The following is a 223,839-nucleotide window of genomic DNA, read 5'->3' as shown; positions in this document are numbered from 1 at the left end:
TTCCCGGGCGAGGCCCTGTTTGCCCGCATCCTCGTCGGGCGTCAGCATGTCCTCGTAATGGTCATAGGCGCGCATCGCGTCGTCGCGCAGGATGTCGAGCACGCGGGCGGCCTCGGCGCCTTCGAGAACCTGACCGCGGCCCTGATGGTTCTGGCTCGATTGCGCGGCGAGCTGGCTGGCCTCGGGGATGTAGAACTCGCGGTCGAGGATCGAATAGCGCGCGGAGTATTCGTTGACGTTCGCGGTGCGGTGGCGGATCCACTGGCGCGCCACGAAGACCGGAAGTTTGACGTGGAACTTGACCTCGCACATCTCGAACGGGGTCGAATGCCAGTGCCGCATCAGGTAGCGGATCAGGCCCGCGTCGCTGTTCACCGTCTTGGTGCCCCGGCCATAGGAGACGCGCGCCGCCTGCACGATCGCGTTGTCGTCGCCCATGTAGTCGATGACCCGGACCACCCCGTGATCGAGCACTTCATGGGCTGTATAGAGCCGCTTCTCCATCCCCGGCGAAACCGCCCGCGCGGTCATTTGCGTCTCGGCGCGCTGTGCGTCGATCTCGGCTTGTTGTTCGGGGGTGAGCGCCATGATGTCCTCCGGATGTCTCGAATCGACCTCCACTATATCTGCGATGGGCGGCTCTAGGAACCGCCATATCCTGTGGATAAGCCGGGGTGCTTGCCGCGGCCGCGTCAGGAGCTATCCTCCGGTTAACCGCAATCAGTTCCAAGGAAGCCTGTTCATGAAAATCGAATATCTGCACACGATGGTCCGCGTGCTCGACCTCGAGAAATCGAAAGCCTTCTACGAGCTTCTGGGGCTCAAGGAACGCAACCGCATCGAAAACGACAAGGGCCGCTTCACGCTGGTCTTCATGTGCCCGCCCGATCAGGACGACGGCACGGCGGATGTCGAGCTGACCTGGAACTGGGACGGCGATAGCGGGCTGCCCTCGGACAGCCGCCATTTCGGCCACCTCGCCTACCGCGTCGAGAACATCTACGAGATGTGCCAGCACCTGATGGACAACGGCGTGACGATCAACCGTCCGCCGCGCGACGGTCACATGGCCTTCGTGCGCTCGCCCGACAATATCTCGGTCGAGCTGCTGCAGATGGGGGAGCCGCTGCCGATCCAGGAACCCTGGGCCAGCATGGAAAACACCGGCAGCTGGTGATTACTTGCGAAAGTGATCCTTGAGCTTGTCGAAGGGGCTGCGAGTTTCCGTGGCCTCTTTCTTTTGCGGGGCGTTTTGCGGGGCAGGGGTGTCGGCCTTCGTGGGTGCCCTGGTCCCGGTCGAAGAGCGCGGCGGCGCAACCCGCAGGCTCACCGCATTGAGGAATTTCGACCCGTCGCCCGCCGCCAGCGCAGGCGCCCCGTCCGAAATCCCGCGCAGCAGATCGTCGAGCATCTCCTGCTCCGCCTTCGGAAAATCGTTGAGCACATAGCCCGCCACACGGTCCTTATGTCCCGGATGGCCGATCCCCAGCCGAACCCGCGCGTAGTCGGGCCCCATATGCTGATGGATCGAGCGCAGCCCGTTATGCCCCGCATGGCCGCCGCCCTGCTTTAGGCGGCACTTGCCGGGGGCGAGGTCCAGCTCGTCATGGAAGACGGTGATGTCGGAGACGTCGACCTTGTAGAAATCGGCGGCCGCGCGCACGGACTGGCCGGAAAGGTTCATGAAGGTCTCGGGTTTCAGCAGCACAACGCGGGTTGAGCCGAAACGGCCCTCACTCACCTGACCCTGAAACTTGCCGCGCCACGGGGCGAAGCCGTGATCCTCGGCGATCCGGTCGAGCGCCATGAAGCCGATATTGTGACGGTTGTTCGCGTATTTCGCGCCCGGATTTCCCAGGCCCACCCAGAGTTGCATGCGTCTCCCCTTTCGAACGACGGTGTCGAGGCTCTGCTCACTCCGGGATAAGTGAGCGCGCGCGAAGGGGAAAGGGGGTCGTCGCGTTCAGGCGGCGCGGTGTTCGACGTAGGCCGGGCGTCCCGATGAGCCGACGACGATCGGTCGCTCTTGAGTGTCGGGAAGGGCAAACTCATCGAAGAGGCGTTCGCTGGTCTCTTCGATATTGCACTTCGCGATTTCCTCATACCCGTTGCGCGGGAGTCGTCGGGCCGTAAAGATGCGGAACGGTCGCAGGACCGGACCCAGCACCGTATAGAGGGCGCGGCTAATTGCGTTGAGCATTCTAGGCGGTAGTACCACGAATGCTGCAAGAACGAGTGCGAATAGCTCCAGCATGTGACTAGCCTTTAGGTTGTATTAACTTTGAGGCTATAGCGTTTCGCGCAAAAGGCGAGGAAATTCGAGATCACATAGATGTGAACGCGTTTGGTTGGCGGTTTGCCGCGCATCCGGGGAATCAAGCGCCGCGCAAAGAAAAACGGGGCCCCGAAAGGCCCCGTCTCGAAAATCTCATCGGAAGAAGAATTACTCTTCGGTCGCTTCTTCGCTGGCTTCTTCGCCCTCGTCCTCGTCGGAGGAACCGCCACCGAAGCCTTTCGGCGGGGCGACGTTCGCGATCACGAAGTCACGCTCGATGGTGGGCTTGGCGCCTTTCGGCAGGTCCACGTCGGAGATGTGGATGGTGTCGCCGATCTGCTTGCCTTCGAGGTCGACCACGATCTGCTCGGGGATATCGCCGGCGAGAACGTTGAGTTCGACTTCCGGGCGCACCGCGACGAGGGTGCCGCCGCGCTTCAGGCCGGGCGCCTTCTCGTGGTTGATGAACTCGACATGCACGAAGAGCGAGATGCGCGAGTTGCGGTGGGTGCGCATGAAGTCGACATGGGTCGGCAGGTCCTTTACGACGTCTTTCTGAACGCCGCGGCAGATCACGCGGACGTCTTCCTGGCCTTCCATCTTCAGGTTGAAGAGGGTGGACATGAAGCGGCCTTTGCGCAGGCGGGTGATCAGGCGGTTGTAGTCGAGGTTGATTGCAACCGGGTCCTTGCCGTCGCCATAGACGATACCGGGCACGAGGCCCTCACGACGCGCTTGCCGAGCGGCCCCCTTGCCCGTCCCCGTACGCGCCACGGCTTCGATCGTTTCGATCTCTTTTGCCATAACTGGTCTCCAATTTGTCAAAGTGATGGGCCGCCTCCAAGGGTGTCGGGCCCATGAAGCCGCGCGAATACTCGGGATTGGCCGGGATGGCAAGTGGAAACCGACGACGTTACGGAAACCGGGAGGGGACGGAAACTGGGGTTGCCACAGCCTGGTACCTGACTAAAGTCAGAAAATATTCCGGACTTCAGTCAGGTATTTCCATGGATTCTATCGCACGTATACGCCGGTTCAACCGGGCCGTCACCCGACAGCTCGGGGCGCTCAACTCGTCTTTCCTGGGGCGTGGCCGCCCGCTTGGTTCTGCGCGGGTGCTCAACCTGATCGGGCGCGGGCAGGGGGATGTCGCGAAACTGCGCGAGGCATTGGCCCTCGATTCCGGGCAGATGAGCCGCCTGTTACGCGGGCTGGAGGGCGAGGGATTGATCGTGATGGAGGACGATCCCGAGGACGGGCGGCGCCGCATCGCGCGGCTCACCGACGCGGGCCAGGCGGAATTCGCGGAATATGAACGGCTCTCCGATGCGCAGGCGGCGGATATCCTGTCTCGCCATCCCGATCACGCCGCGCTGCTGGGGGCGATGGACCTGATCGCGACGTCGTTGACGCGCAGCGAGATCGAGATTGTGCCCTGCGACCCACTCGATCCGCGCGCGCAGTCCTGTCTGGCCAAATATTATGCGGAACTCTCTGCCCGGTTCGACGGGGGCTTCGACGTGAGCCTGTCGAAAGACCCCGAGGCCGCCGAGATGCGTCCGCCCCATGGCACGTTCCTGATCGCCTTATCCGACGGATTGCCGCTGGGCTGCGCAGCCCTGAAGGGCGGGGCGGACTATGCCGAGGTGAAACGCGTCTGGATTGCCCCCGCCGCACGCGGCTTGGGGTTGGCGCGGCAGCTAATGACCGCGCTCGAAGTCTCGGCCCGCGAACTGGGCCACCTGCGCCTGCGGCTCGACACGAATTCAGCGCTGCCCGAAGCGATCGCAATGTACCAGCGCTTCGGCTGGCACGAGATCCCGCGTTACAACAACGATCCCTACCCGGACCGGTTCTTCGAGAAACGCCTGCTCGCTCAGGAATAAGTGTCGAAGAACCCGTTCGGGATCAGCAGATCGTCCCGGCCCAGATCCGCGATCCGGCGCTTGCCACACAGAGCCATCGATGTGTCCAGCTCTTTTTGGATGACCTCGAGCGCCTTGGTTACGCCCGGCTCGCCCATCGCGCCCAGACCGTAGACATAGGCGCGCCCGATCATCACGCCCTTCGCGCCAAGCGCCAGCGCCTTGAGCACGTCCTGCCCAGAGCGGATACCGCTGTCGAGCCAGACTTCAGTCTTGTCGCCGACTGCGTTGACGATCTTCGGCAGCATCCGGATCGAGCTGAGCGCCCCGTCGAGCTGACGCCCGCCATGGTTCGAGACCACGATCGCATCGGCTCCTGTGGCGGCCGCCATCTCGGCATCTTCTTCGCTCAGGATTCCCTTCAGGATCACCTTGCCGCCCCACATGTCCATGAGCTGCTTGATCCGGTCCCAGTTGAGCGACTGATCGAATTTTTCCGCCGTCCAACTTGCCAGCGAGGCGGGATCGGCGGCGCTCTCCACATGGCCAACGATATTGCCGAAGAAGCGCCGCTTGGTCTGCAGCATCTCGATGCCCCAGCGCCATTTCGTGGCGAGATCGGCCAGCACGGCGGGGGTGAATTTCGGCGGCGCCGTCAGGCCGTTCTTAAGGTCCTTGTGCCGCTGCCCCAGCAGCTGCAGATCGACCGTGATGACCAGCGCGGAGCAGCCCGCGGCCCGTGCCCGATCCAGCACGCGCTTGTTATAGTCGTCGTCGGTCAGGGTATAAATCTGGAACCAGAAGGGCTGGCTGACATTCTCGGCCACGTCCTCGATCGAGCAGATCGACATCGTCGACAGCGTGTAGGGTACGCCGAACTTCTCCGCCGCGCGCGCCGCCTTGATCTCGCCATCCGCGCGCTGCATCCCCGTCATCCCGACCGGCGCCAGCGCCACCGGCATCGCGACGTCCTGGCCCAGCATCGTCGATTTCGTCGAGCGCCCCGTCATGTCCCGCGCGATCCGCTGGTTGAGCCGGATTTGCGCGAAATCCTCGGTATTCTCGCGGAAGGTCTGCTCGGTATACGAGCCGCTTTCCGCGTAATCGTAGAACATCTTCGGCGTGCGGCGCTTATGCAGACGTTTCAGATCGGCGATGGAGGTGATGACGGTCATGGGGGTTCCTCTCTCCGTGGTTAAGTTTCCTTACCAATCGCGCGAAATTTGCGCAATCGCCCATCGCAAGGCTTGCAATCATGCCCGATCCGTTCCCATCTCGCCGGGAGAACACGAAAAGGAGAGCGCCGTGAACGAGGTATGGCTCGGCCTGATGGGCGGCATGGTGGCGGGCGTCGCGACAGCCGCCGGGGCGATCCCGGCGCTCCTGGGTCGCTCGATGAGCCAGCGCACCGCCGATACGATGCTGGGCTTTGCGGCGGGCGTGATGCTCTCGGCGTCGTATTTCTCGCTGATCCTGCCGGGGATCGACGTGGCAGAGACCATGTTCGGCTCTGTCTGGGTCGCCGCCGCCATCGCCGCGATCGGGATCGCCATCGGCGCGGGCTTCGTGGCCTGGCTGAACGCGACCCTGCCGCACGAGCATTTCACCTCCGGCCGTGAGGGTGCCGATGCGGCGCAACTGGCGCGGATCTGGCTCTTCGTGATCGCGATCACCATTCACAACTTTCCCGAAGGTCTGTCGATCGGCGTCGCTTTCGGCGCGGGCAACGAGAACGGCTTCTCGGTTATGACTGGCATCTCGCTGCAAGACATCCCGGAAGGCCTCGCCGTGGCCGTCGCGCTGATCGGGCAGGGCTATTCTCGGCGGAAGGCCTTCTTCGTCACCGCGATGACCGGGGCGGTCGAACCCGTGGGCGCGCTGGTCGGCGCAGCTGCCGTGTCGGTCTCCGGCGCACTGCTGCCATGGGGGCTGACCTTTGCAGCGGGTGCCATGCTATACATCATCAGCCACGAGATCCTGCCCGAAACCCACCGCAACGGGCACCAGAACCGCGCGACCGCCGGGCTACTCTTCGGCCTGATCCTGATGATGTTCCTCGACGTGACGCTTGGCTGATCCCTCTTTACTTCCGTGCTGCCCCAGCGTAAGCGCCATGCATGATCGCAAGGACCGCATATATTTCCCGTCCCCGACGTCGCCGCTGAAGCGCCTGACGTCCGATCTGCCGTGGCCTGCCGCCACACCCAATCCCAAATCGCTGACCGAAGGCCCCCGAATGTTGACAGCCCCCCGGGACTGTTGCACGAATTTGCCTTCCCTTACTGGAGCTTGACCCCGATGATCCCCTCCGTCCTGCCGACCTATAATCGCGCACCGCTCGCCTTCGTTAAGGGCGACGGTTCCTGGCTCGAGACGGCGGATGGGAACCGATATCTCGATATGGGCGCTGGGATCGCGGTGAATGCGCTGGGTCATGCCGCGCCGGAACTGGTCGAGGCACTGACCGAGCAGGCCGCGAAGCTTTGGCACGTCTCGAATCTCTACCAGATCCCGCAACAGCAGGCGCTGGCCGATGCGCTGGTCGAGAAGACCTTCGCCGATACGGTCTTCTTCACCAATTCCGGCACCGAGGCTGCGGAACTCGCGATCAAGATGGCGCGGAAATACTGGTCCTCGAAAGGCGAGGACCGGGTGGAGATCATCACCTTCGAGGGCGCCTTCCACGGCCGCTCCACCGGTGCGATCTCGGCCACGCCGAAATCGGAAAAGATGGTGAAGGGCTTCGGCCCGCTGCTGCCCGGCTTCACCCAGCTTCCCTGGGGCGATCACGAGGCGCTCAAGGCTGCCGTCACCGACAAGACCGCCGCCATCCTGATTGAGCCGATCCAGGGCGAAGGCGGTATCCGCCCGGTGCCCGATCAATGCCTGAAAGGGCTGCGCGATCTCTGCGACGAGACCGGCGCGCTCCTGATCTTCGACGAGGTGCAATGCGGCGTGGGCCGCTCTGGCCGGCTGTTCGCGCATGAATGGGCAGGCGTCACGCCCGATATCATGATGGTCGCGAAGGGCATCGGCGGGGGCTTCCCGCTGGGTGCTGTTCTGGCCACCGAAGACGCCGCCTCCGGCATGGTCGCGGGCACGCATGGCTCGACCTATGGCGGTAACCCGCTGGGCTGCGCGGTCGGCGCCAAGGTGATGGAGATCGTCTCCGAGGCCGCTTTCCTCGACCAGGTGAACGCCAAGGCAGGTTTCCTGCGCCAGAAGCTCGAAGGGCTGATCGCGGCGCATCCCGACACGTTCGAAAGCGTGCGCGGCACCGGACTGATGCTGGGGCTCAAATGCAAGCGCGCGCCGGCCGATCTCGTGGCCGCCGCCTATGACCAGCACCTGCTGACCGTCCCGGCGGCGGATAACGTGCTGCGCCTGCTGCCCGCGCTGAACATTTCCGAGGCCGATCTGGCCGAGGCGGTGACCCGGCTCGATGCCGCCGCGTCGCAACTCGAAAAGGCCGCCTGACTTCCTCTTGGCGTAAATATCCTCGGGGGCTGCGCGGGAGCGCAGCGGGGCGGACAGCCCCTCAGGCCCCTCCACGAAAGACAAACCGATGAACCATTTCCTCGATATCCACAAAACCGACCCCGCCGCGCTGCGGTCCATGATCGACCAGGGCATCGCGATGAAGCAGGCCCGCAACGGTCGCCCGAAAGGCGCGCCCGATGACGAGCAGCCGCTCGCCGGTCACATGGTCGCTCTGATCTTCGAGAAGCCCTCGACCCGGACCCGCGTCAGCTTCGATGTCGGCGTGCGTCAGATGGGCGGGCAATCGATGGTGCTCTCGGGCGCGGATATGCAGCTGGGCCATGGCGAGACCATTGCCGATACCGCCCGGGTTTTGTCGCGCTACGTCGATCTGATCATGATCCGGACCTTCGAGGAGGAAACACTGCTCGAGATGGCCGAATATGCCTCGGTGCCGGTGATCAACGGCCTGACCGACCGCACTCATCCCTGCCAGATCATGGCCGATGTTATGACCTATGAAGAGAAGCGCGGGCCGATCGCGGGAAAGAAGGTGGTCTGGTCGGGCGACGGCAACAACGTCTTCGCCAGCTTCGCCCATGCCGCGGCGCAGTTCGGCTTCGATCTGACCTTCACCGGGCCGGAAACGCTCGACCCCGAGCGTGCGTGGCTCGACTTGGCCGAGAAGGCGGGCCACCCGATCACGATAGAGCGCGATCCGATCAAGGCGGTCGAAGGCGCCGATCTGGTTGTCACCGACACTTGGGTGTCGATGCATGATCCGGAATCCGCGAAGGAGCGTCGCCACAACCAGCTGCGGCCCTACCAGGTCAACGAGGAGCTGATGAGCCACGCCAAGGCCGACGCGCTTTTCATGCATTGCCTGCCCGCGCACCGCAATGACGAGGCGACGAGCGGCGTCATGGACGGCCCAGCCTCGGTGATCTTCGACGAGGCAGAGAACCGTCTGCACGCGCAAAAGGCGGTGATGCGCTACTGCCTCGGCAAGTGACGACAGAAGCCGGGCAGGGGGTCACTCCAGCCCGGCGATGATCGCGCGCAGCGTCTCGATCCCTTCGCCTTTTTCGGACGAGGTCAGTACGATCTCGGGGAAGGCGGCAGGGTGTTTGGCCAGCGCCTTACGCACCTGATCCAGCACCTTTTCGCAATCTTTCGCGCTGACCTTGTCGGCCTTCGTCATCACGACCTGAAATGGGACGGCGGCGCGGTCAAGCAGCGTCAGGATCTCCTCGTCCACCGCTTTGACGCCGTGGCGCGTGTCGATCAGCACGAAGGCGCGACGCAGCGTTGCGCGGCCCGACAGGTAATCCTTCAGCAACGCCTGCCATTTCGCGACCACCGCGACCGGGGCCTGCGCGAAGCCGTAGCCCGGAAGGTCGACCAGATAGGGTCCGTCCTGCGTGGTGAAATAGTTGATCTCCTGCGTGCGGCCCGGCGTGTTCGATGCGCGCGCGAGGTTGCGGCGGTTCGTGAGCGCGTTGATCAGGCTTGACTTGCCGACATTGGATCGTCCCGCGAAGCAAACCTCAATGCGGTCGGCGGGTGGTAGCCCCTTCATCGCGACGACGCCCTTGAGGAAATCGACGGGGGCGGCGAACAGCTTGCGCCCACGCTCACGCGCGAAATCGTCGGGCTCTTCGGCCAGCGGGAAATTCAACTCCATCAGAGTACCTCGATCTTGTCGCCGCGCGCGATGCGGCCCTGTTTTGTGACGAGGCAGAATACGCCAAGGTCAGTATGCCCGTAATGGCGTTCCAGCTCTGCCAGCATGTCGATGTCGCGCTCGCCCGTCTCGATACTGGCGTCCGTCGCGCGACAACGCCCGATACAGGCGCGCAGTTGCAGCTCTGCCTCGCCCACGCGTACCGTTTTCCCGATCAGGTCCATCTCGGCGAAGGGCTCCCAGCCCTCGACCCAGAGATTGGCGCGGAAGCGGCGGCGGTCGATGGGCTTGCCCACGCGCGCCGAGAGATCGTCGAGCGAAGCCTGCCCGATCAGCGAGACATAGGGCAGGGGATCATCGGTGAAAGCCCGGTCGGGGCCGCGTACCAGCGCGGTCGGGCGCGGCGCGCTCTCAGGCCAAAACGGGCGCAGCCATTCCAACAGTTTGCGCTGGTCGAGCTCACGCTCGGGATCGATCTCGAGATGCCATTGCTCGGGGTGCTCCAGCAGAATGTGTCCGTTCTCGAGCATCCGCGACGTCACCCCCATCAGGCCCGGCGCGGAACGCCCGATCACGAAGTTGATCTTTTGGCCCCAGCTATCCGCGCGCCCCTCTGCATCGACACCGATCTTGGAGCGCTCATGCAGCACCGCCCACTCCCGGTCGCAAGGCAAGACGCGCCCCTCTTCAAGGGACGCGTCCTTCAGTTCCTCTACCCCGATCGACTTGATCGGATGTCGGTAGATGCGAGAGAGCGTTGCGCTCATTTCTTCTCTTCGGCGGGTTTCTTCCGCGAGAAGCTCTCTTTGATATTGCCGAACAGGTCCGGCCGCTTCCCGTGCATCGACATGATCGTGTACTGCTGGATGAACGTGATCGTGTTGTTCGTGATCCAGTAGAGCACGAGGCCCGAGGCGAAGCTGCCCAGCATGAACATGAAGACCCACGGCATCCACGCAAAGATCATCGCCTGAGTCTTGTCCGTCGGCGCCGGGTTCAGGCGCTGCTGGAACCACATCGAGACACCCAGCAGGATCGGCAGGATACCGAGCGACAGGATGAAGAGCGGCGAGCCCGGATCGGGCGCTGCGAAGGGCAGAAGGCCGAACAGGTTCAGGATCGAGGTCGGATCGGGGGCCGATAGGTCGTGAATCCAGCCGATCCACGGCGCGTGATACAGTTCGATCGTGACGTAGATCACCTTATAGAGCGAGAAGAAGATCGGGATCTGGATCAGAAGCGGCAGACAGCCCGCGGCGGGGTTCACCTTGTGCTTCTTGTAGAGCTCCATCATGCCCTGCTGCATCTTCTGGCGGTCGTCGCCAGCGGCCTCTTTCATCTTCTCCATCTCGGGCTGCAGTTCTTTCATGCGCGCCATCGATATGTAGGACTTCCGTGCCAGCGGGAAGACGATCAGCTTGATGATGAAGGTCAGCGCGATGATCGCCCAGCCCATGTTGCCGATCGCGCCATGCAGGAAGTGCAGGAGGCGGAACATCGGCTTGGTGAGGAAGTAGAACCAGCCCCAGTCGAGCGAGTCGACGAATTTCGGGATCGGGACATTGTCCTGATAGTCGCGCAGGGTTTCCCATTCCTTCGCACCGGCGAAGAGGTGGGTCTGCGCGTCACCCTTGGCGCCCGGCGCGACGTCGATCACCGGCAGGCGGGTCTCGGTCTGGTAGATGTCGGACTTCTCGCCCGAATATTTCACCACCGAGGTGAAGGGGCCCGAGATCGGCGCCAGAACGGTCTGCCAGTATTTGTCGGTAAAGCCCGTCCAGCCGGCGTCCTTCACCTGCTTGATCTCGGCCTGACCCTCGGCGCCCTTGTTATCGAGCTTGGTGATGTTCTTGTATTTGATCTCTTGGAGATTGCCGTCATCCATCGCCACGAGGCCTTCGTGGAGCACGTAGACGCGGCGCTCCTCGGGGATGCCGTGACGCGCGATGATCCCGTAGGGGGCAAGCTTCACGGCGGCGTCGGTACCGTTCTGCACCGACTGCTTGATCGTGAAGAGATACTTGTCATCGACCGAGATCTCGCGCTGGAAGGTCAGGCCGTGGCCGTTGTCCCACTGAAGCGTCACAGGCGTGTCGGGCGTGAGTTTGCCGTTGCCGACCTGCGTCCAGACCGTATTCGGGCCGGGCACCTGGTCGCCCGGCAGACCGCCCGCGGGCAGCCAGCCATAGACGACGTAATAGGGCAGGGTCGAATTGTCGGTATTGCCGCTGATGGGCGAGAGGAGACGCACGTCGGGCGAATCTTTCGCCAGCGTTTCCTTGTATTTCTTGAGCGACAGGTCGTCGAAGCGCCCGCCGAGAGTCGAGATCGAACCCTCGACCGCCGGGGTGTCGATCGCGATGCGCGCGGCGCTTTGGGCTTGGGCGCTCGCGGTTTGCGACATGGTCGCCGTATCGACCGGCGCGCCGGTGGTGTCGGCCGCAGACTTCGGTGCGATATCAGTGCTTTCGGGCGTCGCGGCCTGTTGCGTGGTCACCTCGCTCGGCGGGGTCGTCGTGTCCTGCGTGGGCGGGAAGAAATAGGTCCAGACGCCCAGCACGACTGCGGAGAGTACCACCGCGAGAATGAGATTCTTGTTTTGGTTGTCCATGAAACCCTAAGTCCACAAGCCTGTCGAAAACTTGCATGGGTTCAACAGAAGGGGCAGCCAAAGGTCAAGCCATTTTCCCTTGAAACGATCGATCGGGCACGGTTTGCCTCTGCGTGCTTGGTCACGATGCCGGGCGCGCGGCGGCGGAGCGCGGTCTGCGGGGCCGCTCAACGCCGGCCGATTTGCGGCGTCGCGGCGAGCTTGGTGCGGTGCCGTTCTGCCCAATCGAGAAATTCGCTGATCGGCATCGGGGCGGCGATCGCCGGGCCTTGCACCGCTGAGCAGCCCAGCTGGCACAGCATCGCGTGCTCGGCGATACCCGGCACCCCTTCGGCGAGCGTTTTCAGCCCCAGACCTTCGGCCATCGATACGATCGCGGCGGTCAGGCGCTGGTGTTCGGTGTTGTGGTCGATCTGTGCGGTGAGCGAGCGATGGATGCGCAGCCGCTGCGGTCCGAGCCGGTGGATCGTTTCTGCCGAGACGGGGCCGGAGCCGAACCCCGCCAGTTCGATCAGGCAGCCGAGGCGTTTGATTTCGTGCAGGGTGCGACAGCAAACCGGATCGTCGAGCCGCGCCACCATCGCCTGCGGGACGATCAGCCGCAGCCGGTTCGGGGCGATCTCGAACCGGTCGAATTCCCAGGCCAGCCGCTCGGCCAGTCTCGGGTCGCCCATCTGTCCGTGCAGGAATGGCAGCGAGGCCGGGCCGAAGTCGCTGCCGTCGCGCGAGATGTCGCGCAGCGCACCGAAGGCCGCGTAGAGCATCACCTCGGAGAAGCGCGCGCCGAGCCCTGCAGCTTCGATCGCGGGAAGAATCTCGCTTTCGGTCAGGATCCCGCGCTGCGCGTGAAGCCAGCGCGGGATTGCCTGAAATCCCACGATGTCCCCGGTATCGGTGGATATCTGCGGCAGGAAGAACGCCTTTATATGCCCGGCCTCCAGTGCCTCCCCCACGCTGGCGGATAGCGGGTGCGGGCCCGGCTCTTTCATGACGATCTTGTTGGAAGGGGAGGAGCGGATCGCGCCGGGGCCGCTGCGCATCGCGCGCTCGGCGGCGGTTTCGGCGCGCGACAGTGCCGCCTCCGCCTCCGCATGGGCGTGCGCTTCGGCCTTGGCCAGCGTGGCGGCGTCCTCGCGATGGGCAGGGGACGCATCACTCCGGCCCACGAGGTGAAAGCCGATATGCATGGTGATCTGTTCGGTCTGTGCCGCGATCGAGTAAGGCTCGCTTACCGCTTCCTGCAGGCGCCCGCAAAGCTGGATCATGCCCTCGAGCCCGAGGCGTGGCGTCGGGCGCAGCAGGACCGCGAAACGGGCACCCTCCCATCGGGTGACTACGTCGCCGCTGCGCAGCTGCCCCTGAAGCCGCTCGCCGATCCGGCGCAGCAGCAGGTCGAAGTCCCTGGCCGGCAGGCGCCGGAGCGCCTGCTCCGGCGCGTCGAGGCCGAGGATCAGGCAGCCGGTCGGGCGATTGCGCGCCCGCGCGTCCTGCAGGGATGCGGCCATTTCGGAGATCGCGGCATTTGGCGGCGGCAGGCCGGTAGCGGGGTCGCAGCCTTCCTCGTCAGTCTCAAGCGGGACAGGCAGGGGGCGGGTCATCCAACCCACCAGAAGCGCGGTAAGGCCGATCAACACCATCGCCTCGGGCCCCACCCAAAGCAGGGCGAGCCCGCAGGCCGGTACGAAGGCGATCATCTCGCGACGGAGCAGAACCGGCCCCGGCTTGCCGTGATATCTTGCGCGCAGCTCTGATTTGCGGGCGGCGCGCTTGCCCCCGTCCTTTCCCATGACACCTACCCCCGTGGCACATGCAGGCCCCTCAGGAGCCCCCTTCGCAGGCGAGGTTAGGCGCAATTGGTATTCAGCCGGTTAATCGCGCTCGCGCAAAACCGGGACGTTTTCGTTAAAATCCGCTTCACTCTCCGCGCGCCGCTCGAGCCCCGCGAAATCGAAGATCGCGGGGTCGCACAGGTGCGAGGGGCGCGCGTTGAGTAGCGCCTTGAACATCTTGTTGCGGCGGCCGGGGGCGTTCTTCTCCCAGCCGTCGAGCATCATCTTCACCTGCTGGCGCTGCAGCCCGTCCTGAGAGCCGCAGAGATCGCAAGGGATGATCGGATAGTCCATCGCGCGGGCGAATTTCTCGCAATCTTCCTCCGCGACGAAGGCGAGCGGTCGATAGACGAAGAGATCGCCTTCCTCATTCAGCAGTTTGGGCGGCATCGTCGCGAGGCGCGAGCCGTGGAACAGGTTCATGAAGAAAGTCTCGAGAATGTCGTCGCGGTGATGACCCAGCACGACGGCCGAGCAGCCTTCCTCGCGCGCGATGCGATAGAGGTTGCCGCGCCGCAGCCGCGAGCAAAGCGCGCAATAGGTGCGGCCCTGCGGGACCTTGTCCATCACGATCGAATAGGTGTCCTGATATTCGATCCGGTGCGGCACGCCCATCTTCTCGAGGAATTCCGGAAGCACGGTCGCGGGGAAGCCCGGCTGGCCCTGATCGAGATTGCAGGCCAGCAGCTCCACCGGCAGCAGCCCGCGCCATTGCAGCTCGTGCAGCACGGCCAGCAGCGTGTAGCTGTCCTTGCCGCCCGACAGGCAGACCAGCCAGCGTTGACCGCGTTCGATCATGCCGTATTTCTCGATCGCCTCGCGGGTTTCGCGCACGATGCGCTTGCGCAGTTTCTTGAACTCGGTCGTCGAGGGCGCTCCTGCGAAAAGCGGATGGATCGGGCTGTCTTCGTCATCAAGCATCTGGAGTGTCCTTCGCGTCATGCGCATGGGCGCAACGATGGGCGGCGTCATGTTCGGGATCGGCGCCAGGCACCGGGTCGTAGCCATGCCCGCCCCAGGGGTGGCAGCTGAGGAGCCGTTTCCCGGCAAGCCATCCCCCCTTCAGTGCGCCGTGCCTCTCGAGCGCTTCGAGCGCATAGACCGAGCAAGTCGGCTGGTAGCGGCAGCCGTGCCCCATCCAGGGGCTGAGCAGCAAGCGATAAGCATGAACCGGCAGGGCGAGGATTCGGGCGAGGGGGCTCATTTGCGTTTGCTCCCCTTGGGTTTGCGCGGCCGCGGCGGGGTGATCGGCAAATCGTGAATGATCGTGAGCACGGTCTCGAATTCGGCCAGCATGGCGGCGAAGTCGCGCGTTGCGGTCGCCTCGGGGCGCCCGACCAGAACATAGTCCCAGCCCGGCCGACCGGCCTTAGGCAGAACGGCGCGGGCGATTTCGCGCAGACGCCGTTTCGCGCGATTGCGCGCCACCGCATTGCCGAGCTTCTTCGAGCAGGTGAAACCCACGCGGATAAGATCGGGGGCGATGGGCTCGTCTTCGCGGCGTTTGCGCGCCTGCAGCAGAAAGCCGGGCATCCCCTTACGCTGCGCCGAGGCCGCTTTCAGGAAATCCGCCCGCTGCCGCAGAACCGCGGTCGGGCGAGTCGGATCATCTGAGCGTATGGCGGCCATCAGGGGACCTCCGGCGAATAAACGGCGCGCAAAATAGCGAAGCCGCCGGTCTTTTCACCGATCCGACCCGAGGGCCCGACCTGCGAAAAGCATCCGGCGGCGTCAAAAGCCAGTCGCGGCTGTAACGGCCTTAAGCCGACAGACGCTTACGGCCCTTCGCGCGACGGGCGTTGAGAACCCGGCGTCCACCCTTCGTGGCCATGCGGCTGCGGAAGCCGTGGCGACGGGCGCGAACGAGGTTCGACGGCTGGAACGTGCGTTTCATCGTTTTCACTCCGGTTCGGGCCCAGAAACAGGATTCGAGGGCCAGATAGCATTTCGAAGCCGCTCTTTAGTGACCTCTCCCCGGCAAGTCAATTCGCGAAAGCGGGTTTTTCCGGCTTTTCCGGTCGCTTCGCATGGATCGTGACCGCTCACGGGGTTTTGCCTTTCGTGCGAGCCACCTATCTTGTGCACAAAGAGCGGCTGACGCGCAGGATGGCATCCTTGCATCCTGACGGGCGGTGCATCAAGAGTGACAGTGAAGGGGACAGGCCGACGCTGCGGGGCGGCTCTGCGTTTGATAGGCGATGAAAGTGAACACTCTTTCAGGACGGTTTCTGATCCTGACCACGGTTTTCGTGGTGCTCGCCGAGGCGTTGATCCTTTTGCCGGGGCTGGCGAATTTCCGTGAGGACTATCTTCTTACGCGACTCGAGCGGGCGCAAATCGCCTCGCTCGCGCTGCTGACCACAGACACCACCATCGCGCCCGATCTGGAAAAGGAACTGCTCTCCAACGCGGGCGTCTTCAACGTCGTGCTGCGCAGAGATGCGGCGCGGCAGCTGGTGTTGTCCTCTCCGATTCCCTCGCCCGTGACCGAAACCTACGATTTGCGCGATTCGACCGAATGGACGCGCATCCGTGACGCGGTGCATGCGCTCTTCGATTCCGAGGATCGCGTAATCCGGGTGCTGGGGCAGCCGGTGCAGAAGGGCGGCATCGTGATCGAGGTGACGCTCGCGACCGAGCCGATGCGGATCGCGATGGTGGAATACGGGCTACGGCTCCTGTCGATCTCGGCGGTCTTCTCCGTGATCACCGCCGTTCTGCTGTTCCTGCTGGTGCGGCGCCTGATGGTCGTGCCGATCAAGCGGCTTGTAGCGCATATGTCATCCTACGCGGACGCGCCCGAAGACGCGCGGCGTATCATAACCCCGCAGGCCAGCGTCGAGGAACTGCGCGTGGCGGAAGAGGCCTTGGCCTCGATGCAGCAGCAGCTCACCGCGTCGCTGCGCCAGAAGGAGCGTCTCGCACAGCTGGGGCAAGCGGTCGCCAAGATCAGCCACGACCTGCGCAACATCCTGACCACGGCGCAGCTCTTCGCCGACCGTATGGAAAGCTCGGACGATCCCGGCGTGAAGCGCGCGGCGCCGAAGCTGACCGGCTCGATCGAGCGCGCGATCAACCTGTGTGAAACGACGCTCGCCTTCGGCAAGGCCAAGGAACCGCCGCCGACGCTGTCGCGCTTCATGTTCGGCGAGCTGGCGCAGGAAGTTCTGGAAAACGAGGAACACCCGAGCGAAGGCCCGGTCGTCGATTTCGTCACCGACATGCCGCCGAACCTGGTAATCCGTGCCGACCGCGAGCAGCTCTACCGCGTGCTCAACAACCTCGTGCGCAATGCCCGTCAGGCGATCGAGGCCACCGGAAAGAACGGTACGGTAGAGATCGGCGCAGGCGAGAATTCCGAAGGTTGGTGGATTCGCGTGCAGGACAGTGGCCCCGGACTGCCCGAGACCGCCCGCGAACATCTCTTCAAGCCGTTCACCGGGGGCACCCGAGCGGGCGGTACGGGGCTCGGCCTCGCTATTGCCGCGGAGTTGATTCGTGGCCATGGCGGGCGGCTGGACCTCGTTCGTACCGATGGGAGCGGCACCGAGTTTCGCATCTTCCTGCCCTCCGATGTCGCGTTGGATTGTGTCTCCGAGAAGGGCGCCGGCGCAATCTCCTGAGCCCGTGCGGGGTTACGCACCGGCAGCGATGCACCCATCCGCAGGGCTGCCGCGAGGGCATCCGGGAATTTTGACGGTTTTGCGAAATTGCCGCGAATTTGCTCTTGCATCGCTCCGACGTGGCCGTTACATCGCCCCACATAAGCGGACCCGTAGCTCAGCTGGATAGAGCACTTGACTACGAATCAAGGGGTCGGGCGTTCGAATCGTCCCGGGTCCGCCATTTCTCTCCCTTCCGAAATGTAGATGATCAGCACGCCACTGATGCGGTTACGCGCGGTGATAGCTGTCAAGCGCTGGCGTGGCTGCAGTCCCAGACTTTGCGCATGACGTATGGCAGAGGCTTAGGTGCGTGGTGTGCGGAGAATCACGCCGCCGGGACCCGGCCTCGCGCTCGACTGTGCGATTTGCGTGGCTTTGCGCGTCGCGACCGACTGCGGCATCTCGAACAACGCGCATATCATCACGATGGGCGCGCGGGTCTTGGGCGTGGAGCTCGCGAAAGACATCGCCGATGCCTTCCTGGCCTCGTCCTTCGATCCCGAGGGGAAATCGGCGGACAACGTTCAGGCCATTGACGCGGTCGATGCCAAGTATCACACGACGGTCTGAGCGAACTCCCGAGGGCCGGGCGGTTCGCCGCCCGGTCCCAACTCACTGACGGAATTCCCACATGCTGACCTTGCCGAACGACCGTCCCTCGCAGGCGGCGCACCTGCGTGACTGCCTGCCTGCTGGCGGGCTTGGAGAGATCATCGCCGCGCTGGCGAATGCCTTGCCGCCGATCGAGCAGCGGCTCGCGGCGGGCAGGTTGCCCGGCGATCCGGCCGCGCCCTGTGGTCAGAATGAGAGCGGCGATGTGCAGAAGGCGCTCGATGTTGGCGCGCATGACCACATCATTGCGGCGCTTGCCGGGCTGGGTGTGCGGCACATGCTGTCGGAAGAGGCCGAAGAGGTCGAACTGCTCGACCCGGAAGGCCAATTCGATCTCGCGATCGATCCGATCGACGGGTCGGGCTCGATCGGTATCGGCGCGCCGCTCGGGATGCTGTTCGCGATCTACCCGACCGGTCCTGCCGATTTCCGGCGTCCGGGCTCGGAGGCGATTGCGGCGGGTTATGCCTCCTTCGGACATTCGCTGGATTTCGGGTTCACGGCCGGGCAGGGGGTGCAGATAGCCACCTATGACGGCGAGGACTTCCGCATGACGGCGCAGGATGTCCGGCTGTCGCCCAAAGCGTCGACCATTGCCTACAACGCCTCGAACGAGCGCCATTGGAGCCCGGGGCTGCAACGCTGGGCCGCCGAGTTGCGCGCCGGGGCAGAGGGCCCGCGCGGGCGCGATTTCAACATGCGCTGGCTGGCGGCGGCGGTCGGTGAATTGCACCGTATCCTGCTCAAAGGTGGCGCGTTCCTCTATCCGGCGGACCGGCGCGAAGGCTATCGCGCGGGGCGGCTGCGGCTGGCCTATGAGGCGGTGCCGATCGCCTGTCTGATCGAAGCGGCAGGCGGCCGCGCCACTGATGGCACCAAGCGCATTCTCGATCTCGTGCCGGAGGCGCCGCATCAGAACGTGCCGCTCGTGTTCGGCGCGGCGGAAGAGGTCGAGATCATCAAGACATATCTTTCGGAGGAGACATGACCCATGGCCCGCATCACGCTACGCCAATTGCTGGCGGCGCGCTGAGCACGTCGCCTGTCGAGGCCAGCCACAAGTGCGGCACATGGTGAGCGATTTTCTCCGTGGCCCCGGAATGTCGCAGAAACCACGCTTTCCGTCCGAAGACGCGCAACGGGCTACGAGCCCCAGCGCGAAGAAGCTATCGTCGCGATCGCGGGCGGCCGTTCTCCGACGATCAGACCGCGCGCACAAGTGAGTTGGCGGCGCGCAAAGGTCGACCTCGGTGGACGCTACTCGACGAAGTACAACGCCTGTGTCGGTCGCGTCACGAAGCGCGCGCTGGCACCGAGTGAGGTCGACAAGGCTGCGTTGGCGCGCACTCCACGTCCTCACGGTGTCGTTCGCTGGCGGAAGAAAGCCCTATGCGGGGGAGCCTAAGCGCAAGGCAACCGGACCGCGCCGGCGCGCGGCGAACTTCTCAGGACAAGCGCGATGTGATCGGATGCGTTTTCGGAAGTTTGTTTGGTGGAGCCAAGGGGAGTCGAACCCCTGACCTCTTGAATGCCATTCAAGCGCTCTCCCAACTGAGCTATGGCCCCACCGGAGGTCCAGCGGGTCAGCCCCGCTGTGTGGGGAGGCGTATAGGCAAAGCGTCGGGGCGGCGCAAGAGGAATTTGTTGTGAAGGCGGGGGAAATTTTCGTCCGCTGCGTATTCCCGCGCGTCACCTGAGCGGCGCTGGCGTAGAGCGCGCCTCGGGGCAGGGGAGAAGCGGGAATACGCACGGCCTCACGTCCGGAAAAAGAAAAAGGCGCGACGGTTTCCCGTTGCGCCTTGATCTCTCGTCCGAGCGGCCCAGCCGATCAGTTGTCTTCCTTGTCCTCGGTGCTGACATCCGCGATGTCATCGAGCGAGACATTGTCGTCATCGTCGTCGTCGTCGAGCAGATCGTCGTCGAGATCCACGTCGCCGTTATCGTCGTCGAGATCGTCATCGTCGAGATTGACGTCGTCATCTTTCTGCGACGACGTCTTGTCGGTCACGAGCGTGCGACCGCTGCCCGAGGTCAGAGCCTCGAGGGTGAAGGTGTTGTTGCAGACCGGGCAGGTCATCGGGTCGTTATTCAGGTCGTAAAAGCGGCTCGCGCAATGCGGGCACAGACGCTTGACGCCCCATTCCTCTTTCGGCATGGAATTCTCCTGCGCACTTATATCCAGCAGAGTCGCAGCCAACTGCCACATGCCGCGCAGGGTGTCAAAGCCTTTTCGCGCCTTTCTTGTGGGGCTGCGACCCGATGGCCGCGCCTCGTGACCGAACCTGCCGGAGAATGCCCCTGTCCCGCCCACCTCACATTCCCGAACTGCCCGAGGTGGAGTTGGTGATGCGCCGTTCCGGTCGCGCGCGCAGGTTCTCATTGCGGGTGTCGCGGGTCGACGGGCGGGTGGCCCTCACGATCCCGCGGGGCGCGTCCGAGCGAGAGGCGCTGGCCTTCGCGCGCTCGCAAACCGAATGGCTGCGCAAGACGCTCGGGGCGATCCCGCCCGCGCAGGCCGTGCGATTCGGACAAGCTGTCCCCTTCCAGGGGCAGATGCTGATGCTCGAACCCGCGTCGCTGCGCAGCCCGAAGATCGACGGCGCGCGCCTCCTCGTGCCCGAAGATCCGGCACGGCTGGGCGTGCGGGTCGAGACTTTCTTCAAACACGCAGCTCGTCAGAGACTGCATGCGGCGACCGCGCGCTACGCCTCCGAGATCGGGCGTGACTTCGCGAAGATCACGATTCGCGACACCCGCTCGCGCTGGGGGTCCTGCAGCTCGACCGGAGCGCTCTCCTATAGCTGGCGGTTGATCATGGCGCCGCCGGACGTGCTGGATTATGTCGCGGCCCATGAGGTCGCGCATCTGGAGGAGATGAATCACTCGCCCGCCTTCTGGCGCGTCGTCGAATCCCTGCGGCCGAGCTTCAAGGCAGAGCGCGCATGGCTCAAGCGCGAAGGCTCCGCGCTCCATGCGATCCGGTTTCGCGATTGACCCGCGGCGGCAACGTGATCACAAAAAGCGAATGACAACGATTTCCACACGCCCCATCGAGACCGCCGCCCATGATCGGCTGTACCGCACTTTGCGCCAGCAGATCATGGTGGGGGAGTTGCTGCCGGGCACTGCGCTGACGTTGCGGGGTTTGGGCAAGCAATACGGTGTCTCCATGACCCCCGCGCGCGAGGCACTGCGGCGGCTGGTTGCGGAAGGCGCGCTGACGCTGTCGAGTTCGGGGCGGGTAACCACGCCGGAGCTGTCCAACGAACGGATCGAGGAACTGGCCGCGCTGCGGGCGCTGATCGAGCCGGAACTGTCGGCCCGTGCCCTGCCGCGCGCCCACCTCGCGCTGATCGACCGTCTCGGTGCGATCAACGTCGCCAATGCCGAGGCCGTCGCGAAACAGGATGCGGTCGGCTACATCCGCACCAACCTCGAATTCCACCGCACGCTCTATCTGCGCGCGCAGGCGCCCGCGATGCTCGCGGTGATCGAGACCGTCTGGCTGCAGCTGGGGCCGACGATGCGCGCGGTCTATACCAAGCTGCAGCGCAACGAGCCGCCGCGCCATCACCGGATGATTCTCTCCGCTCTGCGGGCGGGCGACGAACCGGCGCTGAGATTGGCCGTGCGCACCGATGTGACCCAGGGTTTGCGCCATCTGGCTCAGCGCGGGTGGTGAAACCGCCCCTGAAGCGGTGGGGAAGGTGGATAAAATCGGCCTGGGCGACTTGACGCGAGGCGCCATTGGCCGTATTCCGCGCCAACAGATTTTCGGGCGCTGCCAAGCGGCGCCTTTTCATGTTGGGGCCGGGCGCGCGATTCGCGTAACTTCGGCCGGGTAAGAAACGAAGGAAGAATGCCATGTCGCGCGTTTGCGAACTGACCGGCAAGGGCCCCACGACGGGCAACAAAGTGAGCCACGCGAACAACAAGTCGCGTCGTCGCTTCCTGCCGAACCTGAACGATGTTTCCCTGATCTCGGATACTCTGGGCCAGAGCTTCAAGCTGCGCGTTTCCGCAGCCGGCATGCGCTCGGTGGACCATCGCGGCGGTCTCGACGCGTTCCTCGCCAAGGCGAAGGATGCGGACCTCTCGGTGAACGCTCTGAAGATCAAGAAAGCGATCGCGAAAGCTCAGGCTGCCGCCTGATCCCTTTCCGGATCGGAATTTTCGAGAACCCCGCGCCGAGGCGCGGGGTTTTTGCTTTGTTCGGCTGAACTGTCGCATTCCCATCGTCACATCCTCACGCTAGTGTGAGCGCCATGTGGAGGACGCGCTTCAAGCTACTGATCGGGATCGTCGCGGCGCTCGTGCTGGCCATGACCAGCATGACGATGGCGGTTGCGCGCGGGCAGGCGCGTGTCGCGGGCGAGGTGGTGATCTGCACCGGCTATGGCGTGACCACGATCAGCGTCGATGCCGAGGGCAACCCGACTGGCCCCGTGCATCTCTGTCCCGACATGGTGCTGGCGATGATGGCCGCCGTCGCGGTCGCGCCGGCCCTGCCGACTCCGCCGCAGGGCGAGGGGCGCAGGCTCGAGACGGTCGAGCTCGAGAGCGCGCAGGCGCAGGCCTTCGTGGTGCCGCGCGCCCGTGGTCCGCCTGCAGCCGTCTGATCCCCAGCCTTCAGACGAATACACCCTCAGGAGACATGAATGATCCGCAAATACCTGATGAGCGCGGCGCTGATCGCCGTCGCTCTCCCCGCCTTCGCCGCTGACCAGATCCAGATCATCGACCCTTATGTCCGGGTCTCGACCCCGATGTCGAAATCGGCGGCGGCCTTCATGGAGATCAAGAACATCTCCGATCTCGACGACCGGCTCGTCTCGGTCAGCTCGAACGTTGCCGCGCGTGTCGAACTGCATACGCACAAGCAGGGGCCGAACGGCGCGATGCAGATGCTCGAAGTCAAGGAAGGCTTCGAGGTTCCCGCCAAGGGCGAGCATGTCCTGCAGCGCGGCGGCGATCACGTCATGTTCATGGGGCTGAAGCAGTCGCTCCATCAGGGTGACATGGTCACGCTCAATCTGCGTTTCGAGAAAACCGGACTGATGGTCGTCGACGTCCCGGTCGATCTGAGCCGCGATCAGCCGACCGAGACTGCGCAGGATCCCGCGCCTGTCTCCACACCGGAGATTTCACATGAAGACGTGACCCACGGCGAGCCGGAACATACCGAGCCCACCATGGATAAGAAAGAAGGCGATATGTAAGCCGGGCAGGGCGGCGCTCAGCCGCCCAACTGCTCCAGCATCACGGCCGCAGCTGCAGAGGCCGCGCTTTCACCGCTGGCCACCGCGTCGCCCAATTCGCGCATTTTCGCCCGGATCTCCGGATCCTGGCGCAACCGCGCGAGGAGCCCTTCGCGGACCTCAGCCTCGAACCAGTGCCGCGCCTGCTCGGCGCGGCGCTGATCGAAATGCCCGTTCGCGCGGCGCCATTCGGCTAGCGCGGTCATTTCTTCCCATGCTTTCTCCAGCCCGTTCTCCTCCATGGCCGAGACCGGCAGCGCCTTCGGGAAACCCTCGGGGTCCTGCGGGCGCTTGCGCAGCAGCCGCAGCGCGCCCGCGTAGTCCGAGACCGTCCGCATGGCGGCCGGTTTCAGATCGCCATCCGCCTTGTTCACCAAGATCAGGTCGGCCATCTCCATGATGCCGCGCTTGACGCCCTGCAGCTCGTCGCCGCCAGCCGGGGCCATCAGCAGAACGAACAGGTCGACCATCTCGGCTACCAGCGTCTCGGACTGGCCGACGCCCACGGTCTCTATCAGGACGACGTCGAAGCCCGCCGCCTCGCAGAGGCTCACCGCTTCGCGGGTGCGTCGCGCGACGCCGCCGAGATGCGCTTGTGAGGGCGAGGGGCGGATGAAGGCGTTGGGATCGCGCGACAGACGTTCCATACGGGTCTTGTCACCGAGGATCGAGCCGCCGGAGCGGGCCGAGGACGGATCGACCGCCAGCACGGCGACCTTCAACCCCTTGCCGGTCAGCATCATCCCGAAGGCTTCGATGAAGGTCGATTTGCCCACTCCCGGCGTGCCCGAAAGCCCGATCCGCAGCGCCTGACGCCCTTCACCTGCGAGCGTATCGAGCAGTTCGACCGCCTGCGCGCGATGCTCCGCCCGCCCGGATTCCACCAGCGTGATCGCACGCGCCAGGGCGCGACGATCGGAGGCGAGAATGCGCGGAGCGAGGTCGGCGGGGCTTTGATCGGTCATCGGCAGGCTTTCGCTGATTTTGGGTATTCGTGTCAAAAATGACATCAGACGTGAAGACTTATCGGTTACTTGCCTGCACCCTGCGACCTATGTCCAGAGCGAATGGGAAATTCCTGACAAGAGGATGCCAATGAGATTTCTATCGAGCCTTGCGTCGCGCCCGGTGGCTGCGATGCTGAGCGCCGCGTTGCTAGTCGCGCCCTTGGGCGCGGCGCCGGCGCGCGCCGATCAGAGCGACAAGATCGTCTTCGACGTGGTGCTCAAGGGCATCCGCGCGGGTGAGCTGGCGATCAACGGCAAGATCACCGACGGTGCCTATGGCGCGAACGGCGTGTTGCAGACGGCGGGCCTCGTGGGGCTGCTGCGGAAAATCAAGTTTTCGGCCAGTGTCTCCGGCCTCTATGACGGTCAGAAGTTCACCCCGATGAAATATTCAGAGGTCGACGACGCACCGGGACGCAAGTCCAAGCACCAGATCATCTACAATAACGGCACGCCGGTTTCCGTCAGTCAGCAGCCACCGCGCAAGCCCTCGCCCCGGGATGTCGATCCCGCGAAACAGGGCGGCACGGTCGACCCGCTGACGGCGCTCTATGCGGTGCTGCGTGACGTGCCGCGCGACGAGGCCTGCAAGCTCGACGTGAAGATGTATGACGGCGCGCGGCGCTCGCAGGTGCGGCTCTTCGAGCCCAAGCCCGATGGCAAGAACATCGTCTGTTCGGGCGAATATCGCCGCCTCGCGGGCTTCTCCGAGAAGGACATGAAGGAAAAGTCCCGCTTCGCCTTCACCCTCTATTACGAGCCGAGCCCGAATGGCGGTTTGCAGGTCGACAAGATCGAGACTGATACGCTCTATGGAAAAGGTCGTCTCACTCGGCAATAAGGGGCGGGTGAACACAGACCGCCTTTCCCTTCCGATCGACGTGGTGCTGCCCGATCTGCGGGCGGCGCTTTCATCGCATGGCCGCGCGGTGCTGATGGCGCCGCCGGGCGCGGGCAAGACGACCCGCGTGCCCCTCGCGCTGCTCGACCAGATCAAGGGCCGGATCGTCATGTTGGAGCCGCGCCGGCTGGCCGCGCGCGCCGCCGCCGAGCGTATGGCGGACACTTTGGGCGAAAAGGTTGGCGAGACGGTCGGCTACCGCATCCGGGGCGAGGCGAAGGTCTCGAAATCCACGCGGATCGAGGTCGTTACTGAAGGCATCCTGACGCGCGTGCTGCAATCCGACCCGGAATTGACCGGCATCGGCTGCGTGATCTTCGACGAATTCCATGAACGCTCGCTGAACGCAGACTTGGGGCTGGCGCTGACATGGGAGGTGCGCGGCGCGCTCAGGCCCGATCTGGCGCTGGTGGTGATGTCGGCCACGCTCGATGCAGAGCCGGTGGCGGCATTGCTCGACGACGCGCCGATCGTGGTGTCGGAGGGGCGGGCCTTTCCGGTCGAGACGCGCTGGCTGGACCGTCCGGTGGATAGTTCGATGCGGTTCGAGGCCGCGATGGCTGGGCTGATCACCGAGGCCGCGGAGGCCACCGACGGGAGCCTTCTGGCCTTCCTGCCGGGCGAGGGTGAAATACGCCGCGTCGAAGGGCTGCTGAAGGGCCGCTTGGCCGATGACATCGCGATCCGCCCGCTGTTCGGCGCGATGGAATTCGCCGCCCAACGCGCCGCCATCGCGCCCGCGCCCTCGGGCCGCAAACTGGTGCTCGCCACAGCCATAGCGGAAACCTCTCTGACCATCGAAGACATCCGCGTCGTGATCGACGGCGGCCGCGCACGCCGGGCGCGGTTCGACCCAAGCTCCGGCATGGCGAGGCTGGTCACCGAACCCGTCTCCCGCGCCGAAGCCGAGCAGCGCCGGGGCCGCGCGGGCCGCGTGGCCGAGGGCATTTGCTACCGGCTCTGGACCAAGGGCGCGGAGGGCGCGCTACCCGCCTTCGCCCCGCCCGAGATCGAGGTCGCCGACCTGACCGGACTTGCGCTGGAACTCGCGGTCTGGGGTACAGATGGTGGCGATCTGGCTTTCCTGACGCCGCCGCCTGCACCTGCGATGACCGAGGCGCGAGCTTTGCTGGAAGAACTCGGCGCGCTGAAATCGGGGCTGATCACGGAACACGGGCGCAAGCTCGCCAAACTGCCGCTGCACCCGCGCCTCGGGCACATGCTGTTGACCGCGGGCCCCGAGGCGGCACCGCTTGCTGCCCTTCTGGCCGAACGCGATCCGCTGCGTGGCGCGCCCGCTGACCTGACGCTGCGCCTCAGCGCAATTCGCGACCCGAAGCGCTTCGAGGCGCACCACCCCTATACGCCCCATCGCGGCACAATCGAGCGTATCCGATCCGAGGCGAAGCGGCTGGCCCGCCTCGCCACTGCAGCGCCCGAGACCTATTCCTCCGCCGAGCAACTCGCGCTCGCTTACCCTGACCGTGTGGGGCTTCGCCGCAAGGGGGATGCGCCGCGCTACGTGCTCTCGGGCGGCAAAGGGGCGGTGGTGGCCGAAGGCGATCCGCTGCGCGCGCAACGCCTCATCGTGGTGAGCGATCTAGACGGCGATCCGCGCGAGGCGAAAGTGCGCCAAGGCATCGCGATCTCCGAGGCCGAGCTTCGTCGCCTCTACGCGGATCAGATCGCATGGCAGGATGTCTGCGACTGGTCCAAGCGAGAGGGCCGCGTGATCGCGCGCAAGCAGGAGCAGTTCGGCGCGCTGGTCCTCGACGATCGCGTGTGGAAAGACGCCCCGCGCGAGGCGGTGGCGCAAGGCGCGCTGGCAGGATTGCGCCAGATCGGCCTGCCGATGAGCGCGGCGGCGCGCCGGCTGCAGGCGCGGGTCGAGCTGCTGCGCGGGCAGGGGGCCGATCTGCCCAATTTCTCCGATGAGGGGCTTTTGGCCTCCGCCGAGAACTGGCTTCTGCCCTATCTCGGCAAGGCGAGGACCGAGGCCGACCTGCGCAAGCTCGACCTCACCGATCCGCTGCGCGCAGCGCTCGACTGGGAGCAGATGCAGCTGGTGGACCGTCTTGCCCCTGCGCATTTCGAAACTCCGCTCGGCCGTCGTGTGCCCATTGACTACGCTGGCGAGGCGCCGGGCATCGAGATCCGTCTGCAGGAGATGTTCGGCGTCACCACCCATCCGACGGTCGGCCCGAAACGCCTGCCGCTCAGGATCACGCTGCTGTCACCCGGCCACAAACCCATTCAGGTCACGATGGACCTGCCCGGGTTCTGGGAGGGCTCTTACGCCGATGTGCGCAAGGATATGCGCGGGCGCTACCCCAAGCACCCGTGGCCCGAGGACCCGCGCGAGGCCGATCCGACGCTGCGGGCGAAGCCGCGCAAGTGAGCCATGCGCATCGCGCGGATTGACCCTACGAGAGGCTTTCGCGCATATGGCGCGAGGCAATGAGGGAAAACCATGACCGAAACACTGACCTTCGAGGACCGCAAGCGCCTCGAGATGACCGTGCTGATGACGCCCGATCAGGCGAATTTTTCGGGCAAGGTGCATGGCGGCGCGCTGCTGAACTGGCTCGACCGGGTCGCGTTCTCGCTCGCCTCACGCTACTCGCAGCGCTACGCGGTGACGCTGTCGGTCGACCAGGTGACCTTCCAGCAACCGATCAACGTGGGCGAGCTGGTAACGTTTCGCGCCAGCGTGAACCATACGGGCCGCACCTCGATGGAGATCGGCATCCGCGTCGAAGCCGAGAACATCACCGCAGGCACGCGGCGACACACGAACAGCTGCTATTTCACGATGGTCGCGGTGGATGAAAGCGGAAAACCCGCAGAGGTGCCGACGCTGAAGCCCGACACGGACGAGGAACGCCACCGCTGGCGCGCCGCCGAACTCCGCCGGGAACTGCGCCGTGAATTCGCCGCGAAGATGGATGCGGCTGCGGATCACGGCGAGGGCTAAGCCTGAGCTAGTGACCGGAGTTCGGGCCACCGCGCCAAACGAAAAGGGCGCCCCGCGGGGCGCCCTTTCGCGTTTCTCTCGACCCTTGGCCGATCAGGCGTGGATCGCGCCGTCGCCGCAGGCCAGTGCGGCTTCGCGAACGGCCTCGGAGAAGGTCGGGTGAGCGTGGCAGGTCAGCGCCACGTCCTGTGCCGAGGCGCCGAATTCCATCGCCACGCAGATTTCGTGGATCAGGTCGCCCGCGCCGGGGCCGATGATGTGGCAGCCGAGGATGCGGTCGGTTTCCTTGTCCGCGATCAGCTTCACGAAGCCGTCCGACTGGAACACGGCCTTGGCGCGGCCATTGCCCATGAAGGAGAACTTGCCGACCTTGTAGGCGCGACCGTCCTGCTTGAGCGCCTCTTCGGTCTGACCGACCGAGGCGACTTCCGGGCTGGTGTAGATCACGCTCGGGATCACTTCGTAGTTCACGTGACCATGCTTGCCCGCGATGACTTCGGCAACAGCCATGCCTTCGTCCTCGGCCTTGTGGGCGAGCATCGGTCCGGTGACCGCGTCACCGATCGCGTAGATGCCCTTGGCGGTGGTCTGCCAGTGCGCGTCAGTCTTCACCTGACCGCGCGGCAGCATCTCCACCCCCACGCCTTCAAGTCCCAGACCGTCGGTATAGGGCTTGCGTCCGGTCGCGACGAGGACGGTCTCGGCCTCGATCGACGCGTTGCTCTCATCCTTGCGCAGCTGGTAGTTCACCGTGGCCTTGCCGTTCTTCACGTCGACGCTCTGGACGGCGGCGCCCATGACGAATTTCAGTCCCTGCTTGGTCAGGATCTTCTGGAAGTTCTTCGAGACCTCGCCGTCCATGCCGGGGGTGATTGCGTCGAGATATTCCACGACGGTGACATCCGCGCCGAGACGAGCATAGACCGAGCCCATTTCCAGACCGATGACGCCCGCGCCGATCACGACCATCGACTTCGGGATCTTGTTCAACGACAGCGCGCCGGTCGAGGTCACGACGGTTTTCTCGTCGATCTCGATGCCCGGCAGCGACGACGGCTCGGAGCCGGTGGCGATCACGATCGACTTGGCGTTATGGACGTCGTCGCCCACTTTCACCTTGCCGGCCTCGGGGATCGAACCCCAGCCCTTGATCCAGTCGATCTTGTTCTTCTTGAACAGGAACTCGATGCCCTTGGTGTTGCCGTCGATGACTTCCTGCTTGTAGGTCAGCATCTGCTTCCAATCGACCGAAGGCGATTTGCCCTTCAGGCCCATCTTGGCGAAGTTATGCTCGGCTTCGTGCAGTTCATGGGTGGCGTGCAGCAGCGCCTTGGACGGGATGCAGCCCACGTTGAGGCAGGTGCCGCCGAGGCTTTCGCGGCCTTCCACACAGGCGGTCTTCAGGCCCAGCTGGGCGCAGCGGATGGCGCAGACATAGCCGCCCGGGCCGCCGCCGATCACGATCACATCATAGTCAGCCATTGTTCTTGCTCCTTGGGTTGGGGCGCGAGCAGGCCTCGCGCCGGGAGGTCAGATCAGCGCGGCAATCGCCAGCGCCAGAATTGCGAAGAAGGAAAAGCCCCAGATGAGCGAGCGCCACGGCACCCAGCCCAGCAGATAGGACGGAATGTAGAGGAGCCGCGCGATCAGGAAGATCCAGGCGAAGGCCACGGTGGCGGCGCTCGATTGTCCGGTCAGTCCGATGACCAGTGCGACGGGGGCGAAGAGAATGAGCCCCTCGAAGGAGTTGTTCATCGCGCGCTGCAGCCGTCCGAGCAGGGTCGAGATCGGCGGCGGCGTCTTGTCGCGCGGGGAAACGGGGTATTTTGTGCCGAGCTCGGTATTGGCCTTCACCGAATACGCCACCATCAGCCCCAGATGGAGCAGGATCGCGAGTATGAGCACGGTCAGTTCGGGGGTCATCGGTCGCTCCCGGAGGTGAGGGAGGACCGGGGGCTGTCTGCCCCCCGGACCCCCCGAGGATATTTAGCAAGAGCGAAGGGGCAGGGGATGCCGCCTTCGTTCCGGTCTTACAGATCCATCAGCAGGCGGCGCGGGTCTTCCAGCGCTTCCTTGACGCGCACGAGGAAGGTCACGGCGCCTTTGCCGTCGACGATGCGGTGGTCGTAGCTGAGTGCGAGATACATCATCGGCTTGATGACGATCTGGCCGTTCTCGACCATCGGACGTTCCTGGATCTTGTGCATGCCGAGGATGCCCGATTGCGGCGGGTTGAGGATCGGCGAGGACATCAGCGAGCCATAGACGCCGCCGTTCGAGATGGTGAAGGAACCGCCCTGCATCTCGGCCATCGAGAGCTTGCCGTCACGGGCGCGGGTGCCCATCTCGGCGATCGTCTTCTCGATCGAGGCGAAGCCCATCTGGTCGGCGTCGCGCACGACCGGCACGACGAGGCCGTTCGGGGTGCCCACGGCCACGCCCATGTGGACGTAGTTCTTGTAGACGATCTCGTTGCCGTCGATCTCGGCGTTGACTTCCGGGACCTCTTTCAGCGCGTGGCAGCAGGCCTTCACGAAGAAGGACATGAAGCCGAGCTTCACGCCGTGCTTCTTGAGGAACAGGTCCTTGTACTCGTTGCGCAGGTTCATGACGCCCGACATGTCCACCTCGTTATAGGTGGTCAGCATCGCGGCCGTGTTCTGCGAGTCCTTGAGGCGCTTGGCGATGGTCGCACGCAGGCGGGTCATCTTCACGCGCTCTTCGCGCGACGCGTCATCGGCATTGACCGGACCGCGCGGCGCCTGCGAGGGCGTCGAGGCGACGGAAACCGAGGCCTGCTTCGGCGCGCTTTCGGCCTTGGCCACGTCTTCCTTCATGATCCGGCCATCCTTGCCCGAACCCTGAACGGAAGCCGGGTCGATGCCCTTCTCCGCCATCAGCTTCTTGGCGGACGGCGCATCCTCGACATCCTTGCCGCCTTTGCCGCCGGCGGCGGGGGCTTCGGATTTGGTCTCTTCCTTGGCGGGCGCGCTGGCGGCGGTTCCACCGCTTTCGCCCTCGGCGATCACGGCCAGCTTGGCCGAGGCGTCGACGGTCGTGCCTTCCTCGGCGACGATCTCTTTGAGAACGCCAGCAGCGGGCGACGGCACTTCGACCGAGACCTTGTCGGTTTCCAGCTCGCAGAGCATCTCGTCGGCCGCGACCGTGTCTCCGACCTTCTTGAACCACGTCGACACAGTTGCCTCGGTGACCGATTCACCAAGGCTGGGCACCATCACGTCGGTCATCTTTCCCTCGTTCGATTGGGGCTGTTGGGCGGGTTTTTCCGCCGGTTTGTCTTCTTTCTTCGGCGCGGGGCTGGCGCCAGCCTCTTCGATCGTCGCGAGAAGCGCATCGACGCCGACGGTCTCGCCTTCGGCGGCGACGATCTCGCCGAGCGTGCCGGCTGCGGGGCTCGGCACTTCGACGGTCACCTTGTCGGTTTCGAGCTCGCAGAGCATCTCGTCGGCGGCCACGGTGTCGCCGGGCTTCTTGAACCAGGTGGCGACGGTGGCTTCCGTGACGCTCTCGCCGAGCGTGGGAACGCGGACTTCAGTGGACATCTATTCAACCCTCCAGTGCATCGTTGACGAGCGCGTCTTGCTCGGCCTTGTGGCGGCTTGCCAGACCCGTCGCGGGCGAGGCGGACGCCGCGCGGCCGGCATAGCGCGCACGGGCATGTTTCGCGTCGATCTTGGCGAGGACCCATTCGATATAGGGTTCGACGAAGAACCAGGCGCCCTGGTTTTTCGGCTCCTCTTGGCACCAGACGATCTCGGCATTCTTGAAGCGGGTCAGCTCTTTGGTGACCGCCTGCGCGGGGAACGGGTAGAACTGTTCCAGACGCAGCAGGTAGACATCGTCGAGCCCACGCTCGTCGCGCTGCGCGAGCAGGTCGTAATAGACCTTGCCCGAGCACATCACGACGCGCTTGATCTTGTCGTCGGCCTTCAGCTCCAGATCCGAATTGCCGCGCTCTGCATCGTCCCACAGGACGCGGTGGAAGCTCGATCCGGTGGTGAACTCCTCCGCCGTGGAGACGGCCTTCGGGTGACGCAGCAGCGATTTCGGCGTCATCAGGATCAGCGGCTTGCGGAAGTCGCGGTGGATCTGGCGGCGCAGGATGTGGAAGTAGTTCGCCGGCGTCGTGCAGTTCGCGACGATCCAGTTATCTTCCGCCGACAGTTGCAGGAAGCGCTCCAGACGGGCCGAGCTGTGCTCGGGGCCCTGACCTTCGAAGCCGTGCGGCAGCAGGCAGACGAGGCCCGACATGCGCAGCCATTTCCGCTCGCCCGAGTTGATGAACTGGTCGAACATGATCTGCGCGCCGTTGGCGAAATCGCCGAACTGGGCTTCCCAGAGCGTCAGCGCCTTCGGTTCCGCCAGAGAGTAGCCGTATTCGAACCCGAGCACCGCGTATTCGCTGAGCATCGAGTCGATCACCTCGTAGCGGGCCTGACCCTCACGGATGTGGTTGAGCGGGTAATAGCGGTCCTCGTTCTCCTGGTTCACGAAGGCCGAGTGGCGCTGCGAGAATGTACCACGGGTGGCGTCCTGACCCGACAGGCGGACAGGGTAGCCCTCGGTCACGAGCGAGCCGAAGGCCAGCGCCTCGGCGGTCGCCCAGTCGAAGCCCTTGCCGGTCTCGAACATCTGCTTCTTGTTGTCGAGCAGACGCTGCACCGTCTTGTGCAGGGCAAAGCCCTCGGGCGCGGTCACGAGCGCCTTGCCGACCTCCTCGAGCGTGTCGGGCGAAATCGCGGTGGTGCCGCGCTCGTATTCGCTCTTTTCCCGCTCCATGCCGGACCAGCGACCGTCGAGCCAGTCGGCCTTGTTCGGTTTGAAGACCTTGCCGGCCTCGAACTCCTCGTTGAGATGCGACTGGAACGAGGCTTTCATATCCTCGATCTCGCCCTCGGGGATCAGGCCATCGGCCACCAGACGCTCGGTGTAGAGTTGCAGCGTGGTCTTGTGGGTCTTGATCGACTTGTACATCACCGGGTTGGTGAACATCGGCTCGTCGCCTTCGTTGTGACCGAAGCGGCGGTAGCAGAAGATGTCAATCACGACGTCCTTGTGGAACTTCTGACGGAACTCGGTCGCGACGCGGGCGGCGTGCACGACGGCCTCGGGATCGTCGCCGTTCACGTGGAAGATCGGGGCTTCCACCATCAGCGCGAGATCGGTCGGGTAGGGCGAGGTGCGCGAGAAGTGCGGCGCGGTCGTGAAGCCGATCTGGTTGTTGACGACGAGGTGGATCGTGCCGCCGGTGCGGTGACCGCGAATGCCCGAGAGCTGGAAGCACTCGGCCACGACGCCTTGACCGGCGAAGGCTGCATCACCGTGCAGCAGCACCGAGACGACCTTGGAGCGGTCCGAACGGTCGGCCAGCTGATCTTGCTTGGCACGGACCTTGCCGAGCGCGACCGGGTTCACCGCCTCGAGGTGTGAGGGGTTCGCGGTCAGCGACAGGTGGACCTTGTTGCCGTCGAACTCACGGTCGGCGGAGGCGCCGAGATGGTATTTCACGTCGCCGGAGCCGTCCACGTCCTCGGGCTTGAACGAGCCGCCCTGGAATTCGTGGAAGATCGCGCGGTAGGGCTTTTGCAGCACGTTCGCGAGGACCGAGAGGCGACCGCGGTGGGGCATGCCGACCACGACCTCTTGCAGGCCGAGCTGGCCGCCCCGCTTGATGATCTGCTCCATCGCGGGGATCAGCGCTTCGCCACCGTCGAGGCCGAACCGCTTGGTGCCCATGTACTTGACGTGCAGGAACTTCTCGAAGCCTTCGGCCTCGACGAGCTTGTTGAGGATCGCGCGGCGGCCGGTCTTGGTGAAGGTGATTTCCTTGCCGTAGCCTTCGATACGCTCTTTCAGCCAGGCCGATTGCTCGGGATCGGAGATGTGCATGTATTGCAGCGCGAAAGTGCCGCAATAGGTGCGCTTCACGATATCCATGATCTGGCGCATCGAGGCGATCTCGAGGCCGAGCACGTTGTCGATGAAGATCGGACGATCCATGTCGGCATCGGTGAAGCCGTAGCTCTTCGGATCGAGCTCCGGATGCTGGCCGGTGTCGCGCATCCCCAGCGGGTCGAGATCGGCGGCGAGGTGACCGCGGATACGGTAGGCACGGATGATCATCAGCGCGCGGATCGAGTCCAGCACGGCGCGTTTGACCGCCGCCTCGTCGACCGCGACGCCGGCCTCGGCAGCCTTCTTCTTGATCTTGTCGCCAGCGGCCTTGCCCTCGGCGGGGGCGGGCCATTCACCGGTCAGCGCCGCAGTCAGATCGTCGGCGGCCATCGGCGGCCAGTCGCGACGCTCCCAGCTTGCGCCTTCGGCGGATTTTCTCACGTCCTGATCGGGATCACCGAGCGAGGCGAAGAAGGCAGCCCAGGCGGTATCGACCGAAGACGGATCTTCGGCAAACTTCGCATAAAGCTGCTCGACATATTCGGCATTCGCGCCTTGCAGGAACTGCGAGGCATTGAACTGGTCGTTGGGGGATTGGTCGGTCATTTTCCTCACCTTCGGTCGGTGAAACAGGGATCTGCGGGAACTCGAACGTTTATCGCCGGCCCGTTGAAGAGCGCGCTAAGCGCGGGGCACGCGAGGCGGTGGCGGGGCCGCGCGGAGCGCAGAGGCCCTCGCGACGGATACGGGGGTGGAACGGCACATGATGCTGGGTCCTTTCCTTCGCGCGCGGGGCCCTCACAGATACGTCGAAACCGGCACCTGCTTGCCCGGGCATATTGCCTTCTGGCTCAGTGATGTAGGTGCTGATTTCGGGACTTCCATGCAGGGCAGGGATGCGCGTGGGGTCGGAGGTGCCCGACGAGCGGGGAGCCGGGACCGGAACGGGCCCGCCATGAGCGGAGGTTCCGGCGAATTCCGTGGCGAGCCATGCGCCGCTCGCGACGCGCTCTGCCGCAGAAGAAGACCGGCCCCCGTCGCTGCTTTCGAGCAGGGCGCATGCGACCGTCCCCGAAACGGGGAGGGAGGCGCGCCGTGCGATCCGCAGCGACATGGGTCCGGTCCTTTCCTTGGTCTGGATGCAGGGCCGCGTGCGCCGCGACCCTGCCAGTTTCGAGAGGGCTTATTCGCCCTTGATCGCTTTCATCACCGCTTCGCCCAGCGTGGCAGGGCTGTCAGCGACGACGATACCGGCCGACTTCATAGCCTCGATCTTCGATTCCGCATCGCCTTTGCCGCCCGCGACGATCGCGCCGGCGTGGCCCATGCGGCGGCCGGGAGGGGCCGTGCGGCCGGCGATGAAGCCAGCGGTCGGCTTCCAACGGCCTTTTTTCTTCTGCTCGGCGAGGAATTCCGCGGCTTCTTCTTCCGCCGAACCACCGATCTCACCGATCATGATGATCGATTCCGTTTCCGGATCGTCGAGGAACATGTCGAGCACGTCGATATGCTCGGTGCCCTTGATCGGGTCACCGCCGATGCCGACGGCCGAGGACTGGCCCAGACCCATATCGGTGGTCTGCTTGACCGCCTCGTAGGTCAGCGTGCCCGAGCGCGACACGACGCCGACCGAACCACGCTTGTGGATGTGGCCGGGCATGATGCCGATCTTGCAGGCGTCGGGGGTGATGACACCGGGGCAGTTCGGGCCGATCAGACGCGACTTGGAGTCGATCAGCGCGCGCTTGACCTTCATCATGTCGAGGACCGGGATCCCCTCGGTGATGCAGACGATCAGTTCCATTTCCGCGTCGATCGCTTCGAGGATCGAGTCAGCCGCGAAGGGCGGCGGAACGTAGATCACCGAGGCGTTCGCTTCGGTCTTGGCTTTCGCCTCGTGGACCGAGTTGAAGACCGGCAGGCCGAGATGCTCCTGGCCGCCTTTGCCGGGGGTCACGCCGCCGACCATCTTGGTGCCGTACGCGATTGCCTGCTCGGAGTGGAAGGTGCCCTGCGAGCCGGTGAAGCCCTGGCAGATGACCTTGGTGTTTTCGTTGACGAGAACTGCCATGATTCTTAGCCTTTCACCGCTTTGACGATTTTCTCTGCGCCATCCGACAGGTTGTCGGCGGCGATGACGTTCAGGCCGGAATTCGCGATGATTTCCTTGCCTTTTTCGACGTTGGTGCCCTCGAGGCGGACGACCAGCGGCACTTCGAGGCCGACTTCCTTCACCGCAGCGATCACACCTTCGGCGATGATGTCGCAGCGCATGATGCCGCCGAAGATGTTCACGAGGATGCCTTTGACGTTCTTGTCCGAGGTGATGATCTTGAACGCTTCGGTCACTTTCTCTTTCGTGGCGCCACCGCCGACGTCGAGGAAGTTCGCGGGCTCTGCACCGTAGAGCTTGATGATGTCCATCGTGGCCATTGCGAGGCCAGCGCCGTTCACCATGCAGCCGATCTCACCGTCGAGCGCGATGTAGTTGAGGTCGTATTTCGACGCTTCGAGCTCTTTGCTGTCTTCTTCGGTCTCGTCGCGCAGGGCGGCGATGTCCGAGTGGCGGTAGACGGCGTTGCCGTCGAAGCCGAGCTTGGCGTCGAGCACCTTGAGGTTGCCGTCGGTCATGACGATCAGCGGGTTGATCTCGAGCATCTCCATGTCCTTCTCGATGAAGGCTTGGTAGAGCTTGCCGAGAAGGCCGACCATCTGCTTCACCTGCGGGCCTTCGAGGCCGAGCGAGAAGGCGACGCGGCGGCCGTGGAACGGCTGGTAGCCGGTCGCCGGGTCGATCGAGAAGCTGAGGATCTTGTCGGGGGTGTTCGCCGCGACTTCCTCGATGTCCATGCCGCCTTCGGTGGAGGCCACGATCGAGACGCGCGAGGTCACGCGGTCGACGAGCAGCGCGAGATACAGTTCGCGCTCGATGTCGGAGCCGTCTTCGATGTAGATGCGGTTGACCTGCTTGCCCGCCGGGCCGGTCTGGTGCGTCACGAGCGTCTTGCCGAGCATCTGCTTGGCGAGCGTTTCAGCCTCTTCGACCGATTTGGCCAGGCGGACACCGCCCTTTTCGCCGGCTTCGGCTTCCTTGAAGTGGCCCTTGCCGCGGCCACCGGCGTGGATCTGCGCCTTGACGACCCAGAGCGGACCATCGAGTTCGCTGGCTGCGGTCTTCGCTTCTTCGGCCTTGAGGACGACACGGCCGTCCGAGACCGGTGCGCCATAGCTCTTGAGAAGCTGTTTGGCCTGATATTCGTGGATATTCATCCTTGGATACCCCATGCTGGTGCGATTTGAGGGGGTTCTAGGCGCTTAAGCCGGGGGGACAAACCGAAATCGCGACAATCTGCCCCACTCGCCCGGAAAAAGCGACATATGTGATCACAGGGCGGAAAGGTGTGATCACAAATCGGAAAATGCTGCGCTGTGGCATGGGTGCACTGGCACGACTCGGTTAATTGAACCTATCTGCGCTGAGCGCATTGGCAGGGATCGAATTCAGATGACGCAAGGGCAAGATATGCCGCGCTGGGGCGTGGTGGCGACGGTGGACGAACCGGCTGCGCTGTTGGCCGCCTATGTCGCGCATCATCTGAGCATCGGCGCCAGCGAGGTCCACGTCTTCTTCGACCGCCCGAACCCGGAGGCCGAGGCGCTGCTCGCGCCGGTCGAGGGCGCCTTCATCCACCATTCCGGCGATGACGATTGGGAGCGCAGCTGGCGCCGGAAACGTCCCGCACGCCATCAGGGCCGCCAGAAATACAACGCGACCCGCGCGCTGACCGAGACCGAGCTCGATTGGATGATCCATTGCGACGCGGATGAGTTCGTGAGCCTCGTGCGCCCGCTCGAATGGGAACTGGCGAAAACAGGCGAACAGAAAGCGTGGCTGCGTCTCGAAGTCGACGAGCGCTGCTATCTCGACCGCAAACCCGGCCCGGATATTTTCAGCGGCGTGTTCCGGCGGCGCTGGGACGGGTTTCAGGATGACGGGCTGATGTTCTACGGCTTCCGCGCGCGCTTTCTGAAGAAAGGTCTCGCGGGTCATCTCGCAGGGAAGCCCGTCGTGCGCGCCGGGCGGGGCTATGCGATCGGGGTGCACTACCCGCTGAAAGACTGGGACAGTAAGGAAAACGATTTGCCTTACAGACCCAGCTATAATGGGCGGTTGATGCATTTCGATGGGCTGACGCCATTGCACTTCATCCTCAAGATGCTGCGCCGCGCCACGACCAAGGTGAAGGGGCAACCCGTGCCCTATGTCGGGTCCCGCAAGGCGCAGTTCGCCGAAGCCGCTGAGCGCGCCGCCGATCCCGCCGAGCTGAAGGCGCTCTGGTGGGAGGTGCAGGGGATGCGCGACTACGAGGCAGCCGAGTTGGAGGCCCACGAGCTGCTGATCCGCCCGGACGTGAAGATCGCGGCCGAAACGCGCGCGCTTTTTGGCGACAAGGTGGACCTTTCGCCCGCGTCGTTCGACCATGCGCTGCTTCTCCATGAGGCCGAGCTGATCGCTCGCCTAAAGGACGAATTCGGCTTCGATCCGGAGCCGCTCGTCAGTTCAGCATGAACATCATCAAGCCTGTCCGGCTGCCGACCAACCGCGAAAAGCGCGTCCAGTTCTCGGGCGTCAGCATCGGAGCGTCGGTGAAATAGGGATCGAGCGCCCAGCCCTGAACGACCCCGGTCAACGGCAACGGCGCGGGGTCTTCGAGCCACGCGCCCAGATCGACCCCGATCGGCACGCGCCAGAAGGGGAAGGACTTTTCGCTCGTCAGGAGCGCCTCGCCATCGCTCAGCACGCCCCGCCATGTCTCGCCAAGACGGTCGGGAAACTCGACGTCAAGCGCCTGATCCTGCGCGTCGCTCGGAATCCACTCCGCCTGATTGTCGGTCTCGGCTTCGGCAAGGTCCCAGAACTGCCGGTTATCCGCAATCATTGCCAGCCAATGATCCCGCGCGGCGCGGGTGTGTTGCGGGTCGGGTTGCTGGTGGAGCATGTCGAGAAGCGCAGCCGCCGGGTCGACGAAGCTGAAAATCCTCAGCCCGTCCATCGAACTGAATTGACCCGCGCTGGCGGCTTTCTCCTGCGCTTCCACGAGTTTCGCGTAGGTTTCCAACACCCGCGCGATCGCCGGCTCAGGATCGAAGGCGAGGGTCAACTCGCCGGCGCCCGAGATCAGATGGGTATAGGCGGAAAGCCAAGCCGCATCCGCATTGTCGAAGCGCACGATCCGAGCCTCCGCGGCTTCGGTCTCCGGTGCGCGCGGCATGAAGACGCCGCGCAGAATTGTCACCGCCGACTCGCCGTCATCGCGCGCGCCATTGCCATCCAGATCGAACCAGAGGTCGTTCAGGTCGATCGCAAGACCGAACTCCGGCCCATCGGCCACACCGTCGAGCGCGGATCTCGCCCGATCCATCTCGGCGATCAGGGCCTCGCTTTCGCGCGTGACCGCATCGGCGGTAAAGGTTTCGCGCGGCGCGGCGCTGTCGCCGGGGACGTTGCCGATTAAGGGCATCAGCACACGGGCGGCGCCGGCCTCCATCTGCCATCGCGTTGCGGCTTCGAGACTTGCGAGGAACTCCAGCCCCGCCAGCGCGAAGCGATGCTTCGGCGCGAGCGCGTCCCGCGATTTCAGATCGGCCAGCACAGCCGCGATCCCCTCCGCCCCGATCCTTGCCGAGATCGGATCGACGGCAGGCGCATCGCTGCGCGTGATCTTGGCGGTGACCGGCCCGTCCTGCGCATGGGCGGCAATCGGTGAAACGGCGAGCAAGGCGACGAAACACGTGACGAGACGGGCGGAACACATGGCACTCTCCAAAACAAAGGGCGCGCCGACAAAGGCGCGCCCCAAGATTGGATCAGTCCTGTATTTCGATCAAGCGAGCGTGCTGTCGATACCCTTGCAGGCTTCCACGAGACCTTTCACCGCATCGACCGACTTGTCGAACATCGCCTGCTCGTCCTTGTTGAGCTTGATGTCGATGACCTTCTCGATGCCCTTGGCGCCGATCACGGTCGGCACGCCGACATAGAGACCGTCGAGGCCGAGCGCGCCTTTGACGTAAGCGGCGCAGGGCAGGACGCGCTTCTGGTCTTTCAGGTAGGCTTCCGCCATCTCGATCGCCGAGGTGGCCGGGGCGTAGAAGGCCGAACCGGTCTTCAGGAGGCCCACGATCTCGGCGCCGCCGTCACGGGTGCGCTGAATGATCGCGTCGAGTTTCTCCTGCGTGGTCCAGCCCATCTGCACGAGGTCGGGCAGCGGGATGCCGCCAACGGTCGAGTAACGGGCGAGCGGCACCATCGTGTCGCCGTGGCCGCCGAGCACGAACGCGTTCACGTCGCGCATCGAGACGCCGAATTCCAGCGACAGGAAGTGACGGAAACGTGCCGAGTCCAGAACGCCCGCCATGCCGACGACCTTCTGTGCCGGCAGGCCGGAGAATTGCTGCAGCGCCCAGACCATCGCGTCGAGCGGGTTGGTGATGCAGATGACGAAGGCGTCGGGCGCGTGGGCTGCAATGCCCTCGCCGACCGATTTCATCACCTTGAGGTTGATGCCGAGCAGATCGTCGCGGCTCATGCCCGGCTTGCGCGGAACGCCAGCGGTCACGATGCAGACATCCGCGCCCGCGATATCGGCGTAATCGTTGGTGCCCTTGAAGGAGCCGTCGAAGCCTTCCGCCGGGCCCGACTCCGCGATGTCGAGCGCTTTGCCCTGCGGCGTACCTTCGGCGATATCGAACAGAACGACGTCACCGAGTTCCTTGATGGCGGCGAGATGGGCGAGCGTGCCGCCGATCTGGCCGGCGCCGATAAGGGCGATCTTGGGTCTGGCCATTTGGTCCTCCGGGTGGATGGATTGGAAAATAGATCGCGGGTGGAGTAGCTCTTTGGCTCGCAAAGGGCAAGGGTGCTGCGCTGCGGCGAGGCTGCTTGTATGCACTCGTATGCAGAAACTGCCCCACCCGCGGCGCGCATCCGCCTGCGCGAGGTTCCGTTTCCCGGCGCGCCATGCCAGCAAGAGGACCGACCGGGGCAGGGCGATTCTCTGCGCCCGCGGGAAGAGGGGCAAGCGATGATGGATTTGGGAACGCTCGGCTGGGCCTTGGCGGTCTTCGCCGCCGTCATGGTGGGCCTGTCGAAGGGTGGCGTTCCTATGGCAACCTCGATCTCGGTCCCGGTGCTGGCGATCGTGATGGACCCGATCGCGGCCGCGGGCCTGTTGCTGCCTGTTTATATCATCGCGGACATGTTCGGCCTCTGGGCATATCGCAAGCATTACGACCGGCGTGTGCTGGCGATCCTGATCCCGTCGGCGACCTTCGGTATCGGTATCGGCTGGGCCACCGCAGAGATCGTGCCCGAACGCTGGGTGACCTTGATGGTCGGCGTGATCGGCGCTGTTTTCGCGGTGAACGCGCTGTTCCGGCATCGGCATGGTGCGCGGCAGGAAGCGCGGGTCGCGCCGGGCCTGTTCTGGGGCACGATCGCGGGCATCACCAGTTTCGTCAGCCATTCCGGCGCGCCGCCCTACCAAGCCTACACGATCCCGCTGAACCTGCCAAAGCAGGTATTCGCGGGGACGGCGACGATCCTGTTCTCCTATGTCAATCTCGCGAAGCTCGGGCCTTATATCGCGCTTGGCGAAGTAAGCTGGGGCAGCATCGGCACCGCGTTGATCCTGGCGATACCGGCCTCGGCTTCGGTGTTCCTCGGCGTCTGGTTGGTCAAGCGGATGCCCACTGAAATCTTCTTCAAGGTCGTGATCTGGGCACTCCTGCTAATCTCGCTGAAGCTGATCCAGCAAGCGCTCATGAACTGAGGGGGCGGCGTTTAAAGCGCCGCGTCCTTCTGCGGAAGTTTCCCGTCGAGTTCCTCGAATGCCTCGCCCGAGGCGATCAGGCAGCTCACGCCATCCGCCGGGGTGACGATGATCGTCCAGTTGCCCGCCTCCGCCGCGAAAATTTCCAGCACGGAGTTATTTGCGGAGAGCGCCACCATGCGGCGGCTCTCGTGATATTTCGCTTCGAGATTGGCCACGATCTCGTCTCGCTTGCCACAGGCGCGCGACGGATCAGACGGATCCCGCGTCTCACCGAAAGCAGCCTGAGCGAAGCCGATCGCTGCGGCCAGGCCGAGCGTGAGCACATAAGTTTTGTTCAGCATTTTGATCCCTCTGAAAGCATCATCCGAGAGTGACGGTCCAGCTGTCAAGAAAGCTTTACGATGGCGCTGCGCGATGTCGGCAGTTGTGATTTTTCTGCGATGCGGCAAATCTGGCCTTGCCGATTCTGTCCCATTCGTGCGATCTGGCGAAAGAAAATTGCGAGATGGAGAATCAAATGGCCCGCCCGACCCGTTCCGTGCTCTACATTCCCGGCTCGAAACAGCGTGCGCTGGAAAAGGCCACCGGGCTTGCCTGTGACGCGATCATCTTCGACCTCGAAGACGCGGTGGCGATCGACGAGAAGGTCAATGCGCGCGCGCTCCTTGCGAAGACGCTGACCGAGGTCGATTACGGCCCGCGCATGAAGATCGTGCGGGTCAACGGGCTCGACACCGAATGGGGGCGCGAGGATGTGCTGGCCTTTGCCGACGCGATCCGCGCAGGCGCCAAGGTCGATGCGATCCTGATCCCGAAAGTCTCCACGCCCGCCGATCTTATCGCGGTGGCCGATCTCATTCAGAGCGTGCCGCTCTGGGCGATGATGGAGACCGCGCTGGGGATGCTCAACGCGGGCGATATCGCGGCGCATCCGCGGCTCGAAGGCATGGTGATGGGCACCAACGATCTAGCGAAGGAACTCGGGAGCCGCTTCCGCGCCGATCGCCTGCCGATGCAGACGGGGCTGGGCCTGTGCCTTCTCGCCGCGAAAGCGCATGGCAAGATCATCGTCGACGGCGTCTATAACGCCTTCAGGGATGACGAGGGCCTCAAGGCCGAATGCGAACAGGGGCGCGACATGGGCTTCGACGGCAAGACGCTGATACACCCCGCGCAACTCGAGGTCTGCAATGCGGCCTTCGCCCCTTCCGATGCCGAGATCGACCTCGCCCGACGCCAGATCGCTGCCTTCGAGGAAGCCGAGGAAGCGGGGCAGGGTGTCGCGGTCGTGGATGGAAAGATCGTCGAAAATCTGCATATCGTCACGGCGCGGCAAGTCCTCGCCAAAGCGGAGGCGATTGCCGCGCTTGGCAGCTAAGAGGCAATCGCAATGACATTACTCATCCTCGGCGTCCTGATCTGGTCGCTCGCACATCTGGCAAAACGGATCTTTCCGGGCTTCCGGCGCGCGCTCAAAGGGGCCGAGCGTCCGATGGTCGCCGCTCTCGTCCTGATCAGCCTCGTTCTGATGTTCGTCGGCTGGCGCGCAAGCGATCCGGTCTTCTACCTCTGGACGCCGAACGCGGCGCTCAAGGGGATCAACAACCTGCTGATGCTCTTCGCGGTCTACCTGTTCGCGGTCTCGGGCATGAAGCTCTGGCTCAGCGGCAAGATTCGCCACCCGCAGCTGACTGCGGTGAAGACCTGGGCCGTGGCGCACCTGCTGGTCAACCCGACCCTGCCGGGGATCATCCTGTTCGGCGGTCTGCTCGCCTGGGCCGTGGTGGAGGTCATCCTGATCAACAAGAAGACGAAGCCCGCGAAAGTCACGCCCGAGGTGAAAGTCGGCAAGGAGATCGGCGGCATCGTCGGCACGATCGTCGTCTTCGGCCTGATCGCGATGATCCACATCTGGTTCGGTCACAACCCGTTCGGAGCCTAACATGAAAATCTACCGCCTTCTGACCGAGGAAGACACCTCGGCCTTCTGTCACAAGGTCAGCCTTGCGCTGTCCAAGGGCTGGGTGCTGCATGGCGATCCGCAATATGCCTACGATCATGCGAATGGCGTGATGCGCTGTGCCCAGGCCGTGACCAAGGAGATCGAGGGTGAGTATCACCCCGACATGAAGCTGGGAGAGCAATAATGGGCAAAACCAATCCGGGCCGTTTCTTCGAGGACTACAAGCTGGGCGACGTGATCCGTCACGCCGTCCCGCGCACCGTCGCGGAAGGTGAGCGTGCACTGTATCACGCTCTCTACCCGGCGCGGCATGCGCTCTATTCCTCGGACGAATTCGCGGCGGCCTGCGGGTTGGATGGCTCGCCTCTCGACGATCTGATCGCCTTCCACGTCGTCTTCGGCAAGACGGTGCCGGACGTGTCGCTCAACGCGGTGGCCAATCTCGGCTATGCGGAAGGGCGCTGGCTGAAGCCGGTCTATCCGGGCGACACGCTGCGCTCGGAATCCGAGGTGATCGGGGTCAAGCAGAACTCCAACGGCAAGTCAGGCGTGGTCTATGTCCGCACCCGCGGTCTGAACCAGGCGGGTGAGGTTGTGCTGGAATATGTCCGTTGGGTGATGGTGCGCAAAGGCGATCTGGACGCGCCCGCGCCCGAGACCGTGCTGCCCGATCTGGCATCGGTCGTGGCGCCGGAGGATCTGGTGATCCCCGAGGGGCTGAGCTTCGAGGATTATGATTTCGATCTGGCGGGCGAGCCGCATCGTTGGGGCGATTACGAGATCGGCGAAAAAATCGACCATGTGGACGGGGTGACCATCGAGGAAGCCGAGCACATGATCGCCACGCGCCTGTGGCAGAACACCGCCAAGGTGCATTTCGACGCGACCTTCCGTGCCGATGGCCGGCGCCTGATCTATGGCGGGCATGTCATCTCCATGGCGCGCGCGCTGTCCTTCAACGGACTGGCGAACGCCCAGTTGATCGTGGCGCTCAATGCCGGGGCGCATGCCAACCCGTGCTTCTCGGGCGATACGGTGAAAGCGTGGTCGGAAGTGCTCGACAAGGCCGAGACAGGCGCGCCTGGCGTCGGCGCGATCCGTCTGCGTCTGGTCGCCGTGAAACAGGGCGCGCCGGAGTTCGGCTATAAGGGAGAAGACGGCAAATATCTCCCCGAGGTGCTGCTCGACCTCGACTACTGGGCTCTGATGCCGATCTGATCGCCGCCCGAGAGACTCACGCCCGGGGGCAGGGCGCCCGGGAGCGTTAACATGTGATCACGCACAGAATTTATGTGATCACAAAGCGAATTTTTCGCCGCTCTTTACGCGCAAATGACATGTTTTCAACCTTGCCCCCCGTGACTTGGGAGAAAATTACGCTAGTAAAAGAGCCAATTCCGGCCAGCTCCGCGCCAGCGCGTGCCTCCGATCGAGGCCGACGAGAGCGCCGAGCCCAGCGAAAAGGGACCGATCATGGCTGAAGCGAAACAGGTTGAGCGTCCGCTTTCCCCGCACCTTCAAATCTACCGTCCGCAGATGACCTCCTTCTCGTCGATCATGACGCGGATCACGGGCAACGGCATCATCGTGGGCGTTCTGCTGCTCGTCTGGTGGCTCCTCGCCGCCGCGACCAGCCCCGATTACTTCAATTTCGTGAACGCGATCGCGACCTCGTGGTTTGGCGATCTCGTCTTCACCCTGTCGCTGCTGGGCGTCTGGTATCACTACCTCGCCGGCATCCGGCACCTGATCTTCGATGCGGGCAAATACATGGATATCAAATCCGCCGAGATGCTCGGCTGGATCTGCACCATCGGTTCGGTCGTGCTGACCGTGCTGACCCTCATCATCATCCAATTCTGACGGAGGCCCTCATGCGTTACCTCACCGACCGCAAGCGCGCCGTGGGCAAGGGCGCCTCGGGCACTGGCCCCGAGCATCACTGGTGGATGTCGGCCTCGGCCGTGGCTCTCGCCTTCATGATCCCGACCTGGCTCTACATCGTAGGTACCACTCTGGGTGCGGACCAGCAGACCGTGATCACCACGTTCTCGAAGCCCTTTCCGGCCATCCTGACCGCGCTGGTCGTGATCGTCGGCATGCGCCACTTCGCGAAGGGCACCGAGATCTGGATCGAGGACTACATCCACGGCACCGCCGCGAAGGCCACCAAGATCGCGATGCATTCGCTGGCTTACGTGATCATGGCGACCGCACTCTATGCACTCGGCAAGATGGTCTTCATCGGCCTTCTGCTGGGCAACTGATAACGGGACGAGATAATGGCTGCTTACGAATACGAAACGCATAATTACGACGTGGTCGTGGTCGGCGCCGGTGGCTCGGGTCTGCGCGCCACGCTCGGCATGGCCGAACAGGGCCTGCGCACCGCCTGCGTGACCAAGGTCTTCCCGACCCGCTCGCACACGGTCGCCGCACAGGGCGGCATCGCCGCCAGCTTGGGCAACATGGGCCCGGACAGCTGGCAGTGGCATATGTACGACACGATCAAGGGCTCGGACTGGCTCGGCGACAACGACGCGATGGAATATCTCGCGCGCCACGCCCCCAAGGCCGTCTACGAGCTCGAGCACTATGGCGTGCCGTTCTCGCGCACCGAAGAGGGCAAGATCTATCAGCGTCCCTTCGGCGGCCACACCACCGAATACGGTGAAGGCCCGCCCGTGCAGCGCACCTGTGCCGCCGCGGACCGCACCGGTCACGCGATCCTGCACACGCTCTACGGTCAGTCGCTGAAGAACAACGCAGAGTTCTACATCGAGTATTTCGCGATCGACCTGATCATGTCCGATGACGGGCAGTGTCAGGGCGTCGTCTGCTGGAAGCTCGACGACGGCACAATGCACGTCTTCAACGCGAAGATGGTGGTGCTGGCGACCGGCGGTTACGGTCGCGCCTATTTCTCGGCGACCTCGGCCCATACCTGCACCGGCGACGGTGGCGGCATGGTCGCGCGGGCCGGTCTCGCGCTGCAGGACATGGAATTCGTGCAGTTCCACCCGACCGGCATCTACGGTTCGGGCTGCCTGATCACCGAAGGCGCCCGCGGCGAGGGTGGTTACCTGACCAACTCCGAAGGCGAGCGCTTCATGGAGCGTTACGCGCCGACCTACAAGGATCTGGCGTCGCGCGACGTGGTGTCGCGCTGCATGACCATGGAGATCCGCGAAGGCCGCGGCGTGGGTGAGCACAAGGACCACATCTTCCTCAACCTCAGCCACCTTCCGCCGGAAGCTCTGGCCGAGCGCCTGCCGGGTATCTCGGAATCGGCGAAAATCTTCGCCGGCGTCGACGTCACGAAAGAGCCGATCCCGGTTCTGCCGACCGTGCACTACAACATGGGCGGTATTCCGACGAACTACCACGGCGAGGTCATCAACCCGAAAGAGGGCGATCCCGATGCGATCGTGCCCGGCCTGATGGCCGTGGGCGAGGCGGGTTCGGCCTCTGTGCACGGTGCGAACCGCCTGGGCTCCAACTCGCTGATCGACCTCGTGGTCTTCGGTCGTGCCGCCGCGATCCGCGCCGGCGAGGTCGTCGATCCCAACGCGTCGAACCCGGACATCCCGAAAGCCAAGATCGACGCCATCTTCGAGCGCTTCGACAAGGTGCGCTACGCCGATGGCGGCACGCCCACTGCGGCGCTGCGCGACGAGATGCAGCGCACGATGCAGGCGGATGCGGCGGTGTTCCGGACGGACAAGACGCTGGCCGAGGGGGTCGAGAAGATGAAGGCGGTTGCCGCCAAGCTCGACGATCTCAAGGTCACGGACCGGTCGCTGATCTGGAACTCGGACCTGATGGAAACGCTGGAACTCGAGAACCTGATGCCGAACGCGCTGGCGACCATCGTGGGCGCCGAGGCACGCAAGGAATCCCGTGGTGCACATGCTCACGAGGATTATCCCGATCGCGACGACACCAACTGGCGCAAGCACTCGATCATGCATGTCGACGGCGCGAACGTCGATCTGACCTTCCGCCCGGTCCACATGGACCCGCTGACCCCCGAGGATCAGGGCGGGATCGAGATCAAGAAGATCGCGCCGAAGAAGCGGGTCTATTGATGCGTCACGCGCCGGCATATGGGCTTCTTGCGGCAGGGCTTGGCCTTGCCGCCTGCGCCCCTATCCCGGTCGAGCAGGCCGAGCGCCAGTGCTATGCCCAGTTCGCGCCCAAGCCGCCCATCACGGGCGAGGCGGGCATGGGCGTCACCAATAGCGGCTTCAGCTCGAAGTTGAAGGTCGAGATGAATATCGGCGCCTCGGTGCAGGGCGACCCGTCCGCGGCCTACGACTCCTGCGTTTACAGAAAATCCGGCCGAATGCCCACGCGGCCGCTCTATTCGTACTGACGGAAAGGGGACCAACCATGGTTCAGTTCACGCTTCCGAAGAATTCCAAGATCCGCGTCGGCAAGACCTGGCCGAAGCCGGATGGCAAGAATATCCGCAAGTTCCAGATCTATCGCTGGGACCCGGATACCGGGGAGAACCCGCGTCTTGACACGTATTTCATCGACATGGACAAGTGCGGGCCGATGGTTCTCGACGCGCTCTTGAAGATCAAGAACGAGATCGACCCGACGCTGACCTTCCGCCGCTCCTGCCGCGAAGGCATCTGCGGTTCCTGTGCGATGAACATCGACGGGATCAATACGCTGGCCTGTATCTACGGTCTCGACGAGATCAAGGGCGACGTGAAGATCTACCCGCTGCCGCATATGCCGGTGGTGAAAGACCTGATCCCCGACCTGACCATGTTCTACGCCCAGCACGCGTCGATCATGCCCTGGCTCGAGACCAAGACGAACCGTCCCGAGAAGGAATGGCGCCAGTCGATCGAAGACCGCAAGAAGCTGGACGGTCTGTATGAGTGCGTCATGTGCGCCTCGTGCTCGACCTCGTGCCCGAGCTACTGGTGGAACGGCGACAAGTATCTCGGCCCGGCAGCGCTGCTGCACGCCTATCGCTGGATCATCGACTCGCGCGACGAAGCGACGGCAGAGCGCCTCGATCAGCTCGAAGACCCCTTCAAGCTCTATCGTTGCCACACGATCATGAACTGCACCAAGACCTGCCCGAAAGGTCTGAACCCGGCGAAAGCGATCGCCGAGATCAAGCGGATGCAGGTCAACCGGGTCGTCTGATCCGACGCATATATTGGGGCCTGCCTCTGGCTCACCCCCAGCAGATAGTAGAAAGGGCGGCGCGAGCCGCCCTTTTCGCTGCGTTGCGGCAAATGCATATCGCGGTTGCAGCATTTTGGGTTTGAATCCCCGCGAAAATCCCTAAATCGGGTGGCAGGGAGGAACTCGAAACGTGACTGGAGAGAGTTCCATGGTCGACATCGTCAAATTCCCCAAAGGGGCGCAACCGGTTCAAGTGGCCGAAGAGCATCTGGCCTACTACACCCCGGAGAAATCCGCCCCTGTGTTCACCCCGGCCGCGAAATCTGAAGAGACCACCGGTCTCGAAGCGGTCGAGCTGATGTACGAGTATTACACCGCGGCTTGAGCGGTGACCTCCCGAATAGTTCCGTCGTGACTGCCCCGGCTCTTCGCCGGGGTTTTTCTTTGCGCCTTTCGCTCCTGGGCGGGGCAGGGCAGAGTGGGCGCGACAAGGAGGGAGCCCCATGCATCCGACGCCCGAGCACGCCTCGCCCGAAGACGCCCAAACCCGCCGCGATATCGCGCCGGTGATCTGTTACCCGACGGACGCGCTGCCCGCGCCGGACCTGTCCGCCTATCGCGCCGTGCGCGGGAACTGGGACAAGATCGCCGACCTGCGAGTGCCCCCGCGCGAGGCGCTGGCCTTCGACGTGCCCGCCGGACATTTCTTCCGCATCGCTTCGGTCGAGGGGCCGCAGGTGGGTGATCTGAATTTGTTCTCGGCGGACCTGTCCGAGCGGTTCTATTCCGGAAAGACACGCGCGCTGCATGGCACGCATCTGAGCCGCGGCGACCGGCTGTGGTCCGGCTTTCCGACGATGCGCCCGCTGGCGACGATTACCGAGGATACGCTCGACTGGTATGGCATCGACGCATTCGGTGGCTCGGTCCATGACGTGATCGGCACGCGCTGCGATCCTTATACGCATTGCCTGCTGTCCGATGGCGGACAGTATCACCATTGCTGCCATTCGAACCTGACCCGTGCGCTGGCCGCGGCCCGTGATCTGCCTCTGCAAGAGGCGGAGGCGCTGGTGCATGACGTGCTCAACGTCTTCATGTGCACCGGCTTCACCCGCGACACCGGGCAGTATTTCATGAAGGCGAGCCCGGTCCGGCCCGGTGATTATCTCGAATTCTTCGCAGAGACCGATTTGCTGGGCGTTCTGTCGGCGTGCCCGGGCGGGGATTGTTCAGCCGAGCACAGCTCGGACACGGCTGCATGTTACCCGCTGGGCGTGGAAATCTACCGCCCGAAATCAGCGCCCGAAGGTTGGGCGCCGCCCGCGCCCAACGCCTACGAGCGCAGCCACGGGCTTTAACGGTTCGAGGTCAGCGAGACGAAGACTTCCTCGAGGCCCGGCTGTTCGCTCGCGATGTCGCGAATCTCGACCCCGGCGACGCGCAGCGCGTCGAGGATATCCTCTGCCGAGGTCTCGTTGCGCGAGTAGGAAAATGCCATCTGTCCGCCCGCGCGGGTCTCGAGCGTGACGCCTTCGGGAAGCCGAATCTCTTTCGTGACTTCGTTGCGCGGCTCCACCACCAGCGCCTTGCGGTCCATCCGCTTGAGAAGGTTCGGCGTGGTGTCGCGCACGATCAGTTCGCCGTTGTTGATGATCGCGATCTCGTCGCACATTTCCTCGGCTTCCTCGAGGTAGTGCGTGGTCAGGATGATCGTCATGCCCTGCTCATTGAGCTTGCGGACATTGCGCCAGAGCATCGCGCGCAGCTCGATATCGACGCCTGCGGTCGGCTCGTCCAGCACGAGGATCTGCGGGCGATGTACCAGCGCTTTGGCAAGCAGCAGACGCCGCTTCATCCCGCCCGAGAGGTTGCGCGCATAAGCCTCGGCCTTGTCCGACAGGCCCACCAGTTCGAGAATCTCGTCCGTCCAGCGCTCGGATTTCGGCACGCCATAGAGGCCCGCCTGCATCTCCAGCGCCGCGCGGGGCGTGAAGAACGGGTCCATGTTCAGCTCCTGCGGCATCACCCCGATCGCGGCGCGCGACTGGCGCGGGTTCACGTCCTGATCGAAACCCCAGATCACGACGCGCCCGTCGGTTTTCTTCACCAGCCCGGCAAGAATGTTGATCAGCGTCGACTTGCCCGCCCCGTTCGGGCCGAGAAGCCCGAAGATCGACCCCGCAGGGATCGACAGGTCGAGCCCCTTCAGTGCTTCTTTCGGTGCCTGCTTCTTGCCGCCTGCATAGGTTTTGCGCAGCCCGGTGACTTCGATTGCCTGCTGTTCCAACTTGCCCCGCCTTTCGCGATTGCTAGAATGAAGCCCAGATTTCAGGGCGCGGTTTTCGTGCCTTATATATACGGAGCATCCATGACTGCCACCCATTCGCCCAATGCCCCCGACGCACCCGAGACCGAGGTCGTCACCACCTGGAAGGTTGCCTGCGACGGCGGCGAGGGGGCACTCGGCCATCCGCGCGTTTGGCTGTCGATCCCGCGGGACACCGGTTTCGTCGAATGCGGCTATTGCGACAAGAAATACGTGATCGACCGCGATCACGCGCATGACGATCACTGAACCTGTGTGAGTCGACAGGGAAGGACGGCGTTCAGCCGTCCTTTTTCTGTGCCGCGCGTTTCATGCGTTCAAGCAGCGCAGCCTTCGGGTCCTTCTTGCTGAAAGGCGTCTTGTCGGTGCCGTAGGCGTTATGCTCGGCATGTTTGGGCGTGTTCTTCGGCGGCTTCGCGCCGCCCATCTTGGAATAGTCCATAGCTCAAATCCTTTACGGTTGCCGCTTGAAATGGGGGATTTCGGGGGCCCTGGCAAGGGGCGCCACGCGTATCGCTCGGTGCGGGAGACCAGCCCGGGAGGCGCCCGACCTCCCCCCGGGAGGGCGCATTGGCGATGGAGCCCACAGCCTCTCTGCCCTACGGGCTTGCGAAATGAACTGCTCAAACCAGACGACAGCGAAGCGCGCACCCAAGGCTCGGGCGCGGCCCTTCACGCTGAGCGGTCGCCGATCCTCTTTCCCTCTGCACCCCCCTGTGGCACAACCGGGGCCAACGCGCGAAGGAGGGCTCCGCAATGGCATTCGGCAAAGGCTGTCACCTGCATCTGATCGACGGTTCGGCCTTCATTTTCCGCGCCTATCATGCGCTTCCGCCGCTGACTCGCAAATCCGACGGGCTGCCGATCGGGGCGGTCTCCGGATTCTGCAACATGCTGTGGAAATACATCGAGGACGCCAAGGGCTCCGACGCGCCGACCCATGCAGCCGTGATCTTCGACAAGGGCAGCCACACCTTCCGCAACGACCTCTACGATCTCTATAAGGCAAATCGCGACGAGATGCCCGAGGAACTGCGCCCGCAGATCCCGCTGACACGCGAGGCAACCAAGGCGTTCAACATCGCCTGCGAGGAACTGGCGGGCTACGAAGCCGACGACATCATCGCGACGCTCGCCCGACAGGCCCGCGAGGCGGGCGGCCGCGTCACGATCATCTCGTCGGACAAGGATCTGATGCAGCTCGTCGGCGGCGGCGTCGAGATGTTCGACGCGATGAAGAACCGCGCGATCGGTGTCGAGGAGGTCGAGGCGAAGTTCGGCGTCGCCCCCGAGCGTGTGATCGACGTGCAGGCGCTCGCAGGCGACTCGGTCGACAATATCCCCGGCGCCCCCGGCATCGGCGTCAAGACCGCGGCGCTTCTGATCAACGAATTTGGCGACTTGGAGACGCTGCTCGCACGTGCCTCCGAGATCAAGCAGCCCAAGCGCCGCGAGACGCTGATCGAGAAGGCCGAGCAGATTCGCCTCTCAAAGCAGCTGGTAACTCTAGACGATCAGACCCCCATCGAGTTCACGCTCGACGATCTGGAAATCCGCGAGCCCGATGTCGATACGCTGATGGGCTTTCTTAATGAGATGGAGTTCCGCACGCTGACCCGCCGCGTGGCCGAGAAATTCGGCGCCGAGCCGCCGCCCGCGCCCGTCGTCACCGACGTGCCGGCAAGCCATGTCGACCCCGCGCCGGAGGTGGACCAGCCGCCCTTCGATCCCGACAGCTATGTCTGCATCCGCGATGCCGAGACGCTGACGCAGTGGCTGGATGAGGCCCGCGCCAAGGGCTGGGTCGCGGTCGACACCGAAACCACGTCCCTCAATGACATGAAGGCCGAACTGGTGGGCGTGTCGCTGTGCACCGAAGCGGGCAAGGCGGCCTATCTGCCGCTCGCACATATCTCCGGCGGCGATGATCTTTTCGGCGGCTCCGAACGTGTCGCCGGCCAGATGGACTTCAAGGAGGCGCTGGCGCTCCTCAAACCCGTGCTCGAAGACCCGGCGATCCTGAAGATCGGCCAGAACATGAAGTATGACTTCAAGATCTTCGCCCGGCTCGGGATCCGCGTGGCGCCGATCGACGACACGATGCTGATGTCCTACGCAATGTTCTCGGGGCTGCACGGCCACGGGATGGATACGCTGTCGGATCGCTACCTCAACCACCAGCCGATCCCGATCAAGGAACTGATCGGCACCGGCAAGAGCCAGATCACCTTCGACAAGGTCGAGATCGAGAAGGCTACCCGCTACGCCGCTGAGGACGCCGATATCACGCTGCGCCTCTGGCAGCAGTTCAAGCCGCGGCTGCATCGCGAACGCGTCACCACCGTCTACGAGACGCTGGAGCGTCCGATGGTGCCGGTGCTGGCCGATATGGAAATCGCGGGCGTGAAGGTCGACGCCTCGGTGCTGTCGCGCATGTCCAACGCCTTCGCGCAGAAGATGGCGCAACTCGAAGACGAGATCGCCGAGATCGCGGGCCAGCCCTTCAATGTCGGGTCGCCGAAACAGCTGGGTGAGATCCTGTTCGACACGATGGGCGTCGAGGGCGGCAAGAAGGGCAAGACCGGGGCCTACGGCACGGGCGCGGATGTGCTCGAAGACGTGACCACGATGGAAGACACTAACCCGCAGGCCGCGCGGCTGGCGGCACGTGTGCTCGACTGGCGGCAGATCTCGAAGCTGAAATCGACCTACACGGATGCGCTGCAGACCCATGTCCATCCCGAGACGGGCCGCGTCCATACCTGCTACTCGATCGCGGGCGCGAATACCGGACGTCTGGCCTCGACCGATCCGAACCTGCAGAACATTCCCGTGCGCTCCGAGGAAGGCCGCCGCATCCGCGAGGCGTTCGTGGCGCGCGAGGGCTGCAAGATCGTCTCGCTCGACTACAGCCAGATCGAATTGCGCATCCTCGCCCATGTGGCGGATCTTCCCGAGATGCGCGAGGCCTTCAAGGAAGGACTGGACATTCACGCCGCGACTGCCTCGGAGATGTTCGACGTGCCGCTCGACCAGATGACGCCTGAGATCCGCCGTCAGGCGAAGGCGATCAATTTCGGCGTGATCTACGGGATTTCCGGCTTCGGCCTTGCCCGCAACCTGCGCATCCCGCGGGCCGAGGCGCAGGGCTTCATCGACCGGTATTTCGAACGCTTCCCCGGTATCCGCAAATACATGGACGACACGGTGGCCTTCGCGAAGGAGCACAAATACGTCCAGACCCTGTTCGGACGTAAAATCCATACGCCCGATATTGGCGCGAAAGGCCCGTCGGCGGGCTTCGCCAAACGCGCCGCGATCAACGCGCCGATCCAGGGGGCTGCGGCCGATATCATTCGCCGCGCGATGGTGCGGATGCCCGAGGCGATCGACGGTCTCCCGGCCCGGATGCTGCTACAGGTGCATGACGAACTGATCTTCGAGGTCGAGGATGCCGCGATCGACGACCTGATCAAGACCGCCCGGGCCACGATGGAAGGCGCGGCGGAGCCGGTGATGAAGCTCTCGGTGCCGCTCGTCGTCGACGCGGGGCAGGGGGAGAGCTGGGCCGCCGCTCACTGAGCCGCGGGTTGACGCACGAGGATATTGGTCACGCGCCGCGCCAACGGCGCGACCAGCAGCACCGAAGGATAGGCGAACATCCAGCTCGAGAGCCAGCTTGCCGCCCAGAGCGCCGGAAAGTCCTCCACAAGCCCCGTCGCCCGGTAGGTCGCCACGCCCGAGACCAGAAACGACATGATCCCCGACAGGATCAGGCTGAAGACGAAATGGGCATAGCGCGCGGGGATCATCGGGTCTCCTTCTCGGGTCGGAAAATTCTCCGCTCGCATTTTGGTGATTGAACGTGAGGAGGCAACGCACAAACCTGTGTGCTGATCCGCGCGAACGAGTTGTCTCGCATTGACCCCGCCGCCGCGCAATGTTGAGACTGCCCATGCCTCCGGCGGGGATATTTGGACCAAGCCGAAAATGCGGGCATCGCGTTCGACTTGGCCCCAACATCCCCTGCGGAGCGTCCCAACCGCGCCTCAGGCGCCGAGATTCGAGAAAAGCGCCCATGCCCCACGATCATCACCACCACCATCTCGACGCCGATACGAGCGATAACCGTGTGCTCTGGGCGGTGGTCGTCAATGTCATCCTGACGGTCGCGCAGGTGCTGGGCGGGGCGATCGCTGGCTCGATGGCGCTGATCGCGGACGGGGTTCATAATTTCTCCGACGCGGCGGCGCTGGTGCTGGCCTTCGGGGCGCGCAAGCTGGCCAAGCGCGGGGCGGATGCCGCGATGAGCTTCGGCTGGTCGCGCGCCGAGGTCATCGCGGCCTTCGTCAATTACATCGCGCTGATCCTGATCTCGCTCTGGCTGATCGTGGAGGCGGTCGGGCGGATGATCGATCCGCCTCAGGTCGATGGCTGGATCGTGGTCTGGCTCGCGACGCTGGCGCTGATCGTCGATCTGGCGACGGCGGCGCTGACCTATGCGCTCTCCAAGCACAGCCTGAACATCCGCGCGGCTTTCCTGCATAATCTGGCCGATGCCGGGGCGTCGGTCGCGGTGATCGTGGGCGGTGTCGTGATCCTGCTCTACGACTGGAAGATGGTCGATCCGATCCTGACCATCGGCATCTCGCTCTTCATCCTGTGGCATGTCGCCACCGATCTGAAACCGGTGCTGCGCATCCTGATGCTCGGTGCCCCGCCCGAGAAGGACAGCACCGAGGTACGCCGTGCGCTGGGGGATGTCGAAGGCGTCGAGGGTGTCCACCACGTCCACCTGTGGCAGATCGACGAGCGGCGCGTCTCCGTCGAGGCGCATCTCGTGCTGGCGGAGGGGCGGAATTACGCAACCGTCATTGCGCGGGCCAAGGATATGCTGGCACACCAGTTCGGCATCCATCATGCGACGCTGGAGCCGGAAAGCGCGGATCTGGGCTGCGCCGACCACAAGGCACCTGACGACCACGCGGCTCGCGATCACGACCATGCTCATGAGCACGGGGCGCACCCCGCGCATTGAGCGCGGGGCCTAGCGTAGCCAGTCCAGACTTTCCGGTGTGCTGCCCTTCGGCGTGTACTCCGCCGAGACGTAGCCATCATAGCCTGCCGCATCGAGCGTCGCGAAGAAGCCCGCGAGATCGCTTTTGCCCGAACCGGGCGCGCCCCGGTCCGGCGCATCCGCGAATTGCACATGCGCCGCGCGATGCCCGTGCGCGGCCCAACAGCCCGCCAGATCGCCGGTCAGCATCTGCGCGTGATAGGCGTCGAATTGCAGATGTAGGTTCGGGGCAGCGACCGCGTCGAGCACTTCCGCCGCGAGATCGAAGCTGTCGAGGAAATAACCGGGCATGTCGGTCGGGTTGACCGGCTCGATCGTCAGGACCCGTTTCGGCGCGCGCGCCGTCGCCCATTTCAGGTTCTCGATGTAGGTCGCGCGGGCCTCCGCCCCTTCGGCCTTGCCCGCCATGATATGGATGGCGCGTGGCTTCAGGATATCGGCGAAGCGCATCGCGCGGTCGAAATCGCGGCGGAAGCGCGCTTCGCTGCCCGGTACCGCGGCGAAGCCACGATCGCCGCCGGTGTAATTCGGCGGCGGCACGTTCATCAGCACGAAGCTCAGGTCGTGACGGATCAGTTCGTGGCGCATCTCTTGCGCGGAAGCGTCGTAGGGAAACAGCACCTCGACCGCGTCGAAGCCGGCTTTTCTTGCCGCTTTGAAACGATCCATGAAAGGCAGTTCGGTGAAGAGGAACGTCAGGTTCGCGGCGAACTTCGGCACATCACAGCTCCGCGGCACGCATGATCGGGAAGAAGCTGCCAGCCGAGATCACACCGGTCCAATCTTCGCCCTCAAATTCGCGGGTCACGGCGAGATCGACGAGCCGGTAAAAGCTCTTGCGGTCGATCAACGCCTCCAGTCCGCGGCGCACATGCAGATAGGGGCGGGGCTCGCCTTCCTCGCTATGTTCCACCCGGATCGCGTGGTCTGCATCGGCAAGAACCACGTCGCCCACATTGGTCGTGAAGCGAATCGACTGGTCGTCGCCCTCGCCCTCAGTGGTGAAATCGACGGCGATGAACGGCGCGTCCTCGACCCGGATGCCCACCTTCTCGACCGGGGTAACGAGATAGTATTTCCCGTCCTCCAGTTTCAGAATCGATGAAAACAGTTGCACCAGCGCCTCGCGGCCGATCGGCGTGCCAAGATAGAACCACGTCCCGTCGCGGCGGATCTCCATATCGAGGTCGCCGCAGAAGGGCGGATCCCACAAATGCACGGGCGGCGGGCCCTTTTTGCTGGCTTTCTTGGCTGCATCCGCAAGCCCATCTGCCGTGGGGGAAGAGGTCGAAACTGTCTGTTTGTGATCCGTCATGCGAATTTGGCCGTTGGTCGGAGCGTGGTTATCTGCTTTGCTGGCAAGATAGGCATCAACGGGGAGAATGTCATGGCCGAGCCCGAAAAGCTGATGGAAGATATCGAACGACTTGGCGGCAAGCTCGCACAGGCGCGCGCCTCGATCGACCGGCGATTCATCGGGCAGGATCAGGTGGTGGAGCTGGTTCTGGCGGCGATGCTGTCCGGGGGGCACGCGCTTCTGGTCGGCTTGCCGGGCTTGGGCAAGACGCTTCTGGTCGAGACGCTGTCGACCGTGATGGGGCTGGGATCGAACCGCATCCAGTTCACGCCGGACCTGATGCCCGCCGATATTCTGGGCTCCGAAGTTCTGGAAACGGCGCCCGACGGCAGCCGCGCGTTCCGCTTCCTCGAAGGCCCGGTCTTCTGCCAGCTTCTGATGGCGGACGAGATCAACCGCGCCTCGCCCCGGACCCAGTCTGCGCTTCTTCAGGCGATGCAGGAACGCGAGGTCACCATCGCCGGCGAGCATCGCCCGCTTGGCCCGCCCTTCCACGTTCTCGCCACGCAGAACCCGATCGAGCAGGAGGGCACCTATCCACTGCCCGAGGCCCAGCTCGACCGTTTCCTCGTTCAGATCGACGTCGATTACCCGGATCGCGAGACAGAGCGCTCGATCCTGCTGGCGACCACCGGTGTCGCGGCGGAGGGCGCGCATACCGTCTTCACCCCGGCCGAACTAATCGAGGCGCAGGGGATCGTGCGGCAGATGCCCGTGGGCGAGAAGGTTGTCGATGCGATCCTCGATCTGGTGCGGCTGTGCCGTCCGCGCGAGGCCGAGGCTCCTGACTTCATCCGCGATGCGCTGGCCTGGGGACCGGGGCCGCGGGCCGCGCAGGCGCTGATGCTGACCGTTCGGGCGCGTGCGCTGATCAATGGCCGACTGGCGCCGACGCTGGACGACGTGCAGGCAATGGCCCGCCCGGTGCTGATCCACCGCATGGCGCTGAGCTTCGCGGCCCGCGCCCGGGGCGAGACGTTGGGCGACCTGATCGACCGCGCCGTGGCAGAGGTCACCGGGCCGCGCGCCGCCGGGGCCGCCGCTTGAGCGTGACCTCCGATACCACAGCGCCGGGGCCCGCCCCCGCGCTGAGCCTGCGCCGCGAGGCGGAAGGGGCAGCCTCTGCGCTGCCTCCGCTGCTGGTCGCGGCGGAGCAGTTGGCGGCGACCGTTCAGATGGGGTCACATGGGCGCAGGCGCGCGGGATCGGGCGACGAATTCTGGCAATACCGCCCCGCCCATGCGGGCGACGAGCTGCGCTTCGTCGATTGGCGGCGCTCGGCGCGCTCGGATAGCCAATATGTGCGCCAGCGCGAATGGCAACTGGCGCAATCGGTGCATCTGTGGGTCGATGATGCGGCCTCGATGCGCTTCACCGGGGCCGAGAGCGGTCGCAACGCCCGCGTCACCAAATCCGAGCGCGCGCGGGTGTTGGGCCTCGCGCTCGCGGTGCTGATGGTGCGCGGCGGTGAGCGCGTGGGGCTGACCGGTCCTCTCGCACCACCACGGCCCGGACGCGCGCAGCTGATGGAGCTTGCGGGCCTTCTGTCGCGCGAGGCGGGCGTGCAGGATTACGGCGCGCCCGAAATCGCGGGCGTCACGCCGCAATCGCGCGTGGTGCTGCTGTCGGATTTCTTCGGTGATCTCGGCCCGATCGAGGCGGCGCTGGGGCGTCTGGCGGATCGAGGCGTGTCGGGCGTGATGATGCAGGTGCTCGATCCGGACGAAGAAGCCTTCCCCTATGACGGGCGCACGATCTTCCAGTCGATGACCGGCGCGCTGGTCCATGAGACGCGCAAGGCTGGCGATTTGCGTGCGCGTTATCTCGACCGGCTGGCCGCACGGCGCGATCAGCTCGCCACGCTTGCGCGCAGCGCGGGCTGGCAGTTCTCGACCCATCACACGGGCGATCCGGCGCAGGTGGCGCTGCTCTGGCTCTATTCCGCGCTCGAAAGGGGGCGCTGATGTGGATGCTCGGCCCCATCGGCTTCACCGCGCCCTGGCTTCTGCTGGGGCTCGCCGCGTTGCCGATCATCTGGCTGATCCTGCGCGCGGTACCGCCCGCGCCGATCCGCAGGCGCTTCCCGGGCGTCGCGCTGCTTTTGGGCCTCAAGGACGAGGAAGTGCAGGCCGCGCGCACGCCGTGGTGGCTGCTGGCGCTCCGTCTTCTGGCGCTGGCCGCCGCGATCATCGGTTTTGCCGGGCCGGTCCTGAACCCACAGCGGGTCGTGCCCGGAACCGGGCCGCTCCTGATCGTGGTCGACGGTAGCTGGGCCTCTGCCCGCGATTGGTCGCGCCGGGTGGAGCGGATGACGGCGGCGCTGAAGGACGCGCAGCAGGCGGGCCGTCCGGCAGCTGTAATTTCGCTGGCCGATCCGCCGCCCGCACAGGTGAGTTTCACGGATGCGGGCGCGCTGATCCAGTCGCTCCCCGGCATCCAGCCGCAGCCTTGGGCGCCGCAGAACTTCGACGCCGCAAACCTGCCGGACGGGAATTTCGAGACGCTCTGGCTGTCTGACGGGTTGGCCCGCGACGGCCGGGCCGGTGTTCTGAGCGCGCTGGAGGCGCGCGGTCCGGTCAAGGTCTGGCAGCCGCAACTGCCGGTTCTGGCGCTGGGCGCGGCCCGGATCGAGGATGGCGCGCTCGTCGTGCCCGCGCTTGCCTCCACTATTCCGCCCAGCCCGCGCGATGTCGCCGCTGTAGGGCGCGATCCGGCGGGTGTCGAGCGCGAGCTGGCGAGCCAGCCGCTTCAGTTCACCGACAGCCGCGAAACAGAGCTGCGTTTCGATCTGCCGCCCGAGCTGCGCAACCGTATTACCCGGATCGAGGTCACGGGCATGCGCTCGGCCGGTGCGGTGAGCCTGACCGATGACGCGGTCAAACGCCGCAAGGTCGCGATCCTGTCGGGTGCGCGCGACCGCGAGGGGCTGGAGCTGCTCTCGCCCACGCATTACCTGCATCAGGCGCTCGCCCCTACGGCGGACCTGATCGAGGGCACGCTTGCCGATGTGCTGACCGCCGATCCGGACGTGATCATCCTCGCCGATATGGCCGATCTGCCCGAACAGGCTAAACTGCAGGAATGGGTCGAGAAGGGCGGGCTGCTGATCCGCTTCGCAGGGCCGCGCATGGCCAATGCCAATCTCGACGCCGACACGTTGCTGCCGGTGCAGCTGCGTGCCGGAGGCCGCTCGCTGGGCGGCACGATGAGCTGGGGCGATCCGCGCGCGCTGGCGCCCTTCCCGGAAAACTCGCCCTTCACGGGGCTGACGGTGCCCGACGACGTGACAGTGAAGGCACAGGTCATGGCCGAGCCCGCGCCGGACCTGAGCGAACACACGATCGCCGCGCTGACCGACGGCACGCCGCTCGTCACCCGCGCCAAGATGGGGCAGGGGGCGGTCGTGCTGTTTCACGTCACCGCCAATGCCGAATGGTCGACCCTGCCGCTGTCGCTGCTGTTCCCGCAGATGCTGGAACGGCTCGCGGTCTCTGCCCGGCCCGCCGCGCCGGAAGAGGCTGATCTCGCAGGCCAGACCTGGGTGCCTCAGAAGCTGCTCGACGGGTTCGGGCGGCTGCAGGATGCAGGCGCGGCGGCGGGTGTGCCGGGCGAGGAGCTGGCCAAGGCCGAGCCGGGGCCGAAGCTGCGCCCGGGCATCTACACCGCCGAGGACCGCTCGGTCGCGCTGAACGCCCTGCCGCGCGGCGCGACGCTTTCGCCCGCGAGCTGGCCTGCGAATGTCCCCGTCGAAGGGGCTTTCGAACAACGCGAAATGCCCTTGAAAGGCTGGCTTCTGGGGGCTGCGCTTGCGGCGCTTCTGCTGGACATCCTCGCGACGCTGGCGCTCTCGGGCAAGCTCTGGGGGCCGCGTGCGATGAAGGCCGCCGCTTTCGGGGCCGCCGTGATCCTCGCAAGCTTCGCGCCGCCGCAAGCCCATGCCGAGGATATGGATCCGGCGCGCGCGATCGAGGCTGCGTCCAACGTGGTTCTGGCCGCGATGCCCACCGGCGATGCCGAAGTCGACCGGGTTTCGATGGCCGGGCTCAAGGGCCTGTCGCAGGTTCTCAACCGGCGTACCACGGTCGAGCCTTCCGCGCCGATGATGGTCGATCTGAAGAACGACGATCTGGCCGTCTTTACTTTCATCTACTGGCCGATCACGGCAGATCAGCCTGCACCGAGCCCGATGGAATATGCCAAGCTGAACCGCTACCTGCGCGGCGGCGGGATGATCCTGTTCGACACGCGCGACGCCGATATCGCGGGCTTCGGCGAGGCGACGCCCGCAGGCAAGCGTTTGCAGGCGCTGGCCGCGCCCTTGGACATTCCGCCGCTCGCGCCGATGCCGGATGATCACGTACTGACCCGCACCTTCTACCTTCTGCAGGATTTCCCCGGTCGCTATGATGGCACGATCTGGGTGGAGGCTCCGCCAGCCGATGCCGAACGCGCCGAGGGGATGCCGTTTCGCAACCTCAATGACGGGGTGACGCCGGTGGTGATCGGCGGCAACGACTGGGCCTCGGCCTGGGCCGTCGACGATCGCGGGATGCCGATGTTCCCGGTGGGGCGCGGCCGCACCGGCGAGCGTCAGCGCGAAATCGCGGATCGCTTCGGGGTGAACCTGATCATGCATGTGCTGACCGGCAACTATAAATCCGATCAGGTCCATGTGCCTGCGCTTCTCGAAAGGCTGGGGCAATGAACGGGCTGTCGGTAATCTTCGCGCCGCTTCTGCCATGGCCTGTGATCGCGGGCGCGGCCGCTGTGGCGGCCGTTCTGCTGGCGCTGGCGCTCTGGCGCGGGCTTAAGGGCTGGGCGCTGCGGGCCTTGGCCGCGCTGGTGCTGCTGGCCGCGATCGCGCAGCCCTCCTTGCAGCGCGAACAGACCACGCCACTGTCGAATATCGTTTTGCTGGTCGACGACCGGTCCTCCTCGCAGAAGCTCTCGGATCGCGGGCAACAGACCGACCGCGCCGTGGCACGTCTGCAAGCGCAGCTCGATGCGATGCCTAATGTGGAGACGCGCCGGATCACCGTTCCGGACGGGGCCGACAATGCCGGCACCGAGCTGGGCGCGAGCCTCGCCGAGGCGCTGGCCGCCGAGCCGCGCGCCCGGGTCGCGGGGGCGCTGATGGTCACCGACGGGCAGGCCCATGACGCGCAGCTTGCCCCCGATCTGCCCGCGCCGCTGCAGGTGCTGCTGACCGGCAAGCGCAGCGACTGGGATCGTCGTATCCTGATCGAGACCGCGCCTTCCTTTGGCATTATCGGTGAGGAAACCGATATCCGTCTCAAGGTCGAGGATATGGGCGCCGTTCCCGAAAGCGCGGGCGGCGTGGCCGATCTGACGATCTCGATCGATGGCAAGGATCCGAAAAGCTACAAGGTGCGCACCGATCGCGATCTGGAACTGCCGCTGACGCTGACCCATGGCGGGCAGAACGTGGTGCAGTTCACCCTGACGCCGCTGGATGGAGAGCTGACCGACCGCAACAATGTCGCGACCGTGCAGATCAACGGCGTGCGCGACCGGCTGCGGGTGCTTCTGGTCTCGGGTCAGCCCCATGCGGGCGAGCGGACGTGGCGCAACCTTCTTAAGTCGGATGCGGGCGTCGATCTCGTGCATTTCACCATCCTGCGTCCGCCGGAGAAACAGGACGGCGTGCCGGTGACGGAGCTGTCACTGATCGCCTTCCCGACGCAGGAGCTGTTCGTCGACAAGATCGACCAGTTCGATCTGATCATCTTCGACCGCTACGGCGCACGGGGTATCCTGCCGTCGGCCTATTTCGACAACATCAAGGATTACGTCGAGCGCGGCGGCGCGATCCTAGTGGCCGCCGGTCCGGAATTCGCAACCGTCGAGAGCCTCTATCAGACGAGCCTTGGCGACATCATGCCCGCGCGCCCCACCGGCCGCGTCATGTCGGAAAGCTTTCTGCCGCGCCCGACCGATCTGGGCCTGCGCCACCCGGTGACCGCCGGGCTGGAAGGGGCACCTGCGCCCGAGGGCGAGGATACGGCCGCCGAGAAAGACGGCCCGCATTGGGGGCACTGGCTGCGCCAGATCGAACTGACGAACCCCACCGGCGAGGTCGTCATGTCCGGGGCCGAGGGCAAGCCGCTGCTGGTGCTATCGCGCGAAGGCGAGGGGCGGGTGGCGCTTTTGGCGTCCGATCAGGCATGGCTCTGGGATCGCGGCTATGACGGCGGTGGGCCACAGCTCGAATTGCTGCGCCGTATCGCGCATTGGGAGATGAAAGAGCCTGAACTGGAAGAGGAGGCACTCTATGCCGAGATCGATCCCGGCGCGCTTTCGATGCGGATCATCCGTCGCACGATGGAAGATACCGCGCCGCCGGTGACCGTGACGCTGCCCGATGGCTCGACGCAGGAAGTGCCGCTGACCGAGACCGCGCCGGGTCGCTTCACCGCGCGCTGGACCGCGCCCGAGGCAGGGCTCTACCGGCTCAAGGACGGCGATCTGGAGCGGGTCGTGGCGATGGGCCCCGCCAGCCCGCGCGAGTTCGAACAGACGATTGCCAGCGGCGATCCCCTCGCTGCCGTGGTCGAGGCGTCGAATGGCGGCGTGACGCGGCTCGAAGACGGGGTGCCCGATATCCGCGAGGTGCGTGCGGGGCGGCCCTCGGCAGGGCGCGGCTGGATCGGCATCACGCCGCGCGGCGCAACGGCCACCACCGATATCCGCGTGCAGCCGCTGATGCCCGCCTGGGTCTGGCTGCTCCTCGCAGCGCTGCTGACCGTGGGGGCATGGCTGATCGAAGGGTGGAATCGGCGCAGCGGTGGCGGCGGGCCGAGCGAAGCGTGACCCAAGCGGGGATTGCCCGGAGACCGCTTCGCGTGTAGCAGGTGTTAGCGGTATCGGAACGCGAAGACGGAGGAGAGACCCCGATGATCCTGAGCTGTGGTGAGGCACTGATCGACATGCTCCCGCGCGAGAGCGCGCAAGGCGAGCCGGCCTTTGCGCCCTATCCCGGAGGAGCGGTGTTCAATACCGCGATCGCGCTGGGGCGGTTGGGGGCGCGCTCGGGTTTCCTGTCGGGGCTGTCGGAGGATCTGTTCGGGCAGATGCTGGTCCACTCACTCTCTGATAGCGGCGTCGATGCGGGGCTCTCGGTCCGCTCGGACCGGCCCACGACGCTGGCCTTTGTGACGCTCACCGACGGCCATGCGAGCTACGCCTTCTACGACGAGAATACCGCGGGTCGCATGCTGAAGATCGAGGATATGCCTGCGATCCCGGCAGAGGTGAAGGCGATGTTCTTCGGTGGCATCTCCCTGCCGGTCGAGCCCTGCGGCGCGGCCTATGAGGCGCTGATGCTGCGCGAGGCGGAGAGCCGCGTGACGATGATCGACCCGAATATCCGTCCCGGTTTCATCCGCGACGAGACGGCCTATCGCGCGCGGCTTGAACGGATGTTCGCCGTGGCAGATATCGTGAAGGTCTCGGACGAGGATCTGCGCTGGATCGAAGGGCCGGGCACCATCGCCGATCTCGCGCGCGGGCTGCTCGCCAAGGGGCCGAAGCTGGTCTTCGTCACCGAAGGCGCGACCGGCGCGCATGGCTTCTCGAAGCACTGCGAGGTGTTCGTGCCTGCGCGCAAGGTCGAGGTAATCGATACGGTCGGCGCAGGCGACACATTCAACGCTGGTGTTCTGGCGGCGCTGGATCGCGCCGATGCTCTCGACAAGCGCAAGCTTGCAGGAACCGAGGAAGAATTGATCTCCGACTGCCTCAAGCTGGGCGTGGCCGCCGCTGCGGTCGTCGTCAGCCGGGCAGGGGCCAACCCGCCCTGGTCGGACGAGCTGGCATGAGGGCGCTGGTCCAGCGGGTCTCCGAAGCCTCGGTCACCGTCGACGGCAATCGCATCTCCGAAATCGGGCCCGGCCTTCTGATCCTGTGCTGTGCGATGCAGGGTGATGACGAGAAAGTGGCCGAGAAACTGGCAGAGCGGGTCTCGAAACTGCGCATCTTCAAGGACGAGGCGGGCAAGATGAACCGCGCGGTGGGTGATATTGGCGGCGCCTGTCTGGTGGTCAGCCAGTTCACGCTGGCCGCTGACACCTCGCGCGGCAACCGCCCCGGTTTTTCTGCTGCCGCACCGCCCGAAGAGGGCGATCGGCTGTATCGGCATTTCGCCCGGCACCTCGAATCTCTGGGCCTGCCGGTCCAGACCGGGGCGTTCGGCGCGGATATGAAAGTGGCGCTTCTGAACGACGGGCCGGTCACGATCTGGATGGACAGCGCCGACCGTCCGTGAACGTCGCTGGGGCAGTCTTGCTCCCCTGAAAATCGCGGGCTATTGCAGGCCATGGCCAAGCTCTACTTCCATTATTCCACGATGAACGCGGGCAAGAGCACGATCCTCTTGCAAGCCTCCCACAACTATATCGAACGCGGGATGGAGACGTTCCTCGTGACCGCGCGGCTCGACAATCGCGCGGGCGACGGGCGCATCGCGAGCCGGATCGGCATCGGTGCGGAGGCGGCCTGTTTTACCGAAGAGACCGATATGTTCGCGCTGATCGAGAAGCGCTTGGCGGACGGCCCCTGCGCCTGCATCTTCGTGGACGAGGCGCAGTTCCTGACCGAGACGCAGGTCTGGCAGATCGCCCGCGCGGTCGATGACCTGCGCGTGCCGGTGATGTGCTACGGGTTGCGCGTGGATTTTCAGGGCAAGCTGTTCCCCGGCTCGGCGGCGCTGCTGGCGCTCGCCGACGAGATGCGCGAAGTCCGCACGATCTGCCATTGCGGCAAGAAGGCCACGATGGTGGTGCGGATGGGCCCGGACGGACAGGCGCTGCGCGATGGCGATCAGGTGCAGATCGGTGGCAACGAGACCTATGTCAGCCTCTGCCGCCGTCATTGGCGCGAGGCGATGGGAGAGGCCTAAGCCTCAGATCTTCTCGACCACGACCGAGCCCACCGAATAGCCCGCCCCGAAAGAACAGATCAGTCCGATCTCGCCCGGTTTGAAATCGTCGGAATATTTCGAAAACGCGATGATCGAGCCGGCAGACGACGTGTTGGCGTAGTCCTGCAGGATATTGGGCTGCTCGCCCGGTTCGGGATCGCGGCCCAGAACCTTCTTGCCGATGAAGTCGTTCATCGATTTGTTCGCCTGATGGAGCCAGAGGCGGTGCAGGTCCTCGGTCGCCACGCCAGTCTCGGTGAGGTGGTCGTGGATATGGCCCGCCACCATTGGCAGCACTTCCTTGAAGACCTTACGGCCCTCCTGCATGAACTGCATGTCGCGGCGGTCGGCCACGCCATCGGGCCGGGTGCGGCGCAGGAAGCCGTTATTGTTGCGGATGTTGTTCGAGAACTCCGTCGCGCAACGGGTGGAACGGATCAGGAAGCCATGTGGCGCATCCTCGCGCCGTTCGATTAGCGTCGCGGTCGCCACATCGCCGAAGATGAAATGGCAATCCCGGTCGCGCCACTCGAGATGGCCCGAGGTGATTTCGGGGTTCACGACCAGCGCGCGCCGCACGGAGCCGGTGCGGATCATGTCGGCGGCGGCCTGAATGCCGAAAGTGGCCGAGGAACAGGCGACGTTCATATCGAAAGCGAAACCGCCCGCGCCGAGAAGCTTCTGAATCTCGATCGCGATGGCGGGGTAGGCGCGTTCCATGTTCGAGGCCGCGCAGATCACCAGATCGACGTCCTCGCCCGTGCGGCCCGCCATCTTCAGCGCCTTGTGGCAGGCATCGAGCGCGATTTCCGCCATGATGCCGGGCTCTTCATCCGAACGCTGGCGCAGGCGCGGATACATGCGCGTGGGGTCCAGCACGCCTTCCTTGTCCATCACGTAGCGCTGCTCGATCCCGGAGGCTTTCTCGATGAACTCGACCGAGCTATGCGGCTTGGCCTCGATCTCGCCTGCGGCGATGGCCTCTGCGTTCTCGGCGTTGAACAGATCGGCATAGGCGTTGAATGCTTCGACCAGTTCGGCATTCGTGATGACGTGTTCCGGCGTATAGACTCCGGTCCCGGTAATGACGGCTTGATGCATCGGATCCTCCTTGGCAGAGCCTCCCGCCAAGGAGGTGAAAGGTCAAGACGACACGCGATTGGGCGGCGTGTTGCCGTCACGAAAGGCGATGAGATTGTCGACCGCCATGTGGCCCATGTCGTCGCGCACCTCAAGAGCGGCGGTGCCCAGATGCGGAAGCAACGTGACGTTATCCATCTCGCGCAGGGCCTCGGGGACGTCGGGCTCGCGCTCATAGACGTCAAGGCCCGCGCCCGCGATCACATTGCCCTGCATCGCCGCCACCAGTGCCGCCTCGTCGACGATATCGCCGCGTGCGATATTGATGAGATGCGCATGCGGCTGCATCTTCGCGATCTCGGCGGCGCCGATCAGGTGATGCGTGGCGGGGCTCGCCGGCACCGCGATCACCACGAAATCGGAACTGGTGAGCAACTCGTCCTGGCTCAAATGCGTCGCGGGGAAGCCCGGGTCGACGGGGGTGCGCTTGGTGTAAGCCACCTCCATGCCGAAGCCGAAATGGCAGCGTTTCGCGATCGCCGTGCCGATGCGGCCCAGACCGATGATCCCGACTTTCTTGCCCGAGACGTGCTGGCCTAGGAATTGCGTCGGCGTCCAGCCGGTCCACTCGCCGCGCCGCACGAACCGCTCGCCCGCCGAGGCGCGCCGTGCGCTCATCAGGATCAGCATCATCGCGATATCGGCGGTGGCGTCCGTCACCGCGCCCGGCGTGTTGGTCACCGTGATGCCCTTCGCCTCGGCGGCGGCCACGTCGATATGGTTATAGCCGACCCCGAAGTTGGCCACGATCTTCGCGCGCGGGCTGCCCTCGAAGGCCGCCGCCGTCACCTTGTCGCCAAGCGTGACGAGAAGCGCGTCATACTCGGCCAGAGCCGCGCGGGTTTCCTCCTCGGTCATCGGCGCGGCCCCGTTGCGGAAGGTCACGTCGAATTCGCGCGCCACGCGGGCCTCGACTTCGTCGGTCAGCTTGCGGGTCACGAGGAGCTTCATCAATACATCCTCCCGCCGATCGGGACGTCCTTGTCGGGCGTCAGCAGCACGACCTCGCCCGCCTCGTCCGGCACGCCGAGCACCAGTGCCTCGGACATGAACGGCCCGATCTGGCGCGGCGGAAAGTTGACCACGCCGAAGACCAGCTTGCCGACCAGCTCCTCGGGCGCGTAATGCACCGTGATCTGGGCGGAGCTTTTCTTCACGCCGATCTCCGGGCCGTAATCGACCCAGAGCTTGATCGCGGGCTTGCGCGCCTCGGGGAAGGGCTCGGCCTGCGTGATCCGGCCGCACCGGATGTCGACCTTCATGAAGTCGTCGAAGGAGATGGTCATTTCCCCAGCTCCCGGTTGCGCGCGATATTCGCGGCGACCGCTTTGCGCATCAGGGGCGGCATGCCGGTCTCGGGGTCCATCAGAACCTCGAGCGCCGCTGCCGTGGTGCCGCCGGGCGAGGTGACGTTCTCGCGCAGCTTCGACGGGCTCTCGTCGCTATCCTCGGCCAATTGCCCCGCGCCGCCGACGGTCGCCTTGGCGAGCCGCAGCGCCAGGTCGGGATCGAGCCCCTCGGCCTCGCCCGCTGCCGCCATCACCTCGATCAGGTGGAAGACATAGGCCGGGCCCGAGCCGGAGACGCCGATTACCGCATCCATCTGGCCCTCGTTGTCGAGCCGCACGACCTGACCCACGCCGGTCATCAGCGCATCTGCCGTGTCGAGATCGTCACTCGTCGCGTTCGGATTGCCGACGATCGCGGTCACGCCACGGCCGATCGCGGCGGGCGTGTTGGGCATGGCGCGCACCAGACGCGCCTGCTTGCCCAGCATCTTCTCGTAGCCCTCGATGGTGATCCCCGCGGCGACGGTGACGAACAGAGTATCGCCTTCGGCCATGGCCGACAGCTGCGGCAGCGCGTCGGCCATCATCTGCGGCTTCACCGCGACGAGGACGACAGCCGGGTTGTCGGGCAGTTCGGCGTTGAGATTCACGCCGGACTCTTTCAGCCAGTCGGATGGATTCGGATCGACCACCCAGACCGAAGCTGCGGGCAGACCGCCCTTCAACAGCCCCTGAAGGATCGCGCCGCCCATGCGTCCGCAGCCCAGAATGACGAGGCCGCGGTCGGAAATGTTATCAAAGCTCATGCTTCCCCCTTTGGTTCGGGGGGAGATTAGGCGCGCCCGTAGGCCTCCGCAATGGCCACCTGCATCGCGTCTTCGGGAGTGCGCTCGCCCCAGGTCGCCAGCTGGAAAGCGGGGTAGAACCGCTCGGAGGACACGACAGCCGCGCCGATCAGCCGGTCGATCTGCTCCGGCCCGGGCATCTGCCCGCCCGTTAGCACCAGCCCGTGCCGCCAGACCATCAGCCGCTGATCGGGCCAGAAGGTGAAGGCGCCGGTCCAGACCCGGTCGTTGATGCGGTTGAGAAGCTCGTAGAGCGCGCCCTCACGGGTCGCGGGCGGGTCCATCTCGAAAGTGGAGATCAGCCGCAAGGTTTCATCCATCGGCGACCAGGCGAGGGTGATCGAGTAAGTCCGCCACTGACCCTCGACCGCCATTGCGATCTGGTCATCGGTAACCCGGTCGAATTCCCATTCATGGGCTTCAGCCAGCGTCTCGACGATGTCGATCGGGTGGAGTTCCTCGGCGTACAGATAGTCTTCGCTCAGTGCCATGCTCGTATCCCCCTGCCTTTTTAGATGCCCGGAGTGCAGCTCCCCTAGGGCTTGTCGGCTTTACAAGGAACGGCGGTAGCAGCCGCCTTTCCCTACAACATATCGTGTAGGCAGGTTTGCGTTCTGTAAAGCAATTTGTGGTGGATAAGCCGGGCGGGTGCCACGAAATCTGGGGATAGTTCATCCACAATGCGGGGCCATTGGCTGGCTCTCTTCCGCTAAGTATTTGAGATCGCTTTGAAACGCAAAAAGCGCCCGAAGGTCGGGCGCTTTTTGAGGCGGTTTGGTGGAGCCTAGGGGGATCGAACCCCTGACCTCGTCATTGCGAACGACGCGCTCTCCCAGCTGAGCTAAGGCCCCGTACCGTGGCGTGGTATTTCGCGCAAGGCGCGGGCGTTGTCAAGCGGCCCGCCCGCGCCGCACGCTAAAATTTCTGCCGATCCGCTTTATGCGGGCACCGAGATTTTCGACTTCACGAAATTGACCAGATCGCCTGCCGGGCGGGCGCCTGCGGCACGGGCGACCTCGCGGCCTTTCGCGAACAGGATGAAGGCGGGGATGCCCTGAATCCGGTAGCGTTGAGTCGCGGTAGGGTTCACCTGCGTGTTGATCTTCGCGAGCCGCACATGCGGTGTCAGCTTCTCTGCGGCCATGTTGAACTGCGGCGCCATCGCCTTGCACGGGCCGCACCACGGCGCCCAGAAATCGACCAGCAGCGGCAGGTCGTCCTTCTCGGCCTTGGCGAGCGTCTTGAAATCTACTTCCGTCACCTTGTGCGAAACGAGCCATCCGCCGCAGGTGCCGCATTTCGGGTTCGCGCCCAGCTTCTCGGCGGGGACGCGGTTGGCCTGTCCGCAATCGAGGCAGGTCACACGATAGCTTTGAGAGGATTGGGTCATGTCACCCCTCCTTTACATTGGGTTGAAAGATATATCGGGAACCCACTTCGGCTTTGCAAGGAGACGACATGACGCGCTGGAAAGAGCTGAGCCCCGAACGCCAGATGGATCTTCGCGCCGCCTATGACATCGAAATGGCGCGGCAGACCAATACCTGCTCGATTGACGAGAAGATTGCGCGCTTCGCCGAATGGCTCGCGCCGCAGGGCGTCGCCTTCGGGATGGAAGACTTGGCAAAAGGCTGATCTCTCAGCGGCCTTTCAGGTAGAAGAACACGCCCGCCACGATTAGTGCAGCAATCACTGCCAGTGCGATCTTCCATGCCGACCACGGGCGATCCCCGCGCACGCGGCCCGTCTGGGCGTTGACGACGAAGCGGTAGGAGCGGCCGCGGAACTTGTACGCGGCGGTCCAGATCGGTAGCAGGATATGCTTGAAGGTTTCGGCCGAGAACTGCGGGTCCATCGCGCCGATCCGCTGCTCGTCGCCGCCGATATCGCGACGGATGTCGGTCTGGATGACGCGGATCATCTCTGCCTGCGCGGCATGATGGCCCTCTTGCAGTTGCACGGTGTAGCCCTCGGCGGTGAAGCCCGCGAGGTAATCGCGCCGGTAGGGTTCGAGCGCCGTCAAATCCCAAGGGCGCAGCGCCTGCACGTAATCGGGCGGCAGCGAGCGCGCGGCGTAGATCACCACATCGTCGAAATCGCGCGCGACCTGACCCGAGACCGGGGTCCAGCGGATGCGACGGACCTGCTCGGTGCGGGGGCCCTTGTCGGTCTGCACCGTGCGCGTGACGTAGTAAGCATCGCCGCGCTGCCCGGAATAGCGCGTGCGGGTGGCGGCATCGAAGGTCCAGAAGGGCGCGTAGATGCCGGTCATGCGCCGGCCTTTGCGGGCATATTGCGACAGCCCGTTGGGCGCGAACCACAGCGAGCCGAGCCATTTCGAGAGCGCCGCGCGCGCCTGTTCCTCGGTCAGTTGGAAGGGGAGCACGCCTTGCGGCTTGATCAGCCGCGTCGTGCCGGTATCGACCACCACCGGCGTCGCGCAGAACGGGCATTCGGTCGCGTGCTCGCCATTCTGCAGCTCGATCGAGGCGCCGCAATTGGGGCAGGAGACGGTGCGGTGCTCCTCCATCTCCTGCGCGGGCAATTCGCGGGTCAGCGCATCGTCGAGCGGCAATTCGCGCAAACGGGCCTCACCGCGCCCGGTGGCGGAGGGAATGTCCTGCACATGGCCGCAGTGATCGCAGACGAGCCGCGTCTGGCCCGGCGCAAACCGCAGATCGGCGCCGCAGCTTTCGCAGTGATAGTGGCTCTCGCCGCGTGGGTCGGCAGGGGCGGCAGCTGCGCTCCGCCCCACTTTCGGGAAACCCAGCATCGGATCAGCTCGCAGCAGGCGGGGGCGGCGGCGGTGCGATGGTGAAGAGCTGCGCCAGTTCGGTCACGTCCTCGGCGCGCATCCAGCCGTTCTGACCCGGCGTCCAGACGAGACTGTCACGGGTGAGCGAGCCTTCCGAGACCATGCGTCCCAGATGGCCGCGCCCGAAGGGCCCCTGGGTCTGGCCGTTGACCGCGAGATGCCAGACCTTCTCGACCGGTGGCGGGGGAGGGGGCGGCGGTGCGGCGGCGGCGGGTTGTTGACCCATCTGCCCCCACGGCCCCATCTGCTGACCCATTGCCATGCCCATGCCCGCGCCCATTCCGGCCCCCATCGCCGCGCCCATCCCGGCGGAGGCGCCCGAGCCCGGCTGCCCCATGGCCTCCGCGGCATTATATTGCATGTAGCGGTTCAGATCGCCCACGATGCCCATCGAGGTGCGCTTGTCGAGAACCGCCTCCACCGCTTCGGGAAGCGAGACGTTCTCGATGTAGAATTCCGGCAGCTCCAGCCCGTAATTCGCAATGGTGGGTGCGATCGCCTTGGTGATCACCTTACCCATGTCCGCAGTGTTCGCCGCCATGTCGAGGACCGGGATGCCCGAGCTGGCGATGGCGCGCGAAAACTCCTGCACGATCACGTTGCGCAGCTGGTAGCTGATCTCGTCCGAGGTGAACTCGCCGTCGGTGCCGACGATCTCGGTCAGGAACTTGCCCGGGTCGGTGACACGCATCGAATAGGTGCCGAAGGCGCGGATGCGCACCGGGCCGAATTCGGGATCGCGCGCCATGACCGGGTTCTTCGTGCCCCATTTGAGGTCATTGAACCGCGTTGTGTTGACGAAATAGATTTCGGACTGGAAGGGCGATTTGAACCCGTGATCCCAATGCTGAAGCGTCGTCAGAATCGGCAGGTTGTTCGTCTCCAGCATGTAGAGGCCCGGACCGAAGATATCGGCCAGCTGCCCCTCATGGACGAAGACGGCGGCCTGCCCTTCGCGCACCGTCAGCTTGGCGCCGTATTTGATCGCATGGCCCTCACGTTCGAACCGCCAGACCATCGTGTCGCGGGTGTCGTCGGTCCAGCCGATGACGTCGATGAATTCGCCCGAGAGGAAATCGAGAATGCCCATGGATGCGGTTCCTTCTTGGTTCTCAGCTTGCGCCGCCCAGCAATTCGGCGGCGATGGTGGTGACGATCGGGCGGGCCTCGCGTTCGGTCATGCCGGGCTTCAGGCGCGGATCGTAAAGCATCTGAAGCAGCAGCTCGTCATGCTTGGTCAGCAGCGAGAATTCCTCGTCATCGTTGAAGATCGAGGGCCGCGCGCGTGGATAGTCATTCGCGAGGCCGAGCCCCTGAGCCAGCTCCTCGTGGATACAGCTGGTGCGCAGTTCCGGCGGGTGCTCGCCGCGGATCACCGCGACCGCGTCGGTATAGATCGGGCTGTCGCCCTGCGAGAAGGCGAAGACGACACAGTAGGTGGACAGCGGCAGGTTCGTGATCGCCTCGACTGAGCTTTCATCGATCCCCGGCACGAGTTGTCGCAGGCGCGGGCCGATCGCGCGACGCTCGTCTTCGTTGAGGAACAGCACGTGGAAATTGCCGCCATGCTTTACAACGCTGACCGGATGGCGCGAGGCGCTCGCGAGCTTGCCCGCATAGGCGCGCACTTCGGCGACATCCGAGGCGCGGTCGGTCTTGGGAATCGAGGCGCCGAAATCGACGTCCATCCGCACCGGTTTCTCCCAGCGCCGCAGCCGAGAGGGGGTCTGGCGGGCGACGAACCCGCCGCCCTGCGCCGCGTATTCGTCGTAGAGCGCGATATGGATAAAGTTCTGCACCAGTTGGCGCTGGTTGAACGGTGCATCGCGCGGCGCGACATCGGTGCGCAGCTGGCCGCGGCTTTCCATCTCGGCGGCGGTCTTGGCGAAATAGGCAGACATCTCTCGCGACAGCGCGCTCTGCTCCGTGACCTTGGAGCGGTCGAGATCGGCTGGCGCGCTGGGCGGGCGCGCGGTCTTGTCCGGTGCGAGCGGCGAGCCGCCCAAGCCCGGCGTGCAGGCCGAAAGGGCCAGCGCCGCCAGCCCTGCAAGAACCGGGAAGGCCGCACGCATCCGCATCATCCCGCAGCTCCGCCGGCCTGTGCGGAGGATTTCGCCGCCGACAGGGTGTTGCGCAGCTTGTCTTCCATCTCGATCAGTTCCTTCTCGGCATCGGCCCGCTTGCGCTTGCCTTCGTCGGCGATGCGCAGGCTGTCTTCGATCGTGGCGACCAGATCGGCATTGGCCGCTTTCACCGCCTCGATGTCGAAAACGCCGCGTTCCATTTCGGTGCGGATCTCGGCATTGGCTTCGCGCAGGTTCTTGGCGTTGGCGGTCAGCAGGTCGTTGGTGAGGTCATTCGCTTCGCGCACGGCGCCCGCCGCCTCGCGCGAGCGCTGGATCGTGACCGCCTGCGCCAGCTGAGTCTCCCAGAGAGGCACCGTGTTCACCAGCGTCGAGTTGATCTTGGTCACAAGGCTCTTGTCGTTTTCCTGGACCAGCCGGATCGAAGGCAGCGACTGCATCGTCACCTGACGCGTCAGTTTCAGATCATGCACCCGGCGTTCCAGATCGTCGCGCGCGGCGCGCAGATCGCGGACTTCCTGTGCCTTGAGTACTTTCTGATCTTCGGAAGCGGCTTCCATCTCTGTTTCTTTTGCAGGTATTTCCTGCGTGTCGAGCTGGGCCAGCTTTTCAACGCCCGCTGCAATGTAGAGCGCGAGCTCGTCGTAGAAATGCAGCGTCTTGTCGTAGAGCATATCGAGCGATTTGATGTCCTTGAGCAGGTTATGCTCGTGGCTCAGCAACTCGTCGGTGACGCGGTCGATCTGGCCCTGCACCTCCTCGAAGCGGGCGACGAAATTGCCAAACGGAGCGGCGCGGCCCAGCAGTTTCTCCCACCAGCTGCGCTTGCGGCGTACATCGAGTTCCGACACCGAGAAGCCGCGGATCGTGGTGACGATCTGGCGCAGGCTGTCCCCGGCGGGGCCGACATCCTTGTTCTTGACGCCCGAGAGCATTTCCTGGCTGATCGATTGCAGATCGGTCTGCGCGCGCGAACCGAAGCGGACGATCGAATTCGTGTCGCTCATGTCCAGCTCGGCCATGCGCTTGCGGATTTCCTCGGCGGTTTCCGGCGGAGCCTGATCGAGCGGGGTCACCGCCTCTGCCGGGCCCGGCTCGGGCAGCAGGGAGCCGCTGACACCTTCCACTTCGGTCATCAGCTCGGTCGCCTTCTGGCGGGTCGTCTCGGTCATCTCAGGGCCTCCTTGCGCCTGTCGGGACAGGTCCCGGGGTCACGTGTCACGTCACGCCTCGTCATGTCTTTCGGGTCGTCGGCACGACCCCTTCGCGCGCCAGCCGGTCGCGCAGAACGTCGATCTCGATTTCCAGCCCTTCGCGGCCGTCCTCCAGCATCTTCCTGGTGCGCGCGGTGAAATTCGCCTCCAGATCATCCAGCAGCGCCGCGTAATCGTCGCGTGCGGTCTGATCGCGGGTGTTGCGCCACAGGTCGGCGAACTTGATCGTCGCGTCGCGCGCGCCCTGCAGATAGACCGTCATGTAGCGCCGCGCCTGCGCCAGATCGCCGGGGTCTTCCTCGACCGCGCGGAACAGATCGCGGGCAGTGGTGGCGAATTGCTCGACCCGGCCGATCAGGACACGCTCGCCCGAGGGGGTGATCGCCTTGCGCATCTCTTCCAGATAGGCCTCGCCCTCCTTGACCACGCGGGCGACGCGCTCTTGCTGAAATTCATCGACGCCGTCCATCCCTTTGTCCTTCAGCGGATCGAGACCGAAGGTCACGAGCGAGACAACGGTGCCGATCGCGCCGATCCCGGCGGCTCCGATCACACCGAGGCCGGGCGCTTGTGCGCCGATGGCGAGGCCCAGCCCATAGGCGACCGAGCCCAGAATCTTCCGAGGAAAGGCGGGCCGCTTGGCCGAGGCGCGGGCGACATAGGCGAATTCCGCCCGCAGCCCCTCGCGGATCGTCCAGGCGGCGCCCGCGATCAGCGCGAAAGCCGCGAGCGCGCGGGCCAAGGTGAGGGGCCCGCTGCCGAAAGCGCTCAGCAGAAAGGGCAGGGCGGCGGCCACGATCCAGAACGGACGGCCTTCCTGGGGGTGGCGAGCATCGGGACGGCGATGGGGAGGTATGCTGCGGGGATCGTGCAGGTCGGGCCCGCTGGCCGGACCTTGGGGCGAGTATTTTCCGCCATAGCGTTGAGCCATCACACGCTCCCGGTGAACGCGACCGACAGCGTCAGCGCGATCATCAGCCAGAAAGCGATTCTTTTTTGCGCTTCGCGCGACATCGCCAGCCCCTGCCATCGGACGCGAATTCCGGCGTCCTGATAATATTTTATAAGCAGGCTGGCGGGTCTATGCCAGAGAGACGGTGTGAAATTCGCGTAAACCCGCCGAGGAAAAAAGTGAGGGGAAAACCACGGCGGTTTTCCCCTCACTCACAGCGTGTTTTCGCCGGTCAGTCGCGGTTGCCACCGCGCGGCTTGCCGCCGAAGGGCTTGCCGCCGGGTTTTCCGCCCGGCTTGCCGCCATGCGATTTGAAGCCGCCGGAACGTGCGAGCCGGTCGCCGCGCGCGTCGCCGTGGGATTTGAAGCCGCCCGAACGCGGTTTCCCGCCCGGTTTGCCACCATGCGATTTGAACCCGCCCGAGCGGGGCTTGTCGCCGCCACGGTCGTCGCGGCCCGCTTCGTCGCGGTCCCGGCTGAAGCGCGCCTTGTCGCCGAACTTCCCACTGGGCTTGCCGCCGAACTTCCCGCCGGAGCGGTCATCGCGGTCGCGGTTGAAGCTGGGCTTGTCGCCACGCGGCCCACGATCCGGACGGTCTCCACGATCCTTCGAGAAACGCGGACCCCGATCGCCGCGCTCGCCTTCATCGCGATGCGACTTGAAGCCACCGGCCCGCGGCTTGCGTGGCCCGTCGCGGAACGGGCGATCCTCGCGCCCGCCCTCTTCGCGGTCCTTGCGGAAGCGCGGCTTGTCGTCGCGGCTACCCTCGTCGCGGTCCCGGTTGAAGCGCGGCTTGTCGCCACGCGGCCCGCGATCCGGGCGGTCGCCCCGATCCTTCGAGAAGCGCGGCCCACGATCGCCGCGCTCGCCCCGATCTCCGCGGTCGCCCTCGTCACGATGCGATTTGAAGCCGCCCGTGCGCGGCTTGCGCGGACGATCCTCACGGCCGCCTTCGTCACGATCCTTGCGGAAGCGCGGCTTGTCATCGCGGCCGCCGTCATCGCGATCCCGCTTGAAGCGCGGCTTGTCGCCCCGGTCCTTGCGCTCGCCGCGCTCCGGGCGATCCCCACGCTCCTTGCGCTCGGGCTTCGCTTCGCCGCCCACCGGCTTGTCGTCGAGCAGGCCGCCCAGCTGGTCGCGCAGCATCTTGCGCTTCACTTCCATGACGTCGCCTGCCTTCATGTCCATCAGGCGGAACGGACCATAGCTGATCCGGATCAGGCGGTTCACCTGGAAGCCGATCTCGGTCATGGCGCGACGGATTTCGCGGTTGCGGCCTTCACGGATGCCCACGGTCAGCCACGCATTCGCGCCCTGCTGACGGTCGAGCGAGACCTCCATCGGCAGGAATTCTTCGCCGTCGATGGTTATGCCTTGGCGCAGCGGCTCGAAGCTCTGCTCGGTCGGGCGGCCATTCACGCGAACGCGGTATTTGCGCAGCCAGCCGGTCTCGGGCAGTTCCAGACGGCGCTTGAGGCCGCCGTCATTGGTCAAGAGAAGCAGGCCTTCGGAGTTGAGGTCGAGACGGCCCACGTTCAGCACGCGCGGCATGCCTTCGGGCATTTCGTCGAAAATCGTACGGCGGCCCTGTTCGTCCTTCTCGGTCGTGACCAGACCCAGCGGCTTGTAATAGAGCCACAGCCGCGTCTCCTGCGGTGCGTCGATCGCCTTGCCGTCGATGGTGATCTTGTCCGAGGCCGCCACGTCGAGTGCGGGCGAGTCGATCTGCTTGCCGTTCACCGCGACCTTGCCGGCGAGGATCATCTTCTCGGCGTCGCGGCGCGAGGCCACGCCGGAGCGCGCGATCACCTTGGCGACGCGTTCCTTCGCGGCGGATTTTTCGACGGATTTCGGGGCGGAATTTTCGGGAGTGTCGGTCATGTCCGGTTCCTTCTAGGGGAGGGGGCGCGCGAGTCGCTCGGGCGCGAAAGACCGCGATCTACACCTTTCCGAGGCGCGTGGGAAGCGTCTTGATAAGCGCGGATTTGCAAGCGATGAAGAGCCATGGAATTCCGGTCTTTCATGCAACAGGCGCTGGCAGAGGCGCGCGCGGCGGCCAAGCGCGGCGAAGTGCCCGTCGGCGCGGTGGTCGTCTCCCCTGACGGTAGGGTGGTGGCCTCTGCGGGCAACCGCACGCGCGAGCTGGGCGATCCGACGGCCCATGCCGAGATTCTCGCGATGCGCGACGCCTGTGCGCAGATCGGCTCGGAGCGGCTGCCCGGTTACGACCTCTATGTCACGCTCGAGCCCTGTCCGATGTGCGCCTCGGCGATCTCGCAGGCCCGGATCGCGCGGCTCTATTATGGCGCGGCCGATCCGAAATCGGGCGGCGTCGCGCAGGGGCCGCGCATCTTCGCGCATCCGCAGAGCCACCACGTGCCGGAAATCTACGACGGCATCGGGGCGGCGGAGGCCGAGGCGCTCCTGAAGGATTTCTTCGCAGCGCGCCGCTGAGCCTCGCCCGTCTGGACGCGTCTACTTTCATGTGGCATATCAAGCGTATCGCAGGCCCGAGGGGCCGCGATCCCCTATATCGAAGACGACCAGAAGGATCGGGAATGCGTTCGGCATTGCGTCTGCGCGAAGGTGGCCTTGCGGCCTATCAGCAAGAGATGAAATGGGTCGCGCTCGCCCTCGGCATCGCCTCCACCATTGCCATCGTGCAGAACTGGTACCCGCTCAACCTGTTTCTCAGCCTGCCATTCTGCCTGATCTGGGCCTATCACGCCTGGCTGCATACAGAGCGCCAGCTGAAATATCTCAACATCATGTTCACCGGTTTCTACCTCTACGGGATCGCGCGCTATTTCCTGGTGTCGCAGGGGCAGGGCTGAGGCGCGGGTCTTGTAACCCCGTCGGCCAGCGGGGATAGTCGCGCAAGACATTCGGGGATGATTTCATGAGCGACGAGAACGACAAGATACTCGAACAGGCCCGCCAGTTCATCGAGGCGATCCCGCATTCCCGCGCGCTGGGAATGGAGATGGACGAGATCCGCCCCGGCTGCGCGACCCTCTCGATGCCCTATGACACGCGCTTCGTGGGCGATCCTCGCACCGGCGTGATCCATGGCGGCGCCGTCTCGGCGCTGATGGATACCTGCGCGGGCGCCGCCGTGATGAGCCATCCGCAGGCCGGAGCCTCCACCGCAACGCTCGATCTGCGCATCGATTACATGCGCCCCGCCACGCCCGGCCAGCGGATCACCGCGCGGGCCGAATGCTATCACGTCACTCGCTCGGTGGCCTTCGTGCGTGCGACCACCCATGACGAGGACGCGGAGCGCCCCGTGGCGACTGCCACCGGTGCCTTCACCGTCTCGCGGCCCGACAAGCCCAAATCGGAGGGCCAGGCATGAGCCGTCCCAAGCCCGAACCCGTCCAGCAGGTCAAGCAGCGCCGTGACGGCGCGCTCAAGATGCTCGTCGAGGGCATTCCTTACGCGCAATTCCTCGGCATCGGTTTCGACCGGCGCGGCGACGAGCTGACCGGTGTTCTGTCCTATGATGACAAGCTGATCGGCAACCCGATGCTGCCCGCGATCCATGGCGGGGTGACGGCGGCCTTTCTAGAGGTCACCGCGATCATCGAGCTCAGCTGGTCCTACCTCTGGGACGATATCGAGGCGGGGCGGATCGATTTCGACGCGCTGACGCCCGAGAGCCTGCCGCGGCTGCCCAAGACGATCGACTTCACGGTGGATTACCTGCGCTCCGGCCTGCCGCGCGACGCCTATGCGCGGGCGCGGGTCAACCGCTCGGGGCGGCGTTACGCCAGCGTCCATGTCGAGGCGTGGCAAGACAACCGGACCCGGATCTTCGCGCAGGCGACCGGACACTTCCTGATGCCCGCGCGGGACGATACCTCCGCCAATGGCTGAGATTACCCATGCGCGGGTCCTGAAGATCGCGCTGCCCATCGTCCTCTCGAACGCCACGATCCCTATCCTCGGCGCGGTCGACACGGCTGTCGTCGGCCAGATCGGCCTGCCCGCGCCGATCGGGGCGGTGGGGATCGGAGCGGTGATCCTGTCCTCGCTCTACTGGATCTTCGGCTTCCTCCGGATGGGCACAACGGGGCTGGTGAGCCAGGCGCATGGGACGGGCGACACCGGCGAGGTGTCCGCCGGGCTGATGCGCGCGCTGATCATTGCGGGGATCGCCGGGCTGAGCCTCATCGTGCTGCAATTGCCGCTGTTCTGGGCCGCTTTTCAGCTTGCCCCAGCGAGCGACGAGGTCGAGGGTCTTGCCCGCGACTACCTGCAGATCCGCATCTGGGGCGCGCCGCTGACGATCTCGCTCTACGCTTTCACCGGATGGTTGATCGCGCTGGAGCGCACGCGCGGGGTCCTCTTGCTGCAGGTGGCGATGAACGCGTTGAACGTCGGGCTGGATCTTCTGTTCGTTCTCGGCTTCGGTTGGGGCGTGCAAGGCGTAGCCGGCGCCACGCTCATCTCCGAAATCGGCGGTGTGCTGCTGGCGCTTTGGCTGTGTCGCGCTGCCTTTGCGGGAGGGCTGTGGCGCGCGCGCGCGATCTTCGACCGCGTGAAACTGGCGACTATGGCGCGGGTGAATACCGACATCATGCTGCGCTCGATCCTGCTGCAGGCGAGCTTCACCTCCTTCCTGTTCCTCGGCGCGGGGCAGGGCGATGTGACCCTCGCGGCCAATCAGGTGCTGCTGCAATTCCTGCAGATCACGGCCTTCGCGCTGGACGGGTTCGCCTTCTCCGCCGAGAGCCTCGTCGGCCAAGCCGTGGGCGCGCATTCCGCGGCACGGCTGCGCCGGGCGAGCATCGTGTCCTCGCAATGGGGGATCGGTGGCGCGCTCGTGCTGGGCGCGGTCTTCCTGCTTGCAGGCCCCGCGATCATCGACCTGATGACGACCGCGCCGAATGTCCGCGTCGAGGCGCGCGACTACCTGATCTGGATCGCTGCCGCCCCGCTGATCGGGGGACCGGCCTGGATGCTCGACGGCATTTTCATCGGCGCGACCCTGACGCGCGAGATGCGCAACGCGATGGTCGTCTCGGTCGCGATTTACACGGTGTCGCTATTCGTGCTGATCCCGCTTTTCGGCAATCACGGCCTCTGGGCCGGGCTGATGATCCTCAACGCCACGCGCGGCCTGACGATGGCGCGGCTCTATCCCCGGGCCGAGTCGAAAGCTTCATCCGGGTAGAGGCGCGGCCCCTCTGACTGCGCCCCGCCTCTCCCTTCCCCTTGGGAGAAATATCCCGGGGGTGAGGGCGAAGCCCGAGGGGGCAGCGCCCCCTTCAGACGGTATCCAGGTAAAGCTCGGTCTGTTCCTGATCCGAGAGCTCCGCCATGTAATGCAGCTCCTGCCGCTTGGTCATGGCGAAATTGGTGATCAGTTCGCGGTCGAAGATGCGCGGCATGATCTCGCAATTCTGGAAGGCGTCGATCGCCTCTTCCCAGTCGGTGGGCATCTGCGGCAGGTCGAGCGCATAGGCGTTGCCTTTGATCGGCTCGGGCGCTTCCATCTTGTCTTCGATCCCGATCAGCGCCGCGCCCAGGATAGCGGCGATCATCAGGTAGGGGTTCACGTCGCCGCCCGCCACGCGATGCTCGATCCGGCGCGCCTGCGGGCCAGAGGCCGGGATACGCAGCGCTGAGGTGCGGTTCTCGTAGGCCCAGGCGATCCCAGTTGGCGCATGGGCGTCGGGCACCAGCCGGTCATAGCTGTTCTCATGCGGCGCGAAGATCAGCGCCGAGCCCGACATCGCAGCCAGACAGCCGGCGACCGCGTGGCGCATCTGATCCGAGCCCTGCGGCGTGCCGTCGTTGAAGATGTTGTTGCCCTCGGCGTCGAGCACGGAGAAATGCATATGCATGCCGTTGCCGGGCCATTCGTCGTACGGTTTCGCCATGAAGGACGCGGCGAAACCATGCGCGCGTGCCAGCCCTTTCACCAGCATCTTGAACAGCCAGCTGTCATCGGCGGCCTTCAGCGGGTCGGGTTGGTGGCTAAGGTTGATCTCGAACTGGCCGGGACCCGCTTCGGAGATCGCGGTATCGGCGGGAATATCCATCGCCTCGCAGGCGTCGTAGAGCTGGCTGAAGAAAATGTCGAACGCGTCGAGCGCGCGCAACGATAGCACCTCGCCGCCGGTGCGGCGTTTACCCGAGCGCGGCGAGGGCGGCACCCGCAGGGTCTTGCCGCTATCGTCGATCAGGAAGAATTCCAGCTCGGTCGCGACCACGGGGGTCAGCCCCAGAGCCTTGTAGCGTTCCACGACGCGGGCCAGCGCCTGCCGGGGATCGCCCGCATAGGGCGTGCCGTCCATGTGGAACATCCAGATCGGCAGCAGCGCCGTCGGCGCCGAGAGCCACGGCATCGGCAGGAAGCCCCGCTCTGTCGGCATCAGAAGGCCGTCGGCGTCGCCGGACTCGAACACAAGCGGGCTGTCTTCGACATCCTCGCCCCAGATGTCGAGGTTCATCACCGAATAGGGAAAGCGCGTCCCTTCGGTGAAAACCTTATCGGCGAAGCGGGCCGGCAGGCGCTTGCCGCGCGCCACCCCGTTGAGATCGGCCGCCGCCACGCGGATCGTGCGAACGTCGGGATGGTCGTGCAGCCAGTTCATGTGTCACCTGATAATCTGCGGCCTGAACCGGAAGCGCTTGCGGCTTTCCTGCGGCAGATGGCGGTTCAGGCGGCGGTTGATCACCCCGAAGACCGCGATGACGCAGAGCGTGAGCAGGATGAAATAGAACGCCGCGATCGGGTAGGGGATGAAGGGATTGAAGGTCTTGTCCGCGAAATATTTCGCGTAATAGAGCGCGTCGCCCTCCTGCCGGAACGCCGGGAAGCCCGAGAAGAACACGAGCGTGGTGGCGTGGAACAGGAAGATCGCCTCGTTGGTGTAGGACGGCCAACCGAGCCGGAGCATCGTCGGCCATGTCACGCGGCGGAATTTGGTCCAGCCGGTCATGCCATAGGCGTCCGCGGCTTCCATGTCGCCTTTCGGAACCGAGCGCAGCGCGCCGTAGAAAATCTCGGCGGCATAGGCGGAGGTGTTGAAGAACAGCACGATCAGGGCGCCTGCCCAGGCCCGCGTGATCCAGTCCGTCGCGACCGTGATGCCAAGGATCGGGAAGCCAGCCCGGGGCAGCATCGCGAAGGCCTCGTAGGCGAGGAAAAACTGGATGAAGAGCGGTGAGCCGCGGAACAGGAAAATGAACCAGTCCGCGGGTTTGCGGAAAATTGCACGTTCGGAGTTCTTCGCCACTGCCAGCGTGGTCGCGAGGAAGAAGCCCGCCAGAAGCGCGAGGATGCCGAAATAGAGGTTCCAGATCATCCCCGAGCCGATCAGGGTGAATTGCTGGCACATGGTGAAATCGGAGCGCGGCAGCAGCCGCTCGCCGATGCCCACGGACCGCAGACCGTAATCCGCGATGGTCTGAATGCAGCTCATGCGCCCGCCTTTCTCAGCGCTTCACCGGCAGCCGTGGCCTGCCCGAAGGAGAGGCGGCGGTTGATGCGCGCCAGCACGATCTCGGAGAGCTTGGTCATCACCAGATAGAAGACCAGCAGCGCGAGGAAGTAGTAGAGCCGCCAGTCGGGGTGTGGATAGGAGTAGATCTGCGACTTGGTCGCGCCGAGTTCGCGCGCCCAGTAGACGATATCCTCGATGCCCAGAAGGAACAGCAGAGGCGTCGCCTTGATGAGGATCATCCACAGGTTCGACAGGCCGGGGATCGCATAGGCCCACATCTGCGGGATCAGTACGCGGCGGTTCACCTGCGCGCGGGTCATGCCGTAAGCCTCGGCGGTCTCCAGCTGCGCGCGCGGCACGGCCTGCATCGCACCGAACAGCACGTTCGCGGCGAACGCCCCATAGACGATGGAGAAGGCCACCACGGCCAGCGCGAAGCCATAGGCCTCGTGGTAGAATTGTGGGGAGGTGCCGAGCGGGATTTTCGCCGCGGCACAGACGTGGAACTCGTTGCCCGTCCAGGCGGGGCCGGGGTCGGGGCAGATTGCGCGCGATTTCAGGTATTCGAGCCCCTGGTCCATCGCGATCGGCACGAAGAGGAAGAAGATGATATCCGGCACACCGCGCACCATCGCGATATAGCCGCGTCCCAGAAGCTTCAGCGGTGCGAGGGTCGACCGCGCGGCGAGCGCGCCCCCGAAACCGAAGATCAGCGCCACCGGCGCCGTCACGGCCAGCAGGATCAGCACGATCCCAAAGGAGCCATAGAACATCATGTGCTTGCCCGTTGTCAGGTAGCACAGAAGCCAGGAAAGCCCGTGAAGGGCGGAAGGATCGGAACAGCTGTTGAGCATCTGGATCGGTCGGGGGGCGCGCCGCGTGACCCGCCCCCCGCTTTCTGGATCAGTTTTTGAAGGTCAGCGCTTTGTCGCCGAAATACTTCTTGATCATCTCGTTGAGCGAGCCGTCGGCCTTCATTTTCGAGATCCCGTCATCGAGCTTGTTCTTGAGCTCGGTGTCGGACTTGCGCAGGCCGATGCCGATGCCCTTGCCCAGCGGCACGTCGTCGCCGACGAATTGCAGGTTGTCCTGACCGTCGAAGGGCTTGAGCGCGTCCTTGTCGGCGAAGACCGCGTCGGCCTCGCCGTTCTTCACCGCCGCGATCGTGTCGTCGAGCGTGGCGTATTCGGCGAGCGTCGCACCGCTTTCGGCGACATGGGCCGCCTGGATCGTGCCGGTCTGCGCCGCGACCACGGCGCCCTTGAGATCGACGTTCGGATCCATCGCGAGATAAGCGGAGGGCGCCGGCGGGTAGTAGGGCTGGGTGAAGTCGATCGATTTCTCGCGCTCGGCGGTGATCGACATGCCAGCGATGATGGTGTCGTAGTTGCCGCTCAGCAGGTTCGGGATGATCGAATCCCAGTCATTGGTGACCCAGGTGCAATCGAGGCTCTCCATCTCGCAGAGCTTGTCGCCCAGTTCGCGCTCGAAACCTGCAACTTCGCCGTTGTCGTCGATGTAGTTGTAGGGAGGGTAGGCGCCCTCGGTGCCCATGCGGACCGTTTCAGCCGCGGCAATGCCGGCCGACAGGCCGAGAATGGCGGCGGTCAGGATCAGTTTTTTCATCTTGGGTTCCCCGTTGTTTGTTCTTGGGTTGGTTCACGCCGGCGCGGTGGCCGACAGGAATTGTTGCAGGCGCGTCGATTTCGGCGCGCCGAACAGAGCCTCTGGCGGGCCCTCTTCCTCGATCTTGCCCTGGTGCAGGAAGACGACGTGGTCCGAGACGTCACGCGCCAGCCGCATGTCGTGGGTGACGAGGATCATGGTGCGGTGTTCGGCGGCGAGGTCCTTGATGACCTTCACCACCTCCTGCTGCAATTCGGGATCGAGCGCCGAGGTGGGCTCGTCGAAAAGAAGCGCCTTGGGCTCCATGCACAGCGCCCGCGCGATCGCCGCCCGCTGCTGCTGGCCGCCCGAGAGCTGCGCGGGCCAGGCGTCGCATTTGTCGCCGATGCCGACCTTCGCCAGCAATTCGCGCGCCAGCTTCTCGACCTTTGCCTTGTCGCGGCCCAGCACCGTCACCGGCGCTTCCATCACGTTCTGCAGGATCGTCATGTGGGCCCAGAGGTTGAACTGCTGGAACACCATCGACAGGTTCGTGCGGAAGCGGGTGACTTGCGCGCGGTCGGCGGGACGACGATTGAGTCCCTCGCCACGCCAGGCGACGTGCTCGCCCTCGAAGATCACGTCGCCCTTCTGGCTGTCTTCGAGCAGGTTGCAGCACCGCAAGAGGGTCGACTTGCCCGAGCCCGAAGAGCCGATCAGCGACACCACGTGGCCGCGTGGGGCGGTGATCGAGACGCCCTTGAGCACCTCGAGCGAGCCGTAGCTCTTGTGAAGGTCACGGATTTCGATGACGGGCGCGTCTTGGGGCGCAGGCTCGTTTCGGGTCACGCAGGCAGCTTCTCTTTGTCCATCCGCGCAATCTGGCGCGATTTGGCCGATGATTGCAACTGCGTCTGCCCGGTTGACGATGGGGAAGGGGCCGAAATCACGAGCATCTGAGGAAAAAATATGCGTGAACCGGTCGCGCCTCCACGCCGGCCTGTCCCTCTAACTCAGCTTCGGCGGGCCTCGACGCGCTGCCGCGCCACCGCCGAATCGACATCGTTGACGCCGAGAAGCTTCGCCGCGAGACGGATCAGCGCGTCCTCATGGGCGTCGCGCACCCCGTCGGCCAGCGCCACGTCCCACAGCGCCTCGATCACGCCGGTGCGGTCCTCGTAGGCGACCTTGTCCTTCAGCGCGCGGGTGAAGCGGACGGTATCGGGCGCACCCGCCTCGACCTCTTCGGCGCGCTTGCGCATCTCGGTCGCCTCGAAGCTCGAAAGCCCGTTGCGCTGCGCGAGAACCCGGTCGATCCGGATCTTCTCGTCTTCGGTATAGTTTTCATCCGACCGCGCGAGCCGCACCAGAAGTGCGCCTAGCGCCAATTCGCGATCTTCCCCCTCCATCGGATCGGGGGCGGGATCGTTGAGCATATCGAAAAGGCGTCCAAACATAAGCGTAGAGATAAGCGATGCGCGGCGCAGGGCAAGTCACGGATGCGAAAGCCCTGCGCACATCTCTCGCCTTCAGCCGACTTTCACGACCATCTTGCCGAAATTGCGGCCCTCCAGCAGATCGTAAAGCGCCTGCGGCGCGGCCTCTAGTCCCTCCACCACCTGCTCCTTGTACTGAACTTTGCCCTCTTTCAGCCAGCCGGTCATCGCCTCCGAGAATTCCTGATAAAGCTCGATCGGGAAGCTGTCGAAGATGATGAAACCCTGCACCTTCACCTTCATGCGCAGGATCGTCGACAGGATCTGCGGCCCGTGATCGGGTCCCTCGGGCAGGCCTTGCAGGTTATACCACGCGACCATGCCGCAGACCGGCATTCGCGCGAAGGGGTTGAGAAGCGGCAGCACGCCGTAAAGCACCTTGCCGCCGACATTCTCGAAATAGACGTCGATGCCGTTTGGGCAGGCCGCGGCCAGTTGTTCGGCGAAATCCTCGGCGCGGTGATCGATGCAGGCGTCAAACCCCAGGGTCTCGGTGACATGGGCGCATTTCTCGGCTCCGCCCGCGACGCCGACGACGCGGCAGCCCTTGATCTTGGCGATCTGGCCGACCGTTGCGCCCACGGGCCCGGAGGCGGCGGCAACCACAACAGTCTCGCCGGGTTTCGGCTCGCCGATCTTCAGCAGGCCCGCGTAGGCCGTGTAGCCCGGCATCCCGAGAATCCCCAAGGCCCAGCTCGGGTTCTCCGGCTCCGGCCCGAGATTGAGTACCTGCGTGCCATCCGAGACGAAGAAATCCTGCCAGCCTGAGGGCGAGAGCACGTAATCGCCCTTCGAGAAGCCCGCGACATCGCTCTCCATGACCTCGGCCACGACCTGACCGGTCATCACGCCGCCGATCTCGACCGGGGTGGCGTAGGATTTCGCATCCGACATCCGCCCGCGCATATAGGGGTCGAGCGACAGATAGACGGTGCGCAGCAGCATCTCGCCCTTGCCGGGCCGCGGCACGGCCTCGGTTTCCAGTTTCAGCGTGTTCTCGTTCGGCGCGCCTTTCGGGCGCTCGGCGAGGATGATCTTGCGGTTGGTGTCTTGGGTCTGAGCCATGAAAGCCTCCTGTTTGAGAGGCCAGCTAGCACGCGGTTTGCACGGGGAAAGGGGGCGCTGCCCCCTCGGGCTTCGCCCTCACCCCCGGGATATTTCGACAAGCCCGAATGCCAGAGGTTTCCGGGGCGTCCTCGGGCTTGCGGAAATATCCCTGGGATGAATTTCCGAAGGAGAGAAGGGACAGCGCCCCTTAGCTGCGCGCGGCTTTCTCGGCGATGCCGGAGGTGCCCTCGCGGCGCTCCAGTTCCGCCAGCACATCGGCCAGCTTCACGTCGCGTGCCGCCAGCATCACCAAGAGGTGATAAAGGACATCAGCCGCCTCGTAGGTCAGGTTTTCGCGGTCGTCTTTCGCTGCGGCGATGATAGCCTCCACCGCTTCCTCACCGAATTTCTCGGCGCATTTCTCCGGGCCCTTGGCCAGCAGCTTCGCGGTCCAGGAGGTGTCGGGATCGGCGCCCTTGCGGCTCTCGATGGTCGCGGCGAGTTGGTCCAGAATGCTCATTGCAGCCTCATCGGAATGCCCGCGGCGGCCATATATTCCTTGGCTTCGCGGATCGTGTATTCTCCGAAGTGGAAGATCGAGGCGGCGAGTACGGCCGAGGCGCCGCCTTTCGTTACGCCTTCCACCAGGTGATCGAGATTGCCGACACCGCCGGAAGCGATCACCGGCACGTCCACCGCGTCCGAAATCGCCTTCGTCAGCTCCAGATTGAAGCCTGCGCGGGTACCGTCGCGATCCATCGAGGTCAGCAGGATTTCCCCCGCGCCCTTCGCGGTCACGGTGTGGGCGAATTCCACCGCATCGATGCCGGTGGGCTTGCGCCCGCCATGGGTGAAGATTTCCCAGCGGCCCGGCTCCACGGTCTTTGCGTCGATCGCGCAGACGATGCACTGACTGCCAAAGCGGTCGGCCGCCTCGGTGATGACGTTCGGATCCGCCACGGCGGCGGAGTTGAACGAGACCTTGTCGGCGCCCGCCAGCAGGAGTGCGCGCACGTCTTCATGGGTGCGCACGCCGCCGCCCACGGTGAGCGGCATGAAACATTGCTCGGCGGTGCGGGTCACCAGATCGAACATGGTGCCGCGGTTTTCATGGGTCGCGTGGATGTCTAGGAAACACAGCTCGTCTGCGCCTGCCGCGTCATAGGCCTTCGCGGCCTCGACCGGGTCGCCCGCGTCGATCAGGTTCACGAAATTGACGCCTTTCACGACGCGGCCATCGGCGACGTCGAGACAGGGAATAATGCGGGTCTTCAGCATGGGCGGCGCTCCTTTGGCGCTTTCATAACGCGCGGGTGCCGCGAGGCAAAGGGGCAGAGTGCTCAGATCGGCTCGACGGGGCAATGCGGCAGAAGGCGGCGCACCATCGCGGCGGAACACAGGTCAGTGGCGGGGGTGGTCACGGTGGCCGCGGCGCCTGCCGCGCCGTGCTGCAACGCCTCGTGGAAAGGTTTGCCGCGGGAGAGCGCGAGTGTGAAAGCCCCGACGAAACTGTCGCCCGCGCCCACTTTCGAGACGACATCGACCTTAGGCGCGACGGCAAACCAGCGCGCGTCCTTGGTGGCGAGCACGTTGCCATCCGAGCCGCGCGCGACGATCACCGCATGTGCCAGTCCGCGCTGCACGAGGCTTTGCGCGAAGTCGGCGCTGTCGCTGCGCTCGGGCAGTTTGCGGCCCGCCAACTCCTCGGCCTCCAGTTCGTCCATCCGCAGGACGTCGGCGGGTTGCGCCTTGCTTTCCATCAACTGGTGCAGAGCCTTGCCGGAGGTGTCGAGGAAAAGCCGCGCCTTGGTCCGGGCCATTTTCGTCGCCAGCCGCGCGGGGAAATCCTCGGGCACGCCGGGCGGTTGCGAGCCGGACAGCACGACGATCCCGTCTTCAGGGGCGGCGCGCGCGATCCGGCTGAGCGCCTTGGCGACATCGCGCGCGCCCCAGTCCGGCCCGGGCATCACGAAGCGGTATTGCGCGCCCGTGCTCTGGTCGGTGGCAGTCAGGCTCATCCGCGTCTCGCCCGGCGCGGGGTAGGGGAAGAGAGCGATCCCGGCCTCGGCGAGAAGCCGCATCACCCGGTCCCCGGTGGTGCCGCCAAGGGCGACGAAGGCCGTGGAATTGCCGCCCAAGGCAGCGATCGCGCGGCTGACATTCAACCCGCCGCCCCCCGGATCGGTCAGCGGCCGCGTGCAGCGCAGCTTGCGCTCGGGCGCGATTTCGGGGGTTTCGATCGACAGATCGACCGTCGGGTTGAGCGTGATCGTGAGGATCGAGGTCATCGCAGGCTCCGAAGCCGTGGTGGGTATCGGGATCATCGCAGCTAACGATCTGCGATCAAGGGGGCGTGCGGGATTGAGGTAGTGGGCGCCCGGACGGCGAAAGGACCGTCCGGACAATCGAAACGATGGATCAGACGTTGAGCTGATAGGTGATCGGGTGGAAGTGGAAGCCGGTGTCGAGTGCCTCGAGATGACCCACGCCCGGGAAGGGCATGTGGTAGCCGATGAAAGCCAGTTTGTCGGCGGCGACACGGCCCAGAAGCTCCTTGCGGGTCTTCGCGGCCATCTCCTTGTCCATATCGTATTTCACTTCCCATTCCGGGCGCTGAAGCGACCAGACATAGTGGTTCGACGTGTCGGCAGCGAGCATCAGACCTTTGCCGCCCGACTCCACCATGAAAGCCATATGGCCCGGCGTGTGGCCGAAGGCTTCGACCGCCGAGATGCCGGAGACGACCGAATCGCCACCCTTGAGGTAGCTCATCTTCTCGGCCAGCGGACGGACCTTGGCCTCGAACGTGTCGTTGCCCGCGTTCGACCAATGGTCGAATTCCTTTTGGCCGGTGATGTAGGCAGCATTGGCGAAGGTCTCGCCGCCATCGCCCATCAGCCCGCCGATATGGTCGCCATGCATATGGGTGATCACGACGTGGGTGATGTCCTCGGGCGAGTGCCCAGCGGCGGCGAGCGCCGAGGTGATCCCCTCGGGCGACAGGCCGGTGTCGAAGAGGATTTTCTCCGAGCCGGTTTCGATCAGGGTCGGGGTGAAGAAGTTAAGCGACTTGTCCGCAGGGATGTAATTGGCCTCAGAGAGCTTGGCGAAGTCCTCGGGGCTGGCGTTCATGCCGAAGATCGTCTGCGGCTCTTCCAGCTCGCGCGATCCGGCGAGCAGCGTGGTGATCGTCAGATCTCCCATCTGCATCCGACGATAGCGCGGGATCGCGGGCGGGGTTTCGTTCGCGCTTTGCGCGGCGGCGCCGGTCCCGGTCAGAAGCGCGGGGGCGGCGGGCAGGAAAGCGGCGGTTTTCAATGCTGTACGGCGGGTCATGAAGGTCCTGGTCATCGGGTCTCTCCCTCTCGATGGTTGATCTTCGCATGTCGAAGTCGAGCGCTTCGCGCCGCTCCCACAGACTCGTGAACGTAGCGTGAGCCGCTTCGGTTCACTCCCACCAGCGATCGATCGAAGAAATATCGCCGTCGGACCACCCGAGGTGATGCGCCAATTCGTGCACGAAAACATGGGTGACGAGGGCACCGAGGGGCTCGTTGCCGCGCGAGACCCACTCGTCGAGGATCGGACGTCGGAAGAGCCAGATCACATCCGCGTGGCCACCGGGGTCCATCACGGATTTCTCGGTCAACGGGATGCCGTCATAGAGCCCGGTCAGCTCGAAAGGGTCTTCGATGCCGAGATCGCCGAGCATCGCTTCGGAGGCGAACTCTTCCACCCGGATCGCGACCTCTGCCGCAGCTTTCGCGAAAGCCGGGGGCAGGGCGGCGCGCGCGGCCTCGGCCAGCGCCTCGATCTCCTCGATGCCCGGCGCCGTGACATCCGCCCAATCGTAACCCTCGCCCATCGCCGCCTCCAAGCCGCTCTGCACCTCTCGCATGGCCCCTCATATGGACAAACGCACCGCCTTGTGAAAGAGCAGGCGCCAACAGGAGTTTGCCCAGATGACCACCGTTACCCGTTTCGCCCCGTCGCCCACCGGCTATATCCATGTCGGCAACCTGCGCACCGCGCTGATGAACTACCTGATCGCCCGCAAGACCGGCGGTCAATTCATCCTGCGCCTTGACGACACCGATCAGGAGCGCTCGAAGCAGGAATATATCGACGCACTGAAGCAGGATCTCGAATGGCTCGGCATCGAGTGGGACCGGGAAGAGCGCCAGTCGCTGCGGCTCGACCGCTATGCCGAGGTGGCAGAACAGCTGAAGGCCGACGGTAAGCTTTATGAATGCTTCGAGAGCCCGACCGAGCTGGACCTCAAGCGCAAGAAACAGCTGAACATGGGTCGCCCGCCGGTCTATGACCGCGCCTCGATGCATCTGTCGGATGCCGAAAGAGACGCGCTTCGCGCCGAGGGCAAGGAAGGATATTGGCGCTTCAAACTGGAACTCGAGCGGATCGAGTGGAAAGACGGCATCCTTGGCGATCTGTCGATTGATGCGGCAAGCGTGTCCGATCCGGTGCTGATCAAGGCCTCGGGGCAGGTGCTCTATACCTTCGCCTCACCGGTCGACGACGCGGATATGGGCATCACCCATATCGTGCGCGGCGGCGATCACGTCACCAATACCGCGACGCAGATCCAGATCATCGAGGCGATCGGCGGCAAGGTTCCGAACTTTGCACACCATTCGCTGCTGACCGGCCCGCAGGGCGAGGAACTGTCGAAACGTCTCGGTGCGCTCTCGATCCGCGATCTGCGCGCCGAAGGGATCGCCCCCGAGGCGCTGCTGTCGATGATGGCGCGTCTGGGCTCGAGCCAGCCGATCGAGCTGAAGATGTCGATCGACGAGCTGGCGGACGGGTTCGATCTGAACCATTTCGGCTCGGCGCCCACGAAATTCGACCCAGCGGACCTGATCCCGCTGACCCGCGCGCGCAACCAACACCTGCCGTTCGAGGCGGTGGCGGACCGCATCGCGGAACTCGGTATCCCCGAGGAGCAGCGCGAGCGTTTCTGGAAGGTCGCCTCGCAGAATATCGACAAGCTCGACGATCTGAAGGGCTGGGCCGATCTGTGCCTGAACGGCGCGGAGCCTGCGATCGACGAGGAAGATCGCGAGTTCATCGCGCAGGCTATGACGATGCTGCCCGCGCCGCCCTATTCCGACACCACGTGGAAGGACTGGACTTCTGAGGTGAAGGAGGCGACCGGGCGCAAGGGCAAGGGCCTGTTCATGCCGCTGCGCAAGGCCGTGACCGGCATGGCGCACGGGCCCGATATGGGCGAGCTGATGCCGCTTCTGCACAAGGTTCCGGCGCGCGGCTGACGGCTCCGCCGCAGGCTCGTGAGATCAATTCGAAAGGCGCGAGGGATTTTCCTCGCGCTTTTTGTTTCGGCAATTCGCGATCTCGTGAGGTCGTTTTCGGCGGCGAAGCGGCGGTTTTGGCGATTGGGGCTTGTCAGTCGCGCGGAGGCTCAGGTAATCGGGAGAAGTCGGATACGGGAGAATCCGGGGGTAACCTCGGTGCCGAAGGAGCAACCGCCCCGGTAAACTCTCAGGCAAAAGGACCGTGCCCGACGAAGGACTCTGGAGAGTGATGGCTGCGTGCAATCGCGGCATCCGCCGAAGGGATAACGATCTCAGGCGTCTGCATCGCAGGCACGGACAGAGGGGGCATCGGGCGAGCCGGAGGGCTCATGAATCGATGCCGGATCATCCGGTTGAAGGGGAGGCCGCGATGAGCGAGTTGAAACGCACACCGCTATACGATCTGCATCTGGAACTGGGCGCCAAGATGGTGCCGTTCGCGGGCTACGAGATGCCCGTGCAATATCCGCTGGGCGTGATGAAGGAACACCTGCACACCCGTGCCAAGGCCGGGCTGTTCGATGTCAGCCACATGGGACAGGTGATCGTGCCGGGCGAAGGCGCTGCCGAGGCGTTCGAGGCGCTGGTGCCGGTCAGCCTGATGGGCCTGAAAGAGGGTCGCCAGCGCTATGCGATGTTCACCGATGAGAATGGCGGCATTCTCGATGACCTGATGGTGGCGAACCGAGGCGATCATCTCTTCGTCGTGGTGAACGCGGCCTGCAAGGAAGACGACATCGCGCATATGCGGGCGCATCTGGAATCGGTCGAGGAACTCACCGACCGCGCGCTTCTGGCGCTGCAAGGGCCTGCCGCCGAAGGCGTTCTTGAGGCTCTGGTGCCCGGCACCGCCAAGATGCGCTTCATGGATGTGGGCGTCTATCACTGGAACGGGACGGAGCTTTGGATCTCGCGCTCGGGCTATACCGGTGAAGACGGCTACGAGATTTCCGTGCCCGCGGACCGCGCGGTGGAATTTGCCCGCAAACTGCTCGCCGATGAGGCGGTCGAGTCAATCGGGCTCGGCGCGCGCGACAGCCTGCGACTGGAAGCGGGGCTTTGCCTCTACGGCCATGACATCGACACCACGACGACTCCGGTCGAGGGCAACATCGCCTGGGCGATCCAGAAGGTGCGCCGCAAGGGTGGGGAGCGCGAAGGCGGCTTCCCTGGGGCGGATCGCATCCTGAGCGAACTGGAAAACGGCCCGAGCCGCCTCCGTATGGGGCTTCGCCCTGAGGGTCGCGCGCCGATGCGCGAAGGCGTGGAAATCTTCGCCGGACCCGAGGGCGGTCAGCCTATCGGGCGTGTGACCTCGGGCGGTTTCGGCCCCTCGATCGAGGCACCGATGGCGATGGCCTATCTGCCCGCAGACACGAAGGAAGGCGCCACCGTCTATGGCGAGGTGCGCGGCAAGCGTCTGCCCGCCAGGGTCGTGGCGATGCCTTTCCGCCCTGCAACCTACAAACGCTGAACAACCAACCGGGAGACATTCCATGAAATTCACCGAAGACCACGAGTGGCTCAAGACCGAAGGCGACGTCGTGATCGTGGGCATCACCGAGCACGCCTCCGAGCAGCTGGGCGATGTCGTATTCGTCGACCTGCCCGATGTGGGCGACACGGTCGAGAAGGGCGACGAGATCTGCGTGATCGAGTCGGTCAAGGCCGCCTCCGACATCCTCGCGCCGCTCGACGGCGAGATCGTCGCGATCAACGAGGATCTGGCCGACAACCCGGCGCTCGTGAACGAAGACCCGCTGGGCAAGGCGTGGTTCTTCAAGATGAAACTCACCGACGCTTCCGCGCTCGACGGCTTTATGGACGAGGCCGCTTACAAAGACTTCATCGGGTAATATCCATGACCTTCACCCCCACGACTTACGACAGTTACGATTTCGCCAATCGCCGCCATATCGGCCCCTCACCGGCCGAGATGGAGGAGATGCTCAAGGCCGTGGGGGCGCCGGACCTCGACGCGCTGATCGCCGAGACGGTGCCGAAAAGCATCCGTCAGGCCGAGCCGCTGGGCTGGGCGCCGCTGACCGAATACGGGCTGCTGCAGAAGATGGAAGGCGTCGCGAAGAAGAACCGCGTGATGACCAGCCTGATCGGGCAGGGCTATTATGGCACCGTCACGCCGCCCGCGATCCAGCGCAACATTCTGGAAAACCCGGCTTGGTACACGGCCTATACGCCCTATCAGCCCGAAATCGCGCAGGGGCGTCTCGAGGCGCTTCTGAACTTCCAGACGATGGTGTCGGACCTGACCGGGCTGCCGGTCGCCAATGCTTCGTTGCTCGATGAGGCGACGGCGGCGGCGGAAGCCATGGCGATGGCGCAGCGCGTGTCGAAATCGAAGGCCACTGCCTTCTTCGTCGATGAGAATTGCCACCCGCAGACCATCGGCGTGATCCGGACCCGCGCGGAGCCGCTGGGGATCGAGGTGATCGTGGGCGCGCCCGAAACGCTCGAAGCCGAGAAGGTCTTCGGCGCGATCTTCCAATATCCGGGCACCTATGGCCATGTCCGCGACTTCACCGCCGAATGCGAGGCGCTTCATGCCGCGAAGGCCGTGGCCGTGGTCGCGACCGATCTGCTCGCGCTGTGCCTGCTGAAAGAGCCGGGCGCGATGGGCGCCGATATCGCCGTAGGCTCCGCGCAGCGCTTCGGTGTGCCGATGGGCTATGGCGGCCCGCATGCGGCCTTCATGTCCTCCACCGACGCGATGAAACGCGCGATGCCCGGGCGGATCGTCGGCGTCTCCATCGACAGCCGAGGCAACCGCGCCTACCGCCTGAGCCTTCAGACTCGCGAGCAGCATATCCGCCGCGAGAAGGCGACCTCGAATGTCTGCACCGCGCAGGCGCTCCTCGCCGTGATGGCGAGCTTCTACGCCGTGTTCCACGGTCCCGTCGGTCTGCGCGCGATCTCCGAACGTGTGCACCTGCTGACGGTGCAACTGGCCGAGGCGCTGAAAGCCGCAGGCGCCGTGGTGGAGCCCTCGAATTTCTTCGACACGATCACCGTCGAGGTGGGCGTGGGCCAGCAGGGCATCCTCGCCGCCGCCCGCCATCGCGGGATCAATCTGCGCAAGGTGGGCCGCGATCGGGTCGGTATCTCGCTCGACGAGACGAGCGATCCGGGCGTCGTCGCCAAGGTGCTCGACGCCTTCGGGATCACCGACCCCGCGCCGAAGGCGACGCAGCCCGCGGTGCCCGATGCGCTGCTGCGCGAGAGCGACTACCTCACCCATCCGGTCTTCCACATGAACCGCGCCGAATCCGAGATGATGCGCTACATGCGCAGGCTCTCGGATCGCGACCTCGCGCTCGACCGCGCAATGATCCCGCTGGGCTCGTGCACGATGAAGCTGAATGCAGCGGCAGAGATGATGCCGCTCACATGGCCGGAATTCGGCACGTTGCATCCGTTCGTGCCGCTCGATCAGGCGCAGGGTTATGCGGAGATGATCGACGATCTGACCGCGAAACTGTGCGAGATCACCGGTTACGATGCCTTCTCGATGCAGCCCAATTCGGGCGCACAGGGCGAATATGCAGGGCTTCTCACCATCGCCGCCTATCACCGCGCCAATGGCGACGATCAGCGCGATGTCTGCCTGATCCCGATGTCGGCGCATGGCACGAACCCGGCCTCGGCGCATATGGCGGGGATGAAGGTCGTCGTCGTGAAATCGGCGCCCAACGGCGACGTCGATCTCGAAGATTTCGAAGCGAAGGCTGCAGAGGCGGGCGACAAGCTCGCGGCCTGCATGATCACCTATCCCTCGACCCATGGCGTGTTCGAGGAGACGGTAAAGCGCATCTGCGACATCACCCACGAATATGGCGGTCAGGTCTATCTCGATGGCGCGAACCTCAATGCGCTGGTGGGGCTGGTGAAACCGGGCGAGATCGGCTCGGATGTGAGCCACCTCAACCTGCACAAGACCTTCGCGATCCCGCATGGCGGTGGTGGCCCGGGCATGGGGCCGATCGGGGTGAAATCGCACCTCGCACCCTACCTGCCCGGCCACCCCGAGACCGGCGGCGAAGAGGGACCGGTGAGTGCCGCGCCCTATGGCTCCGCCTCGATCCTGCTGATCTCCTGGGCCTATATCCTGATGATGGGCGGGCCGGGCCTGACGCAGGCGACCCGCGTGGCGATCCTCGCTGCCAATTACATCGCTGCGAAGCTGAAAGAGGGCTACCCGATCCTCTTCATGGGCAATCGTGGACGTGTCGCGCATGAATGCATCATCGACACGCGGCCCTTCGCGGAGGTGGGCGTGACGGTGGACGACATCGCCAAGCGCCTGATGGATAACGGCTTCCACGCCCCCACGATGAGCTGGCCGGTCGCTGGCACGCTGATGGTGGAGCCTACCGAATCCGAGACCAAGGCCGAGATCGACCGCTTCATCACCGCGATGCTCTCGATCCGTGACGAGATCCGCGACATCGAGGCGGGCGAGATCACCCCCGAGGATAGCCCGCTGCGCCACGCGCCGCACACGGTCGAAGACCTCGTGGCCGATTGGGACCGGAAATACACCCGCGAGCAGGGGTGCTTCCCGGCAGGCGCCTTCCGCGTCGACAAATACTGGCCGCCCGTGGGCCGGGTCGACAACGTCTTCGGCGACCGCAACCTGATCTGCACCTGCCCGCCGGTCGAGAGCTACGCCGACGCGGCAGAGTAGCCGCCAGCCAAAATGACGAAAGGCCGGAGCACCGCGCTCCGGCCTTTCTCTTCTTCTCGATAAAAATATCTAGGCGCGCCGGTTACTTCACAGGGTTGCGGTAGATCACGCGGCGCAGCGAGCCGGTCTTCGACCGCATCAGCATCGTCTCGGATTCGATATAGGTCGGCTCGCGCTTCACGCCCTTCACGATGGACCCGTCGGTCACGCCGGTCGCGGCGAAGATCACGTCCGAGCGCACCATGTCGTCGCGCGCATAGACCTTGTCGAGATCGGTGATGCCCGCCTTCTTCGCGCGGCCCCGCTCGTCGTCGTTGCGGAACAACAGCTTGCCCCACATCTGGCCGCCCATGCATTTCAGCGCCGAGGCTGCCAGCACACCCTCGGGTGCGCCGCCCGAACCCATATACATGTCGATGCCGGTGAAATCGGGCTCGGCGCAGTGAATGACACCCGCCACGTCGCCATCGGTGATGAGGCGGATCTTTGCGCCGGTCTCGCGGACCTCGGCGATCATGTCCTCATGGCGCGGACGGTCGAGGATGCAGACCGCAATGTCCTTGGTTTCGACGCCTTGTGCCTTGGCCAGTGCCTGGACGCGCTCGGTCGGGGTCATATCGAGCGAGACCACGTCCTTCTCGTAGCCCGGGCCGATCGCGAGCTTGTCCATGTAGACGTCGGGCGCGTGCAGCATCGTGCCGCGCGGCGCCATCGCGATCACGGTCAGCGCGTTGGGCATGTCCTTTGCAGTCAGCGTCGTGCCTTCCAGCGGGTCGAGCGCGATATCCACCTCGGGGCCGACGCCCTGGCCGACTTCCTCGCCGATATAGAGCATCGGCGCCTCGTCGCGCTCGCCTTCCCCGATGACCACGGTGCCCCGGATTTCCAGCTTGTTGAGCTGATCGCGCATCGCGTTCACCGCCGCCTGATCGGCGGCCTTCTCGTCGCCGCGACCGATCAGGTCGGCTGATGCATGAGCCGCCGCTTCCGACACGCGGGCGAGGCCCAGCGAAAGCATGCGGTCGTTGAAATCAATCGGAGGGGTCATTTAGGTCTTCCTGTCTGCCTGGGCGTTACGGGCTGCGGACAGGTAAAGCCTGTGGGAGACCGAAGGGCAACCCCGGGAGCGCTAACATGCGGGGCGAGCCCCTGTCGCGGCGAAAAATGGCGCGCAAGCCGGGGTCTTATGCCGTTTGCGGTGTGAAAAGATACGGCGATGTAACCGGCGTGAGAGGATAGGGCGCGCCTTATGGTGCCGCCCGGCGTCAGATCAGCAGGAATGCGGTGCGCGGCGAAATGGCTCTCGCCGCGCGATGCTCAGACTTCTTCGATGCGGATTGCGACCGGCTCGCCCTCGACTACGCGGGTCGCGGGCAGCGCGTTGATCGCCGCGTCGATCGCGTCGCGCGTCGTCTTGTGGGTGACAATCAGCACCGGAGCCGAGGTGTCGGCATGGCCGTATTGGCGCATCCGGCTGATCGAGACGCCCGCCTCGCCCAGAACGGTCGCGACTTTCGCCAGCGCGCCGGGTTTGTCCGACAGCTGCAGGCGCAGGTAATAGGGTGCCGCAATCGCGGTCACGGCGGGGGTGGGGGCCTCGAGCTTGTCGGCGGGCTGGCCGAAGACCGGCAGCCGCAACCCGCGCGCGAGGTCCATCACGTCGGCCATAACGGCGCTCGCGGTGGGGCCTTCGCCCGCGCCTGCGCCACGCAGCACGATCTGACCGACCGAGTCGCCTTCCAGCACGGTCATGTTGGTGCCGCCGGTCAGCTGTCCCAGTGGCGAGGTGGCGGGCACGAGGCAGGGCGTCATGCGCTGCTCCAGCCCGCGGCCGGTCATCTGCGCGACGCCCAGCAGCTTGATCTTGTAGCCCATATCGCCCGCGCGGCGGATATCGTCGATCGAGATGCGCCCGATCCCTTCCAGCGTCACGTCGTCGAAGGCGACTTGCGTGCCAAAGGCGATGGCGGCGAGGATGGCAAGCTTGTGGCCCGCGTCGATGCCGCCCACATCGAGGTTCGGATCGGCCTCGAGATAGCCAAGCGCGCGCGCCTCCTCGAACACCGTGTCATAAGGCAGGCCAGCATCTTCCATCCGTGTCAGGATGTAGTTGCAGGTGCCGTTCATCACGCCCATCACGCGGCGGATGCCGTTGCCGGCAAGCCCTTCAGTCAGCGTCTTGATGACCGGGATGCCGCCTGCGACGGCGGCCTCGTAGCGGATCGTGCGGCCGAGGCTTTCGGCGAGTTCCGCCAGCGCCTGACCGTGATGCGCGAGCAGCGCCTTGTTCGCGGTGACCACGTCCTTGCCCGCTTTCAGCGCGGCTTCGGTGGCGTCCTTCGCGGGGCCTTCATGGCCGCCCATCAGTTCGACAAAGACGTCAATATCGTCGCGCTGCGCGAGCGTCACCGCATCGTCTTCCCATGCATAGCTCGACAGGTCCGCATCGCGGTTCTTGGTGCGGTCGCGCGCCGAGACGGCGGTGATTTCGATCGGGCGGCCCGCGCGGGCTTCCAGCAGATCGGCATGGCGCTGCACGATCTTCACCACACCGATGCCCACGGTGCCGAGACCCGCGATGCCAAGACGCAAGGGTGCGGTATCGGAGACGGCGGACATAGGGACCTCATGAGCGAAACTTGGTGGTTTGCGCCCTGTTAGCGGGAAAGCGCAGGCAGGGCAACGCGGCGTGCGGCTTCAACCGCGCCGTGGCGAGATTTTATTGGCTGCGCATCGTGTCTGCGCGGGCGCGCAACGCATCGGCGCGCGCCTCCAGCTCGGGGGCCGGATCGGGGGTGAGAGGTTGATCGGTCAGGATCTCGTCCATCGGCAGCAGCGCCGGATAACCCTCCGTCGACCGCTTGGAACAGGCGGTCAGCGAGGTCAGCAGGGCAAACAGGGCGATCAGGGCAGGGGCGCGCATGGTCTCTCCTCTTGGGACGGGGCCAAACTATTGCGCGCGCGGCCCCATTGCCAGTGCCGATTGCGGCGCAAATCGGGTTTGATATTGAACGTACGTTCAGTTAGCGTCGGTATCATGGCACGCAAGACAGGCTCCCATTCCGAGATTACCGGCCCGAAAATCCGCGCCGAGGCGCAAAGGCTCTTTGCGCGGCACGGGTTTGCGGCCGTCTCCATGCGCCAGATCGCGGGCGCGGTGGGGGTGCAGGCGGGGGCTCTATACCTCTACACGCCCGACAAGGAAGCGCTGCTTTTCGATCTGCTCAAGACCCATATGGACGAGCTGATCGCCGCGTGGCACGCCGAGCCTGCCGGGGGCGACGCCCATGCGCGGCTGGAGCGTTTCGTGCGCTTCCACATCCGCTTCAACCTCGAGCGGGCCGAGGCTGTGTTCCTCAGCTACATGGAACTGCGCAACCTGAGCCCGGAGAATTTCGCGGTGATCGAGGGGCTGCGCAAGACCTACGAGACCGAGCTGGAAGAGATCCTGAAGGCGGGACAGGACGAAGGCGTTTTCCTGATCCCCGACACGAAACTCGCGACGATGGCGATCATCGCGATGCTGACCGGCGTGAATACATGGTTCCGCGAAGGCGGACGCCTGAGCCGCGCCATGGTCGCCGATATCTACTGGGATATGGTGCGCAAGTCCGTGGGCGCCTGAGCCATGTGAAAGGGCGGCCGAAGCCGCCCTGTCTTTATGCGATCAAGCGTTCGAGGCGACTTAACCCAGCGGCAGCTGCTCTCCGATTTGCGGCGGTGCCGGAGCCTTCGGAGGATCGAATTTCAAGCTGTGAATACCGCCGAAGCCTTCCCAACCGCCATTGAAGAACAGATCGCCGCCAACGGTCCAATGTTTGCCCATCAGCCCGCCCGTGCCGAACCAGCCACGGCTGCCATAGCCCATGCCCAACTCGGCCATCGCGTCGTCCTGACCGGCGACACCCGCGAACTTGATCTTGCCCTGCACGGGCCCCGGCCCCATGCCGAGATGCAGCGAAAGTTTCGCCCCGTGGATGTCACCATCCGGATCGAGGTCGTAATTCATCGCCCCGAACACCCCTTCGAGGCCGCTCGCGCCCGGGCCGAAGGTCCAGTTCAGACCCACAAACCCCTTTGTATCATTCGCCACCGCGGCGCTTGCGAGGCAAGCGGTCACCGCGGCAATCGTCATCATGCGTTTCATGGCACACTCCACACTTGGTGTTAACGCTGGCTCCAGCCTCACGCGGAAAATCCCACCACGCAATGATTTGTGTCACTTTTGCGGGATTTCCTCTGCGCTGCGTCAGGCGCGCAACGCAGCCAGCGCCTCGGTCAGATCGAGTGCCCCGTCATAGATCGCGCGCCCCGAGATCGCGCCCGCGATCACGCCGGTGTCGCGCAGGGCGATCAGGTCGGGGAGGGAGGAGACTCCACCGCTCGCGATCACCGGGATCTCGACCGCGCGCGCCAGCGCCTCGGTCGCGGCGATGTTCGGTCCACCCATGGCGCCATCGCGCATGATGTCGGTGTAGATGATCGCGGCGACGCCCGCGTCCTCAAACGATTTCGCCAGATCGGTGACCATCACATCGGTCTCTTCCGCCCAGCCCTTGGTCGCCACTTTGCCGTTGCGCGCGTCGATTCCAACGGCCACCTGGCCGGGGAAGGCTTTCGCCGCCTCGCGCACCAGATCGGGGTTCTCGACTGCGACGGTGCCGAGAATCACCCGTGCAAGCCCTTTATCCAGCCAGCGCTCGATCGTCGCCATGTCGCGGATACCGCCGCCCAGCTGTGCGGGCACCTTGATGCGCGACAGGATCGCCTCGACGGCGGCGGCGTTCACCGGCTCGCCCGCGAAGGCGCCGTTGAGGTCCACCAGATGCACCCATTCGCAGCCCGCCGCCTCGAATTTGGCCGCCTGCGCCGCGGGGTCGTCGCCGAAGACCGTGGCCTTGTCCATCTCGCCATGCAGCAAGCGCACGCATTGGCCATCCTTGAGGTCGATCGCGGGGTAGAGGATCATCGGGGCTCTCCTGATTTGTCGCGTCGCCTCTTGCCACGGGTTCGCGGATTTTCCAAGCCTGACGCGGACGTCACGTCAGTCTTGCCGGGAATCGGTCTTGCATGGCCTGATGCGGCCAGCAGGCAAAAGGGAGGAGATTTGCCATGAAGACATTGATGATCGCCGCGGTGACTTTGGCATTGGGCGCAGGTGCGGCGCTGGCCGACCCGATCGAGGGCACCTGGAAGACGCAGCCCGATGACGGCGCCTATGCCTACGTGGACATCGCACCCTGCGGCTCGAAATTCTGCGGGACCATCGTGCGGACCTTCAAGGGCGGCAGCGAGTACAAGTCGGAGAATCTCGGCAAGCAACTCGTGATCGGAATGGAGCCCCAAGGCGACAACAAGTACAAGGGCAAGGTCTGGCGTCCGTCGAACAACAAGATCTACCTCGGCAAGATTACCGTTCAGGGCAACGCGATGGCGCTGGCGGGTTGCGTGGCCGGCGGCCTCTTCTGCAAATCGCAGGACTGGCAGCGCGTGAAGTGATTTTTCTCCCCGGCCTTGCGCGGATGCGGCGGGCCGGGATTTTTCGCCGGAGTTACTCCGTGATCAGATCGGCATAGGCGAAGCCGTCGCGCATAACGGTTTCGCCCACCCGCACCGGGATCGGCGCGTCGAAGATCGGACCCGCGCTGACGGCGGTGTGAAACTCACCATTCTCGCCGCAGGGATCGACGCCTTCGGGCAGATCGGCCAGCAGGCTTTCATCGAAACGCCGCCCCGCGAAGCTGGGGTCGAGCTTGCTCGGGTCCACCGTCACCAGATGCGTGACGAACCCCGCCGCGATCATCTCACGCGCCAGCTGATCCGTAGGGCGCTGCCAGAGCGGAAACAGCGCCTCGACGCCGAGCGGCTTCAGCTTCGCGATCCGGTAATCGCGCACGTCTTCGAGGAAAAGATCGCCGAAGACCATCGTCTCGACGCCTAGCGCCTTCACCTGATCCATGGCAGAGGCCATCCGCGCCTCGTAATCCTCGTTCGAGCAGGGCCAGGGCAGCGGCACCTCGATCAGCGGCAGATCCGTGGCCTTCGCCTGACGGCGCAGCAACTCATTGCGGGTGCCGTGCATCGCGACCCGGTCGAAAGCCTCGTTGGTCGTGGACAGCAGCGCCACGACATCCGCGTGGCCTTCGGTCCGGCAAGCATGCAGCGCCATCGCGCAATCCTTGCCCGACGACCACGACAGAACCGCCTTGGGGGCCATCAGGGCTTCCAGCCGAGGAAATTCGCAATCAGCCGCAACCCGGTCGCCTGCGACTTCTCGGGGTGGAATTGGGTGCCCACGATATTGTCCCGGCCCACGATCGCGGTGATCTCCGCACCATATTCGGCATAGGCCAGACGGTGCTCAGGCTCGGCTACGTTGAAGTGGTAGCTATGCACGAAATAGGCGTGATCGCCGGTGTTGATGCCGCTCAGAACCGGGTGATTGTAGCCGACCACCAGATCGTTCCAGCCCATATGCGGGACTTTCATCGACGGATCGGAGGGTTCGATCTTCACCACTTCGCCGGGGATCCAGCCGAAGCCCTCGGTCTCGCGGAATTCCAACCCGCGCGTCGCGAGCATCTGCATGCCGATGCAGATCCCGAGGAAGGGGCGGCCCTTCACGGTCACCGCCTCCTCGATCGCCTGTGCCAGCCCCTCGAAGCGATAGAGCGCCGCGCTGCAGGACGGAAACGCCCCGTCGCCCGGCAGCACGATCCGGTCGGCGCGCGCGACGACGTCGGGCTCCGAGGTCACGACGATCGTGCCGTGACCCGTCTCGTTCGCCATGCGCTGAAACGCCTTCTCTGCCGAGTGAAGGTTGCCCGAATCGTAATCGACCAGTGCCGTGAGCATCAAAGCGCCCCTTTGGTCGAGGGCAGCACGCCGCCCATGCGCGGATCGGGCTCGACCGCCATGCGCAGGGCGCGGGCGACCGATTTGAACGCGGCTTCGGCGATGTGGTGGCTGTTGAAGCCATGCAGGCGGTCGATATGCAGCGTGATCCCGCCATGGGTGGCGAGGGCCTGGAAGAACTCGCGCACCAGCTCGGTGTCGAACGTGCCGATCTTCGGGGAGGGCATGTCGCAATTCCACACGAAGAACGGCCGCGCGGACAGATCCAGCGCGCAGGAGACCTGCGTGTCGTCCATCGCCAGTGCGAAATGGCCGTAGCGGCGGATGCCGCGCTTGTCGCCAAGCGCCTGCACCAAGGCCTGACCCAGCGCGATCCCGGTATCCTCGACCGTGTGGTGATCGTCGATATGCAGATCGCCCTTCGCCCGCACGGTCATGTCGATCAGCGAGTGCCGCGCGAGTTGGTCGAGCATGTGGTCGAAGAAGCCCACACCCGTTTTGTTGTCATACTGACCGGTGCCATCGAGATCGATCTCGACGCTGATCTCGGTCTCGGCGGTGTTGCGGCTGATCGTGGCCTTGCGCATTGGGCGCCTCCTTGAAACTCATTGCCTTATAGGCCGGGGCAGGGGGCGCGCTCAAGCAGGCTGCTGTCGATTGCAGGATCGGTGCGGCGGAAAAACAAAAGCCTCCCCGAAGGGAGGCTTTTTGTATTGGAGCGGGCGAGGCGATTCGAACGCCCGACCCTAACCTTGGCAAGGTTATGCTCTACCCCTGAGCTACGCCCGCATCCTTGGGTATTTGACCGAACTGGAGCGGGCGAGGCGATTCGAACGCCCGACCCTAACCTTGGCAAGGTTATGCTCTACCCCTGAGCTACGCCCGCGCCGGTTCGGTGGAGGCGGATTTAGGGGATAGCGGCGTAGGCTGCAAGAGGAAATTTTGCGCGAAGGGGAAAATTTCTGCCTGACGTTTCGGCAGGCGGCAGTGAGGTGCGTTGGAAGCGCCTCGCGAGGTAAGAGGACCGCAAGCCGGCGGGCTTGGTGTATCCCAAGCGAGGGGGCTCTGCCCCCACTGGCTGCGCCAGCCCCCCGGGATATTTGAGCCAAGCCGAAAACGAAAAATGCCCGACTCGATCCGCAGAAGGGCGGGCGAGCCGGGCCGTTTCGTCTTGGGCGGTCATCGGCGTCCCCGCCTGTTCCGCGATTCCTTGTTAATGCAGCTGTCGTTAAGACTGCGTTGCGCGCCTTCGGCTTGGCGGAAATATCCCGGGGGGCGCGCGGAACGCGAGCGGGGGCAGAGCCCCCTCCATGCATCAGGTCAGTTCAGCGCCCGCCAGCCGATATCGCGGCGGCAGAAGCCTTCGGGCCAGTCGATCGCATCGACCATCGCGTAGGCGCGGTCGCGCGCTTCCTGCAGGTTCGCGCCGCGGGCTGTCACGTTGAGAACCCGGCCGCCGCTCGCGACGATCTTGCCGTCTTTCTCGGAGGTGCCAGCGTGGAAGACCATGTGCGAGCCGTCCTCGGGCAGCGCGTCGAGGCCGCCGATCACCGAGCCTTTCTCATAGGCGCCGGGATAGCCCTGTGCCGCCATAACCACCGTCATCGCATGATCGGGCGCCCATTGCGCCTGCACTTCGTTCAGCCGCCCTTCCGCGCAGGCCAGCAGCAGGTCGAGCGCCTGCGCGCCGAGCCGCAGCATCAGCACCTGACATTCGGGATCTCCGAAGCGTACGTTGTATTCCACGAGACGCGGCTGGCCGTTCTCGATCATCAGACCGGCATAAAGGACGCCCTGAAAAGGGGTGCCGCGCTTGGCCATCTCGGCGACGGTGGGGCGGACGATCTCGTCCATCGCCTTCGCCTCGATCTCGGGGCTCAGGATCGGGGCGGGGGAATAGGCGCCCATACCGCCGGTATTCGGGCCGGTATCGCCTTCGCCGACACGTTTGTGATCCTGCGCGCCGCCGACGGCCAGCACGTTCTCGCCGTCACAAAGCACGAAGAGAGAGGCTTCCTCGCCCTCCATGAATTCCTCGATCACGACTTCCGCGCCCGCGCTTCCAAAGGCGCCGCCGAAAATCTCGTCGATGCCGTTGAAGGCCTCATCGAGCGTCATCGCGACGATCACGCCCTTGCCGGCGGCCAGACCGTCTGCCTTGACCACGATCGGGGCGCCCTGTTCGCGGACATAGCCCTTCGCACCTTCCGCGCTGGTGAAGCGGGCATAGGCTGCGGTGGGCGCGTTGCAGGCGTCGCAAATCTCTTTGGTGAACGCTTTCGAGGCTTCCAGCTTCGCGGCTTCTGCCGAGGGGCCGAAGGTCAGGATGTTCTGCGCGCGCAGCGCATCGGCCACACCTGCGGCGAGCGGAGCTTCCGGCCCGATCACCACGAAATCGACCGCATTGGCCTCGCAGAGTTCCAGCACAGCCGCCGCATCGTTCGGATCAATCGCTGCGCAATCGGCGATCTGCGCGATCCCGGCATTGCCCGGGGCCACGATCAGCCGGTCGCATTTCGGATTTTGCTTGATCGCCCAAGCAAGTGCATGTTCGCGCCCGCCGCCGCCCAGAACCAGAATGTTCATCGCTCGCCCCCTTGGCCTTCGCTTTGCTGCCTTCTAAGCTGCGCGAAACCCCGAGGCAAGGCGCCCCGGACCAACGCGAAACAAGGCGGGCAGATGGACCTTCTCGACGACGAAAACGGCTCGAACGCGCATGACTACACGGTCTCCGAGATCTCGGGGGCGGTGAAGCGGGTGATCGAGGGGGAATTCGGCCGCGTCCGGGTGCGCGGCGAAGTAGGCCGTGTCTCGACGCCGCGCTCGGGCCATATGTATTTCGACCTAAAGGACGACCGCTCGGTGATCGCTGCCGTCAGTTGGAAGGGGCAGGTGGCGAAAATGCAGGTCCGCCCAGAGGAGGGCATGGAGGTCATCGCCACGGGCCGGATGACGACCTTCGCGGGCCAATCCAAATACCAGTTGATCGTCGACAATGTCGAGCCGGCGGGCGCAGGCGCGCTGATGGCGATGCTGGAGGCGCGACGCAAGGCGCTGGCCGCCGAGGGGCTGTTCGATGCGGGCCGCAAGAAGCCCATTCCGTGGCTGCCGCGGGTGATCGGGGTGGTGACCTCGCCCTCGGGGGCGGTGATCCGCGACATCCTGCACCGCCTCGCTGACCGCTTCCCGCGCCATGTGCTGATCTGGCCGGTGGCGGTTCAGGGGCAGGCTTGCGCTCCGGAAGTGGCGCGCGCGGTGCGGGGCTTCAACGCGCTGGCGCCGGGCGGGAAAATCCCGCGCCCCGATCTGATCATCGTCGCGCGCGGCGGCGGCTCGATCGAAGACCTCTGGGGCTTCAACGAAGAGGCCGTGGTCCGCGCCGTGGCCGAAAGCGACATCCCGGTGATTTCGGCGGTGGGCCACGAGACCGATACGACGCTTGTGGATCACGCCGCCGACCGGCGCGCGCCCACGCCCACCGCCGCAGCTGAGATGGCGGTGCCGGTGCGCGCCGAACTGGCCGCGTGGCTGTCGGAGGCGCAGACGCGGATGATGCGGGCGGCGCGTGGGCGGCTCGATCAGCGGGGCCAGCGACTGCGCGATCTGGCCCGTGGTCTGGGCCGTCCCGAGGCGCTGACGCAACCGGCGAGGCAAAGCTTCGATCTCTGGGCCGAGCGGCTGGGGCCTGCGCTGCGCACGCTGGTTCTGCGCAAGAATACCCGTTTCGCGCCGCTGGCTGCGCAAATCTCGCCGAACCTGCTTCGGCGCTTCATCCGGGATCGGTCGCGGGAGATCGACGGACTGTCGGCGCGGCTCGCTCCGGCACCTGCGGCGCGGATGCGGCGCGCGAAGCAAGATCAGACGCAGCTTGCGCGGCGGTTGGATGCGGCGCGGGTGCGGATGATCGGCGATGCGCAAAGGCGCAACCGCGAAGGGGCGGAGCGGCTGACGGGACTGGAAACCCGGCTGGAGCGCTGCCTGCCCGCACGGATCGAAGCGCAGCGCGAACGGCTCGAGCGGCTCGACCGGATGCGCCAGACGCTGGGCTATCGAGAGACGCTCAAGCGTGGTTATGCGGTGGTGCGCGGGCCCGACGGCGTGGTGACGTCGCAGGTGGTGGCGGAGAAACAGTCCGGTCTCGAGATCGAGTTCGCCGATGGCAAGCTCGCGGTCATTCCGGGCGGTGGCGGCAGTGCGACGCCGCCGAAGCCGAAGAAGAAAAAGCCCGATCCGGGACCGTCTCAGGGTAGCCTGTTCTGAAACCTATACGCCGACGTCCGGCCCCTGACAGATCAGCGGGTCGTGGCTTTCCGACAGGCTCACCAGTGGTTCCTGCGAGGGATCTCCCTTGAACTGCGCGACCAGCCCTTTCGCCGTGTCATAGAAGGTCCAGCATTGCAGCGGCGCGTATTCGCCGTAATCGAAGCAGATATACTGCCCGTCCTGATACCAGTCACCTTCCTTGCATTCGCTTTCGGTGAAGGCCCAGATCACCTTGTGGCCGGGCTTGTATTGCTCGGACCCGTAGGGCTGGCCGAAGATCGAATAGGTGATGGTGCGCCCGACGGTGCGCTGATCGAACTGCTCTGCATTGAGAGGCGGACCGAGCGGGTCGGCCGCAGCTGACAGGTTCGGCGCGAGGGCCAGCATCAGGATCAGTATCGGCCGCATCGAGGGAGGCTCCGGCTGTTGCATTGACCCAACCTGCCAGATCGCGGCCCGCTTGCCTAGCGCGCGCTCGCCCCTTCGGCGCCGCGTGGCTCGTCCTGCTGCAGCGCCTTCACGCGCTTGTCCATGACGCGGCGCCAGAGCGGCGGGAACAGCGCCAGCGCCGCCATCGCGGGTAGGCTGCGCGGCAGGACGGGCCGTTGCGGCTCGGTCAGATCGCCAAGCCGAAGGGCGGGATATTCCCGCGCCGGATGCGCATGGTGATCCGAGTGGCGCGGCGCGTTGAGCATCCACAGCGAGGTGATCGGCGCGGGCGCGTCCCAGCTGTGATGCGCATCGACCGGATCGAAGCTGCCATCGCCCCGCCGCCGCCGCGACAACCCGTAATGCTGGACGTAATCGGCGAGCAGGATCTGCAGCTGCGCATAGGCGCAGAGCAGGATATAGGCCACCACGCCCTCGGCCCCGAAGAGCATCCCGAACAGCACCGCGAACCACAGCCCGCCCAGCAGATAGGACGGGTAGGGACCGAGCCGCGCGATCCTCGCCTTGATCCGCGCGCTCAGCGGCGCTTTCGGGTCGATCGCGGGCAGGCGGGCGAAGCGGTTGCGCTCCATCTCGTAGCCGCCGACGAAGCTGCCAATCCAGGCCCGCGGCGCAAAGGACCAGAACCCCTCGCCAAGCTGCGCGGAGTTCGGATCGTCCGGCGTCGCGACGAAACGGTGATGGACCAGCCGATGCGCCGAAGTGTGATGGCCGAAGAGCAACGAGATATAGACCCATTTGCCCAGCAGAAACAGCCGATTGTCCGGCCGGTGGATTAGCTCGTGCGCGTTGGAATTCGACACCTGTCCGAAGAACAGCCCGAAGGCCAGCCAGACCGCGATCCAGCTCGGGCCCTCCAGCATCGTATGCCCTGACATCGCCGCCACGCCGAGCACGAGCAGCACGAAATGCACCACCGCCAGCGTCGTCGACAGCGCATCCGCCGCCGGGAATTCCGAGCCTTCCGGCGCATCGGGAGAGGGATGCTTCAGCGCCTCGTCGAGGATGAACATGCACAGCCCGATCCAGACCAGCGCCGTCCAGGCCGCGAGCCCGCCGAAGACGCCCGCCACCAGCAAAAGCGGCACCGGCAGAAGCGTCACGACCGCGAAGCTGTCGACGCCCGGGATCTCGCGCGAGAGCCGCAGCAAATTTGCAAACGCACCGCGAAGGCGGCGCTTGCGCGTCGGGTCATTGCCTTGGGTCACGTGCTGCGGGTCCGGTTCGCTCGACATGGGAAGTTCCATCGTTTTGCGCCATTCTTTCGGCGATTTCGACCATTTTGTGACTCAGCTTGCGGGGGCGGGGCTTTTCTGCGCCAGATGTGGCGATGATGTCCGCAGCTCCGATCAGCCTCGTTATCGCCGCCGTCTTCGCGGCGATCTACCTCGTACGCCATGCGGGGGCGGGGGAAAGCAGCGCGAAAACCCTCGTGAAGACCGCCTCCGTCGTAGCGCTGATCCCGATGGCGGCGGCCCTGGGCGCGCCGCTTGCGATCCTCGCGGGGCTCGCCCTTGGTGCAGCGGGCGACTTCGCCCTGTCGCGCTCTGGCCAGCGCGCCTTCCTGATCGGCATGGCAGCCTTTGCGGCGGGGCATCTGGCCTATCTGATCGGCTTTCTCGAGATGGGCGCGCGGCCCTCGGAATGGACCATCCCTCTCGTCGCCCTGGGGCTCTCGGCGGAGTTCTGGCTGCTGCCGCGGACGGGCGGGCTGTGCTGGCCGGTGCGGGCCTACATCTGGATCATCGTCGCGATGGCGGCGGTGGCGATGGGCCTGCCCGCGGGCTATCTGCTGGTGATCCTGGGTAGCCTCGCCTTCGTGCTTTCCGACCTGATCCTCGCGCTGGAGATGTTCGTGCTGCACGACGCCGGACGTAAGCGGATCGCGGCGCGGGCGCTCTGGGTGCTCTACTGGGGCGGTCAGGCGCTGATCGGCTGGGGCGCGGGATCGGGTTTCGCCGGGGGATAAGCCTTCCATCCGGGACTGCGATGAACTAGGTGGAGCGTAAGGAAAGGCCTGATCCATGTCGTTTTTCAAAAAGCTCAAATCGCGTCTGACGCGTTCTTCCTCAAAGCTCGAGCAGGGGCTCGAGGATATTGTCGCCGAGAATGCCTCCAGTGAAGACGAGGTCGCGGAGACGCCGGAACCTTCGGCGCCCGCGACGCCCGCAGAGACCTCCCCCGAGGCCGCGCCGCGGAGCCGTGCCGAACCGGGGCCGGAGCCCGAACCCGAACCCGAGCCCCGGCATGATGAGACGATCAACCTCCCCGATCCCACGCCGCCCGCACCCGGCTACGTGCCCGCGCCGGTGACCGAACCGGTCGAAGAGGAACACGCGCAGATCGCAAAGGCACCGCTCGACGTCGAGCCCGCGCCCGAGCGTCCCAGCTCCGAGCCGAAGAAGCCCGGCCTTCTAGGCCGCATCTTCGGCGGCGGAGAGGCGAAACCCGCCGAGCCGCGCCGTGTCCTCGATGACGAGATGCTGGAAAGCCTCGAAGAGCTGCTCATCGCCTCAGACATGGGCGTCGACACCGCGCTGCGCGTCTCGGCAAACCTTGCCGAGGGGCGGATGGGTCGCAAGCTCTCGGTTTCCGAGATCAAGGGGCTTCTGGCCCAAGAGGTCGCCCGGATCATGGAGCCGGTCGCGAAACCTCTGCCGCTTTACCCCAAGAAGCCGCAGGTCGTGCTGGTGGTGGGCGTCAACGGGTCGGGCAAGACCACGACGATCGGCAAGCTCGCCTCGCAATTCCGCGCAGCCGGCAAGCAGGTCGTTATCGCGGCGGGCGACACGTTCCGCGCAGCCGCCGTCGAACAGCTTCAGGTCTGGGGCGATCGCGCCGGCGTGCCGGTCCTGACCGCGCCCGAAGGTTCCGACCCGGCTTCGCTTGCCTATGACGCGATGAAGAAGGCCGAGGCCGAGGGGGCGGACCTTCTGATGATCGACACGGCTGGCCGGTTGCAGAACCGCGCCGATCTGATGGAGGAGCTGGCGAAAATCGTCCGCGTGATCCGCAAGGTCGACGAGACCGCGCCGCATAACACGCTTCTCGTGCTCGATGCGACGACGGGGCAGAACGCGCTGCAGCAGGTCGATGTCTTCCGCAAGATCTCGAACGTGTCGGGGCTGGTGATGACCAAGCTCGACGGCACTGCGAAAGGCGGCGTGCTGGTCGCGCTGGCCGACAAGTTCGGCCTGCCGATCCACGCGATCGGGGTGGGAGAGCAGCTCGACGATCTGGCGCCCTTCGATCCGGAAGAGTTCGCGCAGGCCCTCGTGGGCCTCGAATACTGAACCCGCGATTGGGGGCGCCGCCCCCCGCGCTTGCGCGCGCCCCCCGGGATATTTGTGCAAGCCCGAAGAGAGCCCTGCGCCTTTCCTCTTCCCCTTGGTCGAAATATCCCGGGGGTGAATGGCCCTGAGGCCAGAGGGGGCAGCGCCCCCTAGCGCCCGAGATCACGAAGGACTTCCCCTTGAGCGACTGGATCATCTCTGTCTCGGGCACCGAGACCGGCAAGCACCTCGCGCTGGGCCTCGCGCTGCTCGCGGCCTTTCTGCACGCGCTGTTCGGGGCGTTGCAGAAGGGGCGGCACGACCCGTGGCTCAGCCGCGCCGCGATCGATGCGAGCTACGGGATCATCGCGGCCCCTTTCGCGCTCTTCGTGGTGCCGTGGCCCGAGCCCTACATGTGGCCGATCTTCGTGGGCGTGTTCTTCATCCATGTCGGCTACAAGCTGCTGCAGGCGGCCTGCTACCAGCGTGGGGCCTATACGGTGGTCTACCCGGTCGTGCGTGGTACCGGGCCGCTTTTCGCGGTGATCGGGGCGGGGATTATCTTCGGAGAGCATTTCACGATCGGCCAATGGGCCGGGGTGGCCACGCTTCTTGCCGGGATCTACGGTCTTGCGATCTACAACCTGCGCAATGTGACGGTCGATCGAGAGACGATGGTGCCGGCGCTGATGCTCGCCGTGGCGACCGGTGCCTTCGTCGCGCTCTACACCACCTATGACGCCTATGGCATCCGGGCGACCGCCGATCCCTTCACCTTCCTGGCGTGGTTCTTCTTCATCGACGGCTGGTTCATGCCGATCTTCACCGCGCGGCGCTGGACGAAGCTGCCGAGTTCGGAAATGGTGCCGCTCATCAAGAGGGGTGTTATCGGCGCGATTGTTGCTTATTTCTCCTTTGGCTCGATCATGTTGGCGACACGGCTCGACAAGGTGGGCGAGGCGGCGGTGCTGCGCGAGACCTCGACGGTCTTCGCAGCCCTCATCGGCTGGCTCGTGCTGGGCGAGAAAGTTGGGCCGCGGCGTACGGCCCTGATGGCGCTGATCGCGGCGGGGGCCGTGATCGTTGAGATAGCAGGCAGGTAAAGGCAGATGGCAGAGAAAAAGATTTCCCCGTGGGTGAAAGCGGCGCTCGACTGGGGGCCGCTCATCGTCTTCTTCGTCGCCTTCAACCGGCTCAAGGACGGCACCTACACGATCCTCGGCACCGACTATTCGGGCTTCGTCGTGGCCACCGCGCTGTTCATCCCGCTGATCGCCGCCTCGACGCTGATCCTGTGGGCCTTGACGCGCAAGATCTCGGCGATGCAGATCGCGACGCTGGTTCTGGTGCTGATTTTCGGCGGGCTATCGGTCTGGCTGAACGATCCGACCTTCTTCAAGATGAAGCCGACCATCATCTACCTGCTCTTCGCGGGTATTCTCGGGGCGGGGCTGATCCGCGGCAAGGCGTGGTTGCAGCTGGTGATGAACGAGGCGATCCCGATGGCGCATGAGGGCTGGATGATCCTGACCAAGCGCTTCGTGGGGCTGTTCCTCGCGCTCGCGGTGGCCAACGAGATCGTCTGGCGCACGATGTCGGACGAGATCTGGGTCGATTTCAAGACTTTCGGCCTGCCGATCATCCTGATCGTCTTCATCATGTCGCAGACCAAGCTTTTCGAGCGCCACGGCATCGAAAAGGAAGAGGGGGACGAGGCGGAGAAGTAACTCCGACCTGTCCGCGCCCGCCGCGATCCGTTACACCTGTCGCGACTGTCAAAGCCGGAGCCTCTCATGAAAATCGCCACCTTCAACATCAACGGCATCAAGGCGCGCCATCAGGCGCTGGTCGATTGGCTGAAGGAGGCCGAGCCGGACGTGGTCCTGCTGCAGGAGATCAAGTCGGTCGACGAGGGCTTCCCCTGCGAGCTGTTCGAGGACCTCGGCTACGCGGTCGAGACACATGGGCAGAAAGGTTTCAACGGCGTTGCGATCCTGTCGAAACTGCCGCTGGAGGATGTGACGCGGGGGCTGCCCGGCGATGAGGGTGACGAGCAGGCGCGCTGGATCGAGGCGACCGTCGTCGGCGAGAAGGGCGCGGTGCGGCTCTGTGGCCTCTATCTGCCCAACGGCAACCCGGTGGAACTCGACGATGCGGGGCGACCTGTCGCGGGCGGCAAATACGCCTACAAGCTCGCGTGGATGGAGCGGATGCAGGCGCGGGCCGAGGCGCTGCTGGCGCTGGAAGAACCCTTCGTGATGGCGGGCGATTACAACATCATCCCGCAGGACGAGGATGCCGCGAAGCCCGAAGCGTGGCGCGGCGATGCGCTGGCGCTTCCGCAAAGCCGCGAGGCGTTCCGCCGTATCCTCAATCTTGGCTTCACCGAGGCCTTCCGTGCCCGGGTGCAGGGGCCGGGGCACTACTCGTTCTGGGACTATCAGGCCGGCGCCTGGCAGAAGAACAATGGCATCCGGATCGACCATCTGCTGCTGTCCCCGCAGGCGGCGGACCTGTTGCGCGATGTCGGCATCGACAAGGAAATCCGCGGCCGCGACAAGCCCTCTGATCACGTTCCGGTCTGGATCACGCTCGACGTCTGATCGCGATTGCCGCAACGTCATTTCCTCGGCCTCGCCGCGACTGTGCATAGTGGCGGCGAAAGAGAGGAGACCCCAGATGCAAGACCAGATCAGCCGGCACCCGGTGCCGCAACTCGCCGACATGCCAGAGGATATCCGCACGCGGATCGAGGCGGTTCACGAGAAGGCCGGGTTCATCCCGAACATCTTCCTCGCCTTGGCGCATCGCCCCGACGAGTTCCGCGCCTTCTTCGCCTATCACGACGCGCTGATGGAGCGGCCTGGCAACCTGACGATCGCCGAGCGCGAGATGATCGTCGTGGCGACTTCGGCGGCAAATGAGTGCCAGTATTGCGTGATTGCACATGGGGCGATCCTGCGCATCCGCGCCAAGAACCCGCTGATCGCCGATCAGGTCGCGGTGAATTACCGCAAGTCCGACATCACGCCACGCCAGCGGGCGATGCTCGACTTCGCGATGAAGGTTAGCCTGCGGGCGCAGGAGGTCGAGGAGGCTGACTACGAAGCGCTGCGCGCCCATGGTTTCACCGATGACGATATCTGGGATATCGGCGGGATAACGGCGTTCTTCGGCCTGTCGAACCGGCTGGTGAACATGGCTTCGATCCCGCCGAACCCCGAGTTCTATGCGATGGGGCGCTGAGCGCCTCTGGTCTTCGCCCATCCGCGCGGTCTAGGGTCTGGCAAGATCAGACAGAGGGCCAGCTAGGAGGAACGCGCGATGGGCGAGATCTTGATCCGGAGCGCCGAGGTGGTCGTCACGATGGACGGCGCCCGGCGCGAGTTGAAGGGCTCGGATCTGCTGCTGCGCGACGGCCAGATTGCAGCTGTCGGGCCGGGGCTGGAAAGCATGGGCGAGGTGGTCGAGGCCAAGGGCTGCGTCGTCACGCCGGGGCTCGTGAACACCCATCATCACCTCTATCAGACGCTGACCCGTGCGGTGCCGGGCGGGCAGGATGCGCTGCTCTTTGGCTGGCTGCAGACGCTCTACCCGATCTGGGCGAAGATGGGTCCCGAGGAGATCCGCGTCTCGGCGCAGGTCGGACTGGCGGAACTGGCGCTGACCGGCTGCACCACCAGTTCCGATCACCTCTACATGTATCCGAATGGCGCGCGGCTGGAGGATACGATCCACGCCGCCGCCGAACTGGGCCTGCGCTTCCATCCCACGCGCGGCGCGATGAGCATCGGCGAGAGCGACGGCGGCCTGCCACCCGATAGCCTGGTCGAGCGCGAAGAAGCGATCCTGAACGACTGCATCCGGGTCGTCGACGCGTTCCACGATCCCAACGAAGGTTCGATGTGCCGGGTGGGGATCGCGCCCTGTTCGCCGTTTTCCGTCTCGCGCGAGCTGATGCGCGACGCGGCGCTGCTCGCGCGCGACAAGGGCGTTATGCTGCACACCCATCTTGCCGAGAATGATGAGGATATTTCCTACAGCTTGGAGCAGTTTGGCTGCCGGCCGGGGCAATATGCCGAAGATCTCGGTTGGACCGGCGAGGATGTCTGGCACGCGCATTGCGTGAAGCTGGATGCGGGCGAGATCGATCTGTTCGCGCGCACGCAGACCGGCATTGCGCATTGTCCGTGCTCGAATTGCCGTCTGGGCTCGGGCATCGCGCCGGTGCGCCAGATGCGCGATGCAGGGGTTAAGGTGGCGCTTGGCGTCGATGGCTCGGCCTCGAACGATGCAGGGAGCCTCATCGGCGAGGCGCGCATGGCGATGCTGCTGCAGCGGGTGCAAAACGGCGCCGACGCGATGGCCGCGCGCGAGGCGCTGGAGATCGCGACGCTAGGTGGCGCGCAGGTTCTGGGCCGTCCCGATTGCGGGGTACTCGCGCCGGGCAAGCGGGCAGATGTGGCAATCTGGGATGTCTCGGGGCTGGAGGCGGCCGGCGCGTGGGATCCGGTCGCGGCGCTGGTACTCTGCGGGCCGCCCAAGGTGAAACACCTCTTCGTCGAGGGCCGTCAGGTGGTGCGCGACGGGCAGGTTGTGACGATCGACCTGCCGCGCGTGATCGAGACGCAGAACCGCCTCGCATCAGCGCTTATGGGCTGAATTTCTCGCGCCGCACGGCCCCGGCGGCGCTGGCGATCCGCAGCAGGCGGCGACGGTCGCCTGCAAGGGCAGACTCCATCAACCCCGAGAGGCCTCCGCGCGCCTTCAGATGCGGTGCGAGGTCGGAATGGCCGAGATCGGGGAAGATCAGGTGATCGACATTTGATGGGTGCGGGAAGGGCATCGCCTGCGCCAGATCGTCCTGCGCGCCGTGACACAGGATCGCCCAGCAGGTCGCGGGCGGAAGCGGAGTCGTCTCGCGCGCGAAGGTCGCGATCTGTCTCGTCCACTCGCTCCATCGAGCCTCCCCCGGCACGACGCCCGGTTTTACCGAGAATTGCGGAGACAATGCCAGCACCACGTCAACCGGGATCACCTCCGCTGCGACCAGCGCCGAGACCGCGCCCATCGACAGCCCAATGGCAGCGATCCGGGTCACGGGGCGGCGGCGCCGCACCTCTGCCAAGGCTGCACGCAGGGCTGGGGCGAAGCCAGGATCGTTCGTCCAGCTTCGGCTGTCGTCGCTGATGAACAGCGCCCGGCGTGGGAAGCCCAGCGTGCCGCGCCCCGTGGCGGTGGCGACGAATTCCGGTGCGGGCGGGCGGCTGGGATCGTGTCCGATCGAGGCGAAGGAGATGACCAGATCGTCGCCGCCACCGTCAAGTAAATCGACCGTGAAAGGCGCGCGGGCGTAGATCCTCTCGAAGGCAGGATCGGTCAATGCAGCCGCTTGCCCGCGACCCAAGTTCCCGCGATGGCGCGGTCGTCGCCCATCATGATCGTCGGGAAGATCGCCTCCCAGACGTCGTTCGCACGGTCGGCACGCTGCGAGATGGCAGGCGTCGAGGCGAGGTCGACCGCGATGAAATCCGCCTCCATTCCCGGCGCCAGCGCGCCGATCTTGTCGCTCATCCGCATCGACTTGGCCGAGCCTTGCGTCGCCAGCCACCAAAGCTGCGCGGGGTGCAGCGGCTGATGCGTCAGCTGGCCGATCTCGTAAGCTGCGGCCATGGTGCGCAGCATCGAGAAGCTCGACCCGCCGCCGGTATCGGTGGCCAGCCCGATCCGCTGCCTCTCGGCAAGACGTGTCGGCCAGTCGAACAGCCCCGAGCCGATGAAGGTGTTAGAGGTCGGGCAATGGATCAGCGCCGCGCCGACCTCCTTGATCCGGTCGGCTTCGCGCGGCTCCAGATGGATCGCGTGGCCATAAAGCGCGTTCTCGCCCAGTAGATCATAGGTCTCGTAGGTGTCGAGGTAATCGCGCGCGGTGGGATATAGCTCGCGGACCCATGCGATCTCGTCCACCTGCTCGCTCAGATGGGTTTGCATCAGGCAATCGGGATGTTCCGCCCAGAGCGCCCCCAGCGCGGCCAGCTGATCGGCCGACGAGGTGGGCGAGAAGCGCGGCGTGATGACATAGCTCAGCCGGTCCACGCCATGCCATTTCTGCAAGAGGACTCGGCTGTCGTCATAGGCCGATTGCGGCGTGTCGCGCAAAGCTTCCGGCGCGTTGCGGTCCATGCAGGTCTTGCCCGCCGCCGCCCGCATCCCGCGCGCCTTCGCGGCTGCGAAGAAGGCTTCGACGCTGGCGGGATGGATCGTGCAATAGCTGCACATCGAGGTGGTGCCGTTCATCAGCGCCAGATCGAGATAGCGTGTCGCGATCTCTTCGGCATGGGCGGGATCGGCGAAGGAAATCTCCTCGGGGAAGGTGTAGGTGTTGAGCCAGTCGATCAGGCGCTTGCCCCAGCTCGCGACGATCGCGGTCTGCGGATAATGCACATGGGCGTCGACGAAGCCGGGCGACAGCAGATGATCGCCGTGATCGGTGATCTCGGCCTGCGGATGATCCTCGCGCAGGTCGTCCGCCTCGCCTACGGCGGCGATAAGGCCGCCCTCGACCAGCACGCCACCGCGCCGGCGATGTGCAACCACTTCGGGCCCTTCGACGAGCGCGTCGCCGCGATATTCCAGAACCTGCCCAAGATGCAGTTCAGCCATCATTCTCTCCTGTCCGACGCGTCATGCTAGGGCGGGGCGGGGCGAAGGTAAATCTCTGCCGTGGCGGCGCTTCTTTTTCGGCTCCGCCCCCTGTCCATCTGCGAGAAAACAGCTATGTTTCACGCGCGATCCGAACGGGGGCGATATGGCCGAAGCACTTGCCGAAGAGACAGAGCGCGAGGAAGAGGATTATCGGCTGAGCGGGGAGCTGGTCGAGGAAATTCTCGATGCCGTCGAGCAGGAAGATGCGGAGCGGTTGAGCGAGCTTCTCGAGCCGCTGCACGCCGCCGACATCGCCGACCTTATCGAACAGGTCTCCGGCCACGAGCGGCGCGAAATCCTGCGGCTCTGGGGCCGCCAGATCGACGGCGAGATCCTGACGGAGATCGACGAAGGCATTCGCGAGGAGGTTCTCGCAAGCCTGCCGCCGGAAGTCCTGGCCGACGCGGTGCGCGAGCTCGACTCCGATGACGTCGTCGACCTGATCGAGGACCTTGAAGAGCCGCAGCAGGAAGCGATCCTCGGCGCTCTCGACGAGACCGACCGGGCCGCGGTCGAGAAATCGCTGGGCTATCCCGAATATTCCGCCGGTCGTTTGATGCAGCGCGAGGTCGTGACCGCGCCCGAGCATTGGACGGTGGGCGAGACGATCGACTTCCTGCGGAAAGCGAAATGGCTGCCCGACCAGTTCTATCACGTGACCCTTGTCGATCCGGGGCACCACCCGATCGGAAATGTCACCTTGGGACGAATCCTGTCGGCCCCGCGTGCCTCGAAGCTGACCGATATCTGCGAGGAGGAATTCCGCAAGATCTCGGCCTATCAGGACGAGGGCGACGTGGCCTACGCGTTCAACCAGTATCACCTGATCTCGGCCCCGGTCGTGGACGAGGATGACAGGCTGGTCGGCGTGATTACCATCGACGACGCGATGTCGGTTCTCGACGAGGAACACGAGGAAGACATCCTCCGCCTCGCCGGTGTGGGCGACGAATCCGCGATCTCGGATACGGTGCTGGAAACCGTGCGTCAGCGCCTGCCGTGGCTCTTCATTAACCTGCTGACGGCTATTCTCGCCTCGGCGGTGATCTCGATCTTCGAGGGCACGATCCAGCAACTTGTGGCGCTGGCCGTCTTGATGCCGATCGTGGCTTCGATGGGTGGCAATGCGGGCACGCAGACCCTGACGGTCGCGGTGCGCGCGCTGGCGACCCGCGACCTGACCGACAGCAACGTCTGGCGCGTCGTGCGACGCGAAACCATCGTGGGGCTGCTGAACGGTCTCGCCTTCGCGGTGGTGATGGGAGCAGTTGCCGCCTTCTGGTTCTCGGGCGCGCAGCTTGGCATTGTGATCGGCTTGGCGATGGTCATCAATCTCGTTGTCGCCGCGCTGTCGGGCATCCTGATCCCGCTGGCGCTGGAGAAGCTTGGCGCAGACCCGGCGCTGGCCTCGGGCACGTTCGTCACGACAATGACCGATGTGGTGGGCTTCTTCGCCTTCCTCGGCCTCGCCTCCGTCGTGTTGCTATGAGCAAGGATCTCGCGCGCAAGGACGCTTTCGCGGCGCGCAAAGCCGCCCATGCCGCCGATGAAGGGGCCGCGACCCGCGCGCTGACGGCGGCGCTGGAGCCTTTCGCGGGCAAGGTGCTGGCGGGCTATTGGCCGATCCGGACCGAGCCCGATCCGCGCCCTGCGATGATCGCCCATGGCGGGCCGCTCTGTCTGCCGGTTGTGGTGGAGCAGGCGCAGCCCCTGGTCTTTCACCGCTGGACACCCGAGACCGAGATGATCGCGGGCGCTTTCGGGGCGCATGTTCCGGCGGAGGGCGAGGAGATCACGCCCGAGGTGCTGATCGTCCCGCTGCTGGCTTTCGACGCGCAGGGCTTTCGGCTGGGCTATGGTGGCGGCTTTTACGACCGCACGCTGGAGGGGCTGCGCGCCCGCGGCCCCGTCACTGCGATCGGTTTCGCCTTTGCCGCTCAGGAAGTTCCGCAGGTGCCCACCGAGCCGACGGATCAGCCTCTCGACATGATCGTGACCGAGGCAGGCGTCCTACATTTCTGATTAGCCCATCCGCTCGGAGGCGTAGGCGCCGGGCGAGGCGGGGAAGACGACCGTCTTGTTGTCGTTCAGGAACACCCGGTGCTGGACATGGGCATGGATCGCGCGCGACAGCACCTGCGCCTCGACGTCGCGGCCCAGCGAGACGTAATCCGACGGGCTCTGCGCATGGGTGATGCGCACGGTGTCCTGCTCGATGATCGGGCCTTCGTCGAGATCGGCGGTCACGTAATGCGACGTCGCACCGATCAGCTTCACGCCACGCTCATAGGCCTGCTTGTAGGGGTTCGCGCCCTTGAAGCTCGGCAGGAAGGAGTGGTGGATGTTGATGATCCGGCCGGACATTTTCTGGCACAGCGCATCCGACAGGATCTGCATGTAGCGCGCCAGAACGATCAGTTCCGCACCCGACTCATCGACCACGTCGAGCAGGCGCTTCTCTGCCTCGGGCTTGTTCTCCTTCGTCACCTTGATGTGGTGGAAAGGCAGGTCATGGTTCACGACGACCTTCTGGTAGGTCATGTGGTTGGACACCACGCCCACGATCTCGATCGGCAGCGCGCCGATGCGCCAGCGATAGAGAAGATCGTTCAGGCAATGGCCGAAATTCGACACCATCACCAGAACCTTCATCTTCTCGCGCGAGTCGCGCACGGCCCAGTCCATCTCGAACTCCTTGGCGACCGGCTCGAATGCAGCGCGGATCGCGTCGGCATCCTTGCCTTGCTCCGAGACGAAGCTCACGCGCATGAAGAACTGACCGGTCTTCTGGTCGTCATATTGATGCGAGTCGGTGATGTTGCAGCCCTGATCGGCCAACACATTCGCGATCCCCGCGACGATCCCCCGCGTGGAGGGGCAGGCAACGGTGAGAACGTAGGCGTCGGCAGTCTGGGTCATGTCGCATCCCTTTTGATCTTTCGCCCGGTTTCCTAGCGCGCCGGGGGTGGGGACACAATCACCCCGTGTCCGGGGAGGAGCGCGGGAGAAAGCGACGGCGTTGCGGTGAAAAGCGGCATCGCGTCGGGGGCGAGGCGCGCGGAGTCAGGCTGCAGCGTTTTCGCGCTGTGTGCCGCGCAGGGATTCGATCTCAAGGAAAACGCTGGAGACCTCGGGATGGGCCTCGTGGATTTTCTTCTGAACCTCCTCGACCGCGTGGAAGATCGCCTCGGGTGACAGGCCTTTTTGCATTTTCAGTTCGATATTCACCAACACCTGCTCGGGGGCGAAATGCATTGTCAGAAGCCGTTTGACCTCCGCGACTTCGTCGAAACCGGTCGCGATCTCTCGGATCGATTTGCGCACGTCGCGGTCGGCGGCTTCGCCCATGATCAGCGCGCGAGTCTCGTAAACCAGAATGATGGCGACCACGATCAGGATGAGCCCGATCACGATCGAGGCTGCGCCGTCGAAGAACGGGTTCTCGAAGGTCACCGAGAGATAGACGCCAAGCGCTGCAGCGAGGATACCCAGAAGCGCCGCACTGTCTTCGGCGACGACGACGAAGATCGACGGATCCTTGGAGCGGCGGAACGCCTTGAAATAGCCTTCCCCCGGTTTGCGTTGCTTCAGGAGCTGGCGGATCGCGATCACCCAGGAGGTGCCCTCGGCAAAGAACGCCACGAGCAGGACGCCGTAGTTCCAGATCGGCTTCTCGATCGGCTCTGGATGCTGGATATGGACCATGCCCTCGTAGACAGACAGCCCGCCGCCGATCGCGAAGAGCAGCATCGCGACAACGAGCGACCAGAAATACAACTCTTTGCCATAGCCGAACGGATGTTTCTCGTCCGGCTCCTTGCGGCTGCGCTTGTGGCCCAGAAGCAGCAACCCCTCATTGCCGGTATCGACCACCGAGTGGAACGCCTCCGCCAGCATCGACGAACTGCCCGTGAACGCCGCGGCCACGAATTTCGCGATGGCGATCAGAAGGTTCGCTGCGAGCGCGCCATAGACGGCAATCGGCTTTTCTTCGGAGGCTTGGGCTTCGGCCATGAACGGAATCCTGGATCGGGGCGCGAGACGGGGAGGAACGACCTCGCGCCGGTGTCGTCGTGCTGGATCAACACGGTGCGGGCAGGCCGGTTCCCGAACCGCCCGCGTGCGAGGTCAGATGCCGCAGCCGATCGCCTTCGCGAAACGCGCGGGTGAGGTGTCGTCAGCGATGCGTCTCCATGCCACGGTTTGCTTGGGCGTGACCGAGAGAGACAGCAGATCCGACCAGTCGAAACTGGCGACGATCATCTCCGGCCCGGCGCCGCAATCGCGCAGGCCGCCCATGATCGTGTCCGAGCCGAAGTGGTGATTGGTGAATCTCCCGCCCGCGAAGCTCGGGTGCAGCGCGCCGTCGCGATATTCGAAAATCCGCAAGACGCCCAGCCGATGCGGCGCGTCGATCAGCGCGATGTCGAGATGTCCGTTGCCATCGAAATCCGCGACGCCGATGGGCGCGAGCCAATGGTTCGGCTCTCCCACGAAATCGGTCGCGGCGAGGAACTTCGGTTTGCCGGATTTTACCGTGAGCGCGAGGAGCCGCGAACCCAGCCGGAGATGCGATTGCACCACGATCACCTCGTCGATCCCGTCGCCGTCGAGATCGCTCAGGCGCGGTGCCGTGTCCTCATAGACGAGATCGGGATCGAGGCGCAGGTCGTAGGTCAGCGTGCTGTGGCCTGAGAACAGCCCCTTGGCGTCGCCTGCCTTGCGGGTCACGTCGATCTGGAGATTCGCGAATTCATGCTCGGGGCCGAGTGCGCGGTGACCGTAGCGATCCGTGGGCTCGGTGAACCGCGCGGCGACCGACATTTCGGCCCGCGCGGGCAGGGCGGCAGCGGTGACCAGCGCAAAGGCGAGGGTCACCGCGCTGCGCATCAGATCTGCTTTTCGGGAAGGTTGACGATCAAGCCGTCGAGTTCGTCTGTGACCTTGATCTGGCAGGTCAGGCGCGAGGTGACGGGATCGGGTTCGTACGCGAAATCAAGCATGTCTTCTTCCATCGGATCGCGCGGAGGCAGTTTCTCGATCCAGTCCTTGTCGACATAGACGTGGCAGGTGGAACAGGCGCAGGCGCCACCGCAATCGGCGTCGATGCCGGGCACGCCATTGTCGCGCGCGCCTTCCATCACGGTCATGCCGGGCTTCACGTCGATCTCGTGACGGGTGCCGTTGAATTCGACATAGGTGATTTTCGCCATAGCTCGGGGCCTCTTGTTCGTGATCAAAACGCGAATGCCGGCGGGGCCGGTCGCAAGTGATCTAAGCTGCTTTCGGCGATTTGGCCAGAGGTGGGCGGTCACGGGCAAGGGATTGCCGCGGCGTGGATATTGGCTACTCTGCGCGCCGAGGCAGGCGGAGACGAGAATGCGGCAGATCGCTGAAAACTTCGGCACGGCGCGTGCGATGCTGGTCGCGCTGGGTGTTGCGATGGGGCTGGCGGGCTGTCAGCCCGGCACGCAGGGGGCGTACGCTACTCCGAAGGACCCGCCCGCCAAGACGCTCGCCCATGTGCTGCAAAGCCGTCCGTCCGCTGATGATGCGCGGGGCTGCTTCACCGAACTCAAAGGCCCTGCCAAGGTCGAGACGGTGACTGGACAGGTAGAGGTGATCCCCGAACAGCGCGATCCGAAGACCGGCAAGGTCACGCAGCCCGCGATCTACCGCGAATTGAGCGGCCAGAAGCTCGTCGATAGCGGCAAGCCGCGCTATTTCGAATCCGTCTGCTCGGAGGATCTGACGCCCGCTTTCGTTGCGATGACCCAGCGTGCGTTGGCGCTGCGCGGGCTCTATTCCGGCCCCGCCGACGGCAAGCTGGACCCGGCGACGGGCCGCGCGATCGCGGCCTATCAGGCGCCGCGCGGCCTCGACAGCCCGACGCTCTCGGTGCGCGCAGCACAGGAACTCGGTCTCTATATCTGGTCGGACTGAGCCCTCTCACGCCGCCATCGCGGCGCCGCACAGCCCTCTGCGCAGGCGGCGGGGTTGTGCCGGTCGGCGGAACCGTCTCTAACCGGGGATCAAGGGATCAGGGGGCACCATGCGAAAGTTATTCGGCAGTAACCTGCGCTTCATGCGCGACAACGCCCGCTGGCTCGGCGCGGGTTTCCTGCTGACGCTGTTCTCGTCCTTCGGGCAGACTTTCTTCATCGGCCTGTCGGGCAATGACATCCGGGCGACATTCGGCCTGTCGGGCGGCACCTTCGGCGCGCTCTACATGGTGGCGACGCTGGCCTCGGCCTCGACGTTGCCCTTCCTCGGGCGCACGCTCGATCTGATGCCCGGCTGGAAGGTGGTGCGCTTCACCATCCCGCTGCTGGCGCTGGCCTGTGTCGGGATCACGCTCGCGCCGAACCTGATCTTCCTGACGCTCGCGATCTACATGCTGCGGCTCTTCGGGCAGGGCATGATGACCGAGATCGCTTTCACCGAGATCGGTCGCTGGTTCGTCGCGAGCCGTGGCAAGGCGATGTCGCTGGTCGTTCCGGGCCAACCCTTCGGCTCCGCGGTGCTGCCGGTTCTCGTGGTGTTGGTCGCGCAGGCGAGCGGCAACTGGCACCTCGCATGGTGGCTCTCGGCGGCGTTGCTGGTGGTGATCGCATGGCCGCTCCTGATGCACCTGATGCAGGTCGAGCGGGTGCCCAACGCCACCGAGGTGCAATCGAGCGCATCGGGCACAGCGCGCGACTGGACCCGCGCGGAGGTGATCCGCGATCCGGTCCTCTACATGCTGCTGGCAGGGCTGCTCGCACCGCCCTTCATCGGTACGGTGATTTTCTTCCATCAGGGCTACCTGACGGAGTTGCGCGGCTACTCCCCGCTCGCCTTCGCCGCGGCCTTTCCGGTGATGTCGGCGGCCACTGTGGGCTTCGGCTTTGTCTGCGGCGGGCTGATTGACCGGTTCGGCGCGCTGCGCCTGCTTCCATTTGTACTGGCGCCGCTGACGCTGGCCTCGCTGACGGTCGCGCTCGTGACGCCGGTCTGGGGCGTCTATGTCTTCATGGGCCTTCTGGGCATGTCGAACGGGTTCACAGGGACGCTGATGGGCGCGCTCTGGCCCGAGGTCTACGGCGTGAAAAACCTGGGCGGCATCCGCGCGATCATCGTGGCCTCGATGGTGCTCTCGACCGCAGTGGGGCCCGGGATCACCGGCGTGCTGATCGATATGGGGGTGGAGCTTCCGGCCCAGATGCTGGGCATGGCGCTGTGGTGCGTGATCGCCGCCGGAAGCCTGACCATTGCCGCCCGCCGGGTGCAGGCGCGCGAAGCGCAATGAAAAAGGCGCCCTGCGGGGCGCCTTCTCATTCGTCTTGAACGGTGCGGATCACTCCACGGGGAGTGCCACGAAACGCGGCTCGCCGGCGCGGCGGATCAAGAGCAGGATCGACTTGCGCCCGGCCTCTTTCGCCGCCTGCACGCGCTCTTCGAAATCGCCGACCGCGGAGACAGGTTTCTGTCCGACCTCGGTGATCAGGTCACCGACACGCAGGCCCTTCTCGAAGGCCGAGGAAGTCTCGTCGATCTGCTTGATGACGAGGCCGTTCGCTTCTTTGGTCAGGCCCATCTCGGTGCGCAGGTCATCGGTGAGCGGCGTCACGGTCAGGCCGAGCATGTCCTTCTCGACCTCCTGCGGGGCCTGAACGGCTTTCGGGGGCTGCTCGCCCTCGGCGGCCTCACGGCGGCCCAGCGTCACCAGAAGCGTCTTGGTCTCTCCATCGCGAAGCACGGTCACGCGGACTTTCTCGCCCACCGGAGCATCGGCCACGCGGCGCACCAGATCGCGGGTGTTCTTGACCTCGCCGCCATCAAACGAGGTGATCACGTCGCCCGACTGGATACCGGCTTCCTTGGCGGGGCCGTCCGGCACTTCCGAGACCATCGCGCCTTCCGGCTTGGGCAGGCCCATCGCCTCGGCCATGTCGGCGGTGACGTCCTGGATCTTCACGCCTAGCCAGCCGCGCCGCGTCTCGCCGTATTCCTTGAGCTGTTCAACAACCTTCTGGACCACGTTCGACGCCATCGAAAAGCCGATCCCGATCGAGCCGCCATTGGGCGACAGGATCGCGGTGTTCACGCCGACGACCTCACCTTCCATGTCGAAGAGCGGGCCGCCCGAGTTGCCGCGGTTGATCGCCGCATCGGTCTGCAGGTAGTCGTCATAGCTGCCCGAGAGCTCGCGGTTGCGCGCGGAGATGATCCCGGCCGAAGCGGAGAAGCCCTGGCCCAGCGGGTTGCCCATCGCCATCACCCAGTCGCCCACCCGCACGGCGTCGCTGTCGCCGAAGGCCACGAAGGGCAGGGGGGAGTCGCTCTCGACCTTCAGCAGAGCGATGTCGGTTTTCGGGTCGGTGCCTACGAGTTTCGCATCGAGCCGCTTGCCCGAAAAGAACTCGATCTCGATCTCGTCTGCATCTTCGATGACGTGGTTGTTGGTGACGATGTAGCCGTCTTCCGAGATCACGAAGCCCGAGCCGAGCGCGTTCGAGCGGCGCGGTGCGCCCCGCCCGTTCGGGCCATTTGGCCCGTTCGGGTTCGGCAGGCCGAAATCGCGGAACAGATCCTCGAAAGGCGAGCCGGGCGGAAAATTCGGCATGTTGCCGGTCGGTGCGGCCACCGTGGTCGAGGTGGTGATGTTTACCACCGAATTGGACACCTGATCGACAAGTTCTGCAAAGCTTTCGGGGGCGGCGCGGGCATAGGCCGGCGCGGCCAGCGGTGCGAAGGCGAGCGCGACGGCAAGCGTCGCGGCGCTGAATCCGGCGCGCAGAGTCGATCCGGGTCCGGTGAGGAAATTCATGTAGCTCTCCCTTGCTTCGCCGGTCCGGAGGCCGGCGCGATGCTCTCTTTGAGTTGAAATGTAGGAGCAGCGAGGGACGAAGGGAAGTTATTCGCCAAAATTCACGACAGGAAATTGCGTCGCAGGGGGGCGAGGCGGGCGCTCTCTTGCGCCTAAGATGCGGGGAACTGAGCGGTTATCCGAAGACGCGCAGCGCCCAGAGGATCGCCACGCCCGCTGCCAGAGCCGCAAGGCCAAGCGTCCGCCGCTGCCCCGCCGACATGGCGCGCAGCGCGTCCAGCGCCTGCTCGATACGTGAAGGGGCCAGCGCAAGCGCCAGCCCCTCGATCACAAGGACCAGTCCCAGACCGGTCAAAAGCATCGCCATCACTGGCCGACCTGGCTCGCAGATCCGTTGCCCCGGCTTGCACCGGTTTCGGGCCCCGGGTTCTCCCCGATCGAGCGCAGGAAGCGCCCGTAATCGAAGTAGAGGCTGTCGGGCTGCGTCACCAGCGACGAAGTCTGCGTCTTCATTGACTGCGCGTAGAATTGCAGCGCGCGGACGAATGCGAAGAACTGGCGATCCTTGCCATACGCATCCGCATAGACCTTGTTGGCCTGCGCATCGGCTTCGCCGCGCACGATCTCGGCCTGCTTCTTGGCCTCGGACGTGACCTCGACCGCAGTACGGTCGGCGGTTGCGCGGATGCGCTGTGCGGCCTCGGCGCCGCGGGCGCGCTCGTCTGCGGCCTCGCGCTCACGCTCTGCCCGCATCCGGCCATAGGTGGAGGCCAGGTTCTGCTCGGGCAGGTCGGTGCGGGTCAGACGCACGTCGATCACGTCGACGCCCAGCGAGAGCGCCTCGCGCCGTGCCAGATCGCGGATCCGGTTCATCAGCGGCGTCCGGTCGTCCGACAGCACCGCCGTCGAGGGGACCGAGCCCAGAACTTCGCGGATCGCGTTGTTCAGGATGCCATCGATGCGGCTCTTGGCGATCTGCTCGCCGCCCCCGCCCACGGCTTCGCGGAATTTCACCGCATCGACAATGCGCCAGCGCGCGAAGGCGTCGACAACGAGACGGCGGTCGTCCTCGGGTGTGACTTCGAGCGGCTGCGTGGTGAGGCTCAGGATGCGGTCGTCATATTTGACGATCGTATCCACGATCGGGATCTTGTAACCGAGACCCGGCTCCGTCTTCACCTGCTGCACCTCACCGAAGCGCAGCACGAGTGCTTTTTCACGCTCGTCCACCACGAAGACCGAGTTCAGCCCGAGGAAGATCAGAACAACGAGAACGGCAATTGCGATAGGTCCGCGCATCAGTTGCTTCCTCCATTGTTGGCGGTCGATTTGGTGGTGCTGGGCGCCGAGCTGTTCGACGTCGAGCTGGAGTTCTTGCGCAACTGGTCGAGCGGCAGGTAGGGCACGACCCCACCGGCGCCGTCCTTGGTGTCCACGACAACCTTGTCCACATTTTGCAACAGCTTGCCCATGGTCTCGTAGAACATCCGGCGCTTGGTAACTTCGGGCGCTTTCTCGTATTCCGTCAGGATCGAATTGAAGCGCGCGGCGTCACCTTCGGCTGCGTTCACGATCTGCGCGCGGTAGCCTTCGGCCTCTTCCTTGACTTGAGCGGCCTCACCACGGGCACCTGCCGTCACCTTGTTGGCATAGGCGTCGGCCTCTTTCTCGAGACGGTCCCGCTCCTGCTGCGCGGCCTGCACTTCGCGGAAGCTGTCGATCACCTCGCGCGGCGGATCGGCGCGGTTGAAGTTCACGCGGACGATGTTGATGCCCGCATCGTAGCTGTCGAGCGTCTTTTGCACCGCCGTGCGCAGATCGGCCGCGATCTCGCCACGCGCGGTCGACAGGATCGGCGCGAGGTTCGAGCGCGCGATGATGTCGCGCATCGCGGATTCGGAGACCGCGCGGATCGTGTCCTGCGGATCGCCGAGGTTGAACAGGTATTTCGCCGGATCGCTGATGTTCCAGACCACCTGGAACTCCAGATCGACGATGTTCTGGTCGCCAGTCAGCATGAGGCCGGTATCGTTCGTGCCGGCACGGCCGGAGCCGATATCAACGGTCTGTTCGCGGGTCACCGGAACCTTGGTGTAGGTGAGGAAGGGCCACGGCGCGAGATTCAGGCCGGGGCCCTTGGTCGCGTGGTAGCGCCCGAACATGAGCTCCACCGAGCGTTCTTCAGGGTTTACCTTGTAGAGCGAGGAGCCGAGCCAGATCGCCACCACGGCCACGAGGCCTATGATCACGGCGATCTTGGTCGGGAAGGGGGGCTTGCCGCCTCCGCCGCCATTGGGACGGTTGGGGCGATTGCCGCCGCCCTTGCCGCCCATCAGCACGCGGAGCTGCTCGGAGCCCTTGCGCATGAATTCCTCGATTTCGGGGATCTGGCCGCCCTCACCGGGACGTCGCTGACCGGGGCGTTTGTCTTCGCGGTCGTCATCGCGGTCGTCGCCGCCACCGCCTCCGCCGCCCCAGGGGCCTCCGTTGCTCATATGCTCCTCACCTTTCCGTTATCTTCTCGGACAGTTGGGTATCTTTTCCGTGATTTCAATAATGTCTTACCGGGTTCCGCATGGTCACGAGCTCTTCGCCCATCGTCGGGTGGACCGCGCAGGTCGCGTCGAACTGTTCCTTGGTCGCCCCCATCTTGACGGCGATGCCGACCATCTGGATCAATTCGCCCGCTTCGGGCGCGACGATATGGCAACCCAGCACGCGGCGCGTTTCGCGACACACGATCAGTTTCATCAACACACGCGCGTCGGAGCCCGCAAAGCTCGAGCGCATCGGCCGGAAACTGGAGACGTAGACCTCGGCATTGCCGCGCTCCTCGGCCTCTTCCTCAGTGATGCCGACGGTGCCGAATTCGGGCTGGGTGAAGACGGCGGAGGCGACCAGTTCGTGGTCCGAAGGCCGGGCGTTCGCGCCGAAGACGGTATCGGCGAAAGCGTGGCCCTCGCGGATCGCGACCGGGGTCAGGTTGATGCGGTCGGTCACATCGCCCACGGCGAAGATCGAGGGCACGTTGGTCTGCGACCATTGGTCGACCATGACCTCGCCGCGCTCGCCCAGTTCCACGCCTGCTGCTTCGAGGCCGAGCCCCTCGGTGTTCGGCGTGCGACCCGTCGCGTAGAGCACCGCGTCGAACTCGTCCTCGCGCCCGTCGCCGCAGGTCACTTTCAGGCAGTTCTCGGTCTTCTCGATCTCGGTGATGACGACATGGGTGTGAATTTCGATGCCGCTCGCCTGCATCTGGTCCACGATCAGATCGCGTGCCTCGCCGTCGAAGCCGCGCAGCAGCGGCGAGCGGTTGTATTGGGTGACCTGCACGCCCAATCCGTTGAGGATGCAGGCGAATTCGCAGGCGATATAACCGCCGCCGACGATCAGGATGCGCTCAGGCAAGGTGTCGAGCTTGAAGATGTCGTTCGAAGTCATCACCAGGTCGCAGCCCGGGAACTCGGGTACGAAGGGCCGTCCGCCGACCGCGACGAGAATGTGCTTGGTGGTGATCTTCGTGCCATCGGCCAGCGTGACCTCATGCGGGCCCGAAACCGTCGCGCGCTGGTCGAAGACCTTCACGCCCGCGTTTTCCTGTCCTCGGCGGTAGATCGCTTCGAGCCGGTCGAGCTCCGCATCCAGCTTGCCGCGGAACCCGGGCCAGTCGAATTGACCTGCATCGGCGCTCCAGCCATAGGCGCGCGCCTCCTCGATGGCCGCCGGCGCGGTGGAGGCGAAGACCATCAGTTTCTTCGGGACGCAGCCGCGAATGACGCAGGTGCCGCCCATCCGGTATTCCTCGGCCAGCGCGACGCGCGCACCGTGACCGGCGGAAATCCGGGCCGCTCGCACCCCGCCCGAGCCGCCGCCGATGACGAAGAGATCATAGTCGAAGCTCATGGGAGGCCTTCCTTCCTTGTGGTCCTTGCGCATTGGCTTAGCGGTCCATGCGCTCAGGAGCAAGGCGGGGGAGGGAGGGGGAGGCGCGCGGAACGGGGATGCGGCGCAGCTTTGCATCCCCGGGCGCGCGCCGCGCGGATCAATCCATGTCGCGGAAGATATTCTCGTCCTCGGCGAACTCGATGGTCTCGTTGGCGACCGTGCCCTCATTGATGTCGCGGATCTCGACCTTGCCGTCGGTGCCGCCGATGATGACCTTGTCGCAGATGTCGATGAAGAGGCCGTTCTCGACGACGCCGGGAATCTGGTTCAGCACCAGCGCCAGCTGACGCGGGTTGCCGATGCGGTTGAGATGCAGATCGACGATATAATTGCCCTCGTCGGTCACGAAGGGCTGCTGACCGTTCAGGCGAAGTGAAGTCTGGCGGCCCATTACATCCATCGAGTCCAGCAGTTCCTCGATCAGCGCGCGGGTGACCTGCCAGCCGAAGGGGACGACCTCGACGGGCAGGGGGAAGGCGCCCAGATGGTTCACTTCCTTGGAGGCGTCGGTGATGACGATCATCTGGTCCGACGCGGTGGCGACGATCTTTTCCTGCAGCAGCGCGCCGCCGCCGCCCTTCACGAGGTTCAGGTCGGGGTCGAATTCGTCTGCCCCGTCGATCGTGATGTCGAGCCATTTCGCCTCGTCGAGGGCCACGACCTTGATGCCGACCTGACGCGCGAGATCGGCGGTGCGGGTCGAGGTCGGAACCCCGATCAGTTGCAGGCCCTCATCGCGAATACGCTCGCCAAGGCAGCGCACCATCCAAGCGGCGGTCGAGCCGGTGCCGAGGCCCACGCGCATCCCGTCTTCGACGAAGTCAACGGCACGGCGGGCGGCGGCGAATTTCGCCTTGTCGATCGGGGAGAGGTCGGCAGCCATTTGGCACTCCATTCATGGGCAGTCTGAGTTGCGGATGCTTATAGGCAATCCGGGGCGTTCAGGCGAGGGCTTTGTCGATCCGTGCTAAGCGCAGGAGGAATTGTCGCATCCCGCCCGCCATCAGCCGCGCGGCATCGGATCGGGAGTCGGTGCCGTGCCTGAACCGCGAAGGCGTGGTCATTGCCGAGCGTCCTTTCGCCCGTCAGGTTGCGCGAAACTCCTCCATGTCGCGTCAACGATGTTGCTTTTGCGCGTGACGGGGTCGTTTTGGGGCTGTTGGTCGGCGGGCGAAACCGGCAGTCTGGGCCCAAATCAGGGCAGGGAGGTCGCATGTTTCTGAGCGTATTCGACATCTTCAAGATCGGCGTCGGGCCGTCCTCGTCGCATACGATGGGGCCGATGGTGGCGGGCGCGCGGTTTCTCGACGCGCTCCGGGCCTCGCCCTTCACCGCGCATGGGGTGCGGGTACGGCTGCACGGCTCGCTCGCCTTTACCGGCAAGGGCCATGCGACGGACCGCGCGGCGATCCTCGGGCTCGCGGGCGTGGTGCCCGAGAGCTACGATAACGATCTGGCCGAGAAATTGCTGGCCGCGAATGCGCGCGATCACCTGTTGAAGCCTGATGGGCTGCCGCCTTTGGCCTTCGACCCCGAGGCCGATCTGATCTTCGACTACGACACGTCGCTGCCCGGCCACGCCAACGGCATGGTGATCGAGGCGCGCGACGCGCAGGGCGACGTGTTGATGCACGAGGTCTATTACTCGATCGGCGGTGGCTTCGTGCGCACAGAAGCCGAACTGGCCGCGGTCGACGATGCGGCCCGCGACGCGCCGAGCCCGGTGCCGTTTCCCTTCAAGACCGCCGAGGAAATGCTGGCGATGGCCCATGCCTCCGGGCTGAGCATCGCGCAGATGAAGCGGCGCAACGAGGCGCGCTTCCGTGGTCCGAAGGAGATCGACGAGGGTCTCTCGAAAATCTGGGTCACGATGCGCGATTGCATGGAGCGCGGATTGACGAGCGAGGGCGAATTGCCAGGCGGGTTGCGGGTCAAGCGCCGTGCCAAGGCGATCCATGAGAGCCTGAAGGCGGATTGGGGCCAGAACCTCGCTCCGCCGCATCAGATCAACGACTGGATCTCGGCCTATGCGATGGCGGTGAACGAGGAAAATGCCGCCGGCGGGCAGGTGGTCACTGCACCTACGAACGGAGCGGCGGGTGTGTTGCCTTCGGTGATCCGCTACTGGCTCGATCATGTGCCTTCCGCATCCTCCGCGAAAATCCCCGATTTCCTGCTCACCGCGGCGGCGGTCGGCGGGCTGATCAAGACCAACGCGTCGATCTCGGGCGCCGAATGCGGCTGTCAGGCCGAAGTCGGATCGGCGGCGGCGATGGCGGCGGCGGGACTGGCCGCCGTGCTGGGAGGCACGCCTGAGCAGATCGAGAACGCGGCCGAAATCGCGCTGGAGCATCACCTCGGGATGACCTGCGATCCGGTAAAGGGGCTGGTGCAGGTGCCCTGTATCGAGCGCAACGGTCTGGGCGCGATCAAAGCAGTGTCGGCGGCTTCGCTGGCGCTGCGCGGGGACGGCACGCATTTCGTGCCGCTGGACGCGGCGATCGAAACGATGCGCCAGACGGGCCGCGACATGCACGAGCATTACAAGGAAACGAGCCTGGGTGGGCTAGCGGTGAACGTGCCGAACTGCTGAGGATGCATTATCCGTGCTGAGGGCCTCGCCCGATCGCGGGTGGGCGCTCACGCGATAGGTGGCGGGTACTTAATCGTGCCATTTCTCCCCAAGACCGAGCGCGCGCAGGTTGCGCGAAAGCGCCCTGGGGGGCGGTCGGGCGCGGCCCGGGGTGGTCGCCCGGGCGGGCCATCACTTCGAGGGAAGCCACCAAAACACGCTCCCCCTTGACTTTTAGCGCCATCACGCGCATTTAGCCCACATCGCCGCGCTGCCGCGTGAGCAAGCCGCGCCCGAGAGAGGCGCACCGGCGATACCTCCCGAGTTCCCATTCACGCAGGGTTCTGACACGCGAGACCGGACCACGCGGGACTAGCCCGCCTGTCCCGAGGTCTGCGTCAACCTGCGCTCCGGACACTCCCGTCCGGGCTGATCGCCGTGCGCATCCCCGCGTGGGAGCCTCGGCCATAAAGGATAGGCATTGTCCGATTTCTCTTCGCTGGGGCTCTCCCCGGCCATTCTCAAGTCGCTCGCACGCGCAAAATTCACCCAGCCGACCCCGATCCAGGAAAAGGCGATCCCGCTGGTTCTTGCAGGCCATGACGTGCTGGGCCTCGCCCAGACCGGCACCGGCAAGACGCTGGCATTCGGCCTGCCGCTCATCGACAAACTGATGGCGCAGCCGGGCAAACCTTCGCCCAAGACCTGCAAGGCGCTGATCCTCGCGCCGACCCGCGAACTGGTGAACCAGATCGCCGACAACCTCTCGGGGCTCGTTCAGGGTACCAAGATGAATGTCGCCACCGTCGTCGGCGGCCAGTCGATCAACCGTCAGATCACCATGATGCATCGCGGCAACGACATTCTCGTCGCGACCCCGGGCCGTCTGATCGACCTTATGGATCGCGGCGCGGTCGACCTGCGCTACACCCGCCATCTGGTGCTCGACGAGGCCGACCAGATGCTCGACCTCGGTTTCATCCACGCGCTTCGCAAGATCGCATCGCGCCTTGGCACCCCGCGCCAGACGCTGCTGTTCTCGGCCACGATGCCGAAGCAGATGGAGGAGATCTCGCAGGCCTACCTCACCGATCCGAAGCGTGTGCAGGTCTCGCCCCCCGGCAAGGCCGCCGACAAGATCACCCAATCGGTGCACTTCCTCGACAGCAAGGCCGAGAAGGCCCGCAAGCTGCGCGATATTCTCTCGGCCGACATGGGCGCGCTGACGCTCGTCTTCGCCCGCACCAAGCATGGCGCGGAAAAGCTGATGAAGAGCCTCCGCGCAGACGGCTACAACGCGGAATCGATCCACGGCAACAAATCGCAAGGCCAGCGTGACCGCGCGATCAAGGGCTTCCGCGATGGCAAGGTCAACGTGCTGGTCGCGACCGATGTGGCCGCGCGCGGGATCGACATTCCGGGCGTGTCCTATGTCGTGAACTTCGACCTGCCGGACGTGCCGGATGCCTATGTCCACCGTATCGGGCGCACCGCGCGCGCCGGTCGCGAGGGCGAGGCGATTGCCTTCTGCTCGCCGGACGAGGCGGATAACTTCCTGCAGATCGAAAAGCTGATGAAGATCGAGATCCCGACCGCGAGCGGCGAACGCCCGTCCGAGGCCGTGCGCCCCTCCGCGCGCGCAGGTCGTGGCCGCGGTCGCGGTGGTCCGCGCTCCGGCGGCAACAAGGGTCGCGGCGGCAAGCCCCAGGGTAAACCGCAGGGGCAGGGGCAAGGCCAGGGTCAAGCTCAGGCCCAAGCGCGCTCGAAACCGCGCGCGGAAGCCAAGCCCAAGGTCGACGCCGGCGGCAACGCTACGCCGAAGCGGCGTCGCCCGCGTCGGCGCAACGCAGGCGCCGCATGAAATTGACACCGGGCCGCATCGCAAGATGCGGCCCGTTTCAGTTCGACCGTCCGGTCTATGTGAGGCGCGTCCGAACGATCCAACCGAAACGCATCCACTGCCTTCACCTGCATCGCTTCAATGTGATGTCCAACGCCGCGGCGAAGCCGTTTGCAGAAAAATCGAAAACGCCCACTTTCGGAATGGAAACGTAGAAATTCGCCTTCCCGCCTGCCGCCTCGACTCGTTTTAGCGCGTTGATCGCAAGCTTGTCGGTCCGTTCATCCACCCAGGCATATTGTCCGGTCGAACGCAGACGGAATTTGCTCTGCCCGATGGTGATGGTCATTCCGCCAGAGCGCGGCAGCCGTCGGTCGGCATAAACGGACACCTCCGGTTGCCTCCCCGAATGCTTCGTAACCGCGACGTAGAGAAGCGAGCCATTCAGCAGAATGCGCCGATCATTCGCGGTCGCGACCCAGCAGGTCTTGATGGTTCCGTTTCTCTCTTCGAAAACGCTCCACTTCCCGACATTGCCGATGCTATCGGCGGCGTGGGATGGCGAGAGCGCACCGAGAGCAATCAGGGCGGCGCAGGAAAGTACTCTGAGAAGACGGCTCATGCGCGTTCCTCCGACCAACGCAATCTACCTCGCCCCATAAGGGCAAGGTAATGATAGGATAATTTTAGTTAGTTGCGCCGAGTTATGTGCCGGGGCGCCTAACGGGAGAACTGGTGTTCTCGCGGCTTGGAGGCTCACCCCACCTCGGCGAACACCTTCTTCAGCGCCGTCTCCAGCTTCTCAAACATCTCGTCCATCTGCGGCTCGGTCAGGATGAACGGCGGACACAGCACCACCGATTGCCCCAAGGGTCGGCAGATCAGCCCCTGATCGGTGCAGGCATTGGCGATGCGTTCCGAGGCCGAGAGCGACCCGTCGAACGGGGTCTTGCTCTCGCGATCCTTCACCGCCTCCAGCGCCCACATATAGCCCACACCGCGAAGTTCGCCGATATTGGGGTTTTGCGCGATCTGGGCGAGGCCCTCTTCCAGTCGCGGGCTCAGGCGGCGGACATTCTCGGCCAGCCCCTCGTTCATCACCACGTCGATCGCTTTTAATGCGATCGCGCAACCGACCGGGTGGCCCGAAGCGGTGAATCCGTGGGGGAATTCCTCGATCGCCTCGGAGGCGGCTTGCAGGCGGGCTGACAGTTCCGGGCCGAGGATCACCGCACCCATCGGGAAGAACCCAGCGGTGAGGTTTTTCGACGAGATTATCGCGTCGGGCTGGAAGTCATAGGTTTCGCAGCCCCATGTGTTGCCGGTGCGCCCGAAGCCGCAGATCACCTCGTCCGAGATCAGCGGGATGTCGTATTTCTTGAGAATCTTCGCGACCGCCTGGAAATAGCCCTTCGGCGGCGTGATCACCCCGCCCGCGCCCATCACCGGCTCCGCGAAGAAGCCCGCGATCGTGTCCGCGCCTTCCTTGATGATCGTCGCTTCCAGCTCGTTCGCGAGGCGCTGGGTGAATTGCTCCTCCGTCTCGCCGGGTTGCCCTTCGCGCCAGTAATGCGGGCAGGTGAGATGCAGAAACCCCGGCAGCGGCAGGCCGAAGACCGAATTATAGGGCTTGCCCGTCATCGAGGCCGAGACCGCCGTGACCCCGTGATAGGCGTTCTTGCGGGTCAGGATCTTGCGCTTCTGCGGCTTGCCCTCGGCGGCGTGCAGGAACCACAGCATCTTGACCATCGTGTCATTCGCCTCGGAGCCGGAATTGGTGCAGAACACCTTGCCGTCGCCGAAAGGCGAGACCTCGATCAGCTTCTCGGACAGCATCACCGTCTGGTCCGACATCCGCCCGAAGAACGCGTGATAGCCCGGGAAGCGCGCATATTGCGCCTGCGCCGCCGCGATCAGCCCGGGATGGTCGAACCCGGCGACCATGTTCCAGAGCCCGGAATTCGCATCGAGATATTTCCGCCCCTCGGTGTCGAAGATGTACGGCCCCTCGCCATGGGTCACGACGACCGCGCCGCGATCGTGGATCGTGGGCAGATCGGTGAAACCGTAGAAGCTATGCGCATCGGCGCGGGCCTGCCAGCTTTGGTCTTTCATCTCGCGACTCCTCCGGGATGGGCGATGGATGGAAGCGAGGCTATCCGCGGCGCGGTCGGCGTCAATGCTCTACGATGTCCCATGGTTGCGCGCGGCTTGCGTACCGGGGCGGGGCAGGGCAGTCTGCGCGGCAAGACTTATCGCCTCCCCGATCACGGAGCCTCCCATGCCCGCCGCCCATCCCCGCATCAGCCTCTGGGCGGTCGAGGTCTTCGTGGCCACTGCAGAGGAAGGCGCGACTACCGCCGCCGCGCGCCGCCTCGGCGTTTCGGCCTCGGCGGTCAGCCAGCAACTCGCAGGTCTGGAAAGCGCTTTGGGCGCGGAGCTTGTGGACCGTTCGGCCCGGCCGTTCGCGCTGACGGCTGCCGGGCGGGCTTTCCTGCCTCATGCCGAGGCGATGTTGGACGAATTGGCGCGGGGCCGCGCCGGGGTGGGCCAAGCCGATCCGGCGGGGCTCACGAGTTTCCGGCTGGGCATGATCGAGGATTTCGAGGCCGAGGTGACGCCGCTCCTGCTGGCGGGGATGGCGGATGAGCTCAGCACCTGCCGGTTCGAGCTGGAAACCGGGCCGAGCCACCGCCTGCTGTCGAAGCTCGAAGCGCGCGGTCTGGATGTCGCCGTCGCCGCCGAGCCGCAGGGCGCCGCGCTCGACGGGATCGAGCTGCATCCGCTTCTGACGGAACCGTTCCTCGCCATCCATCCCGCCGATGCGCCTGCGCAGAGCGATCCGCCGCTGCCGCTGATCCACTATTCCCAGCGCACGCTGATGGGCCGACAGATCGCCGCGCATCTCGCGCAAACGGGCAAGGCGCCGCCGCATCAACTGGAACTCGACAGCTACCCAGCGATCCTTGCGCTGGTCGCGGCAGGGCGGGGTTGGACGATCCTCACGCCCTCGGCAGTGCGCCACGCGCCGCGCGCGGGGCTGGCGCTCTCGCCGCTCGACGGGCCGCCTTTGACCCGGCGGATCGTGCTGGCGGCGCGCGACGGGATGATGGCGGATTGGCCTGCGAAAGTGGCGGGCCGACTGCGGACGCTGCTGCAAGAACGCGTGGTCGAACCGGCTCTGGCGGAAGCGCCGTGGCTGGAGGAGACGTTGCGGGTCGAGGCGGGCTAGGGCGGCTCAGCCGATCCCCAAACCGGCCAGCGCGGCAGCGAATTCCTCGCGCGGCAGCATCATCAGTGCCGGGCCGTCCATCACGATCCTCACGGAGCCCGTCGCGCGGTTCGAGGTGCCGACCCGCTCGGCGGGGGTAAAGCCGATCCCGTCGAGCGGCCAATAGAGCCCTTCCGAGCGCGCCTTTACCTCGCCGAAAGGAAACAGTGATACGCGCGTGCCTTCCGCCAGATCGAGCGAGAGCGACGGAGGGCAGCGGAAGATCACCTCCTCCTCAGCAAGCATCACCACCCGATGCGGCGTGCGGATCAGGTCGGTCATCGCGGCCAGCGTGTGATCCAGCCGCATCCCCGTGAAACCGAGCGCGAGGATGAACGGTGCCTCGATCCGTTGCAGGGATTTCGCGAAATCGGTGCTGTCCTGCTCGGCCACCTGATGGACGCGTGGGCCCAGCGATGCCCGTGCCGCATCCGACAGAGAATCCAGATCGCCGATCACCGCTTTCGGGGTCAGGCCCATCGCCAGCGCGCGATCTCCGCCACCATCGGCGGCCACGAGGCAGGGGGCGATTGTCAACGCTTCGTCAACATCCGCCTGTTTGATCGCGCCGGCGCCGAGAAGCGAAACCCCGGTTGACGAATGGACAATACTGCTAATCATGGATTGATTGATGACGATTGTGGCAAAGAAAGACAATCGAGACCGGTAAAAAACCTTTCAAATGCCTTCTTTCGTCCACGCGAAAGAACCAGTTGGACAAGAATGTCGACGCATTGAGGTCCAATAGAAAGCGAGTGGTCCATGGTTGGTGCGAGCAAGATCCTGACCGTATCCTACGGCACCTTTTCGTGCACCTTGGAAGGATTTGACGAGCCTTTCAACACGATGAAGGCGATTGCGGAGTATTTCCGCGATCTGGCCGCCGACGACCGGTATTTCGGCGCAGAGCCGCCCCAACCCGATGCGGAGATGCTTCACCGTATCGCGGAGCGGGAGATTCAGCGCCGGGTCGAGGCAAAAATTCAGGAAAACGGCGTCGTGCTGCGCCAGCAAGACACGCTCCTGGGTGGCGAGGCTCCAGCCGACGAGGCGCCCGCGCCCGCTCAGGAAGAGCCGCTTGTGACGTCGGAAGCGCCGCAAGAAGCCGCGCCTGCCGCCGAAACGCCCGCGCAGCCGGAGGTCGCCGAGACGCCCGAGCCGGTGGCAGCGCCCGAACCGGTCGCAGAGCAGCCCGAAGCCGAGGTTGCGGCGCAGCACGCCGAGCCCGAAGCAGGCTTCGCGCAGCCGGAAACCGTTGCCGCCAAGCTGCAGCGTATCCGCGAAGCCGTCGCCCGTGCTCGCGAGGTTCAGGCCGACAGCTTCTCCGAGGAAGACGAACCCGTTTCCGCCCCCGAGGCGCTTCTGGGCCGCTTCGAGGCTGAACCGTCGAGCGAAGCCGAGGATTTCGGCTACGACCTTGACATCTCCGGCCCGCTGAGCGCCGAGGAAATCGAACCCGAAGCCTCCGAGCCTTCGCAGCCCGACGCCGAGATGCCCGAAGAAGACGTTGCAGAAGAAGCGGCAGAGGTCGCGCTCGAACAGGCCGCGGAAGACATCGAAGCGGCTGAAGCCGAAGAGCCCGTCGCCGAGCAGGATGAGGCTGACGCGGACGAAGACGAAGACGAGGAAGCCGACACGGACTTCAACACGAGCGACGATCAGATGCAGCGCCGTCAGGCGACCCGCCGCGCGCGCCGTTCGGCCAAGCGTGCCAAACGCATCGCGGCGCTCAAGGCCGCTGCGGACGAACTCGGCGCGACCGAAGAGACCGACGCCGATCAATCCGAGGACAGCGCCGAGGCGGCCTCGGCAGATGTCACCCTCGACACCGAAACGCCGGTCGACGCACCCGCCACGCCGCGCTTGCGTGCCCGCGTGATCAAGGTGCGCCGCCGCGAAACCATCGAGTCTGCGGAAGCAGCATCGGCCGCTACTGACGAGGGTTCGGAGCAGACCGAAGACGGTGCCACCGCCGAAGTCCAGGAAGATCAGGCGACCCCGGCCGAGGCGCAGGTCGAAGCCGAGGCCGATGCGGCGCAAGAACAGCCTGAAGTCGCCGCAGAGGCCGAGCAGGAGGTGGAAACCGAGGCAGAGCTGGAAGCAGAAGCCGAGGATGACGACCTCGCCGCGCGACTGGCTGCGGAACTGGGCGACGCCTCGTCGGAGGCAGGCCCGGCGCCGAAGGCAGAGCAGCCACGCGTCCGGGACGATGCCGATCACGGCAGCCGTGTGCCTGGCGGCCTGTCGCCGGAAGCCGAAGCCGATCTCATGCGCGAGCTCGCGGCACTGCAGATGGAGAACCTCTTCACCGGGTCCGAGATCGAGACCGACGACGAGGCTCCGCAAGAGGCCGTCGCGCAGGGCGAAGTGGCCGAAGACGACGCGATGCCGGAAATCGACCTGTCCGAACTGGAAGACGAGTCGGTCGACGCCCCGCTGGTTCTGACGCAGGACGAGGCCGAGGCGCCCGAGGCGGAAACGCCTGAGGCACACATGGAGACCGCGTCGCTCGACGCGCAGGACGTGCTGGTTCTGGGCAACACGATCATCGAGGCCGAGGAAGCCGAGGTCGAGGCGATGTCGGAAGATGACGCCATGGCGGAAGCGGAGGAAGATACCCGCGCCGACACTTTCGCTGCCGAGGCATCGGAAGAAGCCGAGGCATCGGAAGAAACCGAAGCCACCGGGACCGCAGACGCGGAAGACACGGAAGAAGCGCAGGCCCCGACCGAGCTCGCCGCGCGCGAGGTCGCGTCGCTTTCCGAAAGAGAGACCGACCGCGAGGCGGAGATGGATCGCCTCCTCGCCGAGGCCGACAAGCAGGCCGAAGGTGTCGAGACGCGCCGCCGCTTCTCCGCGATCGCGCATCTCAAGGCCGCCGTGGCTGCGACCGTCGCGGATCGTCTGGCCAAGGGGCAGGACACCGCGAAAGGCGGCGTCGAGGACGAGGACGGGTCCGAGCCCTATCGTGCCGACCTGACCCAAGCCGTGCGCCCGCGTCGCCCGGTCAGCTCGGGCGAGACGGGCTCGCGTCGCCCCGAACCGATGCGACCGGCGCCGCTGGTGCTGGTCTCGGAACAGCGCGTCGATGCGGAAGAAGAAGCCGCCGATGAGCAGCCCGCGCCTCAGCCCGCCGCCGCGATCCGCCCGCGCCGTGTCTCGGCAAGTCAGTTCGCCGCTGGCGGAGCGGACGAGGCCGAAGCCATGCCGATGAACCCCGAGCAGGCGACGAGCTTCGCCGAATTCGCCGAAAGCCTTGGTACGCAGGGTCTCTCCGACCTGCTGGAAGCCGCTGCGGCCTATACCTCGGCCGTCGAAGGGCGTCCGCATTTCTCGCCGCCGCAGATCATGCGCAAGCTGTCTTTCATGGACGATGCGGTTGATGTGCCGCGCGAGGAGCGGATGCGTGTCTTCGGGCGTCTGCTGCGTCAGGGCAAGATCACCAAGGTGAAGCGCGGCCAATACGCGATTACCGAAGCCTCGCGCTACTGGGACGAGGCGAAGATGGCCTCGGGGCAGTAACCCCGGCGAAAGATCAGAAAAGGGCGGTCCTTCGGGGCCGCCCTTTCTTATTGGATCAATAGAGCCGTGCGCGCAGGCATTGGATCAGCACGCGCGCGCCGGGGGCGATCAGCTCGTCGGGAAAGTCGTAATCGGGATTGTGCAGGGCCGGGCGGTCGCCTGCGCCCAGAAGCGCCATCGCCGCGGGTCCGTGATCGGCAAAACGACCGAAATCCTCGGAGGCGCGCATCGGTAGATCGGTCTCGGTGGTCTCGATCCCCTCGGCCTGAAGCGCCCCCCGCAGGATGCCATTCGCTTCGGGGGCGTTTTCGCAATGGCGAAAGATATCATGATAGGTGATCTCGCGCTCCAGCCCGAGCGCATCGGCGGCGTCACGCACCATCGCCTCGGCCTTGTCGACGAGCCCCGCCATCCCCGCATCGCGCTGGGTGCGCAGGGTCGCCCAAAGCTCCGCCGCGCCGGGGGCGACGCCGAAGGCAGGCTCACCGAGCCGCGCATGGGTGACGGTGACGCGCGCGAAATCGGGATCGCTTTGGTGCAACGCGTTGCCGAGCGCCGTTAGATCGGTCAGCAGCCGGGCCAGTGCCGGGGCAGGGGAGCGACCGCTTTCTGGTAACGAAGCATGAGCGGTCCAGCCGGTGAGCGTGATCTTCATGCCGCGCGAGGCGCAGTTCATTACCCCGTCCTGCAGCGCCGCCGTTCCGAGAGGGACACCCGGCATGTTGTGCAAGGCGAAGGACAGGTCGGGCGCGATCTCGACAAAGCGCGGATCGGCAATCACGGCTGCAGCCCCTGCGCCGGTCTCTTCGGCCGGTTGGAACAGCAAGACCGCGCGGCCACGGGCGGGACGATTGCGCGACAGCCAGCGTGCGACTCCCGCGAGAATCGCCATATGCCCGTCATGGCCGCACAGATGCCCTTTGCCGGGAAAGTTGGAGCGGTAGGGCGGGGCGCCGGTCTCATGGATCGGCAGCGCGTCCAGTTCGCAGCGCAACAGGATTGTGGGTCCGGGCTCCGCGCCGTCGTAGATTGCGGCGACCCCGTGCCCGCCAAGCTCGGTCAGCGTCCGGTCGGGTGCGGTTGGCAGCAGCATCGCGACGACCCGCGCGGCGGTGTCGCGTTCCTCGCCCGAAAGCTCGGGATCCTGATGCAGACGGTGCCGCCACGCGGTCAATTCCGTGATGTCGGAATTGGTTAGGCTGTCGGGCGGGAGGGGGAAAGGCGCGCTGGTCATGAGACTAACCTGCCCGTTTTCCGGCGCGCCCGCCAGAGGGTGTCACTCGCGCGGTGGATCATCCGGATCGTCCTTGCCGACACCTTTGAAGATCGGCTTGAGCGGCGCGATCCAAAGCACGCCGAGCACGACATAGACGCAGAACTCCGCCCAGATCGGCAGCCGTCCCCAGCGCGCGCCCGCCCAGTTCACCACCGTGACGGCGACGACGACATAGGCGGGCAACCCCACGACGAGGGCCAGAAGCGAGAGGCGGCGACGGGCCTTGTAGCTCAGCGCCATTGGATCAATCCGCGAAGGGGTCGGTCACGAGGATCGTGTCGTCGCGCTCGGGCGAGGTCGAAAGCATCGCGACCGGGCAGTCGATCAGCTCCTCGATCCGGCGAACATATTTGATCGCGGCGGCCGGAAGATCGGCCCAGCTGCGCGCGCCTTCGGTCGATTCGGCCCAGCCTTCGATCTCTTCATAGACGGGGATGCAGCGCTTTTGTTCTTCCGCGGCGGTTGGCAGATAGTCGAGCTTCTCGCCATCGAGTTCGTAGCCGGTGCAGATTTTGATCGTTTCGAACCCGTCGAGCACGTCGAGCTTGGTCAGCGCGATGCCGTTCACGCCCGAGATCGCGCAGGTCTGACGCACTAGGGCCGCGTCGAACCAGCCGCAGCGACGCTTGCGTCCGGTGACGGTGCCGAATTCATGGCCGCGCGTGCCGAGGCGGTTGCCGTCCTCGTCGTCCAGCTCGGTCGGGAAGGGGCCTTCGCCTACACGGGTGGTGTAGGCCTTGACGATCCCGAGCACGAAATCGATCGCGCCCGGACCCATGCCGGTGCCGGCCGCAGCCTGACCTGCAACCACGTTCGACGAAGTCACGAAGGGGTAAGTGCCGAAGTCGATATCCAACAGCGAGCCCTGGGCGCCTTCGAAGAGGATACGCTTGCCCTGCTTGCGCTGCTCGTTGAGCACTTTCCAGACGGGGGCCGCGTATTTAAGGATCTCGGGGGCGACTTCCTTGAGCTTGGCGATCAGCGCGTCGCGGTCGATCGCTTCGATACCGAGCCCCTTGCGCAACGGATCGTGGTGCTGCAGCGCGCGGTCGACGCGGGCCTCCAGCGTCGCGTCATCGGCGAGATCGGCCACGCGGACCGAACGGCGACCCACCTTGTCTTCGTAGGCCGGGCCGATACCGCGGCCGGTGGTGCCGATCTTGGTGCCTTTCGAGGCCGCTTCCTCGCGGGCGCGGTCGAGCTCGCCGTGAATCGGCAGGATCAGCGGGGTATTCTCCGCGATCATCAGCGTCTCGGGGGTGATCTCCACCCCCTGGTCGCGGATCTTCTCGATCTCGGCGAGCAGGTGGAACGGGTCGAGCACGACGCCGTTGCCGATCACCGAGAGTTTGCCGCCCCGCACCACGCCCGAAGGCAGTGCGTTGAGCTTGTATACCTTGCCGTCGATCACGAGCGTATGGCCCGCGTTATGACCGCCCTGAAACCGCGCGATCACGTCCGCGCGCTCGCTGAGCCAGTCCACGATCTTGCCTTTCCCCTCGTCACCCCATTGGGCGCCGACGACGACGACATTGGCCATTGCTCTCTCCTTGGCAGGTGTAAAACCGCGCGAGGTATAGCGGCTGAGCGCGCGGGGCGAAAGACCGCATTTGCGCGAGGCGATCGCTCTATCCATACGCCTCGCGCAGGCGGGCAGCGCAGGAGCCTCCGGCGGGGATATTTGGGCCAATACGAAAGTCAAAGCGCGCGTGTAGGCCGGGCGTGGGCCGATTTGACCCCGCGAAAGCCGAAAATCCGCCTATGCGGCCTTGCGCCCTCAGCCTCATCCGCCTAGATAGGCGCGTCGCAAGAAAGAAGGCCCGGACCCGTTCATGGAAAACGTCGTTCTCTCGATCCACCTGATCCTCGCGCTGCTGCTGATTGGCGTGGTGCTCCTGCAACGCTCCGAAGGGGGTGGTCTCGGCATGGGGTCGTCCAACAGCTCCGGCGGTGGCGTAGGCGGGTTGATGACCGGTCGGCAGGCCGCCAATGCGCTGACCCGCGTGACCTGGGTTCTGGCCGCCGGCTTCTTCGCGACCTCGGTGACGCTGACGGTTCTGGCCGCGCAGAAAGCGGGCACCGGCTCGGTGGTCGACACCGCTGCGCCCCAGCAAAGCGCGCCGGCGGATACCGCGCCGGCCAATGACACGACCGGTTCGACGCCCTCGCTCGACGTGGTGATGCCGCCGCCTGCCAGCGGTTCGGACGCCTCGAGCGGCGGAAACGCGGGCGAAACCACGACGGAGACGCAAAGCGGTCCGGTCACGCCGCCCGCCGCCAACTAAGCCGTCACTTCAGTCAACCATCGGTTCGCACCCACAAAAACTTGCGGGTGCGTCCTATCCAAACTCAATAGCTTGCGGTCTGGTTGCGGGCAGGCCGCGAATCGTGTAAGCATTAAATCCCGTGATCCTGGCCCGCTTGGGGCAGGGAAACCATTCGAATTTCGCAGATCACGGGGGTCTTCATGGCACGTTATGTCTTCATTACCGGCGGCGTCGTCTCGTCGCTCGGAAAGGGTTTGGCATCCGCCGCCCTGGGGGCATTGCTGCAAGCACGCGGCTTTTCGGTTCGGCTGCGCAAGCTCGATCCCTATCTGAACGTTGATCCTGGCACGATGAGCCCGTTCGAGCATGGCGAGGTTTTCGTCACCGATGACGGGGCGGAGACCGATCTCGACCTTGGTCACTACGAACGATTCACTGGGGTGTCGGCCCGCAAGACCGACTCGATCTCCTCGGGGCGGATCTACACCAACGTGCTCGAGAAGGAGCGCCGCGGGGAGTATCTGGGCAAGACGATTCAGGTGATCCCGCACGTGACCAACGAGATCAAGGATTTCCTCGATGTCGGCGATGACGAGGTCGATTTCATGCTGTGCGAGATCGGCGGCACGGTGGGCGATATCGAAGGTCTACCCTTCTTCGAAGCGATCCGTCAGTTCAGCCAGGACCGACCGCGCGGTCAGGTGATCTTCATGCATCTCACGCTGCTGCCCTATCTGGCGGCGTCCGGCGAGCTGAAGACCAAGCCGACGCAGCACTCGGTCAAGGAACTGCGCTCTATCGGCCTGCAGCCCGACGTGCTGGTCTGCCGCTCGGAGCAGCCGATCCCCGACAAGGAGCGCGGCAAGATCGCGCTGTTCTGTAACGTGCGCCCCGAGGCGGTGATCCCCGCCTACGATCTCAAGTCGATCTACGAGGCGCCGCTGGCCTATCACCGCGTCGGTCTCGATCAGGCGGTGCTGGACGCGTTCGGCATCTCTCCCGCGCCGAAGCCGGAGCTGAGCCGCTGGGAAGACGTGATGGACCGTCTCGATCATGCCGAGGGCGAGGTGCGCGTCGCGATCGTGGGCAAATACGTTCAGCTCGAAGACGCCTACAAGTCGATCGCCGAGGCGCTGACCCATGGCGGGATGGCGAACCGGGTGCGCGTGAAGGCCGAATGGATCGACGCCGAGATTTTCGAGAACGAAGATCCGGCACCTTATCTGGAAAACTACCACGCGATCCTTGTGCCCGGTGGCTTCGGTGAGCGCGGCACCGAGGGCAAGATCCGCGCCGCCCAATTCGCGCGCGAAAAGGGCGTTCCTTACCTGGGCATCTGTCTGGGTATGCAGATGGCCGTCATCGAGGCCGCGCGGAACCTCGCGGGCGTCAATGATGCGGGCTCGGAAGAGTTCGATCACGAGGCGGGCAAGAAGCGCTTCACCCCGGTCGTCTATCACCTCAAGGAATGGGTGCAGGGCAACCACAGGGTCGAGCGCAAGGTCACCGACGACAAGGGCGGCACCATGCGCCTGGGCGCCTACACGGCGGCGCTGAAGGAGGGCTCGAAGGTCGCCGAGGTCTATGGCGCGACCGATATCGAGGAGCGTCACCGCCACCGCTATGAGGTCGACATCAAGTATCGCGAGCCGTTGGAGAAATGCGGGATGACCTTCTCCGGCATGTCGCCCGATGGCCGCCTGCCCGAGATCGTCGAGCACAAGGATCACCCGTGGTTCATCGGCGTGCAGTTCCATCCCGAGCTGAAATCGAAGCCCTTCGCTCCGCATCCGCTGTTCGCGGGCTTCATCAAGGCCGCGTTGGATCAGAGCCGGTTGGTGTGATCCCGGCTTCCCCCTGAAATCGAGAAAGCCGCGCCTATCCCTGCGCGGCTTTTTTCTTTTTCTTCTTGGAGGTTTTCGGTGCGGGTTTCCCGGTCTGACCGCCGCCGCGTGCGGGGTCGATATGCCGGGCCAGTTCGGTCGGATCGAGGCGGATCAGCGCCTGTATATAGCCCGAGGCCGCGTCGAGGAGTTCACACAAGGCCGCCGCCCGCGGATCGGCGCTGCGGGCCTCCAGGGCGGATAGGTGATCACGTGCGGGGCCGATCACGCGACGTTCGCGCTCGGCCAGCATCAGCCGCGCCAGTTCCCACGGCTCGGTCGGGGCGACGAAGTAATCCTTGCGCGAGCCAGGGGACCGGGCCGCCTGCACGAGGCCCGCATCGCGCAATTCCTTCAACGCGGTCGAGACGTTGGAGCGCGACAACCCAAGCTGCGCGACCAAATCGTCGGCCGAGGGCGCTTGAGCCGCGCGCCAGATCGCGCCGAGGCAGCGGCCGGCGGGGCGGGAAAATCCGAAACGGGGGGCGAGTTCGGCGAAGGCTTCGGGCAGTTCGGTATCACTCATGCATTCATCCTCTGCCGCCTGTCTCTGCCGCCGGGTTACGCGCCGGGCCGGCGCGCCGCGGACAGTCCCGCGATCAGCGCGGCCTCTCCGTCGCCCAAAGTGACCTGCGCGCCCTGCGCTTGCAAGCCACGGGCGCAAATTTCCGACCAGCCGGGGGCGGAGGCGGAGGACAGCGCCAGCACGGTCTGGCCCAGCCACCACGGTTTCGCCGCGGCGAGTTCCGCGCCCAGCACGGCGCCGGCGGCGCGCGGGGTGTGGCGTCCAAGGCTGAGCGGGGCCAATTCGCGGGCGAGGCGTTCGGGGCGCGAAAGCGTATCGGCGAGAGCTGCGTCGAACCCGTCGCCGGCTTCGAGCGGTGCGCCGAGCGCGGCCAGCATCGCGGCGGAGCCTGCGCGCATCGCGCTGACGACTTCGCCCGCCGAGATATGCGCCCAGATCGCGCTTGCGCCGCAAATCCAGATCACGCCATCGAATTGCGGGATGCCTGCGAGGATACCGGCGATTCGGGCGGCCTCGGGGGCCGTGATCTCGGTGCCGTCGCTGTCTTGGATGAGGCCGGGCAGGGCGGGGTAGCTTTGCCCGCCGATCTCGGTTAGCGGCAGCGCTCCGTCGGGGCGAGGCGTGCAGGGAAGCGCGCGAAGGTCAGGGCCTGCAGTGGAGGTCGCTACGATGGCAGCAGCCCCTTCAGGCAAGAGCGGGCGCGCGGCGGGCCCGGTTTTGCGGTCGGTCACCGCCCCGTCCGACACATGTGCGGCGCGCCAGCGCCCGAATTCTTCCGTGAGTGCGATCCAATCAGCCATGGCGCATCAGATCGCATGGAGGTGGTGCGGGATCAACCCTGCGACAGGCAGGCGGTGATCGTGTCCGCCATTCCTTGCATCAGGTCCTCATAGAGACCGGGGCCATAGGTCAGCGCGGTGCCGGAAGGATCGAGCGATTTGCCGAGCCTCACCGGCGTCCCATCGACGAGGACTTCGACCATTTTCGGGTCGTGGTTCGCTTCCGGGAAGGCGCAGACGGCTTCCTTGGCCGACGCCTCTTCGCGCAGGCTCACCAGATGGGCGGCCCCCGGGGTGGAGGCATCGCTCGGGGAAAGCGCGCCCATGATGATCAGCCCGTAATGATCGGCGAGATAGCCGTACGCCGCGTGATAGACGAGGAAAGGCTTGTCCGCGATCGGCGCGAACTCGGCCTTGAGCTTGGCGTCGAGCGCCTCGATCCGCGCTTGCGCGGCTTCGGCGTTGGCCGCGTAAGTCTCGGCATGTTCGGGATCGGCCTTGGAGAGGTCTTCGGCGATCAGACCGAGCCAGAGCTTCGCATTGTCGGGGTCAAGCCAAGCATGCGGATCGGTCATCTGGTCGACTTCGGCGTGGTCCCCATTCCCGGCCTCGGCGTGATCCGCGTCGGCGTCGACGCTGTGATCATGCGGGTCCGGCACCGAGAAGCTGCGCAGGGTCGTGCCGGGCGCGTGAAGCAATTCGACCGACTGGCCCTTCACTCCCACGCCGTCGATCGCGCGTTCGAGCCACGGCGTCAGCCGCGGGCCGACCCAGAAGACGAGGTCCGCGTCTTGCAGATCGCGCGCCTGGCTGGGCTTCAGTTGATAGTGATGCGCGTCGGAATTCTGGCCGAGCAGAACCTCCGGCTGCCCCAGATCGCCCATCACCTGCGCGACGAGTGACTGCACCGGCGGAACATCGGTCACGACACTGGGCACCTCGGCTTGGGCGAGGGCGGGCAGTGCGGCAAGGGCGCTCACGAGAACGGGAAGGGTGGGGCGCATCTGATGTCTCCTGTCCAGCTTGATCTGAGGGGCGGAAAATGTATGTTATAAAATCACTCGTCAAGAAGAAATGTGATAAGGTAACATGCTCGTGGGTTCTTCGACCTCTTCCGCAAAGGCTTTCACGCCGCATGACCACAGCCGATGCGCCGGCGCGACGCTGGCGCGCGCCGAGGCTGTCGCCGCCGAAAAGGGCGCGCGGCTGACTCCTGTGCGTAAGCGTGCACTGGAAATACTGCTGGAAGAACATCGGGCTATGGGGGCCTACGAAGTGCTCGACCGGCTCGCGGCGGATGGGTACGGCAAGCAGCCGCCCGTCGCCTATCGCGCGCTGGAATTCCTTGTCGAGCACGGTCTCGCGCATCGCGTGCGTCGCCTCAACGCCTTCGCCGCCTGCATGAGCCCGGGCGAAAAACATGCGCCGGTTTTCCTGATCTGCCGCAACTGTGGCGAAGTCGCCGAGGCCGGCCCCGAAGAAGGGGCCGACGAGGTGCGTCACGCGTTGCAGGGCGCGGCCGAGCGGTTGAATTTCCATGTCGAGCGGGCCACCGTAGAGGCGCTGGGGCTCTGCCCCAACTGCGCCGCCGAGGAGGCGCAATGAGCGAGTTGATCACGGCGCAGGGTCTGAGCGTGCGCCATGGCGAGGTCGAGGTGCTTCACGGCGTCGACTTCACGATTTCCTCCGGCGAGATCGTTACCGTCGTCGGGCCCAACGGGTCGGGGAAATCGACGCTGATCCGCGCCCTGATTGGGTTGGAGCGTGCCGCGCGGGGCAAGGTGAACCGTCAGGCCGGGCTGCGGATCGGTTACGTCCCGCAAAAGCTGCATGTCGATGCGAGCCTGCCGCTGACCGTGAGCCGGTTCCTGTCGCTGCCCAAGCGCGTCTCGAACGCCCGCGCCGAGGCCGCTTTGGAGCGCACCGGCGTTCCGCATCTCGGTGGGCGGCAGATTTCGCGGCTCTCGGGCGGGCAGTTTCAACGTGTGCTTCTGGCGCGCGCCCTGCTGTCCGAGCCGCAGATCCTGATCCTCGACGAGCCGACGCAGGGGCTCGACCAGCCCGGCACGGCGGGGTTCTACAAGCTGATCGAGGAGGTCCGTCAGGAAACCGGCTGCGCGGTGCTGATGGTCAGTCACGATCTGCACGTCGTGATGTCGGCCTCGGACAGGGTGATCTGCCTCAACGGCCATGTCTGCTGTCAGGGGACGCCGAAGGTGGTGGCCGAGGCGCCGGAATATCGCGCGCTATTCGGGATGGGCACGCAAGGGGCCTTCGCGCTCTATCAGCACAGCCACGATCATGGCGAACATGCGGATCACGCAACCTGCAGCCACGATCACGCCGACGACGCGGCGAAGGACGGCACTCAAACGCACGGGCAGGCGCATGTTTGACGATTTTCTTTTCCGCGCGGCATTGGCCGGGATCGGCCTGACTTTCGCGACCGGGCCTCTGGGCTCTTTCGTTGTGTGGCGGCGCATGGCCTATTTCGGCGATGCGACCGCCCATGCGGCGATCCTCGGCGTGGCACTTAGCTTCGCCTTCGGCATCTCGGTCTATCTCGGCACGCTTGGCGTGGCGCTGGCGATGGCGCTCACCGTCGCGCGGCTCTCGGGGCGCGGCCATGCGATGGACACGCTCTTGGGGGTGCTCGCCCATTCCGCGCTCGCCTTCGGCCTCGTCGCGGCGTCGCTGCAATCGGGGCTGCGGGTCGATCTGTCGGCTTGGCTGTTCGGTGATATCCTCGCCGTGTCGCGCAGCGATCTGGCCGTAGTCTGGGGTGGGGCCGCAGTCGTCGCAGCGCTTCTGGCATGGCGCTGGCAGGGGCTGCTGACCGCGACGATCAATGACGAGCTGGCGATGTCTTCCGGGCTCGACCCGCGACGGGAGCAGATGGCATTGACCATCGCGCTGGCGCTGACCGTGGCGGTGGCGATCAAGATCGTCGGTGCGCTTCTGATCGCGGCGTTGCTGATCGTCCCGGCGGCTACGGCGCGGCAATTTGCGCGCGGGCCGGAGGCGATGGCGGCGGGCGCGACCGGGGTGGGGATCGCCTCGGTGCTGCTCGGGCTTTGGGGCTCGTTGCAGTTCGACACGCCTGCGGGTCCGACGATCGTGGCGGCCTCCGCTGTGCTCTTCGTGCTGTCCCTGCCGCTGCGTCGCGCGCGCTAAGCCGCGCTGCCGCTTGCCAATTCCCGTCCCGCGCGGTGAGATGCGCGACAAAGGAGCCTCGATGGATCATCGCAGTTTCAAGACCCCGGCGCAGATTTTCGTCGACCTAGCGGCGGGCAACCCGCAGCGTCGCATGGCTTTCGATCCGGCGCAACGGCGCGCGGCGCTGCAGGCGCTCTCGCGCGCGATCCATGATTGCGAGGCGGAGATCCTCGCCGCGCTGGCGGAGGATTTCGCCAAGCCCGAGGCCGAAATTCGCCTGACCGAGATCCTGCCCGTTCAGGCGGAGATTTCGCACGCGTTGCGCAATCTGAAAACGTGGACGAAAGTGCGTCGGGTGCGCCCGACCCGTGCGATGTTGGGCACCCGCGCGCGGATCGTGCCGGAGCCGAAGGGCACCGCGCTGATCATCGCGCCGTGGAACTACCCGCTGGCGCTGTCGCTCGGGCCGCTGGTTTCGGCCATCGCGGCGGGCTGTGCCGCGATCGTCAAACCCTCAGAGCTGGCCCCGGCCAGCGCCGCCGTGATCGCGCAAATCGTCGACGAGGCGCTACCTGCCGATCTCGTGCGTGTGGTGCAGGGCGGGGTCGAGGTCAGTCAGGAACTGCTAGAGCAACCTTTCGATCATATTTTCTTCACCGGCTCGCCGCGGGTGGGCAAGATCGTGATGGCGGCGGCGGCGAAGCATCTCACCTCCGTGACGCTGGAGCTGGGCGGCAAATCCCCGGTCATCGTCGGCCCCGGCGCCGACCTGAAAAAGGCCGCGCGGATGATCGCCTGGGGCAAGTTCGCGAATGCCGGTCAGACCTGCATCGCCCCCGATCACGTCTATGTCGCCAAGCAGATCGAAGCCCCGTTCCTGGCCGAGCTGAAAGCCGCGATTGCGCGGATGTATGGCAAGACGGAAGAGGCGCAGGCGGCCACGCGCGATCTCGCGCGGATCATCAACCCGGATCATTTCGCCCGGCTCATGGGCATGATCGAGAGCGCGCAGTCAGCGGGCGCAAAGGCGCTGACCGGCGCAACCGGTGAGGCGCAGAGCCGCTATATCGCGCCGACCGTCCTGATGGGCACCGATCCGTCGATGACGGTCGAGCAGGAAGAGATTTTCGGTCCCGTCCTGCCGGTCATTCCCTTCGACGATGCGGTGGATGTGGTGACGCGGATCGAGGCCGGGCCGAAGCCGCTCGCCCTTTACATCTTCGAGCGCGACCGCGGCTTGATCGACCGATTGCGCCGCGCAACCAGTTCCGGCGCGGTGGGCATCAATGTCGCGCTGGTTCATTACCTGCACCAGAACCTGCCCTTCGGCGGGATCGGCAATTCGGGCGTGGGTGCGGCGCATGGCCATTGGGGCTTCGAGGCATTCACTCATCTCAAACCCGTGCTCGAGAACCGTTTCGCGCCGCTTGCGATGCTGATGCCGCCCTATCGCAGCGGACGCATGGCGAAGCTCGCCCAGAAATTTCTGCGCTAAGGCTGACTGCGGATTTCACGCGTGATCGCGTTCCGCCACAAGCCCGTGTAATCGCTCCGGTTGGCGAGATCGCGCCCTAGTTGAACTCCTGTGATCAATAAGAAACAGGGGATTCACCAATGGCATCAACCGAAACGATGGCGGGAGGAGGCAAGCTGCGGCGGGACGCCGGGGTCATCGGGCTGCTCTTCGCCTCCACGACATCGATGATCGGCTCGGGCTGGCTCTTCGGGGCCTATCACGCCTCGAAAATCGCTGGGCCGCTCTCGGTCTGGTCCTGGGTGGTCGGGGCGGCGATCATCATGCTGATCGCGCTGTGCTTCGCCGAACTCTCCACGATGTTCTCCAAATCCGGCGCGCTGGTCCATATGAGCCACGCGAGCCACGGTGCGACCTTGGGCAGGCTCTGGGGCTGGATGCTGTTTCTCAGCTATGCGCCGGTGCCTGCGGTCGAGGCCGAGGGGATCGTGACCTATGCGAACAATTACCTGCCCTATTTTCTGCGCGGAGACGGGACGGGCACGCTGACGCTGGTGGGCTTCATCACCTCCGCGCTTCTCCTGAGCGTTCTGGCGTTGCTGAACCTGCTGGCGATCAAGGCGCTGCTGAAGGTTAACAATACGGTGACGTGGTGGAAGATCGCGGTGCCTCTGATCACCGTGGTCGGCCTGATCGCGGCTTCGTCCCATTGGGGCGTCTGGCATGCGGCTCCGGGCACCTACAAGGCGCAAGGCATGTTCACCGCGATTCCGGCCGCAGGGATCGTGTTCTCGTTCCTCGGCTTCCGCACGGCGATCGACTTGGGCGGCGAGAGCGCCAATCCCGGCCGCAATATCCCGATGGCGGTGATCGGCTCGGTCATTCTTGCCGCGATCGTCTATATCCTGCTGCAAGTGGCCTTCATCATGGCCCTCTCGAAGGGCGATCTGGCGAATGGCTGGTCGTCTCTGAGCTTCAAAGGTTCCGCGGGTCCCTTCGCCGGTCTCGCCGCGACGCTCGGCATGGGCTGGCTGGCGCTGCTCCTCTACGTGGACGCCTATATCTCGCCCGGCGGGACGGGGCTGATCTACGTCACTGGCGGCTCGCGCATCCTCTATGCCGTGGGAGATACCGATAGCGGGCCGAGCGCGCTGACGCATACCACCCGTCACGGCGTGCCGTGGCTAGCGGTTGCGGTGATGTGGGCCGTGGGCGTTTTCTTCCTGCTGCCCTTCCCGGCGTGGCAATTGCTGGTGGGCTATATCAGCTCGATCACGGTTCTGACTTATGGCCTTGGTCCGATCGTGCTGATGGTGCTGCGCCGTTCGCAGCCCGATGCCGAGCGTGCGTTCCGTCTGAAAGGGGCGGAGTTCCTTGCACCACTGGCCTTCATTGCCTCGAACCTCGTGATCTACTGGACCGGGTTCTACACCGACTCGATCCTGTTCGGGATGCTGCTCGTGGGCTTCGCCATCTACGCGCTCGTCTTCCACGCCGTGCAGAAGAAATCCGCCTCCGAGTTCGGCTGGCGCCATATCGGCTGGCTTGCGCTGTGGTTCGGCGGGCTCTGGATCATCACCGCGCTCGGCACTTCGGATCACGCGCTGGGGGTGCTGAACTTCTGGGGTGGGATGGCCCTCGTCGCGGTGTGGTCGCTGGTCGTGATCTGGTTCGCGCTGCGCGCGGCACTTCCGGCGGAAGAAACCGGCGCGCTGATGGAGCGGATCCAGCGCGGCAACTGAGCCGGTCCGAGAGGCCAAAAAGGCGCGCGAGAAAATCTCGCGCGCCTTTTCTTATTTGCGTTTCCCCTTCCAGCGGCGATGAATCCAGAGCCATTGCTCCATGTGCTTGAGGATCATCTCCTCCAGCCCGTCATTGAGGGTCTGGGTCATCGTTTCGGGGTCGGTATGTGGCACGGGCTTGTCAGCGTAGATCCTGAAGCTGAGTCCGTCGGGCTGGCGGATCGCGTAGATCGGCACCAGATCGGCCTTCATCTTCAGCGCCATTTCCGCCGCAGACAGAGGTGTGAAGGCGGGCAGGCCGAAGAAGCTCAATTCCGCGCCCTTGCTGAAATGCTGATCGAAGCCGAAGGCGACCATCCCGCCATCGCGCAGGAACTTTATCATGTCGCCCAAACCCCGGCGCGAGCGCGAGAACAGCGGCTCGGCGATGGCGGAAATGGTCGAGACATATTGTTCATTGAAGAGCGGGTTGTTCATCGGGCGGTAGATCGCGCCGACCCGGTAGCCGCGCCCTGCAAGCGCCGCGCGCCACGCGTCGTAATTGCCGAAATGGCCCGCAGCCAGAACGACCGGACGCCCCTCGCGATGGGCGGCTTCCAGCGTCTCGGCCCCGGGGCCTTCGATCGGCAGATCGCGCACGCGGGCCACGAATTCCTCGCCGGAATAGATCTCCGCCAACATGCGGCCCAGATTGTCGGGCATCTCGCGCTGCAGCCGCTTGATCTCGTCCTCGGACAGATCAGGACAGGCGATCGCCAGGTTCTCGCGGATTTTGCGGGTGAAGCCAAGGACCGGCGCGAGCCGCGCCACCATCCGCCCCGCCGCCGGGATGCGCCGCTCGTAGGGTAGCCGCTGGACCAGCCGCATCACCGCCACGAAAAGGGCATTCGAGACGCGGTCGGACAAGGTGGGTTCGCGGTACTTCATCGTGTCGTGTGTCAGGCTCTGGCTTGGCGCGCAGCTCGGCGCTCACGCGACCAGACATAGAGGCCAGCCCCCACGATCACAAGCGCCCCGGCGATCGTGAACCCGTCAGGAAACTGTCCGAACATCAACCAGCCCCAGAAGGACGCGAACAGCAGACCCGAATAGCCGAACGGTGCCAGCGTCGAGGCCTCGGCCAGCGCGAAGGCGCGGATCAGCAGAAATTGCGAGAGGCTACCCGCAAGCCCGAGGCCGAGGAAAACCCACAGATCGGAGAGCGCGATCGGCTGCCATATGAAGGGCAGGGCGAGCGAGGAAAGCGCAAGCCCGGTGTAGGCGGACCAGAGCTGCGAGGTGGCCGCGCTATCGCCGCGCAGGTAGCGCGTCAGCAGCACCGCGCCCGCGAAGCTGAAGGCGGCGAGTAGCGCCAACAGTGCTGCCGGATGAAAGCCCGCGAAACCCGGGCGCAGGATGATCATCGCGCCGATGAACGCGGCCGCGATGCCGAAGATGCGGTGTGGGCCCAGCCGCTCGCCCAGAAACAGGGCGGCGCCGAGCGTCACGATCACGGGGTTCAGATCGCCAAGCGCGGTCGCGGTGGCCAGCGGGACATGTTTCAGCGCGTAGAAGAACGAAACGATCGCACCCATCTGGAACAAGGCCCGGCCCAGTTGGAACTTCGGCTGTGCGCTGCGAAGCCTGCGCGGCAGGCTGCCGCGATAGATGACCGCCAGCACGGCGGCATTCACCGCGAAGCGCGCCCAGACGATCAGAAGCGGGTGGTAACCTTGCCCGAGAAGTTTCGCGAAAGCGTCCATCAGAGTCAGCATCGAGAACGCGCCGAGCATCAGCGCGATCCCCATCCCGGGGCGATCGCCCTCGGGAAGCAAAGAGGGGGCCACGCCGGGCCCCCTCGCTGTCGCTTTCAACCCGGGCAGAGCCATCAGAGGAGGCTCTTGACCTTCTCGGCCACGGCCTCGGGGGTGATCCCGAACTTCTCGTAAAGCTCGCCTGCCGGGGCGGAGGCGCCGAAGCCCTCCATGCCCACGAAGCCGGCTTTCGCCTCGCGGCCACGCTCGCCCAGAAGCCAGCGGTCCCACGGCTGGCGCACGGCGGCCTCGACCGCCACGCGGACCGAGTTCGGCGGCAGCACGCGCTTGCGGTAGGCCTCGTCCTGCTCGGCGAACAGCTCCATGCAGGGCATCGAGACGACGCGGGTACCGATCGCTTCCTTCTGCAGCATCTCGCGAGCTTTCAGCGCGATTTCCACTTCCGAGCCGGTCGCCATCAGGATCACCTGACGCTTGCCATCGGCTTCGGCCAGAACATAGGCGCCGCGCGCGGTGAGGTTCTGCGGCTTGTACTCGGTGCGCAGCGTCGGCAGACCCTGACGCGACAGCGCCAGAACCGAGGGCGTGCCCTCCTGGTTCATCGCGATTTCCCACGCCTCGGCGGTCTCGATGACATCGGCGGGGCGGAAGGTCAGCGTGTTCGGCGTCGCGCGGCAAATCGCGAGATGCTCGACCGGCTGGTGCGTCGGGCCGTCTTCGCCCAGACCGATCGAGTCATGGGTCATGACATAGACGGTCGGCACTTTCATCAGAGCCGAGAGACGCATCGCGCCGCGCGCGTAGTCGGTGAAGCAGAAGAACGTGCCGCCATAAGGGCGCACGCCGCCATGCAGCCACTGACCGTTCATCGCGGCGGCCATGCCATGCTCGCGGATGCCGTAGTGGATGTAGCGACCCTTGCGGTTCTCCGCGTTGAAGACCGTCATGTCCTTCGACTTCGTGAGGTTCGAGCCGGTGAGGTCGGCCGAGCCGCCGATGGTCTCGGGGCAGGCGGCGTTGATCACGCCCAGAACCATTTCGGACGCCTTGCGGGTCGCGACCTTCGGTTTGGCCTCGGCCTGTTCCTTCTTGAACTTGCGGATCGCGCCGGTCAGCTTCTTCGAGACGCCGCCTTCCATGATGCGCGTGAACTCGGCCTGCTTGGCCGCCGAGAGCTTGCCGAAGCGCTCCTCCCATTCGGCGCGCTCTGCTGCGCCGCGGGTGCCGATCGCTTCCCATTGCGACTTTACGTCGGCGGGGATTTCGAACGGGCCGTGATTCCAACCGTAGATCGCCTTGGTGCGCGCGATCTCCTCGTCGCCCAGCGGCGAGCCGTGGGCGGAGTAGCTGTCGGCCTTGGTGGGGGCGCCGAAGCCGATGATGGTCTTGCAGTCGACCAGAACCGGACCCTTGGCTTGCTTCGCCTTGGTCAGCGCCTCGTCGATGGCAACCGGATCGTGGCCGTCACAGGCGAAGACAGTCCAGCCCGACGCCTCGAAGCGCTTGCGCTGGTCGGTCTTGTCCGACATCGACACGCGGCCGTCGATGGTGATGTCGTTGTTGTCCCACAGCACGATCAGGTTCGACAGTTCCTGCATCCCGGCAAGGCCGATGGCCTCCTGGCTGATGCCTTCCATCAGGCAGCCGTCGCCTGCGATGACCCAGGTCCGGTGATCGACGAGCTTCTTGCCCCATTGCGCGCGCAGCGCCTCTTCGGCGATGGCCATGCCGACCGAGGTCGCGAGGCCCTGGCCGAGCGGCCCGGTGGTGGTTTCCACCGCGTCGAGCAGGAAATTCTCGGGGTGGCCCGCGGTCAGCGCGCCCGACTGGCGGAAGTTCTTGATCTGGTCGAGCGTGACCTGCTCATCGCCGCAGAGATAGAGCAGCGAATAGATCAGCATCGAGCCGTGGCCGGCCGAAAGGATGAAGCGGTCGCGGTCAGCCCATTTCGGGTTCTTCACGTCGAATTTCAGGTGGTTCTGGAACAGAACGGTCGCCACGTCGGCCATACCCATCGGCATGCCGGGGTGACCGGAATTGGCGGCCTGCACCGCATCCATCGCCAATGCGCGGATCGCGGAGGCAAGTTTCCAATGCTCAGGATGGGCGGCGCGCAGCTCTTCGATTTCCATGAAACGTCCTTTCGCGGGGCAGCAGTTGGATGGGTCCGCGCCCCTGATAGCAGGGATCGGCCCAAGATCAAGCGTGGCCCACAAGTGCTTGGGGCAAAAGGGTGGGCTTGCCCTGTCGCAAAGGGTTAGACTGATCGAAATCCGCAGCCGGGCCGCGATTCGGCCATGGCAAGCGAAAAACATGAGGACGAGGAGGCGTGCATGAGTGATATCGCCGAATACGAACGCCGCATCGCTTTCGCGCTCGAACGGATCGGGCGCGGGGTCGAAGCGCTCAAGCAGCGCGAGGCAATGCAGGCCAAGGCAGCGCAATCCGCAGCGCAGCAAACCGAGCCGGAGGCCGCCGAGGCGGAACTGCCCCCGGTACCGGAGCCGCCGCCCGAAGTTGTCGCAGATCCGGCGGAGGTGGCCGAACTGAAAGCCGCGCTCGCCGCGGAGCAGGAAGCGAACGCACAACTCTCCGAACGCGTCCGAGCGATCCGCGAGAAACAGGATACCACGCTGGGGGCGATGGAGCGCAAATACGGCGCCGCCGTCCGGGCGCAGGAATCTGCCTTCAAGGAGGTCGCTGCCCTCAAGCAAGCCAACGCGGCGCTGGTCGCGGCCAATCGCAAGCTGATGGACGAGGGCGTGGCCTTCTCCGACGAGGCGCTGATGGCCGAGTTGCAAAGCCTGCGCGCCGCGCGCGACGGCGAAAGCGCCGAGCTTGAGCAGATCATCGCGGGTCTCGACCCGATCATCGAAGCGGCGAACCGCGAGGAGGGGACCGATGCCTGAGGTGACGATTTCCGTCGGCGGCCGCGATTTTCAGGTCGCCTGCCAAGAGGGTGAAGAACATTTCCTGCGCTCGGCTGCCGGGATGCTCGACAGCGAGGCGCAGGTGCTTCTGGGCCAGATCGGGCGCGTGCCCGAGAACCGGATGCTCTTGATGTCGGGGCTGATGCTGGCCGACAAGGCTGCGGGTATCGAGGATCAGCTGCGCGACGCGATGAACCGTCTTGGCGAATTGCAGGCGAAGATCGACGAATTGCAGTCGAACCCGGCCCATGTCGAAGTGCCGATCCTGCCGCCCGAAGTGACCGAGACGCTGGCCGAGATCGCCGCACGCGCGGAGTCGCTCGCCGACCGGGTCGAGGACGACGCGTGAGACGTACGCTATTTGGGGCGCTGATCGCGGGCGCCGCGCTGACGGGGCCGGTGGAGGCGCAGGATGCGGCGGCGCCATCGGGGCAACACGACACGCCCGTCGAGCGGCTTGAGCCGCTCAACCCGACGGCCGGCGATACGGTAGAGCCGGTGGTGACCGTCACCTATCATTGCGAGCGCGGCGCGGAAGTGCACGCGGCCTACATCAACGACACCGATCCCCAGCGCGTCGCCCTGTTCCTGCAGGGACGGCTCGTCGTGATGAGCCATATCCGCTCTGCCGACGGCGCGAGATACGCCGAGGATGGCGAGGGCGAGGCGGGTTATGTGTGGTGGACAAAGGGCCACGGCGCGATGCTCGACTGGATCGCCGAGGATGGCGAGGCGCAACCGCTGTTCCGCGCCTGTCAGGAAGACTGAGGGCCGCAACGCGATACGCGCGGCGGCCCTGAAGAAATCGTATCAGACGAACGGAAAGCGCCGCGCGCTTACTCGGCCGCCTTCATCTCGAAACCCTTTTCCAGCTGATCCGAAGGCGTGATCGGATATTCGCCGGAGAAGCAGGCATCGCAATATTGCGGGCAGGAATTGTCGCGGCCCTTGGCCTCGCCCACCGCGCGATACAGCCCGTCGAGCGAGATGAACTTGAGGCTGTCCACGCCGACCCATTCGCGCATCTCTTCCTCGGTCATCTGCGCCGCCAGCAGCTTGTCGCGGTTCGGCGTGTCGACGCCGTAGAAGCACGGCCATGCGGTCGGCGGCGAGGCGATCCGGAAATGCACCGATTTCGCGCCCGCATCGAGGATCATGTCCTTGATCTTGCGCGAGGTGGTGCCGCGCACGACCGAGTCGTCGACAAGGACCACCCGTTTGCCGCGAATGAGCGACTTGTTGACGTTCAACTTGAGGCGCACACCCATGTTGCGGATCTGCTCGGTCGGCTCGATGAAGGTGCGGCCCATATACTGGTTGCGCGTGATCCCGAGCGCGAAGGGGATGCCGCTTTCCTGACTGTAGCCGATCGCGGCGGGGGTGCCGCTGTCGGGCACGGGGCAGACCAGATCGGCCTCGACCGGGGCTTCGCGGGCCAGCTCGACGCCGATGGCGCGACGGGTCTCGTAGACCGAGCGGCCGCCGATCATGCTGTCGGGGCGCGAGAAATAGACATGCTCGAAGATGCAGAAGCGCCCGGTCGAGGGGCCGAAGGGACGCGAGCTTTCGATATGGCCGTCCTGAATGACCACCATCTCGCCCGGATCGATCTCGCGGACGAATTCCGCGCCGATGATGTCGAGCGCACAGGTCTCGGAACTGAGCACATAGCCATGTTCGCCGAGCTTCCCCAGCACCAACGGGCGCACGCCCAGCGGGTCGCGCACACCGATCAGCTTGGTGCGCGTCATCGCGACGATGGAGAACGCGCCTTCCACGCGGCGCAGCGCGTCGGCGATCCGGTCGGCGTGCTTGCGCTGGATCGAGCGCGCCATCAAGTGGATGATGCATTCGCTGTCGGAAGACGACTGGAAGATCGCGCCGCGCTCGATCAGTTCGCGGCGCAGCGCGTCGGCATTGGTGAGGTTGCCGTTATGCGCGACCGCGCAGCCGCCCATCGAGAACTCGCCGAAGAAGGGTTGGATATCGCGGATCACCGCCCCCTTGGAGCCTGCGGTGGAGTAGCGCACATGGCCGATGGCGATATCGCCCGGCAGCGTTTCCATCAGGCTCGACTTGGTGAAATTGTCCCGGACGTAGCCGAAGCGGTGAGCGGAATTGAAGCCGGTTGCGGCATCATGCGCGACGATACCGCCCGCTTCCTGACCGCGGTGTTGCAGGGCGTGCAGACCAAGAGCCACGAAATTCGCGGCGTCGGAAATGCCGACCACACCAAAGACGCCGCATTCTTCCTTGAGCTTGTCGTCGTCGAAAGGATGGGCGAAGTGGGTCTTCTGGGCGGCGGGGCAGGACATGGCATCAGCTCCGTATGACGCAAGGGGAGGGCGCTTGCGCTCATTTATATGCAAACGCGAGAGGTGTTAACCCCTCGCGCCTGCAAAAACCGTCATGTGGCTGTCATCAATTCGCCGTTGCCGGGGGCAATTCGTCCGTCCGGGCCGGGGCATCGGCACCCGGAGGTGCGGGACAGGCGGCTACGAGTTGCTCGTAGCGTTGCACGATCCAGCCGGGCGCATCGGCGGGCATCGATTCGTCGAGCTGTCCGGAGGCGCGCGAGAACACCTTGGCCGAGCGCGAGTCGTCGACCACTGGCACGGGGTCGTTGCTCATCACGCGGTCGTAGACGACGAAGGCCACTGCGACGAGGATCACGCCGCGCACCACGCCGAACAGGAAGCCAAGCCCCTGGTCGATCCCGCCAAGGGCCGAGCGTTGCACGGCGGAGGCGAACAAGGGCGTCAGGATCGAGAACACGACGAGCGCCACGGCGAAGACCACCGCGAAGCCGCCGATCATGCCCAGCTCGCAGCTTTGGCCGATGAACTTGTCGAGGCCGGGGATCTGCTGCACCAGCGGGCGCGCCTCGTTGGCGAAAATGTAAGCGACGATCGCCGCCGCGATCCAGCCGACGATGGCCAGCGCCTCACGCACGAAGCCCCGCGAATAGGCGAGGATCGCCGAAAGAATGATGACGACCGCCACGATGGCATCGACAATGGTGAACCCGTCCATTTTCGCTCCTGTGTTCTCGGCGTTATCCGGCGCCGAACATCTCCCCGGTAAAAGTCACGAGATCGCCCAGCTTGCGCAGGGACATCCCGCTCGACCCTTCGGCTTTCGTTCCCGAGGGTGCGATCGCTTGTGAAAAACCAAGTTTCGCCGCTTCTTTCAACCTGTTTTCCGCTTGACCCACGGGACGCAGCGCGCCCGACAGGCTGATTTCCCCGAAAATCACCATGTCCGCTGGAAGCGCCACATCTTCGCGCGCACTGAGAAGCGCGGCGGCCGCGGCGAGGTCGGCTGCGGGCTCAACCACCCTCATCCCGCCCGCGACATTCAGGAACACGTCGAGCCCCGCGAAGGGGATGCCGCATCGCGATTCCAGCACCGCGAGAATGGTCGAGATCCGCCCGCTGTCGAGCCCGACTACGGTACGACGGGGCGAAGCAAGCGTTGAGGGTGCAACCAGCGCTTGAATCTCCGTCAGCACCGGTCGCGTGCCTTCAATTCCTGCGAAAACCGCCGATCCCGGCGCGGGTTGGCCGCGCTCCGACAGGAACAGCGCCGAGGGGTTGGCGACCTCGGCCAGACCCGCCCCGGTCATCTCGAAGACACCGATCTCGGAGGCCGGGCCGAAGCGGTTCTTCACCGCGCGCAGGATGCGGAACTGGTGGCCGCGCTCGCCCTCGAAATAGAGCACCGTGTCGACCATGTGCTCGATCACGCGCGGGCCCGCGATCTGGCCTTCCTTGGTGACGTGACCCACGAGGATGACGGCGGTGCCGCGCTTTTTTGCGAAGCTCACCAATTCGTGTGCGGCGGCGCGCAGCTGGCTTACCGAACCCGGTGCGCTGTCGACATTGTCCGACCACATGGTCTGGATCGAATCGATGATGACGAGGTCGGGGCGCTCGACTTCCAGCGTCGTCAGGATGTCGCGAAGCGAGGTTTCAGCGCCCAGCCCGACCGGCGCGTCCGCAAGGCCCAACCGTTGCGCGCGCATCCGCACCTGGCTCGCCGCTTCCTCTCCCGAGATATAGAGAGCCTTCACGCCCTCGCGGGCGAAGCTGGCGGTCGCCTGCAGCAGAAGCGTCGATTTCCCGATGCCCGGATCGCCACCCACGAGCACCGCCGAAGCCGCCACGAGACCGCCGCCCAGAACCCTGTCCAACTCCTCCATGCCCGATTTCACGCGGGCGGGCGGGGTTTCCTTGGTGTCGAGCGCGGTGAGCGGGATCACCTTGCCCTTAGCGCCTTTCATCCCGGAGCCGGGCGTGGTCGAGATCGGGGCTTCCTCGTGGATGGAGTTCCATGCGCCACAGGCGTCGCAACGCCCGGACCATTTGGCATGCGTCGCGCCGCACTCGGCGCAGCGGAAGATCGCGGATTGCTTGGCCATGAGGTCAGCTGCGTTCCAGATTGGCGGCGATCAGGCTCGCGCATTGTTCGGGATGAGTGGCTGGCAGCATATGGCCCGCGCCCTCGACGCAGGCGACGCCCACATCGGGCAGGCGCGCGGCAATCGCCTCGGCCACTTTCGGCATCGTCGGCGGCGAGCGGTCGCCATGGATGATCATTGCGGGCGCGTCGATCTGCTCGATCCCGTCGGGCCGTGCTATCTGTGCCGGATCCGCGAAATTGGCGCGAGAGATATTCTCGACCATCGGCATGCACGCGGTGAAACGTTCGCGCTGCGTTTCGGTATAGCTGTCCCACGGCTGGCCGGTGCCCCAGTCACGCATGAAGCCGCGTGCGGCCGGCTCGTAATCGCCCGCTTCCATCAGCGCTTCGAAATGGTCCTGCTTGGCGCGCAGGTCCTGCCAATCCGGGTCGTCCTCGGGCAGCGCCGCGAACAGCACCGGCTCGATCAGCGTCAGCGAGCGCACGGCCTCGGGCGCGCCGACCGCGATGCGCAGCGCGACCGAGGCGCCGAAACTATGCCCGATCAGATCGACAGGGCGCTCAATGAAGCTTGCAGCGATCCGTGTCACCTGCGTCTGGAAGCTCCCGGGCTCGCTCGCATCGCCGCGCCAGGGTGCGGATTGCCCGTGGCTCGGCTGATCGAAGGCGGTCGCCGTGATCTGCTGGCCCAACGGCATCAGCGCCTTCGCCCAGAGGTTCGAACTGCCGAGCGTGCAATGGATCGCGATAGCCGGACGTTCGCCCTGACCGAAGCTCTGCCAGAAGACTTCGGCCCCTTGTCGTTGGTCGCGCGGCATTCAGAGCGTCCCCAGGTAGTCGTCGAGCAACTCCAGGTGATCCTGCCCCCAGAACCGCTCATCGGTGTCGGTGACGATATAGAAGGGCGAGCCGAACACGCCGGCCTCGACCGCGTCCTCGAGGTTCTTCTCGTAGGTGACCGCGCCGTCGAAGAGGCCGGTGGTCGCCAGATCGCCGTCGAAACCGTTGGCTTCCAGCGCCTCGCGGATCACCTCGTCCGAGGCGATGTCCTTGTCCTCCGCCCAGCAGGCGCGCAGGATCGCGTTGACCAGCCCGCCGACATCGCCGCCGCCCGCTTTCTGCGCCGCGATGATCGCGTAAGACGACGGTGCGGGGTTCGGCGGATAGCCGGGAGGCGTGTAGTTCATCTCCATCCCGAGCCGCTTCGACCAGCGCTTGAGCTCCTGCATCCGGTATTCCATCCGGCTCTGGTGACGCTGCGCCGGGCGCACGCCGCCGGTGCGGTCGAACAGGCCCAGAAGGTCGAGCGGTTTGTAAGTCACGTCAGCGCCGTGACGCGCCGCGATCTCTTCGAATCGCGGGCCGCCGAGATAGGCCCACGGGCTGAACGTGCCGAAATAGTAGTCGATCCGTGCCATTCATAACACTTTCTTGACAGTCGAAATTGCCGCCACGCTACCCCGGTGCTAAGGCAGGCGCAATCAAGCGAATCCCGCCGGGGCTGCCCGGCGTCACGAAGGAACTGGCCCATGTCCGTCGTCACCGAACCGAAGCTCATCTCCGGAAATTCCAACAAACCGCTCGCGCAATCGATCGCGCGCCGCATGTCGATGCATCGCGGCATGTCCGTCGGTTTGGTGGATGCGCGGGTCGAGCGTTTCAACGACGGCGAGATTTTCGTCGAGGTTTTCGAGAACGTGCGCGGCGAGGATATGTTCATCATTCAGCCGACCTCGAACCCGGCCAATGACAACCTGATGGAGCTGCTGATCATCACCGACGCGCTCAAACGCTCCTCGGCAGATCGCATCACCGCCGTGATCCCCTATTTCGGCTATGCACGTCAGGACCGCCGCACCAAGGCCCGCACGCCGATCTCGGCCAAGTTGGTCGCGAACCTGCTGACCGAAGCGGGCGTTGACCGCATCCTGACGCTCGACCTGCACGCAGCCCAGATCCAGGGCTTCTTCGATATTCCGGTGGACAACCTCTACGCCTCGCCGGTCTTCGCGCTCGATATCCTGCACAACTTCAAGGGCCAGACCGACGATATCATGGTCGTCTCGCCCGACGTGGGCGGCGTGGCTCGCGCCCGTGAGCTGGCCAAGCGGATCGACGCGCCGCTCTCCATCGTCGACAAGCGCCGCGAAAAGGCGGGCGAGGTCGCGGGAATGACCGTGATCGGCGACGTGAAGGGCCAGAAATGCATCATCGTCGACGACATGGTCGACACGGCAGGCACGCTGTGCAAGGCCGCCGACCTGCTGATCGAGCACGGCGCGACAGAGGTTCACGCCTATATCTCGCACGGCGTGCTGTCGGGCCCGGCGGTCGAGCGGGTGACCAATTCGGCACTGAAGACGCTGGTCATCACCGACTCGATCGAGCCGACCGAGGCCGTGAAAGCCTGCCCGAATATCCGCATCGTGCCGACGGCGCCGATGTTCGCACAAGCGATCCTGAACACCTGGTCGGGCACCTCGGTGTCCTCGCTCTTCGAGACAGACACGCTCGTCCCGATCTACGAGGGCATGTACACTCGCGACTGAGCGGTCGCGCCGCTGGACGCGCCGCGCTCGCTTGTTTGGATCGACCCGGGGTACATGCTCCGGGTCATTTCATTTCGTCGGAAAGCCCGATGGACATCGGCGCATTCCGCGCCATTCTGGCGGCATGCGCCTTTTCGCTCTCACCGCTCTCGTCATGATCGCTTTCGCGGCCAATTCGGTGCTCAACCGGATGGCGGTGCATGATGCTGGTTGGGGGCCCGCTGCGACGGGCTTCGTGCGGCTCGCCTCGGGGGCGCTTGTTCTGCTGCTTCTCGCGATGCGGGCGAAAGGAGTGCGGGGCCTGCGTCTGCCAAGGGCGGTTCTGAGCGCCGGGGTCGCGACGCTCGCGCTCTATATCTTCGGGTTTTCCATCGCGAGCGGGCTGATCGACGCTGGCGTCGGCGCGCTGACGCTGTTCGGGATGGTGCAGATCACCATGTTCGCGGGGGCGCTGTGGCTGCGCGAGGCGATCTCGCTCTGGCGCTGGATCGGGGCGGGGCTGGCCTTCGCAGGGCTTATGGTTCTGCTCCTGCCCGCCTCGGGCGACGCCCATATCGATCCGCGCGGTTTCGCGATGATGGCGCTCGCCGGGATCGGATGGGGGCTCTATTCGCTCAACGGGCGGCGCACGCACGATCCGCTGGTCGCGACCGCGCTTAACTTCGCTCTGGCCATACCGCTGGCGCTGATCTGGATGCTCGGCGCGGGCGACTGGGGGCAGGGCGCAAGCTGGGGCTGGGCACCCGCGATCCTCTCGGGTGCTGTGACCTCGGGGCTGGGCTATGCGCTGTGGTATCGCGTGTTGCCGCAAATCCCTGCGAGCCTCGCCGCGATCGCACAACTTTCCGTGCCTCTGATCGCGGCGCTGGGCGGGGCGGTGCTTCTGGCCGAAATCCCGTCGGCGCGCTTCTGGCTGGCCGCGGCGCTGGTGATCGGCGGCATCGCGCTCTCGCTGCGGCGTAAAACCTGAACCCAACCGTCGGATGTTCGCCGCGGAAACGTCTTGACCTCGGAACCTCCAGCGCTTCTTTAGTGTTTGACGTACGAACCTTCGAACTCAAGAGAGGACATCATGGCTTTTGAACTTCCCGATCTTCCCTATGCCCACGACGCACTCGCGGATCTCGGCATGTCGAAGGAGACCCTCGAATATCACCACGACATTCACCACAAGGCCTATGTCGATAACGGCAACAAGGCGATTGCCGGCACCGAATGGGAAGGCAAGTCGGTCGAAGAGATCGTGAAAGGCACCTATCAGCCGAACGCCGTCGCGCAGAACGGCATCTTCAACAACGCCTCGCAGCACTGGAACCACACCCAGTTCTGGGAAATGATGGGCCCGGGCAACTCGGCCATGCCGAGCGAGCTGGAAAAGGCGCTGACCGAAAGCTTCGGCTCGGTCGACAAGTTCAAGGAAGACTTCGCTGCCGCGGGCGCTGGCCAGTTCGGCTCGGGCTGGGCATGGCTCGTGAAGGACGGCGACGGTTCGCTGAAAGTGACCAAGACCGAGAACGGCGTGAACCCGCTGTGCTTCGGCCAGACCGCGCTTCTGGGCTGCGACGTGTGGGAGCACTCCTATTACATCGACTTCCGCAACAAGCGCCCGGCCTATCTGTCGAACTTCCTCGACAAGCTGGTGAACTGGGAAAACGTCGCTTCGCGCATGTAATCTCCGCGAAACGAGCGAATTGGAAGGGCGTCCCGTGGGGCGCCCTTTTTCTTTGCGCGCTTCACGACGCCCGTTTGTGAGCACGTTTGTGTGCCGGGGCGATTGCCGGGACGGAAAGACCGCTAAGCAGGAACCGCGACGCCGCCGGATCGGTTTTCTTGACAGAAACCCGTAACCAAGAGGAGGATACGATGGCTGAACGCATTCGCTCCAATGACGGCAAGCGCGAAACCGAAGAGGTCCTCGGCGAGAAGCCCGAGAATATCGAGACGCCGGAAGGGCAAGGCAGCTCGGGCGGGAACCTGAACCGCAAGGTCGGCACCCGCGATGAGAAGAAGCAGCTCGACGAAACCTCCGCAGGCACGACGCGCCCGCTCGGTGGCGACGAGCGAGATAGCGGCGAAAAGGAGAAGATGTGATGAAGAAACTCTCCAAGGGTACTTGGGTCGTCATCGCGGATGGCGAGAAGGCGCTGTTTCTGGAAAACATGATGGATGACGAGGATCCGAACCTCGTCGTGCGGCGCGTCGACGAGCAGGACAACCCGCCCGATCACGAGCAGGGCACCGACAGCCCGGGTCGGATGGCTGATGACGGCCCCGGCCAGCGCTCGGCTTTTCAGGAGACGGACTGGCACGAACTGGCGAAGATGCGCTTCGCTGACGATCTGGCCGAACATCTTTACAAGATGGTCCACAAGGGTCGGATCGAGCGGCTGGTGATCGTCGCGGCACCCCGTGTTCTGGGGGAAATCCGTCACGCGCTGCACAAGGAAGTCGCCGACGTCGTGGTGGCCGAGATCGACAAGACGCTGACCAATCACCCCCGAGACGAGATCGAGAAGCTGGTGAAAGAAGAGCTTGCGACCGTCTGATCGCGCCTCGCTGCGATGACAGACAAAGCGCCGCGCGGTTGTCCGCGCGGCGCTTTTTTGATGGGGCTTTCCCGAAGGAGCGCTGCGGGGAAGCGGCGAGACCCGCGGGAGGTCAGTGACCGCACCTGTAATGCGGGCACATCGCGCGCGCATCGGCAGAGCGCAAGAAAACGCCGCGCGAGATGGGCGCGGCGTTCCGTCGACGGGGCAGGGCGCGCCTCAGTCGTCGCTCTCGAGGCTCTGCTTGAGCGTTTCGATGTCCGGGTCGCTGGCACGCGGCACGATCCGGTAGACCGCGTTGACGAAGCAGAATACGGCGAAGCCCAGCAATCCGACGCAGATCGCCCCGGTCAGGAATTGCCCGAACGGGTGGCCCCGCACCCAGTCAAAGACCTTGCCCAGACCACCCGCGCTCGACGGATCGTAGCGGTAGGCGGCATAAACGATAAGCGCGCCGATGATCGCGACCACCACGCCCTGCGCCGCAAGCCCCGCCTGCAGGACGAAATTGGCGCGACGGGTGACTTCGTTGGCCATCAGATGCTTCAGATAGGCCTTGGTGAGCCCCTTGTAGAGATAGTAACCGCCGGCCCCGATCACGATCAGGCCGATCACGCTGAGCGCGATACGACCCATCGGCGCGCTCAGGATCGTCGAGACCAGCTTGTTCGTCCCGCCATCGCTGCTCGCCCGCGCGACGAGCGCCGTGACCGCAATGCCGCCGATGCCGAGATGGACGAGACCGCTGACCACGAGGCCGATACGGGCGATCCACCCTTTCATCTCGGAGCCATAGGCCTCGAGATCCCAGACCGCGTCCACCACGCGCCAGATTGCGTAAGCCGCCATGCCAAGGGCGATGCCGACGAGCACCACGGCGCCCCAGCCGCTTGAGAGCTTCTCCATCACCTGTTTGGTGCCCTCGGCGCTGCCGCCATGAAACAGCGACCAGAGCGAGACACCCGCGACGACGAGATAGACCAGACCGCGCCCGCCGTAGCCTGTGCGCATTACGGGCACTGCCCAAGCGAAATCGTCGGGATCGTGGCTGTTGGTGGCGGACATTGGCGGTCTCTCTCGGCGTTGTGAATTGACGCAGACCCAATGCGTGGACAAGCGCACAGGTTCCGCCGCGCCGTGGTCTTTCCTTTCGCCCGCCGATCGGTCAGGGTCACGCGGTTGAGAGAAGGGAATTTCGATGAACGAGGCGGTCAAAGGCTTCTGGGCGATGGTGACGACCTGCGTCATCTGGGGGCTGTCGGGTCTCTATTACAAGATGCTCGACGGGATGCCGCCGATCGAAGTGCTCGCCCATCGCACCTTATGGTCCTTCCTGTTCTTCGCCGTGATCCTCGGGTTGAAAGGCCGCCTCGGCGAGCTTTGGGCCGCGCTGGCCGAACGTCGCGGGCGCGGGGCGTTAGTGATCGCGACCGCGGCGTTTATGATATCGGCCAACTGGTTCACCTTCATCTGGTCGGTCCATTTCGGCCACGCGGTTCAGGCGTCGCTCGGCTATTACATCTTCCCGCTCGTCGCCGTCGTTCTCGGGCTGATCGTCTATCGCGAGGCGCTGAGCACGCGGCAATGGATGGCGGTCGCGCTGGCCGCCACGGCGGTCATCGTCCTGACGATCGGGCTGGGTGTCGCGCCCTGGGTTTCGCTGATCCTTGCCGCGACCTTCGGCACCTATGGGCTGATCAAGAAGGGGTTGCGCGCGGGCGCGATGGTCTCGGTCTGCGCCGAGGTGCTGCTGCTCTCGCCAGTCGCGCTGATCGTGCTCTGGGGCTATCACGCGGGATGGTGGGGCAGCGCGCCCGGCGCGGGCCATTTCGGCGGCGATTGGAAGACCACGGTTCTTTTGATCTTCTCCGGCCCGCTCACCGGCACGCCCTTGCTGCTGTTCGCCTACGCGGCGCAGCGGGTGCGGATGGCAACCGTGGGTCTGGTGCAATATCTCAACCCGACGCTGCAATTCGCGGTGGCGACGCTGGCCTTCGGCGAGACGGTCACCATCTGGCACGCGATCGCGCTGGCGCTGATCTGGACGGCGCTCGCGCTCTATTCGAGCGCCAATCTGAAGATGCGCCGACCGCAGCCGGCGGCACAGCCCGCGACGCAGCGCGGTTTAGGCGAAAGCTGAGACGAGCGCGGTTTCCAGCTCCGCCACGCTATTGACCGTCACCAACAGCTCGCGCAGCGACGGATCCGCGAAGCCCTGCTCGATGATATGGTCGATCAGGGACCCGAGCGGCGCCCAGTAGCCCTCGGTGTTGAGCAGGAAGATCGGCTTCTCGTGCAGGCCGATCTGACGCCATGTCAGCACTTCGAACAGCTCGTCGAGCGAGCCCGCTCCGCCCGGCAGTACCACCACCGCATCGGCATTCATGAACATTACCTTCTTGCGCTCGTGCATCGTCTCGGTGACGACGAATGTGGTCAGGTCGCGTTTGCCGACCTCGCGGGGGAAGAGATGCTCGGGGATCACGCCGAAGGTGCGCCCGCCCGCGGTTTGCGCCGCGCGGGCGACCTCTCCCATCAGCCCGACATCGCCCGCCCCATAGACCAGCTGCCAGTCGCGCGTGGCCAGCATCTCGCCGGTGTCTCGCGCCGCTGCCGCATAAGCAGGCTTCGCGCCCGCACGCGAGCCGCAATAGACACAGACGGAACGGGGAATGGTCATGACGGTGTCTCCGGAAATGCATTGTTATTGAGCGGTGATACCGGGGTTGCTAAGTTCCCTCAAGGGATCGGGTCACCTAGCCGCAGATAACAACAGGCGGCAGGGCCCTGGGGATGACGTTAAGGCGGGACTTAGATGAATGAAAACGTAACGGATCAACCGGCCGGGGGCACCGGGCTCGGTGTGGTGAAAGGGGGGGCGGCGGCGCTGCTCCTCGTGATCTTGGGGCTGGTGCTTTGGGGCGTCCTGCGCCCGGTGGAGCGCGAAGGGGCGCAACCGTCGGGCACGGAGACGACTGCCGCGACCGGTTCGGCCGAGGCTGATAAGGAGGCCGGCGGTGTGAATGCGGCGGCGAACAACGCAGCGCAAACCGCGCAAACGGGGAGCGCCGATGCGACCTCCGGGACCGCTGCGCCGCAGACGCAAAGCGCGGAGACGGTGGCGCAGGAGGCTGAAGAAGCGGCGAGCGCCGCGGCGCCGCTGGCCCAGGAACCCACCGACAAGCTGGTTGAAACGGTCAAGGATCCGGGTGCGGAGGCCGCGTCGGGAAGCTCTGCCACGGGCGCGGATATGGCGACTGACGGCACCACCGCGAAGGCGGCACGTGACGGCAAGCCGCTCGCCCAGGTGCAATTCGACGCGCTGCGGGCCGCACCCGACGGCTCGGTGACGCTCGCCGGGCGGGCGGAGCCGGGCGCGAAGCTCGATATTCTCGTCGACGGCAAGGTCGTGGCGAGCACGCAGGCCGATGGCGGCGGCAGCTTCGCCTCGCTCTTCGATCTGCCGCCCGCTGACGGCCCGCGCGCGCTCTCGCTGCGGGTCACCGGCGCGGATGGCTCCGCGCGCGACAGCGCCGAGACGCTCGTGCTGCGCGGACAGCCGAAAACCGAGAAGATTGCCTCTGCAGAGCAGAGCGTACCCTCCCAGACGCCCGTTGGGCCGACTGCGGACGGTGCGACAGATAGTAGCGCCGATGCGACGGCCTCGGCGGCAGATGTTACGGCGATGAGCGGAAGCGCCGCGACCGGGACCGATGTTGGCACGTCCGCCGGAACTGCGACCACGACGACCACGACGCCCGCTACGGCGACCGAGGCGACACAATCGACGCCCACGCCGCCCGCAGCGCCGCTCATCGCCGATGCAGACGGTGCGCGGCTGCTCGCCCCGAAAAGCGATGACCTGGTGATCGACACGATCTCCTTCGGCTCGGGCGAGGTCGCACGCAGCGAAGGCCGTGGCGCACCCGAGGGCACGACGCTCAGCGCCTATCTCGACGACACGCTCGTCGCCGAGGCGCAGCCGGGCGCGGATGGGCGTTGGTCGCTCGACCTGCCGGGCTTGGGCACGGGTGAGCATAAATTGCGGATCGATGCGCAGGACGCCACGGGCAAGGTCGTCGCGCGGGCCGAGACCGGCTTCGACCAGCCCGACGAAATCCTCGTGGCGAATGCCGCCGATCCGACCGGTGCGCAGGCAGCTTCCGTGCGCGCGACCGGCGAGGTCGGCGACGCGGTGAAGGTCGTGCAGATCGTGAAGGGCAATACGCTTTGGGCGATCGCGCGCGAGGTCTATGGCGACGGGTTCCTCTATGTCCGAGTCTTCGACGCCAATCGCGACCAGATCCGCGACCCCGACCTGATCTATCCGGGGCAGGTCTTCAATATCCCGTCGCCCGAGACGGACGTCTCGGGGGCTGCGCAGTAGCGCACACACCGCTTGCATGGCTGGACTCCTGCGCGCCGCCGAGTAGGTTGCGCGCAGGTTTGACCCGTGGAGGGGCGCTGCCCCGCTCCCTGACGGGAGCCCCCGGGATATTTTCGTCAAGAGGAAGAGGAGGGCGCGATGCCTCCGGCACAGATCACGACCAAGGGTAAGATGAATGCCGAGGAGCGCGCCCGCGGTTGGCGCACGATCCGCGCGGTGCTGCCCTATCTCTGGGCGCATGAAGCCCCGTGGGTGAAGCGGCGTGTCGTCTTCGCAATGGTGATGCTGGTCTTCGCCAAGATCATCTCGGTCGCAACGCCCTTCGTCTATCGCGAGGCGGTCAACGCGCTCTCGGGCGAGGGAACCTCGGCGGCCTGGGCACTGGGCATGGGGGCGGTGGCGATCACCGTGGCCTATGGCGTCGCACGGCTGATGACGGTGGCCTTCGGCGAGCTGCGCGATGCGATCTTCGTGAAGGTGGCGCAACGCGCGCTGCGCCATCTGGCGCTGCAGACCTTCACCCATATGCATCAGCTCTCCTTACGCTATCACATCACCCGCAAGACCGGCGGCCTCAGCCGGATCATCGAGCGCGGGGTGAAAGGCGTCGAGTTCCTGCTGCGCTTCATGCTGTTCTCAGTCGGCCCGCTGATAGTCGAACTGACGCTGGTGGCGATCATCTTCGCGGTGGTGTTCGACTGGCGCTACGCGGCGGTCGTGCTGGTCACCATCGCGGCCTATATCAAGTTCACCTTCAAGGTCACCGAGTGGCGCGTGAACATCCGGCGCGAGATGAACAAGGCCGACACGGCGGCGAACCAGAAGGCGATCGACAGCCTGTTGAACTTCGAGACGGTCAAGTATTTCGGCGCGGCCAAGCGCGAGGCGGACCGCTACGACGAGTCGATGAAGGGCTACGAGACGATGGCGGTGAAGACCGGCCAGTCGCTCGCGGCGCTCAATGCCGGCCAGACGCTGATCATTACGATCGGGCTGGTTACGGTGATGGTCATGGCCGCGATGCAGGTGCAGGCGGGTACGCTGACGGTCGGCGATTTCGTCATGGTGCAGGCCTACATGATCCAGATCACCATGCCGCTGGGCTTCCTCGGCACGGTCTATCGCGAGATCCGGCAGGCGCTCGTCGATATGGGCGAAATGTTCGATTTGTTGCAGCAACCGGCCGAAATTCAGGACAAAGAGGGCGCCGATGTTCTGAAAGTGAAAGGCGGGCATATCAGTTTCGACCGGGTCGAATTCGCCTATGACCCGACGCGGCCGATCCTGAAGGGGATTTCCTTCGACGTGCCTGCGGGGCAGACCGTGGCGCTGGTCGGGCCCTCGGGCTCGGGCAAATCGACGATCGGGCGTTTGCTGTTCCGGTTCTACGAGGTGACTGGCGGGGCGATCCGCATTGACGGTCAGGACCTGCGCGATGTGACGCAGGAGAGCCTGCAGCAATCGATCGGCGTGGTGCCGCAGGATACCGTGCTGTTCAATGACACGATCCGCTACAACATCGCTTACGGTCGCGCCGATGCAACGGACGAGGAGATCGTGGCGGCTGCGAAAGCGGCGCGGATCCATGACTTCGTGACCAGCCTGCCGGAAGGCTATGACACGGCGGTGGGCGAGCGCGGTCTGAAGCTTTCGGGCGGTGAGAAACAGCGGGTTGGCATCGCGCGCACGATTCTGAAGAACCCGCCGATCTTGTTGCTCGATGAGGCGACCTCGGCGCTCGATACCCAGACCGAGCGCGACATCCAGATGAGCCTGAAGGCGATGGGCGAGGGGCGCTCGGTGATCACCATTGCGCACCGTTTGTCGACGGTGGCGGATGCCGATCAGATCCTCGTGCTCGACAAGGGCGAAATCGTCGAACGCGGGCGCCACGAGGAGCTTCTGGCGCAGCGCGGGCGGTATGCCTCGATGTGGGCGCGGCAATCGGCGGAAGAGGAAGACGAGGCGGAGCAGGGGGCGGCGTAACGCGTAAAGGGCGGCGCCTTACCCTTGGGTGGGCGCGGCCATCCCTGCAAGGCTTGGCGCTTTATCGCGAAAGTCCGTAGGTCGGTCGTGCCTGCGATGACCTTGCCAATGCGCCCGCCCGGGGGGAGGGTCGGGCGCGGCCCGGGCATTTTCGCAGCTTCACTCCGCCGCGTCGGGCCGTGTCACCAGATGCGGCTTCACGCCGCCTTCGGGCGCATCCTCGTCCCAGATGATCTCGCGGCCACGCATCTTGCGCATCGCGCGCTCCAGCGCCAGATCGCGCGCAGCCCGGCTGTCAGCCCCTTGCATCAGCGCCGAAAGCGCGCGCGTCGAGCGGTAGGCGCCGGTCTTGAACCAGACGCGAAGCGCAAGCAGCGCGGGCGTCAGCACAAGCGTCAGCACCGTCGCGGTGCCGAGCCCGAACACCACCGCCGTCGCCAGTTGCTTCCACCAAAGCGCGGTCGGGCTGTCGATCGAATAGCCGCCATTGAAGAAGTCGAGCGACAGGCCGAACATCATCGGCGCGAGCCCCGCCATCGTGGTGATGGTTGTCAGCAGTACCGGCCGCAGACGGGCTTCGGCGGTGCGGATGATCGCCTCGATCTCGGGCATGTAGCGCGAAAATTCCTGATAGGTGTCAATCAGGATGATGTTGTTGTTCACCACGATCCCGGCCAGCGCGACGATGCCCACGCCGGTCATGATGATCGAGAATTGCTGGCCCATCACAAGCATCCCGATCAGCACGCCCGCAGTCGACAGGATCACCGCCAGCAACACCAGCACCGAATTGTAGAAGCTGTTGAACTGCGCGAGCAGGATCACGAACATCAGCGCCAGCGCACCCCCGAAGGCGGTCATCAGGAAGTCCTGACTCTCGTTCTGCTCGACCAGATCGCCTGACCATTCGTAGCTGACGCCCGGCGGCAGCGCGGCCTCCGTCTCGAGCCACTTCCCAAGCGCCGCGATCCGCTCGTTGCTTGTGATCGGCTGCCCGTCTTCGTTGGTGAGCCCTTCCTGAACGCCGGCCTTGATGTCGTAGAAGCGGGTCTGGTCGATCCGGTCGATCTGCCCGATCTTCGGCTGCGGGGTTCGAGTGATGAAATTCGCAAGCGGTACCAGCCCCTCGGAGGTGCGCAGCTTCAGCGTATCAAGTGTCGACAGCACCCGGTCTTCCTCGGGCAGGCGCACGCGAATCTCGATCTCTTCGTCCGACGATGGTACGCGCATCGTGTCGAGCAGGATGCCGCGCGTGACCAGCTGCACCATGCCGCCGACGGTCGCCACATCCGCGCCGAAGCGGCCCGCGCGAGTGACGTCCACGTCGATCACCCAGTCGATACCGGGCAGGGGGCGCGTGTCTTCGATGTCGGTCACGCCTTTCATCTGCGCCATATGCGCCTCGACCTTCCGCACCGCTTGATCGAGCGCGGCGAAATCATCGCCCTCGAGCCGCAGCTGGATCGGCTTGCCCGAGGACGGCCCGCGATCCTGCGCGAGATATTCGGACTGGATCCCCGGGATGGTGGCGATCTTTGCCATGATCTTTTCCATCACCACATCGCCATCGAGCGAAGGATCGTTCTTGCGCTCTTCCCAGGGGATCATCTCGATCTGTATCTGGCCGATCGTATCGCGCGGGGTCTGCGCGCCGCCGGTGTTCTGGTTCAGCCCGCCTTCGCCCGCGAAGGAGAAGACCGCGCCGACGCCGGGCGTGCCGATCACCATGTTCTCGGCTTGCTGAAGGAGCGCGTCCTTCTCTGTCAGCGAGAGGTTGCCGCGACCGCGGATATAGACGATCGCCTGTTCCACCTCGCTATCGGTGAAGAATTGGGTGCCGTTATTGTTCTTGCCGTAATAGCCGAAGGTCATGAATACGCCCGCCACGATCACCGCGACCACGATCAGCGGCATCACCGGATTTCCTGCGATGGCGGCGGTGAAATGCCCGAAGGGGCGGCGGCGATACCCCGCATCGATGGGCTTCGGTTTGCCTTGGGGCTTGGCCGCCGTGAAGGTGATCGAGCTGAGCATCGCCGCGAGCACGAAGAGGATCACGCCGGGCAGCGAGGCCAGCAGATCGCCCGAGGCGGTATGCGTGCCCGTGAAGAAGGCCGGGTTGAGCGTCAGCAGCGCGCCGAGGAACACGAGTGCGGCGGAGACCACGGCCAGAAGCAGGCGCAGCCAATAGGGGCGCCCTTTGAGGTGCGCGGCCCCGTTATCCAGTCGTCGGCTCACGCGGCCCGCGACGCCGCCCACGACAGGAAGATAGATCAGCGCCACGACCAGCGAGGCCGAGAGCACGAAGATGATCGTGACCGGCAGCATGCCCATGAACTCGCCTGGCACGCCCGGCCAGAACAGCATTGGCAGGAAGGCGCAGAGCGTCGTCGCGGTGGAGGAAACGACCGGCCAGAACATGCGTTTCGCGGCTTCCGTATAGGCGGCCATCGGGCCGGAGCCCTCGGAAATACGCTTGTCGGCATATTCCACCACCACGATCGCACCATCGACCAGCATTCCCACGGCGAGGATCAGGCCGAACATCACGATATTCGAGATCGGCACGCCCATCGCGCCCAGCAGCAGGAAAGTCAGCAAAAACGACGTCGGGATCGCGAAGCCCACCAAGAGCGCAGAGCGCGTGCCCAGCGTTGCAAGCACCACGATCATCACCAGCGCGATCGCGGTCAGCACCGAGCCTTCGAGCTGGCTGACCATTGCGCCCACGGTTTTCGACTGATCGAGCGAGATGCCGACATCGACCGCGCGTTGCAGTGGCTCGGGCCACTGGCTTTCCGCCTCGGCCACGGTCTTTCGCAGCAGGTCCACCGTGTCGATGACGTTGTAGCCCTTGCGCTTGACGATCTGCAGCGCCACCGTCGGCTCGCCGTTGAAGCGCGCGGTGCCGGTGCGATCCTCGAAAGTCAGGCGGATATCGGCCAGATCGCCGAGCGTCACGACGCTTTCGCCGTTCTTCTTCACCGGCAGGGCGTAGACATCCTGCGCGGTCTCGAAGGTCGCAGGGATCTTCACCGAAAACGCGCCGCCATCGGTCTCGACCTCGCCCGCTGCGATCAGCTGGTTGTTGGCCTGGACGACATTGATCAACTCGGGCGCAGTGACGTTATAGGCCTCTAGCTTCAGCGGATCGATCACCACTTCCAGCATCTCGTCGCGCTGGCCTGCGATCTGGGCTTCCAGCACTGGCTCCAGCCCCTCGACCTCGTCCTGCAACTCGCGGGCGAGCTTTTGCAGGGTGCGCTCGGGCGCATTGCCCGACAGCGTCACCACGACGATCGGAAATTCCGAGAAGTTGATCTCGTTGATCGAATATTTCTCCGCGCCGTCGGGGAATTTCGCTTCGGCCGTGTTCATCGCGTCGCGGACATCGGCGAGGATTTTGGTCTTGTCCCAGCCGAAGTCGAATTCGAGCATGAGCCCCGCGTAATTCTCCTTCGCGATGCCGGTCATCTTGTCCAGACCGTCGAGCCCGGCCAGTTCGGTCTCCATCGGCTTGACCAGCAGCTTCTCGGAATCGGTGGCCGAGATGCCGGGGAAGGGGACCGAGATGAACAGCATCGGAATCTCGATATCCGGCTCGCCCTCCTTGGGCAGGCTCAGATAGGCGGTCAGCCCCGCGAGGATCGAGATCGCCACGAAGGCGATCACCATCCGCGCGCGCGCCGCGGCCCAATCGACGATGCCGGTCATTGCGCGGCCCCGTCGGTGGCGTCTGCGGCACCGCCATCGGTTTGCGGGGCGGGCGTCATGGGGTCGGGCGTGTCTTTGGCCGCATCGCCCGGCGCGTGATCGACGAGGGTCACGGCCACGGGCGAGCCCTCGGTGACGTAGTCCTGCCCGACCACGATCACCGTGGCGCTTTCCGGCAGGCCCGCCAGCCAGACGCCCTCGGGCGTGTCGCGCAGGAAGTCGACCGGGGCGAAATGGGCCAAGCCGTCCACCGCCAGCCGCACGCCCAGCTTGCCCTGATCGTTCAGTGTCATCGCGGAGGCGGGCAGGAAATGTGCCTTGGTCCCGTCGGCGGCGACGATCATCTCGACCGTCTGCCCTTCGCGGATTGAATGGTCGCCATTGGGCGCCTCGGCTTCGATCCGGAAGGTGCGCGTGGCGGCATCCGCCGATTGCGAGACAAAGGTGACCTTGCCCATCACCTCGCGCCCGGTCGCAAGCCGTGCGCCGACCATCGCGCCGGCCTTGACCCGGTCGATCTCTGTCTCAGGGACGTAGCCGACCAGCTTGATCGGATCGAGCTGGATCACGGTGGCGCAAAGCCCGCCCGCCGAGAGTAGCGAGCCAAGTTCGGCGGTATCTTCCTCGATCAGCCCGGCGAAGGGCGCCGTGATTTCGAGCCGCGCCAATTCGGTCTGCGCGGCCTCGACGGCGGCGGTAGCCGCTTCGAGCGCCGATTGCGCGGAAGCGGTTGCGGTTTCAGAGCGGTAGCCGCCTTCCTTCAGCCTCTCGGCGGCGGTGGCGTTCAGCCGGGCCTCGGTCAGCCGTGCCTGCGCCTCGGCCAGTGCGGCCGGGCGCGTGCCAGGATCGAGCTTGCACAGCAGTTGTCCCTTTTCGACCTGCGCGCCTTTGCCCAGCGGTTCGGAAATCACCTTGCCCGTCGTCTCGGCGCGCACTTCGACGCGGCGCGCAGCCTCGGTCTGCCCGCGCGTCAGAACGCCTTGGTCGAGCGGCTGCGCGGTCGAGACCATCGCCTGCACCGGCACGGCGGGGGTGCCGGTCTCCTCTACCTGCTGCGCTTTCTCGGCAGGCGTCGCGGCATCGCCGAGATAGCCCATCAGGCGGTCGCGCTCGAACACCAGAAGGTAGAGCGCGACAAGAACGAGGATCGCGTTGAGGATCGGGACCGGACGCATCGGCGGGCTCCTGTAAATGGGCGCGGCGTTCCGCCTTAATTGGGGACTGAACCGCAGAGTTCAACTTACCGAGAGCGAGGCGTGATCTCAAGGCTTGCATTCCTCAGCGATGCGCGGACCGGAGCGGTCCGTGCGGCCCTTGGCAGCGCCCGGGGAGCCGTGTAAGAGGGGCGCCAAAGCTACGAGGAGACCCGCGCGTGAGTGATACCGACAGTTTCATCGACGAAGTCACCGAGGCGGTGCGTCAGGACAAGCTCTGGGCGGCGTTCAAGAAATGGGGCTGGATCGGCGCGGTGATCATCATCGCGATCGTCGGCGGCACCGCCTGGAACGCGTGGCAGAAGGAAAAAACGCAAGCCGAGGCGCGCGCCTTCGGCGATAAGGTGATGGCTGCCGTCAACGGCGACACCACGGGCGCGGACCTCGCGAAGATTACCCCCGACGGTCCGGGCCGCGCAGCAGTTCTCAAGATCATGCAGGGCGACGCCGCTATCGAGGCGGGCAAGCCCGACGAGGCGATCAAGTTCTTCGATGCGGTCAGCGCCGAGCCGGGGCTGCCGGCTTCGATCAGCGATCTCGCCAAGCTCAAGGCGGTGATCGCGGCGGGCGACAAGATGGACGCCGCCAAACGCGACGCGACGCTGCAGGAACTGGCCACCCCCGGAGCGCCTTACCGCCTTCTGGCAATGGAGCAGCAGGCGGCGGCGGCCCTGTCCTCGGGCGACAAGGAGGGCGCAATCTCGATCGCTCAGCAGATTCTTGAGGACGCCGGCCTCACGCCGGGCTTGCAACAACGCGCGACAGAGTTGATTGTGGCGCTGGGTGGCGAAGTGCCGACCCAGCCGGGGCAGGGCGCTCCGGCACCGCAAGAGTAAAGGGTTGAACCGGCGCGCCTTTCGGATGCGCAGGAGCTGCAAGAGAGCCGAGACAGGCAGGGGGAACAGGCGTGAAGCTGAGCAAGACGATCTGCGTGCTGAGTGTGGCGGCTTTCGTGGCAGGCTGTACCAAGGAAACCATCCTCCCCGGCGAGCGTCTCTCGCCCCGCGACGCGCTGCGCGCCGAAGAAGGGCTGCCGCTGGCTGATGCGCCCGCCCAGCAGTCGCTGCCGATCTCGCTTCCACGTCAGGTGAGCAATGCAGAATGGCCGCAACGTGCGGGTTCCGCGACCCATAGCCTGTTCAACGCGGCGATCGGAAACGGCACGACGCCGGTCTGGTCCGCCGATATTGGTGCGGGCAATGCGCGCCGCTACCGCATCACCGCCGATCCGATCGTGGGCGGTGGCAAGATTTACACCCTAGACAGCCAGGCCCGCGTCACCGCAACCGCGACGAATGGCGGGCGCGTCTGGCAGGCCGACATCACGCCGCCCGGCGACCGCGAGGGCGACGCCTCGGGCGGCGGGATCGCCTATGCCAACGGCACGGTCTACGTGACGTCCGATTTCGCCGAGCTCGTCGCGATCGACGCGGCCACCGGCGGCATCAAGTGGCGGCAATATTTCGACGCAGGCATCGGCGGTGCGCCGACCGTGAAGAATGGCGTGGTCTACGTGGTCGCCCGCGACTCCTCAGCCTGGGCGATCCGCGCCAGCGACGGCAAGGAAATCTGGCAGGTGCCGGGTGCGCCGTCCGCTTCGGGCATGACCGGCGTCTCCTCGCCCGCGGTGACCGACCGCATGGTGATCTTCCCGTTCTCCTCGGGCTTCCTGAGCGGCGTTCTGCCGCAAAGCGGGATGCAGATGTGGAACTCCAAAGTGCCGGGCGCACGTCCGGGCGTGGGCTATGCCAATATCGTCGATCTGACGGGCGATCCGGTCGTGGTGGGCGATACCGTCTACGCGGGCTCCTCGGCGGGCAAGCTGGCGGCCTTCGACGTGAATTCCGGCGATCGTATCTGGACCGCGACCGAAGGGGCCAACAGCCCCGTGCAGGTTGCGGGCGGCTCGATCTTCCTCGTTTCGGATCAGGGCAAGATCGTGCGGCTTGATGCCAAGACCGGCGATCAGATCTGGTCGAAGGATCTGCCGTACTACACCAAGGACAAGCCGAAGCGTCAGCGCGACATCGTCGCGAGCTACGGGCCCGTTCTTGCCGGCAACAAGCTGTTCGTCGCGTCTTCCGACGGCGTTCTGCGCGTGTTCAGCCCGATCGACGGCAGCCTCATCGGCCAGGCGAAGATCCCGGGCGGGGCTGCGACCGATCCGGTCGTGGCGGGGCGCACCCTCTACGTCGTCGGCGGCGATGGGAAACTGCACGCTTTTCAGTGAGCCCTTTAGGGTGTAAGGGGGCCGCTTACGACCGCCCAAGGAGGGCATCATGAGCTTTACCCTGGCCATCGTGGGCCGCCCGAATGTCGGAAAATCGACGCTGTTCAACCGGCTTGTCGGCAAGCGACTCGCGCTTGTCGACAACATGCCCGGCGTCACGCGTGACCTTCGCGAGGGCGATGCGCGTCTGGGAGATCTGCGTTTCATCGTGATCGACTCGGCCGGTCTGGAACTGGCCGAAGACGACAGCCTTCAGGGCCGTATGCGGCGCCTGACTGAACGCGCCGTCGAAGAGGCCGATATCTGCCTGTTCATGGTCGACGCGCGCGTGGGCGTGACGCCGGCCGACGAGATTTTCGCCGATATCCTGCGCAAGAAGAACGCCAACGTGATCCTCGCGGCCAACAAGGCCGAAGGGGCGGCAGGCGATGCCGGCGCGATGGAGGCATGGAGCCTTGGTCTCGGCGAGCCGCTGCGGATCTCGGCCGAGCACGGCGAAGGTTTGGACGATCTTTACACCGCGCTGGTGCCGCTGGCGGACGAATTCGCCGAGCGCAATGCCGCCAACGCGCCGGTCACGGATGTGGTCATCGACGAGGAGCTTGAGGAAGGCGACATTCCCGCCTACCAGCCGCCCTCCGCCACGAAACCGCTGCAGCTTGCCGTGATCGGACGCCCCAATGCGGGCAAGTCTACGCTGATCAACAAGATTCTGAACGAAGACCGCCTGCTGACCGGCCCCGAGGCAGGCATCACCCGCGATGCGATTTCGGTCACGGCCGATTTCATGGGCACGCCTATGCGGATCTGGGACACGGCGGGGATGCGCAAGAAGGCGCGCGTCACCGACAAGGTCGAGAAGCTGAGCGTGGCCGATGGGTTGCGCGCCGTGCGCTTCGCCGAGGTGGTCGTGGTGCTGCTCGACGTCAATATTCCGTTCGAGACGCAGGATCTCCGGATCGCCGATTTCGCCGAGACCGAGGGCCGTGCGGTCGTGGTCGCCGCGAACAAGTGGGATCTCGAAGAAGACAAGCCCGAGAAGCTGAAGGAACTGCGCGAAGCGTTCGAACGCCTGCTGCCGCAGCTCAAGGGTGCGCCGCTGGTGACCGTCTCGGCCAAGACCGGCAAGGGACTCGACCGGCTGCACAATGCGATCCTGAAGGCCCATGAGGTCTGGAACCGCCGCGTGCCGACCGCGAAGCTGAACAACTGGCTGACCGCGATGACCGAGGCGCACCCGCCACCCGCGCCCGGCGGTCGCCGGATCAAGCTGCGCTACATAACCCAGGCGAAGACCCGTCCGCCGGGCTTCGTGGTGAAATCGACCCATACCGACAAGATCCCGGAGAGCTACGAGCGTTACCTGATCAACGGCCTGCGCGAGAGCTTCGACATGCCGGGTACGCCGATCCGCCTCTACATGCGCGATCAGGGCAAGACGAACCCTTACAAGGATCGCAAGAAGTCGATCCCGTCGCGTCTGAAAAAGCACGTCGATGCGAAGAAGCGCTCCGCCCACAAAGAATCGGCGCGTAAAGCGCGCGAGGCGAAGAAGGGCGAGTAAGCGACTGAGCTGGAATGAAAGCGCCCGCCGGAGGATATCGAGACTCCGGCGGGCGTTTCTAATTCGGGCGATGTGGACGCGGCTTAGAGAAAGCCCAGCCGATCGAGCGCCGCCCGGGCGCGCGCGCGCTCCTCGGTCGAGCCCGAGAGCGCACCCGCATTGATCTCCGCCATCAGTTTCGAGAGCGTCTTTTCCCGACGCATCGCAATGATCTGCTCGGGGATCTGGTCCTCGCCGATCTCAAGGATGCGGGTCATCAAGACGCTGTCCCGCTTACGCGTGATCGTTACCGACATATGCAGTTTCCCCTGCGACTCACTTCGTACACGGAAACGTTAACAACGTTCCCGCCCCGAGTCTCGCGTCGCCGCGTCGCAGCGTCAGACCAGTTTCCCGTCCACCAGCCGCGTCTTGCCGCCCAGATAAGGGTGCAGGCAGGCGGGCAGGGTGACCGAGCCGTCCTCTTCCTGACCGTTCTCCAGCACCGCGATCAGGCAGCGCCCGACCGCGAGGCCCGAGCCGTTGAGCGTCGCGATGAACTCGGGCTTGCCGCCGCCTTCGGGCTTGTAGCGCCCGTTCATCCGCCGCGCCTGGAAGGTGCCGCAGGTGGAGACCGAGGAAATTTCGCGATAGGTGTTCTGCCCCGGAAGCCAGACCTCGAGATCGTAAGTTTTCTGCGCGCCGAACCCCATGTCGCCGGTGCAGAGCACGATGCGGCGATAGGGCAGTTCCAGCGCCTCCAGCACCGCCTCGGCGCATTTGGTCATGCGCTCGTGCTCGTCGATGGCGGTCTCGGGGGTGCAGAGCGTGACCATCTCGACTTTCTCGAACTGGTGCTGACGCAGCATGCCCGAGGTATCCTTGCCTGCGGAGCCGGCCTCCGAACGGAAGCAGTTGGTATGGGCGCACATGCGCTGGGGCAGGGCGGAGGCCTCCATCACCTCGCCATTGGCGTAGTTCGTCAGAGTGACCTCGGCAGTGGGGATCAGCCACCAGCCATTGGTGGTCTGGTAGCTGTCCTCGGCGAATTTCGGGAGTTGGCCGGTGCCCATCATCGCCTCGTCGCGCACCAGCACGGGGGTGATGTTCTCTGACAGCTCGTGTTTGTCGACATGCAGGTCGAGCATGAATTGCGCGAGCGCCCGGTGGACGCGGGCGACTCCGCCCTTGAGTACAACGAAGCGCGAGCCCGACAGTTTCGCCGCCGTCTCGAAATCCATCTCGCCACCCACGGCGGACAGCTCGAAATGCTCCTTCGGGTCGAAGGCGAACGCGCGCGGCGTGCCCCAGCGGCTGACCTCGACATTCTCGTCCTCGTCCGCGCCGGTGGGCACGTCGGCCAGCGGCAGGTTCGGGATAGTCATCAGCAAATCGCGGACCTTCGCGTCAAGCTCGCCCGCCTCGGTCTGCATCTGCGCCACTTCGGCCTTCTTCTCGGCCACCAGCGCGCGCAGGCGCTCGAACTCGGCTTCGTCGCCCTTCGCCTTCGCGGCGCCGACCTGCTTCGACGCGGCGTTCTGATCGGCTTTCGCGGTCTCGGCTGCGTGGATCGCCGTGCGGCGTGCTTCGTCCATTGCGAGAATCTCGCGCGAGAGCGGCGAGAGCCCGCGCCGCGCCAGTTGCGCGTCGAATTCTTCGGGGTTTTCGCGGATTGCGCGGATATCGTGCATCTCACCATCTCCAAGACTGTTGCGGGAACGGCTTTAGCGCATGAAAGTGAAAGCGAAAACCCCCGGCGATGCGGCCATGACACAGGTCAAGGCAATAGAAACTGTGCGGTGCTTGTATTCTGTCGGGTGAATACATATTCAATAACCGGAATATAAAACCGCAGGCGCAGGGGCGCGCTGGTAAGGGAAGGGAACCCGAGATGACGTTGAAGCTTCTGCCATTGGCATTCGCCGCGTTGATCCTGCCGGGAATCGCGCTGGCGCAGGACGGGGCGATCACGGTCGAACCGCAGGTCGTGACCGATTGGAAATCTGTCTATGGGCAGGTCGAGGCGAAGAACACGATCGCGGCGCGTGCACGGATTTCCGGCACGATCACCGCGCTGGACGTGACCGAGGGCGACGAGGTGAAAGCCGGTCAGGAGATCGGCAAGATCACCGACCAGACGCTCGATTATCAGATCGGCGCGGTTGATGCGCAGATCAATGCGCTCGAAGCGCAGCTGGAGAATGCCAAGACCGAGCTCAAGCGCGGGCAGGAATTGCAGGCCCGCGGCGTGTCGACTTCGCAGAATGTCGATCAGTTGCAGACGCAGGTGAATGTCTACGAGGGCCAGATCGCGGCGCAGAAAGCGCAGCGCAAGGTCTATGAGCAGCAGCAGGAATTCGGCACCGTTACGGCGCCGATCGACGGCAAGGTCGTGACCGTTCCGGTCACCAAGGATGCCGTCATCATGGGCGGCGAGACGATCGCGACGATCGGCGGCGGCGGGTTTTTCCTGCGTCTGTCGATCCCCGAGCGCCACGCCGACACGCTGCACACCGGCGACACGATCCTGATCACCGATCCCGACGGGAAGGAGATCGAGGGCAAGCTCGCCAAGATTTACCCTGAGATCGAGGGTGGCCGGGTGCAGGCCGATGTGGAAGTGCCCGATCTGGATTCGCGCTTCGTCGGCGCGCGGCTTCTGGTGAAGCTGCCGATGGGCGAGCGAGAGGCGCTTCTCGTGCCGCAGGGATACGTCTTCAACCGCACGGGGCTCGATTTTGTCCGCGTGAAGGAAGAGGGGGGCACCTATCTGCGTACGGTCGTGCCGGGGGTGCATGTCACGAGCGATGGCAAGGACATGGTCGAAGTTCTTACCGGTCTGAACGCCGGCGACACGGTGGTGCCGAACGATGAGCAATAACCAAGGCACCGGGCCGGAGATGCCCGAGGACGACGAAATCCACGGCAAGCTGGGTATCGCGGGCGGTCTGACGAAATCCTTCATCCGCTCGGCGCTGACGCCGCTGATGATCCTCGCCGCCGTGGCGGTCGGTCTGGTCGCGCTGATCTCTCTGCCGCGCGAGGAAGAGCCGCAGATCTCCGTGCCGATGGTGGATATCCACCTGCAGGCCCCGGGTCTGAAGGCGCAGGACGCGATGAAGCTGGTGACCGAGCCGATGGAAACCATCGTGCAGGGAATCAACGAGGTCGAACACGTCTATTCGCGCACTCAGGACGACTATTCGCTCGTGATGGCGCGCTTCAAGGTCGGCACCTCTTCGGATGCCGCCATCCTGCGCGTGCATGAAAAAGTCCGCGCCAACATGGACAGGATCCCAAAGGGTATCCCCGATCCGGTGATCGTGGGTCGCGGGATCGACGATGTGGCGATCGTCTCGCTGACGCTGACCGGCAAGGACGGCGCGCAGGTCGACAGCGATGAACTCACCCGCGTCGCGCGCGAATTGCAGACCGAGGTCACGAAAATCGAGAATGTCGGCCTGACCTATCTGGTGGGCGACGCAACGAGCGAGATCCGTATCGAGCCCGAGCCCGACAAGCTCGCGCTCTACGGGGTCACGCTGCAGCAGCTGTCGAACAAGGTCACGCAGGCGAACCGCGCTTTCAACACCGGCAATATCCGCCATGAGGGCAAGCAGATCAGCCTCTCGGCTGGCGAGACGCTGACCGCGCCTTCCGAGATCGCGGGGCTCCTGCTGACCACCCGCGACAATCGCCCCGTCTATGTCGCCGATGTCGCGAAGGTCTCCTACGTGCCCGATGCCTCGGATCATATCGTCTCGAACGTCCAGCGCGACGCGGACGGCAAGATCGAGCGCACGCCGGCCGTCACCCTCGCCATCGCCAAGCGGGCGGGATCCAACGCCGTGGTCGTGGCCGAGCATATCCTCGACCGCATCCACGAGCTGCATGGCCAGCTGATCCCCGACAATGTCGAGGTGAAGGTCACCCGCGACTATGGCGAGACAGCGAACGAGAAGGCAAACGAGCTGCTGTTCCACCTTGGCCTCGCGACGATCTCTATCGTAGGTCTGGTGCTGCTGGCGATCGGCTGGCGCGAATCCATCGTGGTGGCGGTGGTCATCCCGGTGACGATCCTGCTGACGCTGTTTGCCGCCTATATCATGGGCTTCACCCTCAACCGCGTGTCGCTTTTCGCGCTGATCTTCGCGATCGGTATCCTCGTCGATGACGCCATCGTGGTGATCGAGAATATCGCGCGACACTGGGCGATGAAGACGCCGGGCTCGCGCGTGACCAAGGCGATCGAGGCCGTGGCCGAAGTGGGCAACCCCACCATTGTCGCGACCCTGACCGTTGTGGCCGCGCTGCTGCCGATGCTGTTCGTGTCGGGACTGATGGGGCCTTACATGTCGCCCATCCCGGCGGTGGCCTCGGCGGCGATGATCTTCTCCTTCTTCGTGGCGGTAATCATCACCCCGTGGCTGATGGTGAAGGTCGCGGGCAAGGCGCAGCTGCATGGCCATCACGGCGATGACGACACCTATGGCGGTGAACATGCCGGCGGCAGGCTCGGCCGGATGTACAGCGTCGTGGCGCGCCCGATCCTGAAAACGAAAGCGCGCTCGGGGCTGTTCCTGCTGGTCGTGTCGGTGCTGTCCTTCGGCTCGCTGGGGCTTCTCTACACCAAGCATGTCACGGTGAAGCTGCTGCCCTTCGACAACAAGTCCGAACTCTCGGTCGTGGTCGATATGCCTGCGGGCACCTCGGTCGAGGGTACGGATGCGGTCGCCCAGCAGGTGGCCGAGATCGTGACCAAACTGCCCGAGGTGCTCTCGGTGCAAACCCATGCGGGTACCTCCGCGCCGTTCAACTTCAACGGGCTCGTGCGCCACTACTACCTGCGTGCGCAGCCCAATCAGGGCGATGTCGAACTTCAACTCGCGCCGAAAGGGGAACGCGATCGCACCAGCCACGAGATCGCTCTGGAGATCCGCGACAAGATCAAGGCGATCAAGCTGCCCGAAGGCGCGAGCCTGAAGACGGTCGAACCGCCGCCCGGTCCGCCGGTGATCGCGACGCTTCTGGCCGAGGTCTATGGCCCCACGCCCGAGGCGCGCCGTGACGCGGCCCGCCGGATCGAGGACGCCTTCAAGCAGGTGCCCTATATCGTCGACGTGGATAACAGCTTCGGCATCCAGCCCGACAAGCTGCGCGCCACGGTCAATTCCGACGATCTGGAGTTCTATTCGGTCTCCGAAGGCGATGTCTGGGACACGCTCGGGATGCTGAACGGTTCGACCACCGTGGGCTATTCCCATCGCGGGCAGGAGCGCCAGCCGATCCCGATCGTGATGGAGCGTTCGAAATCGAACAAGGTGATGAACGAGGAAACGCTCTCGACGCCGATCCCGGCCAACGTCCTGCCCGGCGCGCGCGGCGTCGTGGAGCTTGGCGACGTGGTCAGCGTGGACAAGGAGAAGGCGTCCTATCCGATCTTCCGCCATAACGGGCGCGAGGCCGAGATGGTCACCGCGGAACTCGCCGGCAAGTTCGAGGCTCCGCTCTACGGGATGCTTGCCGTCGATGACGCAATCAACAACATGGATTGGCCGAAAGGCGAGAAGCCTGTCGTGTCGCTGCATGGCCAGCCGCAGGACGAGAGCCACGTGACGCTTCTGTGGGACGGCGAATGGGAGGTGACCTGGGTGACCTTCCGCGATATGGGCGCGGCCTTCGCCGTGGCGCTGCTGGGGATCTACATCCTCGTCGTCGCGCAGTTCGGCTCGTTCCGGCTACCGCTGGTGATCCTGACGCCGGTGCCGCTGACCTTCCTCGGTATCATGCTGGGCCACTGGATCTTCCACGCGCCGTTCTCGGCCACGTCGATGATCGGTTTCATCGCGCTGGCGGGGATCATCGTGCGCAACTCGATCCTGCTGGTGGACTTCATCCGCCACGGCAGCCACGAGGGCAAATCGCCGACCGAGGTGCTGATCGAGGCGGGGGCCATCCGCTTCAAGCCGATCCTGCTGACCGCGATCGCGGCGATGATCGGTGCGGTGGTGATCTTGGCCGACCCGATCTTCCAGGGTCTTGCGATCTCGCTCTTGTTCGGCCTGCTCAGCTCGACCCTGCTGACGGTGCTCGTGATCCCGGCGATCTACCGGATCTTCAAGACCTGATCCGGTCACCGACCTGAAACACAAAGCCGCCCGCACGTCTCTCTCGTGCGGGCGGTTTTCTTTGTCGGATGGCGGAGCGGCACCTCCTTCGCCTTGGCGAAAATATCCCGGGGGTGAGGGCGAAGCCCGAGGGGGCAGAGCCCCTTAACCCGGTTGCCGCTCAGCCCAGCCTGCGAAGAACTTCTCCAGCGCGACGACGGCGTAGTAGAGAAGGATCCCGAGGAAGGCCAAGGCGATCAGCACTGCGAACATCAGCGGGTAATCCCCGTTGGTCTGGCCCGACAGGAACAGCGCGCCGAGGCCCTTGCCGTGGGGCGAGATGATCTCGACGAGGTTGGTGCCGATGAAGGCCAGCGTCACCGAGACTTTCAACGCGCCGAAGAACTCGGGCAGGGTTTTGGGCAGGGCGATCTTGCGGAAGATGGTGAATTTCGAGGCCCCCAGCGCGCCGAGGATATCGCGATATTCGGGCTCCAGCGTGGACAGGCCGATCCCTACTGACACGGCGATCGGGAAGAAGGAGATCATGAAGGCCATAAGCACGGTGTTGAAGTCATGCGCGCCGATGAACAGCAGCGCCAGCACCGGCACGACTGTCGCCTTCGGCACCGCATTGAAGCCTACCAGAAGCGGATAAAGTGCATCGCGCGCGGTGCGCGAAAAGCCCATGAGCATGCCGAGGAAGGTGCCAAACACGATCGAGATCGCAAGCCCTGCTACCGTCCGCCATAGCGTCTGCCAGCTATCGATCAGGAACAGGTTCCAGTAGCGCATATAGGCGGCGGGCAGGTCCGACGGTGAGGCCATGACGTAGTTCGGCCAGCCATTCGCCCAGACGATGAATTCCCAGATCGCGAGGAAAGCGACGATCGACAGGATCGGGGTGAAGATCTTCTTGGCGTCCATCAGTGTACCCCCTCGTCGCGGCCCTGCGCGATCCGGATTTGGTCGCGCAGGAGATGCAGCATTTCGACGGCTTTCGGCTCGTAGAGAACGTCGATCGTGCGATCCTTCGGCAGGTCCACATCCAGCACGTATTGCGTATGCGCCGGGCGGCCCGAGAGGACGATGACCTGATCGCCGAGGAACACGCTCTCGCGCAGGTCATGGGTGATCAGAACGGCGGTGAAAGGCTCGGCGGCGCGCAGGTCGCGCATCGTCTGCCACAGATCCTCGCGGGTGAAATTGTCGAGCGCGCCAAAGGGCTCGTCCATGATCAGCACATCCGGCTTGTGCACGATGGCGCGACAGAGCGAGGCGCGCTGGCGCATCCCGCCGGACAGTTCCGACGGGCGCTTGGTCTCGAACCCCTTCAGGCCCACCATCTCCAGCAAGTGCTCGGCGCGCGCGGCCTTCTCGGATTTCGCCATGCCCGGAGCCACGATCTCCAGAGGCAGCATCACGTTCTCGATGATCGAGCGCCATTCCAGCATCACCGGGTTCTGGAACGCCATGCCGACGGTCTTGCGCGGGCTGGTGACCTTCTCGCCATGAAGCCAGACCTCGCCCCGGTCGGGTTTCATCAGCCCCGCCACCAGACGGGTGAGGGTGGATTTGCCGCAGCCCGAGGGGCCGACCACGGCGCAGAACTCGCCCTGCGGTACGCGGATGTCCAGTTGGTCGAGCACGGGCAGGGGGCCATGCTTGGTTTGATAGGCGTGGGTCACGCCGCGAATGTCGATGAGATTTTCCATGAGGGTCCGGCGCGAGAAGGCAGAGAATAGGGACGGGTGCATCCGCGGCGCCCGCCCCTGAAGGATGTCGGATCAGTCGATCTTCCGCTCTGCCGCGTCGGGCAGGTACGTGCTGTCGAAATAGAGAGCCGCATCGGGCGCGTTCTGGAACTCGTAGACGGTTTTCGTCTGCTCGATCGCGGTGGCCATCCGGTCCGCGTCGATCCCACCCATGCCATTTTCCTTCACGTAATCGGTCAGGACATTGGCATCGATTGCCATTTGAAGTCGCTCGGTCTCCAGATCCTTGTCTGCGGCGGGGTTGCGCTTGAGAAGCGCGTCGATCGCCTTGCCCGGATCAGAGATAGCGGCTTTCCAGCCCTCGGCGGTCGCCTTGATGAAGCCGGTAATCTCTTCGGGATGCGCCTTCGCGTAATCCGTGTTCACGATGATCGCGTTGCCGTAAAGCGCCACGCCGTAATCGGCCATCAGCAGCACCGACTGGTCCTCCATGCCCACGCCCAGACGCTTGAGATTGAGCGTCGAGGAGAAGGAGAAGCCGGTGACTGCATCGACCTTGCCCTCGGCCAGCATCGGCTCGCGCGTGGGGAAGCCGACCGGTTCGACCTTGATCTTGTCCATGTCGAGGCTGGCTTCCTTGGCGAAGATCGGGAACTGTGCCCAGGCCCCATCCGGGGGCGGCGCGCCCAGCACTTTGCCTTCGAGGTCTTTGGGCTCGTTCACGCCCTGCGACTTGCGGCCGACCACCGCGAAGGGCGGCTTGTCATAAACCATCATCACGGCGGTGACGGGCGCGCCGGGGTTCTGGTCGAGGAATTTCATCAGTGAGTTGATATCGGCGAAGCCCACCGGATAGGCGCCGGTTGCCACTTTCGGGATCGCGTCGAGCGAGCCCTTGCCCTCGGAGATTTCGACCTCCAGCCCGGCCTCGCCGTAGAACCCCTCGTCGATAGCGAGGAAATAGGGCGCCGAGGGGCCTTCGAATTTCCAGTCCAGCGCGAAAGGCATCTTGGTTTCGGCCTGTGCCAGCGTGGCCGAGAGGCCGAGCGCGAGCGCCGCGAAAAGTCCCGGTTTGATGTGCAGCATGATATCCCTCACTTGGTTAATCCGTTTTCGCCCCGATCCTGACCGGCGGCGCGCGGCGGTAAACTCAAACCGCGTGTGCCATGTGAGTTGGCAGGTCGCTCACGGTTCCGTGATTAAGTTTTGTGCGGGGTGCTGCGCAAATGCAAGAAAATTAAGCGCGGCAGCGGCGCGCCCTCAGAGGGCGATCTCGAGTGGAAGGAACCCGTTCGCATCGACCGGTCCGGGTTCGGCTTGCAATCCGACTTGCGCGAGCTCCGACAGGTAGGCCGATGCGCCGGGGCCCGTATGATACAAGGCGCGCGCGCCGGGCAGGGGAGCGAACCGCCAGATCGGCGGCGCGTCGATGCGGAGCGGTCCTTGCTGCGCATCGATTTCCTGCAGCAGCAGGTCGCGCACGCGCATCGGCTCCGGAGCGAGGGAGACGGGGCGACCCCGCTGCTTGAACCCGCCGCCGCCGGAGAGGCGGAAATCGTTGCTCACGACGATGAACCGGTCTGTATCACTGACGCGGGCACCCTCGTGGCGCAGGTCGCGGATGCGTCCCCGTGCGGCCGTGTTCAGGCTGCCATCCGGGCGGAAGCGCGGTGGCTGCGACAGGTCAATCTCGTAGGTAAGCCCCGCGATCACGTCGAAATGGTAACTCGCGAAGGCGAAATCGCAGAGCATCCGCAACCGCCCGTCGGCGCGCTGCTGGTTGTAGATCGAGACCGCCTGTTCGAGCCAGTCGCGCAGTTCCGCGCCACTGAGTTCGACCGCGGCGACCATGTTGTTGAACAGGTAGATGTCGTCGAGATGGCTCATCCGCAGCGGGCCGGCAGGGATGTCGATGAAATGCGCAGAGCCTGCCGTACCGCCCGATTTGAAGCTCGACGCAGCGCCGAGTAGGGGCAGGTCCGCTTCGGGGCGTCCAGCGAGCTTTTCGCGGGCATATCGCCGTTTCGCCGCGATGGTCAGGGCGAGTGTCCGGTCCGGCGCGATCTGGGTGAAATAGCTGTGCAGCGGCTCCGCGGTGGTGCCGATGGGGCGGCGGATGTGATCGAGCGTGCGGCGATGGGCGCGGGCCGAGGAGGCAAGCACGGCCGCGCTGTCCGGCCCGCTCTCGCCCTGCGCTGGGCGCAACTCCGCCCGGTGCGCCGCGAGTGCCCAGCCTTCCTTCCGTTTTTCCAGAACGAGATCGAGCACTCCCAGATGCGTCCCGCCGGCCCCGGCGTTGAGCGCGGGCTTGCCGTGAAGCGTGCCCAGAACCGGATCGATCCCCGCGAAACTCGGACGAGAGGGATCGGGAAAGCGCAGGTGGTCATGCCCAGCCAGCACGATGTCGATCCCGTCGAGCTGCGCGATCGTGACTGCCGCCCGCTCGGCGGCGGGGGCCGAGCCTTGCGGCGCGTTCTGATCCAGCGGCAGCGGAGAAATCCCCGTATGGGCGAGGGCGACGACCAGATCGGCCCCGGCTGCACGGATCAGACGCAGCTGCGCCTTCATCGCCTCCAGAAGTGAGGAGGTCGAAAGCTCGGCCTCGGGTCGCGTCTCGAGCCACGCAAGGCTGGGCGGCGGCAGCACGCCAATCACTGCGACCCGCAGATGTCGCTCGGTACCGTGACTGTCGGCAAAGCGGCGTTCGATCATCGCCCAAGGCCGGATCGGCGTATCCGACGAGGCATGCAGATTGGCGCAGACGGTGGGAAAATCCGCGGTTTCCAGAGCGCGCTCGAGCGACGCCAGCCCGAAATCGAATTCGTGATTTCCAAGCGCGGCCGCGTCGTAGCCCAAAGCGTTCATTGCCGCGATCATCGGATTTTCGCCTTCGTGGCTGTCCGCCGTCTCTCCCGGCTCGCTCCAGAGCTGGGTCAGGGGCGTGCCTTGAAGGAAGTCGCCGCAATCGAACAGCAGGCAGTTCGGGGCTTCGCTGCGCGCTTGCGCAATCTCCGAGGCCAGCGCTGCCAAGCCTCTGCGCGGGGCCGGGCGGTCATTGAAGTAATCGTAGCCCCGCGCTTGACCATGCAAATCGGTCGTCTCAAGAACCCTCAGCGCGAGTGTGACGCGCTGATCCGAAAACTGGCCGGGCCAATCCCGGTCAGACAGTTTCCCCATGTGATCCCCTTGGCCCGTAATTGACCTTTTATCGTTTAAATGCCGCCCCTTGGCGGTCGTGTGTCCCACACGCAAGCTAGAGTAGAGGTCGGTCGTTTGCCAAGTTTTAAATTGACGTAACGCGTTTGCGAGGTCCGGGCACGTGGCGGCTCTGGCTTGCGCGTCACCTGATCGGCACTGGTCTCCGGCTGGCGGCCCGTGGCATGGGTAGGGCGATCCGCAGGAGTTTTTCATGCCGCCCGATTCCCTCGCCGACGCGCTACCGCCGATTTCTCAACCCGCCCGGTTGTCTCAAGGACGCGTGCTCGATCCGCGGGGGCTGGCCTTTGCGGAAGCGCCGGGTGCGCTCGAGCGGGCGGCCCATCTGCGGGGCGATGCAGAGCGGCTCGCGGAGCTGCGCGCAGGCGAAGCGGCGCGGGTGGTTGCGCTTTGGCGCGGGCGTCCGCTGTTCGGGCCCGAGGGGCTGCGCCTTCTGCGCGCGGGCGAGGCGGCGCTCGAGGCGATGCCGGGACCGGAGATTTTCCTCGGGTGCCACGACGGGTGTGCTCTGTTTTCCCGCGATGTCTCGGCTTTCGAGCCCGATGGCGAACGGCCCGATGGGGCTGCATTCTTCGACGCCTCCGAGCAGCGCCATCCCGATCTGCCCGACGATATCGTCTTCGCCGAGCTGCGTGGCCGGATGGGGTTTCTGAGCCCGGTCGAGGCGGAGATCGCCGCCACCGCGCGCGGGCTCGTGGAATGGCACCGGACGCATCGTTTCTGCTCCACCTGCGGTGCCGAGAGCCAGTCCGAACAGGCGGGCTGGCATCGGCGCTGCCCGGTTTGCGAGCGGCACCATTTTCCGCGGACCGACCCGGTCGTGATCATGCTGATCACCGACGGCAACCGGCTCCTGCTGGGGCGCGGCCCGCATTGGCCCGAGACGATGTATTCCTGCCTCGCGGGCTTCATGGAACCGGGAGAGACGGTCGAGGCCGCCGTGCGCCGCGAGGTGTTCGAGGAAAGCGGCGTCGAAGTGGGGGAGGTCTCTCTCGTCGCTTCGCAGCCGTGGCCGTTCCCGGCCTCTTTGATGCTGGGGTGTCGCGGCGTGGCGACGACCACCGAGATCACCATCGACCCGGTCGAGATCGCCGATGCACGCTGGATCAACCGGGAGCGTCTGCTGCAGGTTGTGGCTGGGCGCGACCCTGAGATATCCGCGCCACGCCAGGGCGCGATCGCCGGTTGGCTGATGCGCGAGTGGCTTGCAGATCGGCTGGAATGAGGCCAGTTTGCCGCGCACGGCGCGCCGCTCCCCGGTGCCCTGACTGCTGATCCGAGGAATTCGTCTCATGAAATTGTCGACCCGCACCGATATTTCCGCGCCCGCCGGTTTCGTCTTCGGACGGCTCGCGGATTTCGGGAGCTTCGAGCGGGTGGCGATGCGCCGCGGGATCACGCTGAAACGGCTCGATACGCTGAACGAACCGGGTGCAGGCATGTCTTGGGATATCGGTTTCCGTTTTCGTGGCAAGCAGCGCCAGATGATCACCGATGTGACGCGTTTCGAAGTGCCGGAACTGATCGTCTACGAGGGCGTCTCGAACAGTTTCGAGGCGGTGATGGATTTCGATCTCACGGATCTGTCGCGAACCCGGACGCGGTTGCAGGTGGGGCTGGAGTTGAAGCCGCGCAGTCTCGGCGCGCGGCTGATGATCCAGTCGGCCAAGCTCGGCAAGGGCAACCTCGAACGCCGCTTCAAGGAACGGATCGAGCAATTCGCGCAGGATATCGAGCGTCAGCACGAGAAGATCGCCTGACGCCCGGCCCCCTCAGCTCTTGCGTTCCGGTGCGGCCGGGTAGACGCCCAGAATTTCCAGATAACTGGTGAAGTAATCCAGTTCCTCGAGCGCGCGCGCCAGCGCCGGATCGTCGGGATGGCCTTCGACATCGGCGTAGAACTGCGTCGCGGTGAAGTGCCCGCCGACCATGTAGCTTTCGAGCTTGGTCATGTTCACGCCATTGGTCGCGAACCCGCCCATTGCCTTGTAGAGGGCTGCCGGGATGTTGCGCACCCGGAAGACGAAAGTGGTCATCATCTTCTCGCCGCGCGGGCGGGTGTCGGGCTCGGTGCCCATGATCAGGAAGCGCGTGGTGTTATGCGCGTGATCCTCGATATGCCGGGCGAGGATGTTGAGGCCATACGTCTCGGCGGCCATGTCGGAGGCCAGCACGCCGACGCTGCGGGTCTGTGCCTGCACGAGTTCGGCGGCCGCGCCCGCACTGTCGGCGGCGGCCTCGCCCCGGATTCCGTAGCGCGCGAGGAAGCTTGCCGCCTGCGGCAGAAGCACCAGATGCGCGCGGACCTTTTCCAGCTCCTCGATCTCCACGCCGGGCAGGGCCATCAGGCTGATATGCACGCGCACGAAGGCCTCGTCGAGGATATGCAGCCCCGATTCCGGCAGCAGGCGGTGAATGTCGGCCACCCGCCCGTAGGTGGAGTTCTCCACCGGCAGCATCGCGAGATCGGCGTCGCCTTTCTTCACCGAGGCGATCACGTCCTCGAAGGTGCGGCAAGGGACCGGTTCGAGGTCCGGACGCGCGTCGCGGCAAGCCTGATGCGAGTACGCGCCCAACTCGCCCTGAAAAGCGATCCGTCCGGTTCTCGGCGTTTGTCCTTGGCTGCTCATGGGCAATCCCCCCGCACTGATCTCGTCTCGCGCCCCTGCCTAGCCCGTGCCTGCGCGGAAGGGAAGAGCCGGGGCGCAGAGGGCTCACGCTGCGTCATCCCCCGGTCACTCTTCGGAAATCCGATCACATCTGGTAAAGTTCGCTTGATCTAAAGGGCCCTGTGCGGATAGATGCGCGGGACGACGACGCATATCAGGGACGAGACATGTTCAACACGATGACCTTCACCAAGGCGGCGGGCGCGTTTCTGGGCGCGTTGCTGTTCTTCCTGCTTACGGCCTGGGCCTCGAGCGCGCTCTACACCGTCGGCGAAAGCCACGACGCTTCGGGCGGGAGCGAGCACGCGATGAAGGACATGATGTCCGCAGCGCCCGGCGATCTACTGGCCGCGCCGGAAGAAGGCGATGGCGCCGCGAAGGAAGAGCAAGTCGCACAGGTCGAACTGGGCACCGGCGATGCCGCCAAGGGCGAGAAGATCTTTGGCAAGTGCAAGGCCTGCCATTCGCTCGAAGGCAAGAACGGTGTCGGCCCGCATCTCGACGGTGTGGTCGGTCGCCCGATCGCTTCGGTCGCGGATTACTCCTATTCGGACGCGCTCAAGAGCCATGGCGGCGAATGGACGCTCGAAGCGCTCAACGAGTGGCTGACCAACCCGAAAGACTTCATCCCGGGCAACAAGATGTCCTTCGCCGGTCTCAAGAAGCCCGAAGACCGCAACGACGTGATTGCCTACCTGCAAGAGCATTCGAACTGAGGCAAGCCCTCTCGAAATCTCTCAAGGCCGCCTCTTTGGGCGGCCTTTTGCATTTCCCGCCGTGCTTTACAGATTCGTAACTTGCTCCCTGCGCGCTAAGGCTTTTAGCTAGGCAGACGCGAAAACGCTTTGGAGCAGGGAGCAGGAGTGCATGGCAAAAGCGCGAGTGGCGAGTAAAGCGATCGATCTGGATTTGACGCAGGTGGCGCCGCGCGCGCTGAGCGGGCTGGTTGCAGCGGGTCTGATCTGGGCGGGGCTGGCCTTCGGCGCACATGCACAGGATAGCACCCAGGGCAGCGACACGATCACCTCCTACGGGATCGCGACGCTGGGGCATCTGAAGTATCCCGCCGATTACGCCCATCTCGACTACGTCAATCCGGATGCGCCCAAGGGCGGGGAAATTTCGGAATGGGCGCCGGGCGGCTTCGACAACTACAATCCCTATTCGATCCAGGGCCGAGCGGCCGCACTGTCCTCGGTGCCGCTGGAGTCGTTGATGGAAGGTACCGCCGACACGGTTGGCGAGCTTTACTGCCTGCTCTGCAAAAGCCTCGAATATCCGCCGAGCAAGGATTGGGTCACCTTCACCCTGCGCGACGGGATCAAGTTCTCCGACGGCACGCCGCTGACTGCGCAGGATGTGGTCTTCTCCTACGAGCAGCTGCGCGACAAGGGGCTGAGCTCTTTCCGTGCGGTGATCGCCCAGCAGGTCAAATCCGCTAAGGCGATCGACGACAAGCACATCCGTTTCGACTTCCAGCCCGATTACCCGCGCCGCGATATCATCCAATCGGTTGCGTCGCTGCCGATCTTCTCCAAGGCGCAGTTCGAAAAGGAGAACATCGACCTGTCGCAGACCTCGCCGGTGCCCTTCATCGGCTCGGGCCCCTACATGTTCGACAGCGTCAAAAGCAATCGCGCGATCACCTGGAAGCGGAATCCCGACTATTGGGGCAAGGACCTTCCGATCAACAAGGGCCGCTCGAATTTCGACAAGATCCGCGTCGAGTATTTCGGCGATTACCAGTCGGCCTTCGAGGGCTTCAAATCGGGCACCTACACCTTCCGCAACGAAGCGAGTTCGATCATCTGGGCCACCGCCTACGACTTCCCGGCGATGCAGTCGGGCGAGGTCGTGAAGGCGGAGCTGCCCAACGGCAATATCGCCTCTGGGCAGGGCTTCGCGATCAACCTGCGCGAGCCGAAATTCGACGATATCCGCGTCCGCGAGGCGCTCGGTCTCGTCTTCAACTTCGAGTGGTCGAACGACACGCTTTTCTACGGGCTCTATGATCGGGTCGAGAGCTTCTGGGAAAACTCCAAGCTGCAGGCGCAGGGCAAGCCCTCGGCGGAGGAGAAGAAAATCCTCGAACCGCTCGCCAAGGATCTGCCTGACGGCATCCTGACCGACGACGCGGTGATCCAGCCGGTCTCGGGCAAGCGCCAACTCGACCGCAAGAACATGCGCAAGGCGGCGAAACTGCTCGAAGAGGCGGGCTGGACCGTCGGCGACGACGGGATGCGCCGCAACAACAAGGGCGAGAAGCTGACCGTCGCGATCCTCAACGACAGCCAGACCTTCGATCGTGTCATCAACCCTTATGTGCAGAACCTGCGCGCGCTCGGCATTGATGCCAGAATGGACCGCGTCGACGACAGCGAATACGAGAACCGCCGTCGCAGCCACGACTTCGACATGATCACCACCCATCTGGGGCAGGACGAAATCCCCGGCTCGAACCTGCAGCAGTATTTCGGCTCGGGCTCGACCGATGACGTGTTCAACGCGATGGGGCTGAAGAACCCGGCGATCGACAAGATGATCCGCATGGTCGAAGAGGCGAATACAGAAGAAGAGCTGTTGCCGCGTGTCCATGCGCTGGACCGCAGCTTGCGCGCCCTGCGCTTCTGGGTGCCGCAGTGGTTCAAGCCCACCTACACGGTTGCCTATTACGACATGTACGATCACCCGGAAAAACTGCCGCCCTACGCTCTGGGAGAACTGGATTTCTGGTGGTATGACGCCGACAAGGCCAAGAAACTGAAAGCGAGCGGAGCGCTCTGAGCGACCGCCGATAAACGAGCAGAGGGCCGGTCATGGGCGCCTATATCCTGCGGCGATTGCTGATGGTGATCCCCACCTTGTTGGGAATCATGATCATCAACTTCACGCTGACGCAATTCGTCCCCGGCGGGCCGATCGAACAGGTCATTGCCCGCGTTCAGGGCGAGGCGGATTCGATGCGCAACATCTCGGGCGGTGGGGATGCGGGCACGCAGAACCAGGGCGGCGTCGAGGATAGCGGCTATCAGGGGGCGCGCGGCATCTCTCCGGAGCTGCTCAATCAGCTCGAAGTGCAGATGGGCTTCGCGCGGATCGTCTGCGATGACGGGTTCACCGGCACGCCCGATCTGGCGGACCCGGCCTGCCACAAGGAGAAGATCCCGGCCTGGCAGCGCTTCGCGATCATGATGAAGGGCTACCTGACCTTCGATTTCGGCAACAGTTTCTTCCGCAACGAGAGCGTCGTGAACCTCGTGATCGACAAGATGCCGGTCTCGATCACGCTGGGCCTGTGGTCGACGATCCTCGCCTATATCATTTCGATCCCGCTGGGCATCCGCAAAGCGGTGCGCGATGGCACCCCGTTCGATACCTGGACCTCCGGTGCGATCATCGTGGGCTACGCGATCCCGGGGTTCCTGTTCGCGGTGATGCTGATGGTGCTGTTCGCGGGTGGCAGCTATTTCAAGATATTCCCGCTGCGTGGTCTGACATCGGACAATTTCGACCAGCTCTCGATGATCGGCAAGGCGCTCGATTACCTGTGGCACATCGCGCTGCCGGTGACGGCGACGACGATCGCGAGCTTCGCGACCATGACGCTGCTGACGAAGAACTCCTTCCTCGACGAGATCAACAAGCAATATGTGATGACTGCCCGCGCCAAGGGCTTGGCCGAGAAGAAGGTGCTTTACGGGCACGTCTTTCGCAACGCGATGCTGATCGTGATCGCGGGCTTCCCGGCGCAGTTCCTCGGCATCTTCTTCGGTGCCTCGATCATCGTGGAGACGATCTTCTCGCTCGACGGTCTTGGGCTGCTGGGCTTCCAGGCGGCAGTGGAGCGCGACTACCCGGTAATCTTCGGCACGCTCTACATGTTCGGGCTGATCTCGCTCGTCGTGAACATCATCTCCGACATGATGTATGTGTTCGTTGACCCGCGGATCGATTTCGAGAAGAGGTCCGGCTGATGGCATTGTCTCCTCTCAACCAACGCCGCTGGCGCAACTTCAAGGCCAATCGCCGCGCCTTCTGGTCGGCGATCATCTTCGCGATCCTGTTCGTGGCCTCGATCTTCGCGGAGTTCATCGCGAACGACAAACCCATTGTGGTCAGCTACCGCGGCGAGCTGTATTTCCCGATCTACAACTTCTACCCCGAGACCGCCTTCGGCGGCGATTTCCGCACCGAGGCGATCTATCGCGACCCGACCGTGCAATGCCTGATCGAGACCGGCGGCACCGAGGGTTGCTTCGACGCGGACGACCCGAAGGCTTTCGCCAACGAGGCGCTGAAGACGGGCAAGGTCGATGGTGAGAAGATCGAGAAGGGCTGGCTCCTGTGGCCGCCGATCCCCTACAGCTACAACACGATCAACGATGTGGGCACCGCGCCCTCGGCCCCCGATGCCGATCACTGGCTGGGCACGGATGACACCGCGCGCGACGTGCTGGCGCGGGTGATCTACGGCTTCCGCACCTCGGTGCTGTTCGCGCTGATCGTGACCGGGATCGGCTCGATCATCGGGATCGCTGCAGGCGCCGTGCAGGGCTATTTCGGTGGCAAGGTGGACCTGTTCTTCCAGCGTATTCTGGAGATCTGGTCCTCCACGCCCGCGCTCTACGTCATCATCATCCTCTTCGCGATCCTGGGCCGAAGTTTCTGGCTCCTTGTCATGGTCTCGATCCTCTTCGGCTGGCCCGCGCTGGTCGGCGTCGTCCGGGCCGAGTTCCTGCGCGCGCGCAATTTCGAATATGTCCGCGCTGCTCGGGCGCTCGGCGTGTCGGACCGGGTGATCATGTTCCGCCACATCCTGCCCAATGCGATGGTGGCCACGCTGACCATGCTGCCCTTCGTCATCACCGGCGCGATCGGTGCGCTCGCCTCGCTCGACTATCTGGGTTACGGCCTGCCGTCCTCTGCGCCGTCGCTTGGGGAGCTTGCGCTCCAAGGCAAGCAGCACCTGCAAGCGCCGTGGCTGGCCTTCTCGGCCTTCTTCACCTTCGCCATCATGCTCTCGCTTCTGGTCTTCGTCTTCGAGGGCATCCGTGACGCGTTCGATCCCAGAAAGGTGTTCCGATGAAACCGGTTCTCGAGGTCGAAAACCTGAAGGTCGCCTTCAGCTCCGAGGGCAAATTCACCCCGGCCGTGAAAGGCGTGAGCTTCACCGTGAACGCGGGCGAGACCGTCGCGCTGGTGGGCGAGTCCGGCTCGGGCAAATCCGTGACCGCGCTCTCGACCGTGGCGCTGGTCGGCGGCAATTCCAAGGTCGAAGGCTCGATCCGCTACGAGGGTCGCGAGATGGTCGGCGCCTCGGAACGTGAACTGATGCGGGTGCGCGGCAACGATATCAGCTTCATCTTTCAGGAGCCGATGACCTCGCTCAATCCGCTGCACACGCTGGAAAAGCAGATCGGCGAAAGCCTCGCGCTACACCAGGGCGTGACCGGCGAGCAGGCCAAGAAACGTATCATCGACCTGCTCGACAAGGTCGGCATCCAGAACCCGGCGGACCGGCTGCAGGACTATCCGCACCAGCTTTCGGGCGGGCAGCGCCAGCGCGTGATGATCGCGATGGCGCTCGCCAATGGGCCGGACCTGCTGATCGCTGACGAACCCACGACCGCGCTCGACGTGACGATTCAGGCGCAGATCCTCGAACTGCTGGCCGACCTGAAACGCGACATGGGGATGAGCCTTCTGTTCATCAGCCACGACCTCGGTGTGGTGCGCCGCATCGCGGACCGGGTCTGCGTCATGCAGCATGGCGAGATCGTGGAGCAGGGGAAGACCGAAGACATCTTCGCCAATCCCAAGCACCCCTATACGAAGAAACTGCTGGAGGCCGAACCCACCGGCCGCGCCGAACCGGTGCCCGAGAACGCGCCCGAACTGGTGCGGACCGAGCATCTGAAAATCTGGTTCCCGATCCAGCGCGGTTTGCTGCGCAAGACCATCGGTCACGTGAAGGCGGTCAACGACGCCTCGCTTTCGGTGAGGGCAGGGGAGACGCTGGGCATCGTGGGCGAATCCGGCTCGGGCAAGACCACGCTCGCGCTCGCGATCATGCGGCTCATTCCCTCCGAAGGGCCGATCATCTACGAGAACCAAGATATCTCCAGCTGGCAGGCGAACAAGCTGCGCGCGCTGCGCCGCGACATGCAGATCGTGTTCCAGGATCCCTTCGGCTCGCTCTCGCCGCGTATGACGGTAGAGCAGATCATCGGCGAAGGTCTGACCGTCCACGGCGTCGAGCCGGGCCGCAACCGCCGCGAGATGGTCGCCGAGATCATGGAGGAAACCGGGCTCGATCCATCGATGATGGAGCGCTACCCGCATGAATTCTCGGGCGGGCAGCGCCAGCGGATCGCCATCGCCCGCGCGATGATCCTGCGCCCCAAGGTGGTGGTGCTGGACGAGCCGACCTCCGCGCTCGACATGACGGTGCAGGTGCAGATCGTGGACCTGCTGCGCGACCTGCAGAAACGCCACGGGCTTGCCTATCTGTTCATCAGTCACGACCTGCGAGTGGTGCGCGCGCTCAGCCACAAGATCATGGTGATGAAGCGCGGCGACGTCGTCGAGGCGGGCAACGCGGCGGAGGTCTTCGCCAATCCGCAGACCGCCTATACGCGCCAGCTGATGGTGGCCGCTTTGGGGGAGAGTTCGCTGGCCCCCGAGATTGCATGAAGATCCTCTTCGTTCACCAGAACTTCCCGGGCCAGTTCGTACATCTGGCACCGGCTCTGGCCGCGCGCGGGCATGACGTTCTGGCTCTGACGGTCGAGACGAACCAGCGCCCCTCGCCGGTGAAGGTGGTGAAATACCGCAAGCCCGAGCCGGTCGAGATGTCCTCGCGGCTCACGCGCCTTTACGCCGAAAGCGCCGCGCGCGGGGCAAAGGTCGCGCTGGCCGCCCGGCAGCTGCGCGACAGGCACGGCTATGTGCCGGACGTGATCTTCGGCCATTCCGGCTGGGGCGAGACGCTGTTCCTGCGCGAGGTCTGGCCCGAGGCGAAACTGCTGGTCTATGCCGAGCTGATGTATCGCACGACCGGGATGGACACCGATTTCGACGCGGAATTCCAGAAGCCCGGCCTCGAGACCCGGATCTCCACCACCGCGCGCTCGGCCCATCTGGTCCAGTCGATGGTACAGGCCGATGCGGGGCTTGCCCCGACCGAGTTTCAGGCCGAGACCTTCCCGCCGGAGCTGCGCGCCAAGCTCACCATCTGCCATGACGGGGTGGACTGCGCCCGGCTCGCGCCGAACCCGCAGGCGCGTTTCACCGTGCCGGAAACCACGCTCACCTTCCGCCCCGGCGACGAGGTTCTGACCTTCGTGAACCGCTCGCTCGAGCCCTATCGCGGCTATCACTCCTTCATGCGCGCGCTGCCCGATGTGCTTGCGGCGCGGCCCGAGGCGCATGTGCTGATCGTGGGCGAGGAGGGGCAAAGCTATGGCGGCCCGCCGAAGGATGCCAAAAGCTGGAAACAGAAATTCCTGGGCGAGGTGCGCGACCGGCTGGATATGAACCGCGTGCATTTTCTGGGTCGCATCCCTTACGGCGATTACGTCGACATGCTCCATGTCAGCCGCACCCATGCCTATCTGACCTATCCCTTCGTGCTCAGCTGGTCGCTGATGGAATCGATGGCCGCGGGTTGCGCCATCGTGGCCTCGGATACCGCGCCGGTGCGCGAGGTGATCACCGATGGGCAGACCGGGCGGCTGGTGGATTTCTTCGATATCCCCGGTTGGTCGAGGGCACTGACCGAAGGGCTGGCGACCCCGCAGACATTCGCCCCGATGCGAGAGGCCGCCCGCACCCATATGTGCGAGCGTTACGATCTGCGCACCCATTGCCTGCCGCGCCTGATCGCCTTCGTCGAGGGCGCGATCGCCACCGCCTGATCGCGATGCCGACACCAGACGGACTCGACTCCGCATCCCGCGAGACATAAAAAGAACAAAGCGCGAACAAATGACTCGAACTCTAGGCTCAGCGACATGCTCGACGGGCGCACACGGCGTATTCTCACCCTCTGGTTTCCCCGGCTGGCGAGCGACCGGGTTCTTCGGGCACGGCCCATCGAGGGGCCCTTCGCGCTGGTCCTGCGCGAGGGCAATACCGACCGGCTGCACTGCCTGAACGCCGCGGCCGAGGGGCAGGGGCTGGCGCGCGGCATGGCGCTGTCCGAAGCCCGCGCCTTCTGCCCCACGCTGCAGACCGCGCCTGCCGATCCCGCCCGCGAGGCGCAATTCCTCGAGACGCTGCGCCGCTGGGCCACGCGCTATTGCCCTTGGGTGGGCTTGGATGGCGAGGACGGTCTGGTGCTCGACATCACCGGCTCGGATCACCTTTGGGGCGGTGAAGAGCCGATGATGGCCGAGATGATCGCCCGGCTGGAGCGCGCCCGGATCACCGCGCGGCTTGGCCTTGCCGACACCCGCGGCGCGGCTTGGGCGCTGGCGCATTTCGCGCCCGGTCGGGCCGCACCCGGCGCGCGGCTCTCGGCTCTGGGCAAGCTGCCGGTGGCCGCGCTGCGCCTGCCGCATGAGACGGTGACAGGGTTGCAGCGGCTGGGACTGCGCGAGATCGGCGATCTGACCCGCACGCCGCGCGCGCCGCTCGTGCGCCGTTTTGGCGCGGGGCTGATGGCGCGGCTCGATCAGGCCTTGGGCGATCTGCCCGAACAGGTCTCGCCCGTGGCCGATCCGCCCCATTACGGGACCCGCCTGACCCTGCCCGAACCGATCGGCCAGCAGGCCGATGTGATGGCGGGGATCGAACGACTGCTCGATCGGCTCTGCGCCAAACTCAAGGAAAACGAAGTTGGCGCACGGGTGCTCTGCCTTACCCTGCGCCGCGTCGATCAGGCCAGCCAGGAGGTCGAGCTGCGCTTGGCCACCCCGCTCAGCGACCCTAGCCGGATCGCGGCCCTCTTCGCGCGCGGCATCGAGGATATCGACGCGGGCTTCGGGATCGACCAGATGCGCCTCGCGGCCACGCAGGTCGAGGCGCTCCCCGCCCGCCAGATCGGCACCATCGCCACCGAGCGGCGCGACAGGCTGGGCGATCTGATCACCCGGATCGGGCTGCGCATCGGGCTGGAGAACGTCCAGCGCTACCTGCCCGCCGACAGCCATATCCCCGAGCGCAGCTTCCTGATTGCGCCTGCCGCCTTCACCGACCCCGAGGGCAACTGGCATCAGCCGCACCCTCGCCCGCTGCGGCTGTTCCCGCCGGAGCCGCTCATGTCCGACGCCCCCGATCCGCCGCGCCGCTTCCGCTGGCGCCGCCAGTCGCTCAGCGCGGAACGCATCGAGGGGCCGGAACGGCTGACCCCGGAATGGTGGTTCGACGATCCGAACTGGCGGCGCGGGATGCGCGACTATTGGCGCGTCGAGACCGGGCAGGGGCTGCGGCTCTGGATGTTCCACACGCCGCAGGATCCCGGCTGGTATGTCGAGGGGGTCTTCGCATGACCGCTCCCTTCGCCTTGGTCGAAATATCCCGGGGGGCGCCCGACGGGCGCGGGGGCAGCGCCCCCTCGGCGGTCGTGACCACCGCCAACACGCCCGCCATTCCGCTCGCCTATGCCGAGCTTTGCACCACCTCCAACTTCACCTTCCTCACCGGGGCCTCGCATCCCGAGGAGCTGATGGTGCGCGCCGCCGAACTGGGGCTGGAGGCCATCGCGATCACCGACCGCAACTCGCTCGCGGGCGTGGTTCGGGCGTTTTCGGCGCTCAAGGAACTCAAGCGCGAGATCGGTGAGGCGCTGCGTATCCGCTCGGAACTGCAGCGCGACGAAAGCTCTCGCCAGCCCATCGGCTCGCCACAGGATCTGGCCCGGCCGACAACCGCAAAACTGCCGAAGCTGATCGTCGGCGCGCGGCTGGTGCTGAGCGATTGCCCGGTCGAATGGGTGGCGCTGCCTACCGACCGCGCGGCCTATCACCGGTTGAGCCAGCTTCTTACCCGCGGCAAGCGCCGGGCGGGGAAGGGGGAGTGTCACCTGACCCGCGCGGATCTGCTGGAGGGCTGCGCGGGGATGATCCTGATCGCCCTGCCGCCCGCCGATCTGGCCCGTGCCTACCGCCCGCTACAAGAGATGCGGCGGCGCTATCCGGGGCAGGTCTTCCTTGGCGCGCCGCCGCGTTATGACGGCTCGGATCAGCGCTGGTTCGACGCTTGCGCAGCGCTCGCGCTGAGGGCCTCGACGCCGATGGTGGCGACTGGCGACGTGCTGATGCATCGTGGGTCGCGCCGGCAGCTGGCCGATGTGCTGACCTGCCTGCGCGAGGGCTGCACCATCGACGCGCTTGGTACCCGCGCGCTGCCCAATGCGGAACGCCGCCTGAAAGGGGCCGAGGACATGGCGCGGCTTTATCGCCGCCACCCCGCAGCCCTGCGTCGCAGTTGCGAGATCGCGGCGCGCTGCGGCTTCGATCTCGACGAACTCAGCTACGAATATCCGGACGAGGTGGCGCAGAACGAGCCCGCGCAGGACCGGCTCGACCGGCTCGCCCGCGAGGGGTTGGCCCGGCGCTCTCCGGGGGGCATCTCGGAACGGCACGCAGGCCTGCTGGAGAAGGAACTCCGCCTCGTCTCCGAACTGGGCTTCGCCGCCTATTTCCTCACCGTCTATGACATCGTGAGCTTCGCCCGCAGCCGGGGCATCCTGTGTCAGGGGCGCGGCTCGGCGGCCAATTCGATCATCTGCTGGGCGCTCGGGATCACCGATGTCAGCCCCGACCAGATCGGCATGGTCTTCGAGCGGTTCATCTCGAAATATCGCGGTGAGCCGCCCGATATCGACGTCGATTTCGAGCATGAGCGCCGCGAGGAAGTCATCCAGTGGATCTACGAACGCTACGGCCGCGACCGCGCGGGACTGTGCGCGACCGTGATCCATTTCCGCACCCGCGCCGCGATCCGCGAAGTGGGCAAGGTGATGGGGCTGAGCGCCGATGTCACGGCGAGCCTCGCAGGCCAGATCTGGGGGATTTCGGGCAAGGGGCCGGACCACGCGCGGATGGGTGAGCTGGGCCTCGACCCCACCGATCGGCGGCTGTCGCAGACGCTGAAGCTGATCGGCGAGATCATCGGGTTTCCGCGCCATCTCAGCCAGCATGTCGGTGGCTTCGTCATCACGAAAGGCCGCCTCGACGCGCTTTGTCCGATCGAGAATGCCGCGATGGAGGGGCGTACCTGCATCGAATGGGACAAGGATGACATCGACACGCTGGGCATCCTGAAGGTCGATATTCTCAGCCTCGGGATGCTCACCTGTATCCGCAAGAGCTTCGAGCTGCTGGCGGGGCACGAGAAGCTCGATATGTCGCTCGCCACCGTCCCGCAGGAGGACGCGCCGACCTATGAGATGCTGTGCCGCGCAGATGCGGTGGGGGTGTTTCAGGTGGAGAGCCGGGCGCAGATGAACTTTCTGCCGAGGATGCGCCCGCAGACGTTCTATGACCTCGTGATCGAGGTCGCCATCGTCCGTCCTGGCCCCATTCAGGGCGGCATGGTCCACCCCTATATCAACCGCCGTCAGGGCCGCGAAAAGGTCGATTTTCCCTCGAAGGAGCTGGAAGGCGTCTTGGGCAAAACCCTCGGCGTGCCGCTGTTTCAGGAACAGGCGATGCAGATCGCGGTGGTCGCTGCGGGCTTCACGCCCGAAGAGGCCGACCGCCTGCGGCGCTCGCTCGCGACCTTCCGCAAGATGGGCACGATCGGTACCTTTCGCGACCGGTTCGTGGAGGGGATGCTGGCGCGCGGCTACACGCCCGATTTTGCCGATCGCTGCTTTTCCCAGATCGAGGGGTTCGGCGAATACGGCTTCCCCGAGAGCCACGCGGCGGCCTTCGCGCATCTCACCTATGTCTCCTCCTGGCTGAAGTGCCACCACCCCGCAATCTTCGCCTGCGCGCTGCTGAACTCGCAGCCGATGGGCTTTTATGCGCCTGCCCAGATCGTGCGCGATGCGCGCGAACATGGGATCGAGGTGCGGCCCGTTTGCGTGAACCATTCGGGCTGGGACAGCTCGCTGGAACGCCGCGCGGACGGGGCCCTGGCGCTGCGTCTGGGCTTTCGTCAGATCAAGGGATTTCGCGAGGAGGATGCGGGCTGGATCGTCGCAGCCAGGGGCAATGGCTACCCCGATCCGGAGAGCCTGTGGCTGCGCGCGGGCACGCCTCCACATGTGCTCGAACGGCTCGCCGAGGCCGATGGATTTGCGGGAATCGGCCTCACGCGGCGCGATGCGCTTTGGGCCGTGAAGGCGATCCGGGCCCCCGCGCCGCTGCCGCTTTTCGCAGATCCGATGGACGGGGAAGGAGGACGCGAACCGGCCGTGGAGCTGCCCGCGATGCATCTGGGAGAGGAGGTCGTGGAGGATTACGTGGCCCTCAGATTGAGCCTCCGCGCCCATCCGATGGAGCTGCTGCGCCCCGCCATTCCCGGCCTCACGCCGCATTGCGAATTGATCGGCACGCCGCAAAAGCGGGTCACGGTTTGCGGCCTCGTGATCACCCGCCAGCGCCCCGGAACGGCTTCCGGCGTGATCTTCATCACGCTGGAAGACGAGACTGGCGTGAGCAATGTCGTGGTCTGGCCGAAGCTCTACGAACGGTTCCGCCGGGCGGTGATGGGCGGGCGTCTTCTGCGGGTCTCGGGGCGGCTCGAACGGGAGGGGGCCGTGGTCCATCTGATCGCCGAAAAGATCGAGGATCTCTCCCCGCGACTGGCCGATCTGGGGCACCCGCTCGACGACGTTCTGGGCCTCACCGCACCCCAAGCGGATGACGCCCCCAGACCCCGTCCGCAGACCACCGCACGTCATCCGCGAGAGCAGGCGAAACGACTTTTCCCGAGCCGGGATTTTCACTGAAATCTGGTCTCTATCGGCCGCCGCGCGACACATTTTCCGCTGCGGCGATTCGCCTCGCTTTGAACGCAATTGTTCCCGCTACGTCAGGAAAGTCTTGTGGATAAGTTTGATTGTTGACGCGGGGTAATGCGCGTAAGCATTTGAAGATATTTCAAAATGATCGGCTTTCGCGTCCTGTGGATACTATTTCCGTTGCAATATTTCTGCGTAGGTTCAGCCTAAAAGAGAACAAAATTTCGTCAGAAGGCGGAACCGCGTTCATATCGCAACTTTGGGAGGGAGCTTGCCGAAACCGGTGAGCTTCAGGCGCGTCTTGTCTTTGTTCGGCTTGACCAGTGTGACCAAATTCCTGCGTCGGACCCGCTCCGACGTGCAGGATGACGTCGGTCTGGCCAATGAAGGCGCGCTCCACGAAGCCGATAACACCCTTCACCGCGAAGAAAATTACCGCATCGAGGCCCTCGAGCCGCGGCTTTTGCTCTCGGCGGACCCGGTGTTCGGCGAATTGGCCCGCGTTGCGGCGACCGCACATCAAATCGACCCGATCGAAGGGCTTTCCGCCCTAGTTCAGACCGTCGATGACCTGCATCAGCAGGACGAATTGGCAGCCGATCACGATCCCGAGGAAGGCCCGCAAAGCGATGTGGCCTGGCCCGAGGATTGGGCGCATGAGCCGGAAGTGGCACCGCTCGAAGCGGTCGCCGAACCGGCACGCGAACAGGCTGCAGCGCTGCTGGAAACGGCAGCGGACCAGCTTCATTCCGGCGGTTTCCTGACTGCCGTTCAGGTGCAGCAGCTGCTGGAATCGGCGCTGTCGTGGCTGGAAGATATGCCCCATGCAGGGCAGGACCCGATTGGCAGTTCCGTGGCGGACCTGACGGGTCACGAGGCGACCGGCCCCCCTGCTGCGACCTCTAATACACTGGAAAATAACGAAAATACTGACAATCCGGACGCCGGGTCTGTCACTGCTGGCTCCGACGATACCAGCGAAAATCACGGGGATAGCCCGGCTGACGAGGGCGCAGAGCCGCAATATCTGCTTCTCGACGCCACCGCGGACAGCACCGATACCGGCGCTGCGGATATCACCGAGGCTCAGGTCGCCCCGATCTTCCAGGAAGCCCTCGCTCAGTGGGCCAGCCGCACCGACGCGGCGATCCTGTCGCAACTCACCTTTACCATCACCGATCTCGAGGACGGCGCACTCGCCCGTATCACCGGCACGCTGATCGAGATCGACGCCGACGCTGCCGGGGCCGGTTGGTTCATCGACGCGACGCCCGCCGACAGCTCCGAATTCGATCTGCTCGCAGGCGACCGTCTGGTGGCGACGGACGGTGCGACCTCCGAGGGCGTCGACCTCTACACGGTTCTGCTTCACGAGATCGGCCACGCACTCGGCCTAGACCATGATGCGGACGCTGCGGTGATGAGCGCGACGCTCGGCACCGGCGAGCGCATCGGTCTTCCCGACGCGGCCCCGAGCCTCGGCGCTCCGGTCGCCGGCGCGATCTCGGAAGCGGGTGGCGCGCTCGACGGCACCGCCGACAGCAACCTGACCTACACCGTGAACCTCGACGGCACCGTCACCGTCAACGGCACGACCTATGGCACGTCCGGCGCCCCGATCACCTCGATCGCGGCAGGGGCCGGCCTCAGCGACACGATCGAGGGGCCGGATGCCGCGACGGTCTGGACGATCACCGGCACCAACGAAGGGTCGCTGAGCTGGAACGGCCTCACAATCACCTTCACTGGGGTCGAGCGTCTCGAGGGTGGCACCGATGCCGATGCCTTCGCGATCGACGGGCCGGGCTTCGTCACTGCAGGCTTCGCGGGCAATGCCGGGCTGATGGAAATCTCGGTCGGCGATTTCGTGAGCCTCGCGACCAGTGACGGCGTCGGCGCGCCGATTGGCTATACCACCAATACTGGACTCGACGGTGTGCTCTACGAAGTGGGCACCGGCACGACGACCGCCGTCACCGGCGGTCTCGAGGTCACCACCATCGCGCTCACCAGCGGCTCGTTCTTCGCGGGCAGCGGTGCGAACGGCTACTTCACCCTCGGCCAGCCCAACAGCTCGGTCGGCTTCGCGGTCGACAACCTCAGCTTCTCGGTCAAGATGATCCGCGAGACCGCGACGGGCCGCCAGTGGGTGATCGCCAATGGCGCGGTCGATGCGCTGGGTCTGGTGAATGTCGACGGCGTGACCGCCACGCTCTCGAACGGCACGCTGGAACTGGTGACCTCGCAACTGACCGACCCCAACGATGCGCTGAGCGCCGAGCTCGTCGTTTCCGAGATCGACAGCGTAGCGACGGGCGCGACCGCGCCGCTCGCGAAAGTGTCGGGCAACGTGACGCTCGCCATCGGCGGCGAGGTTCTGATCGCGGGCGGCTTCAGCTTTACGAAGACGATCGTCAGCGGCCTGACCGGCGCGACCGACACGATCGGCGATCTGATGGTCTTCGGCTTCGACGCGGTCAAATTCTTCGCGGGCACCGGCGCGGTCTTCGACACGAGCGGCCCGGTCACCGTCGACACCACCAACGCCTTCGGTTTCTCGGTCACTGGCTTCACCGGCACCTTCGCGGTGCTGAGCGCGGGCGGCACCACCTATACCGGCATCGACTTCTCCTTTGCCAACGCGACCCCGGTCGGCATTACCGGGCTGACCGCCGAGGTGAGCAATGTCGCGGTGCAAGTGAACACCGCGTCGGGCGTCGCTACCCCGCTGAATTGGGATCAAGGCGCCCTGAGCGATGCCGGGCTGACGCTGAACGGTGCGCTCACCAAGGTCGAAGCCACCGCGACGCTGATCGTGAAGGACGCGGTCTATGTCAGCGGCACCTTCGCCCTGGAAAGCTCCGCCAAGACCGGCGTGACCTTCAATGGTGCATCTGAGGATGGCGATTACTTCACCCTCTCGATCATCGGCGGGCGCCTCTTCGCGGGCGTCGGCGCCGAAGTCTCGGGCGGCAGCTACGACCTGACCAATGCCACCGGCTTCGAAATCCCGACGCTCAATCTCACCCTGGCCATGTTCACCGTGACCTCGGCTGGGGCGAACCTAGGCCAGAAGGTCACCGCGCTGGAACTCTCGACCTCGGCGACGCTGCACGGGATCAGCAACGTGACCGCGACCGTCGATGCGCTCGACGTGACCTATGCCAGCATGGCGTTCGACTGGACGCAGGTCGGTGGGCCGAGCTTCAGCTTCGACAGCACCTTCTCGGGCTTCACGATCGATGTGCGCGCGGTCTTCGCGATCAAGAGCACCGTCCTGCTCGCAGGCGATATCGCGATCACGGTGACGAAGCAGACAATCGCCGCGGCGGATAATCCGCTTGGTACCGATCTGACCGATGCGCAGGTGATGACCTTCGCACTGGCGAACGGCTACATCTTCGCGGGCAGCGGCGGCAGCTTCACCACCGATATCGACGGCAAGGTCAACGGGCTGACCCGCGATGGCGACAGCAAGCTGGTCGGCACCGGCTTCGGCGCGGAAGGCGTGCTGTTCGAATTCGCCTCGGTGAAGAATGTCGATGGCACGACCGGCGCCGTTCTGAACGCCTGGAGCGCGATCAAGCTACATGTCGGCACGGTGGAAGTCGCGGGCATTCCGGGCGTCACGCTTGCAGTCAGCGATTTCGTGGTCGAAGTGAATGCGCCCGATACCAAGGGCGGGATGAACCCGACGGTGATGACCTGGAACGGGCTCGATCTGGGCACGACGCTTGCGCTGACCGACGCCACGGACGGCTTCGACAATACCGAGCGCTTCTTCATTGGCGCGACCATCGACGAGCTGAACATCTCGGACACCGTGTTGCTGACCGGCGGCTTCTCGGTCGAGAAGACCGCGGGCACCTCGGTCGGCGGCGTCACCGGCGATCTGCTCTACATCACGCTTACCGATCTGGACCTCTTCGCGGGCTCGGGCGCAACCATCGGCGCAAGCGGGCTCGACACCACGAATGCCATCGGCTTCTCGGCGATGGGTGGCAATTTCTACATCGGCATCCTGACCACCACCGACCCGACCCCGGTCAGCTATACCGGCGTGTCGGCGAGCCTCGCGAGCCTCGGTCTGGTGAATGTCGAAGGCGTGACGCTGGACCTTGCGAGCCTGAAAGTGCTCTACAACTCGGTCAGCGATAACACCCTCTCCACTCTCGACTGGTCGAGCCTGACCGGCCTCGAAGAGGTGACCGACACGGTAAGCCTCGCGGTCTCGGGCAAGCTGACGCTGGCGGTGAGCGATTTCGTCTATCTGCGCGCGACCTTCGGGCTGAAGGCGATCGACGTGACGGCGCAGGCGGGCAGCACCGAGACGCTCGATCTGCTCGATATCACCGCGGGCAAGCTGACCTTTGTGAAGCTCAGCGATGTCGAGTTCTTCGCGGGCACCGGTGCGTCGACCACCACCGATGAGGCGACCGGCACGACCACGCTCGCCCTCGCGAGCGATGCTGCGGGTCTCTATGCGGCGGGTGGTAATCTTGCGCTTGGCCTGCTGACCGACACGACGACTGGGGTGAAATACACTGGGGTGATCGGCTCGTTGAGCGCGCTGGAGGCCAAGGGCATCGACGCGGTTCAGATCAAGCTGTCGGGCATGGCACTGGCCTCGAACTCGACCACGGCGCTGACCGGCCCGCGCCTCGACTGGTCGACCGTGAACGATACCGACGTGACCACGGCGCTTGGCCATCTGGGCCCGGGTGATCAGCTGGCCGTGTCCGGCACGCTGTCCGTCGAGATTTCCGAGACGGTCTTAGCGCTCGCCACCTTCAACTTCTCAGCCTCGACCGAGACGATCGACGACACCATCCAGGCGGCGATCACCGATGCGCAGGTCACGCGGCTGACCCTGACGAATGTGAATTTCTTCGCCGGTGTCGGCGGTGCCTTCGATGACGCGAATGCGCCCACCGCGATTGCCGATCAGGGCACCGGCTTCCTTGCCTCGGGCGGCACGCTCGAGCTTATCGTCGTGAAAGAGCAAGTCGGCACCGCTACGCCCAAGAGCTGGAGCGCGCTGTCGCTCTCGGTCGATTACGTCGGGATGCGCGGACTGCCCACAGAATTCGCGCTCGGGGTCACCGGGCTCTACTTCCGCATGAACACGGCCTCGGTCGGCGCGACCAAGCTGGATTGGTCGGCCATTGTCGACGCAACCGAGAACCCCGGGATCGCTCAGATCAATGCCGATACCGGCATCGCCTTCGGCGGCACGCTCGATCTGGCGCTCGACGGCTTCGTGCTGGTCTATGGCACGGTCAAAGGCTCGATCTCGACCGCCGATATCAACGACGGCGAGATCACCCTGACCGCCGCAGATATCACCAGCTTCAAGATCACCGGCGCGCAGATATTCGTCGGTGCGGGCGGCGCATTCGACCGTGATGCGACCACGAACGAGGTCACGGGTCTGCTCGATCAGGGCACCGGCATTTATGCTTCGATGGCGGCGGGCGATGCCTTGGAATTCGCGCAGGTGACCCGCCTCGGCGTGCTGACCGATAATGCGGCGACCAACGACAACGACGCGACCACGCAATGGGATGATGAGAACGTCACCATCGGCTGGACCGCCTTGCGCGTCACCGTCGCGAGCCTTGGCCTGCGCGGCATCGACGCCTTCCAGATCGCGCTGGCCGATCTCGCGGTCGACGGGAATTTCGCGGCCATCGACGGCACCTTCCTGAACTGGGCGTCGCTGGGTGCAGTCACCGGGTTCGACATGCTGAGCCTCGCCGATGCCACCGACGGCCTGACCCGCGATGATGGCTTCTCGGTCTCCGGCACCGTGACGGAGCTGAACGTGGCGGGCGTGATCGTGGCCTCGGGTACCTTCGGCATCAAGAGCTTCACGAGCGACATCACAGTGCCCTCGGGCATGACGACCGAGACTGTGCTGGGTGCGAATATCCTGATCTTCACCTTGTCCGATCTGAACCTTTTCGCGGGTGTCGGTGGGGCGCTTCTGTCCGACGGCACGATCGATCCCGATCAGGGCACCGGCTTCGTGGCCGAGAACGCCTCGCTGCAACTGGTGCTGGTGAAGGAAGATCCGGCAGGCGTGACCCTCCCGGCCGTGCCGCGCAGCTGGACCGCCGTTGCGCTCGACGTAGCCACGGTGCGTCTGCAGGGGCTGCCGAACACGGTCACCGTGCAGGGCCTCGACCTCTATTTCGGCTTCAACGGCCCTGATGCGGTGAATGGCGAGCGGATCGACTGGGCCGCGACCGGTGTCACCGAGATCGGCAACCTCGCTTCGATCGATCTGTTCGACGTCACCGAGATGGGCGCAAGCTTCAACATCGCCTTCGGCGGCTATGTCGAGTTCACCGTGGACGGCTTCGTCACCGTCGCTGGCACGATGGCGGGCCAGATCCTGACCGAGACGCTCGACGACCAGAACGGGCTGATCGTCGAGGGCGCGTCGGTGATGACCTTCGCGCTGACCGGCGGCTATTTCTTCGCGGGGCAGGGCGGTGTCTTCACCCGCTCCGATGGCAAGATCACGGATGTGAGCACGACCGAGGGTACTGGCATCTATGCGAACAATGTGGGCATCGAGTTCGCCTCGGTCACCCAGACTGCCGACAACCCGCTGACGACAGGTGTGGTCGAGACCCGCACGGTCAAAAGTTGGTCGGCGATCCTCGTGACCTCGCAAAGCGTCGGCGTGACCGGCCTCGCAGGCTTCACGCTGAAAATCTCGGATGTCGCGGTCGAAGCCAACTTCGGCTACACCGACCCGCTGAACGCGGCCAACAACTCGGTGATGAACTGGAAGGGCCTCGATCTGGGCCTGACAATCACCGACAGCACGGATGGCTATGACGCGACCGCGATCCTGTCGGTGACCGGCACGGTGTCGGAGCTGAACGTGGCAGGCGTCGTGATCGCGACGGGCACCTTCTCGATCAAGAGCCTGCTGGCCGATGTGGCGGTCGCCACCGGCATCGATGCGGATGGCACGCTGACCGGGGCGAAGGTTCTGATCTTCACCCTGAGCGATCTGAACTTCTTCGCCGGTGTGGACGGTGCGCTCAAGAATGATGGCACGATCGATCCCGATCAGGGCATGGGCTTCGTGGCGCAGGGCGGCTCGATCGAGCTGGTGATGGTGTCAGAAGACCCGGCCACCGTGACCTCGCCCGCCGTGGCCCGCAGCTGGATGGCCCTGTCGCTGCGCGTCGATCAACTGGGTCTGCAGGGCCTGCCGCTGACCGCGACGGTGAAGGATCTCTACTTCGCGATGAACGGCGCCGATGCGGACGGAAACAAGCTCGACTGGGGCGCGACCGGCGTCGATCAAATCAACGCGCTGGCCGACATCACCAATCTCGATGCGGGCTTCGGCATCGAATTCGGCGCCTATGTCGAATTGCAGATCGAAGGGGCGATCCTGCTGGCGGGTGGCCTGTCGGGTGTGATCCGCGATCTCACCGTCGACGATCCGCAGGGCGGCACGATCAGCGCCAAGGCCTTCTCCTTCTCGATCGACGGCGCCTATGTCTTCGTGGGCGCGGGCGGCGAGTTCACCTATGACGAATTCGACCGGGTCGACGCGGTCGCCAATGCGGGCACGGGCTTCGCGGCCGAAGGGCTCGCCTTCGACCTGATCTCGGTGACCGAGGTGGTCGATCTGGTCGCAAACCCGAGCGCCGTCGCGCGCAGCTGGACCGCGATGTCCGCCCATGCCGACACGATCTCGCCGCGCGGCCTGCCGCAGGGGCTGGACCTGACGGTGACCTCGCTCGACTTCACGGTGAACGGGCGCGACGCCACCAATAGCGACCAACTCGACTGGGCACCGATCATTCAGGATCTGGGCGTCGACGCGGTTGCGCCCGAAGACGGCACGGATCTGGTGATCTCGGGCGGTCTGGATTTGGATATCTTCGGCTTCGTCACCGGCTCGGCCACCTTCGACATCGTGATGCGAAACCAGATCGAGGCAGAGCTGGATAGCACCAATGCGGGTCTCGAAAACGCGAGCCTCATGCTGATCGGCCTGCATGTGCAGGACCTCTTCGTCGGCCAGCCCGGCGGTGTGGGCCTGTCGGTGGCTTCCGCCGATATCGCGCTCGCGCTCATCAAGGCGACCCCGCCTGCGAACAGCACGCTGCCCGTGACCGCCACGCCTTCGGCGACGGCGGTACTGGGCAATATCCAGGGCGGCACGCTCGCCGGTCTGCCCGAGGGAATGGAGCTGACGGTCAACGCCTTCTCGCTCGACTATTACGCAACGAAGCCTGCCGGGAACGGTATCACCACCTTCTTCGACTGGAACTCGATCGATCTGGACGGCACGCCCGCGCAGGGGGATCCCGCGAACGATCCGCCCGCCGCTGTCACGTTCACCTATGGCCCGAATGACGAGGTGGCCACGTTCGACGCCAGCGCCGACCGCACGCAGGTCGTGGGCTACCTGACGCTCAACGCCTTCGGCTTCGTCGATGTGGGCGCGAAGTTCACTCTGTCGCAGGATATCGTCGATGTGGACGTGAACCACGATGGCACCTTCGATATCGCGACCGACATGAACGATGCGGTGCTGACCCGGATCAGCCTGAGGATTAATCCTGCGGACGAGGGTGGCGACGCCCCGGCCGATTACGAGGCCAAGTTCTTCATCGGCATCCCGGACGGTCCCGGCATCACCATCGAAAGCGCCGATATCCTGCTCGCCTCGATCAAGGCGGCCAATCCGCTCACCGACACCCGGGCCTTCACCGCGCTCAAGGCCGATATCGCCTCGGCCTCGCTGACCGGGGTCGATCTGGTGGACATCACGCTCGACACGCTGTCGCTCGAGATGAACAAGGCCAATGATGCGATCGGCGTGATCGGCGTGCTCGACTGGGGCCAGTCGATCAATCTCGACTCGACCGAATGGACCGATGGCGACACCGGCATCACCGGTCAGGACCTGCTCGCCGCGACGAATGGCAATGACGTCGATCCGGCCACCACTGACACGGTCCTCGATATGAGCCAGTCGGGCTTCTCGCTCTTCGCGGGTGCGACGATCGTGATCGAGGACTTCGTCTTCATCCAGGGCCAGATCACGCTGACCAAGACCGACAAGGTCGCAGCCCGCATGGTCGGTTCGACCACCTCCTTCGAGGCTTCGGTGCTGTCGATCGGTATCTCGGATGCCGTGGTCTTCGCCGGGGTCGGCACGCCGACGATCACCAATGGCGAAGTCGATGCCACCTCCGATGCGACGGGCGTCGCGCTCTCGCTGCAGCGCATGGGCCTGCATATCGTCAAGGAAATGCCGCTCGATCCGGCGAACCCGACAGCCACTCCGCTCAAGAGCTGGATGGTCGTGAAGGCGACGGGCGGGGCCTCGTTGATCGGCGTCGACAATGTCACGGTCGATGGCTCGCTCACGCTGATCATGAACCGCGGCGGCAACGAAACGACGCCCTACAATACGCTCGACTTCACCTATGGCGGGGTGGGCGGCACCTGGGACATCACGGTCGGCGCCGAGACGATCACCTTCGACGAACTGACCGTGGCGACGCTGGAAGTGTCGGGCTCCCTGACCATCGGCTTCGACTCCTATGTCTGCATCCAGGGCGAGTTCGCCTTCACCCAGTCGAGCGAGATTTATTCCGCCCTCGTCGCGGGCACGAGCACGAGCCGCAATCTCAAGGCGGTGACGGTCGGCGCACAGCATGTGAACATTTTCGTCGGCACCGGCTACGACCTGACCAAGGCCTTCGGCGATCAGGGCGATGCGGTCGGCCTGAAGATCACCGATGCTTATCTCGCGCTCGCCATGTTCAAGACGGTCGACGCAAATGGCGTGGCGCTGGCCGCGACCGATCCGGCGGCGGCTTCGTACATGGCGCTGAAGGCGGGCGGCACGGTCGAGTTGGTGGGCATCGACGGGTTGACGCTCTCGGGCTACGGGCTCGAGGTCGAGCTGAACCAGGGCAAACTTCTGAGCACGCAGGCCAAGGAAGCGCTGAACCTCGCAAGCTTCGATGGCGGCGGTTTCGACGTGAAGGTGAGCGACACCGATACCGTGACGCTCGATGCCAATGGCGCGATCCTTGCAGCGTCCGGCTTCGTCGTGCTGGGCTTCGAGGATTACGTCTTCCTCGCCGGGCAGGTGGCCTTCCAGAAGGGCGCGACCCTGACCGTGGGGACGGTATCGGACCAGAAGTTTGCCGCCACCGAAATCTCTGGCAATGGCATCAGCGCCTTTGTCGGCACCGGCGGGCCGTATTTCGAGGTCGATACCTCGGGCGCCACCCCGGTCGTCCAGCCGATGGCCGATACTTCGGGGGCACAGGGTCTGGTCCTGACCAACTTCTCCTTCCGCCTCGCCATGCTGAGCCAGGTCGATGCCAATGGCGTCGCGGTCGTGGGCGGCGAGAAATACACCGCGCTCTATGCCTCGATAGCAGAGGTGGCGCTTGCCGGTATTCCGGGCGTCGCGATCAGTGCGAGCGGCGTCGAGCTCAAGCTCAACCAAGGCAAGTCGGGCACCGCAGGAGCGGGCGCCCAGACGATCCTCACGGGCTTCGACTTTACGGAGGTGACGGGCCTCGACCCCGGTGCCACGGCCTTTGCAGATATGACCCCGCTGCAGGCGTTC

205 protein-coding genes, 5 tRNA genes and 1 riboswitch (2 of these 211 running past the window's edge) are annotated in these 223,839 nt (G+C 65.0%); of the genes, 102 read left to right on the top strand and 108 right to left on the bottom strand.

Annotated features, from left to right (window positions below; all coding sequences use genetic code 11):
• On the bottom strand, positions 1-588 hold the 5' portion of the coding sequence (gene thyX / locus B6V75_RS06755; RefSeq protein WP_075776246.1) for an FAD-dependent thymidylate synthase. Its footprint begins 327 nt before the window's first position; the window shows 588 of its 915 coding nt (coding positions 1-588); its start codon is at positions 586-588; the stop codon falls past the left edge of the window.
• A gap of 154 nt (positions 589-742) precedes the next feature.
• Between thyX and B6V75_RS06750 the strand changes: the two genes are divergently transcribed.
• The gene (locus B6V75_RS06750) at positions 743-1,177 is read left to right on the top strand and encodes a VOC family protein (protein ID WP_088719108.1); all 435 of its coding nucleotides are present in this window, start codon (positions 743-745) and stop codon (positions 1,175-1,177) included.
• On the opposite strand, the gene pth is transcribed toward B6V75_RS06750, so the two are convergent.
• From pth to B6V75_RS06735, 3 genes are all read right to left on the bottom strand, one after another.
• The gene (gene pth, locus B6V75_RS06745; RefSeq protein WP_088719107.1) at positions 1,178-1,876 is read right to left on the bottom strand and encodes an aminoacyl-tRNA hydrolase; all 699 of its coding nucleotides are present in this window, start codon (positions 1,874-1,876) and stop codon (positions 1,178-1,180) included.
• Positions 1,877-1,963: 87 nt separating this feature from the next.
• Positions 1,964-2,254: a hypothetical protein gene (locus B6V75_RS06740; protein WP_088719106.1), complete on the bottom strand. Its 291-nt coding sequence runs from the start codon at positions 2,252-2,254 to the stop codon at positions 1,964-1,966.
• 189 nt (positions 2,255-2,443) lie between these two features.
• Positions 2,444-3,079 (bottom strand): 50S ribosomal protein L25/general stress protein Ctc, encoded by a 636-nt coding sequence (locus tag B6V75_RS06735; protein ID WP_078539807.1) that lies wholly within the window; start codon positions 3,077-3,079, stop codon positions 2,444-2,446.
• Positions 3,080-3,282: 203 nt separating this feature from the next.
• Between B6V75_RS06735 and B6V75_RS06730 the strand changes: the two genes are divergently transcribed.
• Positions 3,283-4,161, top strand: a complete 879-nt coding sequence (locus tag B6V75_RS06730) for a helix-turn-helix domain-containing GNAT family N-acetyltransferase (protein ID WP_088719105.1) — start codon at positions 3,283-3,285, stop codon at positions 4,159-4,161.
• Here B6V75_RS06730 and B6V75_RS06725 read toward each other — a convergent pair.
• Positions 4,152-5,315 carry an alpha-hydroxy acid oxidase gene (locus tag B6V75_RS06725; protein ID WP_088719104.1) on the bottom strand — a complete coding sequence of 388 codons (1,164 nt, stop codon included), beginning with the start codon at positions 5,313-5,315 and terminating at the stop codon, positions 4,152-4,154. The genes B6V75_RS06730 and B6V75_RS06725 overlap by 10 nt on opposite strands.
• Before the next feature lie 154 nt (positions 5,316-5,469).
• On the opposite strand from B6V75_RS06725, the gene B6V75_RS06720 reads away from it, so the two are divergent.
• From B6V75_RS06720 to argF, 3 genes are all read left to right on the top strand, one after another.
• Positions 5,470-6,216 carry a ZIP family metal transporter gene (locus B6V75_RS06720; protein WP_088719409.1) on the top strand — a complete coding sequence of 249 codons (747 nt, stop codon included), beginning with the start codon at positions 5,470-5,472 and terminating at the stop codon, positions 6,214-6,216.
• Between the two features lie 222 nt (positions 6,217-6,438).
• Complete coding sequence (locus tag B6V75_RS06715) at positions 6,439-7,617, top strand: aspartate aminotransferase family protein (RefSeq protein ID WP_088719103.1); 1,179 nt, start codon at positions 6,439-6,441, stop codon at positions 7,615-7,617.
• 88 nt (positions 7,618-7,705) lie between these two features.
• Positions 7,706-8,632: an ornithine carbamoyltransferase gene (gene argF, locus B6V75_RS06710; RefSeq protein ID WP_088719102.1), complete on the top strand. Its 927-nt coding sequence runs from the start codon at positions 7,706-7,708 to the stop codon at positions 8,630-8,632.
• A 21-nt stretch (positions 8,633-8,653) separates the two neighbouring features.
• Here the strand turns inward: argF and yihA are convergent, their stop codons facing one another.
• From yihA to rpmH, 8 genes are all read right to left on the bottom strand, one after another.
• Positions 8,654-9,304 carry a ribosome biogenesis GTP-binding protein YihA/YsxC gene (gene yihA / locus B6V75_RS06705; RefSeq protein WP_075776237.1) on the bottom strand — a complete coding sequence of 217 codons (651 nt, stop codon included), beginning with the start codon at positions 9,302-9,304 and terminating at the stop codon, positions 8,654-8,656.
• Positions 9,304-10,071: an MOSC N-terminal beta barrel domain-containing protein gene (locus tag B6V75_RS06700; RefSeq protein ID WP_088719101.1), complete on the bottom strand. Its 768-nt coding sequence runs from the start codon at positions 10,069-10,071 to the stop codon at positions 9,304-9,306. Before B6V75_RS06700 ends, yihA begins: the two co-directional genes overlap by 1 nt.
• Positions 10,068-11,915 (bottom strand): membrane protein insertase YidC, encoded by a 1,848-nt coding sequence (gene yidC / locus B6V75_RS06695; RefSeq protein WP_088719100.1) that lies wholly within the window; start codon positions 11,913-11,915, stop codon positions 10,068-10,070. Before yidC ends, B6V75_RS06700 begins: the two co-directional genes overlap by 4 nt.
• 167 nt (positions 11,916-12,082) lie before the next feature.
• Positions 12,083-13,702 carry a GGDEF domain-containing protein gene (locus tag B6V75_RS06690; RefSeq protein WP_088719099.1) on the bottom strand — a complete coding sequence of 540 codons (1,620 nt, stop codon included), beginning with the start codon at positions 13,700-13,702 and terminating at the stop codon, positions 12,083-12,085.
• Between the two features lie 81 nt (positions 13,703-13,783).
• On the bottom strand, positions 13,784-14,665 hold the full coding sequence (ttcA, locus tag B6V75_RS06685) for a tRNA 2-thiocytidine(32) synthetase TtcA (RefSeq protein ID WP_088719098.1): 882 nt from the start codon (positions 14,663-14,665) through the stop codon (positions 13,784-13,786).
• Positions 14,658-14,948, bottom strand: coding sequence for a membrane protein insertion efficiency factor YidD (gene yidD, locus B6V75_RS06680; RefSeq protein ID WP_075776232.1), 291 nt, complete (start codon positions 14,946-14,948; stop codon positions 14,658-14,660). The genes ttcA and yidD overlap by 8 nt, the downstream gene beginning before the upstream one ends.
• Positions 14,945-15,373, bottom strand: a complete 429-nt coding sequence (gene rnpA, locus B6V75_RS06675; protein WP_088719097.1) for a ribonuclease P protein component — start codon at positions 15,371-15,373, stop codon at positions 14,945-14,947. Before rnpA ends, yidD begins: the two co-directional genes overlap by 4 nt.
• Before the next feature lie 130 nt (positions 15,374-15,503).
• Complete coding sequence (gene rpmH / locus B6V75_RS06670; protein ID WP_075776231.1) at positions 15,504-15,638, bottom strand: 50S ribosomal protein L34; 135 nt, start codon at positions 15,636-15,638, stop codon at positions 15,504-15,506.
• A gap of 304 nt (positions 15,639-15,942) precedes the next feature.
• Here rpmH and B6V75_RS06665 point away from each other — a divergent pair, with 304 nt between their 5' ends.
• The 4 genes from B6V75_RS06665 to B6V75_RS06650 all read left to right on the top strand — a co-directional run bounded on the left by B6V75_RS06665 (position 15,943) and on the right by B6V75_RS06650 (position 19,009).
• Positions 15,943-17,367, top strand: a complete 1,425-nt coding sequence (locus B6V75_RS06665; protein ID WP_075776230.1) for a HAMP domain-containing sensor histidine kinase — start codon at positions 15,943-15,945, stop codon at positions 17,365-17,367.
• A gap of 146 nt (positions 17,368-17,513) precedes the next feature.
• A tRNA-Arg gene (locus B6V75_RS06660) sits at positions 17,514-17,590 on the top strand.
• A gap of 134 nt (positions 17,591-17,724) precedes the next feature.
• The gene (locus B6V75_RS06655) at positions 17,725-17,979 is read left to right on the top strand and encodes an RpiB/LacA/LacB family sugar-phosphate isomerase (protein ID WP_240496916.1); all 255 of its coding nucleotides are present in this window, start codon (positions 17,725-17,727) and stop codon (positions 17,977-17,979) included.
• A 61-nt stretch (positions 17,980-18,040) separates the two neighbouring features.
• A complete protein-coding gene (locus B6V75_RS06650) occupies positions 18,041-19,009 on the top strand; it encodes a class 1 fructose-bisphosphatase (protein ID WP_088719096.1) in 969 nt (322 codons plus the stop codon).
• 502 nt (positions 19,010-19,511) lie between these two features.
• Here the strand turns inward: B6V75_RS06650 and B6V75_RS06645 are convergent.
• Positions 19,512-19,587, bottom strand: a tRNA-Ala gene (locus tag B6V75_RS06645).
• 262 nt (positions 19,588-19,849) lie between these two features.
• Positions 19,850-20,176, bottom strand: a complete 327-nt coding sequence (locus B6V75_RS06640; protein WP_075776207.1) for an FYDLN acid domain-containing protein — start codon at positions 20,174-20,176, stop codon at positions 19,850-19,852.
• Between the two features lie 191 nt (positions 20,177-20,367).
• Here B6V75_RS06640 and B6V75_RS06635 point away from each other — a divergent pair, with 191 nt between their 5' ends.
• From B6V75_RS06635 to B6V75_RS06615, 5 genes are all read left to right on the top strand, one after another.
• Complete coding sequence (locus B6V75_RS06635; protein WP_240496915.1) at positions 20,368-21,015, top strand: SprT family zinc-dependent metalloprotease; 648 nt, start codon at positions 20,368-20,370, stop codon at positions 21,013-21,015.
• Between the two features lie 31 nt (positions 21,016-21,046).
• Entirely contained in the window at positions 21,047-21,703 is a 657-nt protein-coding gene (locus tag B6V75_RS06630; protein WP_075776205.1) for a GntR family transcriptional regulator, read from the top strand.
• A 182-nt stretch (positions 21,704-21,885) separates the two neighbouring features.
• On the top strand, positions 21,886-22,173 hold the full coding sequence (rpmB, locus tag B6V75_RS06625) for a 50S ribosomal protein L28 (protein ID WP_075776204.1): 288 nt from the start codon (positions 21,886-21,888) through the stop codon (positions 22,171-22,173).
• Positions 22,174-22,286: 113 nt separating this feature from the next.
• Positions 22,287-22,640 (top strand): hypothetical protein, encoded by a 354-nt coding sequence (locus tag B6V75_RS06620; protein WP_088719094.1) that lies wholly within the window; start codon positions 22,287-22,289, stop codon positions 22,638-22,640.
• A 39-nt stretch (positions 22,641-22,679) separates the two neighbouring features.
• On the top strand, positions 22,680-23,240 hold the full coding sequence (locus B6V75_RS06615; protein WP_075776202.1) for a copper chaperone PCu(A)C: 561 nt from the start codon (positions 22,680-22,682) through the stop codon (positions 23,238-23,240).
• A 17-nt stretch (positions 23,241-23,257) separates the two neighbouring features.
• On the opposite strand, the gene meaB is transcribed toward B6V75_RS06615, so the two are convergent.
• The gene (gene meaB, locus B6V75_RS06610; RefSeq protein ID WP_088719093.1) at positions 23,258-24,244 is read right to left on the bottom strand and encodes a methylmalonyl Co-A mutase-associated GTPase MeaB; all 987 of its coding nucleotides are present in this window, start codon (positions 24,242-24,244) and stop codon (positions 23,258-23,260) included.
• 130 nt (positions 24,245-24,374) lie between these two features.
• Between meaB and B6V75_RS06605 the strand changes: the two genes are divergently transcribed.
• The 3 genes from B6V75_RS06605 (at position 24,375) to B6V75_RS06595 (ending at position 28,161) form a co-directional block, all read left to right on the top strand.
• Positions 24,375-25,127 carry a DUF3108 domain-containing protein gene (locus B6V75_RS06605; protein WP_088719092.1) on the top strand — a complete coding sequence of 251 codons (753 nt, stop codon included), beginning with the start codon at positions 24,375-24,377 and terminating at the stop codon, positions 25,125-25,127.
• 7 nt (positions 25,128-25,134) lie between these two features.
• Positions 25,135-27,585 carry an ATP-dependent helicase HrpB gene (hrpB, locus tag B6V75_RS06600; protein ID WP_240496914.1) on the top strand — a complete coding sequence of 817 codons (2,451 nt, stop codon included), beginning with the start codon at positions 25,135-25,137 and terminating at the stop codon, positions 27,583-27,585.
• Between the two features lie 72 nt (positions 27,586-27,657).
• Positions 27,658-28,161 (top strand): acyl-CoA thioesterase, encoded by a 504-nt coding sequence (locus tag B6V75_RS06595; protein ID WP_088719090.1) that lies wholly within the window; start codon positions 27,658-27,660, stop codon positions 28,159-28,161.
• 93 nt (positions 28,162-28,254) lie between these two features.
• Here B6V75_RS06595 and lpdA read toward each other — a convergent pair whose 3' ends face one another.
• From lpdA to sucC, 6 genes are all read right to left on the bottom strand, one after another.
• A complete protein-coding gene (gene lpdA / locus B6V75_RS06590) occupies positions 28,255-29,643 on the bottom strand; it encodes a dihydrolipoyl dehydrogenase (protein ID WP_075776197.1) in 1,389 nt (462 codons plus the stop codon).
• Between the two features lie 48 nt (positions 29,644-29,691).
• Positions 29,692-30,084, bottom strand: coding sequence for an MAPEG family protein (locus B6V75_RS06585; RefSeq protein WP_075776196.1), 393 nt, complete (start codon positions 30,082-30,084; stop codon positions 29,692-29,694).
• Between the two features lie 107 nt (positions 30,085-30,191).
• Positions 30,192-31,724, bottom strand: a complete 1,533-nt coding sequence (gene odhB / locus B6V75_RS06580) for a 2-oxoglutarate dehydrogenase complex dihydrolipoyllysine-residue succinyltransferase (protein ID WP_088719089.1) — start codon at positions 31,722-31,724, stop codon at positions 30,192-30,194.
• A 4-nt stretch (positions 31,725-31,728) separates the two neighbouring features.
• Positions 31,729-34,683, bottom strand: coding sequence for a 2-oxoglutarate dehydrogenase E1 component (locus B6V75_RS06575; RefSeq protein WP_075776194.1), 2,955 nt, complete (start codon positions 34,681-34,683; stop codon positions 31,729-31,731).
• 577 nt (positions 34,684-35,260) lie between these two features.
• On the bottom strand, positions 35,261-36,148 hold the full coding sequence (gene sucD, locus B6V75_RS06570; RefSeq protein ID WP_075776193.1) for a succinate--CoA ligase subunit alpha: 888 nt from the start codon (positions 36,146-36,148) through the stop codon (positions 35,261-35,263).
• Positions 36,149-36,153: 5 nt separating this feature from the next.
• On the bottom strand, positions 36,154-37,347 hold the full coding sequence (gene sucC / locus B6V75_RS06565) for an ADP-forming succinate--CoA ligase subunit beta (protein ID WP_075776192.1): 1,194 nt from the start codon (positions 37,345-37,347) through the stop codon (positions 36,154-36,156).
• 235 nt (positions 37,348-37,582) lie between these two features.
• On the opposite strand from sucC, the gene B6V75_RS06560 reads away from it, so the two are divergent.
• Positions 37,583-38,647, top strand: a complete 1,065-nt coding sequence (locus B6V75_RS06560) for a glycosyltransferase family 2 protein (protein WP_088719088.1) — start codon at positions 37,583-37,585, stop codon at positions 38,645-38,647.
• Here B6V75_RS06560 and B6V75_RS06555 read toward each other — a convergent pair.
• On the bottom strand, positions 38,634-39,893 hold the full coding sequence (locus B6V75_RS06555) for a hypothetical protein (protein WP_088719087.1): 1,260 nt from the start codon (positions 39,891-39,893) through the stop codon (positions 38,634-38,636). The two genes, B6V75_RS06560 and B6V75_RS06555, sit on opposite strands and share 14 nt — an antisense overlap.
• A gap of 69 nt (positions 39,894-39,962) precedes the next feature.
• Positions 39,963-40,925: a malate dehydrogenase gene (mdh, locus tag B6V75_RS06550; RefSeq protein ID WP_075776189.1), complete on the bottom strand. Its 963-nt coding sequence runs from the start codon at positions 40,923-40,925 to the stop codon at positions 39,963-39,965.
• A gap of 237 nt (positions 40,926-41,162) precedes the next feature.
• On the opposite strand from mdh, the gene B6V75_RS06545 reads away from it, so the two are divergent.
• Positions 41,163-41,909, top strand: a complete 747-nt coding sequence (locus B6V75_RS06545) for a sulfite exporter TauE/SafE family protein (protein ID WP_346393643.1) — start codon at positions 41,163-41,165, stop codon at positions 41,907-41,909.
• Between the two features lie 11 nt (positions 41,910-41,920).
• Here the strand turns inward: B6V75_RS06545 and B6V75_RS06540 are convergent, their stop codons facing one another.
• Entirely contained in the window at positions 41,921-42,253 is a 333-nt protein-coding gene (locus B6V75_RS06540) for a hypothetical protein (RefSeq protein ID WP_075776188.1), read from the bottom strand.
• Between the two features lie 164 nt (positions 42,254-42,417).
• On the opposite strand from B6V75_RS06540, the gene B6V75_RS06535 reads away from it, so the two are divergent.
• The 11 genes from B6V75_RS06535 to B6V75_RS06490 all read left to right on the top strand — a co-directional run bounded on the left by B6V75_RS06535 (position 42,418) and on the right by B6V75_RS06490 (position 50,387).
• Positions 42,418-43,290: a CoA ester lyase gene (locus B6V75_RS06535; protein ID WP_088719086.1), complete on the top strand. Its 873-nt coding sequence runs from the start codon at positions 42,418-42,420 to the stop codon at positions 43,288-43,290.
• Positions 43,291-43,302: 12 nt separating this feature from the next.
• Complete coding sequence (locus tag B6V75_RS06530) at positions 43,303-43,854, top strand: NnrU family protein (RefSeq protein ID WP_088719085.1); 552 nt, start codon at positions 43,303-43,305, stop codon at positions 43,852-43,854.
• Between the two features lies 1 nt (position 43,855).
• Positions 43,856-44,059 carry a DUF1737 domain-containing protein gene (locus B6V75_RS06525; RefSeq protein ID WP_075776186.1) on the top strand — a complete coding sequence of 68 codons (204 nt, stop codon included), beginning with the start codon at positions 43,856-43,858 and terminating at the stop codon, positions 44,057-44,059.
• Positions 44,059-45,093 carry a MaoC family dehydratase gene (locus tag B6V75_RS06520; protein WP_075776185.1) on the top strand — a complete coding sequence of 345 codons (1,035 nt, stop codon included), beginning with the start codon at positions 44,059-44,061 and terminating at the stop codon, positions 45,091-45,093. Before B6V75_RS06525 ends, B6V75_RS06520 begins: the two co-directional genes overlap by 1 nt.
• Before the next feature lie 255 nt (positions 45,094-45,348).
• Positions 45,349-45,738, top strand: coding sequence for a succinate dehydrogenase, cytochrome b556 subunit (gene sdhC, locus B6V75_RS06515; protein ID WP_075776227.1), 390 nt, complete (start codon positions 45,349-45,351; stop codon positions 45,736-45,738).
• A gap of 11 nt (positions 45,739-45,749) precedes the next feature.
• On the top strand, positions 45,750-46,142 hold the full coding sequence (locus tag B6V75_RS06510) for a succinate dehydrogenase, hydrophobic membrane anchor protein (protein ID WP_075776184.1): 393 nt from the start codon (positions 45,750-45,752) through the stop codon (positions 46,140-46,142).
• Between the two features lie 15 nt (positions 46,143-46,157).
• A complete protein-coding gene (sdhA, locus tag B6V75_RS06505) occupies positions 46,158-47,963 on the top strand; it encodes a succinate dehydrogenase flavoprotein subunit (RefSeq protein WP_088719084.1) in 1,806 nt (601 codons plus the stop codon).
• The gene (locus tag B6V75_RS06500) at positions 47,963-48,250 is read left to right on the top strand and encodes a hypothetical protein (protein WP_088719083.1); all 288 of its coding nucleotides are present in this window, start codon (positions 47,963-47,965) and stop codon (positions 48,248-48,250) included. The genes sdhA and B6V75_RS06500 overlap by 1 nt, the downstream gene beginning before the upstream one ends.
• Positions 48,251-48,267: 17 nt before the next feature.
• Positions 48,268-49,044, top strand: a complete 777-nt coding sequence (locus B6V75_RS06495) for a succinate dehydrogenase iron-sulfur subunit (RefSeq protein ID WP_075776181.1) — start codon at positions 48,268-48,270, stop codon at positions 49,042-49,044.
• Between the two features lie 190 nt (positions 49,045-49,234).
• On the top strand, positions 49,235-49,411 hold the full coding sequence (locus B6V75_RS18625; protein WP_168174448.1) for a hypothetical protein: 177 nt from the start codon (positions 49,235-49,237) through the stop codon (positions 49,409-49,411).
• 118 nt (positions 49,412-49,529) lie between these two features.
• Positions 49,530-50,387: a DUF1989 domain-containing protein gene (locus B6V75_RS06490; RefSeq protein ID WP_088719082.1), complete on the top strand. Its 858-nt coding sequence runs from the start codon at positions 49,530-49,532 to the stop codon at positions 50,385-50,387.
• On the opposite strand, the gene B6V75_RS06485 is transcribed toward B6V75_RS06490, so the two are convergent.
• Positions 50,384-51,316, bottom strand: a complete 933-nt coding sequence (locus tag B6V75_RS06485) for an ABC transporter ATP-binding protein (protein WP_075776179.1) — start codon at positions 51,314-51,316, stop codon at positions 50,384-50,386. The two genes, B6V75_RS06490 and B6V75_RS06485, sit on opposite strands and share 4 nt — an antisense overlap.
• 81 nt (positions 51,317-51,397) lie before the next feature.
• Between B6V75_RS06485 and B6V75_RS06480 the strand changes: the two genes are divergently transcribed.
• Entirely contained in the window at positions 51,398-51,604 is a 207-nt protein-coding gene (locus B6V75_RS06480; RefSeq protein ID WP_075776178.1) for a zinc-finger domain-containing protein, read from the top strand.
• A 31-nt stretch (positions 51,605-51,635) separates the two neighbouring features.
• Here the strand turns inward: B6V75_RS06480 and B6V75_RS18620 are convergent, their stop codons facing one another.
• Positions 51,636-51,797, bottom strand: a complete 162-nt coding sequence (locus B6V75_RS18620; protein ID WP_166504559.1) for a hypothetical protein — start codon at positions 51,795-51,797, stop codon at positions 51,636-51,638.
• A gap of 314 nt (positions 51,798-52,111) precedes the next feature.
• Between B6V75_RS18620 and polA the strand changes: the two genes are divergently transcribed.
• Positions 52,112-54,937, top strand: coding sequence for a DNA polymerase I (polA, locus tag B6V75_RS06475; protein WP_075776177.1), 2,826 nt, complete (start codon positions 52,112-52,114; stop codon positions 54,935-54,937).
• Here the strand turns inward: polA and B6V75_RS06470 are convergent.
• A complete protein-coding gene (locus B6V75_RS06470) occupies positions 54,931-55,167 on the bottom strand; it encodes a DUF2798 domain-containing protein (protein ID WP_075776176.1) in 237 nt (78 codons plus the stop codon). The two genes, polA and B6V75_RS06470, sit on opposite strands and share 7 nt — an antisense overlap.
• Positions 55,168-55,433: 266 nt before the next feature.
• On the opposite strand from B6V75_RS06470, the gene B6V75_RS06465 reads away from it, so the two are divergent.
• On the top strand, positions 55,434-56,393 hold the full coding sequence (locus B6V75_RS06465; protein WP_088719081.1) for a cation diffusion facilitator family transporter: 960 nt from the start codon (positions 55,434-55,436) through the stop codon (positions 56,391-56,393).
• Positions 56,394-56,402: 9 nt separating this feature from the next.
• Here B6V75_RS06465 and B6V75_RS06460 read toward each other — a convergent pair whose 3' ends face one another.
• Both B6V75_RS06460 and B6V75_RS06455 read right to left on the bottom strand, forming a co-directional pair.
• A complete protein-coding gene (locus B6V75_RS06460) occupies positions 56,403-57,152 on the bottom strand; it encodes a TIM barrel protein (protein WP_088719080.1) in 750 nt (249 codons plus the stop codon).
• A 1-nt stretch (position 57,153) separates the two neighbouring features.
• Positions 57,154-57,747, bottom strand: a complete 594-nt coding sequence (locus B6V75_RS06455; RefSeq protein ID WP_088719079.1) for a DUF1285 domain-containing protein — start codon at positions 57,745-57,747, stop codon at positions 57,154-57,156.
• Between the two features lie 72 nt (positions 57,748-57,819).
• Between B6V75_RS06455 and B6V75_RS06450 the strand changes: the two genes are divergently transcribed.
• The 7 genes from B6V75_RS06450 (at position 57,820) to B6V75_RS06420 (ending at position 66,706) form a co-directional block, all read left to right on the top strand.
• Positions 57,820-58,836, top strand: coding sequence for a MoxR family ATPase (locus B6V75_RS06450; protein ID WP_078519704.1), 1,017 nt, complete (start codon positions 57,820-57,822; stop codon positions 58,834-58,836).
• Positions 58,833-59,753, top strand: a complete 921-nt coding sequence (locus B6V75_RS06445) for a DUF58 domain-containing protein (protein WP_240496913.1) — start codon at positions 58,833-58,835, stop codon at positions 59,751-59,753. Before B6V75_RS06450 ends, B6V75_RS06445 begins: the two co-directional genes overlap by 4 nt.
• Positions 59,753-62,494: a DUF4159 domain-containing protein gene (locus B6V75_RS06440; protein WP_088719078.1), complete on the top strand. Its 2,742-nt coding sequence runs from the start codon at positions 59,753-59,755 to the stop codon at positions 62,492-62,494. The genes B6V75_RS06445 and B6V75_RS06440 overlap by 1 nt, the downstream gene beginning before the upstream one ends.
• Complete coding sequence (locus tag B6V75_RS06435; RefSeq protein WP_088719077.1) at positions 62,491-64,620, top strand: hypothetical protein; 2,130 nt, start codon at positions 62,491-62,493, stop codon at positions 64,618-64,620. Before B6V75_RS06440 ends, B6V75_RS06435 begins: the two co-directional genes overlap by 4 nt.
• Positions 64,621-64,703: 83 nt before the next feature.
• Positions 64,704-65,627, top strand: coding sequence for a carbohydrate kinase (locus B6V75_RS06430; RefSeq protein WP_088719076.1), 924 nt, complete (start codon positions 64,704-64,706; stop codon positions 65,625-65,627).
• Positions 65,624-66,073, top strand: coding sequence for a D-aminoacyl-tRNA deacylase (gene dtd / locus B6V75_RS06425; protein ID WP_075776168.1), 450 nt, complete (start codon positions 65,624-65,626; stop codon positions 66,071-66,073). The genes B6V75_RS06430 and dtd overlap by 4 nt, the downstream gene beginning before the upstream one ends.
• 51 nt (positions 66,074-66,124) lie before the next feature.
• A complete protein-coding gene (locus B6V75_RS06420) occupies positions 66,125-66,706 on the top strand; it encodes a thymidine kinase (protein ID WP_075776167.1) in 582 nt (193 codons plus the stop codon).
• Positions 66,707-66,709: 3 nt separating this feature from the next.
• Here the strand turns inward: B6V75_RS06420 and B6V75_RS06415 are convergent, their stop codons facing one another.
• The 7 genes from B6V75_RS06415 to B6V75_RS06385 form a co-directional block, all read right to left on the bottom strand.
• Positions 66,710-67,828, bottom strand: coding sequence for a beta-ketoacyl-ACP synthase III (locus B6V75_RS06415; protein ID WP_088719075.1), 1,119 nt, complete (start codon positions 67,826-67,828; stop codon positions 66,710-66,712).
• Between the two features lie 42 nt (positions 67,829-67,870).
• A complete protein-coding gene (locus B6V75_RS06410; RefSeq protein WP_088719074.1) occupies positions 67,871-68,818 on the bottom strand; it encodes a D-glycerate dehydrogenase in 948 nt (315 codons plus the stop codon).
• A complete protein-coding gene (locus B6V75_RS06405; protein WP_075776164.1) occupies positions 68,818-69,153 on the bottom strand; it encodes a tRNA-binding protein in 336 nt (111 codons plus the stop codon). The genes B6V75_RS06410 and B6V75_RS06405 overlap by 1 nt, the downstream gene beginning before the upstream one ends.
• Positions 69,150-69,962, bottom strand: a complete 813-nt coding sequence (gene proC / locus B6V75_RS06400; RefSeq protein ID WP_088719073.1) for a pyrroline-5-carboxylate reductase — start codon at positions 69,960-69,962, stop codon at positions 69,150-69,152. Before proC ends, B6V75_RS06405 begins: the two co-directional genes overlap by 4 nt.
• A gap of 26 nt (positions 69,963-69,988) precedes the next feature.
• Complete coding sequence (locus B6V75_RS06395) at positions 69,989-70,492, bottom strand: YbjN domain-containing protein (RefSeq protein WP_088719072.1); 504 nt, start codon at positions 70,490-70,492, stop codon at positions 69,989-69,991.
• 284 nt (positions 70,493-70,776) lie between these two features.
• Positions 70,777-70,852 (bottom strand) — tRNA-Ala (locus tag B6V75_RS06390).
• 86 nt (positions 70,853-70,938) lie between these two features.
• Entirely contained in the window at positions 70,939-71,391 is a 453-nt protein-coding gene (locus B6V75_RS06385) for a thioredoxin domain-containing protein (RefSeq protein WP_078539752.1), read from the bottom strand.
• A gap of 68 nt (positions 71,392-71,459) precedes the next feature.
• Here B6V75_RS06385 and B6V75_RS18615 point away from each other — a divergent pair, with 68 nt between their 5' ends.
• Entirely contained in the window at positions 71,460-71,636 is a 177-nt protein-coding gene (locus tag B6V75_RS18615) for a hypothetical protein (RefSeq protein ID WP_158275078.1), read from the top strand.
• Positions 71,637-71,640: 4 nt separating this feature from the next.
• Here the strand turns inward: B6V75_RS18615 and B6V75_RS06380 are convergent, their stop codons facing one another.
• The 6 genes from B6V75_RS06380 to B6V75_RS06355 all read right to left on the bottom strand — a co-directional run bounded on the left by B6V75_RS06380 (position 71,641) and on the right by B6V75_RS06355 (position 78,948).
• The gene (locus B6V75_RS06380) at positions 71,641-72,774 is read right to left on the bottom strand and encodes a zinc ribbon domain-containing protein (protein ID WP_240496912.1); all 1,134 of its coding nucleotides are present in this window, start codon (positions 72,772-72,774) and stop codon (positions 71,641-71,643) included.
• 4 nt (positions 72,775-72,778) lie between these two features.
• Positions 72,779-73,906 (bottom strand): SPFH domain-containing protein, encoded by a 1,128-nt coding sequence (locus tag B6V75_RS06375; RefSeq protein WP_075776160.1) that lies wholly within the window; start codon positions 73,904-73,906, stop codon positions 72,779-72,781.
• Positions 73,907-73,928: 22 nt separating this feature from the next.
• Positions 73,929-74,897 carry a DUF2927 domain-containing protein gene (locus B6V75_RS06370; protein WP_233243024.1) on the bottom strand — a complete coding sequence of 323 codons (969 nt, stop codon included), beginning with the start codon at positions 74,895-74,897 and terminating at the stop codon, positions 73,929-73,931.
• The gene (locus tag B6V75_RS06365; protein ID WP_088719071.1) at positions 74,894-76,072 is read right to left on the bottom strand and encodes a toxic anion resistance protein; all 1,179 of its coding nucleotides are present in this window, start codon (positions 76,070-76,072) and stop codon (positions 74,894-74,896) included. The genes B6V75_RS06370 and B6V75_RS06365 overlap by 4 nt, the downstream gene beginning before the upstream one ends.
• A 61-nt stretch (positions 76,073-76,133) precedes the next feature.
• On the bottom strand, positions 76,134-77,045 hold the full coding sequence (locus B6V75_RS06360; RefSeq protein WP_088719070.1) for a 5-bromo-4-chloroindolyl phosphate hydrolysis family protein: 912 nt from the start codon (positions 77,043-77,045) through the stop codon (positions 76,134-76,136).
• Between the two features lie 253 nt (positions 77,046-77,298).
• Complete coding sequence (locus B6V75_RS06355) at positions 77,299-78,948, bottom strand: pseudouridine synthase (protein WP_088719069.1); 1,650 nt, start codon at positions 78,946-78,948, stop codon at positions 77,299-77,301.
• A gap of 123 nt (positions 78,949-79,071) precedes the next feature.
• On the opposite strand from B6V75_RS06355, the gene B6V75_RS06350 reads away from it, so the two are divergent.
• The 5 genes from B6V75_RS06350 (at position 79,072) to B6V75_RS06330 (ending at position 82,246) form a co-directional block, all read left to right on the top strand.
• Complete coding sequence (locus B6V75_RS06350; protein ID WP_075776155.1) at positions 79,072-79,521, top strand: nucleoside deaminase; 450 nt, start codon at positions 79,072-79,074, stop codon at positions 79,519-79,521.
• 104 nt (positions 79,522-79,625) lie between these two features.
• Positions 79,626-79,901, top strand: coding sequence for a peptidase (locus B6V75_RS06345; RefSeq protein ID WP_088719068.1), 276 nt, complete (start codon positions 79,626-79,628; stop codon positions 79,899-79,901).
• Positions 79,902-79,966: 65 nt separating this feature from the next.
• Positions 79,967-80,425, top strand: coding sequence for a PaaI family thioesterase (locus tag B6V75_RS06340; protein WP_088719067.1), 459 nt, complete (start codon positions 79,967-79,969; stop codon positions 80,423-80,425).
• Entirely contained in the window at positions 80,422-80,946 is a 525-nt protein-coding gene (locus B6V75_RS06335) for a PaaI family thioesterase (RefSeq protein ID WP_075776152.1), read from the top strand. The genes B6V75_RS06340 and B6V75_RS06335 overlap by 4 nt, the downstream gene beginning before the upstream one ends.
• Positions 80,939-82,246: an MATE family efflux transporter gene (locus tag B6V75_RS06330; protein ID WP_088719066.1), complete on the top strand. Its 1,308-nt coding sequence runs from the start codon at positions 80,939-80,941 to the stop codon at positions 82,244-82,246. The genes B6V75_RS06335 and B6V75_RS06330 overlap by 8 nt, the downstream gene beginning before the upstream one ends.
• Positions 82,247-82,340: 94 nt before the next feature.
• Here the strand turns inward: B6V75_RS06330 and B6V75_RS06325 are convergent, their stop codons facing one another.
• The 12 genes from B6V75_RS06325 to B6V75_RS06270 form a co-directional block, all read right to left on the bottom strand.
• Positions 82,341-83,672 carry a glutamine synthetase family protein gene (locus tag B6V75_RS06325; protein ID WP_088719065.1) on the bottom strand — a complete coding sequence of 444 codons (1,332 nt, stop codon included), beginning with the start codon at positions 83,670-83,672 and terminating at the stop codon, positions 82,341-82,343.
• A gap of 3 nt (positions 83,673-83,675) precedes the next feature.
• Positions 83,676-84,503: an ABC transporter permease subunit gene (locus B6V75_RS06320; protein ID WP_075776149.1), complete on the bottom strand. Its 828-nt coding sequence runs from the start codon at positions 84,501-84,503 to the stop codon at positions 83,676-83,678.
• Complete coding sequence (locus B6V75_RS06315; RefSeq protein ID WP_075776148.1) at positions 84,500-85,378, bottom strand: ABC transporter permease subunit; 879 nt, start codon at positions 85,376-85,378, stop codon at positions 84,500-84,502. Before B6V75_RS06315 ends, B6V75_RS06320 begins: the two co-directional genes overlap by 4 nt.
• 49 nt (positions 85,379-85,427) lie before the next feature.
• A complete protein-coding gene (locus B6V75_RS06310; RefSeq protein WP_075776147.1) occupies positions 85,428-86,150 on the bottom strand; it encodes a transporter substrate-binding domain-containing protein in 723 nt (240 codons plus the stop codon).
• A 33-nt stretch (positions 86,151-86,183) separates the two neighbouring features.
• The gene (locus B6V75_RS06305) at positions 86,184-86,978 is read right to left on the bottom strand and encodes an amino acid ABC transporter ATP-binding protein (protein ID WP_088719064.1); all 795 of its coding nucleotides are present in this window, start codon (positions 86,976-86,978) and stop codon (positions 86,184-86,186) included.
• A gap of 164 nt (positions 86,979-87,142) precedes the next feature.
• The gene (locus B6V75_RS06300) at positions 87,143-87,565 is read right to left on the bottom strand and encodes a TerB family tellurite resistance protein (RefSeq protein ID WP_240496911.1); all 423 of its coding nucleotides are present in this window, start codon (positions 87,563-87,565) and stop codon (positions 87,143-87,145) included.
• Between the two features lie 93 nt (positions 87,566-87,658).
• Entirely contained in the window at positions 87,659-88,690 is a 1,032-nt protein-coding gene (locus B6V75_RS06295; protein ID WP_088719063.1) for an NADP-dependent oxidoreductase, read from the bottom strand.
• 190 nt (positions 88,691-88,880) lie between these two features.
• Entirely contained in the window at positions 88,881-89,192 is a 312-nt protein-coding gene (locus B6V75_RS06290) for a phosphoribosyl-ATP diphosphatase (RefSeq protein WP_088719062.1), read from the bottom strand.
• Positions 89,189-89,950 (bottom strand): imidazole glycerol phosphate synthase subunit HisF, encoded by a 762-nt coding sequence (hisF, locus tag B6V75_RS06285; protein WP_088719061.1) that lies wholly within the window; start codon positions 89,948-89,950, stop codon positions 89,189-89,191. Before hisF ends, B6V75_RS06290 begins: the two co-directional genes overlap by 4 nt.
• Before the next feature lie 62 nt (positions 89,951-90,012).
• Positions 90,013-90,960: a 1-phosphofructokinase family hexose kinase gene (locus tag B6V75_RS06280; protein ID WP_075776141.1), complete on the bottom strand. Its 948-nt coding sequence runs from the start codon at positions 90,958-90,960 to the stop codon at positions 90,013-90,015.
• Between the two features lie 130 nt (positions 90,961-91,090).
• Positions 91,091-92,023 carry an MBL fold metallo-hydrolase gene (locus B6V75_RS06275; RefSeq protein ID WP_088719060.1) on the bottom strand — a complete coding sequence of 311 codons (933 nt, stop codon included), beginning with the start codon at positions 92,021-92,023 and terminating at the stop codon, positions 91,091-91,093.
• A gap of 97 nt (positions 92,024-92,120) precedes the next feature.
• Positions 92,121-92,537 (bottom strand): metallopeptidase family protein, encoded by a 417-nt coding sequence (locus B6V75_RS06270; RefSeq protein WP_088719403.1) that lies wholly within the window; start codon positions 92,535-92,537, stop codon positions 92,121-92,123.
• Between the two features lie 97 nt (positions 92,538-92,634).
• Between B6V75_RS06270 and gltX the strand changes: the two genes are divergently transcribed.
• The 4 genes from gltX (at position 92,635) to gcvP (ending at position 98,707) form a co-directional block, all read left to right on the top strand.
• On the top strand, positions 92,635-93,963 hold the full coding sequence (gltX, locus tag B6V75_RS06265; protein WP_088719059.1) for a glutamate--tRNA ligase: 1,329 nt from the start codon (positions 92,635-92,637) through the stop codon (positions 93,961-93,963).
• Between the two features lie 164 nt (positions 93,964-94,127).
• Positions 94,128-94,218, top strand: a riboswitch (glycine riboswitch).
• Positions 94,219-94,375: 157 nt separating this feature from the next.
• Positions 94,376-95,479: a glycine cleavage system aminomethyltransferase GcvT gene (gene gcvT / locus B6V75_RS06260; protein WP_088719402.1), complete on the top strand. Its 1,104-nt coding sequence runs from the start codon at positions 94,376-94,378 to the stop codon at positions 95,477-95,479.
• A gap of 22 nt (positions 95,480-95,501) precedes the next feature.
• Positions 95,502-95,861 (top strand): glycine cleavage system protein GcvH, encoded by a 360-nt coding sequence (gene gcvH, locus B6V75_RS06255; protein WP_088719058.1) that lies wholly within the window; start codon positions 95,502-95,504, stop codon positions 95,859-95,861.
• Between the two features lie 5 nt (positions 95,862-95,866).
• A complete protein-coding gene (gene gcvP, locus B6V75_RS06250; RefSeq protein WP_075776137.1) occupies positions 95,867-98,707 on the top strand; it encodes an aminomethyl-transferring glycine dehydrogenase in 2,841 nt (946 codons plus the stop codon).
• Positions 98,708-98,789: 82 nt separating this feature from the next.
• Here the strand turns inward: gcvP and glpX are convergent, their stop codons facing one another.
• The 3 genes from glpX to B6V75_RS06235 form a co-directional block, all read right to left on the bottom strand.
• Positions 98,790-99,755 (bottom strand): class II fructose-bisphosphatase, encoded by a 966-nt coding sequence (glpX, locus tag B6V75_RS06245; protein ID WP_075776136.1) that lies wholly within the window; start codon positions 99,753-99,755, stop codon positions 98,790-98,792.
• A gap of 269 nt (positions 99,756-100,024) precedes the next feature.
• Entirely contained in the window at positions 100,025-101,326 is a 1,302-nt protein-coding gene (locus tag B6V75_RS06240; protein WP_088719057.1) for a homoserine dehydrogenase, read from the bottom strand.
• A 100-nt stretch (positions 101,327-101,426) separates the two neighbouring features.
• Positions 101,427-101,630, bottom strand: a complete 204-nt coding sequence (locus B6V75_RS06235; RefSeq protein ID WP_088719056.1) for a hypothetical protein — start codon at positions 101,628-101,630, stop codon at positions 101,427-101,429.
• 114 nt (positions 101,631-101,744) lie between these two features.
• Here B6V75_RS06235 and B6V75_RS06230 point away from each other — a divergent pair, with 114 nt between their 5' ends.
• Positions 101,745-102,332, top strand: a complete 588-nt coding sequence (locus tag B6V75_RS06230) for a TetR/AcrR family transcriptional regulator (RefSeq protein ID WP_088719055.1) — start codon at positions 101,745-101,747, stop codon at positions 102,330-102,332.
• 60 nt (positions 102,333-102,392) lie between these two features.
• On the opposite strand, the gene B6V75_RS06225 is transcribed toward B6V75_RS06230, so the two are convergent.
• Together B6V75_RS06225 and hisA are read right to left on the bottom strand one after the other, a co-directional pair.
• Positions 102,393-102,854, bottom strand: coding sequence for a hypothetical protein (locus B6V75_RS06225; protein ID WP_088719054.1), 462 nt, complete (start codon positions 102,852-102,854; stop codon positions 102,393-102,395).
• 102 nt (positions 102,855-102,956) lie between these two features.
• On the bottom strand, positions 102,957-103,676 hold the full coding sequence (hisA, locus tag B6V75_RS06220; protein WP_075776131.1) for a 1-(5-phosphoribosyl)-5-[(5-phosphoribosylamino)methylideneamino]imidazole-4-carboxamide isomerase: 720 nt from the start codon (positions 103,674-103,676) through the stop codon (positions 102,957-102,959).
• Between the two features lie 143 nt (positions 103,677-103,819).
• On the opposite strand from hisA, the gene B6V75_RS06215 reads away from it, so the two are divergent.
• Complete coding sequence (locus B6V75_RS06215) at positions 103,820-104,206, top strand: DUF2147 domain-containing protein (RefSeq protein WP_088719053.1); 387 nt, start codon at positions 103,820-103,822, stop codon at positions 104,204-104,206.
• A 52-nt stretch (positions 104,207-104,258) separates the two neighbouring features.
• On the opposite strand, the gene B6V75_RS06210 is transcribed toward B6V75_RS06215, so the two are convergent.
• The 6 genes from B6V75_RS06210 to purD form a co-directional block, all read right to left on the bottom strand.
• Entirely contained in the window at positions 104,259-104,924 is a 666-nt protein-coding gene (locus tag B6V75_RS06210) for an adenine nucleotide alpha hydrolase (protein ID WP_240496910.1), read from the bottom strand.
• Entirely contained in the window at positions 104,924-105,562 is a 639-nt protein-coding gene (hisH, locus tag B6V75_RS06205; protein WP_075776128.1) for an imidazole glycerol phosphate synthase subunit HisH, read from the bottom strand. Before hisH ends, B6V75_RS06210 begins: the two co-directional genes overlap by 1 nt.
• Positions 105,562-106,149: an imidazoleglycerol-phosphate dehydratase HisB gene (gene hisB, locus B6V75_RS06200; protein ID WP_088719051.1), complete on the bottom strand. Its 588-nt coding sequence runs from the start codon at positions 106,147-106,149 to the stop codon at positions 105,562-105,564. The genes hisH and hisB overlap by 1 nt, the downstream gene beginning before the upstream one ends.
• A gap of 127 nt (positions 106,150-106,276) precedes the next feature.
• Positions 106,277-106,351: transfer RNA gene (locus tag B6V75_RS06195), tRNA-Gly, on the bottom strand.
• Between the two features lie 22 nt (positions 106,352-106,373).
• Positions 106,374-106,448, bottom strand: a tRNA-Gly gene (locus B6V75_RS06190).
• A gap of 434 nt (positions 106,449-106,882) precedes the next feature.
• The gene (gene purD, locus B6V75_RS06185; RefSeq protein WP_088719050.1) at positions 106,883-108,148 is read right to left on the bottom strand and encodes a phosphoribosylamine--glycine ligase; all 1,266 of its coding nucleotides are present in this window, start codon (positions 108,146-108,148) and stop codon (positions 106,883-106,885) included.
• A 93-nt stretch (positions 108,149-108,241) separates the two neighbouring features.
• Between purD and xseA the strand changes: the two genes are divergently transcribed.
• Positions 108,242-109,822: an exodeoxyribonuclease VII large subunit gene (gene xseA, locus B6V75_RS06180; protein WP_088719049.1), complete on the top strand. Its 1,581-nt coding sequence runs from the start codon at positions 108,242-108,244 to the stop codon at positions 109,820-109,822.
• Between the two features lie 3 nt (positions 109,823-109,825).
• Here the strand turns inward: xseA and B6V75_RS06175 are convergent, their stop codons facing one another.
• The gene (locus B6V75_RS06175) at positions 109,826-110,233 is read right to left on the bottom strand and encodes a hypothetical protein (RefSeq protein ID WP_088719048.1); all 408 of its coding nucleotides are present in this window, start codon (positions 110,231-110,233) and stop codon (positions 109,826-109,828) included.
• Positions 110,234-110,289: 56 nt separating this feature from the next.
• Positions 110,290-111,510, bottom strand: a complete 1,221-nt coding sequence (locus tag B6V75_RS06170; protein WP_088719047.1) for an alkane 1-monooxygenase — start codon at positions 111,508-111,510, stop codon at positions 110,290-110,292.
• A gap of 95 nt (positions 111,511-111,605) precedes the next feature.
• Here B6V75_RS06170 and B6V75_RS06165 point away from each other — a divergent pair, with 95 nt between their 5' ends.
• The 7 genes from B6V75_RS06165 (at position 111,606) to B6V75_RS06135 (ending at position 118,209) form a co-directional block, all read left to right on the top strand.
• Positions 111,606-112,244, top strand: coding sequence for a lysoplasmalogenase (locus tag B6V75_RS06165; RefSeq protein WP_088719046.1), 639 nt, complete (start codon positions 111,606-111,608; stop codon positions 112,242-112,244).
• 55 nt (positions 112,245-112,299) lie between these two features.
• The gene (gene ftsY, locus B6V75_RS06160; protein ID WP_088719045.1) at positions 112,300-113,568 is read left to right on the top strand and encodes a signal recognition particle-docking protein FtsY; all 1,269 of its coding nucleotides are present in this window, start codon (positions 112,300-112,302) and stop codon (positions 113,566-113,568) included.
• Positions 113,569-113,747: 179 nt separating this feature from the next.
• The gene (locus tag B6V75_RS06155) at positions 113,748-114,650 is read left to right on the top strand and encodes an EamA family transporter (RefSeq protein ID WP_075776122.1); all 903 of its coding nucleotides are present in this window, start codon (positions 113,748-113,750) and stop codon (positions 114,648-114,650) included.
• Between the two features lie 6 nt (positions 114,651-114,656).
• On the top strand, positions 114,657-115,274 hold the full coding sequence (locus B6V75_RS06150) for an inner membrane-spanning protein YciB (protein WP_088719044.1): 618 nt from the start codon (positions 114,657-114,659) through the stop codon (positions 115,272-115,274).
• A 66-nt stretch (positions 115,275-115,340) separates the two neighbouring features.
• The gene (gene xth, locus B6V75_RS06145) at positions 115,341-116,150 is read left to right on the top strand and encodes an exodeoxyribonuclease III (protein ID WP_088719043.1); all 810 of its coding nucleotides are present in this window, start codon (positions 115,341-115,343) and stop codon (positions 116,148-116,150) included.
• Between the two features lie 76 nt (positions 116,151-116,226).
• The gene (locus tag B6V75_RS06140) at positions 116,227-116,793 is read left to right on the top strand and encodes a peroxidase-related enzyme (RefSeq protein WP_075776119.1); all 567 of its coding nucleotides are present in this window, start codon (positions 116,227-116,229) and stop codon (positions 116,791-116,793) included.
• A gap of 78 nt (positions 116,794-116,871) precedes the next feature.
• Positions 116,872-118,209, top strand: coding sequence for an 8-oxoguanine deaminase (locus B6V75_RS06135; protein WP_088719042.1), 1,338 nt, complete (start codon positions 116,872-116,874; stop codon positions 118,207-118,209).
• Here B6V75_RS06135 and B6V75_RS06130 read toward each other — a convergent pair.
• Positions 118,199-118,930, bottom strand: a complete 732-nt coding sequence (locus B6V75_RS06130; protein ID WP_088719041.1) for a hypothetical protein — start codon at positions 118,928-118,930, stop codon at positions 118,199-118,201. The genes B6V75_RS06135 and B6V75_RS06130 overlap by 11 nt on opposite strands.
• On the bottom strand, positions 118,927-120,210 hold the full coding sequence (gene guaD / locus B6V75_RS06125; protein WP_088719040.1) for a guanine deaminase: 1,284 nt from the start codon (positions 120,208-120,210) through the stop codon (positions 118,927-118,929). The genes B6V75_RS06130 and guaD overlap by 4 nt, the downstream gene beginning before the upstream one ends.
• Positions 120,211-120,355: 145 nt before the next feature.
• On the opposite strand from guaD, the gene mgtE reads away from it, so the two are divergent.
• Positions 120,356-121,741 carry a magnesium transporter gene (mgtE, locus tag B6V75_RS06120; protein ID WP_088719039.1) on the top strand — a complete coding sequence of 462 codons (1,386 nt, stop codon included), beginning with the start codon at positions 120,356-120,358 and terminating at the stop codon, positions 121,739-121,741.
• Positions 121,738-122,274: a 5-formyltetrahydrofolate cyclo-ligase gene (locus B6V75_RS06115; protein WP_088719038.1), complete on the top strand. Its 537-nt coding sequence runs from the start codon at positions 121,738-121,740 to the stop codon at positions 122,272-122,274. Before mgtE ends, B6V75_RS06115 begins: the two co-directional genes overlap by 4 nt.
• On the opposite strand, the gene purU is transcribed toward B6V75_RS06115, so the two are convergent.
• The 4 genes from purU to B6V75_RS06095 form a co-directional block, all read right to left on the bottom strand.
• On the bottom strand, positions 122,275-123,171 hold the full coding sequence (gene purU, locus B6V75_RS06110; RefSeq protein WP_075776113.1) for a formyltetrahydrofolate deformylase: 897 nt from the start codon (positions 123,169-123,171) through the stop codon (positions 122,275-122,277). It abuts the gene before it with no gap.
• Positions 123,172-123,315: 144 nt separating this feature from the next.
• The gene (locus B6V75_RS06105) at positions 123,316-124,266 is read right to left on the bottom strand and encodes a cation diffusion facilitator family transporter (protein ID WP_075776112.1); all 951 of its coding nucleotides are present in this window, start codon (positions 124,264-124,266) and stop codon (positions 123,316-123,318) included.
• A gap of 114 nt (positions 124,267-124,380) precedes the next feature.
• Positions 124,381-125,142 (bottom strand): VCBS repeat-containing protein, encoded by a 762-nt coding sequence (locus B6V75_RS06100; RefSeq protein WP_088719037.1) that lies wholly within the window; start codon positions 125,140-125,142, stop codon positions 124,381-124,383.
• On the bottom strand, positions 125,142-125,465 hold the full coding sequence (locus B6V75_RS06095; protein WP_075776110.1) for a 2Fe-2S iron-sulfur cluster-binding protein: 324 nt from the start codon (positions 125,463-125,465) through the stop codon (positions 125,142-125,144). Before B6V75_RS06095 ends, B6V75_RS06100 begins: the two co-directional genes overlap by 1 nt.
• Positions 125,466-125,631: 166 nt before the next feature.
• On the opposite strand from B6V75_RS06095, the gene B6V75_RS06090 reads away from it, so the two are divergent.
• Together B6V75_RS06090 and B6V75_RS06085 are read left to right on the top strand one after the other, a co-directional pair.
• Positions 125,632-126,195, top strand: coding sequence for a peptidoglycan-binding domain-containing protein (locus B6V75_RS06090; protein WP_077701156.1), 564 nt, complete (start codon positions 125,632-125,634; stop codon positions 126,193-126,195).
• Between the two features lie 109 nt (positions 126,196-126,304).
• Positions 126,305-127,540, top strand: a complete 1,236-nt coding sequence (locus B6V75_RS06085; RefSeq protein WP_088719036.1) for an MFS transporter — start codon at positions 126,305-126,307, stop codon at positions 127,538-127,540.
• 48 nt (positions 127,541-127,588) lie between these two features.
• Here B6V75_RS06085 and B6V75_RS06080 read toward each other — a convergent pair whose 3' ends face one another.
• The 6 genes from B6V75_RS06080 to rpiA all read right to left on the bottom strand — a co-directional run bounded on the left by B6V75_RS06080 (position 127,589) and on the right by rpiA (position 133,889).
• Positions 127,589-129,061 carry a DegQ family serine endoprotease gene (locus tag B6V75_RS06080; RefSeq protein ID WP_077701157.1) on the bottom strand — a complete coding sequence of 491 codons (1,473 nt, stop codon included), beginning with the start codon at positions 129,059-129,061 and terminating at the stop codon, positions 127,589-127,591.
• A gap of 175 nt (positions 129,062-129,236) precedes the next feature.
• Positions 129,237-129,428 carry a DUF2065 family protein gene (locus B6V75_RS06075; protein ID WP_088719035.1) on the bottom strand — a complete coding sequence of 64 codons (192 nt, stop codon included), beginning with the start codon at positions 129,426-129,428 and terminating at the stop codon, positions 129,237-129,239.
• Positions 129,428-130,363 (bottom strand): protease modulator HflC, encoded by a 936-nt coding sequence (locus tag B6V75_RS06070; RefSeq protein WP_077701158.1) that lies wholly within the window; start codon positions 130,361-130,363, stop codon positions 129,428-129,430. Before B6V75_RS06070 ends, B6V75_RS06075 begins: the two co-directional genes overlap by 1 nt.
• On the bottom strand, positions 130,360-131,556 hold the full coding sequence (gene hflK, locus B6V75_RS06065) for an FtsH protease activity modulator HflK (RefSeq protein WP_075776107.1): 1,197 nt from the start codon (positions 131,554-131,556) through the stop codon (positions 130,360-130,362). Before hflK ends, B6V75_RS06070 begins: the two co-directional genes overlap by 4 nt.
• Before the next feature lie 55 nt (positions 131,557-131,611).
• Positions 131,612-132,964, bottom strand: a complete 1,353-nt coding sequence (gor, locus tag B6V75_RS06060; protein ID WP_088719033.1) for a glutathione-disulfide reductase — start codon at positions 132,962-132,964, stop codon at positions 131,612-131,614.
• Between the two features lie 139 nt (positions 132,965-133,103).
• Positions 133,104-133,889 (bottom strand): ribose-5-phosphate isomerase RpiA, encoded by a 786-nt coding sequence (rpiA, locus tag B6V75_RS06055; RefSeq protein ID WP_075776105.1) that lies wholly within the window; start codon positions 133,887-133,889, stop codon positions 133,104-133,106.
• 330 nt (positions 133,890-134,219) lie between these two features.
• On the opposite strand from rpiA, the gene B6V75_RS06050 reads away from it, so the two are divergent.
• Positions 134,220-135,599 carry an L-serine ammonia-lyase gene (locus B6V75_RS06050; RefSeq protein ID WP_088719032.1) on the top strand — a complete coding sequence of 460 codons (1,380 nt, stop codon included), beginning with the start codon at positions 134,220-134,222 and terminating at the stop codon, positions 135,597-135,599.
• 460 nt (positions 135,600-136,059) lie between these two features.
• Positions 136,060-137,439 (top strand): DEAD/DEAH box helicase, encoded by a 1,380-nt coding sequence (locus B6V75_RS06045; RefSeq protein ID WP_088719031.1) that lies wholly within the window; start codon positions 136,060-136,062, stop codon positions 137,437-137,439.
• A 103-nt stretch (positions 137,440-137,542) separates the two neighbouring features.
• Here the strand turns inward: B6V75_RS06045 and B6V75_RS06040 are convergent, their stop codons facing one another.
• On the bottom strand, positions 137,543-138,040 hold the full coding sequence (locus B6V75_RS06040; protein ID WP_075776102.1) for a hypothetical protein: 498 nt from the start codon (positions 138,038-138,040) through the stop codon (positions 137,543-137,545).
• Positions 138,041-138,174: 134 nt separating this feature from the next.
• Positions 138,175-139,533, bottom strand: a complete 1,359-nt coding sequence (locus B6V75_RS06035; RefSeq protein ID WP_088719030.1) for an aminotransferase — start codon at positions 139,531-139,533, stop codon at positions 138,175-138,177.
• 166 nt (positions 139,534-139,699) lie between these two features.
• Between B6V75_RS06035 and B6V75_RS06030 the strand changes: the two genes are divergently transcribed.
• Complete coding sequence (locus B6V75_RS06030) at positions 139,700-140,650, top strand: LysR family transcriptional regulator (RefSeq protein WP_088719029.1); 951 nt, start codon at positions 139,700-139,702, stop codon at positions 140,648-140,650.
• 6 nt (positions 140,651-140,656) lie between these two features.
• On the opposite strand, the gene B6V75_RS06025 is transcribed toward B6V75_RS06030, so the two are convergent.
• The gene (locus tag B6V75_RS06025) at positions 140,657-141,310 is read right to left on the bottom strand and encodes a thiamine diphosphokinase (protein ID WP_088719401.1); all 654 of its coding nucleotides are present in this window, start codon (positions 141,308-141,310) and stop codon (positions 140,657-140,659) included.
• Positions 141,311-141,451: 141 nt separating this feature from the next.
• Between B6V75_RS06025 and B6V75_RS06020 the strand changes: the two genes are divergently transcribed.
• Entirely contained in the window at positions 141,452-144,211 is a 2,760-nt protein-coding gene (locus tag B6V75_RS06020; protein WP_088719028.1) for a hypothetical protein, read from the top strand.
• A gap of 55 nt (positions 144,212-144,266) precedes the next feature.
• Here the strand turns inward: B6V75_RS06020 and B6V75_RS06015 are convergent, their stop codons facing one another.
• From B6V75_RS06015 to B6V75_RS06005, 3 genes are read right to left on the bottom strand one after another with little or no spacing between them, the layout of a single operon-like run.
• Positions 144,267-145,445: an amidohydrolase gene (locus B6V75_RS06015; RefSeq protein ID WP_088719027.1), complete on the bottom strand. Its 1,179-nt coding sequence runs from the start codon at positions 145,443-145,445 to the stop codon at positions 144,267-144,269.
• A gap of 42 nt (positions 145,446-145,487) precedes the next feature.
• Positions 145,488-145,727 carry a DUF2842 domain-containing protein gene (locus B6V75_RS06010; RefSeq protein WP_075776097.1) on the bottom strand — a complete coding sequence of 80 codons (240 nt, stop codon included), beginning with the start codon at positions 145,725-145,727 and terminating at the stop codon, positions 145,488-145,490.
• Between the two features lie 4 nt (positions 145,728-145,731).
• Positions 145,732-147,027: an adenylosuccinate synthase gene (locus tag B6V75_RS06005; protein WP_075776096.1), complete on the bottom strand. Its 1,296-nt coding sequence runs from the start codon at positions 147,025-147,027 to the stop codon at positions 145,732-145,734.
• 292 nt (positions 147,028-147,319) lie between these two features.
• Here B6V75_RS06005 and secG point away from each other — a divergent pair, with 292 nt between their 5' ends.
• Positions 147,320-147,772 (top strand): preprotein translocase subunit SecG, encoded by a 453-nt coding sequence (gene secG / locus B6V75_RS06000; protein ID WP_088719026.1) that lies wholly within the window; start codon positions 147,320-147,322, stop codon positions 147,770-147,772.
• A gap of 182 nt (positions 147,773-147,954) precedes the next feature.
• The gene (locus B6V75_RS05995) at positions 147,955-149,598 is read left to right on the top strand and encodes a CTP synthase (RefSeq protein ID WP_075776094.1); all 1,644 of its coding nucleotides are present in this window, start codon (positions 147,955-147,957) and stop codon (positions 149,596-149,598) included.
• 34 nt (positions 149,599-149,632) lie between these two features.
• Here the strand turns inward: B6V75_RS05995 and B6V75_RS05990 are convergent, their stop codons facing one another.
• From B6V75_RS05990 to B6V75_RS05980, 3 genes are read right to left on the bottom strand one after another with little or no spacing between them, the layout of a single operon-like run.
• On the bottom strand, positions 149,633-150,163 hold the full coding sequence (locus tag B6V75_RS05990) for a MarR family transcriptional regulator (RefSeq protein ID WP_075776093.1): 531 nt from the start codon (positions 150,161-150,163) through the stop codon (positions 149,633-149,635).
• Between the two features lie 35 nt (positions 150,164-150,198).
• Positions 150,199-150,963 carry a 2-dehydro-3-deoxygalactonokinase gene (locus B6V75_RS05985; RefSeq protein WP_088719025.1) on the bottom strand — a complete coding sequence of 255 codons (765 nt, stop codon included), beginning with the start codon at positions 150,961-150,963 and terminating at the stop codon, positions 150,199-150,201.
• A 32-nt stretch (positions 150,964-150,995) separates the two neighbouring features.
• Entirely contained in the window at positions 150,996-151,946 is a 951-nt protein-coding gene (locus B6V75_RS05980; RefSeq protein WP_088719024.1) for a zinc ABC transporter substrate-binding protein, read from the bottom strand.
• Positions 151,947-152,031: 85 nt separating this feature from the next.
• Here B6V75_RS05980 and B6V75_RS05975 point away from each other — a divergent pair, with 85 nt between their 5' ends.
• The 5 genes from B6V75_RS05975 to B6V75_RS05955 all read left to right on the top strand — a co-directional run bounded on the left by B6V75_RS05975 (position 152,032) and on the right by B6V75_RS05955 (position 157,314).
• A complete protein-coding gene (locus B6V75_RS05975) occupies positions 152,032-152,547 on the top strand; it encodes a Fur family transcriptional regulator (protein ID WP_088719023.1) in 516 nt (171 codons plus the stop codon).
• Entirely contained in the window at positions 152,544-153,338 is a 795-nt protein-coding gene (locus tag B6V75_RS05970; protein ID WP_088719022.1) for a metal ABC transporter ATP-binding protein, read from the top strand. The genes B6V75_RS05975 and B6V75_RS05970 overlap by 4 nt, the downstream gene beginning before the upstream one ends.
• A complete protein-coding gene (locus B6V75_RS05965; protein WP_088719021.1) occupies positions 153,331-154,116 on the top strand; it encodes a metal ABC transporter permease in 786 nt (261 codons plus the stop codon). The genes B6V75_RS05970 and B6V75_RS05965 overlap by 8 nt, the downstream gene beginning before the upstream one ends.
• Before the next feature lie 61 nt (positions 154,117-154,177).
• The gene (locus tag B6V75_RS05960) at positions 154,178-155,593 is read left to right on the top strand and encodes an aldehyde dehydrogenase family protein (RefSeq protein WP_075776087.1); all 1,416 of its coding nucleotides are present in this window, start codon (positions 154,178-154,180) and stop codon (positions 155,591-155,593) included.
• A 119-nt stretch (positions 155,594-155,712) separates the two neighbouring features.
• Positions 155,713-157,314: an APC family permease gene (locus B6V75_RS05955; RefSeq protein WP_088719020.1), complete on the top strand. Its 1,602-nt coding sequence runs from the start codon at positions 155,713-155,715 to the stop codon at positions 157,312-157,314.
• Positions 157,315-157,365: 51 nt separating this feature from the next.
• Here B6V75_RS05955 and B6V75_RS05950 read toward each other — a convergent pair whose 3' ends face one another.
• The 3 genes from B6V75_RS05950 to tkt are packed head-to-tail and all read right to left on the bottom strand — an operon-like array spanning position 157,366 to position 161,200.
• Positions 157,366-158,241 carry a lysophospholipid acyltransferase family protein gene (locus tag B6V75_RS05950; RefSeq protein WP_075776085.1) on the bottom strand — a complete coding sequence of 292 codons (876 nt, stop codon included), beginning with the start codon at positions 158,239-158,241 and terminating at the stop codon, positions 157,366-157,368.
• 11 nt (positions 158,242-158,252) lie between these two features.
• Entirely contained in the window at positions 158,253-159,140 is an 888-nt protein-coding gene (locus B6V75_RS05945) for a DMT family transporter (RefSeq protein WP_158275080.1), read from the bottom strand.
• Between the two features lie 41 nt (positions 159,141-159,181).
• The gene (tkt, locus tag B6V75_RS05940) at positions 159,182-161,200 is read right to left on the bottom strand and encodes a transketolase (RefSeq protein WP_088719019.1); all 2,019 of its coding nucleotides are present in this window, start codon (positions 161,198-161,200) and stop codon (positions 159,182-159,184) included.
• A gap of 201 nt (positions 161,201-161,401) precedes the next feature.
• On the opposite strand from tkt, the gene B6V75_RS05935 reads away from it, so the two are divergent.
• The 3 genes from B6V75_RS05935 to B6V75_RS05925 are packed head-to-tail and all read left to right on the top strand — an operon-like array spanning position 161,402 to position 162,766.
• On the top strand, positions 161,402-161,977 hold the full coding sequence (locus B6V75_RS05935) for a hypothetical protein (protein WP_088719018.1): 576 nt from the start codon (positions 161,402-161,404) through the stop codon (positions 161,975-161,977).
• The gene (locus B6V75_RS05930; RefSeq protein ID WP_075776082.1) at positions 161,970-162,347 is read left to right on the top strand and encodes a cell division protein ZapA; all 378 of its coding nucleotides are present in this window, start codon (positions 161,970-161,972) and stop codon (positions 162,345-162,347) included. The genes B6V75_RS05935 and B6V75_RS05930 overlap by 8 nt, the downstream gene beginning before the upstream one ends.
• Entirely contained in the window at positions 162,344-162,766 is a 423-nt protein-coding gene (locus tag B6V75_RS05925; protein ID WP_088719017.1) for an MliC family protein, read from the top strand. Before B6V75_RS05930 ends, B6V75_RS05925 begins: the two co-directional genes overlap by 4 nt.
• A gap of 68 nt (positions 162,767-162,834) precedes the next feature.
• Here the strand turns inward: B6V75_RS05925 and purF are convergent, their stop codons facing one another.
• From purF to B6V75_RS05900, 5 genes are all read right to left on the bottom strand, one after another.
• Positions 162,835-164,313 carry an amidophosphoribosyltransferase gene (gene purF / locus B6V75_RS05920; protein ID WP_075776081.1) on the bottom strand — a complete coding sequence of 493 codons (1,479 nt, stop codon included), beginning with the start codon at positions 164,311-164,313 and terminating at the stop codon, positions 162,835-162,837.
• A gap of 106 nt (positions 164,314-164,419) precedes the next feature.
• Positions 164,420-165,031, bottom strand: coding sequence for a CvpA family protein (locus B6V75_RS05915; RefSeq protein ID WP_075776080.1), 612 nt, complete (start codon positions 165,029-165,031; stop codon positions 164,420-164,422).
• Positions 165,032-165,053: 22 nt separating this feature from the next.
• A complete protein-coding gene (gene radA, locus B6V75_RS05910; RefSeq protein WP_088719016.1) occupies positions 165,054-166,418 on the bottom strand; it encodes a DNA repair protein RadA in 1,365 nt (454 codons plus the stop codon).
• Between the two features lie 4 nt (positions 166,419-166,422).
• Positions 166,423-167,238 carry an alpha/beta hydrolase gene (locus B6V75_RS05905; protein WP_088719015.1) on the bottom strand — a complete coding sequence of 272 codons (816 nt, stop codon included), beginning with the start codon at positions 167,236-167,238 and terminating at the stop codon, positions 166,423-166,425.
• Positions 167,239-167,838 (bottom strand): 2-hydroxychromene-2-carboxylate isomerase, encoded by a 600-nt coding sequence (locus tag B6V75_RS05900; protein WP_088719014.1) that lies wholly within the window; start codon positions 167,836-167,838, stop codon positions 167,239-167,241.
• Positions 167,839-167,949: 111 nt separating this feature from the next.
• Here B6V75_RS05900 and B6V75_RS05895 point away from each other — a divergent pair, with 111 nt between their 5' ends.
• The 5 genes from B6V75_RS05895 (at position 167,950) to B6V75_RS05875 (ending at position 171,515) form a co-directional block, all read left to right on the top strand.
• On the top strand, positions 167,950-168,969 hold the full coding sequence (locus B6V75_RS05895) for a ribose-phosphate pyrophosphokinase (RefSeq protein ID WP_075776076.1): 1,020 nt from the start codon (positions 167,950-167,952) through the stop codon (positions 168,967-168,969).
• Positions 168,970-169,093: 124 nt separating this feature from the next.
• Positions 169,094-169,939, top strand: a complete 846-nt coding sequence (locus tag B6V75_RS05890) for a DMT family transporter (protein ID WP_088719013.1) — start codon at positions 169,094-169,096, stop codon at positions 169,937-169,939.
• Between the two features lie 102 nt (positions 169,940-170,041).
• Positions 170,042-170,641: a superoxide dismutase gene (locus B6V75_RS05885; protein ID WP_088719012.1), complete on the top strand. Its 600-nt coding sequence runs from the start codon at positions 170,042-170,044 to the stop codon at positions 170,639-170,641.
• A gap of 191 nt (positions 170,642-170,832) precedes the next feature.
• Positions 170,833-171,060 carry a hypothetical protein gene (locus B6V75_RS05880; RefSeq protein ID WP_088719011.1) on the top strand — a complete coding sequence of 76 codons (228 nt, stop codon included), beginning with the start codon at positions 170,833-170,835 and terminating at the stop codon, positions 171,058-171,060.
• On the top strand, positions 171,060-171,515 hold the full coding sequence (locus B6V75_RS05875) for a host attachment family protein (RefSeq protein WP_075776072.1): 456 nt from the start codon (positions 171,060-171,062) through the stop codon (positions 171,513-171,515). The genes B6V75_RS05880 and B6V75_RS05875 overlap by 1 nt, the downstream gene beginning before the upstream one ends.
• Before the next feature lie 219 nt (positions 171,516-171,734).
• On the opposite strand, the gene B6V75_RS05870 is transcribed toward B6V75_RS05875, so the two are convergent.
• Complete coding sequence (locus B6V75_RS05870; protein WP_088719010.1) at positions 171,735-172,580, bottom strand: DUF1206 domain-containing protein; 846 nt, start codon at positions 172,578-172,580, stop codon at positions 171,735-171,737.
• Between the two features lie 133 nt (positions 172,581-172,713).
• On the opposite strand from B6V75_RS05870, the gene rarD reads away from it, so the two are divergent.
• Positions 172,714-173,655, top strand: a complete 942-nt coding sequence (gene rarD / locus B6V75_RS05865) for an EamA family transporter RarD (RefSeq protein WP_088719009.1) — start codon at positions 172,714-172,716, stop codon at positions 173,653-173,655.
• Here rarD and B6V75_RS05860 read toward each other — a convergent pair.
• A complete protein-coding gene (locus B6V75_RS05860) occupies positions 173,641-174,195 on the bottom strand; it encodes a TIGR00730 family Rossman fold protein (RefSeq protein WP_088719008.1) in 555 nt (184 codons plus the stop codon). The genes rarD and B6V75_RS05860 overlap by 15 nt on opposite strands.
• Positions 174,196-174,330: 135 nt before the next feature.
• On the opposite strand from B6V75_RS05860, the gene B6V75_RS05855 reads away from it, so the two are divergent.
• Both B6V75_RS05855 and B6V75_RS05850 read left to right on the top strand, forming a co-directional pair.
• Positions 174,331-175,902, top strand: coding sequence for a LysM peptidoglycan-binding domain-containing protein (locus tag B6V75_RS05855; RefSeq protein WP_088719007.1), 1,572 nt, complete (start codon positions 174,331-174,333; stop codon positions 175,900-175,902).
• Positions 175,903-176,040: 138 nt separating this feature from the next.
• Complete coding sequence (locus B6V75_RS05850) at positions 176,041-177,888, top strand: ABC transporter ATP-binding protein/permease (protein WP_088719006.1); 1,848 nt, start codon at positions 176,041-176,043, stop codon at positions 177,886-177,888.
• A 159-nt stretch (positions 177,889-178,047) separates the two neighbouring features.
• On the opposite strand, the gene B6V75_RS05845 is transcribed toward B6V75_RS05850, so the two are convergent.
• Positions 178,048-181,602: an efflux RND transporter permease subunit gene (locus tag B6V75_RS05845; protein ID WP_088719005.1), complete on the bottom strand. Its 3,555-nt coding sequence runs from the start codon at positions 181,600-181,602 to the stop codon at positions 178,048-178,050.
• Complete coding sequence (locus B6V75_RS05840) at positions 181,599-182,777, bottom strand: efflux RND transporter periplasmic adaptor subunit (protein WP_088719004.1); 1,179 nt, start codon at positions 182,775-182,777, stop codon at positions 181,599-181,601. The genes B6V75_RS05845 and B6V75_RS05840 overlap by 4 nt, the downstream gene beginning before the upstream one ends.
• A 197-nt stretch (positions 182,778-182,974) precedes the next feature.
• On the opposite strand from B6V75_RS05840, the gene B6V75_RS05835 reads away from it, so the two are divergent.
• The 3 genes from B6V75_RS05835 (at position 182,975) to der (ending at position 186,610) form a co-directional block, all read left to right on the top strand.
• On the top strand, positions 182,975-183,652 hold the full coding sequence (locus tag B6V75_RS05835; protein ID WP_088719003.1) for a hypothetical protein: 678 nt from the start codon (positions 182,975-182,977) through the stop codon (positions 183,650-183,652).
• 71 nt (positions 183,653-183,723) lie between these two features.
• Positions 183,724-185,046, top strand: coding sequence for a PQQ-binding-like beta-propeller repeat protein (locus tag B6V75_RS05830; protein ID WP_075776063.1), 1,323 nt, complete (start codon positions 183,724-183,726; stop codon positions 185,044-185,046).
• Between the two features lie 49 nt (positions 185,047-185,095).
• Entirely contained in the window at positions 185,096-186,610 is a 1,515-nt protein-coding gene (der, locus tag B6V75_RS05825; RefSeq protein ID WP_075776062.1) for a ribosome biogenesis GTPase Der, read from the top strand.
• An 83-nt stretch (positions 186,611-186,693) separates the two neighbouring features.
• Here the strand turns inward: der and B6V75_RS18610 are convergent, their stop codons facing one another.
• Positions 186,694-186,867 (bottom strand): hypothetical protein, encoded by a 174-nt coding sequence (locus B6V75_RS18610; RefSeq protein WP_157771566.1) that lies wholly within the window; start codon positions 186,865-186,867, stop codon positions 186,694-186,696.
• Between the two features lie 123 nt (positions 186,868-186,990).
• Positions 186,991-188,280 (bottom strand): serine--tRNA ligase, encoded by a 1,290-nt coding sequence (serS, locus tag B6V75_RS05815; RefSeq protein ID WP_088719002.1) that lies wholly within the window; start codon positions 188,278-188,280, stop codon positions 186,991-186,993.
• A gap of 200 nt (positions 188,281-188,480) precedes the next feature.
• On the opposite strand from serS, the gene B6V75_RS05810 reads away from it, so the two are divergent.
• Positions 188,481-189,470, top strand: coding sequence for an efflux RND transporter periplasmic adaptor subunit (locus tag B6V75_RS05810; RefSeq protein ID WP_088719001.1), 990 nt, complete (start codon positions 188,481-188,483; stop codon positions 189,468-189,470).
• Entirely contained in the window at positions 189,460-192,717 is a 3,258-nt protein-coding gene (locus B6V75_RS05805) for an efflux RND transporter permease subunit (RefSeq protein WP_240496909.1), read from the top strand. Before B6V75_RS05810 ends, B6V75_RS05805 begins: the two co-directional genes overlap by 11 nt.
• A gap of 144 nt (positions 192,718-192,861) precedes the next feature.
• Here B6V75_RS05805 and B6V75_RS05800 read toward each other — a convergent pair whose 3' ends face one another.
• The 4 genes from B6V75_RS05800 to B6V75_RS05785 all read right to left on the bottom strand — a co-directional run bounded on the left by B6V75_RS05800 (position 192,862) and on the right by B6V75_RS05785 (position 197,588).
• Positions 192,862-193,623, bottom strand: a complete 762-nt coding sequence (locus B6V75_RS05800; RefSeq protein ID WP_088719000.1) for an ABC transporter permease — start codon at positions 193,621-193,623, stop codon at positions 192,862-192,864.
• On the bottom strand, positions 193,623-194,411 hold the full coding sequence (locus B6V75_RS05795) for an ABC transporter ATP-binding protein (RefSeq protein ID WP_088718999.1): 789 nt from the start codon (positions 194,409-194,411) through the stop codon (positions 193,623-193,625). The genes B6V75_RS05800 and B6V75_RS05795 overlap by 1 nt, the downstream gene beginning before the upstream one ends.
• Before the next feature lie 72 nt (positions 194,412-194,483).
• On the bottom strand, positions 194,484-195,497 hold the full coding sequence (locus tag B6V75_RS05790) for an ABC transporter substrate-binding protein (RefSeq protein WP_088718998.1): 1,014 nt from the start codon (positions 195,495-195,497) through the stop codon (positions 194,484-194,486).
• A 174-nt stretch (positions 195,498-195,671) separates the two neighbouring features.
• Entirely contained in the window at positions 195,672-197,588 is a 1,917-nt protein-coding gene (locus B6V75_RS05785) for a 5'-nucleotidase C-terminal domain-containing protein (RefSeq protein WP_168174447.1), read from the bottom strand.
• A gap of 232 nt (positions 197,589-197,820) precedes the next feature.
• On the opposite strand from B6V75_RS05785, the gene nudC reads away from it, so the two are divergent.
• Together nudC and B6V75_RS05775 are read left to right on the top strand one after the other, a co-directional pair.
• Positions 197,821-198,852: an NAD(+) diphosphatase gene (nudC, locus tag B6V75_RS05780; RefSeq protein ID WP_088718996.1), complete on the top strand. Its 1,032-nt coding sequence runs from the start codon at positions 197,821-197,823 to the stop codon at positions 198,850-198,852.
• Between the two features lie 67 nt (positions 198,853-198,919).
• Entirely contained in the window at positions 198,920-199,387 is a 468-nt protein-coding gene (locus B6V75_RS05775; protein ID WP_088718995.1) for an SRPBCC family protein, read from the top strand.
• A 12-nt stretch (positions 199,388-199,399) separates the two neighbouring features.
• On the opposite strand, the gene B6V75_RS05770 is transcribed toward B6V75_RS05775, so the two are convergent.
• Positions 199,400-200,257, bottom strand: a complete 858-nt coding sequence (locus B6V75_RS05770) for a prephenate dehydratase (protein WP_088718994.1) — start codon at positions 200,255-200,257, stop codon at positions 199,400-199,402.
• Between the two features lie 206 nt (positions 200,258-200,463).
• Between B6V75_RS05770 and B6V75_RS05765 the strand changes: the two genes are divergently transcribed.
• The 9 genes from B6V75_RS05765 to B6V75_RS05725 all read left to right on the top strand — a co-directional run.
• On the top strand, positions 200,464-201,012 hold the full coding sequence (locus B6V75_RS05765; protein WP_075776052.1) for a cytochrome c family protein: 549 nt from the start codon (positions 200,464-200,466) through the stop codon (positions 201,010-201,012).
• 151 nt (positions 201,013-201,163) lie between these two features.
• The gene (locus tag B6V75_RS05760; RefSeq protein WP_088718993.1) at positions 201,164-203,080 is read left to right on the top strand and encodes an extracellular solute-binding protein; all 1,917 of its coding nucleotides are present in this window, start codon (positions 201,164-201,166) and stop codon (positions 203,078-203,080) included.
• Positions 203,081-203,112: 32 nt separating this feature from the next.
• Positions 203,113-204,270: an ABC transporter permease subunit gene (locus B6V75_RS05755; protein ID WP_075776050.1), complete on the top strand. Its 1,158-nt coding sequence runs from the start codon at positions 203,113-203,115 to the stop codon at positions 204,268-204,270.
• Positions 204,270-205,382 carry an ABC transporter permease gene (locus B6V75_RS05750; RefSeq protein ID WP_088718992.1) on the top strand — a complete coding sequence of 371 codons (1,113 nt, stop codon included), beginning with the start codon at positions 204,270-204,272 and terminating at the stop codon, positions 205,380-205,382. The genes B6V75_RS05755 and B6V75_RS05750 overlap by 1 nt, the downstream gene beginning before the upstream one ends.
• Positions 205,379-206,989, top strand: a complete 1,611-nt coding sequence (locus tag B6V75_RS05745) for an ABC transporter ATP-binding protein (protein WP_088718991.1) — start codon at positions 205,379-205,381, stop codon at positions 206,987-206,989. Before B6V75_RS05750 ends, B6V75_RS05745 begins: the two co-directional genes overlap by 4 nt.
• Positions 206,986-208,212 (top strand): glycosyltransferase, encoded by a 1,227-nt coding sequence (locus B6V75_RS05740; protein WP_088718990.1) that lies wholly within the window; start codon positions 206,986-206,988, stop codon positions 208,210-208,212. The genes B6V75_RS05745 and B6V75_RS05740 overlap by 4 nt, the downstream gene beginning before the upstream one ends.
• Positions 208,213-208,308: 96 nt before the next feature.
• Complete coding sequence (locus B6V75_RS05735) at positions 208,309-209,787, top strand: DNA polymerase Y family protein (RefSeq protein WP_088718989.1); 1,479 nt, start codon at positions 208,309-208,311, stop codon at positions 209,785-209,787.
• Complete coding sequence (locus B6V75_RS05730) at positions 209,784-213,197, top strand: error-prone DNA polymerase (protein ID WP_088718988.1); 3,414 nt, start codon at positions 209,784-209,786, stop codon at positions 213,195-213,197. The genes B6V75_RS05735 and B6V75_RS05730 overlap by 4 nt, the downstream gene beginning before the upstream one ends.
• A gap of 337 nt (positions 213,198-213,534) precedes the next feature.
• A protein-coding gene (locus tag B6V75_RS05725) for a matrixin family metalloprotease (RefSeq protein ID WP_146735106.1) crosses the window boundary here: on the top strand, positions 213,535-223,839 show its 5' portion. Its footprint extends 27,921 nt past the window's final position; only the first 10,305 of its 38,226 coding nucleotides appear in the window; the start codon lies at positions 213,535-213,537; its stop codon lies beyond the right edge, outside the window.

Origin of the sequence: Thioclava sp. F1Mire-8, assembly GCF_002213165.1 — a bacterium.
GTDB lineage: Bacteria > Pseudomonadota > Alphaproteobacteria > Rhodobacterales > Rhodobacteraceae > Thioclava > Thioclava nitratireducens.
This window is presented reverse-complemented; position numbering and strand designations above follow the sequence as displayed.

What these genes read in the sequence shown, in the direction of transcription:
- B6V75_RS06750 (WP_088719108.1), top strand. Translation starts at nt 743, where the DNA reads ATGAAAATCGAATATCTGCACACGATGGTCCGCGTGCTCGACCTCGAG.
- pth (WP_088719107.1), bottom strand. Translation starts at nt 1,876, where the DNA reads ATGCAACTCTGGGTGGGCCTGGGAAATCCGGGCGCGAAATACGCGAAC.
- B6V75_RS06740 (WP_088719106.1), bottom strand. Translation starts at nt 2,254, where the DNA reads ATGCTGGAGCTATTCGCACTCGTTCTTGCAGCATTCGTGGTACTACCG.
- B6V75_RS06735 (WP_078539807.1), bottom strand. Translation starts at nt 3,079, where the DNA reads ATGGCAAAAGAGATCGAAACGATCGAAGCCGTGGCGCGTACGGGGACG.
- B6V75_RS06730 (WP_088719105.1), top strand. Translation starts at nt 3,283, where the DNA reads ATGGATTCTATCGCACGTATACGCCGGTTCAACCGGGCCGTCACCCGA.
- B6V75_RS06725 (WP_088719104.1), bottom strand. Translation starts at nt 5,315, where the DNA reads ATGACCGTCATCACCTCCATCGCCGATCTGAAACGTCTGCATAAGCGC.
- B6V75_RS06720 (WP_088719409.1), top strand. Translation starts at nt 5,470, where the DNA reads ATGGGCGGCATGGTGGCGGGCGTCGCGACAGCCGCCGGGGCGATCCCG.
- B6V75_RS06715 (WP_088719103.1), top strand. Translation starts at nt 6,439, where the DNA reads ATGATCCCCTCCGTCCTGCCGACCTATAATCGCGCACCGCTCGCCTTC.
- argF (WP_088719102.1), top strand. Translation starts at nt 7,706, where the DNA reads ATGAACCATTTCCTCGATATCCACAAAACCGACCCCGCCGCGCTGCGG.
- yihA (WP_075776237.1), bottom strand. Translation starts at nt 9,304, where the DNA reads ATGGAGTTGAATTTCCCGCTGGCCGAAGAGCCCGACGATTTCGCGCGT.
- B6V75_RS06700 (WP_088719101.1), bottom strand. Translation starts at nt 10,071, where the DNA reads ATGAGCGCAACGCTCTCTCGCATCTACCGACATCCGATCAAGTCGATC.
- yidC (WP_088719100.1), bottom strand. Translation starts at nt 11,915, where the DNA reads ATGGACAACCAAAACAAGAATCTCATTCTCGCGGTGGTACTCTCCGCA.
- B6V75_RS06690 (WP_088719099.1), bottom strand. Translation starts at nt 13,702, where the DNA reads ATGGGAAAGGACGGGGGCAAGCGCGCCGCCCGCAAATCAGAGCTGCGC.
- ttcA (WP_088719098.1), bottom strand. Translation starts at nt 14,665, where the DNA reads ATGCTTGATGACGAAGACAGCCCGATCCATCCGCTTTTCGCAGGAGCG.
- yidD (WP_075776232.1), bottom strand. Translation starts at nt 14,948, where the DNA reads ATGAGCCCCCTCGCCCGAATCCTCGCCCTGCCGGTTCATGCTTATCGC.
- rnpA (WP_088719097.1), bottom strand. Translation starts at nt 15,373, where the DNA reads ATGGCCGCCATACGCTCAGATGATCCGACTCGCCCGACCGCGGTTCTG.
- rpmH (WP_075776231.1), bottom strand. Translation starts at nt 15,638, where the DNA reads ATGAAACGCACGTTCCAGCCGTCGAACCTCGTTCGCGCCCGTCGCCAC.
- B6V75_RS06665 (WP_075776230.1), top strand. Translation starts at nt 15,943, where the DNA reads ATGAAAGTGAACACTCTTTCAGGACGGTTTCTGATCCTGACCACGGTT.
- B6V75_RS06650 (WP_088719096.1), top strand. Translation starts at nt 18,041, where the DNA reads ATGCTGACCTTGCCGAACGACCGTCCCTCGCAGGCGGCGCACCTGCGT.
- B6V75_RS06640 (WP_075776207.1), bottom strand. Translation starts at nt 20,176, where the DNA reads ATGCCGAAAGAGGAATGGGGCGTCAAGCGTCTGTGCCCGCATTGCGCG.
- B6V75_RS06635 (WP_240496915.1), top strand. Translation starts at nt 20,368, where the DNA reads ATGCGCCGTTCCGGTCGCGCGCGCAGGTTCTCATTGCGGGTGTCGCGG.
- B6V75_RS06630 (WP_075776205.1), top strand. Translation starts at nt 21,047, where the DNA reads ATGACAACGATTTCCACACGCCCCATCGAGACCGCCGCCCATGATCGG.
- rpmB (WP_075776204.1), top strand. Translation starts at nt 21,886, where the DNA reads ATGTCGCGCGTTTGCGAACTGACCGGCAAGGGCCCCACGACGGGCAAC.
- B6V75_RS06620 (WP_088719094.1), top strand. Translation starts at nt 22,287, where the DNA reads ATGTGGAGGACGCGCTTCAAGCTACTGATCGGGATCGTCGCGGCGCTC.
- B6V75_RS06615 (WP_075776202.1), top strand. Translation starts at nt 22,680, where the DNA reads ATGATCCGCAAATACCTGATGAGCGCGGCGCTGATCGCCGTCGCTCTC.
- meaB (WP_088719093.1), bottom strand. Translation starts at nt 24,244, where the DNA reads ATGACCGATCAAAGCCCCGCCGACCTCGCTCCGCGCATTCTCGCCTCC.
- B6V75_RS06605 (WP_088719092.1), top strand. Translation starts at nt 24,375, where the DNA reads ATGAGATTTCTATCGAGCCTTGCGTCGCGCCCGGTGGCTGCGATGCTG.
- B6V75_RS06595 (WP_088719090.1), top strand. Translation starts at nt 27,658, where the DNA reads ATGACCGAAACACTGACCTTCGAGGACCGCAAGCGCCTCGAGATGACC.
- lpdA (WP_075776197.1), bottom strand. Translation starts at nt 29,643, where the DNA reads ATGGCTGACTATGATGTGATCGTGATCGGCGGCGGCCCGGGCGGCTAT.
- B6V75_RS06585 (WP_075776196.1), bottom strand. Translation starts at nt 30,084, where the DNA reads ATGACCCCCGAACTGACCGTGCTCATACTCGCGATCCTGCTCCATCTG.
- odhB (WP_088719089.1), bottom strand. Translation starts at nt 31,724, where the DNA reads ATGTCCACTGAAGTCCGCGTTCCCACGCTCGGCGAGAGCGTCACGGAA.
- B6V75_RS06575 (WP_075776194.1), bottom strand. Translation starts at nt 34,683, where the DNA reads ATGACCGACCAATCCCCCAACGACCAGTTCAATGCCTCGCAGTTCCTG.
- sucD (WP_075776193.1), bottom strand. Translation starts at nt 36,148, where the DNA reads ATGGCAGTTCTCGTCAACGAAAACACCAAGGTCATCTGCCAGGGCTTC.
- sucC (WP_075776192.1), bottom strand. Translation starts at nt 37,347, where the DNA reads ATGAATATCCACGAATATCAGGCCAAACAGCTTCTCAAGAGCTATGGC.
- B6V75_RS06560 (WP_088719088.1), top strand. Translation starts at nt 37,583, where the DNA reads ATGACGCAAGGGCAAGATATGCCGCGCTGGGGCGTGGTGGCGACGGTG.
- B6V75_RS06555 (WP_088719087.1), bottom strand. Translation starts at nt 39,893, where the DNA reads ATGTGTTCCGCCCGTCTCGTCACGTGTTTCGTCGCCTTGCTCGCCGTT.
- mdh (WP_075776189.1), bottom strand. Translation starts at nt 40,925, where the DNA reads ATGGCCAGACCCAAGATCGCCCTTATCGGCGCCGGCCAGATCGGCGGC.
- B6V75_RS06545 (WP_346393643.1), top strand. Translation starts at nt 41,163, where the DNA reads ATGATGGATTTGGGAACGCTCGGCTGGGCCTTGGCGGTCTTCGCCGCC.
- B6V75_RS06540 (WP_075776188.1), bottom strand. Translation starts at nt 42,253, where the DNA reads ATGCTGAACAAAACTTATGTGCTCACGCTCGGCCTGGCCGCAGCGATC.
- B6V75_RS06535 (WP_088719086.1), top strand. Translation starts at nt 42,418, where the DNA reads ATGGAGAATCAAATGGCCCGCCCGACCCGTTCCGTGCTCTACATTCCC.
- B6V75_RS06530 (WP_088719085.1), top strand. Translation starts at nt 43,303, where the DNA reads ATGACATTACTCATCCTCGGCGTCCTGATCTGGTCGCTCGCACATCTG.
- B6V75_RS06525 (WP_075776186.1), top strand. Translation starts at nt 43,856, where the DNA reads ATGAAAATCTACCGCCTTCTGACCGAGGAAGACACCTCGGCCTTCTGT.
- B6V75_RS06520 (WP_075776185.1), top strand. Translation starts at nt 44,059, where the DNA reads ATGGGCAAAACCAATCCGGGCCGTTTCTTCGAGGACTACAAGCTGGGC.
- sdhC (WP_075776227.1), top strand. Translation starts at nt 45,349, where the DNA reads ATGGCTGAAGCGAAACAGGTTGAGCGTCCGCTTTCCCCGCACCTTCAA.
- B6V75_RS06510 (WP_075776184.1), top strand. Translation starts at nt 45,750, where the DNA reads ATGCGTTACCTCACCGACCGCAAGCGCGCCGTGGGCAAGGGCGCCTCG.
- sdhA (WP_088719084.1), top strand. Translation starts at nt 46,158, where the DNA reads ATGGCTGCTTACGAATACGAAACGCATAATTACGACGTGGTCGTGGTC.
- B6V75_RS06500 (WP_088719083.1), top strand. Translation starts at nt 47,963, where the DNA reads ATGCGTCACGCGCCGGCATATGGGCTTCTTGCGGCAGGGCTTGGCCTT.
- B6V75_RS06495 (WP_075776181.1), top strand. Translation starts at nt 48,268, where the DNA reads ATGGTTCAGTTCACGCTTCCGAAGAATTCCAAGATCCGCGTCGGCAAG.
- B6V75_RS18625 (WP_168174448.1), top strand. Translation starts at nt 49,235, where the DNA reads ATGGTCGACATCGTCAAATTCCCCAAAGGGGCGCAACCGGTTCAAGTG.
- B6V75_RS06490 (WP_088719082.1), top strand. Translation starts at nt 49,530, where the DNA reads ATGCATCCGACGCCCGAGCACGCCTCGCCCGAAGACGCCCAAACCCGC.
- B6V75_RS06480 (WP_075776178.1), top strand. Translation starts at nt 51,398, where the DNA reads ATGACTGCCACCCATTCGCCCAATGCCCCCGACGCACCCGAGACCGAG.
- B6V75_RS18620 (WP_166504559.1), bottom strand. Translation starts at nt 51,797, where the DNA reads ATGGACTATTCCAAGATGGGCGGCGCGAAGCCGCCGAAGAACACGCCC.
- polA (WP_075776177.1), top strand. Translation starts at nt 52,112, where the DNA reads ATGGCATTCGGCAAAGGCTGTCACCTGCATCTGATCGACGGTTCGGCC.
- B6V75_RS06470 (WP_075776176.1), bottom strand. Translation starts at nt 55,167, where the DNA reads ATGATCCCCGCGCGCTATGCCCATTTCGTCTTCAGCCTGATCCTGTCG.
- B6V75_RS06465 (WP_088719081.1), top strand. Translation starts at nt 55,434, where the DNA reads ATGCCCCACGATCATCACCACCACCATCTCGACGCCGATACGAGCGAT.
- B6V75_RS06455 (WP_088719079.1), bottom strand. Translation starts at nt 57,747, where the DNA reads ATGACGGATCACAAACAGACAGTTTCGACCTCTTCCCCCACGGCAGAT.
- B6V75_RS06450 (WP_078519704.1), top strand. Translation starts at nt 57,820, where the DNA reads ATGGCCGAGCCCGAAAAGCTGATGGAAGATATCGAACGACTTGGCGGC.
- B6V75_RS06440 (WP_088719078.1), top strand. Translation starts at nt 59,753, where the DNA reads ATGTGGATGCTCGGCCCCATCGGCTTCACCGCGCCCTGGCTTCTGCTG.
- B6V75_RS06435 (WP_088719077.1), top strand. Translation starts at nt 62,491, where the DNA reads ATGAACGGGCTGTCGGTAATCTTCGCGCCGCTTCTGCCATGGCCTGTG.
- B6V75_RS06430 (WP_088719076.1), top strand. Translation starts at nt 64,704, where the DNA reads ATGATCCTGAGCTGTGGTGAGGCACTGATCGACATGCTCCCGCGCGAG.
- dtd (WP_075776168.1), top strand. Translation starts at nt 65,624, where the DNA reads ATGAGGGCGCTGGTCCAGCGGGTCTCCGAAGCCTCGGTCACCGTCGAC.
- B6V75_RS06420 (WP_075776167.1), top strand. Translation starts at nt 66,125, where the DNA reads ATGGCCAAGCTCTACTTCCATTATTCCACGATGAACGCGGGCAAGAGC.
- B6V75_RS06415 (WP_088719075.1), bottom strand. Translation starts at nt 67,828, where the DNA reads ATGCATCAAGCCGTCATTACCGGGACCGGAGTCTATACGCCGGAACAC.
- B6V75_RS06410 (WP_088719074.1), bottom strand. Translation starts at nt 68,818, where the DNA reads ATGAAGCTCCTCGTGACCCGCAAGCTGACCGACGAAGTCGAGGCCCGC.
- B6V75_RS06405 (WP_075776164.1), bottom strand. Translation starts at nt 69,153, where the DNA reads ATGACCATCTCCTTCGACGACTTCATGAAGGTCGACATCCGGTGCGGC.
- proC (WP_088719073.1), bottom strand. Translation starts at nt 69,962, where the DNA reads ATGAGCTTTGATAACATTTCCGACCGCGGCCTCGTCATTCTGGGCTGC.
- B6V75_RS06395 (WP_088719072.1), bottom strand. Translation starts at nt 70,492, where the DNA reads ATGGCACTGAGCGAAGACTATCTGTACGCCGAGGAACTCCACCCGATC.
- B6V75_RS06385 (WP_078539752.1), bottom strand. Translation starts at nt 71,391, where the DNA reads ATGACCCAATCCTCTCAAAGCTATCGTGTGACCTGCCTCGATTGCGGA.
- B6V75_RS18615 (WP_158275078.1), top strand. Translation starts at nt 71,460, where the DNA reads ATGACGCGCTGGAAAGAGCTGAGCCCCGAACGCCAGATGGATCTTCGC.
- B6V75_RS06380 (WP_240496912.1), bottom strand. Translation starts at nt 72,774, where the DNA reads ATGCTGGGTTTCCCGAAAGTGGGGCGGAGCGCAGCTGCCGCCCCTGCC.
- B6V75_RS06375 (WP_075776160.1), bottom strand. Translation starts at nt 73,906, where the DNA reads ATGGGCATTCTCGATTTCCTCTCGGGCGAATTCATCGACGTCATCGGC.
- B6V75_RS06370 (WP_233243024.1), bottom strand. Translation starts at nt 74,897, where the DNA reads ATGATGCGGATGCGTGCGGCCTTCCCGGTTCTTGCAGGGCTGGCGGCG.
- B6V75_RS06365 (WP_088719071.1), bottom strand. Translation starts at nt 76,072, where the DNA reads ATGACCGAGACGACCCGCCAGAAGGCGACCGAGCTGATGACCGAAGTG.
- B6V75_RS06360 (WP_088719070.1), bottom strand. Translation starts at nt 77,045, where the DNA reads ATGGCTCAACGCTATGGCGGAAAATACTCGCCCCAAGGTCCGGCCAGC.
- B6V75_RS06355 (WP_088719069.1), bottom strand. Translation starts at nt 78,948, where the DNA reads ATGACCGACACTCCCGAAAATTCCGCCCCGAAATCCGTCGAAAAATCC.
- B6V75_RS06350 (WP_075776155.1), top strand. Translation starts at nt 79,072, where the DNA reads ATGGAATTCCGGTCTTTCATGCAACAGGCGCTGGCAGAGGCGCGCGCG.
- B6V75_RS06345 (WP_088719068.1), top strand. Translation starts at nt 79,626, where the DNA reads ATGCGTTCGGCATTGCGTCTGCGCGAAGGTGGCCTTGCGGCCTATCAG.
- B6V75_RS06340 (WP_088719067.1), top strand. Translation starts at nt 79,967, where the DNA reads ATGAGCGACGAGAACGACAAGATACTCGAACAGGCCCGCCAGTTCATC.
- B6V75_RS06335 (WP_075776152.1), top strand. Translation starts at nt 80,422, where the DNA reads ATGAGCCGTCCCAAGCCCGAACCCGTCCAGCAGGTCAAGCAGCGCCGT.
- B6V75_RS06330 (WP_088719066.1), top strand. Translation starts at nt 80,939, where the DNA reads ATGGCTGAGATTACCCATGCGCGGGTCCTGAAGATCGCGCTGCCCATC.
- B6V75_RS06325 (WP_088719065.1), bottom strand. Translation starts at nt 83,672, where the DNA reads ATGAACTGGCTGCACGACCATCCCGACGTTCGCACGATCCGCGTGGCG.
- B6V75_RS06320 (WP_075776149.1), bottom strand. Translation starts at nt 84,503, where the DNA reads ATGAGCTGCATTCAGACCATCGCGGATTACGGTCTGCGGTCCGTGGGC.
- B6V75_RS06315 (WP_075776148.1), bottom strand. Translation starts at nt 85,378, where the DNA reads ATGCTCAACAGCTGTTCCGATCCTTCCGCCCTTCACGGGCTTTCCTGG.
- B6V75_RS06310 (WP_075776147.1), bottom strand. Translation starts at nt 86,150, where the DNA reads ATGAAAAAACTGATCCTGACCGCCGCCATTCTCGGCCTGTCGGCCGGC.
- B6V75_RS06300 (WP_240496911.1), bottom strand. Translation starts at nt 87,565, where the DNA reads ATGCTCAACGATCCCGCCCCCGATCCGATGGAGGGGGAAGATCGCGAA.
- B6V75_RS06295 (WP_088719063.1), bottom strand. Translation starts at nt 88,690, where the DNA reads ATGGCTCAGACCCAAGACACCAACCGCAAGATCATCCTCGCCGAGCGC.
- B6V75_RS06290 (WP_088719062.1), bottom strand. Translation starts at nt 89,192, where the DNA reads ATGAGCATTCTGGACCAACTCGCCGCGACCATCGAGAGCCGCAAGGGC.
- hisF (WP_088719061.1), bottom strand. Translation starts at nt 89,950, where the DNA reads ATGCTGAAGACCCGCATTATTCCCTGTCTCGACGTCGCCGATGGCCGC.
- B6V75_RS06280 (WP_075776141.1), bottom strand. Translation starts at nt 90,960, where the DNA reads ATGACCTCGATCCTCACGATCACGCTCAACCCGACGGTCGATCTGTCG.
- B6V75_RS06275 (WP_088719060.1), bottom strand. Translation starts at nt 92,023, where the DNA reads ATGACCAGGACCTTCATGACCCGCCGTACAGCATTGAAAACCGCCGCT.
- B6V75_RS06270 (WP_088719403.1), bottom strand. Translation starts at nt 92,537, where the DNA reads ATGGGCGAGGGTTACGATTGGGCGGATGTCACGGCGCCGGGCATCGAG.
- gltX (WP_088719059.1), top strand. Translation starts at nt 92,635, where the DNA reads ATGACCACCGTTACCCGTTTCGCCCCGTCGCCCACCGGCTATATCCAT.
- gcvT (WP_088719402.1), top strand. Translation starts at nt 94,376, where the DNA reads ATGAGCGAGTTGAAACGCACACCGCTATACGATCTGCATCTGGAACTG.
- gcvH (WP_088719058.1), top strand. Translation starts at nt 95,502, where the DNA reads ATGAAATTCACCGAAGACCACGAGTGGCTCAAGACCGAAGGCGACGTC.
- gcvP (WP_075776137.1), top strand. Translation starts at nt 95,867, where the DNA reads ATGACCTTCACCCCCACGACTTACGACAGTTACGATTTCGCCAATCGC.
- glpX (WP_075776136.1), bottom strand. Translation starts at nt 99,755, where the DNA reads ATGACCCCTCCGATTGATTTCAACGACCGCATGCTTTCGCTGGGCCTC.
- B6V75_RS06240 (WP_088719057.1), bottom strand. Translation starts at nt 101,326, where the DNA reads ATGTCCGCCGTCTCCGATACCGCACCCTTGCGTCTTGGCATCGCGGGT.
- B6V75_RS06235 (WP_088719056.1), bottom strand. Translation starts at nt 101,630, where the DNA reads ATGCGCGCCCCTGCCCTGATCGCCCTGTTTGCCCTGCTGACCTCGCTG.
- B6V75_RS06230 (WP_088719055.1), top strand. Translation starts at nt 101,745, where the DNA reads ATGGCACGCAAGACAGGCTCCCATTCCGAGATTACCGGCCCGAAAATC.
- B6V75_RS06225 (WP_088719054.1), bottom strand. Translation starts at nt 102,854, where the DNA reads ATGAAACGCATGATGACGATTGCCGCGGTGACCGCTTGCCTCGCAAGC.
- hisA (WP_075776131.1), bottom strand. Translation starts at nt 103,676, where the DNA reads ATGATCCTCTACCCCGCGATCGACCTCAAGGATGGCCAATGCGTGCGC.
- B6V75_RS06215 (WP_088719053.1), top strand. Translation starts at nt 103,820, where the DNA reads ATGAAGACATTGATGATCGCCGCGGTGACTTTGGCATTGGGCGCAGGT.
- B6V75_RS06210 (WP_240496910.1), bottom strand. Translation starts at nt 104,924, where the DNA reads ATGGCCCCCAAGGCGGTTCTGTCGTGGTCGTCGGGCAAGGATTGCGCG.
- hisH (WP_075776128.1), bottom strand. Translation starts at nt 105,562, where the DNA reads ATGCTCACGGCACTGGTCGATTACGATTCGGGCAACCTTCACTCGGCA.
- hisB (WP_088719051.1), bottom strand. Translation starts at nt 106,149, where the DNA reads ATGCGCAAGGCCACGATCAGCCGCAACACCGCCGAGACCGAGATCAGC.
- purD (WP_088719050.1), bottom strand. Translation starts at nt 108,148, where the DNA reads ATGAACATTCTGGTTCTGGGCGGCGGCGGGCGCGAACATGCACTTGCT.
- xseA (WP_088719049.1), top strand. Translation starts at nt 108,242, where the DNA reads ATGGACCTTCTCGACGACGAAAACGGCTCGAACGCGCATGACTACACG.
- B6V75_RS06175 (WP_088719048.1), bottom strand. Translation starts at nt 110,233, where the DNA reads ATGCGGCCGATACTGATCCTGATGCTGGCCCTCGCGCCGAACCTGTCA.
- B6V75_RS06170 (WP_088719047.1), bottom strand. Translation starts at nt 111,510, where the DNA reads ATGTCGAGCGAACCGGACCCGCAGCACGTGACCCAAGGCAATGACCCG.
- B6V75_RS06165 (WP_088719046.1), top strand. Translation starts at nt 111,606, where the DNA reads ATGATGTCCGCAGCTCCGATCAGCCTCGTTATCGCCGCCGTCTTCGCG.
- ftsY (WP_088719045.1), top strand. Translation starts at nt 112,300, where the DNA reads ATGTCGTTTTTCAAAAAGCTCAAATCGCGTCTGACGCGTTCTTCCTCA.
- B6V75_RS06150 (WP_088719044.1), top strand. Translation starts at nt 114,657, where the DNA reads ATGGCAGAGAAAAAGATTTCCCCGTGGGTGAAAGCGGCGCTCGACTGG.
- xth (WP_088719043.1), top strand. Translation starts at nt 115,341, where the DNA reads ATGAAAATCGCCACCTTCAACATCAACGGCATCAAGGCGCGCCATCAG.
- B6V75_RS06140 (WP_075776119.1), top strand. Translation starts at nt 116,227, where the DNA reads ATGCAAGACCAGATCAGCCGGCACCCGGTGCCGCAACTCGCCGACATG.
- B6V75_RS06135 (WP_088719042.1), top strand. Translation starts at nt 116,872, where the DNA reads ATGGGCGAGATCTTGATCCGGAGCGCCGAGGTGGTCGTCACGATGGAC.
- guaD (WP_088719040.1), bottom strand. Translation starts at nt 120,210, where the DNA reads ATGGCTGAACTGCATCTTGGGCAGGTTCTGGAATATCGCGGCGACGCG.
- mgtE (WP_088719039.1), top strand. Translation starts at nt 120,356, where the DNA reads ATGGCCGAAGCACTTGCCGAAGAGACAGAGCGCGAGGAAGAGGATTAT.
- B6V75_RS06115 (WP_088719038.1), top strand. Translation starts at nt 121,738, where the DNA reads ATGAGCAAGGATCTCGCGCGCAAGGACGCTTTCGCGGCGCGCAAAGCC.
- purU (WP_075776113.1), bottom strand. Translation starts at nt 123,171, where the DNA reads ATGACCCAGACTGCCGACGCCTACGTTCTCACCGTTGCCTGCCCCTCC.
- B6V75_RS06105 (WP_075776112.1), bottom strand. Translation starts at nt 124,266, where the DNA reads ATGGCCGAAGCCCAAGCCTCCGAAGAAAAGCCGATTGCCGTCTATGGC.
- B6V75_RS06100 (WP_088719037.1), bottom strand. Translation starts at nt 125,142, where the DNA reads ATGCGCAGCGCGGTGACCCTCGCCTTTGCGCTGGTCACCGCTGCCGCC.
- B6V75_RS06095 (WP_075776110.1), bottom strand. Translation starts at nt 125,465, where the DNA reads ATGGCGAAAATCACCTATGTCGAATTCAACGGCACCCGTCACGAGATC.
- B6V75_RS06090 (WP_077701156.1), top strand. Translation starts at nt 125,632, where the DNA reads ATGCGGCAGATCGCTGAAAACTTCGGCACGGCGCGTGCGATGCTGGTC.
- B6V75_RS06085 (WP_088719036.1), top strand. Translation starts at nt 126,305, where the DNA reads ATGCGAAAGTTATTCGGCAGTAACCTGCGCTTCATGCGCGACAACGCC.
- B6V75_RS06080 (WP_077701157.1), bottom strand. Translation starts at nt 129,061, where the DNA reads ATGAATTTCCTCACCGGACCCGGATCGACTCTGCGCGCCGGATTCAGC.
- B6V75_RS06075 (WP_088719035.1), bottom strand. Translation starts at nt 129,428, where the DNA reads ATGGCGATGCTTTTGACCGGTCTGGGACTGGTCCTTGTGATCGAGGGG.
- hflK (WP_075776107.1), bottom strand. Translation starts at nt 131,556, where the DNA reads ATGAGCAACGGAGGCCCCTGGGGCGGCGGAGGCGGTGGCGGCGACGAC.
- gor (WP_088719033.1), bottom strand. Translation starts at nt 132,964, where the DNA reads ATGAGCTTCGACTATGATCTCTTCGTCATCGGCGGCGGCTCGGGCGGG.
- rpiA (WP_075776105.1), bottom strand. Translation starts at nt 133,889, where the DNA reads ATGGCTGCCGACCTCTCCCCGATCGACAAGGCGAAATTCGCCGCCGCC.
- B6V75_RS06050 (WP_088719032.1), top strand. Translation starts at nt 134,220, where the DNA reads ATGTTTCTGAGCGTATTCGACATCTTCAAGATCGGCGTCGGGCCGTCC.
- B6V75_RS06040 (WP_075776102.1), bottom strand. Translation starts at nt 138,040, where the DNA reads ATGAGCCGTCTTCTCAGAGTACTTTCCTGCGCCGCCCTGATTGCTCTC.
- B6V75_RS06035 (WP_088719030.1), bottom strand. Translation starts at nt 139,533, where the DNA reads ATGAAAGACCAAAGCTGGCAGGCCCGCGCCGATGCGCATAGCTTCTAC.
- B6V75_RS06030 (WP_088719029.1), top strand. Translation starts at nt 139,700, where the DNA reads ATGCCCGCCGCCCATCCCCGCATCAGCCTCTGGGCGGTCGAGGTCTTC.
- B6V75_RS06025 (WP_088719401.1), bottom strand. Translation starts at nt 141,310, where the DNA reads ATGATTAGCAGTATTGTCCATTCGTCAACCGGGGTTTCGCTTCTCGGC.
- B6V75_RS06020 (WP_088719028.1), top strand. Translation starts at nt 141,452, where the DNA reads ATGGTTGGTGCGAGCAAGATCCTGACCGTATCCTACGGCACCTTTTCG.
- B6V75_RS06015 (WP_088719027.1), bottom strand. Translation starts at nt 145,445, where the DNA reads ATGACCAGCGCGCCTTTCCCCCTCCCGCCCGACAGCCTAACCAATTCC.
- B6V75_RS06010 (WP_075776097.1), bottom strand. Translation starts at nt 145,727, where the DNA reads ATGGCGCTGAGCTACAAGGCCCGTCGCCGCCTCTCGCTTCTGGCCCTC.
- B6V75_RS06005 (WP_075776096.1), bottom strand. Translation starts at nt 147,027, where the DNA reads ATGGCCAATGTCGTCGTCGTCGGCGCCCAATGGGGTGACGAGGGGAAA.
- secG (WP_088719026.1), top strand. Translation starts at nt 147,320, where the DNA reads ATGGAAAACGTCGTTCTCTCGATCCACCTGATCCTCGCGCTGCTGCTG.
- B6V75_RS05995 (WP_075776094.1), top strand. Translation starts at nt 147,955, where the DNA reads ATGGCACGTTATGTCTTCATTACCGGCGGCGTCGTCTCGTCGCTCGGA.
- B6V75_RS05990 (WP_075776093.1), bottom strand. Translation starts at nt 150,163, where the DNA reads ATGAGTGATACCGAACTGCCCGAAGCCTTCGCCGAACTCGCCCCCCGT.
- B6V75_RS05985 (WP_088719025.1), bottom strand. Translation starts at nt 150,963, where the DNA reads ATGGCTGATTGGATCGCACTCACGGAAGAATTCGGGCGCTGGCGCGCC.
- B6V75_RS05980 (WP_088719024.1), bottom strand. Translation starts at nt 151,946, where the DNA reads ATGCGCCCCACCCTTCCCGTTCTCGTGAGCGCCCTTGCCGCACTGCCC.
- B6V75_RS05975 (WP_088719023.1), top strand. Translation starts at nt 152,032, where the DNA reads ATGCTCGTGGGTTCTTCGACCTCTTCCGCAAAGGCTTTCACGCCGCAT.
- B6V75_RS05970 (WP_088719022.1), top strand. Translation starts at nt 152,544, where the DNA reads ATGAGCGAGTTGATCACGGCGCAGGGTCTGAGCGTGCGCCATGGCGAG.
- B6V75_RS05965 (WP_088719021.1), top strand. Translation starts at nt 153,331, where the DNA reads ATGTTTGACGATTTTCTTTTCCGCGCGGCATTGGCCGGGATCGGCCTG.
- B6V75_RS05960 (WP_075776087.1), top strand. Translation starts at nt 154,178, where the DNA reads ATGGATCATCGCAGTTTCAAGACCCCGGCGCAGATTTTCGTCGACCTA.
- B6V75_RS05955 (WP_088719020.1), top strand. Translation starts at nt 155,713, where the DNA reads ATGGCATCAACCGAAACGATGGCGGGAGGAGGCAAGCTGCGGCGGGAC.
- B6V75_RS05950 (WP_075776085.1), bottom strand. Translation starts at nt 158,241, where the DNA reads ATGAAGTACCGCGAACCCACCTTGTCCGACCGCGTCTCGAATGCCCTT.
- tkt (WP_088719019.1), bottom strand. Translation starts at nt 161,200, where the DNA reads ATGGAAATCGAAGAGCTGCGCGCCGCCCATCCTGAGCATTGGAAACTT.
- B6V75_RS05935 (WP_088719018.1), top strand. Translation starts at nt 161,402, where the DNA reads ATGAGTGATATCGCCGAATACGAACGCCGCATCGCTTTCGCGCTCGAA.
- B6V75_RS05930 (WP_075776082.1), top strand. Translation starts at nt 161,970, where the DNA reads ATGCCTGAGGTGACGATTTCCGTCGGCGGCCGCGATTTTCAGGTCGCC.
- purF (WP_075776081.1), bottom strand. Translation starts at nt 164,313, where the DNA reads ATGTCCTGCCCCGCCGCCCAGAAGACCCACTTCGCCCATCCTTTCGAC.
- B6V75_RS05915 (WP_075776080.1), bottom strand. Translation starts at nt 165,031, where the DNA reads ATGGACGGGTTCACCATTGTCGATGCCATCGTGGCGGTCGTCATCATT.
- radA (WP_088719016.1), bottom strand. Translation starts at nt 166,418, where the DNA reads ATGGCCAAGCAATCCGCGATCTTCCGCTGCGCCGAGTGCGGCGCGACG.
- B6V75_RS05905 (WP_088719015.1), bottom strand. Translation starts at nt 167,238, where the DNA reads ATGCCGCGCGACCAACGACAAGGGGCCGAAGTCTTCTGGCAGAGCTTC.
- B6V75_RS05900 (WP_088719014.1), bottom strand. Translation starts at nt 167,838, where the DNA reads ATGGCACGGATCGACTACTATTTCGGCACGTTCAGCCCGTGGGCCTAT.
- B6V75_RS05895 (WP_075776076.1), top strand. Translation starts at nt 167,950, where the DNA reads ATGTCCGTCGTCACCGAACCGAAGCTCATCTCCGGAAATTCCAACAAA.
- B6V75_RS05890 (WP_088719013.1), top strand. Translation starts at nt 169,094, where the DNA reads ATGCGCCTTTTCGCTCTCACCGCTCTCGTCATGATCGCTTTCGCGGCC.
- B6V75_RS05885 (WP_088719012.1), top strand. Translation starts at nt 170,042, where the DNA reads ATGGCTTTTGAACTTCCCGATCTTCCCTATGCCCACGACGCACTCGCG.
- B6V75_RS05880 (WP_088719011.1), top strand. Translation starts at nt 170,833, where the DNA reads ATGGCTGAACGCATTCGCTCCAATGACGGCAAGCGCGAAACCGAAGAG.
- B6V75_RS05875 (WP_075776072.1), top strand. Translation starts at nt 171,060, where the DNA reads ATGAAGAAACTCTCCAAGGGTACTTGGGTCGTCATCGCGGATGGCGAG.
- B6V75_RS05870 (WP_088719010.1), bottom strand. Translation starts at nt 172,580, where the DNA reads ATGTCCGCCACCAACAGCCACGATCCCGACGATTTCGCTTGGGCAGTG.
- rarD (WP_088719009.1), top strand. Translation starts at nt 172,714, where the DNA reads ATGAACGAGGCGGTCAAAGGCTTCTGGGCGATGGTGACGACCTGCGTC.
- B6V75_RS05860 (WP_088719008.1), bottom strand. Translation starts at nt 174,195, where the DNA reads ATGACCATTCCCCGTTCCGTCTGTGTCTATTGCGGCTCGCGTGCGGGC.
- B6V75_RS05855 (WP_088719007.1), top strand. Translation starts at nt 174,331, where the DNA reads ATGAATGAAAACGTAACGGATCAACCGGCCGGGGGCACCGGGCTCGGT.
- B6V75_RS05850 (WP_088719006.1), top strand. Translation starts at nt 176,041, where the DNA reads ATGCCTCCGGCACAGATCACGACCAAGGGTAAGATGAATGCCGAGGAG.
- B6V75_RS05845 (WP_088719005.1), bottom strand. Translation starts at nt 181,602, where the DNA reads ATGACCGGCATCGTCGATTGGGCCGCGGCGCGCGCGCGGATGGTGATC.
- B6V75_RS05840 (WP_088719004.1), bottom strand. Translation starts at nt 182,777, where the DNA reads ATGCGTCCGGTCCCGATCCTCAACGCGATCCTCGTTCTTGTCGCGCTC.
- der (WP_075776062.1), top strand. Translation starts at nt 185,096, where the DNA reads ATGAGCTTTACCCTGGCCATCGTGGGCCGCCCGAATGTCGGAAAATCG.
- B6V75_RS18610 (WP_157771566.1), bottom strand. Translation starts at nt 186,867, where the DNA reads ATGACCCGCATCCTTGAGATCGGCGAGGACCAGATCCCCGAGCAGATC.
- serS (WP_088719002.1), bottom strand. Translation starts at nt 188,280, where the DNA reads ATGCACGATATCCGCGCAATCCGCGAAAACCCCGAAGAATTCGACGCG.
- B6V75_RS05810 (WP_088719001.1), top strand. Translation starts at nt 188,481, where the DNA reads ATGACGTTGAAGCTTCTGCCATTGGCATTCGCCGCGTTGATCCTGCCG.
- B6V75_RS05805 (WP_240496909.1), top strand. Translation starts at nt 189,460, where the DNA reads ATGAGCAATAACCAAGGCACCGGGCCGGAGATGCCCGAGGACGACGAA.
- B6V75_RS05800 (WP_088719000.1), bottom strand. Translation starts at nt 193,623, where the DNA reads ATGGACGCCAAGAAGATCTTCACCCCGATCCTGTCGATCGTCGCTTTC.
- B6V75_RS05795 (WP_088718999.1), bottom strand. Translation starts at nt 194,411, where the DNA reads ATGGAAAATCTCATCGACATTCGCGGCGTGACCCACGCCTATCAAACC.
- B6V75_RS05790 (WP_088718998.1), bottom strand. Translation starts at nt 195,497, where the DNA reads ATGCTGCACATCAAACCGGGACTTTTCGCGGCGCTCGCGCTCGGCCTC.
- B6V75_RS05785 (WP_168174447.1), bottom strand. Translation starts at nt 197,588, where the DNA reads ATGGGGAAACTGTCTGACCGGGATTGGCCCGGCCAGTTTTCGGATCAG.
- nudC (WP_088718996.1), top strand. Translation starts at nt 197,821, where the DNA reads ATGCCGCCCGATTCCCTCGCCGACGCGCTACCGCCGATTTCTCAACCC.
- B6V75_RS05775 (WP_088718995.1), top strand. Translation starts at nt 198,920, where the DNA reads ATGAAATTGTCGACCCGCACCGATATTTCCGCGCCCGCCGGTTTCGTC.
- B6V75_RS05770 (WP_088718994.1), bottom strand. Translation starts at nt 200,257, where the DNA reads ATGAGCAGCCAAGGACAAACGCCGAGAACCGGACGGATCGCTTTTCAG.
- B6V75_RS05765 (WP_075776052.1), top strand. Translation starts at nt 200,464, where the DNA reads ATGTTCAACACGATGACCTTCACCAAGGCGGCGGGCGCGTTTCTGGGC.
- B6V75_RS05760 (WP_088718993.1), top strand. Translation starts at nt 201,164, where the DNA reads ATGGCAAAAGCGCGAGTGGCGAGTAAAGCGATCGATCTGGATTTGACG.
- B6V75_RS05755 (WP_075776050.1), top strand. Translation starts at nt 203,113, where the DNA reads ATGGGCGCCTATATCCTGCGGCGATTGCTGATGGTGATCCCCACCTTG.
- B6V75_RS05750 (WP_088718992.1), top strand. Translation starts at nt 204,270, where the DNA reads ATGGCATTGTCTCCTCTCAACCAACGCCGCTGGCGCAACTTCAAGGCC.
- B6V75_RS05745 (WP_088718991.1), top strand. Translation starts at nt 205,379, where the DNA reads ATGAAACCGGTTCTCGAGGTCGAAAACCTGAAGGTCGCCTTCAGCTCC.
- B6V75_RS05740 (WP_088718990.1), top strand. Translation starts at nt 206,986, where the DNA reads ATGAAGATCCTCTTCGTTCACCAGAACTTCCCGGGCCAGTTCGTACAT.
- B6V75_RS05735 (WP_088718989.1), top strand. Translation starts at nt 208,309, where the DNA reads ATGCTCGACGGGCGCACACGGCGTATTCTCACCCTCTGGTTTCCCCGG.
- B6V75_RS05730 (WP_088718988.1), top strand. Translation starts at nt 209,784, where the DNA reads ATGACCGCTCCCTTCGCCTTGGTCGAAATATCCCGGGGGGCGCCCGAC.